Origin of the sequence: Rhodobacter calidifons, from assembly GCF_011174775.1 — a bacterium.
Taxonomy (GTDB): domain Bacteria; phylum Pseudomonadota; class Alphaproteobacteria; order Rhodobacterales; family Rhodobacteraceae; genus Tabrizicola; species Tabrizicola calidifons.
This window is the reverse complement of record NZ_JAANHS010000002.1, coordinates 166041-386341: the sequence shown is the minus strand read 5'-3', so window position 1 is coordinate 386341 and position 220301 is coordinate 166041. Positions and strand designations below refer to the sequence as shown.

The 220301-nt window shown below is 67.6% G+C and carries 223 protein-coding genes, 1 tRNA gene, 1 pseudogene and 2 riboswitches (2 of these 227 cut by a window edge); of the genes and pseudogenes, 113 read left to right on the top strand and 112 right to left on the bottom strand.

Going from position 1 to position 220301, the window contains the following annotated elements; all coding sequences use genetic code 11:
• Positions 1-166, bottom strand: the start of a protein-coding gene (locus tag G8O29_RS04420) for an argininosuccinate synthase (RefSeq protein ID WP_166402000.1). It extends 1061 nt beyond the left edge of the window; the window shows 166 of its 1227 coding nt (coding positions 1-166); its start codon is at positions 164-166; its stop codon lies off the left edge, out of view.
• Between the two features lie 148 nt (positions 167-314).
• On the opposite strand from G8O29_RS04420, the gene ilvA reads away from it, so the two are divergent.
• A complete protein-coding gene (ilvA, locus tag G8O29_RS04415) occupies positions 315-1562 on the top strand; it encodes a threonine ammonia-lyase IlvA (protein ID WP_166401999.1) in 1248 nt (415 codons plus the stop codon).
• A gap of 62 nt (positions 1563-1624) precedes the next feature.
• On the opposite strand, the gene G8O29_RS04410 is transcribed toward ilvA, so the two are convergent.
• Positions 1625-1963 (bottom strand): Hpt domain-containing protein, encoded by a 339-nt coding sequence (locus G8O29_RS04410; protein ID WP_166401998.1) that lies wholly within the window; start codon positions 1961-1963, stop codon positions 1625-1627.
• Positions 1964-2133: 170 nt separating this feature from the next.
• Between G8O29_RS04410 and G8O29_RS04405 the strand changes: the two genes are divergently transcribed.
• A complete protein-coding gene (locus G8O29_RS04405; protein WP_166401997.1) occupies positions 2134-3378 on the top strand; it encodes a PP2C family protein-serine/threonine phosphatase in 1245 nt (414 codons plus the stop codon).
• On the opposite strand, the gene G8O29_RS04400 is transcribed toward G8O29_RS04405, so the two are convergent.
• Entirely contained in the window at positions 3370-3807 is a 438-nt protein-coding gene (locus G8O29_RS04400; RefSeq protein WP_166401996.1) for an NUDIX hydrolase, read from the bottom strand. The genes G8O29_RS04405 and G8O29_RS04400 overlap by 9 nt on opposite strands.
• Before the next feature lie 90 nt (positions 3808-3897).
• Between G8O29_RS04400 and hslO the strand changes: the two genes are divergently transcribed.
• The 7 genes from hslO to G8O29_RS04365 all read left to right on the top strand — a co-directional run bounded on the left by hslO (position 3898) and on the right by G8O29_RS04365 (position 12466).
• Complete coding sequence (gene hslO, locus G8O29_RS04395; RefSeq protein ID WP_166401995.1) at positions 3898-4884, top strand: Hsp33 family molecular chaperone HslO; 987 nt, start codon at positions 3898-3900, stop codon at positions 4882-4884.
• Positions 4881-5477 carry a CoA pyrophosphatase gene (locus G8O29_RS04390; protein ID WP_166401994.1) on the top strand — a complete coding sequence of 199 codons (597 nt, stop codon included), beginning with the start codon at positions 4881-4883 and terminating at the stop codon, positions 5475-5477. The genes hslO and G8O29_RS04390 overlap by 4 nt, the downstream gene beginning before the upstream one ends.
• A complete protein-coding gene (locus tag G8O29_RS04385) occupies positions 5474-6631 on the top strand; it encodes a CCA tRNA nucleotidyltransferase (RefSeq protein WP_166401993.1) in 1158 nt (385 codons plus the stop codon). Before G8O29_RS04390 ends, G8O29_RS04385 begins: the two co-directional genes overlap by 4 nt.
• Positions 6632-6792: 161 nt before the next feature.
• On the top strand, positions 6793-8640 hold the full coding sequence (locus tag G8O29_RS04380) for an ABC transporter ATP-binding protein (RefSeq protein ID WP_166401992.1): 1848 nt from the start codon (positions 6793-6795) through the stop codon (positions 8638-8640).
• Positions 8641-8796: 156 nt separating this feature from the next.
• Complete coding sequence (locus tag G8O29_RS04375) at positions 8797-10650, top strand: ABC transporter ATP-binding protein (protein WP_166401991.1); 1854 nt, start codon at positions 8797-8799, stop codon at positions 10648-10650.
• Complete coding sequence (locus G8O29_RS04370) at positions 10647-11864, top strand: class I SAM-dependent RNA methyltransferase (protein WP_166401990.1); 1218 nt, start codon at positions 10647-10649, stop codon at positions 11862-11864. The genes G8O29_RS04375 and G8O29_RS04370 overlap by 4 nt, the downstream gene beginning before the upstream one ends.
• 104 nt (positions 11865-11968) lie before the next feature.
• A complete protein-coding gene (locus G8O29_RS04365) occupies positions 11969-12466 on the top strand; it encodes a L,D-transpeptidase family protein (protein ID WP_166401989.1) in 498 nt (165 codons plus the stop codon).
• 44 nt (positions 12467-12510) lie between these two features.
• Here the strand turns inward: G8O29_RS04365 and dalA are convergent, their stop codons facing one another.
• On the bottom strand, positions 12511-13017 hold the full coding sequence (dalA, locus tag G8O29_RS04360; RefSeq protein WP_166401988.1) for a divisome-associated lipoprotein DalA: 507 nt from the start codon (positions 13015-13017) through the stop codon (positions 12511-12513).
• A gap of 232 nt (positions 13018-13249) precedes the next feature.
• Here dalA and G8O29_RS04355 point away from each other — a divergent pair, with 232 nt between their 5' ends.
• Positions 13250-13789 (top strand): L,D-transpeptidase, encoded by a 540-nt coding sequence (locus tag G8O29_RS04355; RefSeq protein WP_242678883.1) that lies wholly within the window; start codon positions 13250-13252, stop codon positions 13787-13789.
• A gap of 94 nt (positions 13790-13883) precedes the next feature.
• Here the strand turns inward: G8O29_RS04355 and G8O29_RS04350 are convergent, their stop codons facing one another.
• From G8O29_RS04350 to G8O29_RS04335, 4 genes are all read right to left on the bottom strand, one after another.
• Complete coding sequence (locus G8O29_RS04350; protein WP_166401986.1) at positions 13884-14234, bottom strand: DUF5368 domain-containing protein; 351 nt, start codon at positions 14232-14234, stop codon at positions 13884-13886.
• A gap of 11 nt (positions 14235-14245) precedes the next feature.
• Entirely contained in the window at positions 14246-15595 is a 1350-nt protein-coding gene (locus G8O29_RS04345; protein ID WP_166401985.1) for an NAD(P)/FAD-dependent oxidoreductase, read from the bottom strand.
• Positions 15596-15854: 259 nt separating this feature from the next.
• Complete coding sequence (gene hemH, locus G8O29_RS04340; protein WP_166401984.1) at positions 15855-16955, bottom strand: ferrochelatase; 1101 nt, start codon at positions 16953-16955, stop codon at positions 15855-15857.
• 52 nt (positions 16956-17007) lie between these two features.
• On the bottom strand, positions 17008-17847 hold the full coding sequence (locus G8O29_RS04335) for a methyltransferase domain-containing protein (RefSeq protein ID WP_166401983.1): 840 nt from the start codon (positions 17845-17847) through the stop codon (positions 17008-17010).
• Between the two features lie 22 nt (positions 17848-17869).
• Between G8O29_RS04335 and G8O29_RS04330 the strand changes: the two genes are divergently transcribed.
• The 6 genes from G8O29_RS04330 (at position 17870) to G8O29_RS04305 (ending at position 23057) form a co-directional block, all read left to right on the top strand.
• Positions 17870-18592, top strand: a complete 723-nt coding sequence (locus tag G8O29_RS04330) for a ComF family protein (RefSeq protein ID WP_166401982.1) — start codon at positions 17870-17872, stop codon at positions 18590-18592.
• Positions 18593-18625: 33 nt separating this feature from the next.
• Positions 18626-18883 carry a glutaredoxin 3 gene (gene grxC, locus G8O29_RS04325; protein ID WP_149076969.1) on the top strand — a complete coding sequence of 86 codons (258 nt, stop codon included), beginning with the start codon at positions 18626-18628 and terminating at the stop codon, positions 18881-18883.
• Positions 18883-19713: a carbon-nitrogen hydrolase family protein gene (locus G8O29_RS04320; RefSeq protein WP_166401981.1), complete on the top strand. Its 831-nt coding sequence runs from the start codon at positions 18883-18885 to the stop codon at positions 19711-19713. Before grxC ends, G8O29_RS04320 begins: the two co-directional genes overlap by 1 nt.
• Complete coding sequence (locus G8O29_RS04315; RefSeq protein ID WP_166401980.1) at positions 19710-20156, top strand: MarR family winged helix-turn-helix transcriptional regulator; 447 nt, start codon at positions 19710-19712, stop codon at positions 20154-20156. Before G8O29_RS04320 ends, G8O29_RS04315 begins: the two co-directional genes overlap by 4 nt.
• Before the next feature lie 127 nt (positions 20157-20283).
• Positions 20284-22386 (top strand): YjbH domain-containing protein, encoded by a 2103-nt coding sequence (locus G8O29_RS04310; protein WP_166401979.1) that lies wholly within the window; start codon positions 20284-20286, stop codon positions 22384-22386.
• Positions 22383-23057 carry a YjbF family lipoprotein gene (locus G8O29_RS04305; protein WP_166401978.1) on the top strand — a complete coding sequence of 225 codons (675 nt, stop codon included), beginning with the start codon at positions 22383-22385 and terminating at the stop codon, positions 23055-23057. Before G8O29_RS04310 ends, G8O29_RS04305 begins: the two co-directional genes overlap by 4 nt.
• Positions 23058-23171: 114 nt before the next feature.
• Here G8O29_RS04305 and G8O29_RS04300 read toward each other — a convergent pair whose 3' ends face one another.
• Both G8O29_RS04300 and G8O29_RS04295 read right to left on the bottom strand, forming a co-directional pair.
• Positions 23172-26693, bottom strand: a complete 3522-nt coding sequence (locus G8O29_RS04300; RefSeq protein ID WP_166401977.1) for a translocation/assembly module TamB domain-containing protein — start codon at positions 26691-26693, stop codon at positions 23172-23174.
• Positions 26693-28513 (bottom strand): autotransporter assembly complex protein TamA, encoded by a 1821-nt coding sequence (locus tag G8O29_RS04295; RefSeq protein WP_166401976.1) that lies wholly within the window; start codon positions 28511-28513, stop codon positions 26693-26695. Before G8O29_RS04295 ends, G8O29_RS04300 begins: the two co-directional genes overlap by 1 nt.
• Positions 28514-28675: 162 nt before the next feature.
• Between G8O29_RS04295 and G8O29_RS04290 the strand changes: the two genes are divergently transcribed.
• From G8O29_RS04290 to infB, 5 genes are all read left to right on the top strand, one after another.
• The gene (locus G8O29_RS04290) at positions 28676-29299 is read left to right on the top strand and encodes a class I SAM-dependent DNA methyltransferase (RefSeq protein ID WP_207623650.1); all 624 of its coding nucleotides are present in this window, start codon (positions 28676-28678) and stop codon (positions 29297-29299) included.
• Positions 29300-29493: 194 nt separating this feature from the next.
• Entirely contained in the window at positions 29494-30099 is a 606-nt protein-coding gene (rimP, locus tag G8O29_RS04285) for a ribosome maturation factor RimP (RefSeq protein WP_166401974.1), read from the top strand.
• Positions 30100-30111: 12 nt separating this feature from the next.
• Positions 30112-31722: a transcription termination factor NusA gene (gene nusA / locus G8O29_RS04280; RefSeq protein ID WP_166401973.1), complete on the top strand. Its 1611-nt coding sequence runs from the start codon at positions 30112-30114 to the stop codon at positions 31720-31722.
• A 22-nt stretch (positions 31723-31744) separates the two neighbouring features.
• On the top strand, positions 31745-32401 hold the full coding sequence (locus G8O29_RS04275) for an RNA-binding protein (protein ID WP_166401972.1): 657 nt from the start codon (positions 31745-31747) through the stop codon (positions 32399-32401).
• Entirely contained in the window at positions 32398-34977 is a 2580-nt protein-coding gene (gene infB / locus G8O29_RS04270) for a translation initiation factor IF-2 (RefSeq protein ID WP_166401971.1), read from the top strand. Before G8O29_RS04275 ends, infB begins: the two co-directional genes overlap by 4 nt.
• A gap of 156 nt (positions 34978-35133) precedes the next feature.
• Here infB and G8O29_RS04265 read toward each other — a convergent pair whose 3' ends face one another.
• From G8O29_RS04265 to G8O29_RS04255, 3 genes are all read right to left on the bottom strand, one after another.
• The gene (locus G8O29_RS04265; RefSeq protein WP_149076982.1) at positions 35134-35532 is read right to left on the bottom strand and encodes a (deoxy)nucleoside triphosphate pyrophosphohydrolase; all 399 of its coding nucleotides are present in this window, start codon (positions 35530-35532) and stop codon (positions 35134-35136) included.
• A gap of 75 nt (positions 35533-35607) precedes the next feature.
• A complete protein-coding gene (argJ, locus tag G8O29_RS04260; RefSeq protein ID WP_437440797.1) occupies positions 35608-36840 on the bottom strand; it encodes a bifunctional glutamate N-acetyltransferase/amino-acid acetyltransferase ArgJ in 1233 nt (410 codons plus the stop codon).
• Between the two features lie 171 nt (positions 36841-37011).
• Positions 37012-37854 carry a peptidylprolyl isomerase gene (locus tag G8O29_RS04255; protein ID WP_166401969.1) on the bottom strand — a complete coding sequence of 281 codons (843 nt, stop codon included), beginning with the start codon at positions 37852-37854 and terminating at the stop codon, positions 37012-37014.
• Between the two features lie 187 nt (positions 37855-38041).
• Between G8O29_RS04255 and secA the strand changes: the two genes are divergently transcribed.
• The 3 genes from secA to G8O29_RS04240 all read left to right on the top strand — a co-directional run bounded on the left by secA (position 38042) and on the right by G8O29_RS04240 (position 43398).
• A complete protein-coding gene (secA, locus tag G8O29_RS04250; RefSeq protein WP_166401968.1) occupies positions 38042-40777 on the top strand; it encodes a preprotein translocase subunit SecA in 2736 nt (911 codons plus the stop codon).
• Between the two features lie 158 nt (positions 40778-40935).
• Positions 40936-41850 carry a hypothetical protein gene (locus tag G8O29_RS04245; RefSeq protein ID WP_166401967.1) on the top strand — a complete coding sequence of 305 codons (915 nt, stop codon included), beginning with the start codon at positions 40936-40938 and terminating at the stop codon, positions 41848-41850.
• A gap of 18 nt (positions 41851-41868) precedes the next feature.
• Complete coding sequence (locus G8O29_RS04240) at positions 41869-43398, top strand: phosphate ABC transporter substrate-binding/OmpA family protein (RefSeq protein WP_166401966.1); 1530 nt, start codon at positions 41869-41871, stop codon at positions 43396-43398.
• Here the strand turns inward: G8O29_RS04240 and G8O29_RS04235 are convergent.
• From G8O29_RS04235 to G8O29_RS18385, 12 genes are all read right to left on the bottom strand, one after another.
• Positions 43395-44819: a mannitol dehydrogenase family protein gene (locus tag G8O29_RS04235; RefSeq protein WP_166401965.1), complete on the bottom strand. Its 1425-nt coding sequence runs from the start codon at positions 44817-44819 to the stop codon at positions 43395-43397. The genes G8O29_RS04240 and G8O29_RS04235 overlap by 4 nt on opposite strands.
• Before the next feature lie 3 nt (positions 44820-44822).
• Positions 44823-45587 carry an L-iditol 2-dehydrogenase gene (locus G8O29_RS04230; RefSeq protein ID WP_166401964.1) on the bottom strand — a complete coding sequence of 255 codons (765 nt, stop codon included), beginning with the start codon at positions 45585-45587 and terminating at the stop codon, positions 44823-44825.
• The gene (locus G8O29_RS04225) at positions 45584-46573 is read right to left on the bottom strand and encodes an ABC transporter ATP-binding protein (RefSeq protein ID WP_166401963.1); all 990 of its coding nucleotides are present in this window, start codon (positions 46571-46573) and stop codon (positions 45584-45586) included. The genes G8O29_RS04230 and G8O29_RS04225 overlap by 4 nt, the downstream gene beginning before the upstream one ends.
• Positions 46574-46579: 6 nt before the next feature.
• Entirely contained in the window at positions 46580-47410 is an 831-nt protein-coding gene (locus G8O29_RS04220) for a carbohydrate ABC transporter permease (RefSeq protein ID WP_166401962.1), read from the bottom strand.
• Between the two features lie 206 nt (positions 47411-47616).
• Positions 47617-48489 (bottom strand): carbohydrate ABC transporter permease, encoded by an 873-nt coding sequence (locus G8O29_RS04215; RefSeq protein ID WP_166401961.1) that lies wholly within the window; start codon positions 48487-48489, stop codon positions 47617-47619.
• Positions 48490-48657: 168 nt separating this feature from the next.
• Entirely contained in the window at positions 48658-49971 is a 1314-nt protein-coding gene (locus G8O29_RS04210; protein WP_166401960.1) for an ABC transporter substrate-binding protein, read from the bottom strand.
• A 116-nt stretch (positions 49972-50087) separates the two neighbouring features.
• Positions 50088-51035, bottom strand: a complete 948-nt coding sequence (locus tag G8O29_RS04205) for a sugar-binding transcriptional regulator (protein ID WP_166401959.1) — start codon at positions 51033-51035, stop codon at positions 50088-50090.
• Positions 51032-51709 (bottom strand): HAD family hydrolase, encoded by a 678-nt coding sequence (locus tag G8O29_RS04200; RefSeq protein ID WP_166401958.1) that lies wholly within the window; start codon positions 51707-51709, stop codon positions 51032-51034. The genes G8O29_RS04205 and G8O29_RS04200 overlap by 4 nt, the downstream gene beginning before the upstream one ends.
• Before the next feature lie 27 nt (positions 51710-51736).
• Entirely contained in the window at positions 51737-52501 is a 765-nt protein-coding gene (gene radC, locus G8O29_RS04195) for a RadC family protein (protein ID WP_166401957.1), read from the bottom strand.
• A gap of 88 nt (positions 52502-52589) precedes the next feature.
• On the bottom strand, positions 52590-53738 hold the full coding sequence (gene dnaJ, locus G8O29_RS04190; RefSeq protein WP_166401956.1) for a molecular chaperone DnaJ: 1149 nt from the start codon (positions 53736-53738) through the stop codon (positions 52590-52592).
• Positions 53739-53810: 72 nt separating this feature from the next.
• A complete protein-coding gene (gene dnaK / locus G8O29_RS04185) occupies positions 53811-55718 on the bottom strand; it encodes a molecular chaperone DnaK (protein ID WP_166401955.1) in 1908 nt (635 codons plus the stop codon).
• Between the two features lie 532 nt (positions 55719-56250).
• On the bottom strand, positions 56251-56400 hold the full coding sequence (locus tag G8O29_RS18385) for a hypothetical protein (protein ID WP_242678901.1): 150 nt from the start codon (positions 56398-56400) through the stop codon (positions 56251-56253).
• On the opposite strand from G8O29_RS18385, the gene G8O29_RS18780 reads away from it, so the two are divergent.
• Complete coding sequence (locus tag G8O29_RS18780; protein ID WP_367890121.1) at positions 56336-56926, top strand: GntR family transcriptional regulator; 591 nt, start codon at positions 56336-56338, stop codon at positions 56924-56926. The genes G8O29_RS18385 and G8O29_RS18780 overlap by 65 nt on opposite strands.
• On the opposite strand, the gene G8O29_RS04175 is transcribed toward G8O29_RS18780, so the two are convergent.
• On the bottom strand, positions 56836-57660 hold the full coding sequence (locus tag G8O29_RS04175; RefSeq protein WP_166401953.1) for an ABC transporter permease: 825 nt from the start codon (positions 57658-57660) through the stop codon (positions 56836-56838). The two genes, G8O29_RS18780 and G8O29_RS04175, sit on opposite strands and share 91 nt — an antisense overlap.
• A 110-nt stretch (positions 57661-57770) precedes the next feature.
• On the opposite strand from G8O29_RS04175, the gene cysQ reads away from it, so the two are divergent.
• The 7 genes from cysQ to G8O29_RS04140 all read left to right on the top strand — a co-directional run bounded on the left by cysQ (position 57771) and on the right by G8O29_RS04140 (position 65650).
• Positions 57771-58559 carry a 3'(2'),5'-bisphosphate nucleotidase CysQ gene (cysQ, locus tag G8O29_RS04170; RefSeq protein WP_166401952.1) on the top strand — a complete coding sequence of 263 codons (789 nt, stop codon included), beginning with the start codon at positions 57771-57773 and terminating at the stop codon, positions 58557-58559.
• Positions 58556-59347, top strand: a complete 792-nt coding sequence (locus G8O29_RS04165) for a 3-deoxy-manno-octulosonate cytidylyltransferase (RefSeq protein WP_166401951.1) — start codon at positions 58556-58558, stop codon at positions 59345-59347. Before cysQ ends, G8O29_RS04165 begins: the two co-directional genes overlap by 4 nt.
• A 176-nt stretch (positions 59348-59523) precedes the next feature.
• Positions 59524-60420, top strand: a complete 897-nt coding sequence (gene galU / locus G8O29_RS04160; RefSeq protein ID WP_166401950.1) for a UTP--glucose-1-phosphate uridylyltransferase GalU — start codon at positions 59524-59526, stop codon at positions 60418-60420.
• Positions 60421-60425: 5 nt separating this feature from the next.
• Positions 60426-61514: a glycosyltransferase family 2 protein gene (locus tag G8O29_RS04155; RefSeq protein ID WP_367890120.1), complete on the top strand. Its 1089-nt coding sequence runs from the start codon at positions 60426-60428 to the stop codon at positions 61512-61514.
• Between the two features lie 31 nt (positions 61515-61545).
• Positions 61546-62556, top strand: coding sequence for a glycosyltransferase family 2 protein (locus G8O29_RS04150; RefSeq protein WP_166401949.1), 1011 nt, complete (start codon positions 61546-61548; stop codon positions 62554-62556).
• Positions 62553-64250 (top strand): DUF5927 domain-containing protein, encoded by a 1698-nt coding sequence (locus G8O29_RS04145; protein WP_166401948.1) that lies wholly within the window; start codon positions 62553-62555, stop codon positions 64248-64250. The genes G8O29_RS04150 and G8O29_RS04145 overlap by 4 nt, the downstream gene beginning before the upstream one ends.
• The gene (locus G8O29_RS04140) at positions 64250-65650 is read left to right on the top strand and encodes a nodulation protein NodH (protein WP_207623649.1); all 1401 of its coding nucleotides are present in this window, start codon (positions 64250-64252) and stop codon (positions 65648-65650) included. Before G8O29_RS04145 ends, G8O29_RS04140 begins: the two co-directional genes overlap by 1 nt.
• Positions 65651-65737: 87 nt before the next feature.
• Here the strand turns inward: G8O29_RS04140 and G8O29_RS04135 are convergent, their stop codons facing one another.
• The 20 genes from G8O29_RS04135 to G8O29_RS04040 form a co-directional block, all read right to left on the bottom strand.
• Complete coding sequence (locus G8O29_RS04135; RefSeq protein ID WP_166401947.1) at positions 65738-66202, bottom strand: PTS sugar transporter subunit IIA; 465 nt, start codon at positions 66200-66202, stop codon at positions 65738-65740.
• Positions 66203-66235: 33 nt separating this feature from the next.
• The gene (hpf, locus tag G8O29_RS04130) at positions 66236-66811 is read right to left on the bottom strand and encodes a ribosome hibernation-promoting factor, HPF/YfiA family (RefSeq protein ID WP_166401946.1); all 576 of its coding nucleotides are present in this window, start codon (positions 66809-66811) and stop codon (positions 66236-66238) included.
• Positions 66812-67040: 229 nt separating this feature from the next.
• The gene (gene lptB, locus G8O29_RS04125) at positions 67041-67814 is read right to left on the bottom strand and encodes an LPS export ABC transporter ATP-binding protein (RefSeq protein ID WP_166401945.1); all 774 of its coding nucleotides are present in this window, start codon (positions 67812-67814) and stop codon (positions 67041-67043) included.
• On the bottom strand, positions 67814-68305 hold the full coding sequence (locus G8O29_RS04120; protein WP_166401944.1) for an LptA/OstA family protein: 492 nt from the start codon (positions 68303-68305) through the stop codon (positions 67814-67816). The genes lptB and G8O29_RS04120 overlap by 1 nt, the downstream gene beginning before the upstream one ends.
• A gap of 20 nt (positions 68306-68325) precedes the next feature.
• Positions 68326-68928, bottom strand: coding sequence for an LPS export ABC transporter periplasmic protein LptC (gene lptC, locus G8O29_RS04115; RefSeq protein WP_166402093.1), 603 nt, complete (start codon positions 68926-68928; stop codon positions 68326-68328).
• Positions 68929-68930: 2 nt separating this feature from the next.
• Positions 68931-69893 carry a KpsF/GutQ family sugar-phosphate isomerase gene (locus G8O29_RS04110; protein WP_166401943.1) on the bottom strand — a complete coding sequence of 321 codons (963 nt, stop codon included), beginning with the start codon at positions 69891-69893 and terminating at the stop codon, positions 68931-68933.
• Positions 69874-70488, bottom strand: a complete 615-nt coding sequence (locus G8O29_RS04105; RefSeq protein WP_166401942.1) for a ribonuclease D — start codon at positions 70486-70488, stop codon at positions 69874-69876. The genes G8O29_RS04110 and G8O29_RS04105 overlap by 20 nt, the downstream gene beginning before the upstream one ends.
• A 200-nt stretch (positions 70489-70688) precedes the next feature.
• On the bottom strand, positions 70689-71780 hold the full coding sequence (locus tag G8O29_RS04100; protein WP_166401941.1) for a flagellar basal body P-ring protein FlgI: 1092 nt from the start codon (positions 71778-71780) through the stop codon (positions 70689-70691).
• Positions 71777-72775, bottom strand: a complete 999-nt coding sequence (locus G8O29_RS04095) for a flagellin (protein ID WP_207623648.1) — start codon at positions 72773-72775, stop codon at positions 71777-71779. The genes G8O29_RS04100 and G8O29_RS04095 overlap by 4 nt, the downstream gene beginning before the upstream one ends.
• Positions 72775-74238, bottom strand: a complete 1464-nt coding sequence (gene flgK / locus G8O29_RS04090) for a flagellar hook-associated protein FlgK (protein ID WP_166401939.1) — start codon at positions 74236-74238, stop codon at positions 72775-72777. The genes G8O29_RS04095 and flgK overlap by 1 nt, the downstream gene beginning before the upstream one ends.
• Before the next feature lie 6 nt (positions 74239-74244).
• Entirely contained in the window at positions 74245-75552 is a 1308-nt protein-coding gene (locus G8O29_RS04085) for a flagellar hook protein FlgE (protein ID WP_166401938.1), read from the bottom strand.
• Between the two features lie 90 nt (positions 75553-75642).
• Positions 75643-76488 (bottom strand): flagellar motor protein MotB, encoded by an 846-nt coding sequence (locus G8O29_RS04080; protein ID WP_166401937.1) that lies wholly within the window; start codon positions 76486-76488, stop codon positions 75643-75645.
• 109 nt (positions 76489-76597) lie between these two features.
• Positions 76598-77452, bottom strand: a complete 855-nt coding sequence (locus G8O29_RS04075; protein ID WP_166401936.1) for a hypothetical protein — start codon at positions 77450-77452, stop codon at positions 76598-76600.
• 30 nt (positions 77453-77482) lie between these two features.
• Positions 77483-77854, bottom strand: coding sequence for a hypothetical protein (locus G8O29_RS04070; RefSeq protein WP_166401935.1), 372 nt, complete (start codon positions 77852-77854; stop codon positions 77483-77485).
• Positions 77855-77872: 18 nt separating this feature from the next.
• Positions 77873-78829, bottom strand: a complete 957-nt coding sequence (locus tag G8O29_RS04065; RefSeq protein ID WP_166401934.1) for a dynamin family protein — start codon at positions 78827-78829, stop codon at positions 77873-77875.
• A 30-nt stretch (positions 78830-78859) separates the two neighbouring features.
• Entirely contained in the window at positions 78860-80929 is a 2070-nt protein-coding gene (locus tag G8O29_RS04060; protein ID WP_166401933.1) for a dynamin family protein, read from the bottom strand.
• A gap of 133 nt (positions 80930-81062) precedes the next feature.
• The gene (locus G8O29_RS04055) at positions 81063-83561 is read right to left on the bottom strand and encodes a P-loop NTPase family protein (RefSeq protein WP_166401932.1); all 2499 of its coding nucleotides are present in this window, start codon (positions 83559-83561) and stop codon (positions 81063-81065) included.
• 3 nt (positions 83562-83564) lie between these two features.
• Positions 83565-84683: a PP2C family protein-serine/threonine phosphatase gene (locus G8O29_RS04050; protein ID WP_207623647.1), complete on the bottom strand. Its 1119-nt coding sequence runs from the start codon at positions 84681-84683 to the stop codon at positions 83565-83567.
• Positions 84664-85497, bottom strand: a complete 834-nt coding sequence (locus tag G8O29_RS04045) for an FHA domain-containing protein (protein WP_166401931.1) — start codon at positions 85495-85497, stop codon at positions 84664-84666. The genes G8O29_RS04050 and G8O29_RS04045 overlap by 20 nt, the downstream gene beginning before the upstream one ends.
• Positions 85498-85726: 229 nt before the next feature.
• A complete protein-coding gene (locus G8O29_RS04040; RefSeq protein ID WP_166401930.1) occupies positions 85727-86743 on the bottom strand; it encodes a polyprenyl synthetase family protein in 1017 nt (338 codons plus the stop codon).
• Between the two features lie 59 nt (positions 86744-86802).
• On the opposite strand from G8O29_RS04040, the gene G8O29_RS04035 reads away from it, so the two are divergent.
• The 3 genes from G8O29_RS04035 to G8O29_RS04025 all read left to right on the top strand — a co-directional run bounded on the left by G8O29_RS04035 (position 86803) and on the right by G8O29_RS04025 (position 88042).
• A complete protein-coding gene (locus G8O29_RS04035; protein ID WP_166401929.1) occupies positions 86803-87018 on the top strand; it encodes a putative signal transducing protein in 216 nt (71 codons plus the stop codon).
• Positions 87018-87776 (top strand): tRNA1(Val) (adenine(37)-N6)-methyltransferase, encoded by a 759-nt coding sequence (locus G8O29_RS04030; RefSeq protein ID WP_166401928.1) that lies wholly within the window; start codon positions 87018-87020, stop codon positions 87774-87776. Before G8O29_RS04035 ends, G8O29_RS04030 begins: the two co-directional genes overlap by 1 nt.
• Positions 87777-87877: 101 nt before the next feature.
• Complete coding sequence (locus G8O29_RS04025) at positions 87878-88042, top strand: YdcH family protein (protein WP_128514664.1); 165 nt, start codon at positions 87878-87880, stop codon at positions 88040-88042.
• On the opposite strand, the gene yddG is transcribed toward G8O29_RS04025, so the two are convergent.
• The 5 genes from yddG to G8O29_RS04000 all read right to left on the bottom strand — a co-directional run bounded on the left by yddG (position 88039) and on the right by G8O29_RS04000 (position 92884).
• Entirely contained in the window at positions 88039-88899 is an 861-nt protein-coding gene (gene yddG / locus G8O29_RS04020) for an aromatic amino acid exporter YddG (protein WP_166401927.1), read from the bottom strand. The genes G8O29_RS04025 and yddG overlap by 4 nt on opposite strands.
• Entirely contained in the window at positions 88896-89441 is a 546-nt protein-coding gene (locus tag G8O29_RS04015; protein WP_166401926.1) for a hypothetical protein, read from the bottom strand. Before G8O29_RS04015 ends, yddG begins: the two co-directional genes overlap by 4 nt.
• A 67-nt stretch (positions 89442-89508) precedes the next feature.
• Positions 89509-90234 carry a beta-ketoacyl-ACP reductase gene (locus G8O29_RS04010; RefSeq protein ID WP_166401925.1) on the bottom strand — a complete coding sequence of 242 codons (726 nt, stop codon included), beginning with the start codon at positions 90232-90234 and terminating at the stop codon, positions 89509-89511.
• 108 nt (positions 90235-90342) lie between these two features.
• Positions 90343-91518: an acetyl-CoA C-acetyltransferase gene (locus G8O29_RS04005; protein ID WP_166401924.1), complete on the bottom strand. Its 1176-nt coding sequence runs from the start codon at positions 91516-91518 to the stop codon at positions 90343-90345.
• 511 nt (positions 91519-92029) lie between these two features.
• The gene (locus G8O29_RS04000; RefSeq protein WP_166401923.1) at positions 92030-92884 is read right to left on the bottom strand and encodes an EAL domain-containing protein; all 855 of its coding nucleotides are present in this window, start codon (positions 92882-92884) and stop codon (positions 92030-92032) included.
• Between the two features lie 116 nt (positions 92885-93000).
• Between G8O29_RS04000 and G8O29_RS03995 the strand changes: the two genes are divergently transcribed.
• From G8O29_RS03995 to G8O29_RS03980, 4 genes are all read left to right on the top strand, one after another.
• Positions 93001-93558 carry a DNA-3-methyladenine glycosylase I gene (locus G8O29_RS03995; RefSeq protein WP_166401922.1) on the top strand — a complete coding sequence of 186 codons (558 nt, stop codon included), beginning with the start codon at positions 93001-93003 and terminating at the stop codon, positions 93556-93558.
• 71 nt (positions 93559-93629) lie between these two features.
• On the top strand, positions 93630-94532 hold the full coding sequence (gene trxA / locus G8O29_RS03990) for a thioredoxin (RefSeq protein ID WP_166401921.1): 903 nt from the start codon (positions 93630-93632) through the stop codon (positions 94530-94532).
• A gap of 27 nt (positions 94533-94559) precedes the next feature.
• Positions 94560-95216, top strand: a complete 657-nt coding sequence (locus G8O29_RS03985) for an LON peptidase substrate-binding domain-containing protein (protein ID WP_166401920.1) — start codon at positions 94560-94562, stop codon at positions 95214-95216.
• Positions 95213-95389, top strand: coding sequence for a Trm112 family protein (locus tag G8O29_RS03980; protein ID WP_166401919.1), 177 nt, complete (start codon positions 95213-95215; stop codon positions 95387-95389). The genes G8O29_RS03985 and G8O29_RS03980 overlap by 4 nt, the downstream gene beginning before the upstream one ends.
• 364 nt (positions 95390-95753) lie before the next feature.
• On the opposite strand, the gene G8O29_RS03975 is transcribed toward G8O29_RS03980, so the two are convergent.
• Positions 95754-97457 carry an acyl-CoA dehydrogenase gene (locus G8O29_RS03975; RefSeq protein WP_166401918.1) on the bottom strand — a complete coding sequence of 568 codons (1704 nt, stop codon included), beginning with the start codon at positions 97455-97457 and terminating at the stop codon, positions 95754-95756.
• Between the two features lie 111 nt (positions 97458-97568).
• On the opposite strand from G8O29_RS03975, the gene G8O29_RS03970 reads away from it, so the two are divergent.
• Both G8O29_RS03970 and mscL read left to right on the top strand, forming a co-directional pair.
• The gene (locus G8O29_RS03970; RefSeq protein WP_242678866.1) at positions 97569-98513 is read left to right on the top strand and encodes an L-threonylcarbamoyladenylate synthase; all 945 of its coding nucleotides are present in this window, start codon (positions 97569-97571) and stop codon (positions 98511-98513) included.
• 157 nt (positions 98514-98670) lie between these two features.
• Positions 98671-99042: a large-conductance mechanosensitive channel protein MscL gene (mscL, locus tag G8O29_RS03965; protein ID WP_166401917.1), complete on the top strand. Its 372-nt coding sequence runs from the start codon at positions 98671-98673 to the stop codon at positions 99040-99042.
• A gap of 115 nt (positions 99043-99157) precedes the next feature.
• Here mscL and ald read toward each other — a convergent pair whose 3' ends face one another.
• Positions 99158-100276, bottom strand: a complete 1119-nt coding sequence (gene ald, locus G8O29_RS03960; protein WP_166401916.1) for an alanine dehydrogenase — start codon at positions 100274-100276, stop codon at positions 99158-99160.
• A 142-nt stretch (positions 100277-100418) separates the two neighbouring features.
• Here ald and G8O29_RS03955 point away from each other — a divergent pair, with 142 nt between their 5' ends.
• Entirely contained in the window at positions 100419-100883 is a 465-nt protein-coding gene (locus G8O29_RS03955; RefSeq protein WP_166401915.1) for an Lrp/AsnC family transcriptional regulator, read from the top strand.
• Here G8O29_RS03955 and G8O29_RS03950 read toward each other — a convergent pair.
• Positions 100880-101470, bottom strand: a complete 591-nt coding sequence (locus tag G8O29_RS03950) for a TetR/AcrR family transcriptional regulator (RefSeq protein ID WP_166401914.1) — start codon at positions 101468-101470, stop codon at positions 100880-100882. The two genes, G8O29_RS03955 and G8O29_RS03950, sit on opposite strands and share 4 nt — an antisense overlap.
• Before the next feature lie 236 nt (positions 101471-101706).
• Positions 101707-101913, bottom strand: coding sequence for a 30S ribosomal protein S21 (gene rpsU, locus G8O29_RS03945; RefSeq protein WP_166401913.1), 207 nt, complete (start codon positions 101911-101913; stop codon positions 101707-101709).
• 105 nt (positions 101914-102018) lie between these two features.
• On the opposite strand from rpsU, the gene G8O29_RS03940 reads away from it, so the two are divergent.
• Together G8O29_RS03940 and G8O29_RS03935 are read left to right on the top strand one after the other, a co-directional pair.
• Positions 102019-102693 carry a COQ9 family protein gene (locus G8O29_RS03940; RefSeq protein ID WP_166401912.1) on the top strand — a complete coding sequence of 225 codons (675 nt, stop codon included), beginning with the start codon at positions 102019-102021 and terminating at the stop codon, positions 102691-102693.
• 8 nt (positions 102694-102701) lie between these two features.
• On the top strand, positions 102702-103694 hold the full coding sequence (locus tag G8O29_RS03935; protein ID WP_166401911.1) for an NAD(P)H-quinone oxidoreductase: 993 nt from the start codon (positions 102702-102704) through the stop codon (positions 103692-103694).
• A 233-nt stretch (positions 103695-103927) separates the two neighbouring features.
• Here G8O29_RS03935 and G8O29_RS03930 read toward each other — a convergent pair whose 3' ends face one another.
• Complete coding sequence (locus G8O29_RS03930; protein ID WP_166401910.1) at positions 103928-104566, bottom strand: ribonuclease T2 family protein; 639 nt, start codon at positions 104564-104566, stop codon at positions 103928-103930.
• A 125-nt stretch (positions 104567-104691) separates the two neighbouring features.
• On the opposite strand from G8O29_RS03930, the gene G8O29_RS03925 reads away from it, so the two are divergent.
• Positions 104692-105450 carry a DUF1013 domain-containing protein gene (locus G8O29_RS03925; RefSeq protein ID WP_166401909.1) on the top strand — a complete coding sequence of 253 codons (759 nt, stop codon included), beginning with the start codon at positions 104692-104694 and terminating at the stop codon, positions 105448-105450.
• A gap of 129 nt (positions 105451-105579) precedes the next feature.
• On the opposite strand, the gene G8O29_RS03920 is transcribed toward G8O29_RS03925, so the two are convergent.
• Positions 105580-105664: transfer RNA gene (locus G8O29_RS03920), tRNA-Leu, on the bottom strand.
• A gap of 153 nt (positions 105665-105817) precedes the next feature.
• On the opposite strand from G8O29_RS03920, the gene G8O29_RS03915 reads away from it, so the two are divergent.
• The 3 genes from G8O29_RS03915 to G8O29_RS03905 are packed head-to-tail and all read left to right on the top strand — an operon-like array spanning position 105818 to position 107910.
• Complete coding sequence (locus G8O29_RS03915; protein ID WP_166401908.1) at positions 105818-106804, top strand: complex I NDUFA9 subunit family protein; 987 nt, start codon at positions 105818-105820, stop codon at positions 106802-106804.
• Complete coding sequence (locus tag G8O29_RS03910; RefSeq protein ID WP_166401907.1) at positions 106804-107061, top strand: c-type cytochrome domain-containing protein; 258 nt, start codon at positions 106804-106806, stop codon at positions 107059-107061. Before G8O29_RS03915 ends, G8O29_RS03910 begins: the two co-directional genes overlap by 1 nt.
• 45 nt (positions 107062-107106) lie before the next feature.
• The gene (locus G8O29_RS03905; protein WP_166401906.1) at positions 107107-107910 is read left to right on the top strand and encodes an undecaprenyl-diphosphate phosphatase; all 804 of its coding nucleotides are present in this window, start codon (positions 107107-107109) and stop codon (positions 107908-107910) included.
• 44 nt (positions 107911-107954) lie between these two features.
• Here the strand turns inward: G8O29_RS03905 and G8O29_RS03900 are convergent, their stop codons facing one another.
• From G8O29_RS03900 to G8O29_RS03865, 9 genes are all read right to left on the bottom strand, one after another.
• Positions 107955-108602 (bottom strand): hypothetical protein, encoded by a 648-nt coding sequence (locus G8O29_RS03900; RefSeq protein WP_166401905.1) that lies wholly within the window; start codon positions 108600-108602, stop codon positions 107955-107957.
• A 94-nt stretch (positions 108603-108696) separates the two neighbouring features.
• Positions 108697-109215: a flavin reductase family protein gene (locus G8O29_RS03895; RefSeq protein WP_166401904.1), complete on the bottom strand. Its 519-nt coding sequence runs from the start codon at positions 109213-109215 to the stop codon at positions 108697-108699.
• Positions 109216-109219: 4 nt separating this feature from the next.
• Positions 109220-110338: a glutamine synthetase family protein gene (locus G8O29_RS03890; protein ID WP_166401903.1), complete on the bottom strand. Its 1119-nt coding sequence runs from the start codon at positions 110336-110338 to the stop codon at positions 109220-109222.
• On the bottom strand, positions 110328-111008 hold the full coding sequence (locus tag G8O29_RS03885; protein WP_166401902.1) for a TetR/AcrR family transcriptional regulator: 681 nt from the start codon (positions 111006-111008) through the stop codon (positions 110328-110330). Before G8O29_RS03885 ends, G8O29_RS03890 begins: the two co-directional genes overlap by 11 nt.
• On the bottom strand, positions 111005-112438 hold the full coding sequence (locus G8O29_RS03880; protein ID WP_166401901.1) for an alpha/beta fold hydrolase: 1434 nt from the start codon (positions 112436-112438) through the stop codon (positions 111005-111007). The genes G8O29_RS03885 and G8O29_RS03880 overlap by 4 nt, the downstream gene beginning before the upstream one ends.
• On the bottom strand, positions 112438-112620 hold the full coding sequence (locus G8O29_RS18370) for a hypothetical protein (protein ID WP_242678865.1): 183 nt from the start codon (positions 112618-112620) through the stop codon (positions 112438-112440). The genes G8O29_RS03880 and G8O29_RS18370 overlap by 1 nt, the downstream gene beginning before the upstream one ends.
• Positions 112590-113777, bottom strand: a complete 1188-nt coding sequence (locus tag G8O29_RS03875) for an acyl-CoA dehydrogenase family protein (protein WP_242678864.1) — start codon at positions 113775-113777, stop codon at positions 112590-112592. Before G8O29_RS03875 ends, G8O29_RS18370 begins: the two co-directional genes overlap by 31 nt.
• On the bottom strand, positions 113774-114826 hold the full coding sequence (locus G8O29_RS03870; RefSeq protein ID WP_166401900.1) for a 2,5-dihydroxypyridine 5,6-dioxygenase NicX family protein: 1053 nt from the start codon (positions 114824-114826) through the stop codon (positions 113774-113776). The genes G8O29_RS03875 and G8O29_RS03870 overlap by 4 nt, the downstream gene beginning before the upstream one ends.
• Before the next feature lie 660 nt (positions 114827-115486).
• Positions 115487-116476 carry an MDR family oxidoreductase gene (locus G8O29_RS03865; RefSeq protein ID WP_166401899.1) on the bottom strand — a complete coding sequence of 330 codons (990 nt, stop codon included), beginning with the start codon at positions 116474-116476 and terminating at the stop codon, positions 115487-115489.
• Positions 116477-116572: 96 nt separating this feature from the next.
• Here G8O29_RS03865 and G8O29_RS03860 point away from each other — a divergent pair, with 96 nt between their 5' ends.
• On the top strand, positions 116573-117460 hold the full coding sequence (locus G8O29_RS03860; protein ID WP_166401898.1) for an NAD(P)-dependent oxidoreductase: 888 nt from the start codon (positions 116573-116575) through the stop codon (positions 117458-117460).
• Here the strand turns inward: G8O29_RS03860 and G8O29_RS03855 are convergent.
• The 3 genes from G8O29_RS03855 to G8O29_RS03845 all read right to left on the bottom strand — a co-directional run bounded on the left by G8O29_RS03855 (position 117457) and on the right by G8O29_RS03845 (position 120304).
• Complete coding sequence (locus G8O29_RS03855; protein WP_166401897.1) at positions 117457-117648, bottom strand: type II toxin-antitoxin system HicA family toxin; 192 nt, start codon at positions 117646-117648, stop codon at positions 117457-117459. The genes G8O29_RS03860 and G8O29_RS03855 overlap by 4 nt on opposite strands.
• Before the next feature lie 2 nt (positions 117649-117650).
• Positions 117651-117908, bottom strand: a complete 258-nt coding sequence (locus tag G8O29_RS03850) for a DUF1902 domain-containing protein (RefSeq protein ID WP_166401896.1) — start codon at positions 117906-117908, stop codon at positions 117651-117653.
• Between the two features lie 107 nt (positions 117909-118015).
• Positions 118016-120304 carry an adenosylcobalamin-dependent ribonucleoside-diphosphate reductase gene (locus G8O29_RS03845; protein WP_166401895.1) on the bottom strand — a complete coding sequence of 763 codons (2289 nt, stop codon included), beginning with the start codon at positions 120302-120304 and terminating at the stop codon, positions 118016-118018.
• 113 nt (positions 120305-120417) lie between these two features.
• Here G8O29_RS03845 and G8O29_RS03840 point away from each other — a divergent pair, with 113 nt between their 5' ends.
• Complete coding sequence (locus G8O29_RS03840; protein ID WP_242678862.1) at positions 120418-120837, top strand: DUF1489 family protein; 420 nt, start codon at positions 120418-120420, stop codon at positions 120835-120837.
• 24 nt (positions 120838-120861) lie between these two features.
• On the opposite strand, the gene hisG is transcribed toward G8O29_RS03840, so the two are convergent.
• From hisG to hisS, 3 genes are read right to left on the bottom strand one after another with little or no spacing between them, the layout of a single operon-like run.
• The gene (hisG, locus tag G8O29_RS03835) at positions 120862-121557 is read right to left on the bottom strand and encodes an ATP phosphoribosyltransferase (protein WP_166401893.1); all 696 of its coding nucleotides are present in this window, start codon (positions 121555-121557) and stop codon (positions 120862-120864) included.
• Positions 121554-122651: an ATP phosphoribosyltransferase regulatory subunit gene (locus G8O29_RS03830; RefSeq protein WP_166401892.1), complete on the bottom strand. Its 1098-nt coding sequence runs from the start codon at positions 122649-122651 to the stop codon at positions 121554-121556. Before G8O29_RS03830 ends, hisG begins: the two co-directional genes overlap by 4 nt.
• On the bottom strand, positions 122648-124114 hold the full coding sequence (hisS, locus tag G8O29_RS03825) for a histidine--tRNA ligase (RefSeq protein ID WP_166401891.1): 1467 nt from the start codon (positions 124112-124114) through the stop codon (positions 122648-122650). The genes G8O29_RS03830 and hisS overlap by 4 nt, the downstream gene beginning before the upstream one ends.
• Before the next feature lie 70 nt (positions 124115-124184).
• On the opposite strand from hisS, the gene G8O29_RS03820 reads away from it, so the two are divergent.
• Positions 124185-124385 carry a SlyX family protein gene (locus G8O29_RS03820; RefSeq protein WP_207623645.1) on the top strand — a complete coding sequence of 67 codons (201 nt, stop codon included), beginning with the start codon at positions 124185-124187 and terminating at the stop codon, positions 124383-124385.
• Positions 124386-124515: 130 nt separating this feature from the next.
• Here the strand turns inward: G8O29_RS03820 and G8O29_RS03815 are convergent, their stop codons facing one another.
• From G8O29_RS03815 to lysA, 6 genes are all read right to left on the bottom strand, one after another.
• Entirely contained in the window at positions 124516-124995 is a 480-nt protein-coding gene (locus G8O29_RS03815; RefSeq protein WP_166401889.1) for a hypothetical protein, read from the bottom strand.
• Positions 124992-125807 carry a hypothetical protein gene (locus G8O29_RS03810; RefSeq protein WP_166401888.1) on the bottom strand — a complete coding sequence of 272 codons (816 nt, stop codon included), beginning with the start codon at positions 125805-125807 and terminating at the stop codon, positions 124992-124994. The genes G8O29_RS03815 and G8O29_RS03810 overlap by 4 nt, the downstream gene beginning before the upstream one ends.
• Before the next feature lie 591 nt (positions 125808-126398).
• On the bottom strand, positions 126399-127223 hold the full coding sequence (locus G8O29_RS03805; protein ID WP_166401887.1) for a ParB/RepB/Spo0J family partition protein: 825 nt from the start codon (positions 127221-127223) through the stop codon (positions 126399-126401).
• A gap of 66 nt (positions 127224-127289) precedes the next feature.
• Entirely contained in the window at positions 127290-129704 is a 2415-nt protein-coding gene (locus G8O29_RS03800; RefSeq protein WP_166401886.1) for an AMP-binding protein, read from the bottom strand.
• Positions 129705-129909: 205 nt separating this feature from the next.
• Positions 129910-132516, bottom strand: coding sequence for a TIGR02302 family protein (locus tag G8O29_RS03795; protein ID WP_166401885.1), 2607 nt, complete (start codon positions 132514-132516; stop codon positions 129910-129912).
• Between the two features lie 39 nt (positions 132517-132555).
• Entirely contained in the window at positions 132556-133821 is a 1266-nt protein-coding gene (lysA, locus tag G8O29_RS03790) for a diaminopimelate decarboxylase (RefSeq protein ID WP_166401884.1), read from the bottom strand.
• Positions 133822-134039: 218 nt separating this feature from the next.
• Here lysA and G8O29_RS03785 point away from each other — a divergent pair, with 218 nt between their 5' ends.
• Positions 134040-135038, top strand: a complete 999-nt coding sequence (locus G8O29_RS03785) for a LacI family DNA-binding transcriptional regulator (protein WP_166401883.1) — start codon at positions 134040-134042, stop codon at positions 135036-135038.
• 23 nt (positions 135039-135061) lie between these two features.
• Here the strand turns inward: G8O29_RS03785 and G8O29_RS03780 are convergent, their stop codons facing one another.
• The 3 genes from G8O29_RS03780 to G8O29_RS03770 are packed head-to-tail and all read right to left on the bottom strand — an operon-like array spanning position 135062 to position 138220.
• A complete protein-coding gene (locus G8O29_RS03780) occupies positions 135062-136195 on the bottom strand; it encodes a Gfo/Idh/MocA family protein (RefSeq protein ID WP_166401882.1) in 1134 nt (377 codons plus the stop codon).
• A gap of 11 nt (positions 136196-136206) precedes the next feature.
• Positions 136207-137097 carry a TIM barrel protein gene (locus tag G8O29_RS03775; RefSeq protein WP_166401881.1) on the bottom strand — a complete coding sequence of 297 codons (891 nt, stop codon included), beginning with the start codon at positions 137095-137097 and terminating at the stop codon, positions 136207-136209.
• Positions 137098-137104: 7 nt separating this feature from the next.
• Entirely contained in the window at positions 137105-138220 is a 1116-nt protein-coding gene (locus G8O29_RS03770) for a Gfo/Idh/MocA family protein (RefSeq protein ID WP_166401880.1), read from the bottom strand.
• 120 nt (positions 138221-138340) lie between these two features.
• Between G8O29_RS03770 and iolC the strand changes: the two genes are divergently transcribed.
• From iolC to G8O29_RS03755, 3 genes are read left to right on the top strand one after another with little or no spacing between them, the layout of a single operon-like run.
• A complete protein-coding gene (gene iolC, locus G8O29_RS03765) occupies positions 138341-139318 on the top strand; it encodes a 5-dehydro-2-deoxygluconokinase (RefSeq protein ID WP_166401879.1) in 978 nt (325 codons plus the stop codon).
• Between the two features lie 11 nt (positions 139319-139329).
• On the top strand, positions 139330-140169 hold the full coding sequence (locus G8O29_RS03760; RefSeq protein WP_166401878.1) for a 5-deoxy-glucuronate isomerase: 840 nt from the start codon (positions 139330-139332) through the stop codon (positions 140167-140169).
• On the top strand, positions 140166-141002 hold the full coding sequence (locus G8O29_RS03755) for a class II fructose-bisphosphate aldolase (protein ID WP_166401877.1): 837 nt from the start codon (positions 140166-140168) through the stop codon (positions 141000-141002). Before G8O29_RS03760 ends, G8O29_RS03755 begins: the two co-directional genes overlap by 4 nt.
• 431 nt (positions 141003-141433) lie before the next feature.
• Here the strand turns inward: G8O29_RS03755 and G8O29_RS03750 are convergent, their stop codons facing one another.
• Positions 141434-141874 (bottom strand): ABC transporter permease, encoded by a 441-nt coding sequence (locus G8O29_RS03750; protein ID WP_242678861.1) that lies wholly within the window; start codon positions 141872-141874, stop codon positions 141434-141436.
• 89 nt (positions 141875-141963) lie between these two features.
• Here G8O29_RS03750 and G8O29_RS03745 point away from each other — a divergent pair, with 89 nt between their 5' ends.
• Together G8O29_RS03745 and G8O29_RS03740 are read left to right on the top strand one after the other, a co-directional pair.
• On the top strand, positions 141964-142959 hold the full coding sequence (locus tag G8O29_RS03745) for a glycoside hydrolase family protein (protein WP_166401876.1): 996 nt from the start codon (positions 141964-141966) through the stop codon (positions 142957-142959).
• Between the two features lie 3 nt (positions 142960-142962).
• Positions 142963-143595 (top strand): annotated as a pseudogene (locus tag G8O29_RS03740) (ABC transporter ATP-binding protein); the annotation flags it as partial.
• 114 nt (positions 143596-143709) lie between these two features.
• Here G8O29_RS03740 and G8O29_RS03735 read toward each other — a convergent pair.
• Genes G8O29_RS03735 through argH form a run of 4 tightly spaced genes read right to left on the bottom strand, consistent with a single transcriptional unit; the run spans position 143710 to position 145767 of the window.
• On the bottom strand, positions 143710-144030 hold the full coding sequence (locus tag G8O29_RS03735) for a DUF2834 domain-containing protein (RefSeq protein ID WP_166401875.1): 321 nt from the start codon (positions 144028-144030) through the stop codon (positions 143710-143712).
• A complete protein-coding gene (locus tag G8O29_RS18680) occupies positions 144027-144155 on the bottom strand; it encodes a hypothetical protein (RefSeq protein ID WP_302848556.1) in 129 nt (42 codons plus the stop codon). Before G8O29_RS18680 ends, G8O29_RS03735 begins: the two co-directional genes overlap by 4 nt.
• 5 nt (positions 144156-144160) lie before the next feature.
• Positions 144161-144313: a hypothetical protein gene (locus G8O29_RS03730; protein WP_166401874.1), complete on the bottom strand. Its 153-nt coding sequence runs from the start codon at positions 144311-144313 to the stop codon at positions 144161-144163.
• Between the two features lie 50 nt (positions 144314-144363).
• The gene (argH, locus tag G8O29_RS03725; RefSeq protein WP_166401873.1) at positions 144364-145767 is read right to left on the bottom strand and encodes an argininosuccinate lyase; all 1404 of its coding nucleotides are present in this window, start codon (positions 145765-145767) and stop codon (positions 144364-144366) included.
• On the opposite strand from argH, the gene G8O29_RS03720 reads away from it, so the two are divergent.
• Complete coding sequence (locus tag G8O29_RS03720) at positions 145766-146332, top strand: TlpA family protein disulfide reductase (protein WP_242678860.1); 567 nt, start codon at positions 145766-145768, stop codon at positions 146330-146332. The genes argH and G8O29_RS03720 overlap by 2 nt on opposite strands.
• 47 nt (positions 146333-146379) lie before the next feature.
• On the opposite strand, the gene G8O29_RS03715 is transcribed toward G8O29_RS03720, so the two are convergent.
• Both G8O29_RS03715 and G8O29_RS03710 read right to left on the bottom strand, forming a co-directional pair.
• Entirely contained in the window at positions 146380-147168 is a 789-nt protein-coding gene (locus tag G8O29_RS03715) for an exodeoxyribonuclease III (RefSeq protein ID WP_166401871.1), read from the bottom strand.
• A gap of 256 nt (positions 147169-147424) precedes the next feature.
• A complete protein-coding gene (locus G8O29_RS03710) occupies positions 147425-148111 on the bottom strand; it encodes a response regulator transcription factor (RefSeq protein ID WP_149587404.1) in 687 nt (228 codons plus the stop codon).
• Between the two features lie 139 nt (positions 148112-148250).
• On the opposite strand from G8O29_RS03710, the gene ribA reads away from it, so the two are divergent.
• The 3 genes from ribA to G8O29_RS03695 are packed head-to-tail and all read left to right on the top strand — an operon-like array spanning position 148251 to position 151770.
• A complete protein-coding gene (gene ribA, locus G8O29_RS03705; RefSeq protein WP_166401870.1) occupies positions 148251-149339 on the top strand; it encodes a GTP cyclohydrolase II in 1089 nt (362 codons plus the stop codon).
• Complete coding sequence (locus tag G8O29_RS03700) at positions 149336-149839, top strand: L,D-transpeptidase family protein (protein WP_166401869.1); 504 nt, start codon at positions 149336-149338, stop codon at positions 149837-149839. The genes ribA and G8O29_RS03700 overlap by 4 nt, the downstream gene beginning before the upstream one ends.
• A 56-nt stretch (positions 149840-149895) precedes the next feature.
• Complete coding sequence (locus G8O29_RS03695; RefSeq protein ID WP_166401868.1) at positions 149896-151770, top strand: amylosucrase; 1875 nt, start codon at positions 149896-149898, stop codon at positions 151768-151770.
• A gap of 18 nt (positions 151771-151788) precedes the next feature.
• Here the strand turns inward: G8O29_RS03695 and G8O29_RS03690 are convergent, their stop codons facing one another.
• Positions 151789-152448, bottom strand: coding sequence for a YggS family pyridoxal phosphate-dependent enzyme (locus G8O29_RS03690; RefSeq protein ID WP_166401867.1), 660 nt, complete (start codon positions 152446-152448; stop codon positions 151789-151791).
• Between the two features lie 93 nt (positions 152449-152541).
• On the bottom strand, positions 152542-153429 hold the full coding sequence (locus tag G8O29_RS03685) for a porin (protein WP_166401866.1): 888 nt from the start codon (positions 153427-153429) through the stop codon (positions 152542-152544).
• 451 nt (positions 153430-153880) lie between these two features.
• Between G8O29_RS03685 and G8O29_RS03680 the strand changes: the two genes are divergently transcribed.
• The 4 genes from G8O29_RS03680 (at position 153881) to holA (ending at position 158636) form a co-directional block, all read left to right on the top strand.
• On the top strand, positions 153881-154429 hold the full coding sequence (locus G8O29_RS03680; protein WP_166401865.1) for a DUF3576 domain-containing protein: 549 nt from the start codon (positions 153881-153883) through the stop codon (positions 154427-154429).
• Between the two features lie 109 nt (positions 154430-154538).
• On the top strand, positions 154539-157091 hold the full coding sequence (gene leuS, locus G8O29_RS03675) for a leucine--tRNA ligase (protein WP_166402090.1): 2553 nt from the start codon (positions 154539-154541) through the stop codon (positions 157089-157091).
• A 76-nt stretch (positions 157092-157167) separates the two neighbouring features.
• Complete coding sequence (lptE, locus tag G8O29_RS03670; RefSeq protein ID WP_437440793.1) at positions 157168-157626, top strand: LPS assembly lipoprotein LptE; 459 nt, start codon at positions 157168-157170, stop codon at positions 157624-157626.
• Positions 157623-158636 (top strand): DNA polymerase III subunit delta, encoded by a 1014-nt coding sequence (gene holA, locus G8O29_RS03665; protein WP_166401863.1) that lies wholly within the window; start codon positions 157623-157625, stop codon positions 158634-158636. Before lptE ends, holA begins: the two co-directional genes overlap by 4 nt.
• Before the next feature lie 36 nt (positions 158637-158672).
• On the opposite strand, the gene G8O29_RS03660 is transcribed toward holA, so the two are convergent.
• Positions 158673-159089: an OsmC family protein gene (locus G8O29_RS03660; RefSeq protein WP_166401862.1), complete on the bottom strand. Its 417-nt coding sequence runs from the start codon at positions 159087-159089 to the stop codon at positions 158673-158675.
• A gap of 184 nt (positions 159090-159273) precedes the next feature.
• Between G8O29_RS03660 and G8O29_RS03655 the strand changes: the two genes are divergently transcribed.
• Positions 159274-159597 (top strand): cysteine hydrolase family protein, encoded by a 324-nt coding sequence (locus G8O29_RS03655; RefSeq protein WP_166401861.1) that lies wholly within the window; start codon positions 159274-159276, stop codon positions 159595-159597.
• Here the strand turns inward: G8O29_RS03655 and G8O29_RS03650 are convergent.
• Positions 159594-160028: a DMT family transporter gene (locus G8O29_RS03650; RefSeq protein ID WP_166401860.1), complete on the bottom strand. Its 435-nt coding sequence runs from the start codon at positions 160026-160028 to the stop codon at positions 159594-159596. The two genes, G8O29_RS03655 and G8O29_RS03650, sit on opposite strands and share 4 nt — an antisense overlap.
• Before the next feature lie 112 nt (positions 160029-160140).
• Here G8O29_RS03650 and G8O29_RS03645 point away from each other — a divergent pair, with 112 nt between their 5' ends.
• Positions 160141-161049, top strand: coding sequence for a LysR family transcriptional regulator (locus G8O29_RS03645; RefSeq protein WP_166401859.1), 909 nt, complete (start codon positions 160141-160143; stop codon positions 161047-161049).
• 24 nt (positions 161050-161073) lie between these two features.
• Here the strand turns inward: G8O29_RS03645 and G8O29_RS03640 are convergent, their stop codons facing one another.
• Positions 161074-162261 (bottom strand): glycosyltransferase, encoded by a 1188-nt coding sequence (locus tag G8O29_RS03640; protein ID WP_207623644.1) that lies wholly within the window; start codon positions 162259-162261, stop codon positions 161074-161076.
• 246 nt (positions 162262-162507) lie between these two features.
• On the opposite strand from G8O29_RS03640, the gene G8O29_RS03635 reads away from it, so the two are divergent.
• The 5 genes from G8O29_RS03635 to G8O29_RS03615 all read left to right on the top strand — a co-directional run bounded on the left by G8O29_RS03635 (position 162508) and on the right by G8O29_RS03615 (position 168119).
• Positions 162508-163647, top strand: a complete 1140-nt coding sequence (locus G8O29_RS03635) for an ABC transporter substrate-binding protein (RefSeq protein WP_242678859.1) — start codon at positions 162508-162510, stop codon at positions 163645-163647.
• A 90-nt stretch (positions 163648-163737) separates the two neighbouring features.
• The gene (locus G8O29_RS03630) at positions 163738-164724 is read left to right on the top strand and encodes an ABC transporter ATP-binding protein (protein WP_166401856.1); all 987 of its coding nucleotides are present in this window, start codon (positions 163738-163740) and stop codon (positions 164722-164724) included.
• A gap of 217 nt (positions 164725-164941) precedes the next feature.
• The gene (locus G8O29_RS03625) at positions 164942-165880 is read left to right on the top strand and encodes an ABC transporter permease (RefSeq protein ID WP_166401855.1); all 939 of its coding nucleotides are present in this window, start codon (positions 164942-164944) and stop codon (positions 165878-165880) included.
• Complete coding sequence (locus G8O29_RS03620; RefSeq protein WP_166401854.1) at positions 165870-166676, top strand: ABC transporter permease; 807 nt, start codon at positions 165870-165872, stop codon at positions 166674-166676. Before G8O29_RS03625 ends, G8O29_RS03620 begins: the two co-directional genes overlap by 11 nt.
• Before the next feature lie 18 nt (positions 166677-166694).
• Positions 166695-168119, top strand: coding sequence for a gamma-aminobutyraldehyde dehydrogenase (locus tag G8O29_RS03615; protein WP_166402089.1), 1425 nt, complete (start codon positions 166695-166697; stop codon positions 168117-168119).
• Positions 168120-168217: 98 nt separating this feature from the next.
• On the opposite strand, the gene G8O29_RS03610 is transcribed toward G8O29_RS03615, so the two are convergent.
• Together G8O29_RS03610 and G8O29_RS03605 are read right to left on the bottom strand one after the other, a co-directional pair.
• Entirely contained in the window at positions 168218-168526 is a 309-nt protein-coding gene (locus G8O29_RS03610; RefSeq protein ID WP_166401853.1) for a P-II family nitrogen regulator, read from the bottom strand.
• Positions 168527-168530: 4 nt separating this feature from the next.
• A complete protein-coding gene (locus G8O29_RS03605) occupies positions 168531-169508 on the bottom strand; it encodes a sodium-dependent bicarbonate transport family permease (protein ID WP_166401852.1) in 978 nt (325 codons plus the stop codon).
• A gap of 116 nt (positions 169509-169624) precedes the next feature.
• On the opposite strand from G8O29_RS03605, the gene mutL reads away from it, so the two are divergent.
• The 3 genes from mutL (at position 169625) to G8O29_RS03590 (ending at position 173254) form a co-directional block, all read left to right on the top strand.
• The gene (gene mutL / locus G8O29_RS03600; RefSeq protein WP_437440792.1) at positions 169625-171460 is read left to right on the top strand and encodes a DNA mismatch repair endonuclease MutL; all 1836 of its coding nucleotides are present in this window, start codon (positions 169625-169627) and stop codon (positions 171458-171460) included.
• Positions 171457-172617 (top strand): DNA recombination protein RmuC, encoded by a 1161-nt coding sequence (locus G8O29_RS03595; RefSeq protein ID WP_166401851.1) that lies wholly within the window; start codon positions 171457-171459, stop codon positions 172615-172617. Before mutL ends, G8O29_RS03595 begins: the two co-directional genes overlap by 4 nt.
• Before the next feature lie 106 nt (positions 172618-172723).
• Positions 172724-173254 carry a HutD/Ves family protein gene (locus G8O29_RS03590; RefSeq protein ID WP_166401850.1) on the top strand — a complete coding sequence of 177 codons (531 nt, stop codon included), beginning with the start codon at positions 172724-172726 and terminating at the stop codon, positions 173252-173254.
• A 34-nt stretch (positions 173255-173288) separates the two neighbouring features.
• Here the strand turns inward: G8O29_RS03590 and G8O29_RS03585 are convergent, their stop codons facing one another.
• Together G8O29_RS03585 and G8O29_RS03580 are read right to left on the bottom strand one after the other, a co-directional pair.
• The gene (locus tag G8O29_RS03585; RefSeq protein ID WP_166401849.1) at positions 173289-173933 is read right to left on the bottom strand and encodes a ChrR family anti-sigma-E factor; all 645 of its coding nucleotides are present in this window, start codon (positions 173931-173933) and stop codon (positions 173289-173291) included.
• Positions 173934-173947: 14 nt separating this feature from the next.
• A complete protein-coding gene (locus tag G8O29_RS03580) occupies positions 173948-174526 on the bottom strand; it encodes a sigma-70 family RNA polymerase sigma factor (protein ID WP_207623642.1) in 579 nt (192 codons plus the stop codon).
• Between the two features lie 302 nt (positions 174527-174828).
• Here G8O29_RS03580 and G8O29_RS03575 point away from each other — a divergent pair, with 302 nt between their 5' ends.
• The 10 genes from G8O29_RS03575 to G8O29_RS03530 all read left to right on the top strand — a co-directional run bounded on the left by G8O29_RS03575 (position 174829) and on the right by G8O29_RS03530 (position 182985).
• Complete coding sequence (locus G8O29_RS03575) at positions 174829-176124, top strand: NAD(P)/FAD-dependent oxidoreductase (RefSeq protein ID WP_166401847.1); 1296 nt, start codon at positions 174829-174831, stop codon at positions 176122-176124.
• Complete coding sequence (locus G8O29_RS03570; protein WP_166401846.1) at positions 176124-176870, top strand: DUF1365 domain-containing protein; 747 nt, start codon at positions 176124-176126, stop codon at positions 176868-176870. Before G8O29_RS03575 ends, G8O29_RS03570 begins: the two co-directional genes overlap by 1 nt.
• A 133-nt stretch (positions 176871-177003) precedes the next feature.
• Positions 177004-178254 (top strand): MFS transporter, encoded by a 1251-nt coding sequence (locus tag G8O29_RS03565; RefSeq protein ID WP_166401845.1) that lies wholly within the window; start codon positions 177004-177006, stop codon positions 178252-178254.
• A complete protein-coding gene (locus G8O29_RS03560; RefSeq protein WP_166401844.1) occupies positions 178251-178838 on the top strand; it encodes a DUF3833 family protein in 588 nt (195 codons plus the stop codon). The genes G8O29_RS03565 and G8O29_RS03560 overlap by 4 nt, the downstream gene beginning before the upstream one ends.
• The gene (locus tag G8O29_RS03555; protein ID WP_128514764.1) at positions 178835-179575 is read left to right on the top strand and encodes an SDR family NAD(P)-dependent oxidoreductase; all 741 of its coding nucleotides are present in this window, start codon (positions 178835-178837) and stop codon (positions 179573-179575) included. Before G8O29_RS03560 ends, G8O29_RS03555 begins: the two co-directional genes overlap by 4 nt.
• Positions 179576-179638: 63 nt before the next feature.
• Entirely contained in the window at positions 179639-180022 is a 384-nt protein-coding gene (locus tag G8O29_RS03550) for a winged helix-turn-helix domain-containing protein (protein WP_166401843.1), read from the top strand.
• 55 nt (positions 180023-180077) lie between these two features.
• Positions 180078-180860: a molybdate ABC transporter substrate-binding protein gene (gene modA / locus G8O29_RS03545; RefSeq protein ID WP_166401842.1), complete on the top strand. Its 783-nt coding sequence runs from the start codon at positions 180078-180080 to the stop codon at positions 180858-180860.
• 2 nt (positions 180861-180862) lie between these two features.
• Complete coding sequence (gene modB, locus G8O29_RS03540) at positions 180863-181531, top strand: molybdate ABC transporter permease subunit (protein ID WP_166401841.1); 669 nt, start codon at positions 180863-180865, stop codon at positions 181529-181531.
• Positions 181528-182598, top strand: coding sequence for a molybdenum ABC transporter ATP-binding protein (gene modC, locus G8O29_RS03535; protein WP_166401840.1), 1071 nt, complete (start codon positions 181528-181530; stop codon positions 182596-182598). The genes modB and modC overlap by 4 nt, the downstream gene beginning before the upstream one ends.
• Before the next feature lie 60 nt (positions 182599-182658).
• Positions 182659-182985, top strand: coding sequence for a YnfA family protein (locus G8O29_RS03530; RefSeq protein ID WP_166401839.1), 327 nt, complete (start codon positions 182659-182661; stop codon positions 182983-182985).
• Positions 182986-182991: 6 nt separating this feature from the next.
• On the opposite strand, the gene G8O29_RS03525 is transcribed toward G8O29_RS03530, so the two are convergent.
• The 3 genes from G8O29_RS03525 to cobO all read right to left on the bottom strand — a co-directional run bounded on the left by G8O29_RS03525 (position 182992) and on the right by cobO (position 185248).
• Positions 182992-184197, bottom strand: a complete 1206-nt coding sequence (locus G8O29_RS03525; RefSeq protein ID WP_166401838.1) for an MFS transporter — start codon at positions 184195-184197, stop codon at positions 182992-182994.
• Positions 184198-184375: 178 nt separating this feature from the next.
• Complete coding sequence (locus G8O29_RS03520; protein WP_166401837.1) at positions 184376-184519, bottom strand: hypothetical protein; 144 nt, start codon at positions 184517-184519, stop codon at positions 184376-184378.
• 96 nt (positions 184520-184615) lie between these two features.
• Positions 184616-185248: a cob(I)yrinic acid a,c-diamide adenosyltransferase gene (gene cobO, locus G8O29_RS03515; protein WP_166401836.1), complete on the bottom strand. Its 633-nt coding sequence runs from the start codon at positions 185246-185248 to the stop codon at positions 184616-184618.
• A 36-nt stretch (positions 185249-185284) separates the two neighbouring features.
• A riboswitch (cobalamin riboswitch) is annotated at positions 185285-185482 on the top strand.
• An 80-nt stretch (positions 185483-185562) separates the two neighbouring features.
• Here cobO and G8O29_RS03510 point away from each other — a divergent pair.
• The 7 genes from G8O29_RS03510 (at position 185563) to cobJ (ending at position 193899) form a co-directional block, all read left to right on the top strand.
• A complete protein-coding gene (locus G8O29_RS03510; protein WP_166401835.1) occupies positions 185563-185937 on the top strand; it encodes a DUF1636 family protein in 375 nt (124 codons plus the stop codon).
• A complete protein-coding gene (gene cobW / locus G8O29_RS03505) occupies positions 185934-186968 on the top strand; it encodes a cobalamin biosynthesis protein CobW (protein WP_166401834.1) in 1035 nt (344 codons plus the stop codon). The genes G8O29_RS03510 and cobW overlap by 4 nt, the downstream gene beginning before the upstream one ends.
• Positions 186969-187116: 148 nt before the next feature.
• Positions 187117-190431, top strand: coding sequence for a cobaltochelatase subunit CobN (gene cobN / locus G8O29_RS03500; protein WP_166401833.1), 3315 nt, complete (start codon positions 187117-187119; stop codon positions 190429-190431).
• 148 nt (positions 190432-190579) lie between these two features.
• Entirely contained in the window at positions 190580-191821 is a 1242-nt protein-coding gene (locus G8O29_RS03495; protein ID WP_166401832.1) for a ferredoxin-like domain-containing protein, read from the top strand.
• Entirely contained in the window at positions 191805-192434 is a 630-nt protein-coding gene (locus G8O29_RS03490) for a precorrin-8X methylmutase (RefSeq protein ID WP_166401831.1), read from the top strand. The genes G8O29_RS03495 and G8O29_RS03490 overlap by 17 nt, the downstream gene beginning before the upstream one ends.
• Before the next feature lie 2 nt (positions 192435-192436).
• On the top strand, positions 192437-193168 hold the full coding sequence (locus G8O29_RS03485; protein WP_166402087.1) for a precorrin-2 C(20)-methyltransferase: 732 nt from the start codon (positions 192437-192439) through the stop codon (positions 193166-193168).
• Positions 193165-193899, top strand: a complete 735-nt coding sequence (cobJ, locus tag G8O29_RS03480) for a precorrin-3B C(17)-methyltransferase (protein ID WP_166401830.1) — start codon at positions 193165-193167, stop codon at positions 193897-193899. Before G8O29_RS03485 ends, cobJ begins: the two co-directional genes overlap by 4 nt.
• Before the next feature lie 59 nt (positions 193900-193958).
• Here cobJ and G8O29_RS03475 read toward each other — a convergent pair whose 3' ends face one another.
• On the bottom strand, positions 193959-194690 hold the full coding sequence (locus G8O29_RS03475; RefSeq protein WP_166401829.1) for a cobalt-precorrin-6A reductase: 732 nt from the start codon (positions 194688-194690) through the stop codon (positions 193959-193961).
• Here G8O29_RS03475 and cbiE point away from each other — a divergent pair.
• From cbiE to G8O29_RS03435, 8 genes are all read left to right on the top strand, one after another.
• On the top strand, positions 194689-195858 hold the full coding sequence (gene cbiE, locus G8O29_RS03470) for a precorrin-6y C5,15-methyltransferase (decarboxylating) subunit CbiE (protein WP_166401828.1): 1170 nt from the start codon (positions 194689-194691) through the stop codon (positions 195856-195858). The two genes, G8O29_RS03475 and cbiE, sit on opposite strands and share 2 nt — an antisense overlap.
• The gene (locus G8O29_RS03465; RefSeq protein WP_242678858.1) at positions 195840-196214 is read left to right on the top strand and encodes a cobalamin biosynthesis protein; all 375 of its coding nucleotides are present in this window, start codon (positions 195840-195842) and stop codon (positions 196212-196214) included. The genes cbiE and G8O29_RS03465 overlap by 19 nt, the downstream gene beginning before the upstream one ends.
• Positions 196215-196362: 148 nt before the next feature.
• On the top strand, positions 196363-197145 hold the full coding sequence (gene cobM / locus G8O29_RS03460) for a precorrin-4 C(11)-methyltransferase (protein WP_166401827.1): 783 nt from the start codon (positions 196363-196365) through the stop codon (positions 197143-197145).
• The gene (locus tag G8O29_RS03455; protein WP_166402085.1) at positions 197145-198461 is read left to right on the top strand and encodes a cobyrinic acid a,c-diamide synthase CobB; all 1317 of its coding nucleotides are present in this window, start codon (positions 197145-197147) and stop codon (positions 198459-198461) included. Before cobM ends, G8O29_RS03455 begins: the two co-directional genes overlap by 1 nt.
• Before the next feature lie 97 nt (positions 198462-198558).
• Entirely contained in the window at positions 198559-199287 is a 729-nt protein-coding gene (gene cobA / locus G8O29_RS03450) for a uroporphyrinogen-III C-methyltransferase (protein ID WP_166401826.1), read from the top strand.
• A 43-nt stretch (positions 199288-199330) separates the two neighbouring features.
• Positions 199331-199550: riboswitch (cobalamin riboswitch) on the top strand.
• Between the two features lie 31 nt (positions 199551-199581).
• A complete protein-coding gene (locus G8O29_RS03445) occupies positions 199582-200256 on the top strand; it encodes an energy-coupling factor ABC transporter permease (protein ID WP_166401825.1) in 675 nt (224 codons plus the stop codon).
• 55 nt (positions 200257-200311) lie between these two features.
• The gene (gene cobF / locus G8O29_RS03440; protein ID WP_166401824.1) at positions 200312-201055 is read left to right on the top strand and encodes a precorrin-6A synthase (deacetylating); all 744 of its coding nucleotides are present in this window, start codon (positions 200312-200314) and stop codon (positions 201053-201055) included.
• Positions 201048-201992, top strand: coding sequence for a phosphotransferase enzyme family protein (locus G8O29_RS03435; RefSeq protein WP_166401823.1), 945 nt, complete (start codon positions 201048-201050; stop codon positions 201990-201992). The genes cobF and G8O29_RS03435 overlap by 8 nt, the downstream gene beginning before the upstream one ends.
• A gap of 69 nt (positions 201993-202061) precedes the next feature.
• Here the strand turns inward: G8O29_RS03435 and G8O29_RS03430 are convergent, their stop codons facing one another.
• Positions 202062-202949, bottom strand: coding sequence for a DMT family transporter (locus G8O29_RS03430; RefSeq protein WP_166401822.1), 888 nt, complete (start codon positions 202947-202949; stop codon positions 202062-202064).
• Entirely contained in the window at positions 202949-203833 is an 885-nt protein-coding gene (locus tag G8O29_RS03425) for a LysR family transcriptional regulator (protein ID WP_166401821.1), read from the bottom strand. The genes G8O29_RS03430 and G8O29_RS03425 overlap by 1 nt, the downstream gene beginning before the upstream one ends.
• Positions 203834-203962: 129 nt before the next feature.
• On the opposite strand from G8O29_RS03425, the gene G8O29_RS03420 reads away from it, so the two are divergent.
• From G8O29_RS03420 to G8O29_RS03360, 13 genes are all read left to right on the top strand, one after another.
• The gene (locus G8O29_RS03420; RefSeq protein ID WP_166401820.1) at positions 203963-204439 is read left to right on the top strand and encodes a hypothetical protein; all 477 of its coding nucleotides are present in this window, start codon (positions 203963-203965) and stop codon (positions 204437-204439) included.
• A 32-nt stretch (positions 204440-204471) separates the two neighbouring features.
• Positions 204472-204702 carry a hypothetical protein gene (locus G8O29_RS03415; protein ID WP_166401819.1) on the top strand — a complete coding sequence of 77 codons (231 nt, stop codon included), beginning with the start codon at positions 204472-204474 and terminating at the stop codon, positions 204700-204702.
• A gap of 175 nt (positions 204703-204877) precedes the next feature.
• Complete coding sequence (ffh, locus tag G8O29_RS03410; protein WP_166401818.1) at positions 204878-206389, top strand: signal recognition particle protein; 1512 nt, start codon at positions 204878-204880, stop codon at positions 206387-206389.
• Positions 206389-206925: a GNAT family N-acetyltransferase gene (locus G8O29_RS03405; RefSeq protein ID WP_166401817.1), complete on the top strand. Its 537-nt coding sequence runs from the start codon at positions 206389-206391 to the stop codon at positions 206923-206925. Before ffh ends, G8O29_RS03405 begins: the two co-directional genes overlap by 1 nt.
• Positions 206922-207218, top strand: coding sequence for a chorismate mutase (locus G8O29_RS03400; RefSeq protein WP_166401816.1), 297 nt, complete (start codon positions 206922-206924; stop codon positions 207216-207218). Before G8O29_RS03405 ends, G8O29_RS03400 begins: the two co-directional genes overlap by 4 nt.
• A gap of 43 nt (positions 207219-207261) precedes the next feature.
• Positions 207262-207615: a 30S ribosomal protein S16 gene (gene rpsP, locus G8O29_RS03395; RefSeq protein WP_166401815.1), complete on the top strand. Its 354-nt coding sequence runs from the start codon at positions 207262-207264 to the stop codon at positions 207613-207615.
• 3 nt (positions 207616-207618) lie between these two features.
• Entirely contained in the window at positions 207619-208251 is a 633-nt protein-coding gene (bluB, locus tag G8O29_RS03390) for a 5,6-dimethylbenzimidazole synthase (protein ID WP_166401814.1), read from the top strand.
• Complete coding sequence (rimM, locus tag G8O29_RS03385; RefSeq protein WP_166401813.1) at positions 208251-208754, top strand: ribosome maturation factor RimM; 504 nt, start codon at positions 208251-208253, stop codon at positions 208752-208754. The genes bluB and rimM overlap by 1 nt, the downstream gene beginning before the upstream one ends.
• A gap of 49 nt (positions 208755-208803) precedes the next feature.
• Positions 208804-209781, top strand: coding sequence for a hypothetical protein (locus G8O29_RS03380; protein WP_207623641.1), 978 nt, complete (start codon positions 208804-208806; stop codon positions 209779-209781).
• Positions 209782-209824: 43 nt separating this feature from the next.
• Positions 209825-210628, top strand: coding sequence for a tRNA (guanosine(37)-N1)-methyltransferase TrmD (trmD, locus tag G8O29_RS03375; RefSeq protein WP_166401811.1), 804 nt, complete (start codon positions 209825-209827; stop codon positions 210626-210628).
• Between the two features lie 258 nt (positions 210629-210886).
• The gene (gene rplS, locus G8O29_RS03370) at positions 210887-211261 is read left to right on the top strand and encodes a 50S ribosomal protein L19 (protein WP_166401810.1); all 375 of its coding nucleotides are present in this window, start codon (positions 210887-210889) and stop codon (positions 211259-211261) included.
• Positions 211262-211272: 11 nt separating this feature from the next.
• On the top strand, positions 211273-211494 hold the full coding sequence (gene rpmE / locus G8O29_RS03365; RefSeq protein ID WP_166401809.1) for a 50S ribosomal protein L31: 222 nt from the start codon (positions 211273-211275) through the stop codon (positions 211492-211494).
• 211 nt (positions 211495-211705) lie between these two features.
• Positions 211706-212515, top strand: coding sequence for a division plane positioning ATPase MipZ (locus G8O29_RS03360; RefSeq protein WP_166401808.1), 810 nt, complete (start codon positions 211706-211708; stop codon positions 212513-212515).
• Here the strand turns inward: G8O29_RS03360 and G8O29_RS03355 are convergent.
• From G8O29_RS03355 to xdhC, 9 genes are all read right to left on the bottom strand, one after another.
• Positions 212484-212657: a hypothetical protein gene (locus G8O29_RS03355; RefSeq protein ID WP_166401807.1), complete on the bottom strand. Its 174-nt coding sequence runs from the start codon at positions 212655-212657 to the stop codon at positions 212484-212486. The two genes, G8O29_RS03360 and G8O29_RS03355, sit on opposite strands and share 32 nt — an antisense overlap.
• A gap of 150 nt (positions 212658-212807) precedes the next feature.
• Positions 212808-213593 (bottom strand): glycoside hydrolase family 25 protein, encoded by a 786-nt coding sequence (locus G8O29_RS03350; protein ID WP_166401806.1) that lies wholly within the window; start codon positions 213591-213593, stop codon positions 212808-212810.
• A gap of 66 nt (positions 213594-213659) precedes the next feature.
• Positions 213660-214007 carry a carboxymuconolactone decarboxylase family protein gene (locus G8O29_RS03345; protein ID WP_166401805.1) on the bottom strand — a complete coding sequence of 116 codons (348 nt, stop codon included), beginning with the start codon at positions 214005-214007 and terminating at the stop codon, positions 213660-213662.
• 62 nt (positions 214008-214069) lie between these two features.
• Positions 214070-215146: an NAD(P)/FAD-dependent oxidoreductase gene (locus tag G8O29_RS03340; protein WP_166401804.1), complete on the bottom strand. Its 1077-nt coding sequence runs from the start codon at positions 215144-215146 to the stop codon at positions 214070-214072.
• Positions 215147-215251: 105 nt separating this feature from the next.
• Entirely contained in the window at positions 215252-216337 is a 1086-nt protein-coding gene (locus G8O29_RS03335) for a BMP family ABC transporter substrate-binding protein (RefSeq protein ID WP_166401803.1), read from the bottom strand.
• 52 nt (positions 216338-216389) lie between these two features.
• Positions 216390-217316 (bottom strand): ABC transporter permease, encoded by a 927-nt coding sequence (locus tag G8O29_RS03330; RefSeq protein ID WP_166401802.1) that lies wholly within the window; start codon positions 217314-217316, stop codon positions 216390-216392.
• Position 217317: 1 nt separating this feature from the next.
• A complete protein-coding gene (locus G8O29_RS03325) occupies positions 217318-218397 on the bottom strand; it encodes an ABC transporter permease (RefSeq protein ID WP_166401801.1) in 1080 nt (359 codons plus the stop codon).
• 155 nt (positions 218398-218552) lie between these two features.
• The gene (locus G8O29_RS03320; protein ID WP_166401800.1) at positions 218553-220079 is read right to left on the bottom strand and encodes an ABC transporter ATP-binding protein; all 1527 of its coding nucleotides are present in this window, start codon (positions 220077-220079) and stop codon (positions 218553-218555) included.
• Positions 220076-220301, bottom strand: the end of a protein-coding gene (gene xdhC, locus G8O29_RS03315; protein WP_166401799.1) for a xanthine dehydrogenase accessory protein XdhC. The gene runs 731 nt beyond the window's last position; 226 of the gene's 957 nt are visible here — the last part of the coding sequence; its start codon lies beyond the right edge, outside the window; it ends in the stop codon at positions 220076-220078. The genes G8O29_RS03320 and xdhC overlap by 4 nt, the downstream gene beginning before the upstream one ends.

The following is a 220301-nucleotide window of genomic DNA, read 5'->3' as shown; positions in this document are numbered from 1 at the left end:
CGAGAAGAAGCGCTTTCTGCCGCGCGGGCTCCAGCTCCTCACCCTGGCCCAGATCGGCCGTGAAGGTCACGACCTCGCAGCCGTATTCGGTCTGAAGCCACTTCAGGATGATCGAGGTATCAAGCCCGCCCGAATAGGCGAGGACGACTTTCTTCGGCTTCTGCATGGATTGGCTCCGTCCCGGTTTGGCTGGCGCTTAGAACGAAACGCCCCCGAGGGCAAGGACGGTGCCAGGGACAGCGGCCCTGTCCGATGCAAGCCGGCATGCGAAGGCATTCCTTGCCTTGGCCACCGGCTTCCGGCATCTGAAGCGGATGAACGATTTCCCGACCTTTGCCCGCCAAGCCACCGCCGCCCTGCGCGCGCTGTTCCCCGAGACGCCGCTACAGCGCAACGAATTCCTGTCGGATCGCCACGGGGCCGAGATCTGGCTGAAGCGCGAGGATCTGTCTCCGGTCCGCAGCTACAAGCTGCGCGGGGCCTTCAATGCGATGCGCAAGGTCCGGGCGCAGATGCCCGACCAGCAGCGCTTTGTCTGCGCCAGCGCCGGGAACCACGCCCAGGGCATGGCCTTTGCCTGCCGGCATTTCGATGTCTCGGGCAGGATCTTCATGCCGGTGACCACGCCGCAGCAGAAGATCGACAAGACCCGGGTCTTCGGCGGCCAGAACATCGAGATCGTGCTGACCGGCGACTATTTCGACCAGACCCTGGCCGCTGCCCAGGCCTTCTGCGCCGAGGCCAGGGCGCATTTCCTGTCGCCCTTCGACGATCCCGACGTGATCGAGGGCCAGGCCTCGGTGGCGGTCGAACTGATGGACCAGCTTGGCCGCGCGCCCGACCTGGTTGTCCTGCCGGTCGGCGGCGGCGGCCTTGCCTCCGGGGTCACCAGCTACCTGCGCACGGTGGCGCCCGAGACGGAGTTCCGGTTCGTGGAACCTCTGGGCGGGGCCAGCCTGACCGCCGCCCTGATCGCAGGCGCGCCGGCCAAGCTGCCCCAGGTCAACAGCTTCGTCGACGGGGCCGCCGTGGCGCGGGTCGGCGACCACACCTTCCGCCGGCTGGACTGGGTGGCCCGCGAAGACGTGCTGCTTGCCCCCGAGGACCGGATCTGCGTCACCATGCTGGAAATGCTGAACCACGAAGGCATCGTGCTGGAACCCGCCGGGGCCCTGTCGCTGGATGTGCTGCCCGAACTGGCCGAGGAGATTCGGGGCAAGACCGTGGTCTGCGTCACCTCTGGCGGCAATTTCGACTTCGAACGCCTGCCCGAGGTCAAGGAACGTGCGCAGCGGTTCGCCGGGCTGAAGAAATACTTCATCCTGCGCATGCCGCAGCGCCCCGGCGCCCTGCGCGAGTTCCTGAACCTCCTCGGTCCGGACGACGACATCACCCGGTTCGAATATCTGAAGAAATCGGCGCGCAACTTCGGCTCGGTCCTGATCGGGATCGAGACCCGGTCGGCGGACGGGTTCTCGGGCTTCACCGCCCGGATGGATGCCGCCGGGCTGGCCTTCCGCGACATCACCAACGACGAGGCCCTGTCCGAGTTTCTCATCTAGTAGCCGCGTCCGGCCTCGGACCGAACCGGCCCGCGACGCATCGGACGGCCGCCAGCAGAACCTCATGCCGCCCCGACCTCGCCCGTGGACAACCGGCCCAGCAGCCCCGCGCGCGAGGCGTGGTAGACCGAGGCGACCTGCGCCACGTCCACCTTGGCGCCATCTCCGGCGGCTGCCCGACGCTCACCCTCCTGGCAGATCGCCGCCAGATCCGACAGGCCAAGGTTCAGCGCGCTGCCCTTCAGGAAATGCAGTTGCCCCTCCACCTCATCCGCCGGAAGCCCGCGCAAGAGCGCCTGAACCGCGCCGTCCGCTTCATCCAGGAACATGTCGACCACCTCTGCGAAACCTTCGGCGCCGATCTCTGCCCGCAATTCTTCAACCCGTTTCCAGTCGATCATCACACACCACCCGCAAGACTGCCCAGGGGCGCAGTCTGGCGCCCGGACCGTTAACAAATGGTCGCCGTCCCAGCCTCCCTTGCCGCGCATTTTAACATTCACCCGCTGTTAAGACCGACCGCGCAGCCTTGCCCGAAGAGGTTGGAGAATTCGATGTGCTTGCCAATGCTATGAGGGTCGAGACTGTGGCACAGCTGGCCGGCGGGCCGCGCCATGTGCTGATTGTCGATGACAGCCGGGCGCAGCGACTCATGCTGTCGATGCAGCTTGGCCGCTGGGGATACCGGGTCAGCGAATGTGCCTCGGCCAGCGCCGCGCTTGACCTTTGCCGGGAACAGGCCTTCGACATCGTGATCAGCGACTGGATGATGCCCGGCCTGTCCGGCCTGGATTTCTGTCGCGAATTCAGGGCCTTGGGCCACGAATCCTATGGCTACTTCATCCTGCTCACCTCCAAGTCCGAAACCACCGAGATCGCGGATGGACTGGAAGCCGGGGCCGATGACTTCCTGACCAAGCCCGTCGCCCCGAACGAGCTGCGTGCCCGGCTGCGCGCGGGGGAACGGATGCTTGCCATGCAGGCCGAGCTTCTGGCCAAGAACAAGGTGATCGTCTCGACGCTGGTCGAATTGCAGGGACTGTATGATTCGCTGGACCGCGACCTGATCGAGGCGCGCAAGCTGCAACAGACGCTGGTCCGCGACCGGGTGCGGGACTATGGCTGGGCCCGTGTGTCGCTGATGCTGCGCAACTCGGGCCGGGTGGGCGGCGATCTGGTGGGCAGCTTTCGCGTCGATGACAACCGGGTCGCGGTCTATGCGATCGACGTGTCGGGGCATGGCGTCGCCTCGGCGATGATGACGGCGCGGCTGGCGGGCTTTCTGACGGGCTCGTCGCCCGAGCAGAACCTTGCCTTCCAGAAGGGGCCGTTCGGGGGCTATGTGCTGCTCCCGCCCGAAGCCATCGCCGACCGCTTCAACCGCTTCATGCTGGAGGAGATCCAGGCCGAACAGTATTTCACCATGGTCTTTGCCGTGGCCGACCGCGCGGCTGGCCAGATCAGCCTGGTGCAGGCGGGCCATCCCCATCCGATGATCATCCGCGCCACGGGGCAGGTGGAACGGCTGGGCCGCGGCGGGCTGCCGATCGGGCTGATCCCCGAAGCGACCTACGACTGGGAGGATATCCCCTTTGCCCCGGGCGACCGGCTGGTCCTGGTCTCGGACGGCATCACCGAATGTCCGCTGCCCGGCGGGGGCGACTTTGGCGAGGATGGGCTGAAGGCCAGCCTGCGCGCCTCGGGCCACCTCTCGGGATCCGACCTGCTGGAGGCTCTGGTCTGGGACCTTGCCCGGCAGTCGGGCCGCGACAGTTTCGCCGATGATGTCTCGGGCGTGGTGCTGGACCTAACCTAGCGCGCGGGCCAGCATGGCCCGGTCGCCCGGATTGCCCAGCCGGTGCAGCGCCTCTTCGACCGGCAGCCAGATCGCGGTATGGCCGGGCTCGGACGGCGGACCAAGGCGGCGGACCGGACGCGCCAGGTACACGGTGCAGACCTTTTCCGCCCAGAGATCGTATTCCGGCATGTAGGTAAAGCGCCGGAACGCCCCCAGCCTCCGGGTCACGGCGATCTTCCAGCCGGTTTCCTCATGGACCTCGCGGTGCAGCGCGGGGATCGGCTGCTCGCCCCGGTCGATACCGCCGCCGGGCAGCTGGAACTCGGGGATGGGTTCGGCCTGGTGGGTGGCAAGGATGTGGTCGCCCCGCAGCAGGATCGCATAGACCCCGGGTCTGCGGGTGTAGTTCTGCCCCGGTTTCACCGGCTCGCCGTGGCGTCGGATCATGCGCTTCCCCTTGGACCTGCGGTTGCCCTGCCTATATAGGCGCGGTATGCCAGCACTGGCACCATCGGGAAACCCCCCAGGAACTTCCACATGACCACCGGTTCGCAAATCGCCTGGGACGATACCGTCCTGCCGTTTCAACTTGACGCCTCGGGCATCCGCGGCCGCGTCGCGCGCCTTGACGGGGTTCTTGACCGGGTGCTGAAACAGCACGCCTACCCGTCCGTGATCGAGGCGCTGGTGGCCGAGACCGCGCTTCTCACCGCGCTGATCGGCCAGGCGATCAAGCTGCGCTGGAAGCTGTCGCTTCAGGTCCGCGGCAAGGGCCCCGCCCGCCTGATCGCGACCGACTACTACGGTCCGACGGCAGAGGGCGAACCCGCCCGCATCCGCGCCTATGCCAGCTATGACGCCGAACGGCTGGACCTGAACGCCGACCCGTTCAGCCAGATCGGCGAGGGGTATTTCGCCGTGATGATCGACCAGGGCGAAGGCATGCTGCCCTACCAGGGCTTCACCCCCATCGCCGGGAAAAGCCTGTCCGACTGCGCGCAGACCTACTTCGCCCAGTCCGAACAGATCCCCACCCGCTTTCAGCTGGCTTACGGCGAAAGCACCGAACCTGGCCGCCCGCTGCACTGGCGCGCGGGGGGCATCATGCTGCAACACATGCCGACCTCGGGCGGGGTCGCCGCCGAACAGGGCTCGGGCGAGGGCGGGCTTCTGACCCATGCCGACATCCTTGGCGGGGCGGAATCGGAAAACTGGAACCGCGCCAACCTTCTTCTCGACACTGTCGAGACGCTGGAGATGATCGGCCCTTCGGTCCCCCCGACCGACCTCCTCGTCCGCCTCTTCCACGAGGAAGGCCCCCGCGTGTTCGACGCCCAGCCCGTGCGCTTCGGCTGTTCCTGCTCCGAGGAAAAGGTGCGCAACACCATGTCGATCTACAGCCAGAAGGACATCGCGCGGATGACCACCGAAGCCGGGGTCGTCACCGCCGACTGCCAGTTCTGCGGCGCGCATTACGAGCTGGACCCGAAGACCCTCGGCTTCGAAGCGGTCAAGCCGGAATGATGGATGCCGAGACGGCCCTGCGCGCGGCGCTTGCCCGCCCCGCCGGGCCGTCTTCGGATTTCGACCTCAACCCCGGCCTCCGCCCCCCCGCCGACAAGCCCCTGCGCCCGGCCGCCGTGCTGGTCCCGGTCTGGCTGCGCGAGGATGGCCCGCGTCTGATCCTGACCAAACGCTCCTCGCACCTGAAGCACCACCCCGGCCAGATCGCCTTCCCGGGAGGCAAGGTCGATGCCACCGACGCCAGCGCGCAGGCCGCCGCGCTTCGCGAGACGCGCGAGGAAATCGGCCTTCCCGAAACCCGCGTGGAAATCCTGGGCACCCTTCCAGTGCATGAAACCGTCACCGGCTTCGCCATCACCCCCTTCGTCGGCCTGATCCGCGGCGCCTTCGCGCCCGTCCCCGAGGCGGGCGAGGTGGAAGAGATTTTCACCGTCCCGCTCTCCCATGTCCTGTCCCCCGTCCGCTTTGCCATCGAACGGCGGCGCTGGATGGGCGTCTGGCGCCGCTACTACGCCGTCCCCTACGGCCCCTATTACATCTGGGGCGCCACCGCGCGTATCCTGCGGGGGTTGGCGGACCGGGTGGGGCAATGAACGTGGCAGGCGACTGGCTGGACCATCCGGGCACCCAGGCCCTGATGCAGGCGCTGGAGGCCGCCGGCCATCAGGCCCTGCTGGTCGGCGGCTGTGTCCGCAACGCGCTCTTGCGCGAACCCGTCAGCGACATCGACCTTGCCACCGACGCGACGCCGCAAACGGTGTCGGACCTCGCCGAGGCCGCAGGCTTCAAGGTGGTCCCCACCGGCATCGACCACGGCACCGTCACCGTCTTCGCCCACGGCAAACCGCACGAAGTCACAACCTTCCGCCGCGACGTGGAAACCGACGGTCGCCGCGCCGTGGTGGCCTTTTCGACCCGCATCGAGGAAGACGCCCGACGCCGCGACTTCACGATGAACGCCCTTTACGCCGACCGCCACGGAACCGTCATCGACCCGCTGGGCGGCCTCTCAGACCTGCAAGCCCGCCGCGTCCGCTTTGTCGGCGACCCCGAGACCCGCATCCGCGAGGACTACCTCCGCATCCTGCGCTTCTTCCGCTTTCACGCCGCCTATGGCGACCCCGACGGCGGGATCGACCCCGAAGGTCTTTCCGCCTGCGCCGCCCTGGCCGAGGGTCTCGAAGCCATCTCGCGCGAACGGATCCATGCCGAACTCCGCAAGCTCCTTTCCGCCCGCGACCCCGCCCCCGCCGTCGCGGCCATGTCCCAGGCCGGTGTCCTCGCCCGCGTTCTGCCCGGAGCCGACCCACGCGCCCTTGCCCCGCTCGTCCATCTCGAAGGGGCGCACCTCGACGCCGCCGAACCGCCCCGCTGGCTCCGCCGCCTTGCCGTCCTCGGCGGCGACACGTCCGACCTCCGCCTGTCCAGGGCCGAGGCGCGGGACCTCGCCGCCCTCCGCGAGGCCATCGGTTCCAGCGACACCCCCGCCGCGCTTGGCTGGCGGCTGGGCGCAGACCTCGCAACCGACGCGATCCTCGCCCGCGCCGCCAGCTTTGGCACACCCCCCCCGCAGGACTGGCGGGCCGAGGCCCGTCGCGGCGCAACCGCCCGCTTCCCCGTGACCGCCGCCGACCTGATGCCCGGGCTGCAAGGCGAGGTCCTGGGCGCGCGGCTGAAGGCATTGGAAACCCGCTGGCTCGCCTCCGACCTCACGCTCAGCCGCGAGGACCTCTTGAAAGGGGCGTGACAATCCGCCGCGACTCGGCTACGAACGGCGCACCCAAGAAGGAGACCAGCATGGAAAACGGGATCTCGTTTCGACTCGCCTGAGTTGACCGGTCCCGTCGTGGCGGTCGCTTGCAGGCACCGCTTCACCCCATCGCTGCACTTCTTTCGGGCCATCCCATCATGTTCCGTTTCCTCGAAAACCTCGTCGATCCCTATCAGCCCTATGCTGAACAGGACGCCCCGCCCCGCAGGCTCTGGCCCTTCCTGAAGGATTACATCCGCCCGTTCCGCGCCGTCTTTGCAGTCACGGCCGTCTTCTCGGTCGGCAACGCGATCCTCGACGTGGGCATGATCTGGTATCTCAGCCGCCTGGTCGATCTGATGACTGGCCAGACGCCGCAGGCCTTTCTGGAAAACCACTGGACCGAGATCATGATCGCCGCCCTGGTGATCCTGATCGTCCGGCCTCTGGTCGCCGGGGGGGCCGTGGGCCTTCTGCACAACACGATCCTCACGAACTTCGGCACGATGATGCGCTGGCGGGCGCACCGCCATGTCCTGCGTCAGCCCGTCGGCTGGTTCGAAAGCGATTTCGCGGGCCGGATCGCGAACCGGATCATGCAGGCGCCCCCCGCCGCCGGCGACGCGGTGTTCCAGGTCTTCGACATGGCCGCCTTCGCCGCCGCGACCTTCCTGGGCGCGCTTCTCATGCTGGCCAACTCCGACCCCCGGCTGATGGTGCCGCTTCTCCTGTGGCTCGTGGCCTATCTCGCCCTGATGCGCTGGACGATCCGCCGGGCGGGGCCTGCCGCTACCGCCTCATCGGACGCGCGCAGCGCCGTCACCGGCCGGGTGGTGGACAGCTACACCAACATCCATTCCGTCAAGCTCTTCGCCCACCAGTCCAGCGAAGAGAACTACGCCCGCGAAGCCATCGAACACGCCCGCACCATGTTCCAGAAGGAAATGCGGATCGTGACCAAGATGGACATGGCCCTGACCTTCATCAACGGGCTGATGATCCTGGGTGTCTCCAGCCTCGCCATGTGGCTCTGGACCCATGATCTTGCCACCGTCGGCGTCGTCGCCGGGGCCGTGGCGCTGGTCCTCAGGCTGCATTCGATGACCTACTGGATCATGTGGGCCTCGACCCAGCTGGTGCAGAACCTCGGCACGCTGGCGGAAGGGATGGAGACGATCGCCCAGCCCGTCACCCTGGTGGACAAGCCGGGCGCCAAGCCTCTGGACTTCCGGCAAGGCCTGCTTGAACTGAAGAACGTCTCGCACCACTACGGCCGCGGCTTCGGGGGCCTCAGGAACGTCAGCCTGACCATCCGCCCGGGCGAGAAGATCGGCGTCGTGGGCCGTTCCGGCGCGGGGAAATCCACGCTGGTCAAGCTGATCCTGCGCTTCTACGACACCGAATCGGGCGAGATCCTGATCGACGGGCAGAACATCGCCGACGTCACGCAGGAAAGCCTGCGCCGCCAGATCGGCATGGTGCAGCAGGACTCGTCGCTCCTCCACCGCTCGGTGCGCGACAACATCCTGTATGGCCGCCCCGGCGCCAGCGAGGAGGAGATGATCGCCGCCGCGAAGAAGGCCGAGGCGCATGATTTCATCCTCACGCTCGAGGACCCGCAGGCGCGCCGCGGCTATGACGCCCATGTCGGCGAACGCGGGGTGAAGCTGTCGGGAGGCCAGCGCCAGCGCGTCGCCATCGCGCGGGTGATCCTGAAGGACGCGCCGATCCTGATCCTGGACGAAGCCACCAGCGCCCTGGACTCCGAGGCCGAAGCCGCCATCCAGGGCGCGCTTTACGGCGTGATGGAGGGGAAAACCGTGATCGCCATCGCCCACCGCCTGTCCACCATCGCAGCGATGGACCGGATCGTGGTGCTGGAGGACGGCGAAGTGGTCGAGGACGGCCCCCATGCCGAGCTTTTGCGCAAGGGCGGCCTCTACGCCCGCTTCTGGGCGCGGCAGTCGGGCGGCTTCATCGGGCTGGAAGAGGAAGCCGCCGAATAGAGACCCTGCCCCGGACTTGATCCGGGGCCTCCCGAAACCCGGGGAGGTCCCGGATCAAGTCCGGGACGGGAATGCACGGCTCTCACAAAGGGAACTGAGCACCCCCGCACAGCGTAATCCCTTGCTTCCCCCCAAGGACCGGCCTACCTCTGCCGCATGAGCGCGCTTCAAAGCCTCGGCTCCCTCATCGACGCCTTCCGCCCCGCCGACGGCCCCCCGCCGCAAAGGCTCGGCCCGTTCATGCGCTGGTCGCTGGCCGGGTCCTGGCCGATGCTTGTCATCGCCGGGCTCCTCTCCTCGCTCGCGGGCGTCACCGAGGTCGTCTCGGCCCTCATCCTCGGCTGGGTCATCGACGCCGCCGTCAACTCCGGCCCGACCGACTTCTTTGCCGCCCACTGGTCCCTCGTCCTCTGGTTCCTCGGCTTTTACCTCGTCCTTCGCCCGCTCGCCTTCGCCGTCTCCTCGGCATCGAACAGCATCATCATCGGCCCCAACGTGATGCCGCTGGTGCTCTCGCGCCTGCACCGCTGGACCCTCGGCCAGGCCGTCACCTTCTTCGACAACGACTTCGCCGGGCGCATCGCGCAGAAGCAGATGCAGGCCGCCCGTGCCGTCACCGATGTGGCGACCGAAGTCATCAACACCGTCTGCTTCGCGCTCGCCTCCGTCATCGGCTCCGTCGCCTTCCTGATCGCGGTGGACTGGAAGGCCGCCATCGCCCTTGCCGTCTGGCTGGTCGCCTACATCTTCCTGATCCGCTTCTTCCTGCCGCTGATCCGCGTCAACTCCGCCGCTCGCGCCTCCTCCCGCGCCATGGTTTCGGGCCAGGTCGTGGACACCATCACCAACATCAAGACGGTGAAGCTCTTCGCCCATGCCGCCTTCGAGGACCGCGTCGCCATCGACGCGATGGAGGTGTTCCGCGACCGCTCACTCGAATTCGGCGTCATCTCCACCTGGTTCCGCTTTGCCCTGATGCTGCTGGCCGGGGTCCTCCCCGTCATTCTGATCGGCGGCACCGTCCTTCTCTGGCAACAGGGCAGCGCCAGCGCAGGCGACATCGCCGCCGCCGGGGCCATCGCCCTTCGCATCGCGCAGATGTCGGGCTGGGTCAGCTTCACCCTCATGTCGATCTACACCAGCGTCGGTGAAGTCGAGGATGGGATGCGCACCCTCTCCGTGCCCCACACCCTCGCCGACGCGCCCGACGCCAGGCCCCTGCCCCGCGTCAAGGGCGAGATCAGGTTCGACAACGTCACCTTCGCCTATGGCCGCGAACGGGGCGGGGTCCGTGACATCGACCTGACCATCCGCGCCGGGGAAAAGCTGGGCATCGTCGGCGCCTCGGGCGCGGGCAAGTCGTCGCTCGTCTCGCTCCTCCTGCGGCTCTACGATCCGGAACAGGGCCGCATCACCGTGGATGGCCACGACCTGCGCAGCGTCACGCAGGAATCCCTGCGCCGCCAGATCGGCATGGTCACGCAGGAGACGGCCATGTTCAACCGATCCGCCCGCGACAACATCGCCTATGGCCGCCCCGAGGCGACCGAGGCCGAAATCATCGCCGCAGCGAAGGCCGCCGAAGCCGATGAGTTCATCGCCGGAATGCTCGACCACCAGGGCCGCCGCGGCTATGACGCCTTCCTTGGCGAACGCGGGGTGAAACTCTCCGGCGGCCAGCGCCAGCGCATCGCGCTTGCCCGCGCCTTCCTGAAGGACGCGCCGATTCTGGTGCTGGACGAGGCGACCAGCGCCCTCGACTCCGAGGTTGAAGCCAGCATCCAGGAAGCCCTTGGCCGGGTCATGGAAGGCAAGACCGTGCTGGCCATCGCGCATCGGCTGTCCACCATCGCCGCGATGGACCGGATCATCGTCCTCGACCGGGGTCGCATCGTCGAAATGGGCAGCCATGACGAGCTTCTGGCCAGGGACGGGCTTTACGCGCGCTACTGGAAACGGCAATCAGGCGGCTTCATCGGCGTTGAAGACGAACAGGAAGCGGCTGAGTGATCGTCACCATCGAACGGCTGGGCCACCTTGGCCACGGCATAGCCCCCGGGCCAGTCTATGTGCCCGGCGCCCTACCCGGAGAGGTCGTCGAAGGCACCCCCGACGGCGACCGCCTGACCGATCCGAAGATCCTCACCCCCTCGCCCGACCGCGTCAGACCGCCCTGCCGCCACGCCCGCGCCTGCGGCGGCTGCCAGCTGCAACACGCCTCCGACAGCTTCGTGGCCGGGTGGAAGCAGGAGGTCGTCCAGACCGCCCTTGCGGCCCAGGGCCTGAGCGCCGACTTCCTGCCGCTGGTGACATCTCCCCCGAACTCCCGCCGACGCGCCACCCTGTCCGCCCGACGCACGAAGGGTGGAGTCCTCATCGGTTTCCACGCCCGCGCCTCCGACACGATCGTGGAGATCCCCGACTGCCGGCTTCTCCACCCCGGCATCCTGGCCGCCCTCCCCGGCCTTCAGGCGCTGGTGGCCCGTGGCGGGTCGCGCACGACCGAGCTTTCCTTGCAGGTGACCCTGACGCGCGGTGGCCCGGATGTGGTGGTGAGGGGCGGCAAACCGCTGGATAGCACCTTGCGCATGGATCTGGCGCGCCTAGTCGAAACCCACGGCTTCTCGCGTCTGACCTGGGATGACGAGACGGTGGCGCTGCGCGACCGACCGGCGCTGACCATGGGCACCGCCATAGTCATCCCCCCCGCCGGAGCCTTCCTTCAGGCCACCCAAGAGGGCGAGGCCGCCCTTCTGGCCGCGGTCAGGCAGGCGCTCGGCCCGCAAAGGCGCATCGTCGATCTCTTTTCCGGCATCGGCACTTTCACTCTTCCTCTTGCGCAAGACACGGAGGTCCACGCCGTCGAAGGCGACGCGGCGATGACCCTAGCGCTGGACCTTGCCGCGCGCACCACTCCGAACCTCCACCGGATCAGCGTGGAAACCCGCGACCTTTTCCGCCGTCCGCTGGAACCGGACGAACTGGACACCTTCTCCTGCGCCGTCATCGACCCTCCGCGCGCCGGGGCCGAGGCGCAGAGCGAGCGCCTGGCCGCCAGCAAGGTTGCGGTGATCGCCGCCGTCTCCTGCAATCCCGTCACCTTCGCCCGCGACGCCCGGGTGCTGACCGCCGCAGGCTACCGCCTTGACTGGGTCCAGGTCATCGACCAGTTCCGCTGGTCCGCCCATGTCGAGCTGGTCGCGCGTCTTTCCCGACCCGGCTGACGCATTCGCCTGACGTTTCCGTGATCGAGGCGAAAGCCCGGACGGCTAGGCAGGGCGACAGCTTTTCTGTAGACTGGCAGAAAAAAGGGGCAGCGGGCAGCGACATGCGCGGTTTCGGACTTATCCTCCTCCTGGTGGTGGCACTGGGTCTTTCGGCCTGTGCGCCGAAGACCAAGTTCCTGAAATACCGCGGGCCCGAAGTGACGCAGATCCAGGTCCACAAGGCCGACCGCAAGATGTATCTGCTGCACAATCGGAAGGTGCTGAAGGCTTACGACATCGCGCTTGGCTTCGCGCCGGAAGGCCACAAGCAGTTCGAAGGCGACGGCAAGACCCCCGAAGGCGCCTATACGATCAGCCACAAGAACCCCAACTCGCGCTTTCACCTGTCGCTGCGGATCGACTACCCGAACGCCAACGACATCGCCTTTGCCGAGGCGCAGGGCAAGAAGCCGGGCGGCGACATCTTCATCCATGGCGGCCCCAGGCGACCGACCTCTGCGCGCGACTGGACCGAAGGCTGCATCGCGCTGACCGACAAGGAGATGGAGGTCGTCTATTCCATGGTGAACCCCGGAACGCCGATCTACATCCTGCCATGAAGACGGGGGCCCGCAGGCCCCCGATCACAACGATGAAACCGGGCTTAGACGCCGGTCATCATCACCCACCAGATCTTGCCGCCCGGCTCCTGATACCAGGCAAAGCCCAGCCGCGTCGCCAGCGGGTCCATGATGACCACCCGCGTGTCCGGCTGCGCCATCCAGGACGACAGCGTTTCAAGCTCGGTCTCGTAGGTCTCCGAGATGTTCTCGCCCAGAAGCCGTCCGTTGAACCCGCTGCGCTGTGCCCGCACGAGAGGGGACGAGCCGTCCGAGCCGAAATGCCAGGGCCGGTTCTGCACCGACATGTCGCGGGCATGGGTTTCGGCCGCCGCGTTCAGGCTGGCGTCGAAGGCGACCGGCCGCAGCGACCTTGCGCTGCGCAGCGTGTTCATCGCGTCAAGGAAACGGAAGGACACCTCGCTGGGGCTGCCCATCTTGTAGACCCGCGGCAGCGGTTTGCCATCCGCGCCGAGGGGCGGTGCGCTTGCGGTTCCGCAGGCGGCCAGGGTCAGGCCGGCGCCGGCAAGCAGGAAGATGCGTCTGTTCATTCGGTCCACCAGATCAAGGCCGCGCCCAGGGGCGGCCGTTCAGCCTTCCTTAACGGATGCGGGCGCGGGGTTCAAAGGGGCATCTCGCCGATCGGCAGGTTGCTGACGGGTCTTTGATTTGCGGCAGGATCACAAAGTCGCTATATCCTCCCTGAAGTCAGATCTTTCAGGAGTTTCAGCCATGGCAAACGGCAAGATCAGCCGCCGCGCGGTTCTGGGCGGTGTAGCGGGCATGGCCGGTCTGGCGGCCTTCCCGGCGCTGGCGCAGGACGGCACAACCGAATTCATTCAGCCTGCCTCGGCGGTGCGCAACAACATCTCCAGCTTCCGCATCCTGCAATGGCAGGACTATTTCGACAACACCCGCAACGGGGCGATCCTCGCCGACACCACCTCGCGTGCGCTGCATTTCTGGTCCGAGGACCAGTCGATCTATCGGCTCTATCCGACTTCGGTGCCGCTGTCCGAGGAACTCACGCGCCGCGGCTTCACCACGGTGGTCCAGAAGGTGGTGAACCCGACCTGGCGGCCCACCGCCGCCATGAAGCAGCGCAACCCCGAGTGGCCCGACATGGTGGAAGGCGGTGCGCCGGACAATCCGCTGGGCACCCGAGCGCTGTATCTGGGCTGGCCGGCCTACCGGATTCACGGCACCCATGACACCCGCAAGATCGGACGCCGGTCGTCGAACGGCTGCATCGGGCTTTACAACGAACATATCCAGGAACTGTTCGAGCTGGCCAAGGTCGGCACCCAAGTCCGCCTGATCTGACCCTCTCGCAACCCGGAAACGACCGGGCGCAAGTCGGCCGCCCCGCCTTGCGCCCTTTGCGTATCGGCTTTCGGCACTGCGGTCCGGGCCGCGCTCAGTTCCGGTTGCCGCGCACCAGAGATTGCACGGTGTAGACCAGAATGGCCATGCCGATGGCGCCCATCGTCGCAACGGCAAGCAGGACGATGATGTCGATCGGGCCGCCCATGTCGCCCAGGCCCGAGCTTGTGACGGCGAGCACCAGCCAGACGGCAAGCACCGCCCCGACAGGCATCGACAGCTGTGCGACCAGGAACTTGCGCATCGACATCGCCCGGTCGCGGATCAGCACGAACAGGTAGAGCGCGGTGACCAGCACGGCCGCGGCGACCAGCGCCCAGAACAGGCCACGCCCGAAGATCTCCTCCCCCACCGCGATCAGGGTTGCAAGGGTCAGTTCCTTCATGGCGGTTCTCCTTACGCCTTGCCGCGCAGCATCGCATTGTAGGTGGCCTTCAGCGCCACCTCTTTCATCAGCCAGCTGATCCACAGCTCTTCCAAGGGCGCGATCACGCCCGGGAAACTGGGCACCAGATTGTTGTTGTAGTCGAACTCGATCAGCATCGCCCTGCCGACGCGGGTGATCAGCGGACAAGAGGTATAGCCGTCATAGACCTCGGTTCCCTCCTTGCCCTGCAAGGCCGCGACCAGATGATCCTCGACCACCGGAACCTGCCATTTCACCGATGCCGCCGTCTTGCCCTTGGGCACGCCCGCGACATCGCCAAGGGCGAAGATCTCGGGATAGCGCAGGTGGCGCATGGTCTTCTGGTCGCATTCGACCCAGCCCTGATCGGTCCACTTGTCGGCCCAGCTCAGGCCGGACTGGCGGATCACCTCGGGCGCGCGCTGCGGCGGGATGACGTGCAGATAGTCATAGGGCATCTCGACCAGGCTCTTGATCTCTGCCTTGGTCGCGGGGTCGATCTCGGTCTTTTCGAACGTGGCGCGTTTCTGACCCGGCTCGATCGACACAAGCCTGTGCTGGAGGTGGGTCCTGATGCCGCGCTGGCCCATCAGCATCCGCACCTTCTCCGCGACGATCGGCACGCCGAACAGCGCGCCCTGCGGGGCGGTGTAATGCATCTCGAACTTGCCCGCGCCGATGGTGCGGCTGGCGATATCCTCGACCAGGAAGGCATGTTTCAGGGGGGCGCCGGCGCATTTCATCTCGGTCGCGGGGCGGGTCATCACCGCCACGCCGCCCTCTTCGGTGAACTTGCGCGCAGCCTGCCAGGTCCGGGCAGCATGGTCCGGCCCGGCATAGAGCGCACCGATGCCGTTCTGGCCGACCATGTCCAGCGAAAAGCCGGGGATCGCGTCATGGTCCAGCACCAGTCCCGGGGCCACCACCAGGAAATCATAGTCCAGCTTGCTGCCGCCCGTGGTGGCGACCGTCTTCGCGACAGGGTCGATGGCCGCCGCTGCCTCGGGCAGCAGCGTGACGCCCCTGGGCAGCCAGTCCGTGGTTTTCGAGACCGTGTAGGAGGCCGGTTTCAGCCCGGCGGCGACCAGCGACAGACCCGGCTGATACAGATGCTCTGCCCGCGGATCGACGATGGTGATCGTGGCGCCGTCCAACCGTTCGACCAGCCGGTTGGCGATGGCCGTGCCAGCGGCACCGGCGCCGATGATGACGATCCGGGCCTTTGTGGCCAGACGCGCTGCTTGGGCCGCCCCACCCCCGGTCGCCGCGGCCGCCGCCGCTCCGATGGCGGCAAGGCCCAGAAAGCCGCGCCGCGTGGTGAACAGGGATGAACCCTTCATGCAATCCTCCTCCTTCGAAAGCCCGACCCATCTCCGGCGCCCCTACCCCGCAAGCGGGGCAGGCGGTCAGGGTTGGTTGAAATACATATAGCTTTAAATCTTCAAATATACCAGAGTAAAATACGACCCTGACCCTTTCTTGCCAGGCGCATTGAAAGCGACGGGGCACTTGCCCCGGCAAGGCCCTGCAAATCGGCGGTTCAACACTGACAAGTCGTTGCGGACCCACAAGAGTCCGGTTCCGCTCGTGGCAGGGCGGTCAGCCCTTCCGGGTCAGCCAGCCACCCAGGTTCTCTTCGATCACTGCAACCAGCGCCTCGATATGGGCGGGCTCGTCGTTCAGGCAGGGGATGTAGGTGAACTCCTCTCCCCCCGCGTGCTCGAAGGCCTCGCGGATCTCTCCATTGATCTCCTCCAGCGTCTCGATGCAGTCGGCACTGAAGGCCGGGGCCATCACCGCGATCCGCTTTTTCCCCTGCTTCGCCAGCTCTGCCACATGCTCGACCGTATAGGGCCGCAGCCATTCCTCACGCCCGAAGACCGACTGGAAGGTGGTGTCGATCGACCCCTTCTCCCAGCCAAGCCTTTCCCGCAGCAGGCGCGAGGTTTTCTGGCACTGACAGTGATAGGGGTCGCCCTCCATCAGATAGCGTTTGGGCATCCCGTGATAGCTGGCCACCAGCACGTCCGGCCGGTGGTCAAGCCCCGCATAGGCCGTCTCCACCGACTTCGCCAGCGCGTCGATGTAAAGCGGGTGGTCGAAATACTCCGCCACGGTCCGCACCGCCGGCTGCCGCTTTTCCTTCATCAGGGCACGGAAGAACTGGTCGTTCGCGGTGGCCGAGGTCGCCCCGGCGTAGTGGGGATACAGCGGGAAGAACAGCACCTTCTCGCAGCCCGCCGCCACCATCGCCTTGACCTTCGCCTCGGTCGAGGGATTGCCATAGCGCATGCAGAAATCGACCATGATGTCGGCCCCGTGCCGGTCCGCGATCGTCTTCGCAATCGCGGCGGTCTGGGCCTTGGTGATGGTCAGAAGCGGGCTTTCGTTCAGTTCCTCGTTCCAGATCAGCTTGTAGTTGGCCCCCGAGGTGAAGGGCCGCTTCGACAGGATGATGAGTTGCAAAAGCGGCTGCCACTTCCAAGACGGGATATCGACCACCCGCTTGTCGGACAGAAACTCGTTCAGATAGCGGCGCATCGACCAGTAGTCATAGGCGTCGGGCGTGCCGAGGTTGGCCAGAAGCACCCCGATCCGCGCCTTGCGGACGGTGGGGTGGTCGGCAGGGGCGTGGGCAAGGCGCCCTTCGCCGGGTGGCACGTCGGTCCCTGTCGCTGCTCCGGTCCGGGCATCCAGCATGTCGGTTCTTCCCAAAGGTTCACGGTGGGACATAAGGGATGGGTGGGCAGGGTCAACCGTCTTCGGGCAAGGGCGACTCGGGCACGCCCAGCGCATCGGCGAGCCTGACCTTGGCCGACCCGGGGCGCAAGGGCTGCTGCTGGCTGTCATGCGGAGCCCAGCCGGTGAGGAACACAAGCTCTGCTGTCGCGGGCAGACGCCCCTCCGGCGTGCCGAAACTTTCCGCATAGATCGCGCCCGCCGTTGCCAGCACATCCCGCCCGGTCGGGCGGCGCAGACGGGCGGCCAGCGCGTTCGTCTCTCCCGCGGCCCGCAGGTCGGCCAGCAGCGCCGGAAAGCTGCGATACTCGACAGTCTGCTGCCAGCTGTCCGCCACCGGCAGGGCAAAGCCTGCCCGCTGCATCAGCCCGCCCAGGTCGCGGATTTCCGCCATGGGCAGGACGCGGGGCGAAAGTCCGCCCGTGACCCGCGCTTCGGCCTCGGCCAGCGCGGTCCGCAGCTGATGCAGACTGCGCCCGCCCGGCAGGACCGCGAGCATCAGCCCATCGGGCCGCAGCGCCCTTCGGCACTGGACAAGCTGCCCCAGGGGATCGTTCGCCCAGTGCAGGGCCATGGCGTGCACGACCAGATCATGCGCGCCGGGTTCCAGCGCCAGAACGTCCTCATCCGGGACCAGCACCGCATCGGGCCGCAGATCCTGCCACAAATCGGGAAAACCGCTCACGACGGCGGGTGCCGTAAAGGTTCTGTTAACCTCGCTGAGTCTTTCCTGAATGTCGGTCATGGCAAGGCGATGCAGGAACATCGCTGCGTCGTGACCGGGCAGTCTGCGGGCGCGGTCCCGGTGTCGGATCAGCGCGTTTCGGTCGGTCAGGATCGGGGTTTCGGCCATGGCCGGACATTAGGAGGGCGGAATGGGATTGCAACGCGCGCTGCAACTGCTCTACCCGCCGCAGTGCATTTCCTGCTCGGCCCCGGTGCAATCCGACTTCGGCCTCTGCGCCGACTGCTGGCGCGAGACGCCCTTCGTCTCTGGTCTGGTCTGCGATCAGTGTGGCGTGCCCCTGCCGGGATCGGACGCGAAGGAACGGGCCTTGTGCGACGACTGCATGACCATCGCCCGCCCCTGGCACCGGGGACGGGCCGCTCTCCTCTATCAGGGCAATGCCCGCAGACTGGTGCTGGCGTTGAAGCACGGCGACCGGATGGATCTGGCCAGACCGGCCTCGGCCTGGATGGCCAGGGCGGCCGCACCGATCCTGACGCCGGGGATGCTGGTGGTGCCGGTGCCGCTGCACTGGATGCGGCTGTTCCGGCGGCGCTACAATCAGGCCGCACTTCTGTCGCGCGCCATCGCGGCCCTGGCGCGGCTGGAGCATTGTCCGGACGCGATCCTGCGCAAACGATCCACCGGCAATCAGGACGGCAAGACCCGCGACGCGCGGTTCGCCAATCTGGTTGGCGCCTTCACCGTCCCGAAAAGCCGCGAGACGCGGGTGCGCGACCGCGACATCCTGCTGGTCGATGACGTGATGACCTCGGGCGCGACCTTTGCGGCGGCGACCGAGGCGCTTTTTTCGGCAGGGGCGCGATCCGTCTCGGTGCTGGCGCTGGCGCGCGTTGCGAAGGACGGCTGAATCCTTATATTCGGGCGCGAAAGAGGTGCCCCGATGCGTCCCGTCGAAATCTACACCACCCCCATCTGCCCCTACTGCCACGCCGCCAAGCGGCTGTTGCAGAAGAAGGGCGTCGCCTTTGCCGAGATCGACGTCAGCCGCGACCCCGCCTTGCGAGAGGCGATGATCCAGCGCGCCAAGGGCCGGCGCACCGTGCCTCAGATCTTTGTCGGTGACACCCATGTCGGCGGCTGCGACGACCTTTATGCGCTGGAGGATGCGGGCAAGCTTGATCCGCTTCTGGCAGCGTGATGCGGGCCGCGCTGGTTCAGCTGACCGTTTCCGACGATCCGGCGGCGAACCTGCCCGTCACGCTGGGCCATGTCCGCGATGCGGTGGCGCAGGGGGCCGGGTTTGTCCTGACGCCCGAGCTGACGAACGGGTTGTCCTCCAGCCGCGCACATCAGCGCAACGTGTTCCGGCATGAGGAGGACGACCCGACGCTGGCCGCCCTGCGGGCCGAGGCGAAGGCGGCGGGCATCTGGCTGCTGATCGGGTCGCTGGGCCTGCTGACCCATGATGCCGACGGGCGCTTTGCCAACCGCAGCTTCCTGATCGCGCCGGACGGCGGCATCGCGGCGCGCTATGACAAGATCCACATGTTCGACGTGAACGTCTCTGCGACCGAGGTCTACCGGGAAAGCGAAGGCTATCGGCCCGGAGCGCGGGCGGTGGTCGCGGACACGCCCTTTGCCAGGGTGGGGATGACGGTCTGCTATGACGTGCGGTTTCCGGCGCTCTATCGCCGGCTGGCGCAGGCCGGCGCGCAGATCATCACGGTGCCCGCGGCCTTCAACCACATCACCGGCGCGGCGCATTGGGAGACCCTCTTGCGCGCCCGCGCGATCGAAACGGGATGCTTCATCCTGGCCCCGGCGCAAACCGGGTTTCATCCCGAAACCAATGGCAAGGGTCGGAGGACGCACGGCCATTCGCTGGCCATCGCGCCCTGGGGCGAGGTGCTGGCCGACGCAGGCACCGAACCGGGGGTCACGCTGGTCGATCTGGACCTGACCGAGGTGGATCGGGCGCGCAGCCGGGTGCCCTCTCTGTCGCATGACCGGAGCTTCGAGGGGCCATGACCGAGAAGGCCGAGGATCTTGCGGTCGCGCTGTTCGGCGAGCTGTTCATGGCCGACCAGCTGGCGCGGAACCGGATCTCGAAGGTGCTGCCCAAGGGCATGGAACTGTCGCATTTCAGCGTGCTGAACCATCTGGCGCGGGTGAACGACGAACGCACGCCGGCGCAGCTGGCGCGGTCGTTCCATGTGACGCGCGGCGCGATGACCAACACGCTGACCAAGCTGGAATGGGCCGGCCATGTCCATATCCGCCCGGACTGGGAGGATGCGCGGCAGAAATTCGTGGCGATCAGCCCCGCGGGCCGCGCGGCGCGGGACGGGGCGGTGGCCAGCGTCGTGCCGCTGATCGCGGAAGTGGTAAGATCCATCGGACCCGAAAAGATGCGCGCGTTGCTGTCGGTCCTGCGCGAGCTTCGGATCAGCCTGGAAGGCGACGGGGGCTGAGGCAAAGAGCCGCCGTTCGGGCCGAAATGCAAGCCTCCCCGATATTGTGCCGGATCGGCGGCAAAGGCCCTTGCCCTGAACCGCTTATCTTCGCATAGACTGGACCGAACGCTTGGGCCGGATCACCATGTACCTCCTTTCTCGTCGTCTGCTTGCCTTCCTTGCCGCCGGCACCGCGCTGTCCATGGCGCCGGCCCATGCCGAAAGCACCGGCACGCTGAACCTGAACGGGGCGACCGGGCTGATCGACATGCCCTCGGGCGAAGCGCAGAAGGATGCGACCTTTTCCTTCAGCACCTCGGTCGCAGGCCCGATCACCCGCACGACCTTCAGCTTCCAGTTCAGCGAAAGGCTGTCCGCCTCGTTCCGGTTCCAGACCTGGCGCGACTGGGACGCGGTGATACCGGGCGATCCGAAGGAGACCGACCGCAGCATCGACCTGCGCTACCAGATCCTGAAGGAAGGCACCTGGCGTCCGGCCCTGACCATCGGCTTGCAGGATTTCACCGGACAGGGGCTGTTCGCTTCGGAATATGTGGCGGCCACGAAGAACTTCGGCGACCGGCTGAAGGTGACGGCCGGTCTCGGCTGGGGCCGGCTCGGCAGCTATGGTGGCATCGGGACGCTCTTCGGCGACCGCCCGCCGGTCAGCCCGACCGGCACGCCCAACACTGACCAGTGGTTCCAGGGCGAGGCCGCGCCCTTCGCGGGTGTCGAATACAGGATCAGCGACACCTGGACCTTCAAGGGCGAATATTCCTCGGACGCCTATGTCACCGAGGACGAGGTGCGCGGCCTGATCGAGCGTGACAGCCCGTTCAACTTCGGCTTCGAATACCAGCGCAACCCGAACCTGCGCTTCGGGATCTATTCGCTTTACGGCTCGGAGATCGGGCTGAGCTTCCATGTGATCCTTGATCCGAAAAGCCGCCTGACCGGCGGGATCCCGGGCGCCGCCCCGACTCCCGTCAAGGCAAGGCCCGCGCGGGCGGCCGACCCGGATGCCTATGACGGCGGCTGGGTCACGCAGCCGGATGCCGGCCCGATCCTGCGCCAGAACCTGGCCAAGCGGCTGGCGGCCGACGGGATTGCGGTCGAGAACATCGCCTATACCGCGACGACCGTTCAGGTCCGCATCCGCAACAACCGGATCGACGCGGGTTCGCAGGCCGTGGGCCGCACCGCGCGCGCACTCAGCCATGTGATGCCCGCCTCGGTCGAGGTGTTCGAAATCGTGCCCGTGGTCAACGGCATGGGCGCCTCGAAGATCACCATCCGGCGCAGCGATCTGGAAAGGCTGGAATATACGGCCGACAACGCCACGCTCTTGCGCCAGCGGGTCACGGTGACGGATGCGGGGCCCGTGCCGGCCCATGCGATCGGCGACGAGGCGCTTTATCCCAAGTTCAACTGGAACCTCGGGCCCGCGCTGCGCCTGTCGGAACCCGCAAAGGGCGACATCGGCCTGCGCCTGTCGGCCAACTACACCTTCGCGCCGGGCTTCGTGCTGTCGGGGTCGATCTACAAGCAGCTTGCCAGCAACACGAGCCTCGGCGACCCTTCGACCTCGCCCTTGCCGCATGTCCGCACCGACGGCTCGCGCTATACCGAATTCGGCGATCCCGCGCTGGAGCGGCTGACCTTCGCCTGGTACGCCCGCCCCGCGCCGGACCTCTATTCGCGACTGACCATCGGCTATCTGGAGCGGATGCATGCCGGCGTGTCGGGCGAGATTCTGTGGAAGCCGGTGGACAGCCAGCTCGCGCTGGGGGCCGAGTTGAACTATACCCGCCAGCGCGATACGGATGGCGGCCTGGGCTTCGGCGAATACGACTATGACGTCGTGACCGGCTATGTCTCGGCCTACTACGACTTTGGCAATGGCTTCCTGGGCCAGCTGGATGTCGGCAGGTATCTGGCCGGGGATGTCGGCGCGACCATCTCGGTTGATCGTGTTTTCGCGAACGGCTGGAAAGTCGGCGCCTTCGCCACGGTGACCGATGTCAGCGCGGCGGACTTCGGCAAAAGCGGCTTCGACAAGGGCATCCGGTTCTCGATCCCGTTCAACTGGGCGCTTGGCACCGAAAACCGGCGGGGCTTCGGCATGACCCTGCGGCCAGGCCGGGGCGACGGCGGCGCGCGGGTCGATGTGGACGGCCGGCTGTACGACTCGATCCGGGAGTATCACACCGATGGTCTCGATCCCGACTGGGGAAGGGTCTGGCGGTGAGCATCGCGAAAGGATCGATCGCCACCCTTGCGCTGGTGGCCCTGCTTGGCGCCTGCGGCAGCGACGGTGGCGGCGGAAGCCCGATGATCGCTGCCGTCGGGCAGATGGCCAAATCCGCCGTCAGCAAGGAAAGGAAAGCCACCGCCAAACCGGCGAAGGCCACCAGGGTTTCGCCCCGCGAGAAGCTCGAGGCCAACGGAAAACCGATCCTGAGGGTGAAGGCGCCGGCGCTTGGGCAGGATGCCTTCCTGACGATCATCGACACCAAGGCCGATGTCGTCACCTGGACCGCGCAAAGGCAGGCGAACTTCTCGTTGCGCGACGGCGTGCTGATCCAGACCCGTGGCCTCGGTGCCGACCTGATGTCGGCCGAGGCACCGTCGCTTGCCCAGTTGACGGGAGGGGCAAGCTATCAGCGCATCTACTATTTCCTCGGGCCGGATGATGCCGGAACCCGGCGGACCTACGATTGCACCGCCGCGGTTGCGGGACGTGAAACGATCGAGATCCTGGGCAAGTCGCATGCAGTCACACGGGTCACCGAAACCTGCACCCGCTCGAACGGGAAGGTCACCAACGACTACTGGATCGAAGGCAGCACCGTCCGGAAATCCCGGCAATGGGCCAGCAATGCGGTCGGCTACCTGGACTTCGAGAAGGTGATCGACTGACCCCTTGCCCGGCCCGGGCGGCCGGTCCTTCGGGCGCCGGGGTGCGGGCGGTATGGTGCGGGGCCGGACAAGCGCGCTGATCCTGCCTGGCCACGGCGCGGCCTGCCGCACCGATCAGTAGTCGCGCTGAAGATAGATGCCGATCCCGGTTTCCCCGTCGGCACCCAGCCTGCCCTTGACGGTCAGCCCTCGCCGGAGGTCGAGGTTCAGGTTGATCCGGCTCTTGCCCTCCTGATCGACCTCGACCTCGGTATAGACATTGTCCGAAATGTATTTTCCCGCCCGCACCGCGGCCGAGCCGTCCTCGGCCGTGGTCACGTCCAGATCGTCCAGCCCGAAGGTCCGGCGCAGGTTGCCGACCAGACCGACCCCGCTACGTCCTGCAAGGACCGCAACCGCATTGGCCAGTTGGGCCGCCTGCAAGGCCGAGATGTTGTCGAGGCCCCGCCCGAAGAGAAGACGCGCAAGCACCTCTTCCTGCGGCAGGTCGGGGGAAGAGGTGAAGCGCACCTCGGGGTCGTTGGCCGGGCCTTCCACGGTGACCGTGCTGACGATCCCCTCGCTTTGGCTGTCTGCCGCGATGCTGATCTGCGGAACCAGGCTGCCCTCCATCACCAGATCGGCCCGCGTCAGCACAAGGCGACGCCCCAGGATGTCGATCCGGCCGCGGATCAGGCTGAACCCGCCCGCAGGCCGCACCTCCGCCGTTGTGCCCAGCAGCCGCAGGCTGCCGCCCAGTTCGGCGTCGATGCCACGGCCGCGGACAAAGACCCGGGCCGGGGCGTTGATCGTCAGGTCCAGGCCGATGGCCCGGGACGGCACGGTATCGCGGGAGGCTGCGGCGATGGCGGCCAGAAGCCCGGCCTTGCGCCGGGTCTCGCGCACCGGCGCGGTGTCGCGGACATGGCGGATGTTCATCAGCGCCTCGGCCGAGCCGAAGCCCGAGGCCGGCACCCGCACCTCGGTCTCCCCCAGTTGCAGCGTGCCGGACAGCAGCGCACCGCCCGCCAGCGGCCCGCGCAGGGCAAGCGAACCGCTGACGCGCGTCTCGTAAAGCTCCGGGTCGTAAAGGCGCAGGTTGTCCAGGGCGATGGACAGGTCGGCCTCCTGCCGCCCGTCCAGCCGGACCGGCCCATCCACCCGCAGTCGCCCGCCGGTGGACAGGCCCGAGGTCGCCGACAGCTGAACCGTGCCGCCCGCCAGCTGGCCAATGGCCTGCACCTGTTGCAGCGCCAGGCCAAGCTCCGGGTCGGCGATGCGGCCGTCCGACAGCGTGACCCGCCCGGACAATGAGCCGATGGCAAGCGGTCCGGCAAGTCGCAGGTCATAGCCGACCCGGCCCGAGACCGACCGGGGCGAGAGGAACAGGTTCGCCAGCCCCGCCTCGCCCGAACCGTTGATCGCCAGGTCGGCGGTGCGGAAATCGTTGGCCACCCGGCCCTCGACCCGGGCGGCGATCTGCCCCGGACCGTTGCCACGCAGGTCCAGCCGGTAGCCCGCCGCGTCCTGCACCGCCGTCCCGGCCACGGTCAGCGGGCCCGAGACTTCGGGCACGATCAGGCCAAGGTTGGCCAGCCGGGCGTCAAGGGTGATCCGGCGCAGGTCGCCGTTGATCTCTCCGGTCGCGCTGGCCGTCAGCTGCGGATTCTGCAAACGGGCCGAACGCACCTGGACCACGCCGCTGTTCAGCCCGAGGTCAAGGTCCAGCGTGCTTTGCCCGGCCAGTAGCCGGTCGGCCTCGGGCGTGCCGATGCGCAGCGCGCGGCCCTCGCCCTTCAGCGTGATCGCCCCGGCCTCAGGCGTGCCGCTGAAGCGCCCGTCCAGCATGACCGCGCCGCCATAGCCCGCCCCCAGCACCGCCAGATCGGCCAGGCTGACCGTTCCGCTCACATCCGATCCGGCCGAGGCCAGCCGGCCGCTGGCACTGGCCTGCAACCCTCCGGCCACAAGATCGAGGCTGCGCAGGACCGTGCCCGTCTCGTCGCGCCGGACCGAAGCGGTCAGCCGCGAGGCGCCGGAGAGCAGCCGATCCACCTCGGCCTGACCGATGGAAAGCCCGGTTCCGTCAAAGCCGATCTCGCCATCGACCACGCCCGACAGCCTGCTGGCCGAGCCCGCCAGCTCCAGCCGCCCGGCCCCGCCCAGCGGGCGCCCCGCCAGCCGCGAAAAGCGGGCGAGGTCGCCCACTTCAAGCGCCAGCCGGCCCGTCATCATCAGCGCCTGCTCCAGCCCCTCGATGCGCAGCGCCCCAGTCCCGGTCAGGCCCGCGCCTTCCAGCCGGATGTCGGTCAGCCGCAATGCGCCGGACCCCTCCTGGCTGTGAAACCGCAACGATGCCGCCAGCGCCGTCCCCAGGGCCTCGGCCAGGGCAGGATCGGCGGGGGCCAGGCCCGACACCGTGCCGTTCAGCGTGCCGCCGAAACTGCGCCCGGCCGCGCTGCGTCCGATCCGGCCCGAGCCCTTGACGGCAAGGTCGGCGATCTTCAGGTCGGGCCGGTCCAGCCCCTGCACCGACAGGCTGCCGGACCAGCTGTCGTCATCCCGCTGCGTCGCGTTCAGCGCGAAATCGGCGCGGGTCACCCGGGTGTCCTCCGCCAGGGGCAGCACCACCGGCGCACCGTCCGGCGCGGCCAGCCGGCCCGAAAGCGTCAGCCGCTCCGGCACCCCGTCGGCGGCGATCTCGCCCGCGCCGGTCAGGGACAGCGACCGGGCGGACAGATCCAGGCGGTCCAGCACCACCCGCCCGCCGCCGCTGCGCCAGGCGTCCAGCTTCAAGGCGATCTCGTTGCCGAAGAAATCCACCATTTCGGGGGCAAGGATCGGTGCCAGGTCCCCGGCCAGGTCGGCACCAAAGCGCTGCCCGCCGTCCTCGGCCCGCAGCGTCACCGTGCCGGACAGACGGTCGGCGCCATCCGTGGCAAGCGCGATGTCGGCGGCGAAATCGTCGATCGGCCCCTCCCCCGCGATCTGCAACCGGGCCGAAGGATTGCCGGGAAGGCCCAGCAGGCTGGCCGCGATCCCCCCTGCCGCCTCTTCGGCACGAAGCGACAGCTTCAGCGCGCGCGTGGCATTGGAATAGGCCGCGTCCAGACGGATCTCTCCGGCCGGGCCGTCCCCGGTGCGGATCAGGTCCAGCACCGCCTGCCCCTCGCCCCCGGACAGTTCCAGCGACGCGGACAGCGTGCCGGTCACCGGCTGGCCCAGAAGGTCGGGGCCAAGTTCGATCCGGTCGGCGGCGACCTTCTCGATGTCGATCGAGACCGGCAGGTCCGGCAGGCTGAACCCCGCCGCCTCGGGCGCGGGCATCGCCTCGGGCGTGGCCACGGGCGCGCGGGTGACGATGATCTCATCGGCGGACAATTCGTTGACCACCACCTCGCCGGACAGAAGCGCCGAGCGCGACCAGTCCAGCACCACCCCGTTCAGCGTGATCCAGATGCCCTGGTCGTCGGCGATGGTCAGTTGCTCGATCGTGGCCTGCGAGGACAGGGCTCCGGCAAAGCCCGTCACCGTGACCTTGCGCCCGGCGCCCGAGAGCGTGTCCTCGAGAAAGGCCGTCAGATAGTCGCGGTCGTCCTCCTGCGCCTGGACGGGCAGGCCGAAAAGGACAAAAGCAATGACGAGGGCGCGCCGCATCAGAAAGCCTGCCCCAGGCCGACGTAGATCTGCACGCCGTCACCGGTCGTGCCGCTGACCGGCGCGGCCACGTCCAGCCGGATCGGGCCAAGCCCGGTGTCATAGCGCAGCCCGAGCCCGGCCCCGGCATGGGCATTGGAAAAGTCGCCGCCGAACCCGTCGATCCCGATGCTGCCCCAGTCCACGAAGCCCACCACGCCGATCCGGTCGGTCACGCTGGCGCGCAGCTCCACCGACCCGGCCAGGAAATACTTGCCGCCGATCTGGAACTGCGGCCCGAAACCACGCGACACGGCGACACCAAGCGAGCGGTAGGGCTGGCCCCGCACCGTGCCGCCTCCGCCCGAGAAGAACAGGTCGCTGCGCGGCGTCTCCAGCAGGGACGGGCCAAGCACCGCCCCCGCCTGCGCCCGCGCCGCGATGACGAAGCGCCCCGGTTCGCCCAGACTGCGATAGAGGCGCCCGTCCAGCGTCGCCCGCAGGCCCGACCCGGTGGTGCCGAAGCCCAGGAAGGGCTTGGCCGTGGCGTCCAGATAGAAGCCGCGCGTCGGGTCGGTGGGCTCATCGCGCCGGTCCCAGGTCAGGCCGACGGGCAGGGACAGGTTGCGGAAGTCGAAGCGCCCGCCGGGATCGCGCCCGCGCATCGTGTCGTAGGTCAGCCCGACCCGCGCCGTCAGTTCCTCGGAAAAGACGTGGCTGAAGCGCAGGCCCAGACCGAAGGCATCCAGCGCATAGTCGATCTCGTCCTCATGCGCATAGGTCAGGATCAGCCCCGCCGTGGTGTCCGGGGTCAGCGTGGCGGGCCGGTCCAGCGTGACCTCGGCCCGGTAGTCGATGCCGCTGAGACTGGCGCCGATGTTGGTGATCTCGCCCTTGACGCCCAGCCGTTCGCCCCCGCCCAGAAGGTTGCGGTGCAGCCACGAGGCCGACAGGGACAGGCCGTCCAGGCTGGCAACCTCCACCCCAAGCGCATAGCGGCGTGGCTTCTGTTCGACCACGCTCGCCGTGATGCCCAGAAGGTCGGGCGCGGTGATCCGGTCGTCCTCGGTCAGCGCGACAGAGGAGAAGATGCCGGTGCGCCGCAGCCGCGCCTCGGCCCGGCGAAGTTCGGTCTCGCTGAAGGTTTCGCCTTCGGGCAGGCCGGCGATCTTGCGGATGCGCGCTTCGCGCATGCGCTGTTCGCCGACGATGGCAAGCGGCCCGAAGCGCAGACGCGGCCCGGGGGTCAGGCCCACATCGGCGTCGATTCGCCGCGCGGCATGGTCGGCAAGCACCCTGTCCGCGCCCACGAAGGCCTTGGCATGGCCCGCCTCGCGCCAGGCCGAGATGGCGACATCGACCGCCGTCTGCACCTGGCCGCTTTCCGCAATCTCTCCGGGTCGGAAACCCTGGGGCAGTTCGGTGCCCGGCGCCAGGGGGGCGATTCGCGCCTGGCCGAAACGGAAGGGCGGGCCCGGGTCCACCTGGATGCGGATGGTCGAGATCGCCCGCGGGGCTTCCAGCGCCGGGATCGCCGCCGCCTCGCGCCCGTCGATCAGGATGCGGATATCGACCGCGTAATGCCCCCTGGCGTAAAGTGCCGCCAGGATATGGGCATAATCCGACCGCGCCGCCGCCAGCAGGTCCTGCGGATCGGTCTGGCCCTGCACTTGCAGCGAGCGGACCATCGCGGCTTCGGTCACGGCCCGGGTCAGCGTCTCGGACCCGCCCAGGACCGCGATGTCCAGACGGTCCAGCGCCATGGCCTCGGACGCAACCAGCATGCCCGCCAGGAAACCCAGCGCAGCCCGGAGCCGTGACGTCTTCGGACCGGCATGCATCCGGCGCGACCCTTTCCCTTTCCTTAACCCGGACTATCGCAGCTTGTTCCGGCCCCTTCAATCCGGGGAAAGCCGATCGGCAGGCAAGGGTTCCCCGAAACCCGTCATCAACCTGTGACAGGACCATTGCATGACTGCCGCCAGCCTGGAGGATTGCAGATGATGGACGATGGCTACGACCTGGAAGAGGCCTACCAGATCAACGGCCCCGAAGATGCCCGCCGCATGTATGGCGACTGGGCGCCGACCTATGACGAAAGCTTCGGCATGGCCTGGGGCTACATCGCCCCGCGCGAGATCGCGGCCATCCTGAAGGGCGAGATCGCGCCCGGGGCCGAGATCCTGGACATCGGCGCCGGCACTGGCCTCGTGGCCGAACACCTGCGCGGCCTGACGGTGGACGCGCTGGACATCACCCCCGAGATGCTGGAGATCGCCCGGCCGAAGGGCCTGTATCGCAAGCTCATGCTGGGCGATCTGACCAAGGCGCTGGACATCCCGGACGCCAGCTACGACGCCGTCATCAGCTGCGGCACCTTCACCCACGGCCATGTCGGGCCGGAATGTTTCCCGGAACTGCTCCGCATCACCCGCCCGGGTGCCGTGTTCGCCTGCGGCACCATCGGCCCTGTTCTGGACGGCGCGGGCTTCGGGTCGGAACTGGCGCGGATGGTGGCCCACGGCAGGATCAGTCCGGTCGCCTGGCGTGACATTCCCATCTACGAAGGCGCGGATCATCCGCACAAGGACGACCGGGGCCTCGTGATGGTGTTCCGCAAGCTCTGAACGCCGCTCGTCAAGCCCCGCGGGCACTTCTGGCCGGACCCGCGAAAAGGGCCGACGAGGTCGATGAGCATTCTGCTTGCAGACTCGAGCCAAGGCGCCTATATCCCTGTCAACAGCTGCTTCCGGATCCAAACTGGAAGCTACCGAAAGTCACGGGCGGGCCGCTGGGTCCGCCTTTTTGTTTCTGGAATGACATGTCCGATCTGATCGCGAAAACCGCCATCGACCGCCGCCTGGCCGACATCGTTCAGCCGGTGATCGAAGGGCTGGGCTTTGAACTCATCCGCCTGCGGCTTATGGGCGGCAAGACGCGCGTCTTGCAGATCATGGCCGACCGGCCCGAGGGCGGGATCGGCGTGGACGAATGCGGCGACATCTCCACCGCCGTCTCTGCCGTTCTGGATGTCGAGGACCCGCTGGAGGATGCCTATGTGCTGGAAGTCTCTTCCCCCGGCATCGACCGGCCGCTGACCCGGCTGAAGGACTTCGAGACCTGGAAGGGCTGGGAAGCCCGGATCGAGACGACCGAGCTGATCGACGGCCGCCGCCGCTTCAAGGGCGATCTGGCCGGGGTGGAAGGGGACGAGGTTCTCATCACCATCGACGAGGGCGGCGAGGACGTGACCATCGGGCTGAAGTTCGACTGGCTTTCGGACGCCAAGCTTATCCTCTCGGACGCGCTGATCGCGGAAATGCTGCGCCAGAAGAAGGTGGCCGAACCCGCCGATGGCCAGTTCGACGCGATCGAGGAAATTGATGGGGACGAGGACGACGCGCCCGCCCCCGAGACGAAACACTAGGGAGAGAAACCCATGGCAATCACCTCCGCCAACCAGCTGGAGCTTCTGCAAACCGCCGAAGCCGTGGCCCGCGAAAAGATGATCGACCCGGATCTGGTGATCCAGGCGATGGAGGACAGCCTCGCCCGCGCCGCCAAGTCGCGCTACGGCGCGGAAATGGACATCCGCGTGAAGATCGATCGCAAGACCGGCCGCGCGACCTTTACCCGCGTCCGCACCGTGGTCGAGGACGATGCGGTGGAAAACCACCACGCCCAGCTGACGGTGAAGCAGGCGAAAGCCTACCTTGCCGATCCCAAGGTCGGCGACGAAATCGTGGACGAGGTTCCCCCGGTCGATCTGGGCCGCATCGCCGCACAATCGGCCAAACAGGTCATCCTGCAAAAGGTGCGCGAGGCCGAACGGGATCGCCAGTACGAAGAGTTCAAGGACCGCAAGGGCACGATCATCAACGGCGCCGTCAAGCGCGAGGAATACGGCAACATCATCGTCGACATCGGCCGCGGCGAAGGCATCCTGCGCCGGAACGAGAAGATCGGCCGCGAAGCCTACCGCATCGGCGACCGCATCCGCTGCTACATCAAGGACGTGCGCCGCGAACCGCGCGGCCCGCAGGTCTTCCTGTCGCGCACCGATCCGCAGTTCATGGCGGAACTGTTCAAGATGGAAGTGCCGGAAATCTACGACGGCATCATCGAGATCAAGGCGGTGGCCCGTGACCCGGGCAGCCGCGCCAAGATCGCCGTCATCAGCTACGACAACTCCATCGACCCCGTCGGCGCCTGCGTCGGCATGCGCGGCAGCCGCGTGCAGGCCGTGGTGAATGAACTCCAGGGCGAAAAGATCGACATCATCCCGTGGAACCAGGACACCGCGACCTTCCTCGTGAACGCGCTGCAACCTGCCGAAGTCTCCAAGGTCGTGTTCGACGAAGAGGCCGGCAAGATCGAAGTCGTGGTGCCCGATGAGCAACTCAGCCTGGCCATCGGCCGTCGCGGCCAGAACGTTCGCCTCGCCAGCCAGCTGACCGGCCTCGACATCGACATCCTGACCGAGGCCGAAGAATCGCAGCGCCGTCAGGCCGAATTCGCCGAACGCACCAAGCTGTTCATGGATGCGCTGGACGTCGACGAGATGATGGCCCAGCTTCTGGTCGCCGAAGGCTTCACCAACCTGGAAGAGGTCGCCTATGTCGAGCTGGACGAGCTTCTGTCCATCGACGGCTTCGACGAGGATACCGCCGCCGAACTTCAGGCCCGCGCCCGCGACCATCTGGAGGCCGCCAATGCAAAGGCGATGGAAAACGCCCGTGCGCTTGGCGTCGAGGACAGCCTGGTCAACTTCGAAGGCCTGACGCCGCAGATGCTGGAGGCGCTGGCCAAGGACGGGATCAAGACCCTGGAAGACTTCGCCACCTGCGCCGACTGGGAACTGGCGGGCGGCTGGACGACCGAGAATGGCCAGCGCAAGAAGGACGAAGGGGTCCTGGAAAAGTTCGACATGTCGCTGGAAGAGGCGCAGAACCTCATCATGACCGCGCGGGTCATGCTGGGCTGGGTCGATCCGACCGAACTGGAGCAGCCCGCCGACGAGGCTGCCGATGACGAGGAGGCCGAGGCCTGATCCCAGGCCTCGGGGACACGCGTTGACGCGCGGCGGCCGGGAAAAGGAACGGATCGAGCCGGAACGCAAGTGCATTGCGACCGGGGAAAGCCAGCCGAAGGCGGGGCTGATCCGCTTTTGCGTCGGACCCGACGGGCAGATCGTCCCGGACGTGCTGGGGAAACTGCCGGGCCGGGGCATCTATGTCTCGGCCGACCGGGCAGCGCTGGACAAGGCGGCGAAGAAGAACCTGTTCTCCCGCGCTGCCCGTCAGCCGGTGAAGGTGCCCGAGGGGCTTGCCGATCTGGTCGAGTCTCTGGTGCTGCAACGGACCATCGACCTGCTGTCGATGGCGCGCAAGGCGGGTGAGGCGGTCACCGGCTACGAGAAGGTGAAGGACTGGCTGGTCAAGGGCACGGCGGCGACGCTGATCCAGGCCAGCGACGGGTCGGAACGGGGCAAGACCAAGCTGCACGCACCGGATGGCGCGAAAGGCTTCATCGGCTGCCTTTCGGCTGGGGAAATCGGTTTGGCATTCGGACGGGAACGTGCGATACACGCCGCGCTTGCTGCTGGTGGACTCAGAACGCGTGTTGTAGAGGAAGCGGCAAAACTCGCTGGCTTGCGTGGGCATTTGCCCTTGCAGACGGGCGGGGATGACGGCGGCGAGACCGCCATGAAGGATACGAAGAACGCATGAGCGATACTGACGGCAAGAAACCTCTTGGCCTTGGGGGCGCCCCCCGTCCCGGACAGGTGAAGCAAAGCTTCAGCCATGGCCGGACCAAGAGCGTCGTGGTCGAAACCAAACGCAAGCGCGTCGTGGTGCCCACTCCGGCGAAACCGGGGGCGCCAGCCGCCGGCACGACTCCGGCTGCGACCAACCTTGGCGACCCGTCGAAACGTCCCGCCGGCATCTCGGATGCCGAGATGGAGCGTCGTCTTGCCGCCCTGCGTGCCGCCAAGGCGCGCGAGGCCGAAGAGGCCGCGCGCCGTGCCGCAGAGGATCGTGCGCGCGAGGAAGACCGCGCCCGCCGCCGCGAAGAGATCGAGGCGAAGGAACGCGCGGATCGCGAACGCGCCGAGGCGCTGCGCCTGAAGGCCGAGGAAGAGGAACGTGCCGCCAAGGCCGAGGCTGCGGCCAGGATCGCCGCTGCCGAGGCGCGAAAGGCCGAAGTTCTGGGCACCCGCGCCCGCTCGACGACGCCAGCGCCGGCTGCGACCAAGCCCGCAGAGCGCGCTGCGCCTGCCTCGCCCGCCACGGCAGAGGATGCGCGCGGCCCCGCTTCGGGCAAGCCGGGCCTTTCGCCCCGCAAGACCGACCGCGAAAAGGACGATCGCGCCGACCGCGGCGCCAAGCGCGGGGGCGAAGAAGGCCGTCGCTCGGGCAAGCTGACGCTGTCCGATGCGATCTCGGACGAAGGCGGCCGCCAGCGCAGCCTTGCCGCGATCAAGCGCAAGCAGGAAAAGGCCCGGGCCAAGGCTCTGGGTCTGGGTCACAAGGCCGAAAAGCAGGTGCGCGAGGTGCAGCTGCCGGAAACCATCGTCGTCAGCGAACTGGCCAACCGCATGGCCGAACGCGCTGCCGACGTGGTCAAGGCGCTGATGAAGATGGGTATGATGGTCACGATGAACCAGCCCATCGACGCCGATACCGCCGAGCTTGTCATCGAGGAATTCGGCCACAAGGCCGTCCGCGTCTCGGACGCCGATGTCGAACAGGTCATCGACACCGTGAAGGACCGGCCCGAGGACCTGCGCCCGCGCCCGCCGATCGTCACGATCATGGGCCACGTCGATCACGGCAAGACCTCGCTTCTGGACGCGATCCGCAAGACCAATGTCGCCACCGGCGAGGCGGGCGGGATCACCCAGCACATCGGCGCCTATCAGGTGAAGACGCCCAACGGCCAGCTGATCACCTTCCTCGACACGCCGGGCCACGCGGCCTTCACCTCCATGCGCTCGCGCGGGGCTCAGGTGACGGACATCGTGGTCCTGGTGGTCGCGGCCGATGACGCCGTGATGCCGCAGACGGTCGAGGCGATCAACCACGCCAAGGCCGCCAAGGTCCCGATGATCGTGGCGATCAACAAGATCGACAAGCACGAGGCGAATCCGACGAAGGTCCGCACCGACCTGTTGCAGCACGAGGTCGTGGTCGAAGCCATGTCCGGCGACGTGCAGGATGTCGAGGTTTCGGCCAAGACCGGCCAGGGTCTGGACGACCTCCTTGAAGCCATCGCCTTGCAGGCCGAGCTGCTGGAACTGAAGGCCAACCCGAACCGGGCGGCTTCGGGTGCGGTGATCGAGGCCAAGCTCGACGTGGGCCGTGGCCCCGTTGCGACGGTGCTGGTGCAGAACGGCACGCTGAAGAAGGGCGACATCTTCGTCGTCGGCGAACAGTGGGGCAAGGTCCGTGCGCTGATCAACGACAAGGGCGAGACGATCCCCGAGGCAGGGCCGTCGGTTCCGGTCGAGGTGCTGGGTCTGTCCGGCACGCCGTCCGCCGGTGACACGCTGAACGTCGTGGAAACCGAGGCCCAGGCGCGCGAGATCGCCGATTACCGGATCAAGACCGCCAAGGACAAGCGGGCTGCGGCCGGGGCTGCGACGACGCTGGAACAGCTGATGGCCAAGGCCAAGGCCGACCAGTCGGTCGCGGAACTGCCGATCCTGATCAAGGCCGATGTGCAAGGCTCGGCCGAGGCGATCGTCCAGGCGATGGAGAAGATCGGCAACGAGGAAGTCCGCGTCCGCGTGCTGCATTCGGGCGTCGGGGCGATCACCGATACCGACGTGGCGCTGGCCGAGGCGTCGAAGGCGCCGATCATCGGCTTCAACGTCCGCGCCAACGCGACCGCGCGGGCCTCGGCGACGCAGAAGGGGGTCGAGATCCGCTATTACTCGATCATCTATGACCTGGTCGATGACATCAAGGCGGCCGCCTCGGGCCTTCTGAAGGCCGAGGTGCGCGAGAATTTCATCGGCTATGCGAAGATCCTGGAGGTCTTCAAGGTCTCGGGCGTGGGCAAGGTGGCCGGCTGTCTGGTCACCGAGGGCGTGGCGCGCCGGTCGGCCGGGGTTCGTCTGCTGCGGGACAACGTGGTGATCCACGAGGGCACGCTGAAGACGTTGAAGCGGTTCAAGGACGAGGTGAAGGAAGTCATCTCGGGCCAGGAATGCGGGATGGCTTTCGAGAACTACGAGGACATCCGGCAGGGCGATGTCATCGAGATCTTCGAGCGGGAGGAAGTCCAGCGCACGCTGGAGTGACCGGGCCGCCGCGCGCGGCGCGTTTTTCAGAGCCAATCTTTTCAAAGTGTTGGCTGTGGACGTTCAGGAAAACTTAACGAATGCGCCGGGCCTTCGGGTTCGGCGCTTTTCGTTTGGGGCGGCTCGTCCTGAGCCTTCGGCGTCGACGCGCGGCGGTCAGAGCCAGTCGCGCAGGATCGGGATCAGCGGCAGGTCGGCCGGCGGCATCGGATAATCGCGCAGGGCGTTCGGCCTGACCCAGGCCAGTTGCTGGCCTTCGGTCGCGCGCACCGTGCCCTGCCAGCGGCGGCAGGCGAACAAGGGCATCAGAAGGTGGAAGTCGTCGTAGGAATGACTGGCAAAGGTCAGCGGCGCGAGGCAGGAGGCCCAGGTGTCGATGTCGAGCTCTTCCTTCAGTTCGCGGATCAGCGCGGCCTCGGGCGTCTCGCCGGGTTCGACCTTGCCGCCGGGAAATTCCCAGAGCCCCGCAAGCGACTTGCCCTCGGGCCGCCGGGCCAGAAGCACGCGACCGTCAGGGTCGATCAGGGCGACGGCAGAGACGAGGACGATCTTCATGCGAGGGTCCTTCGTGGGAGCCCCCGGGGGTTTCACACCCCCGGACCCCCGTGGGATATTTGCGGACAGATGAAATCAGGAGCGGTAGTCGGCGTTGATCTCGATGTAGCGGGCGGTCAGGTCGCAGGTCCAGACCGTGCGTCGGCCCTTGCCGAGGCCGAGGTCCACGGCGAAGACCAGCTCCTGCCCCTGCATGTAGGCGGCGCCGTCCTCTTCCCGGTAATCGGGGTTCCGCCAGCCGTCGCGGGCGACGAGGATGTCGCCGAAGCGGATCGTCAGACGGTCGCGGTCGGCCTGGGCGCCCGACTTGCCCACGGCGGCGACGATCCGGCCCCAGTTCGGGTCCTGGCCTGCAACGGCGGTCTTGACGAGGGGCGAGTTGGCGATGGCGAAGGCGACTTTAGCGGCGTCCTCGTCGGAGGCGCCACCCGTGACGCGGACCTCGACCAGCTTGGTCGCGCCCTCGCCGTCGCGGACGACTTGCAGCGCCAGATCGCGCATCACGCCATGGAGCGCGGTCTCGAAGGCTTTCAGCGTCGGACCCTTGAGTTCGGCGGCGGCGGACTGGCCGGTTGCGGCAACGAGGAGCGTGTCCGAGGTCGAAGTGTCGCTGTCCACGGTGATCGAGTTGAACGTGGCATCCACGTTGCGCGAGACAATCTTCTGGAGCTGGTTCGCCCCGATCTTCGCATCGGTGAAGATATAGACCAGCATCGTCGCCATGTCGGGCGCGATCATGCCCGAGCCCTTGGCGATGCCGGAAATGTGGATCATGCCGCCGTCGCCCTGCACCGTGGCGGCGGCGCCTTTCGGGAAGGTGTCGGTGGTCATGATCGCCCGGGCGGCCATTTCCACCGCGTCCTCGGTCAGCCCGGCCACCAGGTCGGGCACCCTGGCGGTGATCTTCTGATACGGCAGCGGCTCGCCGATCACCCCGGTCGAGGAGGAGAAGACTCGGCTGGGCGGGATCCCCAGCGCCTCGGCCACGGCGCCGGTGACGGCGGCGACGGCCTCGTCGCCCGCCTTGCCGGTGAAGGCGTTGGAATTGCCCGAGTTCACGATGATCGCAGCCCCCGCATCGGCGGGCACCTTCATCGCCAGTTTCGCCTGACAGTCACGCACGCAGGCCGAGCGGGTGGAGGACCGGGTGAAGACCCCGGCCATCGTGGTGCCGGGCGCGAGGCGGACCAGCATCACGTCCTTGCGGTTCTGGTAGCGCACCCCGGCCTCGACCGCGGCGAACTCGGCCCCCTTGATGGCGGGGAGCGCGGGGAAGCTGGCGGGGGCCAGGGGCGAGACCGGCTTCATCGCCTTTTTCGCCGCCGCCACCACATCGCCCACGGCCTCTTGCACCGCATCGGCAACCGGACCGGCGGCGGCGGTCAGGCTGTCCTTCAGCTTGCGGACCTTCTTCTTCAGCGCCTTCGCTTCGGCCTTCCAGTCGGTCTTTCCCATCTCCGTCCCCCCATCCTGCCCGTGTCAGTCGATCAGATCGGCCTTCTTGAGCAGGGCGGGATCGAGCCCCTCGCCCTCGCGGGTGACGGTCGCAACCTTCGAGAGTTCCTCGATCCGGGCGTTGATTGCGGCGCGCTCGACCTCGGCGGCCAGTTCGTCGCGCATCTGGTCCAGCGTGGGCTTTTCCGCGATGCGGGTTTCCTTGACCAGGATCAGGTGCCAGCCGAAGTCGCTTTGCACCGGGCCGGCGACTTCGCCCACCTTGGCGGCAACGACCGCATCCTCGAAGGGCTTGACCATCATGCCAAGGCCGAACCAGCCCAGATTGCCGCCATTGGCGCCCGAGCCGGTATCGGTGGACCTGGCCTTGGCCAGTTCGGCGAAATCGGCGCCGGCATCGAGTTCGGCCTTGATCGCCTGGGCCTCTTCCTCGGTCTGCACCAGGATATGCGCGGCGTTGTATTGGGTCTGCGGCTTGGCGTCCTTGAAGCGGGCGTCATAGGCCGCTTGCAGGGCAGCGTCGGTCACCGCCTCCTTGACGATGCCGTCGATCGCGAGGCCCGAGACAAGGCCGCGCCGGTCGTTCTCGATCGTGGCCATGGCGCGGGGAGTGAGGTCCTTGACCGACTGGGCCAGGACTTCCTGCTGGATCAGCTGTTCGTAGATACCCCTGAACAGCACGTCGTCGGGCAGTTGCTGGTATTCGGGCGGCAGGGATTCACGCAGCGCGATCATGTGGCCGAGCGTGATCTTGGTGCCGTTCACCGTGGCAACCACGGTGTCGGCGGTTTCGCCTTCGGCAAGGGCGGGGCCTGCAAGCACCGCTGTCAGCGCCAGAACCGACCAGAAGCCTGAACGTTTCGCCATTTTCACCATCTCCTGATCCGGGCGACGGGCCGCCCAAGTTGACTATCCCGGCCTTCCCCCTTACATCGCGACAGTCGCGTGGAGCGGGGCCATCCGGTCATGCTCTGGCCCTTCTAGGGAAGGTGTCGGGGCCGGGCAAGCCCAAGGGACACACGATGCTGTCAGAAGCCGCCCCTCGGGAGATGAAATGCTGGGACTTGGATCGCTCGCGCGGAAGATGTTCGGGACGCCGAACGACCGCAAGGTAAAGTCCGTCCGCCCCGTGGTGGCGCAGATCAACGCGCTGGAGCCGGAGTTCCAGGCGCTGAGCGATGAGGGCATCATCGCCAGGACGCGTGAGTTCCAGAAGCGGGTGCAGGAAGGCGGCGAGAGCCTGGATGCGATCCTGCCGGAAGCCTTTGCCAACTGCCGCGAGGCGGCGCGACGGGCGCTGGGGCTGCGGGCCTTCGATGTGCAGCTGAAGGGCGCGATCTTCCTGCACCAGGGCAACATCAGCGAGATGAAGACCGGCGAGGGCAAGACGCTGGTCGCGGCCTTCGCGGCCTATCTGAATGCCCTGACCGGCCGGGGCGTGCATGTCGTCACGGTGAACGACTACCTGGCCAAGCGCGACGCGGAATGGATGGGCAAGGTCTATGCCCAGCTGGGGATGACGACGGGGGTTGTCTATTCGCACCAGCCCGACGACGAGAAGAAGGCCGCCTACAAGGCCGACATCACCTATGCGACCAACAACGAGCTGGGCTTCGACTACCTGCGCGACAACATGAAATCCTCGCTGGAGGACATGGCGCAGCGGGGGCATTACTATGCCATCGTCGACGAGGTGGACAGCATCCTGATCGACGAGGCGCGGACGCCGCTGATCATCTCGGGGCCGAGCCAGGACCGCAGTCCGCTGTATCAGGCGGTCGACAAGGTTATTCCGCACCTTCAGCCGGAACACTATGCGGTGGACGAAAAGACCCGCAGCGTGACCCTGACGGAAGAGGGTAACGACGTCATCGAGGACCTGTTGCGCCAAGCGGGGATCCTGCCCGAGGGGCAGAGCCTCTATGCGGCCGAAAGCACCAGCATCGTGCACCATGTCAACCAGGCGCTGCGGGCGCACAAGCTGTTCCACAAGGACCAGCAATATGTGGTGATGAACGATGAGGTGTTGCTGATCGACGAATTCACCGGCCGGATGATGAAGGGCCGGCGCCTGTCGGACGGGCTGCACCAGGCCATCGAGGCCAAGGAAGGCGTCAGGATCCAGCCCGAGAACGTCACCTATGCCAGCGTCACCTTCCAGAACTATTTCCGGCTTTATGAAAAGCTGGGCGGCATGACGGGGACGGCCGCGACCGAGGCCGAGGAATTCCGCGAGATCTACGGGCTTGGCGTGGTCGAGGTGCCGACGAACCGCCCCGTGGCCCGGATCGACGAACACGACCAGGTCTTCCGCACCGCGCGCGAGAAATACGACGGCATCCTGAAGGCGATCAAGGAAGCGCATGCGAAGGGCCAGCCGATCCTGGTCGGCACCACCTCGATCGAGAAGTCGGAACAGCTTTCGGCGATGCTGAAGAAGGAGGGCATCCCGCACAACGTGCTGAACGCCCGCCAGCATGAACAGGAAGCGAAGATCGTCGCCGACGCGGGCAAGCTGGGCGCGGTCACCATCGCGACCAACATGGCCGGGCGCGGCACCGACATCAAGCTGGGCGGCAATGTCGAGTTCAAGATCATGGAGGCCATCGCCGCCGATCCGCATGGCGACCACGTCGCCATCCGCGCCCGGATCGAGGCCGAACACAAGGACGAGGAAGAGGCGGTCAAGCAGGCCGGGGGTCTGTTCGTCCTGGGCACCGAACGCCACGAAAGCCGCCGGATCGACAACCAGCTGCGCGGCCGGTCGGGCCGTCAGGGCGACCCGGGCCGGTCGGCCTTCTTCCTGAGCCTCGAAGACGACCTGATGCGCATCTTCGGGTCGGAACGGCTGGACAAGATCCTGTCCACGCTGGGCATGCAGGAAGGCGAATCCATCGTCCACCCCTGGGTGAACAAGTCGCTGGAAAAGGCGCAGGCCAAGGTCGAGGGGCGCAACTTCGACATCCGCAAGCAGCTTCTGAAGTTCGACGACGTGATGAACGACCAGCGCAAGGCGATCTTCAGCCAGCGGATGGAGATCATGCAGGCCGATCATGTCGCCGATGTCGCCGCCGACATGCGCCACCAGGTGATCGAGGATCTGGTCAATCTGAACATGCCGCCCCGGTCCTATCCGGACAGCTGGGATACCGAGGGCCTGGCGGCAGCCTGTCGCGAGATGCTGAACCTTGACCTGCCCATCGCCGACTGGGCCGCCGAGGAAGGCGTCGATCAGGCCGGGATCCTGGAGCGGATCATCGCGGCCTCTGACAAGATGATGGCCGAAAAGACCGAAGCCTTCGGGGCCAGCACGATGCAGACCATCGAGAAGCAGGTCCTGCTGCAAGCCATCGACACGAAATGGCGCGAGCACCTGCTGCGCCTGGAACATCTGCGCTCGGTCGTCAGCTTCCGTGGCTATGCGCAGCGCGATCCGCTGAACGAATACAAGACCGAAGCCTTCCAGCTGTTCGAAGGGCTGCTGAATTCGCTGCGCGAACAGGTCACCCAGCAATTGTCGCGCATTCGCCCGGTGACGAAGGAAGAGCAGGAAGAGATGATGCGGCAGCTGATCGCCGAACAGCGGGCTGCGGCGCAGCCGAAGGTGCTGGAGACAGCCGGCGCCGCCGTGGCCGCCGGTGCCGGTGCAGCCGCTGCCGCCGTGCCGGCGGGCCGCCGACCCGGTTTCGTCGAGGGCGATCCCGCGACCTGGGGCAATCCCGGGCGGAACGACCCCTGCCCCTGCGGCTCGGGCCAGAAGTTCAAGCACTGCCACGGCCGCATCGTCTGAGGTTGTCGAAGCTGCTGAAAAACCGGCGCCGCGGTGATCGACGCGGCGTTTTCATGGCCTTTCGGCAGCAAGACCAGCCGCTACCCAATTAATGCCATTTCTCTGCCCCGATTGGCCCCTAGCCGTAAACGGTGCGATTCTCGTACCGGAGCACTGCCATGCTTTGGGGCAAAAAGGTTCTGCGGATCACCGCTGCGATTGCGGTGGCCGCCTTGGCGGCCCATACGGCCGAAAGTCAGAAAGGTCAGAACGCTGCGCAGCCGCTGGCGGCCACGGGCATTGAACGACTGGCCGCTGCCCGCCCGGCGGCGACCGGCGCTGCCGCCGGCGCGATCCCGCCGTCGGCCTCGCTTGGCGCGTCCGGCGATGTCGCCATGGGCAACCTGGTCGGAATCACCCCGGTTGCGGCCTCGATTCCGGCCACGGCGGGCGACCAGTGCCGCCCGGCCCTGCACCTGGAGGCCGCCCCCGGCGCGATGATCCTGCTGACGCTGACCGCGCCCTGCAATCGCAGCGAACGGATCGTGGTGCGCCATTCCGGCCTGTCCTTCGCCACCCGGACCGAAGCGGGCGGCGAAACCCGGTTGCTGCTTCCCGCGCTGAAATCCGACGCCCTGGTGGCCGTCTATCTGGCCGGATCGCGCCTGGTCATTGGCAAGGTCGCCGTGCCGGATGTGACCTTGTACACGCGGGTTGCCGTGACCTGGGAATGGCCGGCAGAGGTGGAACTGCGCGCGACCGAGGGCAACCGGGTGCTGGTGGCCGCCGCCGCCAATCCGGCGGGAGAGCCGTCGCGCCTGATGTCCTTCGGGGCGCCGGATGTGCAGTCCCCCGTCATGGCGCATGTCTATTCCGTGCCGGGCCGGGATCTGGGCGATGTCGCGCTTTCGGCCGAGCTGCGGATCACCCCCGCCTCTTGCGGCAGGACCCTGCGGCTGGGGACGATCTATGCCGCCAACGGGCGCACCGTGGTGCAGGAGCGCGAAGTCCCCGTGCCGCTCTGCGGCACTGCGGGGGACATTCTGCTGTTGAAGAATCTTTCGCCTGCCCCGAAACTCGCCGCTCCGAAGTAAGCTCCGGAATGGCAGTTGATGGGTGTGAAGGCAGGGCTGGCGGCGCTGTGCGTTGCGGCGATCATCGGTGTTTCCGCTGCCGCCCAGGATGTGACCCTGGTCGCCCGCGAAGGCGGTATCGTGCTGAGCGGCACCTTGCAGGGCTATGACGGCGAATTCTACCGGATCAGCACCAGCTACGGGCTGCTGACCGTCGATGGTCAGGGCGTGATCTGCGAAGGGCCGGCCTGCCCCGAGCTGGTCGCCCCGCGCGCGGCGATCCGTGTGGTCGGGGCCCGGGACGCGGCCGGCCTGCTACCGGCGCTGTTCCAGGCCTTTGCCAATGCCCGCGGGCTGGTCTATGAACCCCAGCCCGGCGATGGCTTTGCCGCCCGCATCCTGGACCCGGCGACGCGCAAGGTGCTGGCCGACCTGTCCTTTCAGCCGATGCCCCCCGAGGCCGCCAGCGCGGCGGTCAGCTCTGGCGCGGCCGATCTGAAACTGTCCTTCGCCGCCGAGCCAGGCCTGGCCGCCCATTCCGTCGCGATGGACGGCATGGTGGCCATCGTCGCCCCCGACAACCCGACGCCCGCGATCTCGACCGCCGACCTCGCCCGCGTCCTGGCGGGAGAGGTGGACAACTGGGCCCAGATCGGCGGGCCGGACATGCCGATCGTCCTGCATGCGCTCGCGCCGGAGACCGACCTGCAACAGGCGCTTGCCGCGCGGCTGCGGCAGACCGGGGAGGCGGCGGATGTGCTGCATCCGGACCTGGCGACCCTGGCCGAGGCCGTGGCGCGGGACCCCTGGGCCATCGCGCTGACCGGGCGGTCGGCCATCGTTCCGGCCCGGCGGATGCCGCTGACCGACAGCTGCGGCTTCCCGCTTCTGCCGACATCGCTGGCCATCAAGGCGGGCGACTATCCGCTGGCGCTGCCGGTGATGCTGTTGTCGGCCAGGCGGCGCATGCCGCTGATGACGCGCGAATTCCTGGCCTTCCTGCGCACGCCGGCCGCGGACGCGGCGGTGACGGCGACGGGATTCATCGACCGGTCGCCAACACGTCAGCCGATGACGGCGGACGGCTTGCGGCTGATCAACGCGATCAAGGGCGCGGGCGCGGATGTGACACTGGAGGATCTGAAACGGCTGGCCGGGATCATGGACGGGGCGGATCGGCTGTCCTTTACCTTCCGCTTCGAGGACGGGTCCTCCACGCTGGATGCCACCTCGCAGGACAGTCTGGAGGATCTGGCACAGCTGATCGCCGCCGGGCAGTTCCGCGACCAGAAGCTGGTGCTGGCGGGGTTTTCGGACGGGTCGGGCGCGGCCAAGGCGAACCTTGCGCTGTCGGTGGACCGCGCGGCACGCGTGGCGCAGGAGCTGGCCGCCATCGCGCCCGACCTGTCCCCGGCGCAGATGCCGGTCGTCGAAGGCTTTGGCGAGGCGCTGCCCATGGCCTGCGACGAAACCGCAATCGGCCGCCAGCTGAACCGCCGGGTCGAGCTGTGGGTGGTGCCGGACTTCACCCCGACCGGCACCCCGCCCGCGCTGGCACCGGCGCCCTAGCCGAGGTATTCGCCCAGCGTCTGGCGGGTGCCGACGGCCCAGAGCCGGTTCAGATGGCGCGCGAAGGCAGTGGCAAAGCGCGCATCCTGCCCCAGATCGCCATAGACCGAAGTCATTTCCAGCCAGGCCGCCGGGCGCGATTTCGCCGCCCTGGACCGCGCCACCAGCGCGTCCCAGTCGGGATCGTTCGGCGGGATCGGCGTGCCGCTGTCGGTTTCGCCATGGCAGTAGCGGCACCACATCGCGCTGACCAGGGCCAGCCCCTCGACCGACCCGCCCGCCGCCAGCGCATCGCGGATCGAGGGGACGATGAACTTCGGTTGCCGGTTCGAGCCGTCCAGGCAGATGCGGCGTTCGGTGTCGGCGACCTCGGGGTTACTGAACCGTTCCACGATCAGACGGTAATAGTCGCCGAGGTTGGTGTCGGGGACGGGCGGGATGTAGGGGATGATCTCGTTCACCTCGACCTTGTCCAGAAGGCCCCGGATCAGCGGGTTCGCCATCGCCTCGTGGACATATTCGATGTCCATCAGGCCCCCCGGATAGGCGATGGTCGCATGGCCGCCGTTCAGGATGCGGATCTTCATCAGCTCGAAATTGTGGACATGCGGGGTGAGGGTTACGCCGACCTTCTCCCACGCCGGGCGTCCTGCGGGGAAGTTGTCCTCCAGCACCCATTGCCGGAAGGGCTCGCAGGTGACGGGCACGGGGTCGTCGGCAAGCCCGAAGGCCGCCGCCATCGCCCTTTCGCGCGGGCCGGTGGCCGGGGTGATCCGGTCCACCATGCCGTTCGGGAAGGCGACGTTTGACGCGATCCAGTCGGCGAAGGCGGGATCGGACAGCCGCGCAAGGCCCGTCACCGCGTCGCGCGTCACATGGCCGTTGCCGGGAAGGTTGTCGCAACTCATCACCGTGAAGGGCATCACTCCCGCCGCCTTGCGCGCCTTCAGGGCCGCGATGATCGCGCCGAAGGCCGTGCGGTGCGGATCGGCGGCATCCGCGACGATCTCGGGGTTGGTCGGGTCGAAGGCGCCGGTTGCCGGGTTGATGAAATAGCCGCCCTCGGTGACGGTCAGGCTGACGATGCGGATCTCGGGGCGGGACATGGCCGCGATCAGGGCCGCGTTGTCCGGTTCCACCGGCAGAAAGTCGATCATCGCCCCGACCCGCCGTGCGGATTTGCCCTTGGGGTCCAGCTCGATCACCGTGGACAGGCAATCCTGCGCCTTCAGCGCCTCGCGCATCCGGGCATCGCCCTCGCGCACCCCGGCGCCCAGGATCGCCCAGTCGTGGTTGAGCCCCATGTTGAAAAGGTCGTCCAGATAGACGGCCATATGCGCCCGGTGAAAGTTTCCGAGGCCGATATGGACGATGCCGGGGGTCAGTTTCCGGCGGTCGTAGGCGGGAAGTTGCACGGTCATCGGTCAGCTCATCCAGTTGCCGCCATCGACGTTCAACGTCTGGGCGACGATGTAATCGGCCTCGGCCGAGGCGAGGAAAACGGCGGCGCCCGTCATGTCCTCGGGGCGGCCCATGCGGCCGTAGGGCACCGCCGCGCCCACCTCGCGCTTCTTCTGGCCGAGGGGCTTGCCTTCGTATTTGGCGAACAGCGCATCGACCTGATCCCACATCGGCGTGTCCACCACGCCCGGCGCGATGCCGTTCACGTTGATCCCGTGCCTGATGAGGTCGAGGCCAGCGGATTGCGTCAGGCTGATGACCGCGGCCTTCGAGGCGCAATAGACCGCCACCAGCGCCTCGCCGCGCCGCCCGGCCTGGCTGGCCATGTTGATGATCTTGCCGCCGCGACCTTGCGCAATCATCAGCCGGGCCACCGCCTGCAAGGGAAACAGGGTCCCCGCGACGTTCACGGCGAAGATGCGGTCATAGCTTTCGCGCGTGATGTCCACGATCGGGGCCAGGTCGAACACGGCGGCGTTGTTCAGCAGGATGTCGATGCCCCCGCCCCAATCCGCCGCCGCCTTTACGCCCGCGTCGATCGAGGCCTGATCGGTCACGTCCATCGTGAGGCCGATGGTCCTGTCCCCCAGCCGCGCCGCCGCCTCCTGCGCGCCGGTCAGGTCGGCAATCGCCACCTTTGCGCCCTCGCGCAGGTAGGCCTCGACAAAGGCCAGTCCGATGCCCCGCGCGCCCCCGGTGATGAGGGCGGTCTTGCCTGCAAGTCTCATAGTGCCAGTCCATTCGTGTCAAAGCGGTGAATCTTTCCGGCCGGGGCCAGCCGGATGCGGTCGCCGTGGTGGGCGTTGACCTCTCCGGGAGCGCGGACGGTCAGGGGGCCGATGCCTTCGACCGCGACCTTCAGGAAGCTGTCCGAGCCGAGGTGTTCCGAGAGGCCGACGACCCCCTCCCACGGGCCCTCGCCCACGGCGATATGCTCGGGCCGGATGCCGATGGTGTGGGCGTTGTGCTTCGCGGCCTCTGGCCCTTCGATGAAATTCATGCGCGGCGAGCCGATGAAGCCCGCGACGAAGAGATTCTTCGGGTGGTTGTAGAGGTCGAGCGGCGCGCCGACCTGCTCGATGCGGCCGGCGTTCAGGACGACGATCTTGTCGGCCATGGTCATGGCTTCCACCTGGTCGTGGGTGACGTAGATCATCGTGGTTTTCAGGCTCTGGTGCAGTTCGCTGATCTCCTGCCGCATGCCCACGCGCAGGGCCGCGTCGAGGTTCGACAGCGGTTCGTCGAACAGGAAGGCCGCGGGTTCCCGGACGATGGCACGGCCGATGGCGACCCGCTGGCGCTGGCCGCCGGACAGCTGGCCGGGGCGGCGGTCGAGGTAGTTGGTCAGGTTCAGCACCTTGGCCGCGCGTTCCACCCGGCGGTCCTGTTCGGCCTTGTCCATCCCGGCCATCTTCAGCGGGAAGGCGATGTTCCTGCGCACCGTCATGTGCGGATAAAGCGCGTAGCTTTGGAACACCATCGCCAGACCGCGCTTTGCAGGCGGCAGGTTGGTGGCATCCCTGCCGTCGATCTCGATGCTGCCCGAGGTGGTATCCTCCAGCCCCGCGATGAGGCGGAGAAGCGTGGACTTGCCGCAGCCGGACGGGCCGACGAAGACGACGAATTCTCCGTCCTCGATGGTCAGGTCGATGCCGGGGATGACGTCCACCTCGCCGAAGGACTTGCGCACCCTGGTCAGTTGGATCTTGCCCATGTTACCTCACTTCACCGCGCCGAAGGTCAGGCCGCGCACGAGTTGCTTCTGGCTGAACCAGCCGAGGATCAGGATCGGCAGGATGGCCATGGCCGAAGCCGCCGAGAGTTTCGCGTAGAACAGGCCCTGCGGCGCCGAGAAGCTGGCGATGAAGGCCGAGAGGGGGGCCGCCCTGGTGGTGGTCAGGACGATGGTCCAGAACGCCTCGTTCCAGGCGAGGATGATGTTCAGGAGCATGGTCGAGGCGATGCCGGGCAGCGCCATGGGCGTCAGGACATGGATGATCTCGCCCCAGAGGGTGGCCCCGTCCATGCGGGAGGCTTCGAGGATCTCGCCGGGGATTTCCTTGAAGTAGGTGTAGAGCATCCAGATGATGATCGGCAGGTTCATCAGCATCAGGACAAGGACAAGGCCGATCTTCGTGTCCATCAGCCCCAGCCGCTGGAAGATCAGGTAAAGCGGGATCATCACCGCGACGGCGGGCATCATCTTGGTGGACAGCATCCACATCAGGAGGTCCTTCGTTTTCCGCCCCGGCACGAAGGCCATGGCCCAGGCCGAGGGGATGGCGATGACCAGACCCAGAAGGGTGGAGCCGACGGCGATCACGACCGAGTTCCAGAAGAAGCGCGGATAGTCGGAGCGCGCCCAGACCTCGGCATAGTTCTCCAGCGTCCAGTCGGCCGACAGGAACTGCGGCGGCATGGCGACCGCGCTGGGCTCGGTCTTGAAGCTGGTCAGGATCATCCAGAGGACGGGGAAGAAGATCAGCAGGGCCACGAACCAGGCGGCGGCGGTGGTCAGCCAGAGGCGGCGGGGGGAAAGCGCGCGGGCCATGTCAGATCCTTTCAACCCCGTCCCGGGCCTGACCCGGGACCTCTTGATATGAGGCGGTGCGGCGGTGCCGAAGGAGTCCCCGGGTCAAGCCCGGGGCGGGCTCCCGGGTCAAGCCCGGGGCGGGCTCCCGGGTCAGGCCCGGGGCAGGCTCCCGGGTCAGGCCCGGGGCGGGCTCCCGGGTCAGGCCCGGGGCGGGTGTCCTGCACTCACGCATCGAGGTTTCTCCCAAGGCCGCGCATCAGGAAATAGGCCACGATATTCGCCAGGATCACCGCGATGATCCCGCCCGCCGCCGCGCGGCCGATGTCCTTGGCGGCGATGGCCTGCTTGAAGATCATGTAGGGCAGCGTCGTGGAGGCCGAGCCGGGGCCGCCTTGCGTGGTGGTGAAGATCTCGCCGAAGATGCCCAGAAGGAAGATCGTCTGGATCAGGATGACCACGGTGATCGCCCGGGTCAGGTGCGGCAGGATGATGTAGCGGAAGCGGGCGAAGGGACCGGCGCCGTCCATCTCGGCGGCTTCCAGCTGTTCCGAGGACAGGGATTGCAGCGCGGTGAGCAGGATCAGCGTGGCGAAGGGCAGCCATTCCCACGAGACGATCCCGATCACCGACCACATCGGGTATTGCTCGAGAAACAGGATCGGCTGCGCGCCGAAACCCCGGGCGATGGCGGAGAACAGACCGTTCTGCGGATGCATGAACAGGTTCTCCCAGATCGAGGCGGCGACGGGGGGCATGACGAAGAAGGGCGCGATGACCAGGATGCGCAAGGCTCCCTGACCCTTGACCGGCTGGTCGATGAGAAGCGCGATCAGGATGCCGAGGACGACGGTGATGACCAGAACCCCGCCCACCAGCGCCAGCGTGTTGAACAGCGCGAGCCAGAAGTCGGGCGAGTTGAAGAACCACAGATAGTTGGTGAACCCGGTCCAGCCCGTCCGGTCCGGCGACAGAAGCCGGTAGAAGCGGAACGAGTAATACAGCGTCATCGCCAGAGGCACGATCATCCAGATCAGAAGCAGAACCACCGAGGGCGCCACCATCATGCGGGCGGCAAGGCGGCTGGACTGCGTGGACATGGGCGGTCTCCCGACACTCGATCGACGGATGGGGAAAGGGTGCGGCCGGACGGCGGGCCGGGCAAGCGGGCTGCGGGGGGGAGCGATCCGAAGGACGGCTTGCAGGCCAGGGGCCCGCAAGCCGAAGGTGATCCCGGGGGGCATGGGAGCTTTCCCCCGGGGTTGTGGCTACTGGATGTAGCCCGCGGCCTTCATCTCTTCGGTGACAAGGGCCTGCGCTTCGGACAGCGCCTGATCGGCGGTCTTCTGACCGGCCAGCGCCGCCGAGAAGATCTCGCCCACGCTGGTGCCGATCCCCTGGAATTCCGGGATGGCGACGAACTGGACGCCGACGTAAGGCACCGGCTTCACGGTCGGGTTGTTCGGGTCAGCCGAGTTGATGCTGTCGATCGTCATCTTGGCGAAGGGCACCTTGGCGTATTCCTCGTTGGAATAAAGCGAGGTCCGCGTACCCGGAGGCACGTTGGCCCAGCCTTCCTTGGAGGCGACAAGCGCCAGGTAGTCCTTGTTGGTCGCCCAGTTGATGAAGGTCTTGGCCGCGTCCTTGGCATCCGACGAGGCCGGAACCGCGAGGGACCAGGCCCAGAGCCAGTTGCCGCGCTTGCCCAGGCCATTGTCCGGGGCCAGCGCGAAACCGACCTTGTCGGCCACGGTCGATTCCTTCGGATTGGTCACGAAGGAGGCCGCCACGGTCGCGTCGATCCACATGCCGCACTTGCCCTGCTGGAACAGGGTCAGATTCTCGTTGAAGCCGTTGTTGGACGCGCCGGGCGGGCCGTAGTTGTTCATGAGGCCAAGGTAGAAGTCGATGGTCGCCTTCCACTCCGGGCTGTCGAACTGCGGCGTCCAGTTTTCATCGAACCAGCGCGCGCCGAAGCTGTTCGACATGGCGGTCAGGAAGGCCATGTTCTCGCCCCAGCCGGCCTTGCCGCGCAGGCAGATGCCATAGATGCCCGCGTCCTTGTCGGTCATCGCGGCAGCGGCCTTTTCGATGTCGGCCCAGGTCGGAGCTTCGGGCATGGTCATCCCGGCGGCTTCCATCAGGTCGGTGCGATACATCACCATCGACGACTCGCCGTAGAAGGGCGAGGCGTAAAGGTTGCCATCGACGGTCAGACCGCCGCGGATCGCGGGCAGAAGGTCATCGACGTCGTATTCCGCCGGCAGGTCGTTCAGGCTTTCGAGCCACCCCTGCCTGCCCCAGATCGGAACCTCGTAGGTGCCGATGGTGATCACGTCATACTGACCGCCGCCGGTGGCGATGTCGGTCGTGACGTTCTGGCGCAGGACGTTTTCCTCCAGCGTCACCCATTCGACCTTGATGTCGGGGTGCTTGGCATAGAAGTCGTCCATCAGGCCCTGCATGCGGACCATGTCACCGTTGTTGACGGTGGCAACGGTGATGGTGGTTTCGGCAAGCGCAGCACCCGCAAGGGTGAACGCAACCGACGCCCCGAGAAGGGCGCGGAGAGTCACTGTCATCTTAATCCTCCCTGGATGGCGAGTTGAGCAAATCATCGCCTGTTGAGCATTTATTCACACCCCAGCCGGAGTCGTCAAGCCCCCTCTTTCGCTGCAACTGCGAAGGTTTTTCGGGCCTAGTCCCGCTGCAAGATCGCGGTGGCGGTGCTTTCGTCGGTCACGAGGCCGTTGATGATCCGCCCCCGCAGCGCGGCATGGATGGCGCTGACCTTGTTCGGACCTGCCGCAACGCCGATGACCGGCTGGCCCTGGCCGGGCTCGACCCGGACGCCGCCGACCAGCGCATTGCGCGGGGTGTCGATGTAGCGTCCCTCGGCGTCGAAGATCCAGCTTCCGATCTCGCCCACGGCACCCAGCGCCTGCAACTCGCGCAGGGCTTCGGGGGTGACGAAGCCGTCGAGCGCCAGCGGGGCGTCCGGTCCCATCTGGCCGACGCCGACAAAGGTCACATCGGCCTGTCGCGCCAGGTTGAACACGGTGCGGACCGGGCGCAGATGCATGAAGAACGCGCGTTCCTCGGGCGTGTCCGAGATCACCGGCACCGGCATCGGATAATAGGTTGCGTTCAGCTTTTCCGCGACCCGGCTGATGACATCGTAAAGCGTTGCCGATCCGTCCGGCGCGATGTTGCCCAGAAGCGAGACGATGCGGTGCTGCACCGGATCCGCGAAGCTGAACTGTTCGGCCATCGCGCGCAGCGCCCGTCCCGTCCCGAAGGCGATCACCAGCGGCCTGGTGCTGCGCAGCACCCGCTCCAGCTCTCCGGCGGCGGCCGGGGCGATCGCGCGGGCCGGGTCCATGCCGGGGCCGAGGGAAGGTGCGACGCGGCAACGGGTCAGGCCGTAACGGTCGCGGAGCGCGGCCTCAAGGTCCAGACAGGCGCCGATCCGGTGGTTCAGGCGGACATGGATCAGCCCCTCGGCCATCGCCCGGCTGACCAGCCGCTGCGCGCGCTGGCGGCTGACGCCCAGTTCGGCGGCGATCTGGTCCTGGGTCATGCCCGCGACGTAATACAGCCACCCGGCGCGGGCGGCTTCGTCCTGAAGGGATGGTTCGCTGCTCATGCTGCCTGCCTGCCGAGACCCGGCGCAATCTGGAAGAACTCGGCAAAGCTGACAAGCCGGCGGTGCGGGCGGGCGTCTTCGGGTTCTTCGGGCGCCTGCGGGCCAAGGTGGCTGCCGCCGACGAAACGCCAGACGGTCATCCCGGCGGCAAGGCCCGCGCGGAGGCCGGTCAGGCTGTCCTCGATCACCAGGGTCCGGGCCGGGGCAGCGCCCATCGTCGCGGCGGCGTGCAGGAAGAGGTCCGGCGCGGGCTTGCCGCGCGCGACCATGGTCGAGGTGAAGACCCGGTCGCCCACCAGATCGGTCAGGCCCGCCAGCTTCAGCGACATCTCGACCCGGCGGGGAGAGGAGGAGGTGGCAACGCAGAAGGGCACGGCGATCCGCGTCAGCACCTCATGGACATGCGGGACGACCTTCAGCTCGCTCTGGAAGGCGGCCAGCAGCGCCTCGCGGTATTGCGTCTCGAAGTCGGGGGGCAGGTCGAGGCCGAATTCCCGGCGGATCGTCTCCATCACCACGGGGTAGCTGCGGCCGAGGAAGTGGCGTTCGACGTAAGGCAGGTCGATGGTCAGGCCAAGCCGTGCCAACTCTGCCACCAGCATCCGCGCGCTGATGATCTCGCTGTCGATCAGCACGCCGTCGCAGTCGAAGATGACAAGGTCGAACTCGCTCATGCGCTTAGGCGTAGCGCAATGTGTGAGCTAAAGGTAGCCCTGCGAGCGGAAGCTCAACTCGCGGCTCTTGCCGATGATGAGATGGTCGTGGAGCGTCAGGCCCAGCGCGTCGCAGGCGTCCTTGACCTGATGGGTCATCGACAGGTCCGCGTCCGAGGGCGTCGGGTCGCCCGAGGGGTGGTTGTGGACGAGGATCAGCGCGCTGGCGTTCAGTTCCAGCGCCCGCTTGACGATCTCGCGCGGGTAGACGGGGACGTGATCGACGGTGCCCTTCGCCTGTTCCTCATCCGCGATCAGCACGTTCTTGCGATCCAGGAAAAGGACGCGGAACTGTTCGGTTTCCCGGTGCGCCATCGCGGTATGGCAGTAGTCGAGCAGCGCGTCCCAGGAGGACAGGACCGGCTTCTGGATCACCCGCGCCCGCATCATCCGCTGGGCGGCGGCCTCGACCAGTTTCAGCTCCAGCACCACGGCGGGACCGCCGCCCTTGACCATCTGGAGGCGGGCGGGAGAGGCGGTGATGACCCGGTTGAAATCCCCGAACGTGTCGAGAAGGAGACGGGCAAGGGGCTTCACGTCCTGTCGCGGAATGGCGCGGAAGAGGATGAGCTCCAGGAGTTCGTAGTCCGGCAGCGCCGCCCCGCCCGCCTGCATGAAGCGATCGCGCAGGCGCTGGCGGTGGTCGGCGATGTAGGAGGGCAGCCGCCCGGTGAGCGCGGACGGCTGCGCCTCATCCTCATCGCCAGCGGGGGCGACGAGAGGCAGGAAGGGTTCGTTGAAGGACCTGACCATGCGGCCCAGACTGCCGCAGCATGGTTGAGAAACGATTAACGGGTGAGGATGATGGCAGGGTGGGCAATACTGCCCACCCTACGGAGGGTCAGCCCTTCATCCCGTCCCAGAAGCCCTTGACCTTGCCGAAAAAGCTGGAGCTTTCGGGGTTGTTCTCCTCGCTCAGCTTCTCGAACTCGCGCAAGAGTTCCCGCTGGCGTGCGGTCAGGTTCACCGGCGTCTCGACGGCCAGTTCGATCACCATGTCGCCGGTGTTCGACGACCGCAGCGCCGGCATCCCCTTCTGGCGCAGCCGCATCTGCTTGCCCGACTGCGCCCCGGCCGGGATCTTCACCCGCACCTTGCCGCCGTCGATCGTCGGCACCTCGATCTCGCCGCCCAGCGCCGCCGTCGGCATGCTGACCGGCACCCGGCAGAAGAGATGCACGCCGTCACGCTGGAAGAGCGGATGCTCCTTCACCTCGATGAAGATGTAGAGGTCGCCGTTCGGCCCGCCGCGCAGACCCGCCTCGCCCTCGCCGGCCAGCCGGATCCGGGTGCCGGTCTCCACCCCCGGCGGGATGTTCACCGACAGCTGCTTTTCCTTCTGGATCCGGCCCTGACCGCCGCAGGTCCGGCAGGGGTTCTTGATGATCTGGCCCATGCCGTTGCAGGTCGGGCAGGTGCGTTCGATGGTGAAGAAGCCCTGCTGCGCCCGGACCTTGCCCATGCCGTTGCAGGTCGGGCAGATGACGGGTTCCGTGCCCCCTTCGGCGCCGGTCCCGTGACAGGTGTCGCAGGTGACCGAGGTGGGCACGCTGATCGTCTTCTGGACGCCGGTATAGGCCTCTTCCAGGCTGACGCGCATGTTGTAGCGCAGGTCCGAGCCCCTTTGCGCCCGGCTTCGACCACCACCGCCGCCGCCACGGCCCATGAAATCGCCGAACAGGTCCTCGAACACGTCCGAGAAGGCAGAGGCGAAATCGCCCTGCTGGCCATAGCCGCCGGGACGCGGGCCACCGCCCATGCCGCCTTCGAAGGCCGCATGGCCAAAGCGGTCATAGGCCGCCTTCTTCTGTTCGTCCTTCAGGACGTCCCAGGCTTCGTTCACTTCCTTGAACTGGGCCTCGGCCTGCGGATTGTCGGCATTCCGGTCGGGATGCAGCTCCTTGGCCTTCGTCCGGTAAGCCTTTTTCAGCTCTTCGGCCGAAGCGCCCCTCTTGACCCCGAGCACTTCGTAATAGTCACGCTTTGCCACGGCAAAATCCCCATCTGGAACCGAGGAGGGGCGGCCCGTTGCCAGACCGCCCCTTTCCCGTGTTCCTGCGGCTTACTTCCGCTTGTTGTTGCCCAGGTCCTCGAAGTCGGCGTCCACGATGTCATCCTCGTCCACCGGCCGCGGCTCATCCTCGCCCGAGTTGCCCTCGGCCTGGCTGGCCTTGTAGATCGCCTCGCCCAGCTTCATCGCCGCTTCGGTCAGGTTCTGGATCGCCGACTTGATCTTGCCGGCATCCTCGCCCTTCAGCGCGTCTTCCAGCGGGCTCATCGCCAGCTCGATCGCCTCGACCGTCGCGGGGTCAACCTTGTCGCCATGTTCGGCCAGCGACTTCCGGGTCGAGTGCAGCAGGCTTTCGCCCTGGTTCCTGGTCTCGACCAGTTCCTTGCGGGCGCGGTCGGCTTCGGCATTGGCCTCGGCGTCCTTGATCATCTTCTCGATGTCGGCATCCGACAGACCGCCCGAGGCCTGGATGGTGATCTGCTGCGCCTTGCCGGTGGCCTTGTCCTTGGCCGAGACCGAGACGATGCCGTTGGCGTCGATGTCGAAGGTGACCTCGATCTGGGGCACGCCGCGCGGCGCGGGCGGGATGCCTTCCAGATTGAACTGGCCCAGCAGCTTGTTGTCCGCGGCCATCTCGCGTTCGCCCTGGAAGACGCGGATCGTCACCGCGTTCTGGTTGTCCTCGGCGGTCGAGAAGACCTGGGACTTCTTGGTCGGGATCGTGGTGTTGCGGTCGATCAGCCGGGTGAACACGCCGCCCAGAGTCTCGATGCCCAGGGACAGCGGAGTCACGTCCAGAAGCACCACGTCCTTGACGTCGCCTTGCAGAACGCCGGCCTGAATGGCCGCGCCCAAGGCCACCACTTCATCGGGGTTCACGCCCTTGTGGGGTTCCTTGCCGAAGAACTTGGTCACTTCCTCCACGACGCGCGGCATGCGGGTCATACCGCCGACCAGCACCACCTCGTCGATGTCGTCCTTGCTGACGCCGGCGTCCTTCAGCGCGGCGGCGCAGGGCTTCAGCGACTTCTTGATCAGGTCCTCGACGAGGCTTTCCAGCTTGGCGCGCGTCAGCTTCATCACCAGGTGCAGGGGCTGCCCGGTGTTCCTGTCCATGCTGATGAACGGCTGGTTGATTTCCGTCTGCTGGCTGGACGACAGTTCGATCTTGGCCTTCTCGGCGGCTTCCTTCAGGCGTTGCAGCGCCATCTTGTCGAGGGTCAGGTCAACGCCGTGCTCTTTCTTGAACTCCTCGGCGAGGTAGTTCACGATCCGCATGTCGAAGTCTTCGCCACCCAGGAAGGTGTCGCCGTTGGTGGACTTCACCTCGAACAACCCGTCGTCGATTTCCAGGATGGTGATGTCGAAGGTGCCGCCGCCAAGGTCATAGACCGCGATGGTCTTCGATTCCTTCTTGTCCAGACCATAGGCCAGCGCGGCCGCGGTCGGCTCGTTGATGATGCGTAGCACTTCAAGACCGGCGATCTTGCCGGCGTCCTTGGTCGCCTGACGCTGGGCGTCGTTGAAATAGGCGGGAACCGTGATGACGGCCTGCGTCACCGGCTCGCCCAGGTAGGATTCGGCGGTTTCCTTCATCTTCTGCAGGATGAAGGCCGAAACCTGGCTGGGAGAATACTTCTCGCCACGCACCTCGACCCAGGCGTCGCCGTTGCCGCCATCGACGATCTTGTAGGGGACGAGCTTCTTGTCCTTCTCGACCTCGGGATCGCCCAGACGGCGGCCGATCAGGCGCTTGACCGCGAAGATGGTGTTGGCGGGGTTGGTCACGGCCTGGCGCTTGGCGGGCTGGCCGACCAGGCGTTCGCTGTCCGTGAAGCCGACGATCGAAGGCGTCGTACGCGCGCCTTCCGAGTTTTCGATGACGCGGGGCTGCGAACCATCCATGATGGCGACGCAGGAGTTCGTGGTCCCGAGGTCAATACCGATGACTTTGGCCATATGTGTATCCCTTTACTTCAGGCGATGTTCCGGCAAGGACCCTTGTTCAGCAGGCATCCCCACCTTGTGAGAAGGCGTCAGGTCTGGCGGCCCGGCGCCCGTGTGAGGCGTATATAGGCGGGGGTTTTCCGGCCTGCAACGGTTGCGTCACCGGCAGTCCTTCGAATATTCCGTATTTCCGCGCCACGGCAACGCCAGGGCATCGACCACCCGGGGTATCCGCCCGCCCGCTGCGGCCCTGGCCGTGCCCGACGGCCATCCCTCTGATCCCGGACGGGGAAATCGCTCCCGCGCGCTGGAGGACGTGGACTTCGCGGCACGGGCGGGCGAGGTGCATGCGCTTCGGTGCGAAAATGGCGCGGGGAAGTCGCCGCTGATCAGGATCGCGACCGGCGGCTACGGTTTTTTCGCGGGCACATTCATCGGGGTGATGCTTGAGGGTCTGGTGCGAAGCTGCATCGTCTTCGACGGCACGCTGTCCAGCTGGTGGACGAAGATCGGGGTCGGTGTGCTTTTGTCTATGTTCATCGTGCTACAGCGCCTGGTGTTCCGGGCCGTGCCGCGCCATCGCGTCCGGCGGCATGCCGGTGGGATCCGGCCTGCCGGGCGACGCCGGGATGATGGACCGCTTCGGCGTCTCGTGCACCGTGCTGCGCGAAGCGTTGAAGACGCTGGAGGCCAAGGGTCCGGTCGAGGCGCGCGCCAAGGTCGGCACCCGGGTGCTGCCGCAGTCGCGCCGGAACCTCTTGGACCGGCAGATCCTGACCTGGAAACCGGAAAGCGGTCCCTCGGCCGAGTTTCTGGCGGCCTTCCGGCTGGTGCGGGAAGGGCTGGAGCTTCAGGCCGCCCCCCCGGGCGGCACAGAACCGCCAGGCGGACCATGTCCGCCTGCTGTACTGCCGGCTGAACCAGCGCAGCGTCATGACCCATCAGCCAGAGCCCTTTGCCCTGGCCGGGTTCGAGCTGCACCGCGTCATTGCGGAAGCCCCGGGCAATCCGTTCCTGCGGGCCGCGTCGGCGCTGCTGGAATTCGGCATCGCGCATGCCGTGCAATCGCGGCTGACGCCGGATCTCTCTGCCCCGCCGGAAGGCCTGGCCGCCGCGACCGCCTGCACCGTCAGTGCCGCTTGTTCCAGCTGGCCGAGGCGTGCTGGCGCGTGAAGAATTCTGCCATGAGGCCGATCAGCACACAGGTGAGCGCGAAGTAGATCGCGTAATCATAGCTGGTATAGCGGGGCGTGTAGTTCAGAAACACGAAGCCGCGTGTCTGGTCGATGGTGTGGAACAGCGGGTTCCAGTCGAACCAGTCCCGCCGCTTTGCCGGCAGGTTGTTGGCCAGCACCATCTTGCCCGAGGCCAGCACATTCAACCGCTGATACAAGGTCTTGATGATCGTGACCGCCTCGGGCTGCCAGGGCATGGCCGACAGGAGGATCATGCCGATCCCGACCCCGGTGAACCAGGACAACAGGAACATGCCCATCATGCCCACCGGGTCGTCGATGACGATCGGGTTGATCAGGGCGTGGTAGAAGAACATGATGACCGATGCCGCCAGCGTCTGCTGGTACAGCGATCCCAGCGCAGCCCCCATGATCGAGATGATCGGGTTCATCGGCGCGTGCATCATCATCGTCGAGGTCGGCCCGTCCGCCGAAGCGACCGCGCCGATCGCCTTCACATGCGTCATGAACATGAAGACGCCCGACATCACATACAGCATGAAGTCGCCGCGCACCGCGATCTTGCGCATGCCGAACAGGCTCATCATGAAATACATGACCAGAAGCATCAGCAGCGACTGGAAGATGGCCATCGCCAGCCCGAGGAGCGCATTGTGATGCGTCCGACGCAGGTTCCGGACGCCGACATGATAGATCAGTTCCAGGGTTTCGAACCCCAGGCTGAACCATGATCGTTCGTATCGCTTGTGTCGGAACATGCCGCCAACCCCATCCGGTCCGGCATCCTGTCACAGGAAATCTTGCCGTTCCGTTGACGACGCAGGATAAGGGCGCGCGTCAGCTTCTACAATCGCCACGGAGTGCGGTCATGGATCTTCAGGAACTTGTGCCGCTTTTCCGCCAGTTGGCCCTTCAGGCCGGCGCGCAGATCATGCAGGTCTACGCCCGGCCCGACTTCGAGGTGCGCGCCAAGGGCGATGCCTCGCCGGTGACCGAGGCGGACATGGCGGCCGATGCCGTGATCTCGGCAGGTCTGCGCGCGGCCTTCCCGCAGATGCCCCTGATCACCGAGGAACAGGCCGCAAGCCACGGCCTGACCGCGCACAGCTTCTTCATCGTCGATCCGCTGGATGGCACCAGGGAATTCGTCCAGCGGCGCGGCGATTTCACCGTGAACATCGCCTATGTGCAGGACGGCGTGCCGGTCTGCGGCGTCGTCTATGCCCCGGCCAGGAGCAGGCTGTTCTATACCCGCCCCGACGGCACCGCGGTCGAGGAAACCGGCCCCTTCGGCCCCGAACCCGGCCCGGTGCGGCCGCTGCGCGTTTCGACCCCCGACAACGCGGCGCTGATGGTGGTGGCCTCGAAGTCGCACCGCGACCAGGCGACCGACGACTACATCGCCCGCTACGGCGTGCGCGACATGACCAGCGCGGGCTCCAGCCTGAAGTTCTGCCTTGTGGCCAGCGGCGAGGCCGACCTCTACCCCCGCCTTGGCCGCACGATGGAATGGGACACGGCCGCCGGCCACGCGGTGCTGCGCGGCGCGGGCGGCCAGGTCGTGCGGTTCGAGGACCACCAGCCCCTGACCTACGGCAAGCCCGGCTGGGCCAATCCGTTCTTCATCGCCTTTGCCCCCGGAGTGGTCCTGAAATGAAGACCCTGATCGCGATCCCCGCCCGCTATGCCTCGACCCGCTATCCCGGCAAGCCGCTGGTCACGCTGCGCGGCCCGGATGGCGAAAAGACCCTCATCCGCCGCAGCTGGGAGGCCGCGATGACGGTTCCGCACATCGACCGGGTGGTGGTGGCCACCGATGACGAGCGCATCGCCGACCATGCGGCCGGTTTCGGGGCCGAGGTGGTGATGACCTCGTCCTCTGCCCGCAACGGCACCGAGCGCTGCGCCGAAGTGGCGGCACGGCTGCCCGGGTTCGACGTGATCGTGAACCTGCAAGGCGATGCGCCGCTGACACCGGCCTGGTTCGTCACGGATCTGGTCGCGGGGCTGGCCGGGGACAGCCGGGCCGACATCGCCACCCCGGTCCTGCGCTGCGATGGCCGGGCCGTCGCGGGTTTCCTGGCGGACCGCCGCGCCGGGCGGGTGGGCGGCACCACGGCCGTTTTCGGGGCGGGCGGTCGCGCGCTTTACTTCTCGAAGGAGGTCATCCCCTACACCGGCTTCGACTATGCCCCGGACGAACCCACGCCCGTCTTTCACCATGTCGGGGTCTATGCCTACCGCCCCGCGGTGCTTGCGGCCTACACAGGCTGGCCCATCGGCCCGCTGGAAACGCTTGAAGGGCTTGAACAGTTGCGGTTCCTGGAACAGGGCCACCATGTGCTGTGCGTCGAGGTCGAGGCCCGGGGGCGCAAGTTCTGGGAGTTGAACAACCCCTCGGACGTGGCGGTGATCGAGTCGATGCTTGCCGAAATTTCCCCCTGACCCCGGCGCCGAAGATATGGATTGTCGTCATGCTGTCGTTTTTTGATGCGAAAGCAAAGGGAGTGGTGCAGTTTACGAATATTGCCGCAGCACTGCCCGTTTAAGGTCAGATTCGGCTGCGAAACGCATGAAGCCAGACATTTTGCGCAGGACCGGACAGGGTTGGGACGAGTACGATGAAGACGAAGAAGATCACCAAGGCGGTATTCCCGGTGGCTGGTCTTGGGACGCGGTTCCTGCCCGCAACCAAGTCGATCCCGAAAGAGATCATGACGCTGGTCGACCGTCCCCTGATCCAGTACGCCATCGACGAGGCGCGCGCCGCCGGCATCAAGGAGTTCATCTTCGTCACCTCGCGCGGGAAATCGGCGCTGGAGGATTACTTCGACCACGCACCCGAGCTTGAGGCCGAACTGCGGCGCAAGAACAAGCACGACCTTCTGGACGTGCTGAAGGACACCAACATGGACAGCGGCGCCATCGCCTATGTCCGGCAGAACCGGCCGATGGGCCTGGGCCATGCCGTCTGGTGCGCCCGTCGCCTGATCGGGAACGAGCCCTTTGCGGTTCTTCTGCCCGACGACGTGATCGCCGCCGAAACGCCCTGCCTGAAGCAGATGGTCGAGGCCCATGCCGAGACCGGCGGCTGCATGGTCGCCGCGATGGAGGTGGCGCCGAAGAAGACCTCCAGCTATGGCGTTCTTGACATCGACAGGGACGACGGCACCATCGTCAGCGTCAAGGGCATGGTGGAAAAGCCCGCGCCCGAGGATGCGCCGTCGAACCTTGCCGTCATCGGCCGCTACATCCTGACGCCCAAGGTCCTGACCAACCTGAACAGGATCAAGCAGGGCGCGGGCGGGGAAATCCAGTTGACCGACGCCATCGCGCAAGAGACGAAGAAGCCGAATTCCGTCTTCGGGCTGCGGTTCCGCGGCCAGCGCTATGACTGCGGCTCGAAGATCGGGTTCCTTCAGGCCACGGTCGCCTTCGGCCTGGCGCGACCCGAGTTCGGGCAGGAGTTCGCGGGCTTCCTGAACGAGCTGACCGCGATGCAGAAGGCTGCGCAATAGGCTTGGTGGCGGCGCTTTCGCTCGAACGGGGGTTGCCTCATGCCTGTGCGATCGGCGCTCTGGAGGATCAACCACGCGGTCTGGCCGGTGCGCTTCTGGCGCTGAAGCTGCGCCGCCGCCGGCAACGCCTGTTGTGGCGCGCCTTCCGCCGCCGGCGCGAGCTGACGCCCATCGCCGACCGGACCGCCCGGATCGGCGCGGGTGACATCCTCGGCTTTGCCTGCGTCCGGAACGAGACCGCGCGCCTGCCGCATTTCCTGGACCATCATCGCGCGCTGGGCGTCCGGCATTTCCTTTTCGTGGACAATGCCAGCACGGACGGCACGGGCGCCTTGCTGGCCGATCAGCCCGACGTGTCGCTGTGGCACACGCCGGCCGGATACAAGGCCAGCCGGTTCGGGATGGACTGGCTGACCTGGCTTCTGCTGCGCCATGGCCACGGGCACTGGTGCCTGACGCTGGATGCGGACGAGATCCTGATCTATCCCTACTGGCAGACCCGCCCCCTGCCCGCCCTGACCGACTGGCTGGAACGCCAGGGCCGGCACAGCTTTGGCGCGCTGATCCTGGACCTCTATCCCGAGGGCCCGGTCTCGCAAGGCAAGGTTGCGCCGGGCGAGGATCCCTTGACCCACCTGTCCTGGTTCGATGCCGGCAACTATCAGGTCCAGGTCCAGCCCAGGATGCGCAACCTGTGGATCCAGGGCGGAGCGCGGGCGCGGGCCTTCTTTGCCTCTGAACCGCGCAAGGCGCCGACGCTGAACAAGATCCCGCTGGTCCGCTGGCACTGGCGGCAGGCCTATGTCAATTCCACCCATGCGCTGTTGCCCGCCCACCTGAACGAGGTCTATGCCACCGATGGCGGAGAGCTGACCTCGGGCGTGCTTCTGCACACCAAGTTCCTGCCGGGCATCACCGAACGTGCGGCCGAGGAAAAGGTCCGCGGACAGCATTTCGGCAACGCCGAGCAGTATGCGGCCTACTATGACCGGCTGACCGCCGACCCGATATTGCACTGCGAGGCGTCCACCCGCTACACCGGCTGGCGGCAGATGGAGGCTCTGGGCCTGATGTCGCGGGGCGGCTGGATATGACGGGGCGGGACACTGACAGGGAGGGCAGGCCATGGGACTGCTGACCCTGATCCGTCTGCGGGCGCGGCGGCGCTATCTTCTGGCCCGCGCCTGGCGCCGTGGCCGCCAGCTGACCCCGGTCGCCGACCGGACCGCCGGTCTGCGCGGGCAGCCGATCCTGCTGTTTTCCACCATGCGCAACGAACGCATCCGCCTGCCCTATTTCCTGACCTATTACCGCCGCCTCGGAATCGACCATTTCCTGATCGTGGACAACGGGTCCGACGACGGCACACGGGAATATCTGGCCGAGCAGCCGGACGTTTCGCTCTGGACCACGCAGCACGGCTACAAGCAGTCGCGTTTCGGCATGGACTGGCTGATGCATCTTCTGCGCCGCCATGGCCACGGTCGCTGGTGCCTGACCGTCGATGTGGACGAGTTCCTGGTCTATCCCTTCTGCGAAACGCGGCCCCTGCGCGCGCTGACCGACTGGCTGGACAGTGCCGAGACCCCCAGCTTTTCGGCGATGATGCTGGACATGTATCCCAAGGGCGCGATGCACGATCAGCCCTACCGCGAAGGGCAGAACCCCTTCGAGATCGCCCAGTATTTCGACAGCGGCAACTACGTGATCAGCCGCAATCCGCTGTATCGCAACCTCTGGATCCAGGGCGGCCCCCGCGCGCGGCTGTTCTTCACCGACTGCCCGAAACGCGCGCCCGCGATGAACAAGACGCCCCTGGTGAAGTGGCACCGTTCCTATGCCTATGTGTCGTCCACCCACATGCTGCTGCCGCGTGCCCTGAACCTGACCTATGACGACCAGGGCGGAGAACGTCCCTCGGGCGTCCTGCTGCACGCCAAGTTCCTTGACACCTTCGCCGCCAAGGCCGCCGAGGAACTGGCCCGCGGCCAGCACTATGCCGAAAGCCACGAATACCGCGCCTATCGCGAGGGGATCGCCCGCGAGCGCGATCTGTGGTGCACCTGGAGCGAGAAATATGTCAACTGGCGCCAGCTGGAGGTTCTGGGCCTGATGTCGAAGGGAAACTGGGCATGACGCTGGGTGTGGTGATGCTTTGCCACGCGGCGCTGGACCGGGCGGCCCAGCTGGCGCGGCACTGGGCCAGCCACGGCTGCCCGGTGGTGATCCACGTTGACGCCCGCGCGCCCATGGACCAGTTCGAGGGGCTGCAATCCGCCCTTGCGGACCTGCCCGACATCCGTTTCTCGCGCCGCTCGCCCTGCGAATGGGGCACCTTCGGCATCGTCCAGGCGACGATCGACGCAAGCACGCAGATGCTGGCCCAATTCCCGCAGGTCAGCCACGTGCTTCTCGCCTCGGGTTCCTGCCTGCCGATCCGGCCCGTACGCGCCTTGCAGGCCCATCTGGCCCAGCACCCCGACACCGATTTCATCGAAAGCGTGACCACGGCCGATGTCGGCTGGACCGTCGGCGGGTTGGACGAGGAACGTTTCACCCTGCGCTTTCCCTTCGCCTGGAAACGCCAGCGGCGGCTTTTCGATGGCTACGTCGCCCTGCAACGCGCGCTGCGCTTTCGCCGCCGCCTGCCGCCGGGGCTGGTGCCGCATCTGGGCAGTCAGTGGTGGTGCCTGACACGCGCCACGCTTCAGGCCATTCTGTCGCATCCGGACCGGCCCGCGCTCGACCGCTATTTCCGAAGGGTATGGATTCCGGATGAAAGCTATTTTCAAAGCCTGGTACGACAGGTCTCCACGCGCATCGAAAGCCGCTCGCTGACCCTTTCGAAGTTCGATTACCAGGGGCGTCCGCATGTGTTCTATGACGACCACCTGCATCTGTTGCGCCAGACCGATGCCTTCCTTGCCCGCAAGATCTGGCCGAAGGCGGACCTGCTGTATCGCACCTTCCTGACCCTCGACGGCGACCGGGCGCTGGCGCCGGAACCGAACCCCGGCAAGATCAACCGGCTTTTCGCCAAGGCGGTGGAGCGGCGGGTCAAGGGGCGCCCGGGCCTCTACATGCAGAGCCGCTTTCCGACCCGAGCCCGGGGCGGCAACCAGGCGGCCGCGCCCTACGGCGTCTTTTCCGGCTTTGTCGAGCTGTTCGACGACTTCCAGCCCTGGCTGGCCCGCGCGCTGGACGCCCGCGTCCATGGCCATCTCTTCGCCTTCGACCGGGCAGAGTTCGCAGGCGGCGAAAGCGTGTTCAAAGGCGGCCTTTCCGACAGCCCCACCTTGCGCGACTACAACCCGCGCAGCTTTCTGACCAACCTGATCTGGAACACAAGGGGCGAGACCCAGTGCTTCCAGTTCGGCCCCGCCGACGAGCAGGCCATTGCCTCGTTCATGGCCGGCGACCCGAACGCCATGATCTTCGTCATCACCGGCGCCTTTGCCGTGCCGCTGTGGCGGAGCGGACGCAGCGCGGCCGAGGTCAGGGCCGAAGCCGCGCGACTGCAAAAGGTGGAAAGCGATTTCATCGCGCTTCTGAACCGCCCCGATGCCAGGGCCGGCATCCGCATCTGGTCGCTGGCCGAGTTCGTCGAGAACCCCGCCGAGCCGCTGGAGCAGCTGGTCGATCTGCTGAATCCCCGCGCCACGCATCGCGTGACGGACCTGCCGTCACTGACCCCCTTGCAGGGCTTCGGCGCCTTCCTCCAGGACCTGCGCAATCAGGGCATGGCCCCGGTGCTGATGGGCGACTTCCCCGCGGATGCGGACCTGGCCCAGCCGCACCAGGCGCCTTCCCGACCCCGGATCGTCCGCTGATGGCCCGCTTTCATTCCTTCGTCGTCTTCGCCGAGATGCGGACGGGATCGAACCTGCTGGAGGCGAACCTGAATGCGCTGCCGGGAGTGGTCAGCCATGGCGAGGTCTTCAACCGCTATATTCTGGGCCGGAAGGACCGGACCGAGCTGTTCGGGATCACGATGGAAGAGCGCGACCGCGACCCGCGCCTTCTGCTGCGCAAGCTGCGCGCGGAAACCGAGGGCCTGCCGGGCTTTCGCTTCTTTCACGACCACGACCTGCGCATCCTGGACGATGTCCTGCCCGACCCCGGCTGCGCCAAGATCATCCTGACCCGCAACCCGCTGGAAAGCTATGTCAGCTGGAAGATCGCCCAGGCGACCGACCAGTGGAAACTGACCCACCCCAAGCGGCTGAAGACTGCCAAAGTGCGCTTCGACGTGCCGGAGTTCCTGACCCATCTGCGCGACATCCAGGCCTTCCAGCTGCTTCTGCTGAACGCGCTTCAGACCACCGGACAGACCGCCTTCTACCTCGATTACGAAGACCTCGGCTCGCTTGACGTGCTGAACGGTCTGGCGGCCTTCCTGGGGGTCGAGGCGCGGCTCAAGGCGCTGGACGACACGCTGAAGAAGCAGAACCCCGGCCCCATCGAGGACAAGCTGGAAAACCCCGAGGCCCTTGCCGAAGCCATCGCCGCCGTCGATGTCTTCAACCTTGGCCGCACCCCCTGCTTCGAACCCCGCCGCGCCGCCGGGGTGCCGACGGCGCTGGCCTCGGACGCAGGCCTTCTGTTCTTCCCGATCCGGTCGGGTCCCGAAGCCCCGATCCGCGCCTGGTTCGAAAGCCTGGGCCCGGTGAGCGAGGGGTTCGAGCAGAAATCGCTGCGCCAGTGGAAGCGCAGGCACCCCGGCCACCGCAGCTTCACCGTGCTGCGGCATCCCCTGCTGCGCGCCCATGCCGCCTTCCGCCGCAAGATCGTGGCAGGGGAGGCGCAGGATCTGCGCCGCATCCTCATCAACGGCTTCCTGGCCGAGTTGCAGCCCCCGGGCGCGCCCTTTGCGACCCCCGAGGCGGAACGCGCGGCCTTCCTGATCTTCCTCAGCTACTGCCGTCTGGCGGTGAGCGGCCAGACCGGCGCCCGCGTGGACCCAAGCCTTGCCAGCCAGACCGCGCTGGTGCAGGGCATCGCAAGCTTTCAGCCGCTGGACCATCTTCTGCGCGAGGATCGTCTGGCTGAGGGCCTTGCCGCCCTTGCCGCCGAGGTGGGAGCGACCCCGCCCGCCCTCACCTCCGCCGTCTCGCCCGACCCGGAGGAAGCGGCGCTGCTGTCGATCTGGGACGAAGCCCTGGAAGCCGCCGCGGCCGAGGCCTACGGGCGCGATTACATGGGCTTCGGCTTTACCCGCTGGCGCAAGTGACGGCTCCTCGTGCGCCTTCGGCTACTCGTCGCAAGGCAGCGAGGAGTGACGCAGTCAGACGACGAGCGGTCCCGCCAGGAGCCGGGGTCAGGCCGCTTGCGGTGCCCGGGCCTCGGTCAGGATCGCATAAAGCTTGGCCGGGTCGGAATTCGCCCGCAGCTTCGACACCACGCCCTGATCCCGCATCGTCCGGCTGACCAGCGCCAGCGCCTTCAGGTGATCGACCCCCGAATCCTTCGGGGCGAACAGCCCGAAGACCAGATCGACCGGCTGGCGGTCGACGCTGTCGTAGTCAAGCGGCTTTTCCAGCCGCACGAAGACGCCGATGATCGACTTCAGATCCTCAAGCCGGGCGTGCGGCAGGGCGATCCCGTGCCCCACGCCGGTCGGCCCCAGCGTCTCGCGTTCCTGCAAGCCCTCGATGGCGGCGGCCCCGTTCAGCCCATAGGCCTGCGCGGCGACTTCACCCAGCTCCTGGAACAGGCGCTTCTTGGAAGTGAACTGTCCGACCACACGGACGGCGCCCGGGATGAGTAGCTTGGAAAGTTCCATGGGTCGGCTTTGTTCCTGCGTCACGCGGACGCTTCACTTGCTGTTGCGGGGGTCGATCCAGCCGATGTTGCCATCGTCCCGACGGTACACGACATTCACGCCCCCATGGCCTTCGTTGCGGAACACCAGCATCTTCTGCCCGGCCAGTTCCATCTGCATCACGGCCTCGCCGACGGTGATCGAAGGGATCTTCGTCTCCATCTCGGCGATGACCACGGGTTGCAGGCTGTCGGGCTCGGCATCCTCGGCGTCCTCGGTTGCGGCGAGGATATACGAGGCCGCCCCGTCGAATTCAACCGGGCCCGAACGGTTGTTGTGGTGGTTGCGGATGCGGCGCTTGTAGCGGCGCAGCTGCTTGTCCATCTTCTCGCGGCAGGATTCGAAGGCGGCATAGATTTCGGACGCATGCCCCCGGGCCTGCGCCGTCAGCCCTGTGGACAGGTGGATCACCGCCTCGCAGACGAACTCGTGCGCCATACGCGAAAAGACCACCACGCATTCGGTCGGGCGTTGGGCATATTTTTCAACGACTTCCCCCATCTCCGCCTTCACATGGGTCTGAAGAGCCTCACCGACGTCGATCTGCTTTCCACTGATCTGATAGCGCATGATCTCTCCTTTTCGCATGCTGAGAGGGACAGGTGCGCAGCTTGTGCCCTGACCTGCCCGCTCTTCCGGTAATGAACAGGGGAAACGTCGCGTCACGCCCGTTCCGCCGGGTGGAAACACCGCTGGTTGCAGGCCGGGACCAAGGGCATGTAACGCGCTCATTACAGGCATTTGGCGTCAGCCGACGCCGGCTTGTCAACCGAATCGATTGTCGTGTCCGGGGTGCGGTTCACACGATGCGGAAGTTCTCGCCCAGATAGACGCGGCGCACGGTTTCGTCGCGCACGACCTCGTCCGTGGTGCCCGACATCAGCACCTTGCCGTCGTGCAGGATATAGGCGCGATCAACGATTTCCAGCGTCTCGCGGACGTTGTGGTCGGTGATGAGAACGCCGATCCCGCGTGCCTTCAGGTCATGGACCAGGTGACGGATTTCCCCCACGGCGATCGGGTCCACCCCGGCGAAGGGCTCGTCCAGCAGAAGGTATTTCGGGTCCGCCGCCAGACAGCGCGCGATCTCGACCCGGCGGCGTTCCCCGCCCGAGAGCGCGAGGGCCGGCGTGCGCCGCAGATGGGTGATCGAGAATTCGGACAGAAGTTCCTCCAGCCGTTCGCGCCGCTTGTGACGGTCGGGCTGGACGATTTCCAGCACGGCCAGGATGTTGTCCTCGGCCGAAAGACCCCGGAAGATCGACACCTCCTGCGGCAGATAGCCGATCCCCAGCCGGGCACGGCGGTACATCGGCAGCACGGTCACGTCCTTGCCGTCGATCAGCACCTGGCCGCCCTCGGGCATCACCAGGCCGGCGATGGAATAGAAGCAGGTCGTCTTGCCCGATCCGTTCGGCCCCAGCAGCGCCACCACTTCCCCGCGCCGCAGGTCCATGCTGACATCCCGGATCACCGGCCGCTTCTTGTAGCTTTTGCGCAACGACCGGATCTGCAACCCGGCCTGGCCGCCGGTCACCGTCAGTTCGGGACGCGCGCTGGGGGTTGCGGCCATCAGTTGCCCCCCGGCACGAAAGTCGTGGTGACGCGCCCCTCCATCACGCCGGTCCCGTCCTTCAGGTTGATGGTCAGCTTCTGGCCCGCCATCGCCGAAGGCCCCTGCGTCAGCACGACATCGCCCGTCAGCACGATGACCCCGCTGTCGATGGTATAGAGCGCCTCGCGCGCCTCGGCCGCATCGCCGAGATTGGTCACGGTGACCCCGCCCGAGGCCAGCAGGCTGTCGATGCTCTTGCGGTCGGCGCCGTAGGTGACCCGCACCTCGCCGGCCGAAAGCTTCATCTCGCCCTGGGTCACGATCACGTTGCCGCTGAACACCGCGGTGCCGTCGGCGTTGTTCACGGTCAGCTGGTCGGCCTGCACCTCGACCGGCAGGGTCGTGTCCTGGTTCAGCTCGCCGAAGGCGATCCTCTGCTGGGCCGGCGCCATCGAGCCCGCGAGGGCAAGGCCCAGCGCCAGAAGGAAAGTCCGAAACGGGATTGCCATGCGTGATCCTCTGTCGCGCCTCAGCCGCCGGGCCGGTATACCAGCCGGACACCCCCGTTGAAAACCAGAACATAGCTGGCCTGGGTCGGGTTCTCCTGACGCAGCTCCATGCGATCGGCGCGGATCTCGCCAACCGGGCCGGTCGCGGTCACCGGGGCGCGGCTTTCCAGCCCCGTGCGGTCCAGCCGGGCGGCGACTTCCTCGGTCTCCAGCCGGTAGCCGGTCGAAGTGGTCACGGTGACGCCCCCCGACAGGACGACCTCCTGCGCCGCCCTGTCCATCCGCGCGGTTGCCGCCGAAAGCTCGGTCCGCGCGCCGTCCGGCGTGTCCAGTTCCAGCCGCAAGGCGGAAGCCGCGGCCTCGACCCCCTCGGCCGCCGGTCGCGCCTCGTCGGCGCGCAGCGTGAGCGCCCCGCCGTCCCGGGTGGTGCCGGCGTAGGTCGGCGCCGTCATCCGCGGCTCGCGCGCAAGGTCATGGACATCGACTTCGGCATAGGGAAGCGCGGCCTCGGGGTCGATCCGGCGCGCGACGAGGAAGAGGGTGGACAGGATCGCCAGCGCCGCCAGCGGCAGCGCGACCTTCAGCCAGCCCACGACGCGCGTATGCCTGTCCGCCCGCGCCATGGTCACGCGACCCCGGCGCGCAGGCAGTCGTGGACATGCAGGATGCCGATTGCCCTGCGGCTGCCGGGCTCGGTCACCAGAAGGCAGGTGATCTTGCGGTCATTCATCAGGCCCAGCGCCTCGCCGGCCAGGGCGTCCGGGATGATCGTGCGCGGGTCGCGGGTCATCACCTCGCCGGCCCTGTGCCCCATCAGCCCGTCGAGGTGCCGCCTGAGATCGCCGTCGGTGATGATGCCGGTCAGGTTGCCCGAGACGTCCGTCACCCCAACCACGCCGAAGCCGCGGCGCGTCATCTCGACCAGCACTTCGCCCATGGCCATGGTCTCGGGCACCAGGGGCGGGTCGGCATGCATGAGGTCGCCGACCTTCAGAAGCCGCGCACCCAGCTTGCCGCCGGGGTGGAACAGGCGGAAATGGTCGGGCGTAAAGGCGCGATGCTCCATCAGCGCGACGGCAAGCGCGTCGCCCAGGGCCAGCGTCATCGTGGTCGAGGTGGTGGGGACGATCCCCTTTTCGCAGGCCTCGGGCACCTCGGGCAGCAGAAGCCCGACGGTCGCCTGCCGCATCAGGGTGGATCCGTCGCGGCTGGTGATCGCGATCAGCGGGATGGCAAAGCGCTTGGCATGGGCGAGGATGTCGGCCAGTTCCGGCGTCTCGCCCGAATTCGACAGGACCAGAAGCACGTCGCCCCGTGCGACCATGCCGAGGTCCCCATGGCTCGCCTCGGCCGGATGGACGAAATGCGCGGGCGTGCCGGTACTGGCGAAGGTGGCCGCGATCTTGCGCGCGACATGGCCCGACTTGCCCATGCCCGAGACGATGACCCGCCCCTCCGCCTGCATCAAGAGCGCGACGGCGCGGCCGAAACTGTCGTCCAGCGTCCCGGCCAGCCGTTCCAGCGCCTCCGCCTCGCGGCGGATCACCCGGCGGCCGGTGGCAAGGGGGTCAGTGGTGGAAGATGTCATTGGCATCTTCCCAGCCCAGAAGGTCCAGCTCGGCCCGGGTCGGCAGGAAGGCGAACAGCCGCTCGGCCAGGTCCAGCCGGCCCTCGCGGATCAGGCGGGCCTCAAGCTCGGCCTTCAGCTGGTGGAGGTAAAGCACATCCGACGCCGCGTATTCCTTCTGCGCCTCGGTCAGGGTCTCGGCGCCCCAGTCGCTGGTCTGCTGCTGCTTGGAGACATCGACGCCGACCAGATCGGCCAGAAGGTATTTCAGCCCATGCCGGTCGGTGAAGGTGCGCACCAGTTTCGAGGCGATCTTGGTGCACCAGACCGGGGCGGTGGTGACGCCGAAGGCGCGTTTCAGCGCCGCGATGTCGAAGCGGCCGTAATGGAACAGCTTCAGCACCGCCGGATCGGTCAAGAGCCGTTCAAGGTTCGGCGCCCGGGTCTGGCCCCTGGCGATCTGCACCAGATGCGCCTCGCCGCTGCCATCCGAGAGCTGCACCACGCACAGCCGGTCGCGGCGCGGGTCAAGGCCCATGGTTTCGGTGTCGATGGCGACGACCGGGCCGAGGATCAGCCCGTCGGGCAGGTCGTTCTGGTGAAGGTGAATGGCCAAGGGAATGCTCGCGTCCGGGTCGGGTGCTGGGTTTCAGTCCCGCTTACGCCCGCTCCCCCGCAGGGTCAACTCTGGCGGTTTGCGGCTGGGCGCTCCCACGCCGGGACGCTCGTCGATGCCTTGCAGGCTCTCCTCGCTGGCGCCCCGGGATCGGCGCAGGCGCTAGGGCAACGGCCGGTTCCGGATGCGACACCGGAGGCTCAGTTCACCACGAACTCGGCGTGCAGCGCGCCGGCGGCATTGATGCTTTTCAGGATGTCGATCATGTCGTGCGGCGCCACGCCCAGCGCGTTCAACCCGGCCACGACCTCGGCCAGATCGGTGCCGCCCCTGATCTCGGCCAGACCCGCCCCCTCCTTGCCGATCGAGGCATTCGACCGCGGCACCACGACCGTCTCGCCTTCCGAGAACGGGTTGGGCTGGACGACCAGCGGGCTTTCCTCGACCCGCAGGGTCAGGTTGCCCTGTGCCACCGCCACCCGGCTGATCCGCACATCGGCCCCCATCACGATCGTGCCCGACCGCTGGTCCACCACCACGCGCGCCCGGGTCTCGGGCTGGACGAGGATGCGTTCGATCCGCGCCAGCACATGCGCGGGCGAGCCCATGCCGGTGGCCCCGATATCCACCGCCACCGTGCCCGAATCCTGCATCTGCGCGACGCGGCGGCCGAACTCGGCATTCACCGCCCGCTCGATCCGTTCCGCCGTGGTGAAGTCGGCGGCCTTCAGGGCCAACCGCAGGACCGAGAGGCCGGTGAAGTCGAAGGCGACCTCGCGCTCCACCCGCGCGCCCGAGGGGATCACCCCGGCGGTCGGCACGCCCTGGGTCACGCTGGCCGCTTGCCCCGTCGCCGAGACACCGCCGGCGATGATCGTGCCCTGGGCGACGGCATAGATCTGCCCGTCCGCGCCGTTCAGGGGCGTCATGACCAGAGTTCCGCCCAGCAGGCTTTTCGCATCGCCGATGGCCGAGACCGTCACGTCGATCCGCGCGCCGGACCGGGCGAAGGGCGGCAGTTGAGCCGTCACGAAGACCGCGGCCACGTTCTTCGGTCGGAACGCCTCGCCCGTGACATTCGCGCCGAGCCGTTCCAGAAGATTGGCCATGATCTCTTCGGTGAAGGGCGCGTTGCGCAAGCCATCGCCGGTGCCGTTCAGACCCACGACCAGGCCATATCCCACCAGGTCGTTGCCGCGCACGCCGTCGAACTCGACCAGATCCTTGATGCGGATCGGTTCGGCCAGGGCAGAGGTCGCAAGCAGGCACAGTGCCAGGACAAGGCGGATCATCGCAGATACTCCGTAAGACTGAGGCGCGAGACGCGGGCGGTGACGAGATAAAGCGATTCGAGCTGCGCGCGGAACGTCTCGAGCCGGGTCGCGGCCTCGTAGGGATCGACCGAGCCGGTCTCGGACCGCAGGATGCCAAGTGCGGTTTCCTCGGCGCCGTTGCGGGTGCGCGCGCTTTCGATCTGCGCCTCGACCGCGCCGATCCGGGCGGCGAGCGCGATCCTGGCGTCCTCGCTGCGCATCAGCTCCTGGCCGGCGGTGACGGCAAGCCGCGCACGTTCGCCGCGGTCTGCGGCCAGGACGCCGCGGTCCAGAAGGGCGGCCATCGCAAGGCCGGCCAGCGTGTCGCGGATCGCCGGATCCATCGCGGTGGTCGAGATCTCCGCCGTCTCGCCGGGCGCTACCGGCACATCCGTCAGCGCCACCTCGCCCCGGTAGAAACTGGCGAACCCGAGCGGGTCGTTGAACCAGGTCGTCACCGCCGCCGCGACCTGGCCAGCGGTCGTGGCCCCGGCCGCCGCCGTCTCCAGCGCGGCCAGCATGTCCTCGACCGGGCCCAGCGGCGGGGTCCCGGTCGCCTGGCCGGAGAACACGGCGCGGCCGGACGCCTGCACGTTCAGCAGCCCGACCGCCGAGGCCAGCCGCCCGCGCGCATCGGCGGCAAGCGTGTCGATCTGGGCCGGGGTTGCCACGTCGCGCGCACCCAGCAGGGCCGTCGAGATGCCGCTGGCCAGTTGCGACAGGCCCTGGATCGACGCCTGCTGTGCCGCGACCTGGAAGGCCGCATCCGCCGCCGTGGACTTGAAGGCCGCAAGCCGCGCAAGGCTGGCGTCGATGGCCAGCAGAGGCGAGAAATCGCCGCGCAGGTGCTTGCCGATGTCGGTGTGACGCCCGGTCGCCACCTCCTGCGCCGCGCGCTGGACCTGGCCGCGCAGATCCGCCCCCTGGCGCGCCAGGATGTTGGTCAGACTGGCATCCCCGACCGAAACCCGCATCATTCCCCCAGCCGGATAAGTGTGTCGATCATGTCGGCCACCGCCTGGATCACCTTTGCATTCGCGGCATAGTTCTTTTCGATCACCAGAAGCTCCTGCATTTCGCGGTCGGTATCGATGCCGTTCTGCGCCTCGAAATCGGTCAGTGCGGTCAGCTTTGCGGCGGCAAAGCTCTGCTCGGACTGCGCCGAAAGCCTGCCGGCCGCGACGTCGGACAGGAGGTCTGCGGTCAGGGCGGCAAAGCTGCGCGATCCGGCAGTGAAACCCGCCGAGGACAGCGGCTGCGCATCCGTCAAGGCGGCATGCAGCGCAGAGAGCAACGCCCCGTTCCCGGGCGGGCCTTCCGCAACGGCGCCGAGGCCGTCGCGCAGCCGGAAAAGCGCGCCGCCCTGGGCCGGATCGGCCAGCGCGTTCAGCCGCAGGCGGCCGGCGAGCCCGACCTCGTTCAGCGGGTCGAAGGCCAGGCCCGCATCGGTGAAAAGCCCCGGATCGCCGGGGGCGAGGGTCGGATCCACCCCGGATGCCGCAAAACGTTCGACCAGATCCCGCGCCACGGCATCAAGCTTGCCCTGCGCCGACACGGCGAGGGTATCGCGCACCGCGAACAGCGCCCCCAAAGTGCCGCCGAGGATCGGGCTGGCCGAGCCCTCGGTATCATAGGGCCGGCCATTGATCGTGATCCCTGACAGCCCGCCCAGCGCCTGCGTCATTTCCGGCGTGACGGTATGAACCGGCGTGAAGCCGATGACAGCGGGCGATCCCTCCAGCAGCGGCGCTCCTCCGACCGTGAACAGCGCGATCTGGTTCAGATCGCGCGGCACCTCGCGCAGGGGCACGATGGCGGCAACCTGATCGATCAGCCGCTGCCGTTCGTCCAGAAGCGCGGTGATGTCCCTTCCCGCCCCGGTGAAGGACCGGAGGTTGACGTTGATCTCGTGCAGTTGGGTCAGCGCGGCGTTCAGTTTCCCCACCTCCTCGCCGATCTGGCGGTCTGCACTCGCCCGGGCCGTCTGGACCTCGCGTGTCGCCGCGGCAAGCCCGTCGATCAGCGCCCTTGCCGTGGTCGCGATCGCGCCGAGGCGCGTCTGGGAGTCCGGCCGCCCCGCCGCCTCGACCAGGGCCTGGTCGAAGGCCGCCAGCCTGGCCGCCAGCGAGCCGGCACTGTCCGGCGTTCCCACCGCCTTTTCCAGCCGCAGCATGAAGGCGGCGCGGATGTCGCGGTCGCCGCCGCCAGCCTGGGCCAGGCGCCGCTCGCCCAGAAGATGGCGATCGACATCCCGGGTGACGCCCAGCACCTGAACGCCCTGCCCGGTTCCCGCCAGAACGGCCGCCGACAGGCTGACCTGTCGCCGCGCATAGCCGGGCGTCGTGGCATTGGCCACGTTCGACGACAGGATCTCGGCCTGGCGCGACGTGGCCGAGAGACCCGAGAGGGCTCCGGCGAGGGCGGAGGTGATGCTCATCGCCTATCACCGCTTGATGTTGGTGGTTTCCTGCAACATCTCGTCCACCGTCTGGATCACCTTGGCGTTCGAGGAATAGGCGCGCTGGGTCTGGATCAGACTGGTCAGTTCGGCCGCGACATCGGTCTTAGACCCCTCGCGCGAGTAGCCCTGGATCGAGCCGGTGGGACCGGAGCCCGCATCCCACAGGAAGAACGACCCCGACTCGGGCGAGACCTGGTAGGTCTGGTTCGACAGTGACAAGAGGCCGTTGGGGTTCGGCACATCGACCAGCGGGATCTGGTAAAGCCGTTTGGTGAAGCCGGTGTTGTAGGTGGCGTTCACATAGCCTTTCTCGTCGATCTCGACCGTGGTCAGGTTCCCTACGGGCGAGCCGTTCTTGGTGATCGAAACCGGAGCAAAGTTGTCCGACAACTGGGTCAGGCCGTTCGGGTCGCCCAGCCGGCCGATCCCGACCGTCATCGGCCCACCCGCCACGGTCAGCGCCAGGGTGCCATCCGCCGCGTTGTAGGCCCCGCCGGAAACGACGGTCACCGAGGCCAGCGTGCCCCCCGCCCCACGCGAATCGTCGAAGGTCAGTTCATACTCTCCGATCAGCGCCCCGCCCGAGGCGCTGTCGCGGATCTGCATCGTCCAGGTGTTGGATGACCCGGTTAACGGGACGATCGGGATGAACGTCACCTCGAGCGCTTCCGAAGTGCCAAGGTTGCCGAAATATTCCACCGACAGGGGCGGTGGTACGGCGGTGGACCCGGCGTAGGTGTAGGTTGCCGGCAGGTTCACCCCCAGGTTCATCGCGGTGGTCGGGTCGCCTGCCGTCTGGTTGGTGTTTATCACCACCGGCACCAACCCGGCGATCGTGTCGCGCGGCCGAGGGGGAATGGAACCATCGGCATTGGCGGGCCAGCCCAGAAGCACAAGGCCCGCGTCGGTCTTCAGCACGCCATCGGCATCGGTGCGGAAACTGCCGGTCCGCGTCATCAGAAGCGGCGTGTCGGACAGCGCGTTGCCCAGCGACACCTCGTTGATCACGGGCAGCATCCCGCGCCCGGCAATCGCCAGGTCCAGCGGGTGCCCGGTACCGATCAGGTCGCCCCGTTCGTCGATCAGCCGGACCGTCGAGGCCCGCACACCCCCCGCCGAATAGGAGCTTGTGCCCCGCGTCGACGAGATCACCATGCTGGTGAAATCGGTCGAGGCACGCTTGTAGCCATAGGTGGCAGAGTTGGCGATATTGTCGGAAATCGCGGCCAGACGGGTGGCGTTCGCGTTCAACCCGGCCACACCCGCGCTGAGCGAGGAGGAAATCGTCATGGAAAGCGCCTTTCTGCTGCTTCGACCACTTCTCGGCCAAAGCTGCATCCGGTCCGCTTAACATGGCCCTAACGGATAAAATTCGATCCACTATCGGTCACGGCGCAGAAGGATGACCTCGATCCGGTTGTTGCGGATGGCGGTCGGGTCGGACACTGCCGGCTTGCGGTCGGCATGGCCCGAGACGCGCTGCATCCGCGCCGGATCGATCCCGGCGGACTCCAGCACCCGCCGCGTCTCTTGCGCGCGCAGCGCCGAAAGACTCCAGACCGGGTTGTCGATCAGCGTCACCGGATGCGCGCGCAGGTGCCCGCTGACGGCAAGCTCGTTCGTGGTCAGGTTCAGGACATCGGCCAGCAGGTCGGCCAGGGCCAGGGTGATCGAGGAAGGCTCGGCCGTCTCGGCCCGGAAGAGCGGCGCATCCGGCAGATCGAACAGCTCGATCACCAGCCCCTCGTCGGTGATCCGCGTCACGACGTGCCGCAAAAGCCGCTCCATCGTGTTGCTTTCGCCGCCACGCGCCAGCAGGGCCTTCTCGACATCCCGGAGCTCGGACAGGCCGCGGCCTTCGCCGGCGGCACCCTTGCCGGCATCCTCAGCCGCCCGGTCGGGCGAGGCCGTCGCGGTCTTGCGATCCATCGCGCCGGTTCCGGTATGGGCCATCGTCTCTTCCGCAAAGACGCTGTTGCCGCCGAAGGCGCCGTCTCCGCCGCCCGAAATGCGGTTCACCGGGATCGTCGGATTGAAATAGTCCGAGATCCCCTTCCGTTGCTTTTCCGTCGTCGCGTTCAACAGCCACATCAAGAGGAAGAACGCCATCATGGCGGTCACGAAGTCGGCATAGGCCACTTTCCAGGCCCCGCCGTGGTGGCCCCCGCCACCAACCACCTTCTTCCGCTTGATGATGACCGGCGCCGCATTGCTTTGCGCTGCCATCCACATCACCCAAGTTTTCACCCGGGATCCTTCATAGCAGGCAGAGCCCTTACACTGTCTTAACCGATTGCCTTTTAGCGGTTTTCCACAATCCCGCCGCAGTCGGGCTTCACGCCAGCAGCCCGCGCCAGGCCGTCAGCACCGCCTGCGCACCATCGCCTTCGATCACGCCCAGGAGCAGCCGGTCCTCCAGCCGGGCACAGAGGATGCTGTGGCCTTCGATCAGTGTCACACCCAGCAGCAGACAGGCCGGGTCGCCGGGGGCGGCCGAGACCAGGTCCAGCTGCCGGATTACCGCATCGGCTTCCTCGTCAAGGAAACCCTGAAGATGAGAGACCATGTCCTCGGGCCCGGCCCGGGCGGCATCGCCCGCACCGCCACGGATCAGCCAGGCGATCAGCGACGGACCGATGGCCTGAGCGAAGACCTCGATGCTGGCGCCGGACAGCCGCACCGTCGGCGGATCCTCGGACGCAGGGACAGCCTCGGCTTCCGCGTCGGGCGCATCCGGTCCGACCGGGTTCAGGTCGATCAGCAGGAGGTCCGCCAGCAGCGCCACCGGCAGGCCGACGCTGACCTCGGCACCGTCGCGGCTGACCGGGCCCGTGACCACCCGGATCTCCGGCCTCGGGCCCGCCAGGGCCTGCATCAGCTTGATCAGGTCATCCTTGTGCTCGTCCTCAAGCACCTCTGCGCCGAGGCAGGCCTCGGCCCCCGGCAGGCCGTGGCTGGCCGTCAACCGCAGCACCCGGCGTCCGTCAACATCCAGCGTCAGCGACGATCCGGCCGAGGACCGGAACTCCAGCGACCGGGCCAGCATGGTCTCGTTCACCGCGCGCAGGATCTGCGCGACCGGGTTCGGGCTGCCCGCTTCGGCGATGACGCGCGCGCCGCCGGACAGGATGCGGACCGGAGCCTGCAGGCTGTGCAGACGTGCGAGGATCGGAACGGCGCCCTTGTTCAACGGTTTCTGCGGCCCCAGTCATCCGCCCTGTCACCCGCCATGGGTGATGCTTTCAAGCGTTTCGCGGATTTTCGTCACAAAAGCGGCAAGGTCAATGGCATGATCGCAGATGCAGCACATCGCATCGGCCGGCTCTTCCTCGGACCGCAGGAAGAGCCGCAGGTTGGCCGGCCCCAGAAGCAGCGCGGCATGCGGCTCGCCGAAAGCTTGGACCGACAGCGAGAACATCGGGTCGTCAAAACTGGTGCGCGCCTGGTCGCAGAGCCGGTCGAGGTGTTCCTGCGTCGTCACCATCGGGCCGGCGCTGCTGAGGATCATGCGCGCGGAGAGGTCGGCAAAGGCCACCAGACGCGCCTGCGGAAAGGCCTTCACCACCGCCGCCAGGCTGTCCGCAACTGCCACGCTGGTATCCTTTCCGGCTTACGAGGTCTTCAGACGGCCAAGCGAGGGCATGTCGCCGGTGCCCACGATGTCGTCGGCAAAGGTGACCAGCACAGGGCGGCTGTCGGCGGTCGGTCGCTCGGTCCGCAACAGACGTTCCGTCTTGGCCTCGACCCGGCGCGGCTGGATGCGGATCACCGGAGTGTTGCGGATTGCCGTCAGCCGCTCGAAGGTCCGGGCGATCAGGCTCTGACCGACCTCGGTCTCGTCGGCAGGGTCCGGGGTGATGGCGGGCTTGCCTTCATCGCCGGGCTCGGGATGGCCCTCGTCCACGATCCGGTGCACCACCTCGAACAGGGCCTTGGTGAAGGCATCCGCGCCACTGTCGATCCAGGTCGCCTCGTCGTCACCGGCCCGCATGGCCTGCAACAGCGATACGGGGAACACATCCGCAAACAGGCCTTCGGTTTCCTGGCGGACCCGCTTGATGACCTTCGCACGGTCCGTTTCACCGACGATCTTGTCGAACCGCGTCACCAGCAGCAGGCTGTTGTCGCGCATTTCCTTCGGGAAGGTGGACCAGACCCCGGATTCCGACTGCCGCCAGGCCTGGGTGGCATGGGTGCACCACAGCACGCCATCCGCCAGATGCGCCATCCGTTCCCATACTTCGGACGACATCGACGGGTCAGAGATGCCGGGCATGTCGATCAGGTCGCAATAGCGCAGGATATCGCTTTTCATGAAGATGCGGACATGCTCCGTCGTCTCGAGGCTGACATCCTCCAGCTCGGCCAGGTCCAGGTCATAGGCATGTCCGTCCAGGCCCATCGTGTAGGCGTCTTCGGGCCCATAGGACAGCCAGACCGGCGGCAGCTGCGTCGCCGTCACCTTTTCCAGAAGCGGCCGCGCGCCCATCAGCACGTTGCAGAGCGTGCTTTTCCCGGAACTGAACTCGCCCATGATGGCGATGCGGGGTTTGCGGGTCAGCGGCATTGCTCAGGTCCTTTCGTACCCTTTACTCAGCTACTCGGCGTAGATCGCCAGCTCGTCCATGATCGAGGCCAGGCATTCCTGCCGGTCCTCCCAGGCGTTCACGCCGAACAGTTCCTTCATCTCTTCAATCGAGATCTCGGAACTGGCCAGCGCGCTCATCAGAAGCTCGCGCTGTTCCTGAAGGAAGTCCCGCAGCGTCGTCTGCGTGCGTTCGCGGAACAGGCCGATCTGGATCGTCTTGAGGTCGTTGATGATCGGGTCGGTCTCGGCCCGGATCAGCTTGTTGAAGTCCTGCGCAAAGGCCTTGTAGCCGCGCCGGCGCTGCCACCAGCCCTTCCACCAGCCGATCTGAAGGTCCAGCGCGATGGTCTGGCCCAGGTTGATCGGCGGCGGAATGTAGGACACCACCGGCGTCTCGATCTTGAAGCCCTCGACCGTGATCGAGAAGGTCTTGCCGTACAGATCCGCGATCTGCACCGCGGTCTCGTTGTTCACCTCGGCCGCGATGGCGTGCATCTTCTTCAGGACGACCTGATAGCTGGAGCTGAGCAGCATCCGCAGCCCCAGCGGGCTGTAGTGCCAGGTCGCATCCTCGCCATTGGTCTGAAGATGCTCGATCAGGCTGTTCGTCGCGCGGTCCAGAAAGCGTTCATAGCTCTGGTCGATGCGGTTGGTGAAATCCTTGCAGACGTTGTTCGTCAGATGCGTCAGCTTCTCGATCGCCGCCTGCTCGATCTTGCGCAGTTCGGCGTCCAGCTGCTGCGGCGTCATCGTCCGGTTCAGCTGGCCGTCGGATTCCAGGATGCGGACCTGATCCACCACGTCCAGCGACTGCGCCAGGTTCAGCGCCTGGCGCGACGACTTCTGCAAGGCCTCGCGGACCGGGCCTTCGTACATCCGCTGGCCCAGCGCATCCAGAAGCGCGGGAACGCCCGAGGCATGCCAGACCAGCTGTTCCGCCGTCCATTCGCTCATCTTGTCGGCAAAGGCGGCGCGGGTCCAGTTGATCGCCGAGTCGGTCGAGTCGTCGGTCATCTCGTCGATCTTGCCTTCCAGCACCGCATTCGCCCAATGGGCCGAACCATAGATGATGTCGATATCCGGCGGCGCGTTGTTCTTTTCCAGCGTTTCCAGGATCGAGCGATGGATCTCGGGCACCTGGTTCGCCGGGTCGGGAAGCTCGTCGATCCGGTTGACGAAGATGATGATCTCGCGGCTCTGGCGGTGGGCGATCAGACGGATCAGCGCCATGTCCATCGTCGTCAGCGCCTGATGCGCCGACAGGACGACGATACAGGACCGGCTGTCGCGGACCGCGTTGATCGTGATCTGCTCGCGCATCATGAACGTGTCGTTCACGCCGGGCGTGTCCCGGATGCACATCTGGATCGGGAAATCCTCGCGGTCGATATACAGGTCCGCCGATTTGGTGATGTCGGTGAATCGGCCCGCCTCGGCCCCTTCGGTGTCTTCGTCGCCGACGCAGACATAGCGACGCAACAGCGCGTCATCGACCGCGCCATAGCGATGTTCGGTGCCCAGAAGCATCTCGAACTTGCGGCCCAGCCGCGCCTGGGCCTTCTCGCGCATGGCGACGACTTGCAGCCGCAGCTTCTCCAGTTCCTCGTCCGCGCCCGCACGGGCCGCCAGCTGGCCGATCCGGCCGCCGTTCGACACCAGCTTCTCCCATTCGGCATTGTCGAAGAACTTGAACTTCGCCCGCACGTTCAGCTCGGGCGAGGGCGTGTTGATGTGCAGGGACGTCACCACCGACGTCCAGGGGTTCACGTCCGTCGGCAACAACCCCGGCGCGCCGATCATCGCATTCAGAAGTGAGGTCTTGCCCGCCTTGATCTGCCCGATCACGGTGACCGAGGGCTCGACCTCACGCACCTGGCTCATGATCCGGGTGACCTTCTTGGCCGTATCCGGGTCGGCCATGGTCACGAAATCGCGCAGCACGTCCTCGAACTGCTTGATGGCGTCGGCAATGCGCGTCAGGCCGGGGAAATTGCGTTTCAGCGCAACTGCGCCTTCAGGCGCCTGAACGGCCATGCCGTCAAGCGCGTCCTCGTTCTCGGCAACCGCACCCAGTCCCATGTTCACCTCACACCCGCGGTCCTGAATCAGCTAGCTCAAGCACCATGCGACACAAGTCCCCGCAATAATGTCATAAGTTTGGAAAGTGGTCCCAATTGGGCACATTCTTGACGATTCTACGCTCACAATACCGTCACACGGCGCGCAATGTTTCCAGTTCGCGTCTAAGTTGCAAGAGCAACGTCAGCGCATCATCTGCCGGCGCGTGACCTTTTTCCAACTGCATCAACATGATGAGATCAAGCACCTCGCCGAGGTCGCCATTGATTCGCCGCATGGCCTCGGTCTTCCCCTGCGAGACCAGCGTCATCACCTGCTCACCCGTCTCGCGCGCGTGCTCCAGGATCAGGTCAACCGGCACTTTCGCTTCGGGATCGATCTCGCGCTCCAGAGCGGCCGCGCGGGACGAGATCACCGCGATGGCCTGTTCGGCAAGGCCGGCATCGACCGCGATTTCAGGTGCCGGGGCAGCAGGCGCCGCGCTGGCCGGCACCGCGCGGGCGGCGATCCTTGGCCGCTCGCGGCGCCGGGCGGGCTGGGCGGTCTCGGCCGGGCGGTCGCGCATCATGATCGCCCGGGGTGACAGGAGCGCCGCATCCGCGGTCTGCGGCGCGGCGGGTTCCGGGACAGGCTCCGCCGGGCGCGCCCGGGCCGCGGCGGGCAGGCGGGTGACGGGCGCCATGCGCGGCGGAGGCACGGCCTCGCGCGGTGGCGCAGGCGGTTCGGCCGGTTGCGGGCGGGCCTCGCGGCCGAACAGCCGGGGGCGCGCCAGGGGCGTGTCCGACATGGGCTCGCGCCTCGGTCCGGGCGTCAGATCGGGCCTGCCCGGCCTTGTGGGCGCTGCGTTCTCTGCATCGAAGGCCCCCAGCGAAAGCCGCACCGCGGAAGCTGCATCCTGATCCTCGTCCCCGACCTGTTCGGTCGCGGTTGCTTCGGCCTCGCTGTCATCCGGGTCCGGCTCCGGGGCCTCGGCCATTTCCTCCGGACGCGCGCGCAAGGAGGACAGATCCGGCAAGGGGGCGCCCCGCACCAGGCCGTCGGTCCTGCGGGCAGCGCCGAAGGCCCGAAGCCGATCTGCCGCGCCGCCCTTGGCGGCAACTTTGTCCGGATCGGCCTCCGGCCGTTCCGCAATTGCGCGCGGAGCCATCGGCCGGTCGGGCCCTGCGGCAAGGTCGCCAGCCGGTGCGGCGGGCGCTTCGACCTCGGGCGCCGCCGGTGCCCCGGTTCCGGTCGGTTGCCGGCTGCGCTGCGTCTCCTCTGCCTCGACCGCAGCACTGGGTCTCGGTCTGCGCGCAGGGTGCTGAAGCTGCGCCGCGGGCTCTGGCGCGGGGGCCGCGGGCGCCTCAAGCTCGGCCTTGGACTTCCAGGTCGATCGCAACGGCACCTTGGCGGCAGGGGCAAGGTCGCCTTCGGTGGCAACGCGCTTGATCCGGTCGGCAAAGCGCTTGCGCGGTGCGGCGGGATCCGGGACCGGATCGACCTCCGGTCGCCATTCAACCGGCGCCGGGACGAGAGCGGCCTCGGGCCCGGGCTCCGGTTCAAGCTCGGACTCCGCGACGGCCTCGGGCTCGGGCTCGGGCACACCCGCGACCTCGGGCGCGGACGCATCGGCCTCTGCTTCGGCCGCATCGGGCGGCGCTGCTTCCGGGCCTTGCCGGGACACCTCGGCCGCGGCCCTCACCCGATCGACGATAGCCGCATCTTCGGAATTCTCGGCTGGCCCGGCCGGTTCGGGCGGGGGGACCCAGGGGCCCTTCTCTGCTGCCGCCCCGGCAGGTTCCGCAAAGCGGCGCGCAACCAGTTCACCGGCCTCGACATGGCGCGCCAGAAGCAGCTCGGCCATGTCCATGTCGGCGCGACGGCCCGACTGCACGCGGGTCTTGATCGCGGCGATCACGGCGGCCGCGCCGCTGTCGCGGAACAGCTCGCGGTTGACCGGTCCGCCTGGAGGAACGGCGGCCCGGGCCTCCTTCGCGGACACAGACAGGATCTGCCGGAACTCCTCGCCCGCGCGCAGCTCGACCCGGTCGTGCATCGCCGCTGCCGACTGCCGGCTGCCCAGAAGATCGACCTTGGTCAGGAACATGAAACTGTTGTCCTTGACCGAATCGGGCAGGCTTTCCCATACCGCCTGTTCCTTGGGCAGATACGAGGTCGTGCACCAGATCACGATATCCGCCCGCTTGGCCGCCCAGCTTGCCGCGCGCTTCTGTTCGGCCTCCATCGGCCCGGCCGAAACCTCCAGCAGACTGATGACCTTCAGCGCCGGCAGGTCCATTTCCAGGGTCACCAGCGCGGGCGCCAGCGGCAGGACATCGGCCAGGTCGCTGCCCGGCACGATCTTCGTACTGCCGTCGGTCAGCGTGCAGATCATCCGTGCGGTGGTGCCATGCTGGACGATGATCGTGGGCAGGCGCAGGGTTTCCGGCACGACATTCGCGCCGACAAGCAGGTTGAGGATCGAGGACTTGCCGGATCCCGGCAGCCCCAAAAGCGCCAGACGGGCCGGACGTTCCAGACGCTCGAGCAGGCGTTCGGCCGCTTCTGCGGGACCGCCCGCAGGCAACAGGCCGCGATCAAGTGCGCGGCCAAGCCGCTGAGCGACTGTCAGTTCCTCATCCGCGTTTGCCATGTGTCACTTTATGACGGTGACTCGCCTTGGCCGCAACCGGACAGGCGACAAATCCTCGACCGACGTGTCGCGGTGGCTTTCCTGCACCGCTGTCACCACCACCCGGGCCGGTTTCGGGTCGGGCTTCGGCTCGGGCAAGGGCTGCGGGGTCGCAGGCTGGAGGTTCGCCGCCGTCCTTGGCAGGGGGCCGGGCGGAGGAGCCGCGGGCGCTTTCGGGACCGGCGCAATCACCGGCGCAATGACCGGCTCGACAGCCACCGTCGTCAGCCGCCTGGGCCGCGCCACGGCCACCGAGGGTCCGCGCGGGCGATCCTGTTTCGGCTTTACCGAGGCGTCGTTCACCTTGATCACGGTGAAGCTGATATTGTCCTGGTCGGGGTCGTCCAGACGTTCCAGCTCTGCCAGGAGATGCTCTGCAATCTCGGTCGAGCGGGCCTTGCGGTACCGGTTCAGAAGCTTCTCGATCTGGGCATTGGTCAGGAACTGCACCCCGTCCGACGCGCACAGCACGATATCGCCGGCCTGAAGTTCGTAGGGCCGGGTCGGGCAGTCGATCTTCGGGATCCGCGTGCCCATCAGCACCGAAATCAGGCAGTTGCGGTCGGGATGGTTGGCGGCGACTTCGGGGTCCATCAGGCCGGACTTCACCATGAAGTCGATCTGCGGCGCCATCGAATGATCTTCGTTCAGCTGGGTCAACCGACCGCCGCGGAACAGGAACAGGGGCGAATCGCCGATCGAGATCCACCACAGCCGGTTCTCCACCAGCGCCGGCACCACCAGCGTTGCCCCCATCCCCTCTGTCTCGGGGTGGGTTCGGGTGTGCTGGCGCAGGGTCTCGTTCGCCAGCTCGGCGACGCCGCGCAGGATTTCCGGAGCGCGCGCCTCGAAGGCGTGGACATCGGCGAAATGGAACTTCAGCTCGCTGAACACCTCGGTCAGAACGATCTTCGACGCCACATCGCCCGCTGCATGTCCGCCCATGCCATCGGCCAGCACGACAAAGCCCGCCTCCGCCCCGACCGGAAAATCGGCCGTGATCGCGTCTTCCTGATAGTCCCGCGCGCCCTGGCTGATGCCAGAGGCGACATCATAACGTGGCTCACGCGATCGCCATATCATCCGCGTCCCCTTCGGAGTCGACCGCCGACCAATTGAAGTCGGGCGTACACAACACTTTCAGCACCAAGGTCGTTTCACCGATCTGGATCTCGTCACCGTCGCCGACGACGGCCGTCGAGAGCAGGGGCTTGCCGTTCAGCCGCACCAGGTTCGACTTGCCGCCGTGGCCAAGGTGGAACTGGTGCGTCATCGGATCATAGGCGATGGCCGCATGATGCTGGCGCGAAATCGCCATGTCGCCGAAGTCGAGCGAAATGGTCTGGTCGGTCCCGCGGCCGATCTGCGACACGCCGCGCATCACCGGAAAGGCCGCGCCGCGCCCGGGGCCAGCCTTGATCACCAGCCAGCCGGTCGGGTACATCACCACGCCCGACTTGTCGCCGGGTTCGATCGGCTCTTCCATCCGGCCTTCGTCGAACAGGGGCACGACCGAGGCCGGCTGCGGCTCGAACCCCAGAACCCGGGTCTTCGTCCGGGTCGCCCGCCGACGGACGCCGGCATCCGCCGCGATCTCGCGCGCGGGGGTGGGCATGGGGGCAGGCGCCGGTGCGGGGGCCTCTTCCTCGATCTCCCAGATGTTGACCGCGGGCGCCGGGCCTTCCTTGGCCACCACGGCGCTGTTCGGCGTCTGGGTGAGGACTTCTGTCACGCCGCCGGCAAGCTTCGGAAAGCGCCCCGCCGCAGGCCCGCTGCCCGCAGCGACCGCATCGATGGCGGCCTTGGTGGCCTCAATCTGTTCCGCCTCGCTGCCGGGGAACCGGACCGCGCGCGATGCCTTTGCCTTGCGGCCGAACAGCCAGTCGAAGAATTTCATGTCCCGCACTCCAGCCCGGGCAGTTGCCCGGGGTCATTCATCATTGGCCGGCACCGGTTACCAATCCTTCAACGCGCATGTTGCCGCCCTGTCCCGACCCGCACCATGCCCCACCTGCACACGAAACCCGCGCAAGGCCAAAGCCCACCTCGGTTCTCGATACGCACAAACTTTGTCCAAAAAATGATCCGATTCCGGTCATTTCGCGGATCGGCAACTACATCGGGTTTCAGAATAGGCGACGAACCACGAAATCTGCAAGCTCGGACAGAGTGTCGCGCAACGGGTGCACGGGCAGGTTGTCAAGCGCCCTTCGTGCCCGAGCGGACCAGGCCAGGGCCTCGTCGCGGCTTGCGGCAATCGAATCGTGCCGACGCAGAATGGCCAGGGCTTCGGCAAGATCGCCCTCGCGCTGGTCGCCCCTTTCGATCACCCGTTCCCAGAAGGCGCGTTCGCCCGCATCCGCCCGCGCGACGGCCCGGATCACCGGCAGGGTCAGCTTGCGCTCGCGGAAATCGTCGCCGGTGTTCTTGCCGATCACCGCATCCGACCCGCCATAGTCCAGGATGTCGTCGGCAATCTGGAAGGCGATGCCCAGCGCGTCACCATAGTCGCGCAGCGCCGCGACCTGCGTGTCGTCGGCCCCGGCGATGATCCCCCCGACCTCGGTTGCCGCCGCAAACAGCGCCGCCGTCTTGCCGCGCACCACCTGAAGATAGATGGCCTCGTCCGTCCGCAGGTCCTGCGCGGCGGTCAGTTGCAGCACCTCGCCCTCGGCGATGGTGGCCGAGGCATCGGCAAGGATGTCCAGAACCCGAAGGTTCCCCGTCTCGACCATCAGCTGGAAACTGCGCGAAAACAGGTAGTCGCCGACCAGCACGCTGGACTTGTTGTCCCACAACAGGTTCGCCGTCGGCCGCCCGCGCCGGCGCTGGCTTTCGTCCACCACGTCGTCGTGCAGCAGCGTCGCGGTATGGATGAATTCGACCGTCGCGGCCAGCTTGACGTGATCGCCGCCCGCATAGCCCAGCATCCGCGCCGCCGCCAGGGTCAGGAGCGGCCGCAGCCGTTTGCCCCCCGCCTCGACCAGATGCGCGGTGACCTCGGGGATGCGCGGCGCGTGCTCGCTGGCCATCCGCTGCCGGATCAGCGCGTTCACCGCCGCCATGTCCTCGGCCAGGAGGGCGCTCAGCCTGTCCTGCGGGGTCACCTTTGCCTGCACCGCGCTGTCGCCCGCCCCGTCCATGCCCCGTCCATGCCCCTGCCGCCCTTGCCCCGCCGGTCCGGCGAGGGTAACCCGATCCCATGAAGGAACTTCTGCGCACGACCGACCCGACGGTGATCGCCTTTGCCACGGTCCTTCTTGAGGGCGAGGGTATAGCGGCCTTTCCGTTGGACGTCCACATGAGCGTCCTGGACGGCAGCCTGGGCATTCTGCCGCGGCGGCTGATGGTGGCGGACCGCGACCATTTCCGCGCCACGGCGATCCTGCGCGACAACGGGATCGCGACGGGGAAGTGATGTTTGCGGACGAGGAGCTTTCCGACGACAAGTTCCTCTGCGGCCGCCTGCGCCTTTTGCAACCATTGAAAGGCTACCGTGCAGCGACCGACCCGGTGCTTCTGGCCGCCGCCTGCCCGGCCGAGCCGGGCGAGGAAGTGCTCGACCTCGGCTGCGGGGCGGGGGCAGCGGCGCTTTGCCTTGGCCTGCGGGTGCCCGGTCTTGCGCTGGCGGGACTGGAGCTGCAACCGGCCTATGCCGATCTGGCCCGGCGCAACGCCGCCCGCAACGGCATCGCGGTCGAGGTGCACGAGGGCGACCTGGCCCGGATGCCCGCCGCGCTGCGCCGCGATTTCGACCATGTGATCGCCAATCCGCCCTATTACCCCGCCGGCGGCAGCCCCTCGCCCGTCGCGGCCCGGGCGCGGGCGATGCAGGTGGAGACGCCGCTTGCCGCCTGGGTTGCCGCCGCCACCCGCCGCCTGCGCCCCGGCGGCTGGCTGACGCTGATCTGCGGGGCCGACGGCCTGCCCGAGGTGCTGGCGGCCCTGGCGCCCAAGCTCGGCTCGGCCTCGGTCCTGCCGCTTGCCCCGCGCGAAGGCCGCGCGGCGCTGCGGGTGATCGTGCAGGCGCGCAAGGGCGGCCGCGCGCCCTTCCGGCTGCTGGCGCCCTTCGTCCTTCACCAGGGGGCCGCGCATGACGGCGACCGCGAAAGCTATACGCCCGCTGCCAACGCCATCCTGCGGGAAGGCGCCGATCTTCTGGCCGCATTCCGCTGAATTCGACGCATCTTTCTGTCACATGTCCGTAACAAGGGATGACACGACTCGGCTTTCGTGATGCACTTCGATTTGTGGGTAGCTTTTACAGGAGGATGACCATGACGATCGCATCGCATCTGGTGGAACTGCGCAGAAAGCACGAAACGCTCTCGGAAATGGTCGAAAAAGCCCAACGCAGCCCCGCAACCGATGCCCTGAAGATCGCGGAACTCAAGAAGCAGAAGCTGCGGCTGAAAGAGGAAATCGAGCGGCTGAGCCACTAATCCCTTGCGGCGCTGGTCCGCGCGGCCAGCGCCGCGCCGGCCGCGATCAGCACCGCCGCGACGGCGATCGTCCAGGTTGGCCTGGCTATGCCCGCGAGCACCAGGGCCAGGGTGGACAACAGCGGCGCCGCATAGCTGGCGACGCCCAGTAGCTGGATGTCGCCCCGCTTCATCCCGATGTCCCAGGTGAAGAAGGCCGCGCCCACCGGGCCGATGCCCAGGGCCACAGCCGCCGCCCAGCCCATCGGGCCGACCGGCCAGACCGTCTCTTCCAGCGCCAGATGCGCTAGCAGCGAAAGGGCCGCCGTCGCCAGGCAGAAGACTGTCACGCTTTCCGTCGGCACCTCGCCCAGCCGCCGCGACAGCACCGAATATCCCGCCCAGGTCAGCGCGCAACCGAAGGCCAGCACCAGACCCAGGGCCGAGCCGTCGCCTTCCCCGCCCCGTCCCAGCACGATCAGCGCGGCACCGGCAAAGGCGATCAGCGCGCCGATCACATGCAGGGGCCGCAACCGCTCGCCCGGCAGAAGGCCCGAGAACAGCACGATGAACAGCGGCCAGAGATAGGCGATCAGGCCGGTCTCGGCCGTGGGCGACAGGCGGAAGGCGGTGAAGTACAGGAGGTGATAGCCGAAAAGACCTGCCGTGCCGAAGGCATAGACCTTCCAACTGACGCCCTTCAGCACGCCGAACCCAGCCCGCGCGGTCCAGACCAGCCCGATCAGCCCGCCGATGGCAAAGCAGACCGCGTTCAGCATCAGCGGTGGCACCGGCGCGCTGCCGATGGTGAACAGCGCCAGCAGCGACCACATCAGCACGGCGGTAAAGCCGATGCCCGTTGCACGCGCCCGCGTCATGCCGTGCCGGTGCCGCTTTTACCCTGGCGCGGCTTGCAACGCGTCCGCATCGGCCGCCGCGCCATGGACCCGTCCACCGGCCTGGGAAAGGCGGGCAAGGCGTCGCCTGCCTCCAGCCAGCGTGCCAGATCTTCGGCGCTGCGCAGGGTGGGGGTCGCTTTGAACAGGACATCGGTGGCAAAGACCGCCTTCAGCTTCGGCACCGGAAAGCCGTTGGCCTGAAAGACCAGCCCGGACAGATACTTGTCCGCCATGAGCTGGGACTGGTCATCCGCGCCTTCGGCGGTCAGCGACCGGTTCAGCCGCTGATTCGGGACCGCGCCGACCAAGGCCGCCCGCGCGTCGGCATCGCCCCGGAAGGCACCCTGGAAGAGGTATTCCTCCCGCTTCAGGCGCTGCTTTCCCGGCATGCGGCGAACAAGGTCGATCCCGATGCGCGGCGCCGACCGGCCGGTCTCGTGCCCGACCCGGGCCAGGGCAGGCGCCGGATCGTCCCCCGACTTCGGCGCCCGGTAGACCGGGAAGGAACTTGGCTGGGGCACGTCGCGGATTCTCTTGGCCTGGACACGGGGGCAGGCCTAGCGCCCGCCCCCGTCCCCTGGCAAGAGGTCAGACGAAGAACTGCCCGCCGTTCGCGCTGATGGTGGACCCGGTGATGAACCCCGCGTCGTCCGAGGCAAGGAATACCACGATCCGCGCGATCTCCTCGGGCTCGCCAAGGCGGCCCACCGGGATCTGCGGGATGATGCGTTCGTTCAGCACCTTCTCGTCGATGGCGCGCACCATTTCCGTGCCGATATAGCCCGGGCAGATCGCGTTGACGGTGATCCCGGCCCGCGCGCCTTCCTGCGCCAGCGCCTTCGTGAACCCCAGGTCCCCGGCCTTGGCCGCCGAATAGTTGGCCTGCCCGGCCTGGCCCTTCTGTCCGTTGATCGAGCTGATGTTGATGACGCGCCCGAACTTGCGGTCGCGCATCCCCGACCACAGGGGATGGGTCATGTTGAACAGACCCGTGAGGTTGGTGTCGATCACCTCTTTCCACTGCTGCGGCGTCATCTTGTGGAACATCGCATCCCGGGTGATGCCGGCGTTGTTCACCAGCACTTCGACCGGGCCGAGATCGGCCTCGACCTTGGCGATCCCCGCCGCGCAGGCGTCATAATCCGCGACCGACCACTTGTAGGTCGGGATGCCGGTCTCCCTGGTGAAGGCAGCGGCCGCCTCGTCGTTGCCGGCATAGTTCGCCGCGACCCTGTAGCCCGCCGCCTTCAGCGCGACCGAGATCGCCGCCCCGATTCCGCGCGACCCGCCCGTGACCAATGCAACCCGTGCCATTTTGCCTCCTCCCGGCATACTGTTGTATTCCTTGAAATCCTGTTACCGAAACGAAAGAGGGCGCGCAAGATTATTGCGCGCCCGATCCGGCTTTTCGCGTAAGAAGGCTCAGGCGCGTTCCAGACACATGGCGACACCCATGCCGCCACCGATGCACAGCGTGGCCAGGCCCTTCTTCGCGCCGCGACGGCCCATCTCGAACAGCAGCGTGTTCAGGATGCGCGCTCCGCTCGCGCCGATCGGGTGGCCGATGGCAATCGCGCCGCCGTTCACGTTCACGATCTCCGGATCCCAGCCCATGTCCTTGTTCACCGCGCAGGCCTGCGCCGCAAAGGCCTCGTTCGCCTCGACCAGATCCAGGTCGCCGACCTTCCAGCCCGCTTTCGCCAGAGCCTTGCGGCTGGCATGGATCGGGCCCACGCCCATGATCGAAGGGTCGAGCCCCGCCGTCGCATAGGACGCGATCCGCGCCAGCGGGGTCAGGCCGCGCCTGGACGCCTCTTCCGCCGTCATCAGGACCACCGCCGCCGCGCCGTCGTTGAGACCGCTGGCATTCGCCGCCGTGACCGAGCCGTCCTTCACGAAGGCGGGTTTCAGCTTCTGCATCGCCTCGATGGTCGCGCCGTGGCGAATGTATTCGTCACTGTCCACCACGATGTCGCCCTTGCGGGTCTTCACGGTGAAGGGCACGATCTCGTCCTTGAACTTGCCCGCCTTCTGCGCCGCCTCGGCCTTCAGCTGGCTGGACAGCGCGAATTCATCCTGCATGTCGCGGCTGATCTGCCACTGGTTGGCAACGTTCTCGGCCGTCTGGCCCATGTGATAGCCGTGGAAGGCGTCCCAGAGCCCGTCCTTGATCATCGAGTCGATGAAGTTCAGGTCGCCCATCTTCTGCCCGGCGCGCAGATGCGCGACATGGGGGGCCAGCGACATCGATTCCTGTCCGCCCGCGACGACGATCTTCGCATCGCCCAGCTGCACATGCTGCGCGCCCAGCGCCACCGCCCGCAGCCCCGAGCCGCAGACCTGGTTCAGCGACCAGGCACTGGATTCCTTCGGCAGACCCGCCTTGATATGCGCCTGCCGTGCCGGGTTCTGGCCCTGGCCGGCGGTCAGCACCTGGCCCAGGATCGTCTCCTCGACCTCGGCCTTGTCGATCCCGGCCCGTGCCACCACCGCCTCGATCACGGCGGCCCCCAGGTCATGCGCCGGGGTATTGGCGAACGAGCCGTTGAAGCTGCCCACGGCGGTGCGGCCCGCCGACACGATTACGACATTGGTCATCTGGTTCCTCTCCCACTAGCGCCCTAGGGGTACGCCACGGCACGAGGGGCTTCGCGCCGCATCCCTTCTTGCCCTAAGGGCATATTGCTGCCGTTGCAAGACAGAGTGGTACCAGGAGCAAGATACCGCAGGCACGGCCCGTCATTTGCCGTCCCAACCGCCGGCGACTGCCGGACGCGACCCATGCCCGGACAACCGACGGCAATGACGACCGCAAGATCGGCCGAGGCCCCGGCAGAACGCGCCGGACATGCCCGTGCCGTGCGGTATGCGCGCAGCCAAGGGGGATGGGCGCAGCCGTGCGGGAGGCGCAGAGCCATGCGGGATGGCTCTGCGGGACGTCTCTGCGGGACGGTTCTGCGGGACGGTTCTGCGGGACGGCTCTGGACGAAGCCCATCACCGGACCGGCCGCCAACCCGACAGGGGCCATGCGCCCGCCCCGCAGTGACCGTACAACCGTGACCACCGTGGGCCACGATGCCGTGCCGGCCTTGACCGCAGGCATCCCGTTCAGGCGCCGAAATCCGGCCGCCCATGCCGGAAGGCGCGGAAATCCGGCGTCACCGTGGGCGGGCCGAACAGATAGCCCTGAAGACAACCGACGCCCGCATCGCGCAGCCAGGTCGCCTCGCCCTCGGTCTCCACCGCCTCGGCGACGACATACATCCCCAGCTGCTGCGCCATGGCGATGGCCGCCCGTACTGCCGACTTGCCCTCGCCGGTCCGGTCCACGTTCTTCACCAGGCTGCCGTCGATCTTGGCAATCTCGAAATCCATCTCCTCAAGCAGGCGCAGCGAGGTCATCCCGGCGCCGAAATCGTCCAGTGCAAAGACGATGCCGCGTTCGCGCATCTCGGCCATGAAGGGCTTCAGCACATCCGGCACCTGCAAGGCCGAGGCCTCGTTGATCTCGAGGATCAGGTTCGATCCCAGGCGCGGCGTTTCCTGCAAGGCGCGGTAGAGGATGTCGAGCCAGGGACGATAGCCGACCGACCGGGCCGACATGTTGATCGACACCCGGACGTTCGGATTGCGCTGCATCGCCATCAGCCCCAGTTGCAGGGCGGCGCAGTCGATCTCGCGCCCCAGCTGGCGCATTTCGGCCACAGGCATGAAGTCCCGCGCCGGGATGACCTGGTCACGCAGGTTCAGAAGCCGGATGAACCCCTCGAAGAAACCGATGATCTTCGGGTCCGCCGCATAGACGACCGGCTGGAAGGCCAGGCGCATCCGCCGCTCGGACAGCGCCGAGGTGACCATCGACAGCGTTTCGCGGTCCTGGGCCGAGATCGCCACATCCAGCGGACTGGCCGTTGCCGGATCACGGTCGAACTTCGACTTCCTCGGTTCCTTCAGATAACTCATCGAACGTCCCCGGCCGGCCTGATTCTTGTCGACAGCCTAGGCGTCCAGAGGTAAACGGACCGTCAACGATCACATTTTGTTCTCGGCCCCACCGCGGTGAACCTTCGGGCAGGACCATGGAAAACGCTGACAATTCTACACGTTGCCCCTGGTGCAGCTCTGATCCGCTGTACCAGGCCTATCACGACCACGAATGGGGCAGGCCAGAGCGCGATCCGAAGCGGCTGTTCGAGCTTCTGATCCTCGAATCCTTCCAGGCGGGGCTTGCCTGGATCACCATCCTGCGCAAGCGCGAGCGCTTCCGCGCCGCCTTCGCCGGTTTCGACCCCCAGATCCTCGCCCATTGGGGCGAGCCGGATGTCGCCCGCCTCCTGGCCGATCCCGGAATCGTCCGCCACCGCGGCAAGATCGAGGGCACGATCCGCGGCGCCCGGGCCTTCCTGCGGATCGAGGCAGCGCAGGGTTTCTCGCCCTTCCTGTGGTCCTTCGCCCCGCCGCCGCGGCCCCGTCCCGCCACGCTTGCAGAGGTGCCCGCCCAGAGCCCGCAGTCCCGGGACCTGTCGAAGGCGCTTAAGGCCGAGGGGTTCAGCTTCGTCGGCCCGACCATCACCTATGCCTTCATGCAGGCCGCAGGCATGGTTAACGACCACATCGCCGCCTGCGACTGGGGCTGATCCCAAGGCTGCCCCTTGGCCTATGCCGCCCAAACCGCCATATAGAGCCAAACATCCTTCCGGAGGTCCGAATGCTGGGTCTGGGCGAAAAACCGAAAGCCGACGCTACTCTCATCAAGGACGGGACCGAGGCCAGCTTCATGGCCGACGTGATCGAGGCCAGCCGCGAGGTGCCGGTCATCGTCGATTTCTGGGCCACCTGGTGCGGCCCGTGCAAGACGCTGGGTCCGATGCTGGAATCGGCCGTCACCGCAGCCAAGGGCAAGGTCCGCATGGTCAAGATCGATGTCGATCAGAACCAGCGCATCGCCGCGCAGCTGCGCATCCAGTCGATTCCCACCGTCTATGCCTTCTGGCAGGGCCAGCCGGTCGACGGCTTCCAGGGTGCCGTGCCCGCCTCGGAACTCAAGGCCTTCATCGACCGTGTCTCGGCGCTGGCCGGCGACGGCGGTCTGGCCGAGGCGCTGAAGGCGGCCGAGGAGATGCTGGCCGAAGGTGCTGCCGTCGATGCCGCCGAAACCTTCGCCGCGATCCTGGGCGAGGAACCCGAGAACGCCGCCGCCTACGGGGGCCTGATCCGCGCCCACCTCGCGTTGTCGAACTTCGACCAGGCCGAAGGGCTGATTGCAGCCGCACCCGACAAGGTGGCGAAATCCAAGGAGCTTGACGCCGCCCGCGCGCAGCTGGAACTGGCGAAACTGGCCGCGAACGCGGGCCCCGAGGCCGAACTGCGCGCCGCCGTCGAGGCCGATCCCGACGACCACCAGGCACGCTACGACCTTGCCGCAGCACTTCTTGCCGCTGGGAACGCGAAAGAGGCCGTCGATCAGCTGCTGGAACTGTTCCGCCGCAACCGCGAATGGAACGACGGCGCGGCCAAGGCCCAGCTCTTCACCATCTTCGACGCGTTGAAGCCGCAGGACCCGATCGTCCTTGCCGGTCGCCGCAAGCTTTCGTCGATGATATTTGCCTGACCCTGTCAGCGGGCTAACTGGATGCCCATGATGACCGCAGCCGACCTGCCGGATACCATTCCGGTCTTTCCCCTGCCGGGGGCGCTGATGCTCCCCCGGGCGCGTCTTCCGCTGCACATCTTCGAGCCGCGCTATCTGGCGATGATCGAGGATTGCCTGAAGACCCGGCACCGGCTGATCGGCATGATCCAGCCGCGCGAGACGCCGCCCAGCGAAAGACGCGACGGGGAAAGGCGATTGCAGGCCATCGGCTGCGCCGGCCGCCTCACCGGCTTCTCGGAAACCGAGGACGGGCGCTACATGATCACCCTCTCGGGCATCTCGCGCTATCGCGTCCGCGAAGAGGTGCAGGGCTTCACCCCCTACCGCCGCTGCCTGGTCGACTGGACACCCTTTGCCCGCGACCTCGGCCCGGTCGAGGACGATCCGGGCTTTCAGCGCGAGGCCTTCCTTGACCTTCTCGCCCGCTATTTCGCCAGGCTGAACCTGTCCACGGACTGGAACAGTCTGAAAGAGGCCGAGACCGAGCTTCTGATCAACTCGCTGTCCATGCTCTGCCCCTTCTCGCCCGAGGACAAGCAGGCGCTTCTGGAAGCCCCCACCCTCGTCACCCGGCGCGAGACCATCGTGACCCTGATCGAATTCGCCCTGCGCGGCAGCGGCGAAGAGGAGACCCTGCAATGAGCGAGTCCGCCGACCGCCACATGCTGGAGGCGCTGGTCTGTCCGGTGACGAATGCCGTCCTCACCTACGACGCCGAACGGCAGGAGCTGATCTCCAAGGCCGCGCACCTGGCCTTCCCGATCCGCGACGGCATCCCGATCATGCTGGTCAGCGAGGCGCGGAAGATCGAATAGGCCGGCCCGATCGGATGCGCCAAAGGTGATCGACACGCTCCGCATGCCGGAGAACGAGCCTCTGGCCTGATAGGCCGAACTTCGGATCGACGATAAGGCGCAGGCGACGTCGCGCGCCACAGTCTGCCGATGCGGCGCGTCGCGGAACTGGCCCGGGCGCAACGGCAGCCACAAGGCTGCCGGATCCCGGCAGACCGATCCTCCGCCTCCTCGTGCGCCTTCGGCGTCCCGTCGGACAGACCCCGGCGAGGAGGGCCGAAGGCACCGACGAGCGGCCCCGGGGGCAGGCGTTCGGCAATCCCGACAAGGCTCGGCCGCGAAACCGGGAACCAGGCCATTCCGGGTCCTGCCCTGTGCGGGCGGCTCACGCTGCCAGATCGTCCGCGCCCACCGCGTACAGACCCGCCGCCCCTTCCCGCGCCTCGGCCAGCAGGGCGCCATGTTCCGGCAGCAGCCGCCGGATCATCACCCGGGCCAGAGCCTCCCGGCCTCCATCCGCCAGCGCCGCCTTCAGATGCGCCTGCCCGCCCAGCACCCGGGCAAAGGCCCGCAGATAGGCCATCGCCCCGGCAAAGCGGTCGTTCAGATCCATCGCCAGCAGCGCCTCGGTTCCCTCCCGCAGCGCCTCGGCCGCCGCCCAGACATCGCCCGCCAGATCGGGCAGACGGCTACGCGCCGCCTCGGCCCCGCGCTGGACCTCGTCGATCAGCCGGAACGCGACCTCTCCCCCGTCGGCCATCTTCCGGCCCACCAGATCCATCGCCTGGATCCCGTTCGTCCCCTCATAGATCGGCAGGATACGCGCATCCCGCAGGAACTGCGCCGCGCCGGTCTCTTCGATGAAGCCCATGCCGCCGTGCACCTGCACCCCCTGATGCGCCACCGCGCAGGCGGTATCGGTGCACCAGGCCTTCGCGATGGGCGTCAGGAAGGCCGCCCGCGCCTGCCAGTCCGCCGCGCCCGTCGCCTGGCCCATGTCGATCGCCACCGCGCAGGACAGCGCGATCGCCCGCGCCGCGAAGACCTCGGCCCGCATCGCGGCCAGCATCCGGCGGACATCCGCGTGCTCGATGATCGCCCCGTCCCTCGACAGCGGAGTCACCCCCTGCCGCCGCCCCGCCGCATAGGCCAGCGCGTGCTGCAACGCCGCCTCGGCGACGCCCACCCCCTGCGCCGCCACCGACAGCCGGGCGTTGTTCATCATCGTGAACATCGCCGCCATGCCCCTGTGCGGCTCTCCCACCAGCCAGCCGGTCGCGTCCTCGAACTGCATCACGCAGGTCGGGCTGCCGTGGATGCCCAGCTTGTGCTCCAGACTGACCACCCGCAGACTGTTGCGCCGCCCCGGATTTCCTGCCGCATCGGGCAGGAACTTCGGCACCATGAACAGGCTGATTCCCTTCGTCCCCGGCACCCCGTCCGGCAGCCGCGCCAGCACCAGATGGCAGACGTTCGACACCAGGTCGCTGTCGCCCCAGGTGATGAAGATCTTCTGCCCGCTGATCGCATAGGTTCCGTCCCCGTTCGGCACTGCCTTCGACCGCAGCGACCCCACGTCGGTCCCCGCATGCGGCTCGGTCAGGTTCATCGTCCCCGACCACTCGCCCGAGGTCAGCTTCGGCAGATACAGCGCCTTCAGCGCGTCCGAGCCGTGATGCTCCAGCGCCTCGATCTGGCCCTTGGTGAGTAGCGGCTTGAGATGCAGCGCCAGACAGGCCCCCGACATCATCTCGTCCACCGACAGCGCCAGCGCGATCGGCAGCCCCATCCCGCCATGCTCGGGGCGGGCCGCCATGCCGACCCAGCCGCCCTCGGCGATCGCCCGGTAGCCCTCGGCAAAGCCGGGGGGCGACACGACCACCCCGTTCTCCAGCCGCGCCGGATGCAGATCGCCCACCCGGTTCAGCGGCGCCAGCACATCGGAACACAGCCGCCCCGCCTCGGTCAGGATCGCCTCGGTCAGGTCGGGCGTGGCGCCCTGAAAGCGCGCGGTTCCGGTCACCTGCGCATAACCCACGACATGATCCAGAATGAACCGGATATCCCGGACCGGAGCACGATAGGTCATCGACCTCTCCCTTGCAGAACCTTGGCAAAACGCGGGGCCTGCCGTAAGGGAGGCCGGAATGAACGCTATCCCTTTCGGATGGCCCTGCAAGACGGACGCTGCGTCATTGCCATGACCCTCCTCCTTCCCCCCGATGACGCCGGCATCGCCCGGGCCGCCGAGCTGCTTGCCGGGGGCGAACTGGTGGCCTTCCCGACCGAGACGGTCTACGGCCTGGGCGGCGACGCACGGTCGGACCTTGCGGTGGCTGGGATCTTCGCGGCCAAGGGTCGGCCCAGCTTCAACCCGCTGATCGTCCACCTGCCGGACCTTGCCGCCGCCGAACGCATCGCGCAGGTCGGCGACCGGGCGCGCCGGCTGGCCATGGCGTTCTGGCCCGGCCCGCTGACCCTGGTCCTGCCGCTGCGCGAGGGCGCAGGGATCTCGCCCCTGGTGACGGCCGGTCTGCCGACCGTCGCCATCCGGGTTCCGGCGCATCCGCTGGCGCAACGGCTCTTGCGCGCCTTCGGCGGCCCGGTCGCCGCGCCCTCGGCCAATCCCTCGGGCCGGGTCTCGCCCAGCCGGGCAGACCATGTGCTGGAGGGCCTGTCCGGCCGGATCGCGGCGGTGCTGGATGGCGGGCCCTGCGCGGTCGGGCTGGAATCGACCATCGTCCAGACCGACCCCGCGGCCGTCCTCCTGCGCCCCGGCGGCGTGCCGGTCGAGGCGCTGGAGACCGCTCTGGGCGCGCCTCTCGCCACGGCGGGCACAGCCGGCAGGCCGACCTCTCCGGGACAGCTGGCCTCGCATTACGCGCCCCGGGCCTGCCTCCGGCTGGACGCCACCGAAGCCCGCCCGGGCGAGGTGCTCGTCGGCTTCGGGCCGGTGAGGGGTCGGCTCTCCCTGTCCGAAAGCGGCGATCTGACCGAGGCGGCGGCGCGCCTGTTCCACCTCATGCGCGAGGCGGACCGCCTGGCCGGGCCCGATGGCCGCATCGCCTTTGCCCCGGTGCCGGACAGCGGCCTGGGCCGCGCGATCAACGACCGCCTGCGCCGTGCCGCCGCGCCCCGCGGCTGAACCGCTGCCCCCTTGCCACAGGGTCAAGGACGGGTGTCCGGGCGGCAAAATTCCCCATAAACTTCCGCCACACTTATGCCATAGTCTTGCCGGGCCTGAGAGCCTGAGCGATCAGAACATCCGTCACTGAAGGCGGGACAGACAAGGGAACCGTGGAATGCTTAACGAATTCAAGACCTTCATCGCGCGCGGCAACGTGCTGGATCTGGCCGTCGGTGTCGTCATCGGTGCCGCCTTCACCGCCATCGTGACCTCGCTGGTCGATGACCTCATCAACCCGCTGATCGGCCTGATCGTGGGCGGGATCGACTTTTCGGGCTGGGGCTTTGCCATCGGCGACGCCAAATTCGCCATCGGCAGCTTCATCAACGCGATCATCAAGTTCCTGATCGTCGCCTGGGTCGTGTTCCTGATCGTGAAGGCGGTGAACCGGCTGATGCCCAAGAAGGAAGAGGCCCCTGCCGCACCCGCCGGGCCCTCGGACAACGACCTCCTGAAGGAAATCCTGGCCACGCTGAAGGCCAAGTAAGCCTCCAGCTTCGGCACGAAGGCCCGCGAGATCGCTCTCGCGGGCCGCTTTCACTGAACCGGGATCCGGCCCGGGCAGGGCGGCGGATCGTCCGCCACCCCCGCCACGCCCCGGATCAGAGCGACAGCGCCTCGGCCGCAGGAATGACCGGCAGGCCCAGCGCCGCGCCCACGGCCTCATAGGTCAGCTTGCCGGCATGGACGTTCAGCCCGTTCAGCAGATGCCGGTCCTCGGCGCAGGCGCGCTTCCAGCCCTTGTCGGCCAGGGCCAGCATGAAGGGCATCGTCGCATTGCCCAGAGCCTGGGTCGAGGTGCGGGCCACCGCGCCCGGCATGTTCGCCACGCAGTAATGCATGATCCCGTCCACCTCGTAGATCGGGTCCTGATGGGTGGTCGGACGCGAGGTCTCGAAACAGCCGCCCTGGTCGATCGCCACATCCACCAGCGCAGCACCCGGCTTCAGTTCCTTCAGCTGCGCTTTCGAGATCAGCTTCGGCGCCGCCGCGCCGGGGATCAGCACCGCACCGATGATGAGGTCTGCCTCGCGCGCCATGGCGATGGTGTTCCCGGCGCTGGCGTAGGCGTTCTTGAACGTGCCGCCGAAGACATCGTCCAGATAGCGCAGCCGCTGGATGGAACGGTCCAGCACCGTGACATCCGCGCCCATGCCGGCCGCGACCTTGGCGGCATGGGTCCCGACGACACCGCCGCCGATGACCAGCACCCGCGCCGGCGCCACGCCCGGCACGCCGCCCAGCAGCACTCCGCGCCCGCCATTGGCCTTCTGCAAGGTCCAGGCCCCGACCTGCGGCGCCAGACGGCCCGCGACCTCGGACATCGGCGCCAGCAGCGGCAGGCCGCCCCGGTCATCCGTCACCGTCTCGTAGGCGATGCAGGTCGCCCCGCTGGCCAGAAGATCCTTCGTCTGCTCCGGGTCCGGGGCGAGGTGCAGATAGGTGAACAGCACCTGCCCCTCGCGCAGCCGCTTGCGTTCCACCGCCTGCGGCTCCTTGACCTTCACGATCATCTCGGCCTGGGCAAAGACCTCTTCCGCCGAGCCGAGGATCTTCGCCCCCGCCGCGACATAATCGGCATCGGCGAAACCCGCGCCCGTCCCGGCGCCGGTCTCGATCAGCACCTCATGGCCATGGTTCACCGCCTCGCGCGCCGCATCCGGCGTCATGCCGACGCGGAATTCCTGCGGCTTGATCTCTTTCGGGCATCCGATTCGCATGTGCTCCCTCCCTCTTGGGACATGGTCCCTGTGCGGACAATCCTGATCCGATTTCCTGACGATGCTTTGAATTCTGGTTGGCGCATCACGACCAGCGTCGTAGATTCTTCGCAGAATCCAGCCATAGGCCGCAGAATCTTTCATGACCCCCGATCTTGACGCCACCGACCGCCGCATCCTGACCGTCCTCCAGAAGAACGGCCGCATCACCAATGCCGAACTGTCCGAGGCGGTGCACCTGTCGCCCTCGGCCTGTCACCGCCGCGTGCAGCGGCTGGAGGAAGAGGGCTACATCGCGGGCTATGTCGCCCTTCTGGACGCCCGCCGCATGGGTCGGATGACCACGGTCTTTGTGGAAATCACCCTGCAAAGCCAGGCCGAGGACCTGCTGGACGCCTTCGAGCGCGAGGTGGCCAAGGTGCCCGACCTGCTGGAGTGCCACCTTATGGCCGGGACGGCGGATTATCTGCTGAAGCTGATGGCCGAGGATACCGAGGACTTCGCCCGCATCCACCGCCAGTTCCTGTCCCGCCTGCCGGGTGTGCGGCAGATGCAGTCCAGCTTCGCGCTGCGCACCGTGGTCAAGACGACGGCGCTGGCGGTCTAGGCTGCGGCGTGCAGATAGCCGAAGACCGCGCGGCGGGTGCGGTCGGTCAGCGCGCCCCGATCGGCCTCCTGCGCCTCGGTCGCGGCGTCGATCATGCCGCGCAGGATGGCCAGGATGTCCTGTGCCGTGGTTTCCGGGCGCGAGATCTTCAGCTCGTCCAGCCGCGCGGCGATCAGCACCGTGATCCGGGCCGAGAATTCGGCGGCCTCCGGGTCGGGCGGCAGCTGCGTCCGCGCCAGGTTCAGCGTCCGCGACAGCGCGGGCCGCGCCAGGTAATGCGCGACGGTCGCCTCGATCAGTTCGTCCACCAGCCTGGTCAGGTCATTGGCCGCGTCCGAGGATACGATCCGTTCCACCGCCTCCAGCAGGTTCGCCCGTTCGGCCCGGATCAGCGCAGCCAGAAGCGCGTGCTTGCCGGGGAAATACTGGTAAAGCGAACCGATCGAGACACCCGCCCTTGCGGCCACGGCGTTCGTCGTCAGCGCCTCCAACCCTCTGCCCGAGCAGAGATCGGCAGCGGCGGCAAGGATCCCGTGCACCTTGGCGCGGGATCGGTCCTGTCGGGGATGTTTGCGAGGCTCGATCATGACGCCAGCCTAGGGTCGCAGATTGCAGCGGAAAACTGCAAAATGTGGCGACAAATGGAAATAGATTGTTGATACCCGCCTCAGTTGCAACATTCCGCTGCCACATTGCCGCCACACAATCAGCAGTCGCCGGACCCCGGGGCCTTGCTGGGGCCGCGCGGCAACGAAAAACCCCCGGCCTCGCGGACGGGGGTTGATCGGGTGGGAATCGCTTCCCCAGAGTCGCTCGAGACGTCTCAGAGACCGCCTTCGCGCTGAAGCTTCTTCCGGGCAAGTTTCCTTGCGCGGCGGATCGCTTCGGCCTGTTCGCGTGCCCTCTTGACCGAGGGCTTCTCGAAATGCTGCTTGAGCTTCATTTCCCGAAACACCCCTTCGCGCTGAAGCTTCTTCTTCAGGGCACGGAGAGCCTGTTCGACGTTGTTGTCGCGGACGCTGACCTGCATGTGGTTGTCACCACCTTCCTAAGCTAGAGTTGCACTGTCTTGTGCAGGCCCGCGGGCTATAACAAAGCGCAACAGCCTTGTCCACCTTGCCGAAAGGGACGCGTGATGACCGAAGATCCGATGAAGGCGCAGCTTCTGGACGCTGCGCTCGTGCATGTGCCCTTTGACGGCTGGTCCGACCGGACCCTTGCCGCCGCCGCGGCCGACACCGGCATCGCGCCGGGCCTGGCGCGGTCGCTGTTCCCGCGGGGTGGGGTGGACCTTGCGCTGGCCTATCATGCCCGCGGCGATGCCGCGATGCGGGCCCGGCTGGCGGAAACCGACCTGTCCGCCTTGCGGTTCCGCGACCGGATCAAGCGGGCGGTGCAGATCCGGCTGGACCTGGCCGACCGCGAACTGGTGCGCCGGGGCACGACGCTGTTCTCGCTGCCGCCCTATGCCGCCGACGGGGCACGGGCGATCTGGGGCACGGCCGATGCGATCTGGACCGCGCTGGGCGACAGCTCGGACGACCTGAACTGGTATACCAAGCGCGCAAGCCTCTCGGCGGTTTACGGGGCGACGGTGCTCTACTGGCTGGGCGACGATTCGATCGGGCACCAGGCAACATGGGATTTCCTCGACCGGCGCATCGAGCAGGTCATGCAGATCGAGAAGCTGAAGGCGACCCTGCGGGAAAATCCGCTGGGCAAGGCGCTGCTGGCCGGTCCCGGAAAGATTCTGGCAAGCATTCGTGCGCCAGTAAGGCGTGACGACCTTCCGGGCCACCATCAGGGCTGAGACCGCAGATGACCCTTTCGCACAGCATGCTTGCCATCGAGATCTCTGCCCCCGGCGGGCCGGATGTCCTGCGGCCCGCCGCGGTGCCGGTTCCGGTGCCGGGCCACGGCCAGATCGTGATCCGCGTCGCCTGGGCCGGGGTGAACCGGCCCGACGCGCTGCAACGCGCCGGGGCCTATGCGCCGCCGCCCTCCGCCTCGCCCTTGCCCGGGCTGGAATGTTCCGGCACGGTGGTAGAGCTCGGGCCGGGCGTCACCCGCTGGAAGATCGGCGATCAGGTCTGCGCGCTTCTGCCCGGGGGCGGATACGCCGAATATGCCGCCACGCACGAGGCGCATGCCCTGCCCATCCCGAAGGGCCTGTCGCTGAAGGAAGCCGCCTGCCTGCCGGAAACCTGCTTCACCGTCTGGTCGAACGTGGTGATGCGCGGCGGGCTCCGGGCGGGAGAGCGGTTTCTGGTCCACGGCGGCACCAGCGGCATCGGCACGACCGCGATCCAGATCGCCCGGGCGCTGGGCGCGCGGGTCGTCGCCACCGCCGGCAGCGACGCGAAATGCGAGGTCTGCCGGTCGCTGGGGGCCGAGGTGGCGATCAACTATCGCAGCGGGGATTTCCTGGCCGAGATGAAGGCCGCGGGCGGCGCGAACCTGATCCTCGACATGGTGGGCGGGCCCTATATCGAGCGGAACCTGAAGGCGCTGGCCGATGGCGGGCGGCTGGTGCAGATCGCCTTCCTGCAAGGCGCCAAGGTCACGCTGAACCTGGCCGAACTGATGACCCGCCGCCTGACGCTGACCGGATCGACCCTGCGCCCGCAGTCGGATCTGGCCAAGGCGCGCATCGCGCGCGAGGTGGAAACCCATGTCTGGCCGATGATCGAACGCGGCGCCGTCCGGGTGGTGATGGACAGCGAATACCCGCTGGCCGAGGCGCCGGCCGCGCATTGGCGGATGGAATCGGGCACCCATGTCGGCAAGATCGCCCTTCGGGTCGAGGCGTAGGGATTTCCCTACCCCGGGGGTCCCGGTCGGCGGATTGACGCTTTCTTCACGCGCGGGCGCGGTTGACGTTTGGTAAACCGGGCTCAGGCGGGATCGGATGTTTCGATTCACGGTTCAGGCCTGACGGCGCTTCCCCAGACGCCCCAGGGCACCGACGATTTGACAAAGCAGTTTTCCCCGGACTTCCCCTCGACAGTTGCTTTTCAAGTTGCCGATCCCGCCACCCGCCGACCCTAACGCACCGGCTCCAGCACAGCATCCTTCAGGCGGCAGTCGCGGATGACATCCGCGCCGCAGCGCCGGAAGGCCAGGTCGCGGGTCAGGCAGATCCGCGCCTCCTGGATCAGGCCGTCCTTGCAGGTGATGGTGATCGCATCACGGGATAGGCCCGGATTGGCCTCGAGGAAGGCCGCCTCGACCACACTGGCCGGCAGGGTCAGCGGCCGTGACACCCTTGCGAAAAGATCGGGGATCGCCACCCGCCCGAATGCCTCGCGCGCGGTCCGGTAGTAGTCGGCAGGCGGCAGTCCCGAACAGCGCCCGTGCTTCTTCCACTGGTAGAAGGCCGCGCCCGCGCCACCCATGACATCGGCCATCGCCGCCGTCTCGGCCCGGGTCGGATCGCGCTCGACCGTGCGGCAATGTGAGGGCCAGCCGGTCTCGTACTGCGGCCAGAGGCCATGCAGCACGAAGGTCAGCCCCCGCCCTGCATCGCATTGCGGATCGCGCCGCGCATCGCCTTCAAGCGCGCACCAGGCGGCTGACCACGACAGCGACAGGACGTAGTAGTCGAACGCCCCCGCCCTTTCGCCCTCGGCCCGCGCAGCGCCGGCCCAGCACATCAGCGCGACAAGCAGGGCAGTCAGGCGCATTTTTGCTTTCCCTTCGTGGAATTCGGGCCTATATGGGCGGCTGAATTCCCCGAAATCGTGGAACTCGCGGGCCTCGCCCGCAGCCGTTTTCCCGGCACGGGACAGGTTTGTAAAGGAGAGATCCGATGTCGAAACCGCTCATGGCCAAGGCAACCGCCGTCTGGCTGGTGGACAACACGACGCTCAGCTTCGCCCAGATCGCGGATTTCTGCGGCCTGCACGAGCTTGAGGTTCAGGGCATCGCCGACGGCGACGTGGCCGCCGGGGTCAAGGGCTTCGATCCCGTCGCCAACAACCAGCTGGACCCGATCGAGATCGAACGGGCCCAGGCCGATCCGCTGTACCGGATGAAGCTGAAATTCAACCCCGCCGCCCAGGGCGAGGAAAAGCGTCGCGGTCCGCGCTACACGCCGCTGTCGAAACGCCAGGACCGCCCGGCCGCGATTCTCTGGCTGGTGAAGTTCCACCCCGAACTGTCCGATGGCGCCATCGGCAAGCTGGTCGGCACCACCAAGCCGACGATCCAGTCGATCCGCGAACGCACGCACTGGAACATCGGCCAGATCCAGCCCATCGACCCGGTGGCGCTGGGCCTTTGCAAGCAGTCCGAACTGGATGCCGCCGTCCAGGCCGCCGCGCGCAAGAAGGCCGCCGAAGGCTCGGTGATGTCGGATGACGAACGGCGCAAGCTGGTGTCCACCGAACAGTCGCTGGGCATGGCGCCGGAGGCGCGGATGCCGTCGTCGCTGTCTGGCCTCGAAGTCTTCGGCGACGAAGAGAAGGACGACAGCCCGGCCACGGATTTCTCTGATGCCGACAGCTTCTTCAACCTGCCGGGCGGCAGCCACGACGACGAGGACGAAGACGACACCCGCCGCCGCTGATCCCGCACCGCCTGCTTTCCGAACCCGGTCGCCCTGCGGCCGGGTTCTTCGTTGCGCAGGGTCGCGATCTCACCGACGCCCGGAAAAGCAAAAGGCCTGCAACCGGTTAGGGTTGCGGGCCTTTTGTCTTGGTGCCCAGAAGAGGACTCGAACCTCCACGCCTTGCGGCGCTGGTACCTGAAACCAGTGCGTCTACCAATTCCGCCATCTGGGCACTGATGGGCGATGTAACGGCGCGATCTGGCAGAGTCAACGGCCCCGCCGGGAAAAATCTCGGGTCCGCTTTGGCCTTGCCCGGACCGGATGCCGCCGCTATTGATCCGGAAGGAGTCCGGCGCCTTCCCGGCGCCAGTGGAGGAACGCGCGGATGAGCAGGCTGGTCACCATCTTCGGCGGGTCGGGCTTTGTCGGACGCTACATCGCCCGGGCCATGGCCAGGGAAGGCTGGCGCGTGCGCGTCGCCGTCCGCCGCCCGAACGAGGCGCTGTTCGTCAAACCCTACGGTACGCCCGGCCAGGTGGAACCTCTGGCCTGCAACATCCGCGACGATGCCTCGGTCCGTGCCATGATCCGGGGCGCCGATGCGGTGGTGAACTGCGTCGGCATCCTGAACGGCGTCGGCCGCAACAGCTTTGGCGCCGTGCAGGCCGAAGGGGCCGGCCGCATCGCGCGCATCGCGGCCGAGGAGGGCGTCGGGCGGCTGGTCCACATCTCGGCCATCGGCGCCGATGCCGCATCCGACAGCGAATACGCCCGCACCAAGGCGGAGGGAGAGGCCGCCGTCCTTGCAGCCTTCCCGACCGCGGTGATCCTGCGCCCCTCGGTCATCTTCGGCCCCGAGGACCAGTTCTTCAACCGCTTCGCCGGCATGACCCGGCTGGGCCCCGTCCTGCCGGTCGTGGGGGCCGAGACGAAGTTCCAGCCCGTCTATGTGGGCGATGTCGCGCAGGCGGCGGTCAAGGGCGTTCTGGGCCAGGCCGCGCCCGGGATCTACGAACTCGGCGGACCCGAGGTCGATACGTTCCGTGGCCTGATGCGCCGGATGCTGGCGATCATCGAGCGCCGCCGCGCCATCGTGAACCTGCCCTTCTTCCTCGCCCGGATCATGGCCTTCGGCTTCGACATGGTGCAGGCGCTGACCCTTGGCCTGGTCGAGAACAGGATGCTGACCCGCGACCAGGTGCGCAACCTTGCCCGCGACAATGTGGTCTCTCCGGGCGCGAAGGGTCTTGCCGACCTCGGCATCACCCCCACCGCGATGGAGGCCGTGCTGCCCGACTACCTCTGGCGCTTCCGCCCTTCGGGCCAGTTCGCGGCGATCAAGCGCTCGGCCAAGAACCTTAAGAAGTTCTGATGCGCGGCGCGGCCCTTGCGCCGGCCGTCTTGGCCACGCCAGGGGCGGCGCAGGATTTCGACCGGGTGGGCGCGCTGTTCGCCGACCGCAGCGTGGTCTGCCATTCGGGCGAGGATGCGCCGCTGGGCCTGCGGCTGGATACCCATGCCGGCGTGCTCGCGGGCAGCGAGAACGGTCCGGTGGCGATGGCGGGCGATCCGGCGAGCCCCCTGTTGCAGCGCCTGCGCGGCGAGGCCGAGATCCGGGGCGTCGTGTAGGCAGACGGGACAGTGCGGGCCAAGCGGGTTCGCGACAGGTAGGACATGCAAGACACAACATTGATCGCCGCCCTTCTGGGCCTGCTGGAGGGGCTGACCGAGTTCCTGCCGGTGTCATCGACCGGGCACCTGCTTCTGGCGGGGCATTTCCTGGGCTTCGAGTCCAAGGGCAAGACCTTCGAGGTTGTGATCCAGCTTGGCGCGATCCTTGCCCTGACGGCCGTCTATGCGGCTCTGGTCACCCGGCTGGTATTGCGGGCGCGGCAGGATGATGCGGCGCGGCGGGCGATCGTCTCGATCCTGCTGGCCTTCCTGCCGGCGGTGGTGGTCGGGCTCATGGCGCATGACTTCATCAAGAACGTGCTCTTTGAAACGCCGATGCTGATCGCCGTCATGCTGATCCTTGGGGGAATCGTGCTTCTGGTGATCGACCGGATTGCGCCAAGGCCGGTGCATCACGATGCGCTGTCGCTTCCCTTCGGCAAGTCGCTGGCGATCGGGGTCTGCCAGTGCCTGGCCATGGTGCCGGGCGTCAGCCGGTCAGGGGCGACCATTGTCGGCGCCCTTCTGATGGGGGTCGAGAAGCGCGCGGCGGCAGAGTTCTCGTTCCTCCTGTCGCTGCCGACGATGGGCGCGGCCGTGGCCTACGACCTGTTCAAGAACCGCGACGTGCTGGATTTCAGCGCGCTCTGGGAGATTGCGGTGGGCTTTGCCGTGGCCTTCGTGACGGCGGTCCTCGTGGTGCGCTGGGTGCTGAGTTACATCAGCCGCAATGGCTATGCCCTGTTCGGCTGGTGGCGCATCCTGGTCGGCAGCGCCGCACTGCTCGCGCTGCTTGCCGGGTTCTGACGACCGGCCCCGGGGCAGGTCTCCCCGCCCCGGCGCAACTGCCGTCAGTCCTGGGTCTGGCCCATCGTCGCAAAGCGCGCGGGGTCTGCGGCCCTCAGCCGCATCGCCAGCAGATAGCCGATCAGACCGCCCAGCGGGATCAGCGCCGGCAGGATCCAGCTCAGCGATCCGCCCCTGGTTCCGGTCAGGTCGCCGTAGTTCAGAAAGATGTAGACGAACAGCGCCGTCATGATCAGCCCGGCGATCGCCGGCAGGATCTTCGTCGACAGGGGCGAACCGCCGCCCTGCTTTGAAAAGAAGGCGATCACCGAAACCAAGGTGATCGCCATCATCCCGATCACCCCCAGGGTGCCGATCTGGCTGATCCAGGTGAACATGTTCAGGATCGGGTCCGGCCCCGGCCCGGCAAAGATCGCCAGCACGATCAGCACCCGCGCCGACAGGTCCACGTGGCGATCGCAGCCTAACCCCGTTCCGGGTGAACAACCTCCCGAGATTTCACATCTAGGCCACCAGCGCCATGACCGACACCGCCCGCCCATGCCCCCACCCGAGCCGCGCGCGGCATGGGCACAGAAGGCGCCGGCGTTGATGACGTGGCGGCTCATCGCCACATAGCTCGCCGCGAAGGCCAGCAGCCCCGGCGAATTGCGTCGAAGCCGGTTCGGCCCGATTTCGGCGAATTCCGTCATGTTCCCTCCATGTTGCGAAACCGCCCCGGCTTGTCGCCGGGCCGGTCCTCGGATCTCTCCTGCGGTCGTTCCTGCGCCGGAGTTGCTTGACGGGTTAACGATCTTCGCCCAGATCTATTGCCCTGCGATAGGCCCTCTGGCCGTAAAGCAGCGCCGAGGCATTGTCCGACAGCCGGACGGCCGCGACCCGCCCGACGATGATGTGATGCGTCTCCCACAACAGCGCCGTCGCCAGCCGGCATTCGAAGCTTGCCGTCGCGCCTGCCAGAAGCGGCTGGCCCAGCGGCCCCGCCTCCCAGGTCACGCGGTCAAAGCGTTCCGTCCGGTCGGTGCCGCTGCGGCCTGCGAACAGGTTGGCCAGGTCCTGCTGGGTCTCGGCCAGAAGATTGGCGCAGAAGGCCCGGTTTTGCAGGATCGCTGTCGCTGCCGGGGATTGCCGGTTGATGCAGACCAGAAGCGACGGCATCTCGCCATCGGCCGAGACCGAGGTCAGCGACGAGACCGTCACCCCGGCCCGTCCGCCCTCGCCATCGGTGGTGGCGACGGCAACGAAGGTGGCCGCGCGGCTCATCCCTTCGACGAAAGCGGCGCGCAGGTCGGCAGCATCTGGCATCGGATCACCCAAGATCGAAGAAGCGTTGCAGTTCCACGTCCGGAACCTTCCGGCGGAACGCGTCATGTTGTGCCTCACGCGTGGCCGTGAAGCCATCGACAAAACGGTCCCCCAGCCAGTCGCGCGCGAAGGCCGAGCCGCGCAGCCGCGCGTTCGCCTCGGGCATCGACCGGGCAAAGTCGCGCGACGGTTCCTGCGCATAGCTGGACCCGATGACCTCGGGGTCGGGCTCGATCCGTCCCAGGATGCCCGCGACGCCCGCGGCCAGCGTCGCGGCGGTGGTGAGATAGGGGTTGGTGTCGGCCCCCGGCAGCCGGTTCTCCACCCGCAGCGCCCCCGCGTCATGCCCGACCAGCCGGAAACAGGTGGTGCGGTTCTCGTAACCCCAGGTCAGGGCGGGCGGCGCGAAAGTGCCGGGGGCGAACCGGCGATAGCTGTTCACGGTGGGCTGGAAGAGCAGCGTCATATCCCCGACATAGGCCTGCAACCCGCCGAGGAAATGCCGGAACGTCTCGCTGACCCCGTTCTTCTGCGCGGCATCCCAGAACACCGGCGCCCCCGCCTTGTCCTTCAGGCTCATGTGCAGGTGGATCGACTGGCTGTCCGCCGTCTCGCTCCGGCGCGGCATGAAGGTGACGGTCTTTCCCTGCCGCAAGGCCAGCGCCCGCTCATACCATTCCGTCTGCACCGCCTGATACAGGATCAGGTCGTGGCCGACATGCGGCGTCGCGGGCTTCAGGTTGGGATAGCCCTTGGCGAGGTCGCTTTCCGGGGTCTCGTCGAACAGGGTGCAGTCCAGTTCCATCCCGTATTTCGGGACGAACCCCGGCTCTGCCGCCCGCGCCAGCACCCGCGACAGGATCGACCGGGGGCACAGCTCCGCCGAGGCCCCGGAGAAATTCGACAGCACCAGCAGGTCATGCCCCGGCTTCGACCACGGCATCCGCCGCACGCTGGCCGGGTCCAGCGCCAGCTGCGCCGGGGCCATGCCCATCCCGGCCCTGACAATCCCCCGCAGGCTGCCCACCGACACCATCTGCCCGCGCAACAGACTGTTGGTATCCGTCATCGCCACCGTGGCAAAGCGGCTGCCGGGATCGGCCAGATAGTCGTCAAGCGTCATGTCTCACCTGTTGCGAAGGGGCGCTTGCCAGCGCCTCGAGTTGGTGCAGGTCCGGCGCGGGGGCCGTCGAATAGGCCTTCAGGAATACCCGCAGGCCGTTCGTGATATAGCGATGCAGCGTTGCCCGATCGGGCAGGGCATCGGGCATGTACAATGCCTGCGTCCGGGGCGCCGACAGGATCAGACCCCACAGGTCCTGCGCCGCCAGTTCCGCATCGTCGAACGCCAGCCGCCCGGCGCGGCGCTGGCTGTCCAGATAGCGCATGATCCCGCGCAACAGGTGGTCCGGGCCGGATGCCTGATAGGCCCGGCCAATTTCCGGGAACCTTTGCACCTCGCCGATGATCAGCCGCGCCAGCGACAGCATCTCGGGCCGCATCACCGTGTCGGCATAGGCCCAGGCAAAGACCAAGAGGTCGGCCACCATGTCGCCCGAGGGATGCTCGAACACGTCCAGCATGACGTCGCGCTTGCCCAGCATCATCGCTTGGAACAGGCTCTCCTTCGACGGGAAGTAGCTGTAAAGCGTGGGCTTCGTCACCCCCGCCTCGGCCGCCACCGCATCCATCGAGGCGCCCGTGTAGCCCTGCGCCGCAAAGACCTTCAGCGCCGCATCCAGGATCGCCCGTTCCCGGTTCAGCCGGTTCTGCTGGCGACGCGAGCCGGTCACGGCAGCCGCTCCAGCAGGTCCAGAAGCGGGCGGTTGTAGGCCGCGGGTGCCTCGACATTGCAGACATGGCCTGCGCCTGCAATCACCTCGAACCGCACATCCGGCCGAGGCGCCAGATCCCAGATGCGCCCCGCAACCCCCCGGATTTCGGATGGGGGTGCCAGCCGGTCATGCTCGCCTGTCAACAGCAGGACCGGCATCGTCAGACGCGAGAAATCGAAGCGCTCCAAGGGGTTGGTGAAGCAGGTCAGCGCATCGCGGTAGGTCGCCGCCGGGATTGCCGCCATGCTGTCGAACAGCCTCTGCCGCACCGCCTCTGACGCGCCGGGGCTGGCCAGCACCTTCACCACGGCGGGCGCAAAATCGGCCGGGGTCTGCCCCGCGGTCAACGGCACCTCGCGGCTGACCCGGAACGCCTCGCGCTCGTCCGGCCCCGCCTCGGACATGCCGGTGCAGCCGCCGGACAGGACCAGAGCGTCCAGCATCTCGGGATGCCGCATGGCGAAGGAGGTGGCGATCCACGACCCGTAGGACAGCCCCACCAGCACCAGCCGCGTTGCCCCCAGCCTTTCCGCCACCCGCAGGATATCGGCGCAATAATCGTCCACCGTGGACTGCCGCGCGCCCAGCGAGCTGTCGCCATACCCCAGCAGATCCAGCGCCGCCGCCCGCATCACGCCGCCCACCGCGCGCAACTGATCCTCCCAGTTCGACCGCCCCCCCCCGATCCCGTGCAGGAACAGGCACAGCCGCCCGCCTGGCGCGCGCCGCCCACCCCCCTCCCCTCCCCACAGGGGGGAGGGGAGGCGCGCAGCGGATGCCGCAGCGCCGGACCCCGAAAGCCGGGAGCCTCCCTCCCCCCGCGTGGGGGAGGGAGGGGGTGGGGCGGCGGCGATGGACAGGGCCAGCCGGGGCAGATCGTCGAAGACGAGCGTCTCCAGCCGGACCCCCGCGTCCGGGCCTGATGCATCCCCCTCTCGCCCGGAGCGCAAGGGCCGGGGAAAGGGTATCGCCGCCGCGTCACCCAGCGCCGCGATGCCCGCTTCGAAAACCCTTTTCGTCCCCTCGCAGATCGCCCCCAGCCGCCCCGTCGGAGCCCGCACAGTCGCGGTCCAGCCAACCACCGACCTGCCCGCCTCGGCCGGGCTCACCGTGACCCGCGCATCATAAGCCTCGCAATCGCGGATGCCCTCCAGATGGGTATAGCCCAGCACACGGTCGCTGTCGGAAGAGTAGGTCAGCTGCTCACGGTAGGTCGTATCCTCGCCCGCGACCGTAAAGGCCCGAATGCGCGCCCCCTTCGCCCCCCGCTCCTCGCGGATCGTCGCCACCCACGGATGCCAGGCCCCGCTGAAATCGCGCACGACCCGCCACACGTCCTCCGGCGCATGGGGCACATGTCCCTGAAGCTGGATTATCTCCCGCCCCATCAGCGCAGCGCCTTCAGGGACCCGCTGTCCCCCCGCCACAGGGAATTGCGCGCGCCGCCCTCGTCGCCGGGGGCGCTGTCCAGCTCGTCCATCTCGTACAGCGCCAGCACCCCGATGTAATCCTCCATGATTTCCGAGGTATAGGGCAGCATCAACGCCCCGCAGCGGCTGTCGCGGTACATCCGTTCAGCGGCAAGGACTTCAGCATCGACTGCCCGCCGCAGGTGCGGATCGCGAGGGCGGTGATCTCCTGCACGCCCTCCATCACGTTGTACTGCGCCGCATACATCCGCATCACCTCGGCCTTGGACGGCATCCCCTTCGCCTCGGAAAACGCCTGCCACCAGAGCGCGCGCATGTTGGCCAGCCGGGCATACATCTTGCTGACAGCCACACGCTTCGTCGCATACATCCGCCGGTCGATCGGCGGTTGCCCCGGCACCTGACCCTTCAGATAAGCGATGGTGAAATCATAGGCCCCCTGCGCCACGCCCATGTAGGTGGGCGAAAGCGTCGCCATCATGTGCGGCCAGTTCGGCAGGGTCTTGCCGAAGATGCCGCGCGGCATGAGAAGGTCATCGGCCGTGACGAAAACGTCTTTCAGAATGAGGTCCCGGCTGTTCGTCCCCCGCATCCCCAGCGGGTCCCAGTCGCCCTTCACCGTCAGGCCCGGCGCATCCTTGTGGACGACGAACAGCATCGTGTCCTCGTGCCGGGGTTCCACGCCTTCGAACACCTCGGTGCAGACGATGGTATAGTAGTCGCAATACCCGGCCAGCGAGGCGAACTTCTTGAACCCGTTGATCTTCCAGCCCCCCTCGACCGCGCGGCACTGGGTCTGGTTCGGCTTCGAGGTCCAGTTCTGCCCGCCCTCGGATATGGGCTGCGAATAGATCGCCCGCTCCTTCATCGCCCGGGTGAACTGCCGCGCGCGCAGCGGCGCAAACTCCGCCCGCTCGGCCTCGGTCAGGTTCGGCATGTCATACATGAACCGCGACCAGGCCATGGACGAGTTGTGCATGTTGAAGGTCAGCGCCGTCGCCCCGCAATACTTGGCGATCTCGGCGCCCACCATGGCATATTCGCCCATGGAAAAGCCCCAGCCGCCGAACTCCTGCGGGATCGACAGACCCAGGAACCCCGCCTCTGCCAGATCGCGGTAATTCGCCACCGGAAACGACGCCTCGTCATCCACCGCCTTCGCCCGCGCGGCAAAGACCGGCCCCATCGCGTTGATCTTCCGCATCGCCTCGGCCACCTCGGGCCGGACACGCGTCATGTCGTAGTAATCGGCGGGCATGCTCATCGGCATCGCAGCGACGGGGGTTTGCACGTTCATGGGGCAAGCTCTCCTTGCAGAACGCCGTCCTTCACGACGACGCGCCCGTCGAGGGCGATGGTGCAGTTGCGCATCGGCAAATCGAAATGGCCCAGGGTGTAGCGCCCGGCATACTGGTTCGCGCCCGTGGACCACAGGAACGAACCGGCGATGGCCCGGAACTCCACCGCCTGCATGTCGCGCTTGTCATACATCGCCGCAGAGACCCACTTTGCGCCGGGGTTCATCCCCCAGCCGACATGGCTCATCCCATAGGCGTTCCGATCGCCCCAGGCCTCCAGGTATTCGCGGAAATGCAGCGCATCGATCCCGTCGCCCCTGATCGCGGTGACGAAGTCGTTCTCGATGGTCACATCGATCCGGCTGGTCAGGACGGTCTTGAACGTCAGGTTCATGTCGCCCACCCCCATCACGATCCGCCCGTTCACCGCGTTCTGCCCCGGAAAGGCCAGGCAGAGCCCCCCCGGCCAATGCGCCACCGACCCCGGAGCCGTCCCGAACCCCGCCGTCCCGCCACAGGGCGCGCCGCGCAGGTCCACCACCAGGTCCGTCCCCAGCGCCGAGGTCACCCGCATCTCCGATGCCTCGCGCAGCATCTGGATGCCCAGTTCCACCTTCGGCCCGTGTTCCGCCTTCGGCTCGGTCCGCTCCAGGATCTCGGGATGTTCGTTGGTGATGACCAGCAGCCGGGTGCGCCCGGCCGCCTCGATCTCGGGCCATTCGGGGGCGTGGATCAGCCCTTCCACCGTGCAATCGACGATGACATCGACCCGCTTCAGCGCCTCGATCACCGCGCGGTTGCCCTGGATCGCCCAAGAGGTCCCGGTGGACTTCACCGGCACCGGGGCCGTCTGCACCGGGGTCGGCATCCGGATCATGCAGAATTCCGCCCCCAGGTCACAGGCCGCCAGCTCACACAGATGGACCAGCACGGGCCGCGACTGGGTTTCCGACAGGATGGCAATCGGAGTGCCCTTGCCGATCCCGTTCAGCGCCAGCACCCGGCGAAAGGCCGCAAGCCATTTGCCCTCGACGCGTTCCTGCAACATCGCGCTTTCCCTGTTGATGATTCGCCGGCCGAGGAATTTCTTTACTTGTCAGTAAAGCTTCACGAAGGTGCGACATTCTGTCAACAGAATCCTCGGATGCGTCGGACCTTTCAGTAATCTCTCGTGAAATCAGGTCTTTGACACAAGGCCCAGCCCGCCCCCGGTCAGGCGCGGCGGCGCAAGACCTTCCTGCTCGGGCGTTCCGACCGGCAATCCGGATCACCGCCGACAGGTCGCAGCCGCGCAAGGCCACCGTTGGCGCCATTCATCGCAGACCCGCCGGGACGGTTCCGCAAGGCCTGTGACAGCTTGAGACGCGGGCTCGATCACGGACCCGGGATCGGGTTCCGGTCCCGCCCTTCGCGCGCCACAGCGGGCGGGCCGAATGCGGCCACCAGCGGCCTTCTCCGTGAGTTCCTGCCGAAGGGAACCGATCCGCGCCGGTTCTGCCGGCGCGATCGCGGCTACATCGCGGGGATCACGAACGACCGACCCTGCAAGACGCTGGGATGGAAAGGCGCCGGCTCAGGCCCTCGCCAGGAAAATCCAGATAGCCGCCAAAGATGTTGCAGCCCGAACTTGAGTTAACCAATCCCTAACGTCCACAGCTAACCCATTGAAATCCTTTGCGGCCTCCACCGCGCCGCGCGCGGCGCGGGCTCAGCGGTTCACATCCACCACCACCCGACCCTGCACCGCCCCCCTCAGGATCGCCGCCCCCAGCTCCGGCAGGTCCCCCAGCCCCACCTCCCGGACCATTGCCTCCAGCTTCCCCATCGGCAGGTCCGCGACCACCCGCCCCCAGGCCCGCACCCGCCGCTCATAGGGGACCGTCACGGAATCGATCCCCAAGAGGTTCACCCCCCGCAGCAGGAACGGGATCACCGAGGCCGGCAGCGCCGCCCCCCCTGCCAGCCCCACGGCCGCGACCGAGGCGCCGTGCTTCATCTGCCCCAGCACCCGCGCCAGCATCGCGCCGCCCACCGCATCCACGCAGCCCGCCCAGGTCTCGCTCTCCAGCGGCCGCTTCACCGTCTCGGCCAGGTCAGCCCGCGGCACGATCCGCGAGGCGCCAAGGTCGCGCAGATACCCCTCCGTCTCTGCCCGCCCCGTCACCGCCGCGACCTGATAGCCCAGACCAGCCAGCACCGCGACCGCCACCGACCCCACGCCGCCCGAGGCGCCCGTCACCAGCACCTCGCCCTTGTCCGGCGTCAGCCCATGCTCCTCCAGCGCCATCACGGCCAGCATCGCCGTGAACCCCGCCGTCCCCACCGCCATCGCCTGCCGCGTCGTGAGGCCCGAGGGCAGCGGCACCAGCCAGTCCGCCTTGACCCGCGCCTTCTGGGCATAGCCGCCCCAATGGGTCTCTCCCACCCGCCAGCCGGTCAGCACCACCTTGTCGCCGGGCCTGTAGCGGGCATCCTCCGACGCCTCGACCGTCCCGGCAAAGTCGATCCCCGCCACATGCGGCCAGGACCGGACGATCCCCCCGCCGGTCGGCGACAAGGCCAGCCCGTCCTTGTAGTTCAGCGTCGAATACTCGACCGCCACCGTCACATCCCCCGCAGGCAAGGCGCTCTCGTCCAGCTCTCGCAGATGCGCCACGGCGGCATCGCCTTCCTTCTCCAGAACCAGTGCGCGGAACATGATCGCCTCCCGTGTTGACCGGCGCCAGTCGGCCCGGCGGAAGTCGGATTGTCAACCCGCGCCGCCTGCCGCACTCTGCCCGGAAAGGAGACCCCCATGACCCAGGAACACATCGGTTTCGCAGGCTTGGGCCTGATGGGCCACGGCATGGCGAAGAACATCGTGACGAAGGGCTACCCACTCACCGTCACCGCCCACCGCAACCGCGCGCCCGTCGATGACCTGATCGGGCGCGGCGCGACAGAGGCCAGCATCGAAGACCTCGCCGCACGCTGCACGATCATCTTCCTCACCCTCCCCGGCTCGCCGCAGGTGGCCGAGGCCGTCGCAAGGATGACCCCCCACCTGAAACCCGGCGCGGTGATCGTGGACTGCTCCACCTCCGACCCCACCGTCACCGAACGCCTCGCCACCGACCTTTCCGCCAAAGGCATCCACTTCGCCGACGCCCCCCTCTCCCGCACGCCGAAAGAGGCATGGGAGGGCACGCTCGACTGCATGGTCGGCGCGGAACCGGAGGTCTTCCGGCGCATCCAGCCCGTCATCGCCACCTGGGCCGGGAAAATCGTTCATATCGGGCGGGTCGGCGACGGCCACCGGATGAAGCTTCTGAACAACTTCCTGTCGCTCGGCTATGCCGCGATCTATGCCGAGGCGCTGGCTTTGGCCGCCAAGGTCGGCATCTCCACCGCCACCTTCGACAGCGTGATCCGCGGCGGCCGGATGGACTGCGGCTTCTACCAGACCTTTATGGGCTATGCGCTGGAAGGCAACCGCGAAGCCCACCGCTTCACCCTGTCGAACGCCTACAAGGACCTGCGCTATCTGGAGAGCATGGCCAACGCCGCCACCGTCACCACCACGATGGCGAGTGCGGCGAAGAACAGCTTCGCCGGGGCCGTGGCCCAGGGCGGCGCGGGGCCGGAGGACTATGTGCCCCACCTGACGGATTTCGTGGCGCGGGCGAATGGGGTGAAACGCTAGAGTTTCTTCTGGATCCCGGCGTCCTTCAGAATGCCGTTGGCCGTGTGGCGGCTCATGATCTTGTGCGGGACGGTCACGGTCGGCTTGCCGTCGTCATGGCAGCACTTCTGATTCTTCGATCCGCCGTCATGGTAATAGCCCGCCTCGGCCAGAAGACGAACGACCTCGTCGTAGAAACCCTTGACCACCCTCAGGCCGCCGCTGCGCCGCCGGTCTGAGGGGCACGGAACTTGATCCATGGGATCAGCTCGGACAGCGACCGCTGCGCCAGGTCGCGCTTGGTGATGTGGTTTTCCACGATGAGCTGCGGGCCGAGCTCTGCCGCCGCGGCCTCGAATTCCTCGAGCGTTTCGGCCTCGACATGCAGGCCGATGATGTCGCTTTCCGAGACCCAGACCCTGGCCTCGGCGTCCCAGACGGCCTTGACGTAGAATTCAAGGGGTTTCATCGGTTGCTCCTGTTCGCTTGCATTGTGCAGCGAGACTGCGACCAAGATATGGCCGCGGTTGCAAGAGATGCAACAGGAAGGTTAGGAATGCGTTCCCTTCGCGACCCTCACCCACACTTCGAATGCCCGCACGACCCGCAGGTCAGGCAGCCCTCCACCATCCGCAGATCATAGGACCCGCAGGCCGGGCAGGCCTTCCCCTTCGGAGCCTCTCCGACCCGCAAAAGCTCCGCCTTGGGGTCGGATTTCAGCCCCAGCCCCTCGCCCTCGATGAAGCCGATGTCGATCAGGTGGCGTTCGATCACGCCTCCGATGGCGGCCAAAATAGACGGGATGTAGCGGCCCTCCATCCAGGCCCCGCCGCGGGGGTCGAAGACCGCCTTCAGTTCCTCCACCACGAAGGAAATATCCCCGCCCCGCCGGAAGACGGCCGAGATCATCCGGGTCAGCGCCACGGTCCAGGCGTAATGTTCCATGTTCTTCGAGTTGATGAAAACCTCGAATGGCCGCCGGTGGCCCGCCGTCACGATGTCGTTGATCGTGATATACAGCGCGTGTTCGGTGCCCGGCCATTTCAGCTTGTAGGTCCGCCCCTCCAGCGCCGCCGGACGGTCGAGCGGTTCGGACAGATAGACGACCTCGCCCGTCGTGACCCCGCCCCGGACCTGATCCGGGGCCTCCCCCGGCACCTTGTCTGAGGTCTCGGAGACCGTCAGCACCGAGCCGGTCACCTCGTTCGGCCGGTAGGTCGTGCAGCCCTTGCAGCCCTGATCCCAGGCGGCCATGTAGACCTCCTTGAAATCGTCAAAGCTGATGTCCGCCGGGCAGTTGATCGTCTTGGAAATGGACGAATCCACCCATTTCTGCGCCGCCGCCTGCATCCGCACATGGTCGAGCGGCGGCAGGGTCTGGGCGTTGACGAAATGGTCCGGCAGGGGCGCATCGCCGAACTTCTCGCGCCAGAGACGGACGGCGTAGTCCACCACCTCCTCCTCGGTGCGCGAGCCGTCCTTTTGCAGCACCTTGCGGGTATAGGCATAGGCGAAGACCGGCTCGATGCCCGACGACACGTTCCCGGCGTAAAGCGAGATCGTCCCGGTCGGCGCGACGGAGGTCAGGAGCGCATTTCGGATCCCATGCGCCCGGATCGCCTCACGCACATCGGCGTCCATCCGGGCCATGTTGCCCGAGGCCAGATAGCGTTCGGCGTCGAACAGCGGGAAGGCCCCCTTTTCCCTGGCGAGGTCCACGCTGGCGAGATAGGCCGACCGAGCGATGGCATGCATCCAGATCTCGGTGACGCGCGCGGCCTCCTCGGACCCGTAGCGCAGACCGACCATCAGCAGCGCATCGGCAAGGCCCGTGACCCCCAGCCCGATCCGCCGCTTGGCTTTCGCCTCGGCCTGCTGTTCGGGCAAGGGAAAGCGGCTGACATCGACCACGTTGTCCATCGCCCGGACGGCCACGCGGACCAGACGGTCCAGCGCCTTCATGTCCATGCCGGAATGCGCGTCGAAGGGATCCTTCACCAGCGTCGGCAGGTTGACCGACCCCAGAAGGCAGGCGCCGTAGGGCGGCAGGGGCTGCTCACCGCAGGGGTTGGTGGCGGCAATGGTCTCGCAATAGTTCAGGTTGTTCATCGCGTTGATGCGGTCGATGAAGATCACCCCCGGCTCGGCATAGTCGAAGGTGGACCGCATGATCTTGTGCCACAGGTCGCGCGCCTGAAGGGTGCGATAGACCTTGCCGCCGAAGACCAGCTCCCACGGGCCGTCGGCCTTGACGGCGGCCATGAAGGCATCGGTGACCAGAACCGAGAGGTTGAACATCCGCAGCCGCGCGGGGTCGCGCTTGGCCTCGATGAAGGCCTCGATGTCCGGGTGATCGCAGCGCATCGTCGCCATCATCGCGCCGCGACGGCTGCCCGCAGACATGATCGTCCGGCACATCGCGTCCCAGACATCCATGAAGGACAGGGGCCCCGAGGCATCCGCCGCCACCCCCTTCACCTCGGCCCCGCGCGGGCGGATGGTGGAGAAATCATAGCCGATCCCGCCGCCCTGCTGCATGGTCAGCGCAGCCTCTTTCAGCGCGGTGAAGATGCCCTCCATCGTGTCGGGGATCGTCCCCATGACAAAGCAGTTGAACAGCGTGACGCTGCGGCCCGTCCCCGCCCCCGCCGTGATCCGGCCCGCAGGCAGGAACCTGAAGTCCTCCAGCGCCGCGTAGAACTCGGCCTCCCACTTAGCGGGGTCCTTCTCCACCTCGGCCAGGGCGCGCGCGATCCGTCGCCAGGTATCCTCCACGCTGCCGTCGATGGGTGTCCCGTCCGCCTCCTTGAAGCGGTACTTCATGTCCCAGATGGCTTCGGCAATGGGGGCATGGAATCGCGACATCGGGGCGAATCTTTCTGTCTGTTGTGGATAAGTGCGGCGAAGGACCCAAGATACGCCCCAAGCCCCCTCGGGTCAATCTTGCCGCCCCCGCCGCAGGCCCTATGCTCTGCCGCATGATCCACCTCCTGAAACTCTGCGTCGGCGCCGACTCGGTCGAGGACCTCATCGACTGGCAACACAGCCAACGCCCGCACTGGCCCGAAGGCCGGGCGATCCACGTCACCCGCATGTGGCCGAAGCGCGAGGCCGAGGTGCTGGAGGGCTCGCTCTACTGGGTCATCAAGGGCGTGATCCTGTGCCGCCAGCGGATCCTGGACCTGCAACAGGTGAACCTCGGCGACGGCATCCCGCGTTGCGCGCTGGTGCTGGATCAGGAGGTCATCCGTACCGAAGCCGCCCCGCGCCGCCCCTTCCAGGGCTGGCGCTATCTTGACCCGAAAGAGGCCCCGCGCGACCTGCCCAAGGGCCGGGCCAAGGATGACCCGCTGCCGCCGAAACTGGCGCAGGCCTTGGCGGAACTCGGGCTGCACTGACCCCGCCGGGGACCCGCGGTCACGCTAGAGCGGCGACCGGACACCCAGCCGCTGCACCAGCTGCTCCATCGCCGCCCGGTCCTCCGCCGACCACTCCGCCATCCGGCTGGCCCAAAGCACCGCCTGGCTGGAATGGATCAACCCGTCCGACAGGATACGCAGGTGATTGGCCCGAAGGGTCTCGCCCGAACTGGTGATATCGGCGACGCACTCCGCCGTCCCGTTCTTCACCGTGCCCTCGGTCGCGCCCTGGCTGTCCACCAGCTGATAATCCGCAACCCCTTGCGCCTGAAGGAAATCCCGCACCAGCCGATGATACTTCGTCGCGATCCGCAGCCGGTGGCCATGCGCCTTGCGGAAGGCGGCGGCGGCGGCGTCCAGATCGTCCACCGTCTCCACGTCGATCCAGACGTTCGGCACCGCGATCACCAGATCGGCCTGGCCGAAACCCAGCTTCGCCACCTCGGCCACCTCGTCCTCGGCCAGTTGCTCGCGCACCAGGTCGCTGCCGGTCACGCCCAGATGAATCCGCCCGGCGGCCAGCTCGCGCGGGATCTCCCCGGCGGACAACAGCACCGGGACCACACCCTCCACGCCTTCCACGACGCCCGAATACTCCCGGTCGGACCCGGAGCGCTTCATCACCACGCCCCGCGCGCCGAACCAGTCGAAGCAGTCCTGCATCAGCCGCCCCTTGGACGGCACGCCCAGCCGGATCATGCCTCCGCCCCTTTCAGCCGCGCGACCAGACCCGGCCGGATCACGCCCCCCACCGCCGGGATGAAGGCCCCTGCGCCCAGCACCGCCGTCAGCGCGTCATAGCGCCCGCCACTGGCCACGGGCGGCATCCCCTCGGCCAGAAAGCTGAAGACGAACCCGTCGTAGTATTCCAGCGCCGTGCGCCCGTGGCTGGCCTCGAAGGCCAGCGTCGCCACATCGATGCCCCGCGCGGCCAGAGCCTCCAGCCGCGCGGCGAAACGGTCCACCGCCGGGGCGATGGCGGGCAGCATCGGGGTGATCCCGCGCAGATGGGCCAGGGCATGGGCAGCCGGGGCCTCCAGCGACAGAAGGTCGTAGAGCAGCGCCGCCTCGGTCGCCTTGATCGGCGGGGTTTCGGCATCAGCGACCAGAGCCTCGGCCCGGGCGGCAATTTCCTCGGCAGAGCGCAGGCCGACAAAGGTCCCGGCTTCCGCGATCAGTTGCGCCGGGCTTCCCGCCTTCAGCCGCTCCAGCAGCTGAAGCCGCCCGGCCGGGACCGGAGCCCGTCCGGCAAAGCGATCCAGCAGCGCCTTGAACCGATGCGGCCGCCAGACATGGCGCAAGAGCGCCGCCTTCCGCCGCTCGCTGGTTTCCAGCCCCCGGACGGCAGCCATCAGGATGCCGATGTCGCCGGTGACGGGGCGCAGGTCCAGGCCGGCCAGAAGGTCGCGGAACAGCGCAAAGACCTCGGCATCCACCACTTCCGGGGCGGCGCGGTCAAACACCTCGTAGCCGACCTGAAGGTATTCGCTGGCCCGGCCCGAGCCGCGCATCTGCTTGCGGAAGACCTCGCCCAGATAGGCATAGCGCGCCGGTTCCGCGCCGTGGGCCATGTGCGCCTGCACCACGGGGACGGTGAAATCGGGGCGCAGCATCATCTCGCCGCGCACCGGATCGTCGGTCACATAGGCCCGTGCCCGGATGTCCTCGCCATACAGGTCCAGCAGCGTGCCCGCCGGTTGCAGGATATCCGCCTCGACCGACACCGCCCCCGCCTGGACGAAGGCCGCCAGCAGCCGTTCGCCCTCGGCCCTGATGGCGGCCTTGGGGGTCATTGGCCCAGCATCTTCCGGACCGCCGCCACCAGATCGGCGCGCGGCACCTCGACCTGCGCCGGGCGATCCTTCCATTCCTCCAGCGTGGCACTTTCGGCGATCTTCGCACCCAGGATCAGGTCCTTGAGGATCACAGTGCCCTTCGCCGCCTCGTCCCCGCCCTGGATCACCGCGACCGGCGACTGCCGCTTGTCGGCGTATTTGAGCTGGTTGCCGAAGTTCTTCGGGTTGCCCAGATAGACCTCGGCCCGGATGCCCGCCTGCCGCAACTCGCCGACCATCGCCATGTAGTCGGCCATCCGGTCGCGGTCCATCACGGTCACGACGACTGGCCCGGCCGTCTCGCCCCCGACGCGCCCCTTGGCGCGGATTGCGGCAAGCAGGCGATCGACCCCGATCGACACCCCCGTCGCGGGCACATCCTGCCCGGTGAAGCGTTTCACCAGCCCATCATACCGTCCGCCCCCGGCGACCGAGCCGAAGTTGCGCGGACGGCCCTTTTCGTCGGTGATCTGAAAGGTCAGTTCCGCCTCATAGACCGGCCCGGTATAGTAGCCGAGGCCCCGGACCACGCCGGGGTCCAGCACGATCCGGTCCGGCCCGTACCCTTGCGCGTCGAGCAGCGCCGCGATGGCTTCCAGTTCGGACACACCCTCGGCCCCGATCACCGAGCCGCCGACCAGCTCGCGCAGCCGAGCCACCGTCGCGGCTCCCGCGTCGCGCCTGGCCGAGGTGAAGCCCATCACGACCTCGGCCTGCTCTGCCGACAGGCCTGCCCCCCTGGTGAAATCGCCGCTCTCGTCCTTGCGGCCCTCCCCCAGCAGAGCGCGCACCCCCTCCGGCCCCAGACGGTCGATCTTGTCGATGGCCCGCAACACGATGCCGCGTTCGGCGTCCTTGTCGTCGCCAGCCAGCCCCGCGACCTCCATCACGCCATTCAGGACCTTGCGGTTGTTCACCTTCACCACATAGTCGCCGCGGGGGATGCCGACTTCTTCCAGCGCATCGGCCAGCATGGCGCAGATTTCGGCGTCCGCCGCCACGGAAGCCGACCCCACCGTATCCGCGTCGCACTGGTAGAACTGGCGAAAGCGGCCCGGTCCCGGCTTCTCGTTCCGCCAGACGGGGCCCATCGCGTAGCGGCGGTAGGGAGAGGGGAGGTCGTTCCGGTACTGGGCCGCGACCCGCGCCAGCGGGGCGGTGAGGTCGTATCTCAGGGCCAGCCAGTCGCCCTCCTCCTCCCAGGCAAAGACGCCTTCGTTCGGGCGGTCCACGTCAGGGAGGAACTTGCCCAGCGCCTCCACGGTTTCCACGGCGGAGGTTTCCAGCGGGTCGAACCCGTAGCGATGATAGACCCCCGCGATGCGGTCGAGCATGGCCTTGCGTTCGGTGACCTCGGCCCCGAAGTAGTCGCGGAATCCCTTCGGGGTCTCGGCGCGGGGGCGGCGGGGTTTGTCGGCCATGGGCGGGACCTTCGCTTTTGATCGGGGTCCGTGTATCCCGTGGGAGAGAGGCGGGCAAGCGGGGGGTGTGATGGACCGGGTCGAGGTGCTGGAGGAACGGGTGGCCCACCTGATGCGGGCGGTGGAGGACCTGTCGGACGTGGTGGCCCGGCAGGCCTCGGAAATCGCGGGGCTGGAGCGGCGGGTGCGGCTCCTGATGGAGCGGGCTGCGGAGGAGGAGGCGCTGGGGGGAGCCCCCCCGGAGGCGAACGTCCGCCCGCCGCACTGGTGACCGCGCCGCGCGCGGCGCGGTGGAGGCCGCAAAGGATTACAAGGGGTTAGCTGTGGGCGTTAGGGGTTTTTTAAGTTAGGTGAATTCCTTGAGAATAGAGCCAGATACGCCCTTGGTCCTTCCGGTTGCCTTATGGCTCCGACTTGGTGCTGCGCTCAGTTGATCTCTTTTCTCGCGTTATTGCGGCCTTCTTTGCTCTCTCGATTGCTAGGCCTCTTGATTTGACCGCCCTACTTGCAGCGAAAGCCATGGATCTTGCTAGCGTACCGCTCACAAAGATGACTGCGAAGTGCAGCAGTAGCCAAGGCCCGGCATAAGTACTCCGGCCTGCCAATACAGTTAGAGAATAAACCACGCAAATCAGTATCAGCACCATCGCGCTCAAGAGTGTCCAGCGCCACATCATTCTTTGGAAGCTCTCATCCAATCTAACTTCAGTACCTGAAAGTCGAGCAATCAGTGACGTTCCAGCATACCAAGAGCCGATAGCAATCAAGAGCGTAACTGAGTACTCTCGAAGTCCGAAAATTGGTCCTTGTAGCACAAAACCAACCAGAAAAGAGACTATCGCCCCATAGACGGCGAGAAACATGAGGTCAATCTTACTCATCTTAGCACTTCTGGAATGGCTGTCTCATTCAAGATCACGATGTCATTATCCACCCTTCCAAAAATTACTACCGTCCCTCCAAGCTGTGTCAAATCTTCAACCTTGAAGTTGGTGGAGAAGCCCCCACTAGCTTGGCCTTCAATTAATACGCTTTGAAGCTCTGCTTTCTGATCGCCAAAGAGGCTCTCCGTGTCGGGGCTTGATAGCTCTGTTAGGTCAGATAGTTGGCGCCCAGAGATTTCTGCGTTTGTATCTCCAAGGTTCAGAACATCATTTGGATTGACCAAGCCTTCCGGAAACACAACAACAAGAGAATCGAAAACACCAGAGCTCGAGATTCTAATTTCGGCGCCACCGGATTCATTGACGATAACCCCTATTGAAATAACTGACTGATCTGCATAGCCATCGGGGCCTGAAATGGTTGCTTCTACATAGCTATATATCTGACTCAGTAAGGAATCTGGCGCATCCCATGTCCAAGTCATTATTGGACCAGTCCCTCGCCCTTGTACTGTAACATCGTATGGCTTTGGACTCCTTGACGCATTGGAGTATGTGTTCTTGAACGCACAAATGTTGGATGGGAGTTCTGCGGAAGCAGCAACACCGAATCCAGCTCCAAGCCATCGGAAAGCTGTGCTGCCCTCAGATCGGTTGCAGGCCTGATAGAAGATGCGTGGATATGCTTCATGGCTAACTGGTGCAGAGAAAAACCAAATTTGGTGAAACGGGTGAAGCTCTGGCCCCTGTTGTGCAGAAATAGGAGAGGCGATAGTGAAGTAGAGCACTAAGAAACGAAATACATGCATCGATTTCTCCGTTAATACATCTACATTGACGGTGGGACGTAGCAGTTACCCTTGACTGTGACCGACGGGCTGTCCTGCACCGCAAAGGGAAACTGTTCCACCAATCCCATGAATGATCGCATGTTCTCAACGTTCGTTCAACGTGACTTTGTCAACGTAGAAACTCTCAAATCCAAGAACCTATCTGTCGTCGTCTGTAGACGACGCTGTCCGTGATTTGAGCTGTCAATAGCATGGCCCTCGCCAGAGCCCAACCACTAGTCGAGCGTTCTTCGTCGAAATCTTCCAATGGAGGATTCTTGTCGTTCATCACCCCCTGGCGAGGGCGCGGCCCTTTGGTTGGGTAGGGTGGTGGGCAGATTGCCCATCCTACGGCAGGGGTTGAGGGACAAGGTGCTTCATTCGACGGTGGCGGCGCCCGCCCGAGGGAGGGTGCGGCCCTGGCGTGGTGTGGGGTGGTTGGTGGGGTCCGCCCCGGACTTGATCCGGGGTCTCTGGTGGTGAGGGAGGCCCCGGCTCAGGGCCGGGGCGGGGAGAGTCGGGGCACGCCCCGACCTACGGGCGGTGCGCTGTAGCGCACCCTACGATTGCTCACCCCCTCCCAAACCACTCCTCCACCTTGTCCAGCACGTCGTCGATCAGGCCGGGGGACCTCGCCTGGGGGCCGGAGAAGCGGAGGAGCCAGCCGGTGGGGGTGGGCTCCCGCGTGATCGTCAGGCCTTGACGGAGCCGCAGCAGCCTGCGGGGGCGGCGGGTGGTGGGGCTCGTGGGCTCGCGTGCGATGTCCAGCAGGATGGGGCGGAGGGCGGACCATTGGGTTTCGGGTCCCGCGCTCGCGTGCGGGTGGAGGGTGGCGGTGAGGAGGTCCTCATGCCCGCCGGTGATGGCAGCGGCGAGGGTGTCGAGTTGGCGGGTGGTGAGGGTTTCCGGGGCGGTGAGGAGGGGGCCGAGCGCCTCGACCACGGTCGCATGGGCGCGGAGGCGGCGGTGGGAGGACTTGGGCAGAGCGGGGAAGAGGGTGGCGATGGCGGCGTCGGGGGTGGGGAAGTGGCCCTCGGTCACGGCGTTCAGGATGAGGGCGGCCTTTTCCCACGGGGAGACGGGGGCGCGGATTTCGTTCTCGCTCACCATGGCGGTGAGGGCCTGGGCGAGGGACTGGGGGGAGCGGAGGAAGGCGGGGATGGTGGCGTGGCCGAGGGCGCGGGCGGCGGTGAGGCGGCGGAGGCCGGAGATGAGGCCGTAGTGGAAGGGCTCGCGAGGGGTGGAGAGGCGCCAGACCTCGATGGGGGTGCGCAGGCCCTCGGTCGCGATGGAGTGCTGGAGTTGGGCGAGGGCGTCGGGGTCGAGGGTGGTGCGGTCGCGGAGGAGGGCGGAGGGGTCGATTGCGGTGAGGGGGAGGTGGTGGAGGGTGTCCATGGCGCGTGCTCCTTTCTGCGGGAGGGAACGCAATGGGGGTTAAGGGGCGGTGAGGCGGGCGGGCGGTTATTCGGCGGGGACGGCCGCGCGGCGGGGCTTGAGGAAGGTGCGTTCGGCCCAGGTGTAGAGATGCGCGCCGATGATGCCGGTGAGGATCGACAGGATCAGGGCGAGCCAGGGGCGGTGTTCGCCGAAGATTTTGTCGACGAGCGAGATCATCTGGTAGTGCGTCAGGTACATGAACATCGAGGCCCCGGCGATTTCGGCGATGAGGACCTTGACCGGGGCGGGGACGATGAGCGTGCGGAGGAAGAGGACGACGGCGACCCCTCCGGCGACGTAGTAGGCGGCGGAGGTGAAGTTCCAGTAGGCGAAGATGGTGACGAGCGAGAGGGCGAAGGCGAAGAGGCGCGAGGGGAGGTCGCGGGCCTGGGCGAGGACCATGCCCAAGGCGAAGCACCAGCCGTAGTGCCAGGGGGTGCGGTCGTAGTTGTAGTCGCCGGTCCACTTGAGCTCGATCACATAGTCCAGCGCGGCGGTGAAGGCGAAGAAGGCGACGGCGCTGAGCATGGGCCGGGCGGCGAAGGCGCGGCGGACCGGGGCGAAGGAGAAGAACAGCGCGGCGAGGATCAGGATCTGGATGTAGAATTCCACGAAGTAGAAGGTGTAGCCGCGGATCGTGTCGGGGTCGAAGTAGTTCGAGACGAGGAGAAGCTCGGGCAGTTCGAACCTGCGGGTCACGAGTTCGAGGAAGACGCCCATCAGGATCGTCGGGATCGCGACAGAGCGGATGGTGCCCCAGAGGGTGCGAGTCGTGCCGGAGCGGAGGATCTCGGGCAGCTGGAAGCGGGCGACGGAATAGCCGGCCAGCATGACCAGGAAATAGGCGGCACCCCAGTTGGGGGAGTAGACGAAGGCCTCGGTATGCAGGGCGACGATGCAGATGATGAAGAAGGCGCGCGTCAGGGTGACCGTTTCCAGGCGACGCCAGGCGGACTTGCTGCCGCCCTCGGCATGGGTCTGAAGCTGGGCGACGGTCAGCTTCTCCCAGTCGTCGGGAAGCGGGCCGAAGCGGGATTCGAAGGCGAGCGTGAACTGGATGTAGTGCAGCGAGTCGCCGCCGAGCGAGTCGAAGCTGTCGTCGCGTGACACGTCCTGGCCCGGAAATTCATGGGCGAAGAGCGAGCGGACATCGGTGATCTCGCCCCTGGCCGGAGCGGTCGGGGGAGAAGTGACCTTGCGCAGGGCGAATTGCTCGGCCAGCACGCGGCGCTGGACCTTGCCGGTGCCGGTGATCGGCAGGGCGTCCAGCGCCATCACATGCAGCGCGGAACCGGCGGCGATCCCCATCTCGGCCAGCGCGGCGGTGGCGGCCTCTTTCACCCGGGCGGACTGGTCGGAGGTGCCGGCAAGGGCGACGAGGATGCCATCGCCCCGCTGGGCGTCGGGGACCTTGGCGACAGCGATCTGGAGCCCTGGCTTCAGCCGTGCGCGGATGCGGTCTTCCAGCTGGTCGGGCACGACTTTCTGACCGCCGCAGTTGATGAGATCATCAGCGCGCCCGTCGAAGAACAGATACCCGTCCTGAAGATGGCCGAGGTCGTTGGTCTGGAGCCAGCCCTCGGCGTCGGTCAGGTCGTGCAGCCCGTCGGCGTCGATGCGCGACCGGGCAACCTGCGGGCCGCGGATGCGGATGCGGCCATCGGCGGAAAGGGCGACTTCGCCCTGCCCCACGGGACGACCGACCGAGTCAAGCTGGGCATCGGTGGCCTCGGAGATGACAAGGAAGGTCGAGCGCGAGGCTTCGGTCAGGCCGTAGTGCTGCACGATCCGGGCCTTGGGGAACATCGCCCGGACCTGGCGCTTTTCGTCGGCCGTCATTGCCTGCGAGCCGATCTCCAGCCAGCGCAGCGCCTTGCCCGCGTTGCCGATGATCGCCGGATCGGCGAGGAGGATGCGCAAAAGCGTCGGCACGGCAGAAAGCGCGTTGACCTCGCCCGCAGCCAGCATCCGCGCCAGTTCCATCGGATCGAAACCGCGCGGCGGCATGTAGGCGCGGCCGCCCACGGCGCTAACGGCACGGTAGCGCGCCATGCCGAAGCTGAAGGTCGCGGGCACACCGACATATTCGCGGATCTCGGAGGTCATCTGCATCACGTCGATGATGCGTTCGGTGGTGTAGCCAAGGTTGCGGTAGGTCAGCAGGATGCCCTTGGGCAGGCCTTCGGTTCCCGAGGTGTAGCTGACCTGGGCCGGAAGGTCGTCGAGGATGACCGGGTGCTGCGCCGTCAGCCAGCCTGCGCCTTCGCCGGGGTCGATACAGCGGTCGATGCGGATGCCGGGCAGATCGCTGGCCCGCGCCGCGTCCGGGACCAGCACCAGAGGGCGCCGGGCCGCGTAGAGGGCAAACATCTGTTCGACGAAGGCGATCGAGTTCCGGCGGATGACGGCAGTTGCTTCAAGCGTCTCGACGGCATCCATTCTCACGACCTGGCAAGAACTACAGAAAGAAAATTCGCTTCTTGGTGGAAGCGGTAAACCGGATTGGTGACAAAACCATGTCCCAACCACGGTGATTTGCGGCGTTGCGTGGGTCTGCGAACTGCGCCGCGGCCGATGCGCGCATGGTTAGGCGCAGGGGTTCGGCGCCGTCAATGAGTCGCCGTGCGACCCACGAAGGCATGATCTAGAACATCTGCAACAACCGCCTGAGATAGTCGAGTTCTTCCAGCGGCCGGGCCAGATCGCCCGAGCGGCGGCGGATTTCGTCCAGCAGTTCCTGCGCGCGCAGGTCCGGGTCGTTCTGCACCATGTTCTCGTCCGAGCCGATGCGGGCCGTTTCGCCGGCGCGGCGGCCCAGAGGATCGGTGCCCTGCGGGTCGGCCGAGCCGAAGTTGCGGTCGCCGCCCTGGGCGTCGCGGTTCTGGCGCTGTTCCTCGGCCAGGGCCCGGCCGAATTGCTGCATCCCGTCGCGCAAGGCCTCCATCGCTTCGGCCTGGCGGTCGAGCGCGCCGCCAAGGTCGCCGTCGCGCAGCGCATCCTCGGCCTCTTCCATCGCGCGGCCGGCCCGGTCGAGGCTGCGCCGGCCCTCTTCGCCCTGTTCGGTGCCGTCACCCGGAAGCTGGCCCTGCTGCAACTGGTTCAGCCGTTCGCGCAGCTCGCGCTGGCGGTCGGTCAGACTGCGGTCATCGGTCCCGCCCCCCTGGCCGCGCTGCTGGTTCTGATCCCCGCCCTGCCCCTGTTGCTGCCCCTGTTCTTGGCCCTGTTCCTGGCCCGGCTGCTGGCCCTGACCCTGCTGATCCTGCCCTTGCTGGTCCTGGTTGCGCGGCACGCCCTGGAGGTCGCGGAAGGCATCGTCGGACAGGTTCTGCTGGTCGCGCAAGGTCTGGCCGAGGTCATTCATCGGGCCGTTCTGGCCCTGCCCCTGGCCCTGCTGGCCCTGCACCACCTGCATGTTCTGCATCAGCTGGCGCAGCTGTTCCATCAGTTCGGCCGCCTCGGCGGTGCGGCCTTCCTCCATCAGCTGTTGCAGCTGGTCGAGCATCTGTTGCAGCTGGTCGCCCGACATCATCTGGCCCTGCATCATCTGCTGCTGCTGCTGGTCGCCGGGGTTGCGCTGCGCCTCTTGCGCTAGTTCCCGCATGTATTCGTTCAGCGCCTGCTGCATCTCGCGCATCAGCTGCTCGATCTCTTCGGGCGAGGCGCCGTTGCGGATGGCCTCGTCCAGCCGGTCCTGCGCGCGTTGCAGACGTTCGAAGGCGGATTGAAGGTTGCCGGTTTCCACCATCAGCGCGATGGTCCACAGCTTTTCGGCGATGGCGTCGCGGGCTTCGGTGGACAGGCTGGCCTGTTGCGCCTCAAGCTCGCGCATCAGGACGCGCAGGTGCAGGAAGGCGCGGTCGTGGCGGATGAAGCCTTCGGGCCGGTTGGTCACCGCCTTGAGGAGTTCGACCGCGCGCGGGGCGTTGACGCGGTTCCACAGGATGTCGCGGCGCATCTCGATGATGGCGGCGGCCAGGGGGTCGAAGAAGCGCTTGCCGTGCAGCGTGACGGCATAGGGGGCCGAGCTGCCCTCGTTGCCGGCGGCGTCGATGGCGGTGAAGACCATGGTGACGGGAAGGTTGGCGAAGACGTGTTTCGACAGGTCGTCGACCAGGGTCGAGGTCAGTTCGGTGCGGCTGCCCTTGCGCGGCATCGGCAGGTCGAGGGTGACGGGAGGGGTGGCTTCGGGATCGACTTTCAGGCCGTGGCGGCGGTCGACGCGGTCGAGGTCCAGCGTGATGGTCACGCGGCCGGCGGTGACGCCGTAGTCGTCGCTGGCCTTGAACGGCTGCTTGAAGCGGCCGTCGGCTTCGCGCGTCATCTCGCCGGTGACTTCGATGGTGGGGGCGCGGTCGGGCGTTGCGGTGATCTGCCATTCGCGCCCGCCGGGGCCTTCGATGGCAAGCTCTCCGGATCGGGTGATGGTCAGGTCGTGGACGCCGGTTCTGCCGTTCGGGACGGCGGCGGCGGGCGTGGCCTCGGTGCCCGGAGCGGGCGCGGGGGGCGGGGGGATGTCGGCGACGGTCTGGGCGACGGTCAGGCCGCCTTCGGGGCCGTAGAGGCGGATCTGGAGGCGGGTGCCGGTGGGCACTTCCAGCGCGGGGTCGGTGATGTCGTTGAGGTAGAGCGAGGGCTTGCCGGTATAGGCGGGGGGCTGGGCCCAGGCTTCCCAGCTTGGGCCGGCGGGGGTGGCCAGCGCGGCGCCGGGGGTGAGGCCCGCGACGGATCCGGCCCGCCAGAAGGATCCGAAGAGCGCGGCCATGACGAAGGCGGTCAGCGCGACGTAGCGGAGCGAAAAGCGGTCGCGTGAGGACAGGCGCAGGTCGGGCTGGACGGGGCGGGCGCCGGCGGCGCGGGCGGCCATCCGCTCCTGGTGCGCGCGCCAGACCGCCAGCGAGGCGGGGTCGGCGGTGCCGATCGCCTGGGTGTCGCGCAGGGCCGCGATGGGGCGGCCGGGCATCGTGCTGTCCAGCCGGTCCAGCGCATCCATGGCGGTGGGTTTGCGGAAGCGGCGGATGCCCCAGACCAGCAGGGCGAGCGCGGCAAGGGCAATGGCAGCCCCCACGGCCTGGGCATAGCGGAGCGGACCAAGATCCTGCAGCCCGAAGGCCAGAGCGGCGAGGGTGATGAGGATCAGCGACCACAGCGGCCAGAAGGCCCGGGCAAGCCGTTCGGCCCACAGCCCCGCCAGCGTCAGGCGCATCGGCCAGACAAGCGATTTCAGCGGGGGTTGGGCCTCTGGTCCGGTCATCTCACCTGCCTGCGACCGGACGGCCCGACGCGTTCGGGGTCACAGCCATGGGGGGATGGTATCGCGGTTGAGGATTTCGTCAAAGGTTGGTCTGGCCCGGATGACAGCGAAGTGATCCCCGTGGACGAGCACTTCGGGGATCAGGGGCCGGGTATTGTATTCCGAGGCCATGACCGCCCCGTAAGCCCCGGCAGAACGGAAGGCCAAAAGGTCGCCTTCGGCCACCAGCGGCAGGTCGCGGCCCCTGGCGAAGGTGTCGCCGGTTTCGCAGACCGGGCCGACCACGTCGAATTCCTGGGTCGGGCTGGCGACAGCGGGTTCCGCAACGGGGACGATGTCGTGGTGCGCGCCATACATCGAGGGGCGGACAAGGTCGTTCATCGCGGCGTCGAGGATCAGGAAATCGCGGCCTTCACCGTTCTTCACATAGATCACGCTGGCCACCAGAAGCCCGGCGTTGCCCGAGATGAGGCGACCGGGTTCGATCTCGATCTCGCAGCCAAGGTCGCCCACCGTGCGCTTGATGAGCGCGCCGTAGTCGGTGGGAAGCGGCGGCGCCTCGTTCGAGCGGGTGTAAGGGATGCCAAGCCCGCCACCGAGGTCGAGGCGGGTTATCGTGTGGCCTTCGGAACGGAGGCGGCGGGTCAGGTCGGCGACCTTGAGGTAGGCCTGTTCGAAGGGTTCAAGTTCGGTCAGTTGGCTGCCGATGTGGACGTCGATACCCACGACCCGAAGGCCCGGAAGGCGGGCGGCCTCGGCATAGACTTCCGAGGCGCGGGCGATCGGGATGCCGAACTTGTTTTCCTTCTTGCCCGTGGCGATCTTTTCGTGCGTGCGAGCGTCCACGTCGGGGTTCACGCGGACGGTGACGGGCGCGGTGACGCCGAGGCTGGTTGCCACTTCGGACAGCGCCCGCATCTCGGGTTCCGATTCGACGTTGAACTGGCGGATGCCGCCGGTCAGGGCGAGCTGCATCTCCGCGCGCGTCTTGCCGACGCCGGAGAAGACGATGCGGTCGCCGGGCACTCCGGCAGCCTTGGCGCGCAGGTATTCGCCGCCCGAAACCACGTCCATCCCCGCGCCGAGGTTGCCGAGGGTCTTCAGGACCGCCACGTTCGACAGCGACTTGATGGCAAAGCAGACGAGGTGCGGCAGGGGCGACAGCGCCTCGGTGAACAGGCGGTAGTGCCGGGTCAGGGTGGCGGTGGAATAGACGTAGAAGGGGGTGCCGACGCTGGCGGCGATGTCGGGGATCGCCACGTCCTCGGCGTGGAGGGTGCCGTTCTTGTACAGGAAATGGTCCATCGCTGTCCCCGGGTGCTTCCGCGCCGTCATAGCCGGGTGGAGCGATGGTGCAAAGCGCCGATTTCGTCGAAGAAATCGGTCCAGAATTTTCGAAAATTCCGGGGTCTTCAGGCGCAACCCTTTCGGCGGGAGGATGCAGTCCGGCGACAGCGGCGGTAGCCGGTTCCCTCAGCGTGGGCGGCATGTATAGTCGGTGGCGTTCGGAAAGGGTGCGGCGGATGGCAGTGACGCTGAAAGAGGTGGCGGAACGGGCCGGTGTGTCGCGGTCGGCGGTGTCGCGCACCTTCACCCCTGGCGCCTCGGTCTCGGCCAGGACGCGGGCCAAGGTGGAAAAGGCGGCGGCCGAACTGGGCTATGCGCCGAATGCACTGGCCTCGAGCCTGACCACAGGGCGGACCAAGCTGATCGGCCTGGTGGTGAACAACTTCCGCAACCCTCTGATGCTGGAGGTGTTCGACCTGTTCACCAGGGGCTTGCAGGACCGGGGCTTGCGGCCCCTGCTGGTGAACCTGAGCGGCGCGACCGATCCGGCGGCCACGGTGCGGATGCTGCGGCAGTATTCGGTGGACGGGGTGATCGTGGCCTCCTCGACCCTGCCCTCCAGCTTTGCCGAGGCCTTCAAGGCGGCCGGGCTGCCCGTCGTGCATGCCTTCGGCCGGGCCTCGACCGCGCCGGATGTGTCGGTGGTGGGCATCGACAACGTCGCCTGCGGACGGATGGCGGCCGAGGTGCTGATCTCGCGCGGCTATGCGCGGGTTGGGTTTCTGGGCGGGCCGCGGGGGGCGACCTCCACCCAGGACCGGGCTGCGGGGTTTCTGGGCAGGCTGGCCGAACGGCCGGAGATCGCAGTCAGTGTCAGCTATGCCGAGGACTACACCTTCGACGCCGGTCGCGCCCGGATGCAGCGGCTGCTGGAGGGCGACCGGGCCGAGGCCTACTTCTGCGGCGACGATCTGCTGGCGGTGGGGGCGCTGAGCGCGATCCGCGCGGCGGGTCTGTCGGTGCCTTGGGACGTAGGGCTGATCGGGCTGAACGACATGGAGATGGCGCGCTGGCAGGTGATCGGGCTGACCACGATCCGCCAGCCGGTGGCGGCGATCATCGACGCGGCCATCGAGATCGTGGTGGCGACCATCGAAGCGCCGGACATGGCCCCCGAGGTCAGGCTGTTTCCCTGCGAGGTGGTCGAGCGCGGGACGCTGCGCCCGGTCGCCTGAACGGGCGCAGGGGGCTTGCGGTCCTAGCGGAACATCGGCGGGCGGGCGTCGACCCAGGTGCCGCCAGCCCTGGCCGAAGCGACGGCGGCATGGACGGCGGCCATCGAGCGGACCCCGGCCGGGGCAAGGGGCAGGCCGTCGCGGGCCTCGCCCCGGATCGCATCGGCGAGGTCGCAGTAGATGTTGGCGACGGCCAGCGGAAAGCCTTCCGGGTGGGCGATGGCGACGCGGGACAGGCGTCTGGCCTCGTCATACAGCCCGGCTTCGCCCTTTTCGATGATCTGGGTGCGGCCGCCGACCGGGGTGTAGATCAGCTGGTTCGGCTGTTCGGAGTGCCAGCGCAGGCCGCCGGTCTCTCCGAAAACCTGGATGTCGAAGCCGTGCTGCCGCCCGATGGCGACGGAAGAGGTCCAGAGCCGGCCCACCGTCCCGCGCGACATGCGGAAGTTGACCATGGCGTCGTCTTCCAGCTGGCGGCTGGGAATCGTCGATGCGAAATCGGCGGAGAGCTTTTCCACCTCGTCGTCGCAGATGAAGCTGGCCATGTGCAGCGCATGGATGCCGCAGTCGGCGAACTGGCCGGAGACGCCCGCCATCGCCGGGTCATAGCGCCAGCGGACGCGGGGGTTGTCGGCGTCGGTCGCGTCGGCATGGTGGCCGTGGCTGAAATTCGTCACCACAAGGCGCACCTTGCCGATGTCGCCCGCCCGCACCATGGCGCGGGCCTGGCGGACCATGGGATAGGCGGAATAGCAGTAGTTCACCGCGCAGATGCGCCCCGTCCGTTCGGCGATGCGGGTGATGTCCTCGCCTTCCTCGACCGTCATCGTCATCGGCTTTTCGCACAGCACATGGAACCCGGCCTCCAGGAAGGCGCGGGTGATCTCGTAATGGGTGGAGTTCGGGGTGGCGACGGTCACCAGGTCGATCCGGTCGGCGCGGCTGCGTTCGCCCTCCAGCATTTCCTTCCAGTCGCCATAGGCGCGGTCGGGTGCGATGCCGAGCCGTTGCGCATAGGCGCGCCCGGCCTCGGGCCGGTGGTCCAGCGCGCCTGCGACGAAGGCGAAATGCCCGTCCGCCTGCGCGCCCAGCCGATGCGCCGGGCCGATCTGGCTGCCTTCGCCACCGCCGATCATGCCCCAGTTCAGTTTTGCCATGGTCGGACCCTTCAGAAGCCGATGGATTTCAGATATTCGCGGTTGCGCCGTGCGTCGTCGATGGGATGCACGTCCAGCGTCGGGTCGCAGTCCTGTTCGACGGTGCACCAGCCCTGGTAACCCGCATCCAGAAGGATCTGGCGGACGGCCGGAAAATCGACATCGCCCTGACCGAGGTTGCAGAAGATGCCCTGGCCGCAGGCCTCGTAGAAGCCGGTGCCTTTCGCGATGGCATCGGCCTTCACCACCGGGTCGATGTCCTTGAAGTGCATGTAGGAGATCCGCCCGATATGGCGGCGCATGAAGGCCACCGGATCGTAGCCGGCGAAGGAGTGGTGGCCGGTGTCGAAGCAGATCTTCAGGATCTTTTCGTCCACCTCGTCCAGAAGCCGTTCGAGTTCCGGTTCAAAGTCGATGAAGCCCGCAGCATGGGCGTGGATGCCGACGGTGAGGCCGAATTCCTCGGTCCCAAGCCGGGCGATGGTGGCGATCCGGTCGCGGAAGGCGGTCCATTCGGCGCAGTCCATCTGCTCGGCGGCATCGGCCCGGCCTGCGGTGGGAGCGCGGCGGGGGGAGATACTGTCGATCAGCACCAGATGCTGCGCGCCGTGGGCGGTCAGCGCGCGGCAGGTGCGCCATGCGGCGTCGCGCACGTCATCCCAGGCGGCGGGGTCGTGGAATGGGCGGAAGACTACGCCGCCGATCAGGTCGAGGCCGTTTTCCTCCAGCGCGTCGAACAGGATCGCCGGGTCCTCGGGCATGAAGCCGATGGGGCCAAGCTCGATACCCGTGTAGCCCGCATCGGCGCAGTCCTTCAGGACCTGCCGCCAGGGCGGGTTGCGCGGGTCGCCTGCGAATTCGACGCCCCAGGAACAGGGCGCATTGCCGATGCGGATGGTCATTTGGTCCTCATGTGGCGGGAACGGCGACCCAGCGGCCGCTGTCGGATGACTGGAAGGCGGTTTCGACGATCTGCGACACGGCAAGCCCGTCGCGGAAGGTGGGCCAGACGGGGTGGCCGGTCTCGATGGCGGTCAGGAAGTCGCGCGCCTCGATGATGATCTGGTCCTGATAGCCGGTGCCGTGGCCGGGGCCCTGGCAGAAGGCGAGGTAATCCGGGTGGCAGGGTCCGGTCAGGATGCGGGTGAAGCCGCGCGCGGCCTCTGGCCCCTCAGCGCGGTAGAGGTGGACGGCGTTCTGGTCCTCCTGATCGAAGCGGATCGCGCCTTTGGTGCCGTGGATTTCATAGGCATAGCCCATCTTCCGGCCCGTCGCGGTGCGGCTGATGTAGAGATGGCCCATCACGCCAGAGGCGAAGCGGAGCATGATCTGGGCGTGGTCGTCGTTCGTCACCGCCTCGGGACCATTCGGGCCGGGACGCAGGCCATGGACCGTCTCGATCCGGGCGTTCAGTTCCGCGACCGGACCCATCAGAGCCAGCATGCAGTTGATCGGATGCGGAGCCAGGTCGCCCATGCAGCCGTTCGCCCGGTCGCGGGTGCGCCAGTTGGCGGGAAGCGTCGGGTCGGCCAGGAAATCCTCGGTATGTTCGCCGCGGAACCAGGTGATGTCGCCGAGGACGCCCTGCGCCAGAAGCTGGCGGACGAACTGCGTGGCCGGGGTGCGGACGTAGTTGAAGCCGATCATGTTCGGCAGGCCGGAGGCTTCGGCAGCTGCGGTCATGGCGCGGGCGTCCTCCAGCGAGGCGCCCAGCGGCTTTTCGCAGAACACGGGTTTTCCGGCGGCAAAGGCGGCCTCGGCAATCGCGCGGTGGGTGGATTGGGGCGAGGCGATGACCACGGCCTGCACCTTGGGGTCGGCGACAAGGTCCTGCCAGTCGCTGGCGGCACGGGCGAAGCCGTAGGCCTTGGCGTAGGTTTCGGCCGAGGCTTGCGAGGTGGCGGCGATCACCTCCAGCCGGGGGCGGAGCCTGGTGTTGAAGACCGGGCCCACGGCGGAATACGCCACGGCATGCGCCTTGCCCATGTAGCCGCCGCCGACCAGTCCGATCCCGATCTGTGTCATGTCATGGTCCTGCCCGGCGGCATGTGCCGTTGGTGTTGCAACCGGTTGCAAAAGTTGTATCGTGGCCTTTGAAGGCGCGCAAGTCCCTCTGTGGGGCTGCGGGCGGGGGTGGAGCGCGGGATGGCAGAGCTGGAACGGCTGAGGGGACGGAACTTTCTGGTCATCGGCCGGGCCGGGATGGACCTGTACGCCGATCCTGCGGGCACGCGGATCGAGGAGGCAAGCCGGTTCGTCGCGCATCTGGGCGGGTCCTCGGCCAATATCGCGGTGGCGCTGGTCAGGCAGGGCTGCAAGGCGGCGCTGCTGACGCGGGTGTCGGACGATGCGGTGGGGCGGTTCTGTCTGGCGCAGCTGGACGGCTATGGCGTGGACCGGACGCTGGTGCGGGTCGAGGGCGGCGAGGCGCGCAACTCTTTGGCGGTGGTGGAGACGCGGGTCGAGGACTGCCAGTCGGTGATCTACCGCAACGGTGCGGCGGATTTCGCGATGGTCGCGGCGGATGTCGAGGCGGTGGATTACGCGAAGTTCTCGGCGCTGGTCACCACGGGGACGGTGCTGGCGGCGGAACCTTCAAGGTCGGCGGCGTTCCGGGCCTTCGATCTGGCGCGGGCTGCCGGGCTGCCCCTGGTCTTCGACGTGGATTACCGGCCCTATTCCTGGCCTTCGGCTGCGGTCGCCGCCGAGACCTATTCCCGCGCGGCGGCCCTGTGCGATGTGATCGTCGGCAATGATGTCGAGTTCGGCTTCATGGCCGGGCATCCCGACCGTGGTCTGGACAAGGCGCGTGAGTTGGTGGCCGAGGGGGCGCAGGTCGTCGTCTACAAGATGGGCGAGAAGGGGGCGGTCACGATCACCCGCGAGGGCGAGTTTGCGACCGGCATCTACCCGACGCGGGCGCTGAAACCGACCGGGGCCGGGGACAGTTTCCTTGGCGCTTTCCTTGCGGGCCTGGCTTCGGGCCTGCCGGTGAAGGCCGCCGTGCTGCGCGGCTCGGCAGCGGCGGCGATGGTGGTGGCGCGGGTCGGCTGCGCCCCGGCGATGCCGGATCTGCCGGAGCTTGACGATTTTCTAACCACCCACCCCGGCCCAAGTGCCTGAAGGGACATCCGATGCACATCCCCCCCCATGACAACCGGAACCGCGCCATCGTCGATCGGGACGATCCCTTGGTCCCGCTGGTCTATTTCAACATCGTCCGGCTGAAACCCGGCGAGCATTTCGACTATCGCACCCCGGGCTACGAGACCTGCGTGGTCCCGGCGACGGGAACGGTGAAGGTAGAGGTCGGGGGCGAGGTCTTTGCCGATATCGGCAACCGGGGCGTCGATGTCTGGGATGGAGAGCCGGAGGGGGTTTATGTGCCCAGTGGCACCGGCACGCGGATCACGGCGCGGACGGCGACGGAGTGCTTTGTCGCGGGGGCGAAGTTCGACGAGGCGCTGAGCCCCTTTGCGGTGCGTTCGGGCGATCTGGATGTGGTGCAATACGGGTCGGACGAGACGAAGACTCACCGGAAGATCAAGCATATCCTGGGGACCAGGTATCACGACCGGGTGGGGCGGCTTCTGGTGAGTGAGCTGTTCACCGTGGGCGCGGGGGGGTGGTCGGGGTTTCCGTCGCACAAGCATGACACCGACCGCCTGCCGGAGGAGACGCGGCATGACGAGTGCTACAATTTCCGCTTCCGGCCCGATTATGGCTCGGGGCTCCAGATGTTGCAGCGGGTGGATAACGAGCCGGGGGATGCGTACCACATCATGAACCGGTCCACCGTGCTGATCGACAAGGGCTATCACCCCTGCTGCGCGCTGCCGGGGTATGAGATGTACTATTTCACCATCCTGGGCGGGCAGTCGCAGCGCAGTCTGAAGCAGTACTTCCAGCCGACCCATGCGGCGCAGGTGCAGACGATCCCGGGGATCATGGACATGGTGGCCAAGTTCAGATGATCGCCACGCTGGCAGAGGTGCTGGGGCCTGCCCTGAGGGACGGTTACGCCGTGCCGGGGCTGGTGTGCCTTGGCTGGGAGGACGCGCGGGCCTATGTCCGGGCGGCCGAGGCAGAGCGGGCTCCGCTGATCCTGCAGGCAGGACCGGGGGCGCGGGCGCATATGCCGGTGGCGGTCTGGGGGGCGATGTTCCGGGCTTTGGGGGAAGCCGCCTCGGTGCCGGTGGTGGCGCATCTGGACCATGGGCTGACGGTGGGGGACGCCCGTGCGGCGATTGCGGCGGGGTTCACCTCGGTGATGATCGACGGGTCGGCTTTGCCGCTGGAGCAGAACATCCACCTGACGGCAGAGGTCGCGGCGCTGGCCCATGCGGCGGGGCTGTCCTGCGAGGGGGAGCTTGGTGTCGTCGGCTATGCCGGGGGCAAGGCCTCGACCGGGACCGACCCGGATGAGGCGGCGCGGTTCGCGCGCGAGACGGGTGTGGATGCGCTGGCGGTGTCGGTGGGCAATGTCCATTTGCAGCAGGACGCGGGTCAGGGGCTGGACCTGGCGCTGATCAGGCGGATCGAGGCGGTGACGGATGTGCCGCTGGTGATCCATGGCGGGTCGGGGGTGCCGGTGGATCAGCGCGCGATGCTGGCGGCGGGGTCGCGGATCGCCAAGTTCAACGTCGGAACGGAGTTGCGCATGGCCTTCGGCGCGGCGCTGCGCGAGGCGGTCGCCCGCGACCCGGCGCGGTTCGACCGGATTGCCATCCTGCGCGACACGGAGGAGCCGGTGACGGAGGCGGCGCGGGCGGTGTTCCGGGGCATGGGGGCGTCAAACCGGGTGTAGCGCCGGCGAAGGGTCCCGCCGGCGCTGGATGTCTGTCCTGCCCCGGATGGCGGCATCAGCCTCGCGGTGGCCGTTGTCCGGGTCGCAGACTTTGCCTTCGGTGCCCGAAGGGCTTCCTCGGTCACCAGCGCGCAGGGGGGGATGTAGCCAGAGCAGGGCTGACCCCGGATGGCCCGGTTCAGCTTGTCGACCAGCTGCCAGCCCGGGGGGGTCAGGGGCTCGGCGACGGTCACGGCCGGATACTGGCCGCTGCGAAGGCTCTGGAAGGCGGCTTCCGAGCCATCACCCGCAAAGCCGTTCCGCCGCGCGCTGGTTGGCGCCGATGGCATGGAGACAGCGGCCGATGGGGGCGTAGTCGGGCACGACCCGGAGGATCAGGGTGATGGCCAGGAGGACGAAAGCGGTGTTCGGCAGGCCGGGGAAGAAGGGGTCTATGATCGTGCAGAAGGCATCGGGAAGCTGGCAGACCCTCTGGCGCCCCCGCTGTGCCGGAGGGCAAGGGCGCAGAGGATCGTGTCGGTTCCCGGCGTGGCGATGAAGCTGTCGATGCGGGCGACCTCGACGAGAAGGCCGTTGAGCGCCCCGAAGATGGTGCCAATGATCCGGACGATGCAGACAGCGATTGGCGAGGGGAGTCCGTCGAGGTTCAGCAGGCTGATCGTGAGGCTGTGCCAGAGGACGATGCCGTAGCCCCCGGTCAGGTCGATGCGTCCCGCGACCATCGGAAGAACCGCAGCGAGGGAGGGAAGCGCGAAGATCGCCTTGTCCGAAAGGATGGAGCGGAGGTTGAGGAGCGTCGGGAAGGTGTTCGGCAGGAGGAACGGAAGGAACAGGATCGCACCATTAAACCGTGGGATCGAACACCTAATCACCGTCCCCGTCCTTGCCTTCTACCTTTACCCGCAGAAAGCCTGCATCGCGTCGATCGCCTCGACCGGCGTGAAGGGCTGAGGAGTCCGCTATGGCGTTCAAACACAAGGATCTCTGGTTCTGGGACAGCTGGTATGTCCGGGACGGCGACATCTGGCACGGCTATTTCCTGCAAGCGCCGAAGTCGTTGGGCGACCCCGATGCGCGGCATCTGAACGCGACCCAGCGCCATGCGGTGTCGAAGGATCTGGTCAACTGGACCGACATGGGCACGACGTTCGAGCCGCAAAGGAACGGCGCCGCCTGGGACGACAGCACGACCTGGACCGCATCGGTGGTCAGGGGCGACGACGGGCTGTGGCATCTGTTCTACACCGGCACCTGCCTGGCCGAGCAGTCGCTGTATCAGCGGATCGGCCATGCGACCTCCACCGACCTGCACAACTGGACCCGTGTGGGCGACGGGCTGGCCCTGGACCTGACCGGGCCGAACGCCGACTGCTACGAGAAGGACCACGCCATCGGCCACTGGCACGACCGCGCGATGCGTGACCCCTGGGTGATGAAGGACCCCGAGGGCAAGGGCTGGCTGATGTATTTCACCGCCCGCGTGCCGGGCGTTCCCGAACCCAACGCCGGCGGAGCGATCGGCTTTGCCACCTCTCCCGACCTGATGAGCTGGACCCTGCTGCCCCCGGTGTTTCACGGCGGCTTCGGTCAGCTGGAGGTGCCGCAGGTGTTTCAGGCGGGCAGGCACTGGTACTGCCTGTTCTGCACCTTCTCTATCCACTGGTCCGAACAATACCGCCGCGACAACCCGCAGGCCCCGGTCACCGGCAGCCACTACCTGATCGCCGATCATCCGCGCGGCCCCTGGCGCATCGCGCCGGGTGCCTTCCTTGACGGGGCCGAGCCCTGCCGCCGCTATGCCGCCCGCATCGTGGATGGCCCGCAGGGTCTGGTGATCCTGGGGTTTTCCGACAGCGGCAAGGCGAGTTTCGGCGGTTACATCATGGACCCCGAGCCGGTGCGCATCGGCCCGGGCGGCCTTTTGCAGATCGAACCCCTTGCCCGGGCGGCGGAGTAGCAGATGGCACGCGTATCGCTGAGGAACGTCAGGAAAAGCTATGGCACCGCCCATGTCATCAAGGGCGTCGATATCGAGATCGAGGACGGCGAGTTCTGCGTCTTCGTCGGCCCTTCGGGCTGCGGCAAGTCAACCCTCCTGCGGATGATCGCGGGACTGGAGGACATCACCTCGGGCGAATTGCGCATCGGCGAGCGGCTGGTGAACGACCTGCCGCCCAAGGATCGCGGCGTGGCGATGGTGTTCCAGTCCTACGCCATCTTCCCGCACATGACGGTGCGCGAGAACGTGGCCTTCGGGCTGACCATCGCCGGGGCCTCGAAGGCGGAAAAGGACGCCAAGGTGGCCGAAGCCGCGCGCATCCTTCAGATGGAGCATCTGCTGGACCGCCGGCCCAGCCAGCTTTCGGGCGGCCAGCGCCAGCGCGTCGCCATCGGGCGGGCCATCGTGCGGAAGCCAGAGGTGTTCCTGTTCGACGAGCCCCTGTCGAACCTGGATGCCGCGCTGCGGATGGACATGCGGATGGAGATCGGCCGTCTGCTTCAGCAGCTTGGCACCAGCATGATCTATGTCACCCACGAGCAGGTCGAGGCGATGACGCTGGCGGACACGATCGTGGTGCTGAAGGACGGCAACCCACTGATCGCCGCCCTGTCGCATGACGCGGTCTTCGACATCAGGGCGCAGATGAACCTGGATTTCGACCCCGGCAAGGCGCACCTTTTCGCCGAGGACGGCTCGGCCGCCGGCTCACGCCACTGAGGGGCGCGAGCGCAGGAACAGATACAGGGGCAGCCCGCAGCTGACCCCGATGCCGAAGGTTGCGGGGATGGCCAGCAGGCCCAGCCAGTCGCGCCGGCTGGCGCTTTCGGCCAGGACCCAGACCGTCAGGGCGATGGCGGCGATGGTCAGATCCCAGGTCAGGCCGGTGGTCGAGGCATTGACGTACCAGGCGTCGATCAGCCCGCCAAGGCCGGTCCCCGTCTCGCGCATGTAGGTCAGGAACCAGTACATCGGATGCACCGCGCCCCAGAGGGCAAGGGCCAGATAGGCAAACCGAAGCGGGGTCATCTGAACACCGCGCCGACCTTGACCTCGCCCGAAAGCGCAGCCCCGCGCGAGGGCGGCTCGGGCGGGCCATCCGCGCCGCAGGCGGCCAGGATCAGGCAGGCGATGCACAGCACACGGGGCATCATCACGCTCAATCCTCGATCGTGACGGTCGCACCGCCGACCTTGCCGGACAGGGCGGGGCTTACCGACACTCCGTTGGCGCCGAAGGTCATGTTGGTGGTCAGCATCGGGTCCTGGCAGGCCGCAAGAACCAGAAGCGCGGGAAGCAGCAGGGCTTTCATCGTCATCTCCCTGATCGGTGGCGGCAGGTTAGCACCGCCGGTTGCGGCCGTCACCCCAGCGCCTTTTGCCAGCGCGCGATCTGGGCGCGGACCTGATCCGGCGCGGTGCCGCCGTAAGAGGTGCGGCTGCGGACCGAGTTTTCAACGCCAAGGACGCCGAACACGTCGGCGGTGATTCCCGCATGGACCGACTGCATCTGCTCCAGCGTCAGGTCAGGCAGGTCGCAGCCCTTGCGTTCGGCCATCGCCACCAGCGCGCCGGTGACATGATGCGCCTCGCGGAACGGCAGGCCCAATGCCTTGACCAGCCAGTCGGCCAGGTCGGTCGCGGTGGAAAAGCCCGACGCGGCGGCGGCCTTCAGCACCTCGCGGTTGGCGGTCATGTCGCTGACCATCCCGGTCATCGCGGCCAGGCCCAGCATCAGGCTGTCGGCGGCGTCGAAGACCTGTTCCTTGTCCTCCTGCATGTCCTTGGAATAGGTCAGCGCCAGGCCCTTCATCACGGTGAACAGCGCCACCGTGGCCCCGAGGATGCGCCCCAGCTTGGCGCGGAGGAGTTCCGCCGCGTCCGGGTTCTTCTTCTGCGGCATGATCGAGGAGCCCGTGGTCCAGCGATCCGACAGCCGCACGAAGCGGAACTGGGCCGAGGACCAGATCACCAGTTCCTCGGCGAACCGGGACAGGTGCATGGCGCAGATCGAGGCGGCCGCAAGGAATTCCAGCGCGAAGTCGCGGTCGGAGACGGAATCGAGGCTGTTCGCCGTGGGCCGGTCGAAACCCAGCGCCCTGGCGGTCATGTGCCGGTCGATGGGGAACGAGGTTCCGGCCAGCGCCGCAGCCCCAAGCGGGCATTCGTTCATCCGGTTGCGGGCATCCTGAAACCGGCTGCGGTCGCGGGCGAACATCTCGACATAGGCCATCATGTGGTGGCCCCAGGTGACGGGCTGGGCGGTCTGGAGATGGGTGAAGCCGGGCATCACCCAATCCGCCCCGGCCTCGGCCTGCGCCAGGAAGGCGCGCATCAGCCCGGTCAGCCCGGCGATGGCCTGATCGCACTGGTCGCGGACCCAGAGCCGGAAGTCCACCGCGACCTGGTCGTTGCGGCTGCGCGCGGTGTGCAGGCGCTTGCCCGCCTCGCCGATCCGTTCGGTCAGGCGGGCCTCGATGTTCAGGTGGATGTCTTCCAGATCGGGGGTGAAGGGGAAGTTTCCGGCCTCGATCTCTGACAAGATCGCGAGCAGCCCTTCCCCGATCGCCTCGGCGTCCTTAGAAGAGATGATGCCTTGCGCGGCCAGCATGGCTGCATGGGCCCGGCTGCCCGCGATGTCCTGGGCGTAGAGCCGCTGGTCGAAGCCGATCGAGGCGTTGATCGCCGTCATGATCGCGCTGGGACCTTCGGCGAAGCGCCCGCCCCACATCGTGTTGGCGGATTTCGGGTCGCGGGGGTCGGACATGGGCGTAGCCTTTGGAGTGAGAAGCGTGCGGAAATTGCTGGTCGTCCTCTACACGGCCTTCCTGATCGGTGCAAATCCGGGCTTGTCCGACGTGGCTGCCCTGCGCGACGGCGACATGAAGAAGCTGATGCTGCACGAAGCCCCGGTGCCGGTGCCCGAGGCCGTGCTTCTGGACGCAGAGGATGCGGCACATTCCCTTGCCGACTATCGCGGCAAATGGGTGGTGCTGAACTTCTGGGCCACCTGGTGCGCGCCCTGCCGGCAAGAGATGCCCTCGCTGGACCGGCTTCAGGCGGCGATGCCCGAGATTGCGGTGGTGCCCGTGGCGACCGGGCGCAATGCGGTGGAGGGGATCCGGCGATTCTTTGAGCAGGCAGAGGTGAAGGGCCTGCCGATCCTGCGCGATCCGAAATCCGATCTGGCGCGGGCGATGCATGTGATGGGCCTGCCGGTCACCGTGATCCTGAACCCCGAAGGCCAGGAAGTCGGCCGGCTGATCGGGGATGCCGAATGGGACAGTGACAGCGCCAGGGCGATCATGGCGGCGCTGGTGGCGGGGTTCTGACAAATTCCTTCGAAGGAATTTGCAAATCTTTTCGAAAAGATTTGGTCCTACAGATCAAACGTCGCGAAGACCGGGACGTGGTCCGACGGCTGCTCCCACCCCCGCACCGGGCGCAGGATGCGGCTGCCATGGGCCGCGCCGGAGATATCGGGGGTGGCCCAGATATGGTCGAGCCTGCGGCCCTTGTCGGCCCCGTCCCAGTCGGGGCTGCGATAGCTCCACCAGCTGTAAAGCCTCCCCTGCGGAATGTCCTGCCGGGTCACGTCAACCCAACGGCCTGAGTCCATCGCCTGGCCCAGATGCTCGACTTCGATCGGCGTGTGGCTGACGATCTTCAAGAGCGCCTTGTGGTCCCAGACGTCATCCTCGCGGGGCGCGATGTTCAGATCGCCCACCAGGATCGCCTTTTCCGGCCGGTCGGCGTGGAAGTGGTCGCGCATCTGGATCAGGAAATCGAGCTTCTGGCCGAACTTGAGGTTCTGCTCACGATCCGGGATGTCACCGCCCGCGGGGACATAGAAGTTGTGGATCGTGACCCCGTTGTCCAGCCGCGCCGCGACATGCCGCGCGTGACCCAGGGTCGCGAAGTCATGGCCGCCTGCATCGGTGATCGGCAGCTTGGACAGGATCGCCACGCCGTTATAGCCCTTCTGCCCGCGCGCCACGATGTGGCAGTAGCCCAGCGCGCGAAAGCCCTCCATCGGGATCAGCTCCACCGGGCACTTGCATTCCTGAAGGCAGAGGATGTCCGGCGCCTCTTCGGCCATCAGCCGCGTGACCAGCGCCTCGCGCAGGCGGATGGAGTTGATGTTCCAGGTGGCAAGGGTGAAGGGCATGGCGGGTCTCCTGTCGCGGCGACCCTAGGGGGAAGGCCGGGCGACCTCAACCACAGAAAAAAGGCCGGGCACGAAGCCCGGCCAGGTCCAACAGGGAGGATGCCGCGCCATAACCCCGACGCGACCAGGGGAACTTGCTGCACAACCCGTGCATGAGGAAAAGGTAGCAAGCGAATCCGGCAACAATAAGCCCTAAGCGGCAAGATTTCGTGTTTGTTGCAAGGCAGCCGCATTGTGGCCGCCCTGCAACGAGCCGTCAGGCCACCAGCCGATAGCCACCGCTTTCCGTCACCAGAAGCCGCGCGTTCGAGGGATCGGGCTCGATCTTCTGGCGCAGGCGGTAGATGTGGGTTTCCAGCGTATGGGTGGTGACGCCGGCGTTGTAGCCCCAGACCTCGTGCAAGAGGACATCCCGCGCCACCACACCGCTGGTCGAGCGGTAGAGGTATTTCAGGATGTTGGTTTCCTTCTCGGTCAGGCGGATCTTCCTGTCCTTCTCGTCCACCAGCAACTTCTGCGCGGGCTTGAAGGTGTAAGGCCCAAGCTGGAACACCGCATCTTCCGATTGTTCATGGGTCCGAAGTTGCGCGCGGATGCGGGCCAGCAGGACCGGGAACTTGAAGGGCTTGGTCACATAGTCGTTGGCGCCCGCGTCCAGACCCAGGATCGTGTCGCTGTCGGTGTCATGCCCGGTTAGCATCAGGATCGGGCACTTCACGCCCTGCTTGCGCATCCGGCGGCACAGCTCGCGCCCGTCGGTGTCGGGCAGGCCCACATCGAGGATGACCAGATCGAACAGCCCGGCCTTGACCTTCTCCATCCCCTCGGCGCCGGTTCCGGCCTCGAACACGTCGAAATCCTCGGTCATCACCAGCTGTTCGCTCAGCGCCTCGCGCAGGTCTTCGTCGTCATCGACCAGCAGGATCTTCCGCAGTCCGGCCATCGGGTCCTCCATTGCTGCTTTCGGTTCAGATGCGCCCCGATCACAAAGCCTGCAAGATTTGCAACGAAATGCTCACGCGGACGTGTCGGTTCCGCGCCTCATGTTTCAATTTCGCCGGGCCGGGGCTATGGATGGGGGCATGAGCCTGCGCCTGTCCATTGCCGAACGCCTGACCCGAGCCCGGGGCGACCTGCGCATGGGGGTGCCCGTGGTCCTGGCCGGAGCGGGCGAGGCAGCCCTGGTCGCCGCGGTGGAGACGCTGGATGCTGCGCGGCTTGCCGATCTGCGCCTGTTCGGCGCGCCGGTCCTGGCGATCACCGCGCGGCGGGCCGAGACGCTGAAGGCGCGGGCCTATGACGGCGATCTGGCGCGGGTGGTGCCCCCGGCGGATGCGGGGCTGCACTGGCTGCGGTCGGTCGCGGACCCGGCCGACGACCTGCGCACCCCGATGAAGGGGCCGCTGCAATCCCTGCGTGAAGGTCCGGCCGATCTGGCCCGCGCCGCGCTGGGTCTAGCCAAGTCCGCGCAGCTTCTGCCCGCCGCCCTGCTGGTTCCCTTGAACAACGCGCTGCCGCTGGCAGGGTCGCATGGGCTGACGCTGTTGACGCTGGACGAGATTTCCCCCGCCTTGGCCGCCTTGCCGCCGCTGGAAGAGGTCGTCTCCGCCCGGGTGCCGCTGGTGGCCTCCAGTGCGGGACGGGTGCATGTGTTCCGCCCCGACGACGGCGGCGAGGAGCATTACGCCATCGAGATCGGCCGCCCGGACCGCGACAAGCCCGTCCTCGCCCGGCTGCATTCGGCCTGTTTCACCGGCGATGTGCTGGGGTCGCTGAAATGCGACTGCGGGCCGCAACTGCGCGCGGCGCTGGCGCAGATGGGCGAGGAAGGGGCGGGGGTTCTGCTCTATCTCAACCAGGAGGGCCGCGGCATCGGGCTGGCCAACAAGATGCGGGCCTATTCCTTGCAGGATCAGGGCTTCGACACGGTCGAGGCCAATCACCGGCTGGGATTCGAGGATGACGAGCGCGACTTCCGCATCGGGGCGGAAATCCTGCGCAAGCTGGGCTTTTCCAGCGTGCGGCTTCTGACCAACAATCCGAAGAAGCTGGCGATGATGGAGGGCTGCGGCCTGCACGTCACCGAGCGCGTGCCGCTGCGCGTCGGCGAGACGGCCGAGAACCGCGCCTATCTGGCGACCAAGGCGGCGAAGTCGGGGCATCTTCTGTGAAACCCGCCGACCTTGTGGTCACCCCGATGGGCCTGCGCTTTCTGGGCCGCCGCTTTCCCTGCACCATCGGGCGCGGCGGCATCGTTCCCCCGGGACAGAAGCGCGAAGGCGACGGGGCGACGCCGGCGGGGGTGCATCGGCTGGTCGGCATGCTCTATCGCCCCGACCGGCTGCTCCGCCCAGCGGATTGGGCGCTGCCGATCGGCCCTTCGGACCTGTGGTCGGACGACCCGGAGGACCCGGACTACAACCTGATGGTCCGCGCGCCGCACGGTTACCGCCACGAACGCCTGCGCCGGGCCGATCCGATGTATGATCTGGTCATCCTCACCGACTGGAACTGGCCCCATGCCGAACCGGGCAAGGGCTCGGCCATCTTCCTGCACCAGTGGCGCCGGCCCGGCGCGCCCACCGCCGGCTGCATCGCCCTGCCGCGCCGCGCCCTGCTTTGGATCGCGCCGCGCATCACCCATCAGACACGGTTGATCGTGCCCGGCTGACCTCTTTCCAAAACGCTTTGGCCCCGCTAACCTGTGCCCGTCGCGGGGAGGATTGCATGGCAAGGACGACGACGGCCAGCGACGAGCTGTTCGACCTGCGGCTGGCCCGCTCTGCCCCCGACCTGTTCCCGATGCTGGAGGCGCTGTACGGCGCGCGCACGGACTATCCGGCCTTTCGCGACCGGCTGATCCGGGTCCTGCGCAAGGGCTGGGCCGACCGGCCCGAGGACCTGAAACGGCTTGACCTGCAACGCGACCTGGAGCCGGACTGGTTCCAGCGTCCGGAGATGGCGGGCTATGTCTTCTACATCGACCGCTTCAACGGCGATCTGAAGGGCGTGCTGGAGAAGCTGGACTATCTGGAAGACCTCGGCATCACCTATGTCCACCTGATGCCCTGCCTGAAGCCGCGGCCGGGCGACAGCGACGGCGGCTATTCGGTGATGGATTACCGCCGGATCAACCCGGCCTTCGGCACGATGGCGGATTTCGAGGCGGTCAGCCGCGCTTTGCGCGCGCGGGGCATGTCGCTCTGCGTGGACCTGGTGCTGAACCACACCGCGAAAGAGCACGCCTGGGCCAGGAAGGCGGCGAAGGGCGACCCGAAGTATCGGGACTACTATCTGATGTTCGACAGCCCCGACCTGCCGCAGCTTTACGAACAGACCCTGGTCGAGGTCTTCCCCGACAACGCGCCGGGCAACTTCACCCATTACCCCGACATCGGGACATGGGTCTGGACCACCTTCAACGAACACCAGTGGGACCTGAACTGGGCCAATCCGGCGGTGTTCCTGGAGATCGTCGAGGTGATGCTGTTCCTGGCCAACAAGGGCGTCGATGTGCTGCGTCTGGACGCGGTGGCCTTCATGTGGAAACGCCTTGGCACCCGCTGCCAGTCGGAACCCGAGGTGCACATGATTCTTCAGGCGCTGCGGGCCTGTTCGCGCATCGCCTCGGCCGCCGTGATCCACCTGGAGGAAGCCATCGTCGCGCCGGCCGAGATGCTGCCGTATCTGGGACGCGGGCGGCATGACGGCAAGGAAGGCAATCTTGCCTACCACAACAGCCTGATGGTGCAGTTCTGGTCCGCGCTGGCGACCCGCGACGTGCGGCTGATGACGCATGTCCTGGCCACGCATTTCCCCGACCGGCTGACCAACGCGACCTATGCCACCTATATCCGCTGCCACGACGACATCGGCTGGGCGGTGACCGACGCGGACGCGGCGGCGGTCGGGCTTTCGGGTCATGCGCATCGCAACTTCCTGTCCGATTTCTACGAGGGCAGCTTTCCCGGCACCTTCGCCCGGGGCGCCCTGTTCCAGGTGAACGAGGCGACGGGGGACAAGCGGATCTCGGGCAGCTTCGCTTCGCTGGCCGGGCTGGAGACGGCGCGGGACGATGGCGCGCGCGACCTGGCAGTGCAGCGCATTTTGCTGGGCCATGCGCTGATCGCGGCCTGGGGCGGCATCCCGCTGATCTACATGGGCGACGAGCTGGCGCTTGTGAACGATGACAGCTACCGCGACGATCCCGACCATGCCCATGACAGCCGTTGGGTGCACCGCCCCAGGATGGACTGGGCGCTGGCCGAGGCGCGCCACCGGGACGAGACGCCCTCGGCCCGGGTGTTCCGGGGCGTCCGGCACATCCTGGCGCGGCGGCGGGCCACGGCCGGGCTGCACGCGGCCCATCCGGTGCGGGTGGTGTCCTCGGGCAACAATGCTGTGCTGGCGGTCCAGCGCCTGGCGCCGACCGGCACGCTGCTCTGCCTGTTCAACTTCACCGAGACCTGGCAGCACCTGCCCGAGCCCCGGGTCCGTGCGCTGGGGGTCGTCCGCCTGTGGGACGCCCTGTCCGAGGCCGAGGTGACGCCGCATGACGGGCAGATCGTGCTGCCCCCCTATGCGCGGGTCTGGCTGACCTGAGGTTCCGCTTCGCCCGGCCTATCGGGCGGGATAGGCCCGTGCCCCGAAGATCGCGCTGCCGACGCGCACATGGGTCGCGCCATGGGCAATGGCGGTCTCGAAATCGCCGCTCATCCCCATCGACAGGCCGGACAGCCCGTGATCCGCCGCCATCCGCGCCAGAGCCGCGAAATGCGGGGCGGGGTCCTGATCCTCGGGCGGGATGCACATCAGGCCCACGGGGGCGAGGTCCATCGCCCGGCAGTCCTTCAGGAAACCGGGAAGGTCGGCCGGCAGGACCCCGGCCTTCTGCGGCTCGGCGCCGGTGTTCACCTGGACGAAAAGCTGGGGCAGCGCGCCCCGGGCCTGCTGCAACCCCGCCAGCCTCGCGGCCAGCGAGGGGCGGTCCAGCGTGTGGATCGCGTCGAACAGGTCCACGGCGACCTTGGCCTTGTTGGTCTGCAAGGGGCCGATCATGTGCAGCTCCAGCGGCCCGAACCTGTCACGCCAGGCAGGCCATTTCGCCGCCGCCTCTTGCACATAGTTCTCGCCAAAGACGCGGTGGCCTTCGGTCAGCACCGCCTCGACCCGCTCTGCCGGCTGGACCTTGGACACGGCGATCAGCCGGACCGACCCCTCGGCCCGCCCCACCGCCCGTTCCGCCGCCCGCATCCGCGCCAGGATATCCGCAAGTGCCATCACGCCCCCCGTTTCCATGGCAAGGTAACGGCCCGGCCGCAAAAGAAAAGAGCGGGCAGGGCCCGCTCTTTCCGGTTGTCCGGTCCGTCCGGATCAGAACTTGAACGACAGACCGAGGTCGGCGATGGTGTCGTCCACCGACGAGTCGTCCACTTTCACGATGCCGCCGACAACCTTGGCACCGCCGCCCAGGTCGTAGGCCGCACCGATACCGTAGTTGTTGGTGGTGCCTTCGTCCGTCGCGAAGATGGTGAAGGTGGCCGCGTCAACCTTGTAGTCCAGCGACAGGGCATACTGGGTCGGGTCACCCGAGATGTCGGTGTCCGAAGCGACGAACTTGACGGTCGCGCCGCCGAAGGTCGCCGAGGCGCCCAGAGCGATGTGGTCCACGCCACCGGCGGTTTCGTAGCCGAGCGCGACGCTGTAGTCGCCCGGAGCATACTTCACCGCGACCGAATAGGCGTCGTCGTTGGCGGCAACACCGTCCAGGTCTTCGATCTGGCCAGCGGACAGCGCGAAGGTCAGATCGCCGGCCGAGTATTCGTACAGGGCGGCGGTCTTTTCGTGGCCGAGATAGCGCAGTTCGTTCCAGTCGCCGAGGCCGGTGAGGCCGACGCCCGAAACGTGCCCGACGAGGCCTTCGGCAGCCGTGTCAACGTCACCCAAAGTCAGCTTGCCGAAGGGGCCCGAGACATAGACGGTCGAGTCGTTGTTCCCGGTCTGCGAGGAACCGAGCAGGTCGCCGGCCGAATCTTTTTTCTGGTTGCCGCCGAACTGGTCAGAGCGCATCGAAGCGCCGAAGGACAGACCGGTATCGGTTTCGCCCGACATGGTGAACACGACGCGAACGCGCGAGGTCAGCAGGGTATCTTCGCCGTCGAAGATCAGACCCATGCGGGCCGAACCCGACAGCTTGACTTCAGCGGCGGCAGCGCCGGCAACCATTACCAGGGCGCTGGTCGCGAGAAGAATCTTTTTCATGTTTCCCTCTTTCTTCAAGGTAAGCCCGCCGCAGGGGAATCCGCAGGGGAATGCTGCGGTTTTCGCCGCTGGCGCCCGGGATTGCAACGCCCGCTAGCGGCCTGCGGGAAATCGGCGGAAAATTGGTGCAGCAAAGTCACAGGTCCGGGCGCGCCGCCCGGGGCGGACCAGAGGGGCGGCCCAGAGAAGAGGCGCGCCAGCCAGCGCAGGCGCGCGCCGATACCTCGCGCCGATACCCCTGATTCCCGCGCGCGCGAGCGTCCGCAGGCCAGCCTGCGGGATCGTGAAAATGCCCTCCTCTGGTTCCAGCGCGCGCGAGAGTCCGGAGAGCGACGGCAGAGGCGGGCGCCTGCGCCGGTCCTGACCGCGGCGCGGGCGCTTGCGCCAAAAGCCCTTGGCAGGCCCCCGCCCCTCGGCTAGACAACTGGCAAGAGGTTCCAGGGGTGACCGGATGAACTTGCAACACTTCGCGCGGGCAGCACTGGCAGCCGGGCTTGTACTGTCGCTCACTGCCTGCGGGGGCGGCATCGGCAGCGGCAACCTGTTCGGCGGCAAGCGCGCCTCGATCCCCAGCGAGGAACAGCTGACCCGCAAGGAAAGGGCCGACGCCCAGCGCGCCGCCATCGCGAAGGCCCGGGGCGAGGATGAGCGGGGCTCGACGATCTGGGACCTGTTCTCGAACGCCGACAACCCCAATACCACCGTCGAGGTGAACAAGTATATCTGGCAGGCCAGCCTTGAGGTTCTGAACTTCCTGCCCATCGAATCGGTGGACCCGTTCACCGGCGTGATCGTGACCGGCTATGGCCGCCCCCCGGGCGGCGGCCGCGCCTATCGTGCGACGGTCTATGTGCAGGACCCCGCCCTTGATGCGCGCAGCCTGAAGGTCGCGTTGCAGGGCCAGGGCGGCGCCTCGGTGGCGCCCGAAACCGTGCGCGCGGTCGAGGATGCGATCCTGACCCGGGCGCGCCAGCTGCGCGTGCGCGACAGCAAGCTCTGAGGCCGGTCGGGGCCGACCCCCGCAGGCCCGCCGCAGTTTCGGCTGGAAGGGGTGGACCTTTCCCCCCGCGCATGTGTAATTCCGCGCGGAATCCCGCATGAGGCCCCTGATGTCGCGCTATGACCCTTCGGTGATCGAACCCCGCTGGCAAGAGGCCTGGGACAGGGCCGAGGCCTTCACCGCTCGGCGCGATCCGGCGAAGCCCAAGTATTACGTGCTGGAGATGTTCCCCTACCCCTCGGGGCGCATCCACATGGGGCATGTGCGCAACTACACGATGGGCGACGTGGTGGCGCGCTACAAGGCCGCGCAGGGGTTCAGCGTGCTGCATCCGATGGGCTGGGACGCCTTCGGGATGCCCGCCGAGAACGCCGCGATGGAACGGGGCGGCCACCCGAAGGACTGGACCTACGGCAACATCGCCGACATGAAGGCGCAGATGAAGCCCCTGGGCCTGTCGATCGACTGGTCGCGCGAACTGGCGACCTGCGACCCGGAATATTACGGCCAGCAGCAGGCCATGTTCATCGACATGATGGAAGCCGGGCTGGTCTATCGCAAGGCCGCCGTGGTGAACTGGGACCCGGTGGACATGACCGTGCTGGCCAACGAGCAGGTGATCGACGGCAAGGGCTGGCGGTCCGGCGCTCCGGTCGAACGGCGCGAACTGACGCAGTGGTTCTTCAGGATTTCCGATTATTCGGAGGAACTGCTCGGCGCGCTGGACGGGCTGACCGCCTGGCCGGAGAAGGTGCGCCTGATGCAGGCCAACTGGATCGGGAAATCTCGCGGGCTGCAATTCGCCTTCGAGACGGTCGGGGCGCCGGCCGAGTTCGAAAGGCTGGAGGTCTATACCACCCGCCCCGACACGCTGATGGGTGCATCCTTCGCGGCGATCAGCCCGGATCACCCCCTGGCCAAGGCGCTGGAGGCCGACCCGAAGGTGGCCGCGTTCGTGGCGCTGTGCCGGAAGGGCGGGACATCGGCGGAAGAGATCGAGACGGCCGAGAAGATCGGCTACGACACCGGCATCCGCGTCCGGCATCCGCTTGATCCGACGTGGGAATTGCCGGTCTGGATCGCCAACTTCATCCTGATGGACTATGGCACGGGCGCCATCTTCGGCTGCCCGGCGCATGACCAGCGCGACTTCGACTTTGCCACGAAATACGGGTTGCCGATCAGGCCGGTGTTCAGCGCGGACGGAAGCGATGCGGCCCTGACCGAAGCCTTCGTGCCGATGAAGTCCGAACGCGTCCACTACATCCGCGGCTTTGCCGGGGAAACGGTGCAGACCGGCGACGAGGGCGTCGCCGCCGCCATCGCCCATGCCGAGGCGAACGGCTATGGCAAGGGCGTGACGAAATACCGCCTGCGCGACTGGGGCGTCAGCCGCCAGCGCTATTGGGGCTGCCCGATCCCGGTGATCCACTGCCCCTCCTGCGGCGTGGTGCCCGAGGACAAGAAGAACCTGCCCATCGAACTGCCCTACGACGTCACCTTCGACGTCCCCGGCAACCCGCTCGACCGGCATCCGACCTGGCGCGACTGCACCTGCCCGAAATGCGGGCAGCCGGCCCGGCGCGAGACGGACACGATGGACACTTTCGTCGATTCGTCCTGGTACTATGCCCGCTTCACCAACCCCCGCGCCACGACCCCGACCGTGGCCGAGGACGCGGAATACTGGATGAATGTCGACCAGTACATCGGCGGGATCGAACACGCGATCCTGCACCTGCTCTATTCCCGCTTCTTCGCCCGGGCGATGCACAGGACCGGCCATCTGCCCGCAAAGGCCATCGAACCGTTCAACGCGCTGTTCACCCAGGGCATGGTGACGCACGAGATCTACATGACCCGCGACCGCCAGGGTCGCCCGGTCTATCACCTGCCCGAGGACGTGCTGCGGGGTGAGGGTGGCGCCACGCTGAAGGATGGCACTCCGGTGGAAATCGTGCCTTCGGCCAAGATGTCGAAGTCGAAGAAGAACGTCGTCGATCCGATGGACATCATCGCCCGGTTCGGCGCCGACACCGCGCGCTGGTTCGTGATGTCCGACAGCCCGCCCGAGCGCGACGTGGAATGGACCTCCTCGGGAGCCGAGGCCGCGTTCAAGCATCTGTCCCGGGTCTGGAGCCTCTCCGACCGCATCGGCCAGATGCCGGCGGATCACAAGGGCGAGGGCGACGCGGAGTTGGCGCGGGCGACCGCCCGGGCCATCGACGAGGTGACCCGGGGGATCGAGGGCTTTGCCTTCAACAAGGCGATCGCCAGCCTCTACGCCTTCACCAACACCCTGAGCCGGGCCAATGCCTCGACGGCGGCGATGAAACAGGCGCTTCGCACGCTGGCGCAGCTCATGTCGCCGATGACCCCGCATCTGGCCGAGGAGATCTGGGCCATGCAGGGCGGCGCGGGCCTTTGCGCCCAGGCGCCCTGGCCCAAGGCCGACCCGGCGCTGCTGGTCGATGACACGGTCACCCTGCCGATCCAGATCAACGGCAAGCGCCGGGCGGAAATCAGCGTGCCGAAGGACCTGGCCACGGCCGAGGTTGAAAAGCTGGCGCTGGCGGATGAGGATGTGATCAGGTTCCTTGCCGGCCAGCCGGTGAAGAAGATCATCGTCGTCCCGGGCCGCATCATCAATGTCGTCGTCTGACCTCAGCCACCCGCCTCTGTCTTGCACCGGACCCGGGGGCGGGCAGGCCGTTCTCCGACCGACGCGGCGCTTCCTGTTGCTTGCCCCGCTTGCCATGGCGGCCTGCGGCTTTGCCCCCGCGCTCGCCCCCGATGGGCCGGCGACGGCGCTCATGGGCAGGGTCCAGGTCCAGGACCCGACCGACAAGAACGGCTTCGACCTGGTCGAGCGGCTGGAGGAACGGCTCGGCCGGCCCGAGGCGCCGCGCTATGATCTGGCTTATGCCATCGTCACCGAGACGGTGGGCGTGGGCATCACCACCGACAACAAGACCACGCGCTACAACCTGAAGGGCGTGATCGACTACACGCTGACCGACCGCGCGACCGGGGCGCGGGTGACCGGCGGTCGGGTGCAAAGCTTCACCGCCTATGCCGCGACCGGATCGACCGTCGCGGGGCTGGCGGCCGAAGAGGACGCAAGCCTGCGGCTGATGCGCATCCTGGCCGACCAGATCACCGCCCGGCTGATCGCGGCCATGGCGCGGCAGCCATGATCCTGAAGGGGGCCGAGGCCGCCCGCTACTGCGCGAAACCCGATCCCGGACGGGCAGGGCTGCTGATCTTCGGCGCCGATGCGATGCGGGTGGCGCTCAAGCGCCAGGACGCCATCGCCGCGCTGGTCGGACCGCAGGGCGAGGCCGAGATGCGCCTGACCCGGATTTCGGGCGCCGACCTGCGCAAGGACGGCAGTCTGCTGCTGGACGCGATCAAGGCGGTGGGCTTCTTCCCCGGTCCGCGCGTCGCTTTCGTCGAGGACGCGACCGACGGTCTGTCCGACCCCATCGCCACCGCGCTGAAGGAATGGAAACCGGGTGACGCGGTGATCGTGGTCACGGCGGGGGGCCTGACGGGGAAATCCGCCCTGAAGACCCTGTTCGAAAAGCACCCGAACGCGGTCAGCATCGGGCTTTACGACGATCCCCCCAGCCGCGAGGAAATCGAGGACGCGCTGAAGAAGGCGGGGCTGACCGACATCGACCGCGAAGCGATGACCGACCTGACCACCCTTGCGCGCGCCCTGGACCCGGGCGACTTCCGCCAGACGCTGGAGAAGATCGCGCTCTACAAGTTCAATGATCCGACGCCCCTGACCCCCGCCGATGTCGCCGCCATGGCCCCCGCGACCATCGAGGCCGAAATCGACGACCTGATCGACGCCGTGGCCGAGGCGCGCAGCACCGCCATCGGCCCGCTGTTCCGGCGGCTGGAGGGCCAGGGGGTGCAGCCGGTGACGATCTGCATCGGCGCGCTGCGGCATTTCCGCATCCTCCATGCCGCCGCGACCGACCCCGCCGGCCCCGCCGCCGGCATCCAGAAGGCGCGCGTGAGTTTCAGGCAGAAGGACGCGATGGGCCGGCAGGCTGGCCAATGGGGGGCTCGGGCGCTGGAAAGCGCGATGGCGATCCTGCTGGAGACCGACCTCACGCTGCGCTCCACCAGCAAGGCGCCCGGCATGGCGCTGATGGAACGCGCCTTGATCCGCATCGCGATGACCCGTCGCTAGGCACCGATTTCCGTTCGGAAATCGGTCCGGAGTTCGTCACGAACTCCGGTCGTCCCCCGCGCGACGGATGGTCCCGGACAGGGGAACCGCAGCGGCGAGCGTGTTGGAAATCGTGCCGTATTTCAGGATGTTGCGGTGCAAGAGATCAAGCCGCGCCGCGCTTTCCGGGGTGTCGATCGTGATCTCGTACCGGATCGCCGCCAGCCTTGGCGGCGCATCCTGCCGGTCTGCCTGCAACGACACGCGCATCCCGTCCAGCTGGAACTTCAGCACCGGCAGCACCCGTTCCGCCCCCTTGATCATGCAGGCCGCCAGCGCCGCCAGCAACAGCTCCACCGGGTTCGGCGCATCCTTGCGGCCCTCCATGTCGGTCGCCAGCCGCACCTCGGCCCCGTGACTGCTGGCCAGGCTTCCCGTCGCATCCACCCGTTGCGCGCTCAGCTGATACTGCATGGCAACCCCCGCATTGACACGGTCACATCGGTGCCGAGTATGGCACGGCACCCTCACCCCGCCTTGACCTGGCGCAAGTCCGGAGCCAAGCCTTGACCGCATTCCCCGATCCCCACGCCCGCTGTGCCGCGCCGGACCGCGTGACCCTCGTGCCCGCCCCCGCGCTGGCGGCAGGGTCGCGCTGATGGCCAAGGAACTGACCCCGGTCGAGGCCTTCCTGGCCCCGCTTGGGAAGATCACGCGCCAGCACCGCGACATCGAGGGCCTGGTGTTCTGGGGCGGGGCCGAGGGCTGGGATGCCGCGCCCTCGGAAGCGCTGGAAGCCGACGAGATCGTGTTCTACGCCGAGGGCCTTCTGATCGACGGCTTCCACATGGACTGGGCGCTGGTGCTTGACGGCGAGGCGGTGGATCACCTGCGGCTCTGCTTCTGGCAGGACGGCGCGCCGCCGCCCCCCGTCGCCGCCCCCTGGACGGTCGGGGCCGCGGGGCGCTGGCAGGCCCCCTAGGCCCGCGACAGGATCAGCCCGGCCATCACCAGACCGGCGGCGGCAATCCGGGTCGGCGTGATCTCGCGCGCGGTCACGCCCAGCGCGCCGGTGGCGTCGATCACCATCGCCGCCGTCATCTGCCCCAGGATCAGCGCCGCGACCAATGTCAGCACGCCCAGCGTCGATACGCCCCAGACCGCGCTGAGGACATACCAGGCGCCCAGGCAGCCGCCGATCAGCGTCCAGGTCGGGACCTGCGGCAGTCTCAGGAAGGACGCGCCCTGCCCCTGAGCCATCGCGATCACGAAAAGGACGACGAAGCCCACGCCAAAGGAAACGGCGGCGGCTGGGACCGGACCGCCGAGTTCGCGCGCCAGGGCGGCATTGACCGGCGCTTGCAGGGCAATGGCCACGCCACCCAGCACAACTGCCAACAATACCCAGACCATTCCTGCCTCCGTTTCCTTTTGCTCCACAAAGCCACAGCGACGTGGACGCCGCAACCCTTGCCACAGGGTCATCTATCAGGCAGATAATAGACCAATCCTATCGCGGATTCCGATGGCATTCACCCTGCGCCAGCTTCAGTTCTTCGTCGGTGCCGCCGAGGCCGGATCCGTCACCGGCGCGGCGCGGGCGCTTTCGATCAGCCAGTCCTCGGTGACCGAGGCGATCCGCGGGCTGGAGGACGACCTCGGCGTTGCGCTATTCGACCGCCAGGCGCGCGGCATCGTCCTGACGCACAAGGGCTCGGCCTTCCTGCGCCATGCCCGGCAGATCCTGGCCGACGTGGCCACCGCCCGCACCACCTTCCAGACCGAGGCCGAAACCGCCAAGGGCCGCCTGTCGCTGGGCGTCACCAGCCTTGTCGCGGGCTATGTGCTGTCGGACATCCTGCAACGCTATCGCCGCGCCTTTCCGCAGGTCGAGCTGAACGTGATCGAGGATTCGGGCGACTACCTTCAGCACCTCCTGATCGGGGGAGAGCTGGACGTGGCGGTGCTTCTCACCTCTTCGGTCCACGACCGGATGGCGCTGAACCTGGAAACGCTGCTGGTCTCGCCCTATCGCCTCTGGCTGCCGCTGGGCCATCCGCTGGCGCAGCAGGAAAGCATCGCGCTGGAAGAGCTTGCCGGATCGCCGCTGATCCAGCTGATGGTGGACGAGATCGAGGAATCCACCCGGCGCCTGACCGCCGCCCTGCCGGTGAAACCGCAGATCGCCTTCCGCACCCGCAGCGTCGAGGCGGTGCGATCCCTGGTCGCCACCGGCGCGGGGCTGGCGATCCTGCCCAGTCTCGTCTACCGCCCCTGGAGCCTGGAAGGCGACCGGATCGAGATTCGCGATGTCTCGGGCGACTTGCCGACGGTGCAGGTGGGCCTGGCCTGGCGCAAGGGCGCGCCGCTGACCGGGCCTGCGTCGAACTTCATCCGGTCGGCGCAAAGCACCGCGGTCCTGCGCCCGGGCTGAACCGATCCTGCGGGGCCGGGACGGTCAGGCAGCGAACGGCGCGAGAGTGATCCCCGCGATCCGGGCCAGATGTTCCATCCGCCGCCGGAATTCGGGCAGGAAGCCATGGGCGCGCGAGAATTCCCAGGCGTTGCGGCTGGCCCGGGTGATGGCCTGCGGATCACGCGACAGCGCGATCAGGCGTTCGGCCAGCCGCTCGGGCTCGCCCAGGGGCGAACCCCATCCCGCCTTGGCCTCTCCGTTCAGCCGCTGCCACATGCGGTTGTCATAGCTTGCCACCGCAACCCCGCAGCCCATCGCCTCGATATAGGTGCAGGACGGATCGGCTTGCCGGTGGCAGCCCAGGAAGATGTCGGCCCGCGTCCGGGTGAAGGGCACCAGTTCGGTCTCGAAATCCACCGCGCCGTGCAGCCGGACGCGCCCCGGCTCGGCCAGCTGCTGCATGGCCGCAGCGACGTCGCCTTGCAACGCGCCGGTGCCGAACACGTCCAGCGTGAAGTCCACCCCGTTCCGTTCCAGCGCGCGCGCCACCGGAATCAGGTCCTGCGCGCCCTTCATCGGTTCCAGCCGGCCCGAGAAGATCAGCCGCATCGGCCCGCCCGCCGCCCGCCAGGTCTCGCGCGCGGTCATCTCGGTCTCGGTGGCGAAGAGATCGGGCGTCATGCGCCCGTCCAGGTACAGAAGCGTGTCGGCGCAGATCGGCGCATAAAGGTCATGGGCCGGATAGCCGTTCGCCTGAAGCGCCGTCGCCGCCCGGAAGGCCCGCAGGCGCCGCCTTTCCTGCTGCCGCAGCCAGAGCCGGCCGCGCAACCGGCCCAGAAGGCTGCGGCTGCGGTCCAGATCCATGATCTGCAACCGCGTTTCCTGCGTGTATTCGATCACATAGACCAGCTTCTGCCCGGGATGCAGCAGATCGGGCAGCCCCAGGCAGTGAAAGTCGTCGCCACCGGCGTAGATCAAGTCGAACCCGGACAGATGCCGTGCCGTCAGCGCCTCGTCCGGGTCCAGCAGCAGCAGATCGAAGGGCAGCTCGTCCCGGCCGTAATCCCGCCCGAAGGGAATTGCCGGCACACCACGGCGCAAGGCCACGGTCATCCGGCTGGGCCAGAGCCCTTGCTGGACACGCATCCCCTCGACGAATTTCACGTCCAGACGCAGACGGCCCCCCGACTCGATCACCGGCGCCGGTGCGATCATCAACAAACTGCTCATCGTCAGAAACCCACACTTCACCCAAAGGTTCCGCCCCGGCCGGGACCGACCATTCCCGCAATCGGCCCGCGACCCGCGCAGGCCGGACATGATGCATCGGTAAACCCGATATCAGGCTTCAGTTTTTTGTCATTGTGAAACTTTCAAGGCAACATAGGCTTTTTTCGCAAGTCCGGATCAACGGACCCTCTGCGCATGCAAGAGACACACCAACGGGAGCCTGCCATGAATTCCAGCCTCAGACTGATGGGAACGACCACCCTAGCCGTCCTGACCGGCCTTGCCCCGGCCCTTGCCCAGGTCACCGCGATCGGTGCGCCGGAAGGCCAGGTGAACATCGTGGCCTGGCCGGGCTACATCGAGCGCGGCGAGACGATGAAGGAGTTCGACTGGGTGACGAAGTTCGAGGAAAGCTCGGGCTGCAAGGTGAACGTCAAGACCGCGAACACCAGCGACGAGATGGTGGCGCTGATGAACGAAGGCGGTTTCGACCTCGTCACCGCCTCGGGCGACGCCAGCCTGCGGCTGGTGGCGGGCGACCGGGTGCAGCCGATCAACATCGACCTGATCCCGTCCTGGTCCACGGTGGACGACCGGCTGAAGAACGCGCCCTGGCACACGGTGAAGGGCGTCCACTACGGCGTGCCCTACATGTGGGGGCCGAACGTCCTGATGTACAACACCAATGTGTTCCCCGAACCCCCGACCTCGTGGAACGTGGTGTTCGAGGAAATGACCCTGCCCGACGGCAAGTCGAACAAGGGGCGGGTCCAGGCCTATGACGGCCCGATCCACGTGGCCGACGCCGCGCAGTACCTGATGTTCCACCGGCCCGAGCTTGGCATCACCTCGCCCTACGAGCTGAACGAGGACCAGTACAAGGCCGCGCTCGACCTTCTGCGCCAGCAGCGCAACCTGGTCAGCCGCTACTGGCACGACGCCTTCATTCAGATGGACGACTTCAAGAACGAGGGCGTGGTGGCCTCGGGGTCCTGGCCGTTCCAGGTGAACCTGCTGAAGTCCGAAGGCCAGCCCGTCGCCAGCGTGATCCCGCAGGAAGGCGCGACCGGCTGGGCCGACACCACGATGATGCATGTCAACGCCGCCAACCCGAATTGCGCCTATCTCTGGATGGAGCATACGCTGTCCTCGAACCTGCAATCCGACCTGGCGGTCTGGTTCGGCGCCAACCCCTCGGTCCCGGCCGCCTGCACCGACGGCCGCGGCATGGCCACGGCCGAAACCTGCACCGCGAACGGGATGGACGATTTCGAGAAGATCCGGTTCTGGACCACGCCGGTGTCGAACTGCTCCCAGGGGGATGGCGCCTGCGTGCCCTACTACCGCTGGGTGTCGGACTATATCGGGGTGATCGGCGGTCGCTGACATACTGACCAGAGGGTGGGCGGATCGCCCACCCTGATTTTCCCAACATCGCAAGGAACGGTGCGCTGTAGCGCACCCTACGATCGTGCCATGACCCCTGCCGTCGAATTCGCCAATGTTTCCCGCCATTTCGGCCCGGTGAAGGCCGTCGATGGCGTGGACCTGACCATCGTCGAAGGGTCCTTCTTCGCCATGCTCGGCCCCTCGGGGTCGGGCAAGACCACCTGCCTGCGGCTGATCTCGGGGTTCGAAAAGCCCACGACCGGCGCGATCCGCATCTTCGGCGAGGACGTTTCGGCGACGCCCCCGCATCTGCGCAACGTGAACACGGTGTTCCAGGACTATGCGCTGTTCCCGCACATGAACGTGCGCGACAACGTGGCCTACGGGCTGATGGTCAAGGGCATGGGCCGCGCCCGCCGCCATGCCCGGGCCGAAGAGATGCTCGCGCTGGTCAAGCTGGAGGGCTACGGCGACCGCAAGCCCGCCCAGCTTTCCGGCGGCCAGCGCCAGCGCGTGGCCCTGGCCCGCGCCCTGGTCAACGAACCCCGGGTGCTGCTGCTGGACGAACCCCTGGGCGCGCTGGACCTGAAGCTGCGCGAGGCGATGCAGGACGAACTCAAGGCGCTCCAGCACAAGCTGGGGCTGACCTTCGTCTTCGTCACCCATGACCAGCACGAGGCCCTGTCGATGGCCGACCACCTGGCCGTGTTCAACGAAGGCCGGATCGCCCAGATCGGCACCCCGCAGGACATCTACGACCGCCCCGCCACGCGGTTCGTGGCAGATTTCGTCGGCTCCTCCAACGTGCTGCCCCCGGAGCTGACCCGGGCCCTCGGAGGCCCCGCCCAATGGGCCTCCCTGCGCCCCGAGGCCACCCGGCTTGCCCAGACCGGCCCGGTCAGCGGCACCGTCATTGCGCTGCGCTACCTCGGCGCCGGCACGCGCGTCGTGATCCGCGCGGGCGAGACCGAGATCGCCGCCCTTGTCCCTGCCGGCCAGCCGGTTCCGCCCGAAGGCACCACGACCGCCATCGCCTTCGACCGCAACGCCCTGCACCTGATGGGGACTGACTGATGCGCCACGCCTGGCCCGACCGCCACAGGGGGCGCCGCCCCCTCGGGCTTCGCCCTCACCCCCGGGATATTTGGGGACAGATGAAAGCCGCAACAGATTTCATCTGTCCGGAAAATATCCCCGCCGGAGGCTCCGACGCCACTCGACCGGGCGCCGCCGCAGGACCGGGCGCCCGGGACATTTCCTTCGGCAAGCTTGACCTTTCCGAGGCGCGCCGATGACCGTCACCGCGATCCTCCCGGCAAAGGGTCTGGCCGATCGGCTGACCGGCACGTTCTGGCGGCGGCCCGGCCTGCTTCTCCTTCTCCTCATCGCGCCGCCGCTGCTCTGGCTGGGCGTCGTCTATCTCGGCTCGCTCGCCGCGCTGCTCCTCCAGTCCTTCTATTCCATCGACGAATTCTCGGGCGTCGTGAAAGAGGAGTTCACCCTCAAGACCTATGCCGAACTCTTCCGCGCGCAGAACCTCGATATCATCATCCGCACCGTGGTCATGGCCGCCGCCGTGACGCTGGCCTGCGCGATCCTGGCCTTCCCCATCGCCTACTACGCCGCCCGCTACGCCAAAGGCCCGTGGAAGGCGGCCTTCTACCTTGGCGTCATGCTGCCGCTGTGGTCCAGCTATCTGGTCAAGGTCTATGCCTGGAAGCTTATCCTGGCAAAAGAGGGCGTGCTGACCTGGGCCGCCTCGGGCACCGGGACCGGGTTCCTGATCGACGGGATCCTGACCATCCCGGGCCTCGAAGGCTCATCGCTTTCCACCTCGCCCTTCGGCACCTTCCTCGTCTTCGTCTACATCTGGCTGCCCTACATGATCCTGCCGATGCAGGCCGCCCTTGAACGGGTGCCGACGTCGATGCTCGAGGCCTCGGCCGACCTCGGCGCCACGCGGGGCCAGACCTTCCGCACGGTGATCCTGCCGCTGGCCCTGCCGGGGGTGATCGCCGGGTCGATCTTCACCTTCTCGCTGACTTTGGGCGACTACATCATCCCGCAGATCGTGGGGAATTCGTCGCGTTTCATCGGGCTGGCGGTCTACCAGCTGCAAGGCACCGCCGGGAACATCCCGCTGGCCGCTGCCTTCGCGGTCGTGCCCATCGTCATCATGCTGATCTACCTGACGCTGGCCAAACGTGCGGGGGCCTTCGATGCTCTCTGACCGACCCTCGCTCCTGCTGAAGATCACGGCCATCGGTGGGCTTCTCTTCCTGCACCTGCCGATCCTGTTCATCTTCCTTTACGCCTTCACCACCGAGGAACGCACCTACCAGTTCCCGCCCCCCGGCCTGACGCTGAAATGGTTCGCGGTGGCCTGGAACCGCGCCGACATCTGGCCGCCGCTCTACCTGTCCCTGAAGGTCGCGGCCATCGCCACGGTGCTGGCGATGATCCTGGGCACCCTTGCTGCCGCCGCGATGAGCCGGGCGCGGTTCTTCGGGCGCGACCAGCTTTCGCTGCTCATCATCCTGCCGATCGCGCTGCCCGGCGTCATCACCGGGATGTCGCTGCGCTCGGCCTTCGGGATCATGGACATCCCCTTTTCCACCTGGACCATCGTCCTTGGCCACGCCACCTTCTGCATCGTCATCGTCTATAACAACGCGGTGGCCCGGATGCGCCGCCTGTCGGGCGGGATCATGGAGGCATCGGCCGACCTCGGCGCCAACGCCTTCCAGACATTCCGTCACGTCCTTTTGCCGAACCTCGGCTCGGCGCTTCTTGCCGGCGGGATGCTGGCCTTCGCGCTTTCCTTCGACGAGGTCATCGTCACCACCTTCACCGCGGGCCAGCAATCCACCCTGCCGATCTGGATGCTGAATGAACTCGTCCGCCCGCGCCAGCGCCCCGTCACCAATGTCGTCGCGATCGTGGTCTTTGCCGCCACCTTCCTGCCGATTCTCATCGCCTACTACCTCACCCGCGGCGGGTCCGAGACCGCCGGCATGGGCAAATAGGGAGACTTACCCATGACCATCCAGACGAAATTCCTCATCGGCAGCAGCTTCGAAGCCGGACAGGAGACGCCCGAGCCGATCCTGAACCCCCGCACCGGCGGGCTGATCCTGGAACTGCCCGAAGCCTCGACCGCCCAGGTGGACCGCGCCGTCGGCGCCGCACGCGCCGCCTTCGAGGGCTGGTCCCGCACCACGCCCGCCGAACGCTCGGCCGCGCTTCTGGCCATTGCGGACCGGATCGAAGCCGAAGCCGATGTCTTCGCCGCGCTCGAGGCGCTGAACTGCGGCAAGCCGATCAACGCGGCGCGCAACGACGAGATCCCCGCCATCGTGGACTGCTTCCGCTATTTCGCCGGCGCCGTGCGCTGCATGACGGGCACGGTGGCGGGCGAATACCTTTCGGGCCATACCTCGATGATCCGCCGTGACCCGGTGGGCGTGGTGGCCAGTATCGCGCCCTGGAACTATCCCTTGATGATGATGGCCTGGAAGCTTGGCCCTGCCATCGGGGGCGGCAATACCGTGGTCTTCAAGCCCAGCGAGCAGACGCCGCTGACCGCGCTGAAACTGGCGCAGATCCTGGCCGATGTCCTGCCCGCAGGTGTGGTCAACGTCATCGCCGGGCGTGGGCAGACCGTCGGCAGCTACCTCATCAACCATCCCCAGGTGGACATGATCTCCCTGACCGGAGACGTGGCGACGGGCAAGAAGATGCTGGACGCGGCCGCCAAGACCGTGAAGCGGACGCATCTGGAACTGGGTGGCAAGGCCCCGGTGATCGTGTTCGACGATGCCGACATTTCCGAGGTCGTCGAAGGCCTGCGCGCCTTTTCCTTCTACAACGCCGGACAGGACTGCACCGCCGCCTGCCGGGTCTATGCCGGGAAGAAGATCTACGACAATCTCGTCGCGGATCTCACCTCGGCGGCGTCGTCCATCGTTCTGGGGGCGGAGGACGACGCCACCAATGAAATCGGCCCGCTGATCTCGCAGCGCCAGCGCGACCGGGTGGCCAGCTTCGTCAACCGCGCGCGCGAACTGAACCACATCCAGATCACCACGGGCGGCGAGGCGATGGACCAGGGCTTCTACTACAAGCCCACGGTGGTCGCCGGGGCCAGGCAGGAGGACGAGATCGTAAGGCGTGAGGTCTTCGGCCCGGTGGTCAGCGTGACCCCGTTCAGCGAAGTCGATGAGGCCGTCACCTGGGCCAACGACAGCGATTACGGGCTGGCGTCATCGGTCTGGACCCGCGACGTCGGCCGCGCCATGGCGACGGCGGCGCGGCTGCGCTACGGCTGCACCTGGATCAATACCCATTTCATGCTGACCAACGAAATGCCGCATGGGGGATTGAAGCAGTCGGGCTACGGCAAGGACATGTCGGTCTATGCGCTGGAGGACTATACGGTGGTCAGGCATGTGATGGTCAAGCACGGCTGACGCCTCCTCGTTCGCCTTCGGCTCCTCGTCGGTTGGGTCGTCGGTTGACCCCGGCGAGGAGTGGCGAAGTCAGCGACGAGCCTTCGCGGGCGGGGGTCTCAGAACCTTTCCGCCCGCAGCACCTCGGCATCGGTCACCCCGATCACCCCGATATGCCGCTCGACCACCGCATAGGCCGCCTCAAGCAGCCCATCCAGCCGCTCGGGCCGGATCAGGCAGACCACGGCGACCATGCCGCTGCGGCCGACCTGGCCCTCGCGCGTCCAGCGGCCCGACCGGCCCGAGCCGCCGAACACCGGCAGCACGGTGAACCCCGTGACCCCCGCCTTCTCCAGCGCCTGGGTCAGACGGCCCTCCATCGGCGCCTCGATGATGATCTCCACCCGTTTCGCCTTGTGCATCTGCATCGTCTCAGCCCCCCACCGCCGTTGCCACGGCCACCCAGGCCGGAATACCGATCACCAGATTGAACGGGAAGGTCACGCCCAAGGACAGCGTCAGGTAGATCGACGGGTTCGCATCCGGCAGGGCCACCCGCATCGCGGCGGGCACGGCGATGTAACTCGCCGACCCCGCCAGCACCATCAGGAGGGCGACGCCGCCGGTGGACAGACCAAGGATCATCCCCGCCGCCAGCCCGAAGCCCGCGCCCACCACCGGCATCAGCAGCCCGAAGGCCAGCACCCCCAGGGTCAGCACGCCCTTTGCATTCCGCATCCCCCGTCCCGCGACCAGGCCCATGTCCAGAAGAAACAGACACAGCACCCCCTGGAAGGGCGCGACGATGAAGGCCTCGATCCGCGCCATGCCGGGCTCTCCGGTCACCAGCCCGATCAGGAAGGCCCCGACCAGCAGCACGATCGACCCGTTCAGCAGGATCTCGCGCCAGAGCTCGGCATCCATCTTCTCGGCCCGTCCGCCGAAGCGGCTGGCCAGGAACAGCGCCGAGATGATCGCCGGGGCCTCCATCGCGGCAGCCACGGCGACCATGTAGCCCTCGGCCTTCAATCCCGTGCCCTGCACCACCGACGAGGCCGTGACGAAGGTCACGATCGAGATCGAGCCGTAATGCGCCGCCACCGCCGCCGCATCGGTGACCGGAAGCCGGGTCATCAGCTTCAGCAGGGCGAAGGCCGCGAAGGGGATGACGAAGGACAGCACGATGCCCGCCGCCAGCGCCGCGACGATGCGCCCGTCCATCCCGTGGTCGGCCACCGCCACCCCGCCCTTGAAGCCGATGGAGAACAGAAGGTAGATCGACATCCCCTTCGCCACCGCCTCGGGGATCGTCAGCTCGCTGCGGGCGAGGGCGGCAAAGAGACCCAGCGCAAAGCACAGGATCATCGGCGTCAGAAGGTTGGCGCTGGCCAGCGCCAGGATGTCCTGCATGACTGTCCCCCGTTTCTTCCGCCGATACGACGCACGGCCCGGACAGCGCAACCCCGAAGCGCGACAATCCCGTTTCGTTCTTCCCCGACTCGTTGCACCCTGCTACAGATGGGGGCATGATGCTTCACACCCCCAAGATAACGGGCATTACCGGTCGTCCGGTGATCCGGCAACTGGATGAGGCCGCAATCAACCGCATCGCGGCGGGCGAGGTGGTGGAACGGCCCGCCTCGGCCGTGAAGGAACTGGTCGAGAACGCGCTGGACGCCGGCGCGTCGCGTATCCAGGTGGACATCGCCGACGGCGGAAAGACGCTGATCCGGGTCACCGACGACGGCTGCGGGATGACGGCCGAGGACCTGCCGCTGGCGCTCTCGCGCCATGCGACCTCGAAGATCGACGGGTCCGACCTGCTGGACATCCGCAGCTTCGGCTTCCGGGGCGAGGCTTTGCCGTCCCTCGGCGCCGTGGGACGACTGACCATCACCTCGCGCGCGGACGGCGAGGCGGCGCAGATCACCTGCGAGGGCAGCCGGATGTCCCCGGTGAAACCCGCCGCGCTGACCCGGGGCACCGTGGTCGAACTGCGCGATCTGTTCTTCGCCACCCCGGCGCGTTTGAAATTTCTCCGCTCCGACCGGGCCGAGACGCAGGCGGTGACCGAGGTCATCCGCCGTCTGGCCATGGCCGAGCCGCTGGTGGGCTTCACGCTCCGCGACGTGAGCGGGGGTGAGGCGCGCGTGCTGTTCCGCGCCGACCCCGCGAGCGGCGACCTGTTCGACGCACTGGGCGCGCGGCTGGCCTCGGTGTTGGGCCGCGATTTCATCGACAACGCGCTGCGCATCGACGCCGAACGCGAGGGGCTGCGCCTGCAAGGCTATGCGGCCCTGCCGACCTATTCGCGGGGCTCCTCGGCGCAGCAATACCTGTTCGTCAACGGCCGCCCGGTGCTGGACCGGATGCTGTATGGCGCCCTTCGCGCCGCCTATTTCGACGTCCTCTCCCGCGACCGGCACCCGGCGGCGGTGCTGAACCTGATCGCCGATCCGCAGCGCGTGGATGTGAACGTCCACCCCGCCAAGGCCGAGGTCCGCTTCCGCGAACCCGACGCCGCGCGCAGCCTCATCATCACCGCGCTGAAATCGGCGCTGGCGGGCGCTGGCCACCGGGCCTCCTCGACTGTCGGCGCGGCCACGCTGGGCGCCTTCCACCCCGTCTACCAGATGGACCGACCCAGCCAGCAAAGCCTGTCACGCGCCTTTGCGTTTCAGGCGCCGCAGGGATTCGCCGAAGCCTCCCAGGCCCCGGCGTTCACCCCCGGCACCGCCCCCAGCGAGGAGAAGGCGCAGCCGCACGACGAGCATTTCCGGGAGCACCCCCTCGGCGCCGCCCGGGCGCAGCTGCACGAAAACTACATCCTCGCCCAGACCGCCACCGGCATCGTCATCGTCGATCAGCACGCCGCCCATGAACGCCTCGTCTATGAACGGCTTAAGCGCCAACTGGCCGAGACCGGCATCCGCAGCCAGCCGCTGCTGATCCCGGAAATCGTGGACCTGTCGCCCACCGATGCCGCGCGCCTTCTGGACGCCGCGCCCGATCTGGCGGCGGTCGGTCTGGTGATCGAACCCTTCGGCGGCAGCGCGGTGGCAATCCGCGAGACGCCCGCGATCCTCGGCCCGGTCAACGGCGCGGCGCTGATCCGCGACATCCTGGACGAACTGGCCGATCAGGGCGACAGCAACCTTGTCCGCGCAAAGATCGACGCGATCCTCAGCCGCATGGCCTGCCACGGCTCGGTCCGCTCCGGTCGGCAGATGCGGGTGGAAGAGATGGACGCCCTTCTGCGCGAGATGGAGGCGACGCCGCTTTCGGGCCAGTGCAACCACGGGCGGCCCACTTATGTGGAACTCAGCCTTCACGACATCGAACGCCTGTTCGGCCGCCGATGATCACGCTTTTCGGCCAGACCTATCAGTGGAACGACCCCGAGGTGCTGGTCCTCGGGGGCCTCGTCGCGGTGCTCCTCGGCTTCCTCGTCCTGATCCTGCGCAGCGTCAGCCGCTCGGCGAAGGCCGCCGAACCGCTGATGCGCGAGATCGGCTGGCTGTCCTCCCGCATCCAGCAATTGGGCGACGGGCAGGAACGCCTGGCGGGCGGCCTGCACCATGTTTCCGAAGCGCAGGCGGTCAGCCAGACGGCGATGTTGCAGGTCATGGAACAGCGGCTGGCCGAGGTGCAGCGCCAGATGACCGAGGCGCTGCATGGCACCTCGACGCGCACGGCGCGGTCCTTGGGAGAATTGCAGCAGCGGCTGGAAACCATCGACAAGGCGCAGGCCAACATCGAAAAGCTGTCGGGGAACGTCCTGTCCCTTCAGGACATCCTGTCGAACAAGCAGACCCGCGGCGCCTTCGGCGAAATCCAGCTGCATGACATCGTGCAGAAGGCGCTGCCATCGGACGCCTACACGATGCAGGCGACCCTTTCGAACGGCCGCCGCGCCGACTGCCTGATCCATCTGCCCAATCCCCCCGGCCCCATCGTGATCGACGCCAAATTCCCGCTGGAGGCCTACGAGGCGATCCGCCGCGCCGACACCCCGCGCGCCGCACAGGAGGCCGCGCAACAGATGCGCACCGCCGTCCGCGCCCATATCCGGGCGATCTCGGAGAAATACATCCTGGACGGCGAAACCGCCGACGGCGCACTGATGTTCCTGCCGTCCGAAGCGGTCTATGCCGAACTGCACGCCAATTTCCCGGAACTGGTGCGCGAAGGCTTCGGCGTGAAGGTCTGGATCGTCTCGCCCACCACCTGCATGGCGACGCTGAACACGATGCGCGCGGTCCTGAAGGACGCGAGGATGCGCGAACAGGCGGGGGCGATCCGGCGGGAACTGTCGCTGCTCTATGCCGATGTCGAACGCCTTGGCGCGCGGGTGGAGAACCTCGACCGCCATTTCGGCCAGGCGGCGAAGGATATCGAAGAAATCAAGATCTCCTCCGACAAGGCCAGCAAACGCGCGCGGCGGCTGGACAATTTCGATTTCGAGGACCTGGCCCCCGACACGCCGGCGCGGGTGATCGGCCCGACCGCGGCCGAGTGAGACCCCGCCCCGGGCCTGACCCGGGGCCTCTCCGAGAGATGCCGGGAGGTCCCGGGTCAGGCCCGGGACGGGTTGTCTTGCGGCAAGTGTCGCGCGAAAAGACGGGATGTTCCTGCATCACCTGACACCCGCCGACTACCGGACCCAGCCCTGGAAGAACGGACGCGGCACCACGACCGAGCTCTGGCGGCTGGAACGGGACGGCCAGCTTCTGGTCCGCCTGTCGCGCGCATCCGTGGTGGAGGACGGGCCCTTTTCGCTGTTTCCCGGGATCGAGCGGAACCTGACGGTGCTTTCGGGCCCCGGCTTCCGGCTGACCGGACCGGGCATCGACCTGCGCTGCGCGCCTCTGGTGCCGGTGGCCTTTACAGGAGATGTCGAGGTGACCGCCAGCGAGACCAACAGCCAGCAGTCCGACGATTTCAACGTGATGACCGCGCGCGGCCTGCCGAAGCCACAGGTGACGCTCGCCCGGAACGGTCATTTGACCGCCGGTGGCACCCTTGCGCTCTACGCGCTCGGCCCTTGTGAGGTGAACGGGCACATGGTCGGCCGCGACGATCTGATCCTCACCGAGGGTCCCGCGCGCCTGCAAGGCGACTGGCCGGTGATCGCGGTCCGCTTGCAACTGCCGTAGGCCGGGCTTCAGACCGGCCCGACCGGCCCCCCTGTCAGATCCGCAAAAGCGGCTGCGCCAGCCTCGGGATCAGCCCCCGGAACCGCAACGGCGCATCGGTGGCCGCCAGGCAGATGCAATCCTCACCCGCCAGAGCGACCGGGGTATGTTCCACCTCTTCATCGGCGATCTCGATATCGCCCCGACCGAAGCGGTCGTTCTCGTCGGCGAAGGCGCCCTGCAACACCAGCGTCAGCTCCATCCCCCGGTGGCCGTGGTCCGGCACCGCCGTCCCCGCCGGAATATACAAAAGCCGCGCCGAGGCATCCTTGCCGGTGGGCAGGATCGCCTGTTTCACCCCGCCGCCGACCTTGCGCCAGCGCACCGTCGACAGGTCGCCGCCGACGTAATCGGCCAGCGGCGCCGGGAAGATGCCCGCCGGTTTCAAGGGCTCGGACCTTGTCGCCTGCGGCAGGCCCTCGATCCGCTCCAGCGCGCGCGCCAGGGCATCCTCGCCCATCGCGATCTCTTCGGCCTCTTCCAGCAGCACCCCGCCCACCGCATCGAAGGACGCAGCCCGCGCCCGGCACTCGTCGCACAGCGAGACATGCGTCGCCACAACCAGGTTGAACGCCTCGGGCAGCTGACCGGCCGCGTAGGCCATCAGAAGCTGGTCCGAAAGATGGTGGCGTATCGTCATTTCTACTTAGTCCTTCAACCCATCTGGTGGCGCAGCTTCTCCAGCGCCAGCCGTATCCGCGATTTGATCGTCCCCAGGGGAAGCCCCGTTTCTGCCGCGATCTCGCTGTGCGAGAGGTCGCCGTAGAAGGCGCGTTCGATCAACGTCCTCTGCGGTGCAGGCAACGCGGCCAACGCGCGCCCCAGCCGCTCTGTCTCTTGCTGGGCTTCCAGAACCTCGGCCTGATCCGGCTCGGGCTCGGGACCCCAATCCAGTTCCTCCGGCTCGGCCCGGCGCGCCTTGCGCAGCGCGTCGATCCGCCGGTTGCGGGCGATGGTATAGACCCAGGTCGCCACGCTGGCCCGCGCCGGGTCGAAGAGATGCGCCTTCTGCCACAGCACCGCCATGACGTCCTGCGCACATTCCTCGGCCAGTGCGGCCCCTGCACCGGACTTCATCAGGAAGGCCTTCACCCTGGGGGCAAAGTGCCGGAACAAGGCGGCAAAGGCAGCCCTGTCCTGATGGTCGCGCACCTTCACCAGAAGGCCGGCCCAGTCCGTCTCATCTTCCACCTTCGCCAACGACCCGTCCTTTTTCTGGCGCGAACCGACCATCCCACCGATGCCCGAAGGCATGGGCGGCAAGGCCTGCTCCGTCATAGCGGGTCTCGAGGCGTCAAGCATCATGTGACTTCTACGCCCTGACCCCGCAGTCGGATCATTTTCAGCCAATTGGAGCGCCGGCGCCACAAGTCAAGCCTTCCTGTCAACTTCATTTGACAGATTCCCCGGCATCAGTGCGTATAGGGAACCTGACACGAAACTTTCTCCGGTGCGACCGCGTATGCGCAGCGAAGGGTGATCCGATCGGGCACCCGATGCGTAAGCCTGTGAAACCAACGAGGGAAGTCCAGAAAATGCCTTTCGAACAGTTCGGCCCCACGCCCCGCCGCATCGCCGTGATCGGCGGCGGCATTTCCGGGATGGCCGCAGCCCATCTTCTGGCCGACCGGAACTCGGTCGTCCTGTTCGAATCCGAGCCGCGCCTCGGCGGCCATGCCCGCACCGTGATCGCCGGCAAGCGCAAGGACCAGCCGGTCGATACCGGCTTCATCGTCTTCAACCGGGTCAACTACCCCAACCTTGTCCGGCTGTTCGACAAGCTGGGCGTGCCCGTCACCGAAAGCAACATGTCCTTCGGCGCCTCGATCCGGGGCGGCGCGCTGGAATACGGGCTGGCCTCGCTGGACACGATCTTCGCCCAGCGCCGCAACGCCTTCAACCCGCGCTTCCTGCGGATGCTGTCCGACATCCTGCACTTCAACCGCAATGCCGAAGCCATGGCGACCGATCCCGCCATGACCATCGGCGAGCTTCTGGGGCGGCTTGGCACGGGCCGCTACTTCCGCGATCACTACATCACCCCGTTCTCCGGCGCGATCTGGTCCACGCCGACCTCGGGCATCCTGAACTTCCCGGCGCAGGCGCTGGTGCGCTTCTTCCGCAACCACGCGCTGATGGACTATGACGGCCAGCACCAGTGGTACACCGTCAGGGGCGGGTCGGTGGAATATGTCCGCCGCCTGCACTCCGCGATGACGGCGCAAGGCGTGGACATCCGCACCGCCACCCCCGTCGCCAGCGTCCGGCGCGAGGCCGGGTCGGTCTTCGTCCGCGCCGAAGGCTGCGAGCCGGAACTGTTCGATGACGTGGTTTTCGCCACCCATTCCAACATCGCGCTGAAACTCCTCGCCGACGGCACGCCCGAGGAAACCGGCGCGCTGGCCGCGATCCGCTATCAGCCGAACGAGGCTGTGCTGCATTCCGATCCCTCGCTGATGCCCCGGTCGCGCAAGGTCTGGTCCTCCTGGTCCTATGTCGAGCCAAAATCGGGCCCCGGCGACCGGATCGACCTGACCTACTGGATGAACTCGCTCCAGCCGATCCCGCAGGACGACCCGCTGTTCGTGACGCTGAACACCACAAGGCCGATCCGGGACGAATTGATCCACGACGTGACCACCTTCCACCACCCGGTCTTCGACGTCGCAGCCTTCGCGGCGCAGGACCGCCTCCGCGCGATGAACGGGGCCCGCAACACCTGGTTCTGCGGTGCCTGGATGCGCAACGGCTTTCACGAGGACGGTTTCGCCTCGGCGGTGGACGTGGTCGAGGCAATGGCCGAACGCCAGGCCCTGCGGCTGGTCGCCTGATGCAGGTGCAACGCATCCCGGCCGAAACCTTCCACGGCCGCAAGGGCGCGGTGAAGAACGCCTTCCGCTATTCGGTGGACTACCTGCTCCTGGACTCCGCAAAGGCCGAAGGTCCCGCGCTGTTCTCGCGCAACCGGGGCAACCTGATGTCGGTCCACGACGCGGACCACGGCGGCGCGCCCGGCCAGGGCACCGGCGCCGAATGGGCGCGCGAGGTGCTGACGCAGCACGGGCTGGCCGCAGACCGCATTCTCTTGCTGGCACAGCCCCGCCTTCTGGGCCATGTCTTCAACCCCGTCGCCTTCTGGCTCTCCTACGACCACCTCGGCCACCTGCGCGCCGTGATCGCCGAGGTGACGAACACCTACGGCGACCGCCATTCCTACCTCTGCCACCGCGAGGATCGTGCGCCGATCACGCGGGAAGACACGATCACCGCGCAGAAAATCTTCCACGTCTCGCCCTTCCAGCCCGTTGCCGGGACCTACACCTTCCGCTTCGACATCCGCGAGGGCCGCATCGGCATCTGGATCGACTACACCACCCCCGGCGGCGGCCTCTTCACCAACCTGATCGGCCCGCGCCAACCCCTGACCAACGCCGGAATCCTCGCCTCCGCCCTCCGCCGCCCCTTCGGCTCGCGCCGCGTGCTGGCGCTGATCCACTGGCAGGCGCTGAAGCTCTGGCTCAAGAAGGTGCGCTTCAACCCCCGCCCCACGCCCCCGGCCGAAGACATCTCGCGCTGATGCGCCCCCCCTTCGCCTTTCATCTGTCTGCAAATATCCCCGCCGGAGGCCGCCCGAGCCGGTTGCGCGCCCGTGGCGCGCAGAGGCGAGACAAAGGGCTTGCGCCGCAAGGCGCTCAATCTGATCGCGGCCGATGACCCACCGCCTCCCCGCCTGGTCGCTCTTTGCCGCCCTGATCGCGATGGCCGGCCTGCCGATCTACATCCACGCGCCGAAGTTCTACGTCGACAGCTACGGCACCTCCCTCGCCGCCATGGGCCTGACGCTCGCTGCGCTCCGCCTGATCGACGTGGTGCAGGATCCCGCGCTGGGCTGGCTGGCCGAGGCAACGCGGCCAAAGCGTCGGCTCACCGTCACCCTCGCCGCCGCACTGATGGCCGCCGCCCTCTACGCCCTCTTTGCCATGCCCCCCCCCATCACGCCGCTTCTCTGGTTCGCGCTGACGCTGGCCGTCCTCTTTTCCGCCTTCTCCTTCCTCACCATCTGCTTCTATGCCGAAGGCGTGACCAAGGCCGCCACGCTCGGCCCGCAGGGCCACATCCGCCTCGCCGGCTGGCGCGAGGGCGGCTCGCTCCTTGGCGTCTGCCTTGCCGCCACCGCCCCCGTCGCCCTCGCCCGCCTGACGGACACCCCCTTCACAGCCTTCGCGCTGATCTTCGCCGTGGTGGCCATCGCCGCCATCCTTGCGATGCGCCGCGAATGGCAAGGCACCCCGGCCGAGCCCACGCCCAACCCCTTCGACCTCTTCCGCCCCGTGCTGGCCGACCCGCTGTCGCGCCGCCTCCTCCTCATTGCGCTGCTCAACGCCTCGCCCGTCGCGGTCACCTCCACCCTCTTCCTCTACTTCGTCGAAAGCCGCCTTGCCCTGCCCGACTGGGAAGGTCCGCTCCTCCTGCTCTTCTTCCTCGCCGCCGCCGCCTCGACCCCGGTCTGGTCCCTCCTCGCCCGCCGCCATGGCGCCAGGCCGACCCTCCTCGCCGCCATGACCCTTGCCATCGCCAGCTTCCTCTGGACCCTCACCCTCGGGGCCGGAGACCTCATCCCCTTCGCCCTGATCTGCGCCGCCTCCGGCGCGGCCCTCGGGGCCGACCTCACCCTGCTGCCCGCGATCTTCGCAAGCCGCCTGGCCCAGACCGGCACACCCGAGGCCGCCGCCTTCGGCCTGTGGAACTTCGTCTCGAAACTCTCGCTCGCTCTTGCCGCCCTCACCATCCTCCCCGCGCTCCAGGCCGCAGGCTTCCAGTCCGGCCAGTCCAGCCCCGAAAGCGCCCTGCGCGCCCTCACACTGATCTACGCGGGCCTGCCTTGCGTATTGAAGCTGACCGCCATCGCGCTTCTCGCGCGGACCCAGCTGACCCCGCCCCCGAAGGAGGCCCTCCGATGACCCCGATCCTCTCCGCCCTTGCCGGCGCGCTGATCGCCATCGCAGTCATGCTGCTGAAGCAGCGCTATGCCTCCTTTGCCGCGCAGGACCCCGCCGACTATCGCGGCAAGGGGCCCGACTTCGATCTGCGCAAGCACCTGTCCGGCCCCCTGATCTGCGAGGGCGTGATCTTCGGCCCCACCGGTCGCGTCACCTCGCGCTTTGTCGCCGACATGACCGGCACCTGGGACGGCACCACCGGCACCCTGGCCGAGGTGTTCCGCTATGACAGCGGCAGCGTCCAGCACCGCGCCTGGACCCTGGCGCTGGGCCCGGACGGGCAGATCACCGCCACCGCCCCGGATGTCGAGGGCAAGGGCATGGGCCGTGTCGCCGGCTCGGGCGTCCTTCTGCGCTACCGCATCCGCCTCACGCCCGAGGCCGGGGGGCATGTGCTGGACGTGACCGACTGGATGTATCTGCTGGAAAACGGCACGATCATGAACCGGTCGCAGTTCCGCAAGTTCGGGATCAAGGTGGCCGAGCTTGTGGCCACCATCCGCCCCGCCGCCCGCGAAGAGCGCCAGCTGGCCGCCGCGGAATGAGGGACTTCAAAGGCAAACGCTACTGGCTGATCGGCGCATCGGAAGGGTTGGGCCTCGCGCTCGCGCGGCTGATGTCCCGGGCCGGGGCCGAGCTGATCCTGTCGGCGCGCAGCGAAGACAGCCTGAAGGCCGCCGCCGCCAGCCTGCCGGGACCGGCAACCATCCTGCCGCTGGACGTGGGCGACAGCGCCAGCGTGGCCAGGGCCGCCGCGCAGCTGCCACAGCTTGACGGTCTGGTGTTCCTCGCCGGGGTCTACTGGCCGATGCGGGCCCAGGACTGGGACGCCGAAAAGGCCGAGGCGATGGCGAACGTCAATTTCACCGGCTGCATCCGCGTGCTGGGCGCGGCCCTGCCCGGCATGGTGGCGCGCAACCGGGGCCATGTGGTCATCACCGGCTCGCTGTCCGGGTTCCGGGGCCTGCCCGGGGCCATCGGCTATGCCGCCTCCAAGGCCGGGACTATGGTGCTGGCCGAATCGCTTTACGCCGATCTGCGGAAGACCGGGATCACCGTGCAGCTGGCCAATCCCGGCTTCATCCGCACCCGGCTGACCGCGAAGAACGATTTCGCCATGCCCTTCATCATGGACGCCGACGCCGCCGCCCGGATCATGTTCCGGCACATGACGCGCGGCGGCTTCAAGATCAGCTTCCCGACGCTGTTCTCCCTGCTGTTCCGGGGCGGCAACTTCCTGCCCGACGCGCTGTATTACCGGATGTTCCCGCCGCGCGGCTAGGTCGCCGCCCGCCCGGCAGCCGCTTCGCACTTGCGCCGCGCCCCGGCTCGCGTTCAATGAGGCATGCCCAGGCCTCCGCCCCATCCGACCCTTTCTATCCGCGTCCGCTTCGGCGGCGACGACATGATGGGTCCCGGCAAGGCCGCGCTGCTCGACCGGATCGCCGTCACCGGCTCCATCGCCGCCGCCGCGCGCGACATGGGGATGAGCTACAAGCGCGCCTGGATGCTGATCGAAACCCTGAACGCGATGTTCGACGCGCCGCTGGTCGAATCCTCGCGCGGGGGAACGGCAAGGGGCGGCGCGGTGCTGACCGAACGCGGCCGGGCCGTTCTGGAGGAATACCGCGCGGTGGAACAGGCGGCCAGCGCGCATGCCGCGCCGCATCTCCGCCGCCTGCATGGCTGGCTGCGCAGATCCGCAGAGAAGAGCCAGACGATGGATTGACGCGGGGCTGCTTTCCAGGCGATATGTTTTGTGAAACATATCGAAGGAACCCCGCGTGGCTGTCCGTCCGCTTGCCCTGATCTTCGGCCTGCTCGCACCGCTTGTCCTGTCCCTGCCGGCCAGCTCCGAAGAGCCTCCGGTGATCGCTGCCGCCTCGGACCTGCAATTCGCCGTGACCGAGATCGCCGCCGCCTTTACCGCCGAGACCGGGCAGGAGGTCCGCCTCGCCTTCGGCTCGACCGGCAATTTCGCCACCCAGATCCGCGAGGGCGCGCCGTTCCAGCTGTTCATGGCCGCCGACGAGACCTTCATCGCCCAGCTGCACGCCGAGGGCCTGACCCGGGACGCGGGCGTGCCTTACGCCGAGGGGCGGATCGTGGTGATGGCCCCGCATGGCTCGGCGCTGAAGCCTGATGCGACGCTGGACAATCTTGCGCGCCTTCTCGAGACGGGAAAACTGGGAAAATTCGCCATCGCCAACCCCGATCACGCCCCCTACGGCCTGCGTGCGGCCGAGGCGCTGCGGCATCGCGGGCTGTGGGACAGGATCCAGCCTCATCTCGTGCTGGGCGAGAATGTCAGCCAGACCGCGCAGTTCGCGCTTTCGGGCAATGCCGACGGCGGCATCATCGCGCTGTCGCTGGCGCTGGCGCCCGAGGTTGCGGCCAGGGGCGACCATGCGCTGATCCCGCAGGACTGGCACGATCCGCTGTTGCAGCGCATGGTGCTGCTGAAGGACGCGGGGCCGGTGGCCGAGGCGTTCTACGGCTACATGCAATCTCCCCCCGCGCGCGAGATCATGGTCAGATACGGCTTCGTGCTGCCTGAAGAGGGCTGACCTTGGACTGGACCGCGCTCACGCTGTCGCTGGAACTGGGCCTGTGGACGGTCGCCATCCTGCTGCCCGTCTCGGTGCTGGCGGGGCGCTGGCTGGCCTATGCGCGCTTCCCCGGCAAGGGCGCGGTCGAGGCGCTGGTCATGCTGCCGCTCGTGCTGCCGCCCACGGTCTTCGGCTTCTACCTCCTGCTGGCCTTCGGGCGGAACTCTCCGGTCGGCACCTTCTGGCAGGACACCTTCGGCCATCAGCTGGTCTTCACCTTCGAGGGCCTGGTGGTCGCCTCGGTGATCTTCAACCTGCCCTTCGCGATCCAGCCCGCCCAGCGCGGCTTCGAGGCGATCGCACCCGAGCTGCGCGAGGCGGCGGCGACCTGCGGCATGTCGCCCTGGAAATCGCTCCGGAAGGTCGAACTGCCGCTCGCCTGGCCGGGGCTGATGACCGCGATGGTGCTGACCTTCGCCCATACGCTGGGCGAATTCGGCATCGTGCTGATGATCGGCGGCTCGATCCCCGGCGAGACCAGGACCATCGCGATCGCGATCTACGACCGGGTGCAGGCCTTCGACATGCGCGGCGCCGGCATCATGTCGGCGGTCCTCGTCGCGATCTCCTTCACCACCATCACCCTGACCTACTTGCTCTCTGCCCGCATCGGACGCAGGCTGGCATGACGCTGACCGTCACCCTCCGGGCCGAGGCGCCGATCCCGCTGGACCTGGCCTTCGCGGTCGCGCCGGAGGAGCTTCTGGCGCTGGTCGGCCCCTCCGGCTCGGGCAAGACGACGATCCTGCGCACGATTGCCGGGCTCTGGCGTCCCACCACCGGGCGCGTGGCGGTGGACGGCGAATGCTGGCTTGACACCGCCGCCGGACTGGCCCTGCCCGCCCACCGGCGCCATGTCGGGGTGGTGTTCCAGACCTACGCGCTTTTCCCGCACATGACCGCGGCACAGAACGTGGCCGCAGCGATGGACCGCCCCGACCATACCGAGGCCGCGCGGCTTCTGGACCTGGTGAACCTGCACGGCCTGTCCGACCGCAGGCCCGCGCAGCTGTCGGGTGGCCAGCAGCAGCGCGTGGCACTGGCCCGGGCGCTGGCGCGCAAGCCCGCGGCGCTTTTGCTCGATGAACCCTTCTCGGCCGTGGACCGCGCCACGCGGGAACGGCTGCATGCCGAGATCCTGGCGCTCCGCGCGCATCTGAAGATGCCCGTGGTGCTGGTCACGCATGACATGAACGAGGCCCAGCTTCTGGCCGATCGCATGGTGGTGATCGACCGCGGCCGCCTCCTGCGCGAAGGCACCACCGCCGCCGTGATGGCCGACCCCGACGCCCTGCGCGCCCTGGGCATCCGCGAGGTCGCGGCACTGCTGCCGGCCACGGTGATCGGCGCGGAAGAGGACGGCCTGACCCGGCTCGATACCGCCACCGGGCCGCTGTTCCTGCCCGGCATCGACAGCCCGCCCGGCACGCGGCTGCGGGTGCGAATCATGGCGCACGACGTGATCCTGTCGCGCGACCGGCCCATGGGGCTTTCGGCGCAGAACATCCTGCCTTGCACCGTGACGGCGATCCGGCCCGGCGACGGTCCGGGCGTCATGGTGCATCTGGCGGTGGGCGACAGCGTGATCCTCGCCCGGATCACCCGCCGCGCCGCAGCCGAACTGGCCCTGCAACCGGGCGACAAGGCCCATGCGGTGCTGAAAAGCATGTCGGTCGCCCGCGATCATATCGCCTGAAAGGGCATCGGCACCAACAGAACCGTTGCGAACCCGGACAATCTCTGTCCAGATCGCCGCATGCAGAACCTTGTCGTCTTCTTCGCCGCCGCCTTCTTCGAAATCGCCGGATGCTTCGCCGTCTGGGGCTGGTGGCGGCTGGACAAGAGCGCGCTCTGGCTGATCCCCGGCGCGCTTTGCCTCGGGCTTTTCGCCTGGCTGCTGACACTGGTCAATGTGGATCAGGCCGGCCGGGCCTATGCGATCTACGGCGGCATCTACATCGTCGCCTCGCTGGCCTGGCTCTGGGCCGTCGAAAGCACAAGACCCGACCGCTGGGACATGCTGGGCTCGGCGATCTGCCTGATCGGGGCGGCGGTCATCCTTTACGGCCCGCGCAGCGGCTGACCGGGGTCAGCCCAGCCGGCGCCGCAAGGGAACCAGACCCAGCGCCGCAATCAGGGCAAAGGCGGCCCCGGCCAGGAAGGTTGCCTGCGACCCCAGGCCCTGCCACAGCCCGCCGGCGATCATGCTGGCCAGCAACAGCGCGCCCCCGGTGACAAGGTTGAACAGGCCGAAGGCCGTGCCGCGCAGTTCCGCCGGCACCGCTTCTGCCACCAGCGCGGACATGAGGCCCTGCGTCAGCCCCATGTGCAGACCCCACAGCGCGACCCCCAGTCCCAGACCCGCCAGTCCCGGCGCCAGCGCCAGGGCCAGATCCGCCGCGATCAGCACGCCCAGCCCGACCATCAGCAGCCCCGGTCGGCTCATCCGGTCCGACAGCACGCCCGCAGGCCAGGCCGATACCGCATAGACCGCGTTCATTCCCACCAGCACCAGGGGCACCAGCATCAGCGACAACCCCGCCGCCTCGGCCCGCAGGATCAGGAAGGCTTCCGAGAACCGGGCCAGGGTGAAGACCGCGGCCACCGCGACCACGGCCCAGTAGGTTCGGCCCAGCAGCCGTATCTCGGCCCGGGACAGCGGATTGCGCACCCGGCGCAGCCCCTCGGGCCGGGCGGGCTCCTTCACCGCGAACAGGATCAGCCCAAGGGCCGCGAAGGCCGGGATCACCGCCACCCAGAACACCGACCGGAAGTCATCGGCAAAGGCCCACATCAGCGCGATGGCCAGAACCGGGCCAAGAAAGGCGCCGAACGTGTCCAGCGACTGCCGCAGACCGAAGGCCGCGCCGCGTCGCCCCTCGGGTGCCAGGTCCGCCACCAGCGCATCGCGCGGCGCGGCGCGGATCCCCTTGCCCACCCGGTCGATGAAGCGCGCCGCCACCAGCCAGCCCAGCGAGGGCGCCAGCGGAAAGACCGGCTTGGTCACCGCCGCCAGCCCATAGCCCAGCGCCGCCAGTTCCTTCCGCCGCCCGATCCGGTCGGACAGCGCGCCGGAAAAGACCTTGGTGATCGCCGCCGTCGCCTCGGCGATGCCCTCGATCACCCCCACAACCAGCGCCGAGGCGCCAAGGCCCACCGTCAGATAGACCGGCAACAGCGCGTGGATCATCTCGGACGAGATATCCATCAGCATCGACACCAGGCCCAGCACCCAGATGCCGGCAGGCAGGCCCCTCCAGCCTGGGGCGGTCGGCTTGCTCCGGTCGCCGGTCATGTCCGTCTCCTCTCCAGGCGGTCCTCTGGTCCGACCCTTTCCGGCGTCCGTCGGCGCAAGGGCCATAGCGCAGAATCATGCGATCCGGAAAGTAGGTCGGGCTTCAGACCGACTCCCGCGAACCGCAGGTCGCGGCCTGCCCGGCCTCCCCCGGCAAGACCCCCTGGCGAAACGCCGCCTAGAACAGCCCGTCGCCGCCCCTGTCCTGCTCGACCACCTCGTCCGCCACCACGGCCGCAGCACCTCCGACAAGCAGAGGCACGCAGCCCGTGACCGCAAGCCCCGCCATCAGCACCACCAGCGCCAGACCCGTCTTCCGCATCATCCTGCCTCCTGCCATTTCCTTAACCGTTCCTGAACGCTCGCGTCCAAGCCCTTGATTTCGCTGTTCCCGCAAATCGCGCCGCGCGCGGCGCACTCAGAACTCCACCCCCGGCTGCCCCTTGATCCCGGCCCGGAACGGGTGCTTGACCAGCGTCATCTCGGTCACCAGATCGGCGGCCTCGATCAGCGCCTCCTTCGCATTCCGACCCGTCAGGACCACGTGAGTCAAGGGCGGCTTCTCCTCCTTCAGAAAGGCCAGCACCTCGCCCACATCCAGGTAATCATACCGCAGCGCGATGTTGATCTCGTCCAGCAGGACCATGCGGATGGATGGGTCCCGGATCAGCTCCTTCGCCTTCTCCCACCCCGCCCGCGCCGCCGCGATGTCGCGGGCCTTGTCCTGCGTCTCCCAGGTGAAACCCTCGCCCATCGCGTGGAACTGGCAGAGGTCGGCGAAATGCGTGGTGATCAGTCGCCGCTCTCCGGTATCCCAGGCCCCCTTGATGAACTGGACCACCGCGCAGGGCATCCCATGCGCGATGCAGCGCAGGATCATCCCGAACCCGCTGGACGACTTCCCCTTCCCCGCCCCGGTGTGGACGATGATCAGCCCCTTCTCCCCCTCTTTCCCCGCCATGATCCTGTCCCGCGCGGCCTTCTTCTTGGCCATCTTCTGGGCGTGGCGGGCAAGGTCATCCACTTCGGGCGTCGCAACGGGATCGGTCATGGTCGGTCGTGTCCTTGACAAGGGGGGGTGCCATGGCTCAGGTGGACTGGCGCTGGTTCCTGTTTATGACAGGCGAAGAGGGAATGCGACAGGTCGGAAACGACCCGAAGCAGCCGCCCCCGCGACCGTGACCGGAGAGGTCCCATGGCCACTGGCGGATGCCGGGAAGGCGGGGGCTGTTGGGGAGACCCAGTATCCGCAAGCCGGGAGACCTGCCAGCGTGAACGGCAACCGGCGGACGGGGTGTTCCGCGACCGGTGATCGGCGGAAACGCCCCTCGCTGGCCCACCCTTTTCGCCTATTGGAAGGCAACGATGGGCACGACCCTCTACGTCTGCACCACCTGCAAGGCCGGCCAGCCGGTGCCCGAGGGCGCAACGCCCCCCGGCGCGCAGCTTCACGCCGCCCTTCTGGCCGGACCCGTCCCCGAAGGCGTGCGCATCGTCGGGGTGGAATGCCTTTCGGCCTGCAACACCGGCTGCGCGGTCTCGCTGACGAAACCCGGCGCCTGGTCCTATGTCTATGGCCGCCTGACCCTTGACGACGTCCCCGCAATCCTGGAAGGCGCCCGGAAATACGCGGCGACCAGCGACGGCATCGTCCCGTGGCGCGACCGCCCCACCGTCTTCCGCAAGCAGAGCATCGCCCGCATTCCCCCCCATCCGCCGCTAGACGAGGCCGCCGAATGACCGACCTGACCAAAATCCCCGTGACCGTGATCACCGGCTTCCTTGGCGCGGGCAAGACCACGCTGATCCGCCACCTGATGCAGAACCCGCAGGGCAAGCGCCTGGCGATCCTGGTGAACGAATTCGGCACCGTGGGCGTGGACGGCGACATCCTGAAATCCTGCGCCGACGAGAACTGCCCGGTCGAGAACATCGTGGAACTCGCCAACGGCTGCATCTGCTGCACCGTGGCCGACGATTTCATCCCGACGATCGAGGCCCTTATGGCCATGCCCCAGCGCCCCGACCACATCCTGATCGAGACCTCGGGCCTTGCCCTGCCGAAGCCCCTTCTCAAGGCCTTCGACTGGCCTGCGATCCGGTCAAGGATCACCGTGGACGGGGTAATCGCGCTGGCGGATGCCGAGGCCGTGGCCGCGGGCCGCTTTGCCCCCGATCCGGAGGCCGTTGAGGCGCAACGCGCCGCCGATGCCTCGCTTGACCACGAGACGCCGCTGTCCGAGGTGTTCGAGGACCAGATCCTCTGCGCCGACCTGATCCTGCTGTCGAAGGCCGATCTTGCCGGCGAAGCCGGCGTTGCCACCGCGAAAGAAGTCATCGCCGCCGAGATGACCCGGCCCGTCCCGATGCTGCCTATGACAGATGGCGTCATCGACCCCCGCGTCATCCTGGGCCTGAATGCGGCGGCCGAGAACGACCTCGCCGCTCGCCCCAGCCACCACGATGGCGCGGACGATCACGAGCATGACGATTTCGACAGCGTGGTCATCGACCTGCCCGACGTCACCGACCCCGAGGCTCTGGCCGCCGCGATTGTCCGTCTGGCGACCGAACAGAAGGTCCTGCGCGTGAAGGGCTATATCGCCGTGGCGGGCAAGCCGATGCGGATGCTGGTGCAGGCCGTCGGCGCGCGGGTGCGGATGCAGTACGACCGGCCCTGGGGGGCAGACCCGCGCCGGTCGCAACTGGTGGTCATCGCCGAGCACGACGACATCGACGAGGCCGCGATCCGCAGGGTTCTGGGGGTCTGACGGCATGGCGCGGGGTTCCGCACCGGCAGGCGCGCGACGGACGGTCACGGGGTCATCGCGTCCCGGGCTCGACCCGGGACCTCTGCCTTGCCACGAGGCCCCGGGTCAGGCCCGGGGCGGGTTTGCCCGGCGGGAAAGGGCGTAACCCATGCACGTCGTCTTCCGCGAAAGCCACGGGCTGGAGGAAACCGAGACCCCCTTCGACGTCGGGCAGGACCCGGCCGATCTGGTGGTGCTCTCGTTCTCCGACAGCGACCTCGGGGCCTTCACGGCAGGCTATGAGCGCGCCCGCAGGCTGGGTTTCCAACCCACGGTCCGGCTTGCCAACATCATCGCGCTGAAGCACCCGGTTTCCGTCGACAGCTATGCCGACCGCACGCTCTGCGGTGCAAAGGCCGTCCTCGTCCGACTGATCGGGGGCGAGGCCTACTGGCCCTACGGCCTCGCCACGCTCCAGGACCTCGCCCGCCGCAAGGGCATTGCGCTTGCCATCCTTCCCGCCGACGGCCGCCCCGATCCGCGCCTGGATGAGCTGTCCACGCTGCCCGTCTCCACCCTCCGCCGATTGCAGGCGCTGTGCGACGAGGGCGGGGCCGTCGCGGCCCATGCGGCCCTTGCGCAACTGGCGCTGGCGGCCGGCTTCTACGCGGCCCCGGTCATCGGCGAAAAGACCGTGCCGCAGATGGGGTTCTACGACCCCGACCGGGGAGTCATTCCCGCGCCGGTCGCCGCGAATACCCGTCCCGGGCTTGACCCGGGACCTCTGTGCGAACCGGACACCCAGGCCACCGGGGGAGGTCCCGGGTCAAGCCCGGGACGGGTTCTCGTCACCTTCTACCGCAGCTACCTCACCTCGGGCGACACCGCGCCCGTCGATGCCCTGATCAACGCCCTCCGCGCCGAAGGCTTCGCCGCCCACGGCGCCTTCGCCCCGAGCCTCAAGGCCCCCGGCGTCGCCGACTGGCTGTCGGCCCAAATCGCCGCAAACCCGCCCGCCGCCATCGTCAACGCCACCGCCTTCTCGGCCCGCGACGATGCCGGCAGGACCCCCTTCGACGCCGCCCATTGCCCCGTCTTCCAGGTCGCGCTTTCCACCAACCGCCGCCGCGACTGGGCGGCCTCCGACCGGGGCCTCTCTCCCGCCGACCTTGCGATGCATGTCGTCCTGCCCGAGGTGGACGGCCGCCTCTTCGCGGGGATCGTCAGCCACAAGTCCCCCGGCAAGCGCCACCCGGAGCTGCAATTCTCCCGCTTCGCCCACCGCGCCGACGCGGGCCGCATCAAAGCCGTGGTCGATCGCGTGACACACTGGCACCGCCTGGCCACCACCCCCGCACCCGACCGCCGCATTGCCGTGATCCTCTCCACCTATCCCGGGCGCCCGCATCAGATGGCCCATGCCGTCGGCCTCGACGCGCTGGCCTCGACCGAGCGCCTCCTCGAAACCCTCGCCGGCGAGGGCTATCACGCCACCGAAGGCCAACCCCTGCCGCAGGCGCTGGCGGAAACCCTCACCTGGCCCCTCGCCGCCTATGAGGCCGCCCTCGCAACTCTCCCCGAGACCCTCCGCCGGACCCTGCACAAGGCCTGGGGCGACCCCGCCACCGATCCCTCGGTAAAGGACGGCGCGTTCCACTTCCCCGCCGCCCGCCGGGGCCACGTCCTCGTCGCGCTGCAACCCGAACGCGGCGAGGTTGCCAGCCGGGACAGCGACTACCACGACCTCTCCCGCACCCCGCGCCACGCCTATGTCGCCTTCTACCTGTGGCTCCGGTCGCAATCCCTGCACGCCCTGATCCACATGGGGGCGCATGGCACGCTGGAATGGCTGCCGGGCAAATCCGTCGCCCTGTCGGATACCTGCTGGCCCGAGGCGCTGATCGGCCCCACCCCGGTCATCTACCCCTTCATCGTCAACGACCCCGGCGAGGCGGCGCAAGCCAAGCGCCGCATCGGCGCCGTGACCCTCGGCCACCTGCCGCCGCCGCTGACGCAAAGCGTGGTCCCGCCTGAACTCCAGCGCCTCGAACGCCTCCTCGACGAATATTCCACCGCCGACGGGTTGGACCCCGCCCGCCGCCGCCGCCTGATCGACACGATCCGCGACGAGGCTGCGGCATCGGGCGTGGCCGCCGACCTCGGCCTGTCCGCCAATGCCACCCCGGCCGAGGCGATCACCCGCATCGACCGCTTCGTCTGCGACCTGAAGGAAAGCCAATACGGCCACGGCCTGCACATCTTCGGCGACGGCGAGGGCGAGACCCGGGGCCTTCTTGCCGCGCTGAACGGCCAGCGCGTCCCCCCCGGGCCCGCAGGCTCGCCGCACCGCGGCCGCAGCGACGTGCTGCCCACCGGCCGCAACCTGTTCAGCGTCGATCCCCGCGCCGTCCCCTCACGCAACGCCCATGCCCAGGGCGTGAAACTGGCCGAGGAACTGATCCGCCGCCACCTCCAGGACCACGGCGACTATCCGCGCGGGCTGGTGGTGGACCTCTGGGGGTCAGCGACCATGCGCACGGCGGGTGAGGAATTCTCCATGGCCCTCCACCTCGCGGGCCTCGCGCCGAAATGGGACGAAGGCTCGGCCCGCGTCTCCGGCTTCGAAATCCTCCCCCTCGCCCTTCTCGGCCGCCCGAGGATCGACGTCACCCTCCGCGTCTCCGGCCTGTTCCGCGACGTGTTCCCGACGCTCGCCCAGCTTTTCGAGGCCGGGGCGGAAGCCCTGTCCCGAAGGGAAGAACCGCCCGAGGACAACCCCTATACCACGCGGGCCTCCCGCGTCTTCGGCCCCAGACCCGGCCTCTACGGCCTTGGCATGGGCACCGCCGCCGAGACCTTCACCGACGAGGCCCGCGCCGCAGCCGGTGAAGCCTGGCTCAACGCGTCCTCCTGGGCCATCGGCCAGGACGGCCAGTCCACCGAGGCCCGCGCCGCCCTCGAAGCCCGAGTCCTGTCAGCCGACAGCTTCGTCCACGCCCAGGACCTGCCCGAGACCGATGTCCTCATCGCCGCCGACTACGCCGCGCACGAGGCAGGCTTCGCCGCCGCCGTCGCCAAACTGGGCGGAGCGAGACCCGCCCTCTACCACCTCGATTCCACCCGCCCCGACACGCCCCACGCCCGCACCCTGACCGAGGAAATCGCCCGCGTCACCCGCGCCCGGGCCGCCAACCCGGCCTGGGCGGAAGGCATGATGCACCACGGCTTCCGCGGCGCCGCCGAAATCGCCGCCACGCTGGACCACATGGCCGCCTTCGCCCATCTGGCCCAAGTGGTCCCACCGCACCTCTTCGACCTCTACCACGAGGCCACCCTGGGCCGCGACGAGGTGCGCGACTTCCTCGCCCGCGAAAACCCCGCCGCCCTGGCCGCCATGGAAGACCTCTTCCGCCGCCTGCGTGACGCCGGCCTCTGGCAGACCCGCCGCAACTCCATCGCCGCAAGCCTCGACGGTGCCGCATGACCGGGCAGCCCTTTCATCTGTCCCCAAATATCCCCGCCGGAGGCACGCCCCGAGCCGGTTGCGCGCCCTTCGCGCGCAGAGGCGAGACAAAAGACTTGCGCCGCAAGGCGCTCGATCCGAAAACCGCCCCAACCCGAAGGCACGCCGCATGACCGCCTGGGAGATCAAGGGCTGGTGCCCCGGCGCACTCCGCCCGATGCAATCCGGCGATGGCCTCGTGGTCCGCATCCGCCCGCCCCAGGGCCGCCTGACCCCCGAACAGGCGCAAGCCATCGCTGACGCCGCCGAAACCCACGGCAACGGCATCCTCGACCTCTCCGCCCGCGCCAACCTGCAACTGCGGGGCGTGACCGAGGCCAGCCATCCGCGACTGATCGACGACCTGCGCCACCACGGATTGATCGACCCCGACATCCAGACGGAATCCCTCCGCAACCTGATCGTCACCCCTTTTCGCGCCCCCCGTCCCGGGCTTGACCCGGGACCTCTCGTGGGACCGGGCACGCTGGACGAAGGACGAGGTCCCGGGTCAAGCCCGGGACGGGGATCCCTTGACGCCACCGCCACCGACACTCTCGCCGCCACCCTCACCGCCGCCCTTGCCCGGATGCCGCGCCTGCCCGGCAAGTTCGGCTTCGCCCTCGACACCGGCCCGCGCCCTGTCCTGACCGAGGCCTCCGCCGATATCCGCGTCGAACGCAGCCGCGACGGCCGCCTGATCCTGCGCCCCGACGGACACCCGCTCGGCCAGCCTGTCACCGACCTTGCCCGCGACACCATCGCCATCGCCGAATGGTTCGTCGCCAATGGCGGCATCAGCAACGGCCGGGGCCGCATGGCCGCCCTCATCGCCCGTGGCATCGTCCCGCCCGACTGCACCCTCGCCCCCGCCGAGCCGCTCCCTGCACCAGCCCCCGGTCTCCACCCGGACGGGGCGCTCGTCGCCCTTGCCTTCGGCCAGATGCAGGCCGCGACGCTGCGCGCCCTCGCCGCCCTCGGCCACAAGATCCGCCCGACGCCGTGGCGGATGCTGCTGATCGTGGGCGCAACGACGCTGCCGAAGATCGCCGGCCTCATCATCGACCCGGCCGACCCGATGCTGCGCATTACCGCCTGCACCGGCGCGCCCGCCTGCCCGCAGGCAAGGGGCGACACGCGCCAGCTTGCAAGACAGATCGCCCCGCATCTCGCGCCCGGGCAGAGCCTGCACCTCTCCGGCTGCGCCAAGGGCTGCGCCCATCCCGGCCCCGCGCCGCTGACCCTTACCGCCACCGACAAGGGCTACGTCCTGATCCGGCACGGCACCGCCCATGACACGCCCAGCCTGACGGGCCTTTCCCCGCAGGCGATCCTGAACCACCTGAAGGCCCTCCATGCCCCACCTCTATGAAACCGACGGCGCCGCGATCTACGCCCAGAGCTTCGCCATGATCCGGGCCGAGGCCGACCTTTCCCGCTTCACCCCCGAGGAAGAGGTGGTCGCCGTCCGCATGATCCACGCCGCCGGGATGGTGGAACTGGCGCCCCACATCCAGTTCAGCCCCGGCATGGCCATCGCCGCCCGGGCGGCGCTGGAGGACGGCGCGCCGATCCTCTGCGATGCGCGGATGGTCAGCGAGGGCATCACCCGCGCCCGGCTGCCGAAGGACAATCAGGTCATCTGCACCCTGCACGACCCGCAGGTGCCGGACCTGGCCCGGCAGATGCGGAACACCCGCTCCGCCGCCGCCCTCGAGCTCTGGCGGCCCCACCTTGCCGGGGCCGTCGTCGCCATCGGCAATGCGCCCACCGCGCTGTTCCACCTGCTGAACATGCTGGAAGACCCGGCCTGCCCCCGGCCCGCCGCGATCATCGGCTGCCCGGTGGGCTTCGTCGGTGCCGCCGAGTCGAAGGACGCGCTGATGGCGGCCCCGCCCGCGCCCGCCCTGATCGTCAAGGGCCGCCTCGGCGGGTCGGCGATCACCGTGGCCGCAGTCAACGCCCTTGCCAGCCGGAAGGAATGACGATGGGACGCGTGATCTGCGCCGGCCTCGGCCCCGGCGACCCCGAGCTGATGAGCCTGAAGGCCGCCCGCACCATCGGGGCCGCCCGCCATGTCGCCTATTTCCGCAAGGAAGGCCGCCCCGGACAGGCCCGCCAGATCGTCGAGGGGATGCTGCACCCCGCCGCCATCGAATACCCGATGGAGTATCCGGTCACCACGGAACTGCCTTTCGACAGCCCTGACTACACCGACGCGCTGGCCCGGTTCTACGACGACTGGGCGAGCCGCCTTGCCGCCCTCGCCGCGTCCGAGGATGTGGTGGTGCTCTGCGAAGGCGACCCGTTTTTCTACGGCAGCTTCATGCACCTCCACTCGCGCCTGCAAGGCCGGGTGGCGGTGGAGGTGATCCCCGGCATCACCGGCATGACCGGCTGCTGGACCGCGACCGGCACGCCGATCACCTGGGGCGATGACGTGCTGACCGTGCTGATGGGCACGCTGCCCGAGGATGATCTGGTGCGGCATATGCAGCAGGCCGACGCGCTGGTGGTGATGAAGACGGGCCGCAACCTGCCCCGCGTCCGCCGCGCGCTGGAGCGTGCGGGGCGGCTGGATCAGGCCTGGCTGGTCGAACGCGGCACCATGCCGAACCAGCGCGTGGCCCGTCTGGCCGAGGTCGATCCGACCGACTGTCCCTATTTCGCCATCGTCCTTGTCCACGGCCACGGCCGCCGCCCGGAGATCCATGAATGACCGGCTGGCTGGCCATTGCGGGTCTCGGCCCGGGGGATGACCGGCTGGTCACGCCCGAGGTCTCGGCGGCGCTGGCCGAGGCGACGGATGTGGTGGGCTACATTCCCTACGTCGCCCGCGTCGCCCCGCGCCCCGGCCTGACGCTGCACCCTTCGGACAACCGGGTTGAACTCGACCGTGCCCGTGCCGCGCTGGAGATGGCCGCCGCGGGGCACCGGGTCGTCGTCGTCTCCTCTGGCGATCCGGGGGTCTTTGCCATGGCCTCGGCAGTGTTCGAGGCGCTGGAGGGCCGCCCGGACTGGCAGGCGCTCGACATCCGGGTCCTGCCCGGCATCACCGCCATGCTGGCCGCCGCCGCCGCTGCGGGCGCGCCTTTGGGCCACGACTTCTGCTGCATCAACCTGTCCGACAACCTGAAGCCCTGGGCGGTGATCGAGACCCGCCTCCGCCACGCCGCCCGCGCCGGTTTCGCGATGGCCTTCTACAATCCCCGCTCGGCCAGCCGCCCGGAAGGCTTCGCGAAAGCCCTCGCCACCCTGCGCGAGGAATGCGGGCCGGACCGCCTGGTCACCTTCGCCCGCGCGGTCAGCACCCCTGACCAGCGCATCGAGACCGTCACCCTTGCCGAAGCCACCCCCGAGATGGCCGACATGCGCACCGTGGTGATCCTCGGCAACTCGGCCACCCGCCGCGTCGGGCGCTTCGTCTATTCCCCAAGGAGCGTCAGATGAACCGGGCCAAAATCCTTCGAAGGATTTTGCAAGACTTTTCGAAAAGTCTTGGCCCCGGTTCAATCGTTCAGCCAGGCCATGACATCAGCCACGGTCCGCGCCACCCGTCGGTCAGGCACCATCGGCCGGTCGATCAGGATTACCGGCACTCCCAGCTCGCGCGCGGCGATCAGCTTGGCCTCGGCCCCCGCGCCGCCGGAGTTCTTGGCAACGATCACCTCGATCCGGTTGTCACGCAGCAACGCCCGGTCGCCGTCCACCGTGAACGGCCCCCGCGCGATCACCGCCTCGGCCCGGGGCAGGGGCAGCGGCTCGGTCGGCGGATCGACGAGGCGCAGAAGATAGTGGTGCTGCGGCGCGGCGGCGAAGGGGTCGAGGGTCTGCCGCCCGATGGCCAGGAACACCCGGCGCGGAGCCTCTCCCAGCGCCGCGACGGCCCCGGAGATGTCCGGCACATGGGTCCAGCGGTCGCCGGGCCTTGCCTGCCAGGGTTCCCGTTCCAGCGCGATCAGGGGAACGCCGGTAATCCTGCTGGCTTCGACGGCATTGCGGCTCATCTGCGCCGCGAAGGGGTGGGTCGCGTCGATGATATTGGTGAAATACCGGGTGAGGAGCAGATCGACCAGCCCCGGCACGCCGCCGAACCCGCCCACCCGCACCGGCAGGGGCTGGGTCACCGGCGCATCCGTGCGGCCCGCGTAGGAATAGACCGCATCGACCCCCGCCTCGGCGAGCGCACGGGCCATCGCGGCGGCCTCGGTGGTTCCGCCCAGAAGCAGGACGCGGGTCATGGCTGATCCCTGGCTCACGATCATCGGTCTGGGCGAAGATGGACCACAGGGCCTGTCGCCCGCAAGCCGTGCCGCGCTGGCCGGGGCCCGCGTGATCTTCGGCGGTCCGCGCCATCTGGCGCTGGTCGAGGCCGGGGACAGGGGCCAACCCTGGCCCGTGCCCTTCGATCCGACCCCCGTCCTTGCGCATCGGGGGCAAGCCACCGTCGTTCTCGCCTCGGGCGATCCGTTCTGGTTCGGTGCGGGCGGCAGTCTGATGGCGCTTCTGTCACCCGGCGAATGGACGTCCCACCCCGCACCTTCGACCTTCCAGCTGGCGGCGAACCGGCTGGGCTGGCGGCTGGAGGAGGTGATCTGCCTTGGCCTGCACGCCGCGCCCTTCGCGCGCCTGCGCCCGGTGCTGGGGCGCGGGATACGGGTGATCTGCACCCTGCGCGATGGAGCCGCTGTCGCCGACCTTGCCACCTGGCTGCGCGACAACGGTCACCCCGGTGTCCGCCTGACGGTCCTCGAACGTCTTGGTGGCCCGCAGGAGCGGATCACGCGCGGCCTGCCAGATGGCCCCATCGCGGCCCCGGTCTCGGCGGCCATCGAGGCCACCGATCCCGGACTGCCGGGTGCCTCGGGCCTGCCGGACGATCTGTTCCGGCACGACGGCCAGATCACCAAACGGCCCGTGCGGGCGCTGACACTGTCCGCCCTGGCCCCCCGGCCGGGCGAGGTGCTGTGGGACATCGGCGCGGGGTCCGGGTCCATCGGGATCGAATGGCTGCTGGCCGGAGGCGCGCGGGTCGAGGCGCTGGAGACCGACCCCACCCGCGCCGCTCGCGCGCGCGGGAATGTCGAAGCCTTCGGCCTGTCGCACCGCCACCGCCTGACCGAAGCGCGCGCGCCCGAAGGGCTGACGGGCCTGCCCACCCCCGATGCCGTCTTCATCGGCGGCGGGGCCTCCGGGGCGCTGCTGGACGCGCTGTGGGACCTGATCCCGCCGGGCTCGCGCCTTGTGATGAACGCCGTTACGCTGGAAACCGAGGCGCTGGTTCTTGACTGGTCGGCGCGACACGGCGGGGCGCTCTTGCGGATCGCGCTTGCGGAATCGGCTGCCATCGGCCGCAAGCGCGGCTGGCGCGCGGCGCTGCCGATCCTGCAATGGAGCGTCACGCGATGATCGTGGCGGGCTTCGGCTTCAGGACCGGGGTGTCGCTGGCATCGCTTCGGGACGCGCTGGACCGTGCCGGAGGGGCCGATGGCGTGACGCATCTGGCCACGCTGGCGGCGAAGGTCGGGGGGCTGGAGCCCTTGGCCTGTGCCCTGGACCTGCCGATCGTCGCGCTGGCCCCTGACGCCTTGCGCGGCGTGCCGACGCCGACCCGTTCGGACCGGGTCGAGGAGATGTTCGGCACCGGCTCGATCGCCGAGGCGGCGGCGTTGGTGGCGGCGGGGCCGGGGGCGCGACTGCGCGGGCCGCGGGCGGTGTCGGCCGACGGGTGGGCGACGGTGGCCCTGGCGGAGGGTTCGGGGTGAGGGGCGGCTGTGAAATCGCGCGCCTTGCGGCGCAAGCCTTCTGTCTCGCCTCTGCGCGCAAAGGGCGCGCAACCGGCTCGGCCGTTTGCCTCGGGCGGGGATGTTTGCAGAAGGGAAAGGCAGAGGTTCGCCTCTGGAACGGTGCAGGATGACCGTGCATTTCATCGGGGCCGGGCCGGGGGCGGCGGATCTGCTGACGCTGCGGGGGCGCGATCTGATCGCGGCCTCGCCCGTCTGTCTTTATGCCGGCTCGCTGGTGCCGGAAGGGGTGCTGGCGCATTGCCCCACCGGCTGCCGGATCGTGAACACCGCACCGATGAGCCTGGACGAGATCGTGGCCGAGATCCAGGCGGCGCATGCGGCGGGGCAGGACGTGGCGCGGCTGCATTCCGGGGACCTGTCGGTCTGGTCGGCGATGGGCGAGCAGCTGCGGCGGCTGCGCGACCTTGGCATCCCCTATGACGTGACGCCGGGCGTGCCGTCCTTCGCGGCGGCGGCGGCAGCGCTGGGGGCGGAACTGACGCTGCCGGGGCTGGCGCAGTCGGTGGTGCTGACGCGGACCTCGGGCCGCGCCTCGCCGATGCCCGAGGGCGAGAGCCTGGAGGCCTTCGCCCGCACCGGGGCAACCCTGGCGATCCATCTTTCGGTGCATGTGCTGGGCGACGTGGTGGCGCGGCTTCTGCCGCATTACGGCCCGGACTGTCCGGTTGCGGTGGTCTTCCGCGCCTCCTGGCCGGAAGAGCGGGTGCTGCGGGCCACGCTGGCCACGCTGGATGTCTCGGTCGGTGCGGGCGAGCGGACAGCGCTGATCCTGATTGGGCGGGCTCTGGCGCAGGAGGGTTTCGCGGAAAGCCGGCTTTACGCAGGTGACTATGACCGGCGCTATCGCCCGCTGGGCAGCGCGCCGCGCTTTCCGGAGACCGGGCAGTGATACCCGGCCTCGTGATTGCCGCCCCGGCCAGCGGCACGGGCAAGACCACGGTGATGCTGGGGCTTCTGTCGGCGCTGCGGGCGCGGGGGCTGGTGGTGCAGCCGTTCAAGAACGGTCCGGATTACATCGATCCGGCCTTTCACCGGGCGGCTTCGGGGCGGGACAGCTACAACCTGGACAGCTGGGCCATGCCGGGGGACATGCTGGACGGGCTGGCGGGGCTCGCCGAGGGGGCGGACCTGGGGCTGGCCGAAGGCTCGATGGGGCTTTACGACGGGGTGGCGGCGTCGGGTGCAGCGGGCAACGGGGCCTCGGCGGATCTGGCCCTGCGCCTGGGCTGGCCGGTGGTTCTGGTGATCGACGCCTCGGGCCAGGCGCAGACGGCGGCGGCGGTGGCGCTGGGGCTGGCGCGGTTCCGGGCTGGGCTGCGGGTGGCGGGCGTGATCCTGAACCGGGTCGCCTCGCCCCGGCACGAGGCGCTGCTGCGTGCGGGCATGGCAGAGGCGGGGCTGCCGGTGCTGGGTGCTCTGCCGAAGCAGGCGGCCATCGCGATGCCGGAACGGCATCTGGGCCTGGTGCAGGCCGAGGAATTGCCGGCGCTGGCCGAACTGCTGCGCGCAGCGGGCGATCTGATGCGCGAGAACGTGGATCTCGATGCCCTGATCGCCGCCGCGGACGGCGCGCTGCGTCCCGCGCCTGCGGTGCGGATCACACCGCCGGGACAAAGGATCGCCCTGGCGCGCGACGCGGCCTTCAGCTTTGTCTACCCGCACATGCTGGACGGCTGGCGCCGTGCGGGGGCCGAAGTGCTGACCTTCTCGCCCCTGGCCGATCAGGGGCCGGACCCTTCGGCCGATGTCTGCTGGCTGCCGGGCGGCTACCCGGAACTGCACGGGCCGGCCCTGGCCGGGGCAGACCGCTTCCGCAGCGGGTTGCGGGCCTTTGCCGAAACCAGGCCCGTGCATGGCGAGTGCGGTGGCTACATGGCGATGGGCGCGGCAATCATCGACCGGGAAGGTCAGCGCTGGCCGATGGCGGGGCTGCTGGGGCTGGTCACCAGCTTCGAGAAGCGGCGGATGCATCTGGGTTACCGGCGGGCCCGACTGGTGCAGGGCATTCCGGGTCATGCCCCGGGAAGCGTCCTGCGCGGGCACGAGTTCCATTATTCCACCATACTCGAACAACCGGATGCGCCGCTGGCCGAGGTTACGGATGCCACCGGCGCCCGGGTGGCCGAGACCGGCAGCACTCGACTCCGGCCCGGCGGCGGGCTATCGACCGGCACCTTCTTTCACCTGATCGCAGCCGAGCCATGACCGAACGTCTCCCTTCCGCCCCCGGAATTCGTGCGAATTCCGGTCCGGAGCCTGAACAGGCTCCGTTCCGATTTCCGCAGGGAAATCGGGGGCAGGGATGACCGGCTTCGTCCATTTCGTCTCGGCCGGACCCGGCGACCCGGACCTCTTGACCGTGAGGGCGGTGAAGGCGCTGGCCCAGGCCGATGCGGTGCTGTTCGACGATCTGTCCTCGGGCCCGATCCTCGCGCTGGCGCGGCCGGGGGCCGACATGGTGGGCGTGGGCAAGCGGGCGGGGCGCGCCTCGCCGAGGCAGGATCACGTCAGCCGGCTTCTGGTGGACTATGCCCGGACCGGGGCGCGGGTGGTGCGGCTGAAATCGGGCGACAGCGGCATCTTCGGCCGGCTCGAGGAAGAGCTGACCGCCGTTCGCGCCGCCGGCATCCCCTGCGAGATCATCCCTGGCGTCACCTCGGCCTCGGCCGCGGCCGCCGCCGCGGGCATCCCGCTGACCCGGCGCCAGCACGCCCAGCGGATCCAGTTCATCACTGCCGCCGATGTGACCGGCAACCTGCCGCCGGGCCTGAACCTGCCCGCCCTGGCCGACCCGCAGGCGACCACGGTGGTTTACATGGGCAAGCGCACCTTTCCCGCGCTGGCCCAGGCGCTGATCGCCCATGGCCTGCCGCCCGACACTCCGGCGCTTCTGGCCGAAGGCGTCAGCACGCCGGACCAGCGTCTGCATCGTTCCACCGTCGAAGCCCTGGCAGAAACTCTGTCAGGCGACCGCAGCCCGCTTCCGGGCCTCATCCTTTTCGGCAAGCTGGCCGACGGGGTCGCAGACTGACCCTGCGGAGTCGCCTTCCTCCTTGACCGGACGTCGCCAGAGGCGCAGGAAGGGAGGGCAAGGTGTCCCATCAGGCGCAAAGCGCCGGGACTGAAACGGGAATGAGGAGCGGGCCTACCCATCAGGGGGTCCGTGACATCAGCCGCCCCCGCGACTGTCAGCGGTGAGCGGGTCTTCACAAGCCACTGTCCCCGACGGGATGGGAAGGCGAAGACCCTCCACGATCCGCCAGCCAGGAGACCGGCCCTGCAAAGGAAGCAAACCGCCGTCGGGTGTGACGGTCAGGAGGGACTTATGCATATCGAACCGGGCCTCGTCAGCGAGGCAAAGATCGCGCTCAGCTACGCCACCGCTGCCGCCGCAGGGGGCGTTGCCCTTTACCACATCGCCAGAGCCACGAAGGAGCAGGGGCTGACCTCGGTCGCCCTGCGCTCGCTCATTGCAACCGCTGGCGTCTTCTGCTTCTTCGAGGTGCTGCCGCACTTCCCCATCGGCGTCAGCGAGGTGCACCTGATCCTCGGCTCCACCCTGTTCCTGATCCTCGGGGCCGGACCCGCTGCCATCGGCCTTGCGATGGGCCTTCTGATCCAGGGCCTGTTCTTCGCGCCCTCGGATCTGCCGCAATACGGGATGAACGTCACGACGCTTCTGGTGCCGCTCTTTGCGCTGTACGAGGTGTCGAAGCGGGTGATTGCACCCGGTACGGCCTATGTGGACCTGCAATACCGGCAGGTGCTGGCCCTGTCGCTGGTCTACCAGGGCGGGGTCGTCACCTGGGTCGCGTTCTGGGCGCTCTACGGCCAGGGCTTCGCCGCTGCGAACCTTGCCGCCATCGGCACGTTCGGCGTCGCCTACATGGCGGTCGTCCTGATCGAGCCCCTGGTCGATCTCGCCGTGCTGGCGGCGGCCAAGGCGATCCGCGCGTCGGGGTCCGTCCTCGTGACGCCGCGCCTCTACACGGCGGCCTGATCCCATCGGGCGCGGCCTTGGCCTTCGGGCTGCGCCTCTGCTAAAGCCCGGGCCCATGACCACGCTTTTCCTCATCGGCATCGGCACGGGCAACCCGGATCATGTGACCGGCCAGGCGATCGGCGCGCTGAACGCGGCCGACCTGATCCTGATCCCGCGCAAGGGCAGCACGAAATCCGACCTCGCCGAGGTGCGAGAGCTGATCCTGGCGCGCGTCCTCGCCCGACCCGTCCCGGTCGCCGCCTACGACGTCCCCACCCGGGCAGAGCAGGACGACTACCTCGGCGCGGTGAACGACTGGCATGACGCCATCGCGAAGGTCTGGGCCGAGACCATCGCCGCCCATCCCGGCGCTCAGCGTATCGCCGTGATGGTCTGGGGCGACCCCTCGCTTTACGACAGCACGCTGCGCATGGCGGCCCGGCTGCCGGGCGTCACGGTCAGGGTCATCCCCGGCATCACCTCGCTTCAGGCCCTGACCGCAGCCCATGCCATCCCGCTGAACACCCTTGCCGCCCCCGTGACCATCACCACCGGCCGCAACCTGCGCGACCATGGCTGGCCCGAGGGCGCCACCACGCTTGCCGTCATGCTGGACAAGGGCGGCGCCTTCACCGCGATCGACCCTGCGGGCGTGACGATCTGGTGGGGCGCCTATGTCGGCATGCCGGAAGAATGCCTGATCCATGGCCCGCTGGCCGAGGTCAGCGACCAGATCCTCGCCACCCGTACCCGGCTGCGTGTCGAACACGGCTGGATCATGGACATCTACCTTCTGCGCCGGGGCGGCGATGTCTGAGCTGATCGCCCGCGCGCTGCGGCTTTACGACCTGCCGCCCGATACCCCGCTTGCCCTGCTCAACCGCTCCGAGAACGAAACCTGGGCCGCGGGCGATCTGGTGCTGCGGCTGCACCGACCCGGCTATCACTCGCGGGCCGAGATCGCCTCGGAACTGGCCTGGCTGGCCGCGCTTCAGGACCTTCCCGACCTGCATTGCGTTCGCCCCGTGCCCGGCAGGCAAGGCATGGTCAGCGAGATCGACGGCCGCCGCATCGTCGCCTTCGCCCGCATCCCCGGCCAGGAGCTGCGCCCCGGCGACGACCTGTCGCGCTGGTTCGCACCGCTGGGAGAGATCACCGCCCGGCTCCACCTGCATGCGCGCGGCTGGACGCCGCCCCCCGGTTTCACCCGCAAGCGCTGGGACGTCGAGACGATCCTGGGGCCGCAACCGCACTGGGGCCACTGGCGGCAGGCGCAGGGGCTGGATGCGCCGGGCGCGGCGCTGCTGGCCCGCGCCACCGATGCACTGGCGGCGCGGCTGCATGCCTACGGCACCGGGCCGGATGTCTTCGGGCTGATCCATGCCGACCTGCGGCTGGCGAACCTGATGGTGGCCGGCGAACGGCTGACGGCCATCGACTTCGACGATTGCGGGTTCGGCTGGTGGGCCTATGACCTGGCCGCCGCGCTGTCGTTCATCGAGACCGACCCGCGCCTGCCCGAGCTGATCGCCCGCTGGCTGGAGGGATACACCCGCGCAGCGCCCCTTGGCGCAGGGGATCGGGCGATGATCCCCGCGCTGATCTTCCTGCGCCGGGTGCTGCTGACTGCCTGGCTGGCCACCCGCGCCGACAGCGACACCGCGCAGGCCCTGGGCGGGCCGGTCTATACCCTGGGCACGCTTGAGCTTGCCGAAGCCTTCCTGACCGACGGACTGGCGGCCTTGCGCCCCTGACGGCTCCTCCTGCGCCGTCGGCGCGTCGTCGCCAGCGAGGAGGAACGAAGGTTCCGACGAGCGGCCCGGTCATTCCTTCAGAAGCAGGCCGAGGGCAAGCATGGTCAGCGCCACGCCCGCCAGCACCAGGGCGGGCGGCACCGCGCCATGCAAAACGATCTCCCACAGGATCACCCAGGACGGGACGAGATAGGTATAGGCCATCACCTTTGCAGCCGGCAGGCGCAGGCTGGCATATTGCAGCAGAACGAAGGTCAGGGCACTTGCCGCCACCGCGACATAGACCAGCGTCACCCAGACGATCCCCGGCAGCGCCGGCCAGTCGGTCGCCAGCACCGCCCGCCCGGCATAAAGCGCCAGCAGGACCGTCCCCGCCACCATCATCCCGAAGGTGAAGACCAGTGCCGGCTCGCCCCGGTTCAGCCTGCGCACCAGCGGCGCGTAGGCCGCGTGCGCCACGCAGCCCAGAAAGTAGATCGCCTCGCCCCGCCCGACCTCGAAGGCCATCAGCGCAGCCAGGTCGGCGCGGAAGATCACCCACAGCGCGCCCAAGGCCCCGATGGCAAGGGCCAGGGCCATCCTGCCGGTCAGCCGCTGGCGCAGCGTCAGCCAGCCGAAGCCCGCGGCCATCAGCGGGGTCAGGGTAAAGACCGCCGCCGCCGAGACGGGCGGCGCGGTCTTCAGACCCTCGAACATCAGCACGAAATAGCTGCCCAACAGACCGCCAAGCACCAGATAACGCCAGGGTGCCGCCCAGGCCTGCCGCGGCAGACCCGTGGTCAGTGCCGCCGCCCCACCGACGAGGACACCGGCCAGGATGAAGCGCACCACCGACAGGGCGCCGGGGTCGATATGCGGCGCGGCCAGGACGCCCAGCGAGAATGACCCCGCCACCAGCGCCGAAAAGGCCAGCATCGCCAGATGGCCGCGCGACGGTTGCGACAGGCCGGTCCGCATCAGGTGCAGAACTTCCAGGACTTCGCCGCCTCCTTCAGATGGGTCAGGAAGGCCTGCACCTTGCGCGTGCGGTGCAGATCGACATGGGTCACGATACGCAGGGCCGAGTCCCATTCCGGCCGCGGCGGCAGGATCTCGACCAGATCGGGGTCCTCGGCCGCGCGCAGGGTCATGATGAAGCCCAGACCCGCCCCCTGCCGCACCGCCTCTTCCAGCGCGGCAGGTTCGGTCGCGGCATAGACGATCTGTTCGGGCGGCACCGTCGCCCGCAGCCAGCGATGGAAGGGCGCGCGCGTCGCGTCGGCATCGGTGCAGACAAAGCGGTGGCCGACGAAGTCGGCCTCGGAGGCCGGCTTGCCGTGCCGTTCGACATAGGCGCGCGACCCGTAAAGCCCCGCCTGCATCCGGGCCAGGGGCTGCACCACATTGTCCGGCTCTTCCGGCCCGTTGCCGGCGCGGATCGCCACATGCGCTTCGCCATAGTCCAGCCGGAACAGCCGCATGTCGGTCAGGAACCGGACCCGGACCTCGGGCCATTTGTCCTGAAAGCTGACCATCACCGGGGTCAGAAGATCGGCGATCCCTGCGATCGAGGTCACGACCAGTTCGCCCGACACCGTCTCGCCCTGGCCCTTGATCCGGCTGGCCAGATGGGCGAACTGCTCTTCGGTGGTCTGGGCCACGGCCAGAAGGTCGCGGCCGGATTCCGTCGCCGTATAGCCCCTGGCATGGCGCTGGAACAGCTTGACCCCCAGCCGCTTTTCCAGCGCGTCGATGTGGCGGATCACCGTGGCATGATGCACCCCCAGAACCTCGGCCGCGCCGGACACCGTGCCCAGACGTGCCACCTGATAGGCGGTGCGGATCTCGTCCCAGTTCTCCATGTCGCGCCCTTTCCAGCCTGTGCAGGGACGCACAGAAAACGCCGGGACGCGGGCCGGCGCAAGTCTGTTGTGCCCTGTGGCTGCCTTGATAGGGTTCGGACGGCTGGACCATGGATCAGGGGAAAGGACATGCGCATCCGGACCGAAACGCCCGCACTTCTGGTGCTGGAGGACCGTCCGCTGCTGATCGCGCTGCTGCTGTCGGCCTTCGTGCTGATCGACGCGGCGGCGGTCTTCGGTCTGGCCCGTCAGGGCGAATGGGCGGGGGTGGCGATGCTGGGCCTTGGCATCCCGCTTCTGCTGGCGGGCTTCGTGTTCTTCGTGCGGCGCACCATCGTCTTCTTCGACCGCTCCTCCGGGATGGTCTCGATCCGCGTTGCCTCGCTGATCGGGCAGAAAGAGGACAGCCTGCCCCTGTCCGAGGTGATCGGCGCCGAGGTCCAGCGCAATCCGTCCTCGAAGGGCGGTTCGACCGCGCGGCCGGTCCTTCTGCTGAAGGGTGGCGGTCGGCGCCCGCTCCTGTCGGTCTCGACCTCGGGCCGGGGGCCGGGCCGGGCTGCGGCGGCGATCAACCGCTGGCTTGCACCGGACAAGGCCGGCCGGTGAGGGGCCTTCCCGTCGCGACGATTCCGGCGCCGATGGCCCAGGGCCCTTTCCGCGCCTCGGTGGTCAGCGGCCGGATGGTCCTGACCGCCATCGCGCTTCTCTTGATCGTCGGCTGGCTCGGCAGCCCGGTCCGGCCGCTGACCGTCCCCTGCGGCCGTGCCGGACATCGCAGCACGGCCACCCGGCGCGGCCTGTTCGGAACGAAGCACGGGTCGCCCGTCCTGCGGCGCATCCGCGACAAGGCCGCCGCCAGCACAGCTTGACTCCGCCCCCCATCCGGCGTATCCGCCGACCAGTTCCCCGGAGGCATCAGCTTCCGGTCCCTTGGGCATTTCCCGGGATCGCCATCCGTCAGCGCGTCTGCGCCCACGGGTGCGCTTTCGCTTTGCGCCAGGGCTTCGCCGCCCCATATCGGGGCAAACAGCACGAGGTGACGCGATGTTCGAAAGCCTGTCCGAACGCCTTGGCGGCGTCTTCGACCGTCTCACCAAACAGGGGGCGCTGTCCGAAGCCGACGTCGTCACCGCGCTGCGCGAAGTGCGCGTGGCGCTGCTGGAGGCCGACGTCTCCCTCCCCGTCGCCCGGGACTTCATCAAGCGCGTGACCGAAAAGGCCACCGGCGCGGCGGTGACCAAGTCGATCACCCCCGGCCAGATGGTGGTGAAGATCGTCCATGACGAACTGATCCGCGTGCTGGCGGGCGATGGTCCGGCCGAGGCGCTGAAGATCGACAACCCGCCGGCGACGATCCTGATGGTCGGTCTGCAAGGCTCGGGCAAGACCACCACCACCGCGAAACTGGCGAAGCGGCTGAAGGAAAAGAACGGCAAGAAGGTCCTTCTCGCCTCGCTCGACACCAACCGCCCCGCGGCGATGGAGCAGCTGGCGATCCTCGGCACCCAGATCGGCGTCGATTCCCTTCCCATCGTGAAAGGCGAAACCGCCGTCCAGATCGCCAGGCGCGCCAGGACCCAGGCCAGCCTAGGCGGCTATGACGTGCTGTTCCTGGATACCGCCGGGCGGCTGCACATCGACGAAGTGCTGATGGACGAGGTGCAGGCGGTCCGCGACATCGCCCAGCCGCGCGAAACACTGCTGGTCGTCGACGGCCTCACCGGCCAGGACGCGGTGAACGTCGCCACCGAATTCGACGGCAAGGTCGGCATCACCGGCGTCGTCCTCACCCGGATGGACGGCGATGGCCGCGGCGGTGCAGCGCTGTCCATGCGCGCCGTCACCGGCAAGCCGATCCGCTTTGTCGGCCTGGGCGAGAAGATGGACGCGATCGAGCCCTTCGATCCCGAACGCGTCGCCGGCCGCATCCTTGGCATGGGCGACATCGTGGCGCTGGTCGAGAAGGCGCAGGAGACCTTCGAGGCCGAACAGGCCGAACGCATGGCCAAGCGCTTCGCCAAGGGTCTGTTCAACATGAACGACCTGAAGATGCAGCTGGAACAGATGCTGAAGATGGGCGGCATGCAGGGCCTGATGGGCATGATGCCCGGCATGGCCAAGATGTCGGCCCAGGCCGAGGCGGCGGGCCTGAACGACAGGATGCTGCGCCACCAGATCGCGCTGATCAACTCGATGACCAGGAAGGAACGCGCGAACCCCGACCTCTTGCAAGCCAGCCGCAAGAAGCGCATCGCCGCGGGCGCGGGGCTGGAGGTGGCCGATCTGAACCGTCTGCTGAAACAGCACAAGCAGATGGCTGAGATGATGAAGCGGATGGGCAAGGGCGGCATGATGAAGAACCTTGTCAGGCAGTTTCTGGGCAAGGGCGGCATGCCCGACCCGTCCAAGATGTCGCCCGAGGAACTGGCCGAGATGGCCAAGGGGATGCAGGGCGGCCTTGGCGGCATGGGCGGCGGCCTGCCCCCCGGTCTGGGCGGCCTGCCTCGTGGCATCACCCTGCCTGCGGGCCTTTCGGGGCTGATGAAGAAGAAGTGATGCCCAGCCCCGAGCACCAGATCACCGTGACGATCCCGGTCATTCAGACCGAACGTCTGGTGCTGCGCGAACCGCGTGAGGCGGACTTTCCGGCCATGCTCGCATTCAACGACAGCCCCCGCGCCGCCTTCGTCGGCGGCGGTGCGCTTCGTCAGCAGGTCTGGCGCGGCCTTCGGGCCAATATCGGCCTCTGGGCGCTGCGCGGTCACGGGATCTTCTCGGTGGATACCAAGGCAGGCGACTTCATCGGCCGGATCGGCGTGCTGTTTTACGACGGCTGGGACGAACCGGAGTTCGGCTGCCACCTCTTCGACGGCTACAAAGGCCAGGGCCTCGCCATCGAGGCCGCCCGCGCCGCGCGCGCCTGGCTGTTCGCCACGCAGGGGCTGGCAACGCTGGTCTCCTACATCGACCCGGCCAATGCCGGCTCGGTCGCGGTGGCCGAACGGCTCGGCGCCCGGCGCGACCACGTTGCCGAGGCCGCCATCGGCCATGACTGCCTTGTCTATCGTCACCTGCCGGAGACCGCCCGATGACCGATGCCGCCGCCCGCGCCGCCGCGCTTCTGAAGGACCATCGCGCCTCGATCGACCGGCTGGACGCGATCCTCGTCTATACGCTTGCCGAACGGTTCAAGCACACTCAGGCCGTCGGTCGGCTGAAGGCGGAACACGGACTTCCGCCTTCGGACCCCGACCGCGAGGCGCGCCAGATGGCGCGGCTGCACCAGCTGGCCACCGAGGCCGACCTCGAACCCGAGCTGGCCAAGAAATTCCTGACCTTCATCATCAGCGAAGTCATCAGGCATCACGAGAAACTACAGCAATGACATGGGCTTGCCCCAAAACCCGCCATTCAGAGGAGAAAACCAAATGGCTATGAAAATCCGTCTCGCGCGCGGTGGTTCCAAGAAGCGCCCGTTCTATTCCATCGTCGCTGCCGATTCGCGGATGCCCCGCGACGGCCGCTTCATCGAGAAGCTGGGCACCTACAACCCGCTTCTGGCCAAGGACGACGAAAAGCGCGTCGTGATGAACCTTGAGCGTGTGCAGCACTGGCTGTCCCAGGGCGCGCAACCCACCGATCGCGTTGCCCGCTTCCTGGAAGCCGCCGGCGCCCGCCCGAAGACCGTGCGCAACAACCCCAAGGCCGGCACCCCCGGCAAGGCCATGGCAGAGCGCGCCGCCAAGAAGGCCGCCCGCGCTGCGGAACCGGCCGCCGAATAAGCCATGACCGGCCGGTTCAGCCCAGAGTTCCGGGACGAGCTGGTCCGCCTCATGCGCTGGCGCCGCGACGTGCGCCGCTTTCGCACCGACCCGGTGCCCGAGGACCTGCTGGCGCGCTGCCTGCGGGTCCTTTCGCTTGCGCCCTCGGTCGGCCTGTCCGAACCCTGGCGCCTGCTTCGCGTGGACAGCCCGGCCCGCCGCGCGGCCTGCATGGACAATTTCCAGGCCTGCAATGCCCGTGCGCTGGAAGGCTACGACGGCGCGCGGGCGGCAAGCTACAGTCGCCTCAAGCTGTCGGGCATGGCCGAAGCCCCGGTTCACCTGGCCGCCTTCTGCGACGACACGACCACCAAGGGTTCGGGCCTCGGCGCCGCAACGATGCCAGAGACCCGCGCCTATTCCGTGGTCGGCGCCATAACCCATCTGTGGCTGGCGCTGCGGGCCGAGGGGCTTGGCCTCGGCTGGGTGTCGATCCTTGACCGCGACCGGCTTGCACGCGACCTTGACGTGCCGCAGGGCTGGCGTTTCATCGGCTATCTCTGCATCGGCTGGCCGGAAAAGGACGACGTGGTGCCCGAACTCGAACGCGAAGGCTGGGAACAGCGAAGCCCGGCCCTTCATCTGGAGACACGCTGATGTCCGACCTGATCTGCATCGGCGCCATCGCCGGGGCGTTCGGCGTATCCGGCGAGGTCCGGATCAAGTCCTTCTGCTCGGAACCGACGGACATCGCCTCTTACGGCCCGCTGACCACCGAAGACGGCAGCCGAACCTTCCACATCACCCTCACACGCCCCGTTGCCGGCGGCCTCGGCGCGCGGATCTCCGGCGTGACCACCCGGGAACAGGCCGAGGCCCTGCGCGGGACCAGCCTTTACGTCCGACGCGACCGGCTGCCTGCCCTGCCCGATGACGAGTTCTACCATGCCGACCTCATCGGCCTTCCCGCCTTCGACACGGGAGGCGAGCTGATCGGCAAGGTCACCGCCATCTTCAACCACGGGGCGGGCGACATTCTGGAAATATCGACCAACCGTCATAAATCGGCCCTGCTTTTGCCCTTTACCACGGCAATCGTCCCCAATGTCGACTTGGCAGCCGGGCGCATTGTTGTCGATCTGCCTGACGAGTCGGAGTGATCGACCGGCCCGGTGCCTCCGCGGCCCGGAACGCAGGAAAGGGTGGGACATGTTCACGCGCATGCGCCTGGTCAAGGGTGCGACGGCTCTGCTTTACCTTGGGCCCCTGATCGCCGGACTCTGCGGCTTTGGCTGGACCATGCTTGCCCCGTTCATCGCGATCTTCGTCGTCTGGCTCATGGTGCTGCGGCCGGAACAATGGCCGTCCTCGCCGGAAGAATGGCTGACCGGCAGCGCCCTGCTTGCGGCCCTGGCCCAGGTCCTGTCGCAGATCGTCCTGGTCGCCGCGCTGTTCGGCATCGGCAGCGGGCTTGGCGGACTTGCCGGGATCGATGCCGTGGGGGTGAACCCGATTCTGCCGGTGTCCATCTCGTTCATCGCGATTCCGCTGTGCCGGATGCTGTGGGATTCGCGCGAGGCGGCAAGTCTTGGCTATTTCCTCGACGAAGAGGCCGAATCGGCCCATGCCGAGAATGCCGTCGGACTGGCGGCCACGGCGATCATTCCGCTGTTGAACCTGCCCGACACCGCCCCCGACGCCGAGGTGACCGAGGCCGTCGCGGCCGTGCTGGACGTGCCGACCGCCGAACTTCGCCTCGATGCGCTGACTGCGGCGCTGGCCAAGCCCGACCGCAGCCATGCCGCGCTGCGCCGCGGCCTTTTGCTTTGGGCAACCGAGCCCGAGATCGTCGCGCCCGGCCAGGTGCCGGGGTCGATGGCCAAGGCCTTTGCCATCGCCAATGGCGATCTTGACCTCTTGCGGCTTTACGTTCCCCGCGCGATGGCCCTGATCGCGGCCTTCCCGAACCGCGCCACCGATTTCCCGACGCCGGCCGAGCTGCGCGCGGCGGCAGCGGCGGCACCGGACTCCGACCTGCCGGCGCATCTGCAAGCCGACCTGCGTGACGGTCTGCGTGCGCTGGCTCGGGCCGTGGCGGCAGCCACGGGCACCGCAGCAGAGGTCGATGACCTTCCCGCCCCAAGAGAACCTGTCCCCTTCCGCCAGCGCCGCACCCGCCGGGCCTGAACCGGGGCTTTTCCGGCGGCGCCATTCGCGCTAATGCCGTCGCATGTCCGACACCCCTGCAAGCCCTAAAAGCCACGGCCGCCTGCGGATCCGGCCCACGCTGCAACCCCGCGACCTCATGGAGGAACCGCGGCTGGTCAACGGTGCCTTCACGGCCAAGGTCATCACCCTGTTCCCCGAGGCCTTTCCGGGCACGCTGGGCCTGTCGCTGACCGGAAAGGCGCTGGATTTCGGGCTCTGGCAGCTGGAAACCATCGACCTGCGCCAGTTCGGCGAAGGCAGGCACCGCAACGTCGATGATACCCCCGCAGGGGGCGGGGCGGGCATGGTGCTGCGCCCCGACGTGGTGGATGCCGCCCTCTGCCACGCCCGCATCGGCACCCCCGCCGACCGCACGCGCTGGCCGGTCATCTATCTCTCCCCGCGCGGCGCGCCCTTCACCCAGGCCACCGCCCGCCGCCTTGCCCAGGGCGAGGGGCTGACCCTGCTGTGCGGCCGCTTCGAGGGCGTGGACCAGCGCGTGCTCGACCACCATCAGGTCGAGGAGATCAGCCTCGGCGACTTCGTCCTGACCGGCGGCGAGATCGCCGCGCAGGCCGTGCTTGACGCCACCGTCCGCCTGATCCCCGGTGTCCTCGGCAATGCCGCCTCTACCGAAGAGGAAAGCTTCTCCGACGGCCTGCTGGAACATCCGCAATTCACCCGTCCCGCCGTCTGGGAGGGTCACGAGATCCCTGCCGTCCTGCAATCCGGCAACCACGCCGAAATCGCCAGATGGCGCCGCACCCAGGCCGAGGCCCTGACCCGCGCCCGCCGCCCCGATCTGTGGGAAAAGCGCGGGCGCTGAGCCTGCCGCGCCCCTTGACCGGAACCCGCCTTCCCCCTATACGCGCCCGGTCCGGGGCGATCTGCCCATCGGACCCGATTCCCCTTGCCTGCCTGCCTTCTTCCGCAGGGTCACCGCAAGGGGGCGGCACATACAGAAAAGCAGGCGCCACCTGCGGCGGGCTTCTTGCAGCAGCAAGGGGGACCCGGACGAAGACCGGAAGCTCTGGCGCGGCATCACCTCTGCGGAAACCACCGCAGGCAGAACTGGAGACAGCGCATGAACCTCATCGCGCAACTCGAGGCGGAACAGATCGCCGCCCTCGGCAAGACCATCCCGGATTTCAAGGCCGGCGACACGATCCGCGTCGGCTACAAGGTGACCGAAGGCTCGCGCTCGCGCGTGCAGGCCTATGAAGGCGTCTGCATCGGTCGCAAGGGCGGGCTGACGCTCGGCGCCTCGTTCACCGTCCGCAAGATTTCCTTCGGCGAAGGTGTGGAGCGTGTGTTCCCGCTCTATTCGACCAACATCGACTCGATCGAGGTCGTCCGCCGCGGCAAGGTTCGCCGCGCCAAGCTGTACTACCTCCGCGCCCGTCGCGGCAAATCGGCCCGGATTGCCGAAGTCACCAACTACAAAGAAAAAGCCGAGTGAGGAGTGGAGCCATGAAAGCCGATACCCATCCCGACTACCACACCATCACCATCAAGATGACCGACGGCACGACCTATGTGACGCGCTCGACCTGGGGCAAGGAAGGCGACACCATGTCGCTGGACATCGACCCGCTGGCGCATCCGGCCTGGACCGGCCAGCAGGCCAAGCTGATGGACACCGGCGGCCGCGTGTCGAAGTTCAAGAACAAATACGCCGGCCTGGGCTTCTGAATCCCGGACCTGCGCCGAACGGGGGGCGTGCTGCAAGGCGCGCCCTTTCGCATGTGGCGCACCCCGGAGTTTTCGAAAACTCCGGACCGGAGCCTTCAGAGGCTGCGAGCCGATTTCTTTGAAGAAATCGCCTTCTGTCTTGGGCGAAATCCCGCTTCCCCCTTGCCGGCGCAACGCATAGAAAGCCGCCGGGACAAGCGCAGGGGACAGTATGGCGCGGATCATCGTCGTCGGGAACGAGAAGGGCGGTTCGGGGAAATCCACCACCTGCATGCATGTGGCGACCGCCCTGTCGCGCCTGGGCAAGAAGGTCGGTGCGCTCGACCTCGACCTGCGGCAGAGGAGCTTCGGGCGCTATATCGAGAACCGGCGCAACTTCATGCAGGAGGCGGGCCTCAACCTGCCGACGCCCGACTACCGCGAGCTGCCCGAGGTCGATCCGGCCAGCCTGGCCGAGGGCGAGAACGCCCAGGACCTGCGCCTGACCCGCGCGATCGAGGCGATGGATGCCGAAATGGATTACATCGTCATCGACTGCCCCGGCAGCCACACGCGCCTGTCCCAGGTGGCCCATACGCTGGCCGACACGCTGATCACGCCGCTGAACGACAGTTTCGTCGATTTCGACCTTCTGGCGCGGATGGACGGCGTGACCGGCAGGATCAGGGGGCCCTCGATCTACTCTGAAATGGTCTGGGGCGCGCGGCAGATGCGGGCGCAGGCGGGCCTGCAACCGATCGACTGGATCGTGGTGCGCAACCGGTTGGGCGCGCAGGCGATGCACAACAAGAAGAAGGTCGGCGCGGCGCTGGAAGAACTGTCGCGCCGCATCGGCTTTCGCGTGCTGAACGGCTTTTCCGAACGGGTGATCTTCCGCGAACTTTTCCCGCGCGGCCTGACCCTGCTGGACCTGAAGGATACCGGGGTCGATCAGCTGAACCTGTCGAACATCGCTGCCCGCCAGGAGTTGCGCGACCTGATGACGGGGCTCAGGCTTCCGTCTCTGGCTGTCGGCTTTTGAACACCGGCCCGCCAAGCCCCTGCTGATTGACCACGCGAATGCGCGTCACCTTCTTCAGGCGCTTTTCGAACGGCGTATCTTCTTCGGCCTTGCGAGCACGGCCAAGACCCAGTTTCTTCAGAATGCGGAACGTCTTATCCATCTTGGGCGTCCTATGTTCGATGCCCCAAGAATCATCGGCAAGCAGGGCAGGACTAAGGCAGCTTAGGTCAAATGCTGCGTCGGGTCTGTGCTGATTTGGCGACAAATTGTATCCGCTTTCGCCACATATAGGGCAAGGTGCCCGGAAATGTCATAGGGATCGTTGCGCCAGCCAGTTCGACCAGGCCTGGCGCGAGCCTGCGAAGACGTTGATATCGACCTTGCCGCTGATGCCCGGGATCAGCCCGGTCGAGGTATATTGCCAGAAGGTCCAGGCCTTGCCGTCATAGACGCCATGCGGATGATCCGCGACCGAGCGCAGCCAGAATTCCACCCCTTGCAGGCGCCACAACTCGGTATCCCGGAAGAAATCGACGGTGGTGTAGATGATCGGCCGCTGGCCATAGTGCCGCTCCACGATGTCCAGGAAGATCCGCGCCTCCTCGCGGATCGTGGCGCCGTCGCGGCGGATGGTGCAGGTCGGGCTGAAGGGCGTCCATTCCAGGTCCAGCACCGGGGGCAGGGCACCCGGAGTGCGCGGAACATGGCGGATGAACCAGCGCGCCTGTTCGGCCGCCGGGCGGCAATGGTAGAAGAAATGATAGGCCCCGCGCCTGACCCCGGCCGCGCCCGCGCCGCGCCAGTGGCTTTCGAACATCGGGTCCAGCATGTCGCCGCCCTCGGTCGCCTTGATGAAGGCGAAATTCACCCCGTTCGCCCGCGCCGTGGGCCAGTCCACCTGGGGCTGGAACCGCGACAGGTCGATCCCGTGCACCGGATAGCGGTCGGGCGAGCGTCCCGGCCATGCGACCGGCTTCGCATCGTCGAAGTTGGCGCTCATGACGGTGATTTCACCCGTTTCCGGCGCCGCGCCGCGCGGAGCAGCACCACAGGCGGCAAGCGCAAGAAGGGCAAGGCTGACAAGGATCCGCAACATGGCGTCAGGCTGCCAAGTCTTGCGGCCCCTGTCACCCCGCATTGATGCGGGTCGGCGGAAACCGACTCAGGCCCGGGCGGCCAGTTCGTCCCAGCAGGCCAGCGCATGGCCGGCATACATCAGGCCGGGCCCTCCGCCCATCTGCACCGCCATGGCCAGGACGTCGCCAAGCTCTTCCCGGCTTGCCCTTGCCTTCATCAGCGCCTCGACGTGAAAGTTGATGCAGGGCTCGCAGCGCAGGATGACCGACATGCCCAGCGCGATGTATTCCTTTTCCTTCAGGCTCAGCGTGCCGTGGTCCTTCACGCCCTTGGACAGGGCGCCGAACCCCTTCGCCGTCTCGGGGACAAGGGCGTTCAGCGCGCGCAACTCGCGGCGCATTTCGGTGATCCTGTCGGAATAGCTCTGCGTCATCGGGGGCCTCCTTCGCCGACCCCGCCATGGCACGCAGCCCGCAGCGCCCGCCTTGACGTGGGTCAACCAAAGCGGGACGGCGACAGCGCGGCGACCAGATCGGCCTCGATATCGGGCGTACGGCCGCCGATCAGGTCCGCGGCAAGCCGGCTTGCCGCCGGACAGGTCTGAAAGCCGTATCCGCCCTGACCTGCCAGCCAGAAGAAGCCGGGCTCGCGCACATCCGGACCGATCACCAGCACCCGGTCGGGCGAGAAGGTCCGCAACCCCGCCCAGCTGGCCAGCAGCCGCGTCACGGGTTCCGTCACCATCTCCTCATACCGCGCCAGCCCCTCGGCCAGCACCATGTCGTCGGCCCAGGCGTCGTGCGGCTCCATCAGGTCTTCTTCTGCGGGCGAGACGATCAGCGCCCCCGCATCGGGCTTGGCATACCAGTCCTCGCCGGGGCCGAACAGCATCGGCCAGCGGCTCACGTCCAGCCCGCCCGGCGCCGGGATCCGCGCCATCGAGCGGCGATAGGGCGTGAAGCCCAGCGGTCGCACCCCGGCCATCGCCGCCACCTGATCCACCCAGGCCCCCGCCGCGTTGACGATCATCCGCGCGGTGAACTCGCCTGCGTCACAGGTCACCCGCCACCCCGCCCCGTCCTTCGCGATGGCGCTGACCCGCGCTCTGGTCAGAACCCGCGCACTCCGCGCCCTGGCCTCGCGCGCGAAGCCCTGCACCACAAGGTCGGTGTCCAGATCCTCGGCATGGGCGGCATAGCCCGCCATCGCCACGGTCTCGGGGTTCAGGATCGGCACGATCGCCCGCGCCTCCTCCAGGCTGATCCGGTCGAAGGCCATGCCGTTCAGGTCATGCTCGAAAGCCTCCTCCGCATCGGCCTTGGCCACCAGAAGAAGGCCGCGCGGAGACAGCACGCCCGGCAGGCTGCGGAAATGCGCCTCGGACGCCATCGACAGCCCCACCACCGCCGGGGCGCCATAGCGCGGCTCGAACAGCGCCGCCGAGCGGCCGCTTGCGTGATGCGCCAGCGTGTCCTCGGCCTCCAGCAGGATGACCGAGCCCAGCTCCGACATCCGCGCCGCCGCCGAAACCCCGGCGATCCCACCCCCGATGATCAGGAAATCCGCGTCCATTGCACCCCCCGAAAGCCGAGGGGCACCGATGGCCGGTGCCCCTCTCGTCACTTGTCGCATATCGCGTCAGGCGGGACGGACGCAATCCGTCCCGCAACGCCCGGATTACTTCGGAATGTCGCCGACAATCCCTTCGACGTAGAAGTTCATGCCCAGCAGATCGCCATCCGAGGCCGTCTCGCCCTCGGCCAGCCAGGGGCTGCCGTCCTGCTTGTTGATCGGCCCGGTGAACGGGTGGTAGGTTCCCGCCGCGATGGCGTCACGCATCGCCTCGGCCTCGGCCTTCACATCCGCCGGCACCTTGTCGGTGATCTCGCCGATCAGCACCTCGCCGCCGGCGATCCCCTCCCAGGCGTCGATCTGTTCATAGGTCCCGTCCAGCAGGGCGCCGACGCGCTTGACGTAATAGGGCCCCCAGTTGTCGATGATCGAGGTCACGCGCGGCCCGTCCTTGTAGGCCGCCATGTCCGAGGCCTGACCAAATCCGATCACGCCCTCGACCTTCGCGGCCTCGGCAAGCGGAGCGGTGGAATCGGTGTGCGCGGCGATCACGTCGACGCCCTGGTCGATCAGCGCCTTGGCCGAATCGGCTTCTTTCGCCGGGTCGAACCAGGTGAAGGCCCAGACGACCGACAGCTGCACATCCGGGTTCACCTTCTTGGCGTGCAGGTAATAGCTGTTGATCCCCATGATGACCTCGGGGATCGGGAAGGACGCGATGTAGCCGATCTTGTTCGACTTGGTCATCTTGCCCGCGATATGGCCCTGGATCGCGCGGCCCTCGTAGAAGCGCGCGTTGTAGGTGGACACGTTCGGATGCTCGCGCTTGAAGCCGGTGGCATGTTCGAACTTCACGTCCGGGAACTTGGCCGCGACGGCATTGGTCGCATCCATGTAGCCGAAGGAGGTGGTGAAGATGATGTTGCAGCCGCCCAGTGCCATCTGGGTCAGCACGCGTTCGGCATCGGCGCCTTCGGGCACGCTTTCCTGATACTGGATCTCGACCTTGTCGCCATAGGCCGCCTTCACCTGCATCGCGCCATCATGGTGCTGGAAGGTCCAGCCGCCGTCGCCGATCGGACCGACATAGACGAAGCAGGCCTTCACCTTGTCCATGCCCTGCGCCAAGGCGCCGCCGCTTGCCAGCAGGACACCCATCGCCGCCGTCGCCAGCAGATTTCTCCGTTTCATCTCGTCACTCCCCTTGGTGGCAGGGCCATTGGCGGCCCCGCGGTTATCTGCCTCAGCGCGAGGCGTGAAAATTCTGTCCCAGCGCCGCCGGAGCACCACTGGCCTTGCGCCCCGCCGACATGATGACCAGCACAAGGATGGTTATCAGATAGGGGGCCATGGACAAGTACTCGACCGGGATCGCCGACCCGGCGACCTGGAGGTTCAGCTGCAACACGGTGATCCCGCCGAAAAGATAGGCGCCGATCAGCACGCGCCACGGCTTCCAGCTGGCAAAGACCACGATGGCCAGAGCGATCCAGCCTGCGCCCGCGGTGATCCCGTCCACCCATTGCGGCACCCTAGCCAGCGAGACATAAGCCCCGCCCATCCCCGCCATCGCGCCGCCAAAGGCGATGCAAGCCAGCCGGATACGGTTGACCTTGTAGCCCAGCGCATGCGCCGCCTCGTGGCTTTCGCCGACCGCGCGGATGATGAGGCCGACGCGGGTTGACTTGAGCACCCACCACAGCACTGCCGTCATGGCGATGCTGAAATAGACCACCCAGTCGTGCCCGAAGACGATCGGCCCCACCACCGGAAGGTCCGTCAGCGCTTGCGGGAACAGCTTGCCCGTGGGCGGCGGCTTGATCCCGTTGTAACCCTGCCCGCCCAGGCTGGACACGCCCAGCCCGAACAGCGTCAGCGCAAGCCCCGTTGCCACCTGGTTTGCGAGGAACACCTGGGTCAGAGCCGCAAAGATCAGGCTCAACAGCGCCCCGCAGACCGCCCCGCCGATGAAGCCCAGCACCGGGCTTCCGCTGTGCACCGCGACGATGAACCCGCCCAGCGCGCCGAAGATCATCATCCCCTCGACGCCCAGGTTCAGCACGCCCGCGCGTTCCACCACCGTCTCCCCAAGCGCCGCCAGCAGAATCGGCACCGCCGAGGCCATGAGCGTTGCGATCAGGATGACCGGATTGATACCGCCAAGGTCCATCTCAATGCGCCCCCACCGCCAGCCGGAACCGATAGTTCGTCAACACATCCACCGCGAGAAGGAAGAACAGCAGCATCCCCTGGAACACCTGGATCGCCGCCGCGGGTAGCCCCAGCTGGGTCGCCGCCATCTCGCCGCCGACATAGGTCAGCGCCATCAGGAACCCGGCCAGCACGATCCCCAGCGGGTTCAGCCGCCCGAGGAAGGCCACGATGATCGCCGTGAAGCCGTAGCCCGTGTTGAAGTCGATGCTGATCTGCCCCGCGGGTCCCGTCACCTCGAACAGCCCCGCCAGCCCCGCGAGCGCGCCGGAAATCCCCATGCACAACACGACCAGCCGCGCCGGGTTAACCCCGTGGAACCGTGCCGCCCGGGGCGCCTGTCCGGCCAGCCGGATCTGGAACCCCGCCTGATGCCGCGTCAGCAGGATATAGGCCAGCACCGCCGTCACCAGCGCCGCCACCCCGCCCCAGTGCAGCCCCAGCGGCTCATACAGAAAGGCATTCTTCGCCGCAGGATAGCTGGAGAAGTTGCGGCTGCCCGGAAAGCCCATCCCCTCGGGGTTCTTCAGGAACCCAGTCGAGGCCTTGGCCAGAATCGTCTGCGCCACATAGACCAGCATGAGCGAGACCAGAATCTCGTTCGTGTTGAACCGCGTCTTCAGGATCGCCGGGATCATCGCCCAGACCCAGCCGCCGAAGGCGCCAGCCACCACCATGACCGGAAAGATCCACCGGCTTTCCGTCGGGAACACGGCCAACCCCACCGAAGCGCCGAAGATCGCGCCCATGATGTACTGCCCCTCGGCCCCGATGTTCCAGATGCCCGCGCGAAAGCCCAGCGCAAGGCCGATCGCGATCAGGATCAGCGGCCCCGCCTTCACCAGAAGCTGCCCCCGCAGGTAAAAGGCGAACTCGCCGAAGACCGGGTCCCAGAAGATGGTGCGGATCACCTCGAACGGGTTCTTGCCCATCGCGGCGAACAGGATGCCCCCCGCGACCATGGTCAGGATCACCGCGGCGGGCGGCGTCGCGTACAGCCAGAACCGGCTCGGCGTCGGGCGCTTCTCAAGCCTCAGCACGACACGCCCCTTTCATCTGTCCACAAATATCCCGGGGGGTCTGGGGGGCTGGCCCCCCATTCCGACAGCCCGGCACGCGTGCCGCCGACCAGTTGCACGGAACGCCGCAACCCGCGCCTCCCCCTCTGTGGGAGGGGAGCCCCCGGCCAACCAGATCAGGCCACATGATGCGCGACCTCCATCCCGTGGGCCCCGCCCATCATCAGCCCGATCTCGTCCATCGTCAGCCCCTCGGTCGGCCGGGGCCTGGTCAACCGCCCCTCGTTGAGGACTGCAAAGCTGTCCGAAACCTCCAGCAGCTCATCCAGGTCCTGGCTGATGACCACCACCGCGGCCCCTTCCCCCGCCCGGTCCAGAATGCTCTGCCGGATCGAGGCCGCCGCCGCCGCATCCACCCCCCAGGTCGGCTGGTTGATGACGATGACCTGCGCCCCCTGCATCAGCTCGCGCCCCATCAGGAACTTCTGCAAATTCCCCCCCGACAGCGCCCGCGCCGCCACATCCGGCCCCGGGGTCCGCACGTCATAGGCCGCGATGATCTCCTCGGCGAACCTGCGCGTCCCGGCCCAGTCCACGAACCCGTTCTGCGTCAGGCCCTTGCGGACCCCCGCCGTCAGGAACGCATTTTCCACCAGCGACATGTCCGGCGCCGCCGCATGGCCATAGCGGTCCTCCGGTGCAGCCACCAACCCGGCCTTCCGCCGCTCCACCGGCCCGCGATCGCCGACCGGCTGACCTGCGACCCGCACCTTGTCCGGCGCCGCCTTCAACTCTCCCGACAATGCGAGCAAAAGCTCATCCTGGCCGTTCCCGGCCACCCCGGCGATGCCCAGAACCTCGCCCCTGGCCACCGTGAAGGACACCCCCTTCAACGAGGTCCCGAAGGGAATGGGCGACTCGACCGACAGGTCCGACACGCCCAGCGCCACCTCGCCCTTCGCCCCCATCCGCCGCTCCGGGGTCTTCAGCGCCTGACCGACCATCAGCTCCGCCATCTCCCGCGCCGTCCGCTCGCGCGGGGTGCAAGTCGCCACCACCTTGCCCCGCCGCAGGATCGTCGCCTCGTCGCAGAGGCTTCTGATCTCTTCCAGCTTGTGGCTGATATACAGGATCGCCGTCCCTTCGGAGGACAACTGCCGCAACGTCCTGAACAGGATCTCCACCTCCTGCGGCGTCAGAACCGAGGTCGGCTCGTCCATGATCAAGAGCTTCGGGTCCTGCAACAGGCAGCGGATGATCTCCACCCGCTGCCTTTCCCCTGCCGACAGGTCGCCCACCATGCGGCTGGGGTCCAGCGGCAACCCGTATTCCTCGCTGACCGCCCGGATGCGCGCGGCCAGTTCCCGCATCGGCGGAGGGTTCTCCATCCCCAGCGCCACGTTCTCGGCCACGTTCAGCGCCTCGAACAGGCTGAAATGCTGGAACACCATCGCCACGCCCAACCGCCGCGCCTCGGCCGGCTTCGACGGCGTGTAGGCAGCCCCGCGCAAGGTCATTGTCCCGCTGTCGGGCCGCACCAGACCATAGATCATCTTGACCATGGTCGACTTGCCCGCCCCGTTCTCGCCCAGGAGAGCGTGAATCTCACCCTCACCGATGGAGAACGAAACATCCGAGTTTGCCACCACACCCGGATAGGCCTTGGTGATCCCCTCGACGCGCAGAAGCTCCGGTCTGGTCATGCCCGCTTCTCCCCCACCTTCGCCGCCGGAGCCCTCAACATCTCCGCCACCACGCCAATCGCAATCGCCTGCGGGTGCTTGCCCAGACTTGGGTCCCCGATCGGACAGCGGATATGCCCCACCGCCTCACCGGAATGCCCCAGCGCCTTCAACCGAGACCGGAACCGCCCCCATTTCGTCGCCGACCCGATCAGCCCGCAGGACCGGAACCCCCGGTTCAGC

What these genes read in the sequence shown, in the direction of transcription:
- yddG (WP_166401927.1), bottom strand. Translation starts at nt 88,899, where the DNA reads ATGACGCGGGCGCGTGCAACGGGCATCGGCTTTACCGCCGTGCTGATG.
- G8O29_RS03970 (WP_242678866.1), top strand. Translation starts at nt 97,569, where the DNA reads ATGACCCTCCTCCTTCCCCCCGATGACGCCGGCATCGCCCGGGCCGCC.
- G8O29_RS03865 (WP_166401899.1), bottom strand. Translation starts at nt 116,476, where the DNA reads ATGTTCCGCGCACTGGTTCTGGAGAAGGAAGGCGATGCCGCCGTGGCG.
- G8O29_RS04375 (WP_166401991.1), top strand. Translation starts at nt 8,797, where the DNA reads ATGAGCGCGCTTCAAAGCCTCGGCTCCCTCATCGACGCCTTCCGCCCC.
- G8O29_RS04045 (WP_166401931.1), bottom strand. Translation starts at nt 85,497, where the DNA reads ATGAAATTCTTCGACTGGCTGTTCGGCCGCAAGGCAAAGGCATCGCGC.
- G8O29_RS04345 (WP_166401985.1), bottom strand. Translation starts at nt 15,595, where the DNA reads ATGAAGGGTTCATCCCTGTTCACCACGCGGCGCGGCTTTCTGGGCCTT.
- G8O29_RS03710 (WP_149587404.1), bottom strand. Translation starts at nt 148,111, where the DNA reads ATGGCCGGACTGCGGAAGATCCTGCTGGTCGATGACGACGAAGACCTG.
- G8O29_RS04080 (WP_166401937.1), bottom strand. Translation starts at nt 76,488, where the DNA reads ATGGCAGCGCAAAGCAATGCGGCGCCGGTCATCATCAAGCGGAAGAAG.
- G8O29_RS03735 (WP_166401875.1), bottom strand. Translation starts at nt 144,030, where the DNA reads ATGACCCCGCTTCGGTTTGCCTATCTGGCCCTTGCCCTCTGGGGCGCG.
- G8O29_RS03925 (WP_166401909.1), top strand. Translation starts at nt 104,692, where the DNA reads ATGTCGAAACCGCTCATGGCCAAGGCAACCGCCGTCTGGCTGGTGGAC.
- G8O29_RS03405 (WP_166401817.1), top strand. Translation starts at nt 206,389, where the DNA reads ATGCCCAGCCCCGAGCACCAGATCACCGTGACGATCCCGGTCATTCAG.
- G8O29_RS03655 (WP_166401861.1), top strand. Translation starts at nt 159,274, where the DNA reads ATGGCCAAGGAACTGACCCCGGTCGAGGCCTTCCTGGCCCCGCTTGGG.
- trxA (WP_166401921.1), top strand. Translation starts at nt 93,630, where the DNA reads ATGCTGGGTCTGGGCGAAAAACCGAAAGCCGACGCTACTCTCATCAAG.
- cbiE (WP_166401828.1), top strand. Translation starts at nt 194,689, where the DNA reads ATGGCTGATCCCTGGCTCACGATCATCGGTCTGGGCGAAGATGGACCA.
- G8O29_RS03350 (WP_166401806.1), bottom strand. Translation starts at nt 213,593, where the DNA reads ATGTTGCGGATCCTTGTCAGCCTTGCCCTTCTTGCGCTTGCCGCCTGT.
- G8O29_RS03605 (WP_166401852.1), bottom strand. Translation starts at nt 169,508, where the DNA reads ATGCAGGACATCCTGGCGCTGGCCAGCGCCAACCTTCTGACGCCGATG.
- G8O29_RS03380 (WP_207623641.1), top strand. Translation starts at nt 208,804, where the DNA reads ATGTTCACGCGCATGCGCCTGGTCAAGGGTGCGACGGCTCTGCTTTAC.
- leuS (WP_166402090.1), top strand. Translation starts at nt 154,539, where the DNA reads ATGTCGCGCTATGACCCTTCGGTGATCGAACCCCGCTGGCAAGAGGCC.
- rimM (WP_166401813.1), top strand. Translation starts at nt 208,251, where the DNA reads ATGTCCGACCTGATCTGCATCGGCGCCATCGCCGGGGCGTTCGGCGTA.
- G8O29_RS03555 (WP_128514764.1), top strand. Translation starts at nt 178,835, where the DNA reads ATGAGGGACTTCAAAGGCAAACGCTACTGGCTGATCGGCGCATCGGAA.
- lptC (WP_166402093.1), bottom strand. Translation starts at nt 68,928, where the DNA reads ATGGCGCGGGCGGACAGGCATACGCGCGTCGTGGGCTGGCTGAAGGTC.
- G8O29_RS03490 (WP_166401831.1), top strand. Translation starts at nt 191,805, where the DNA reads ATGCCCCACCTCTATGAAACCGACGGCGCCGCGATCTACGCCCAGAGC.
- G8O29_RS03475 (WP_166401829.1), bottom strand. Translation starts at nt 194,690, where the DNA reads ATGACCCGCGTCCTGCTTCTGGGCGGAACCACCGAGGCCGCCGCGATG.
- G8O29_RS04040 (WP_166401930.1), bottom strand. Translation starts at nt 86,743, where the DNA reads ATGGACGGGGCGGGCGACAGCGCGGTGCAGGCAAAGGTGACCCCGCAG.
- G8O29_RS04365 (WP_166401989.1), top strand. Translation starts at nt 11,969, where the DNA reads ATGCGCGGTTTCGGACTTATCCTCCTCCTGGTGGTGGCACTGGGTCTT.
- G8O29_RS04210 (WP_166401960.1), bottom strand. Translation starts at nt 49,971, where the DNA reads ATGACAGTGACTCTCCGCGCCCTTCTCGGGGCGTCGGTTGCGTTCACC.
- G8O29_RS03585 (WP_166401849.1), bottom strand. Translation starts at nt 173,933, where the DNA reads ATGACGATACGCCACCATCTTTCGGACCAGCTTCTGATGGCCTACGCG.
- G8O29_RS04085 (WP_166401938.1), bottom strand. Translation starts at nt 75,552, where the DNA reads ATGACGATTTCCTCCTCGCTCAGCGCGGGTGTGGCCGGGTTGAACGCG.
- G8O29_RS03560 (WP_166401844.1), top strand. Translation starts at nt 178,251, where the DNA reads ATGACCCCGATCCTCTCCGCCCTTGCCGGCGCGCTGATCGCCATCGCA.
- G8O29_RS04135 (WP_166401947.1), bottom strand. Translation starts at nt 66,202, where the DNA reads ATGGAACTTTCCAAGCTACTCATCCCGGGCGCCGTCCGTGTGGTCGGA.
- G8O29_RS03685 (WP_166401866.1), bottom strand. Translation starts at nt 153,429, where the DNA reads ATGAAAAAGATTCTTCTCGCGACCAGCGCCCTGGTAATGGTTGCCGGC.
- G8O29_RS03715 (WP_166401871.1), bottom strand. Translation starts at nt 147,168, where the DNA reads ATGCCCTTCACCCTTGCCACCTGGAACATCAACTCCATCCGCCTGCGC.
- G8O29_RS04230 (WP_166401964.1), bottom strand. Translation starts at nt 45,587, where the DNA reads ATGAGACTTGCAGGCAAGACCGCCCTCATCACCGGGGGCGCGCGGGGC.
- G8O29_RS03340 (WP_166401804.1), bottom strand. Translation starts at nt 215,146, where the DNA reads ATGGACGCGGATTTCCTGATCATCGGGGGTGGGATCGCCGGGGTTTCG.
- lysA (WP_166401884.1), bottom strand. Translation starts at nt 133,821, where the DNA reads ATGGACCATTTCCTGTACAAGAACGGCACCCTCCACGCCGAGGACGTG.
- G8O29_RS03785 (WP_166401883.1), top strand. Translation starts at nt 134,040, where the DNA reads ATGGCAGTGACGCTGAAAGAGGTGGCGGAACGGGCCGGTGTGTCGCGG.
- G8O29_RS03420 (WP_166401820.1), top strand. Translation starts at nt 203,963, where the DNA reads ATGCGCATCCGGACCGAAACGCCCGCACTTCTGGTGCTGGAGGACCGT.
- galU (WP_166401950.1), top strand. Translation starts at nt 59,524, where the DNA reads ATGAAGACGAAGAAGATCACCAAGGCGGTATTCCCGGTGGCTGGTCTT.
- flgK (WP_166401939.1), bottom strand. Translation starts at nt 74,238, where the DNA reads ATGAGCATCACCTCCGCCCTCGCCGGAGCCCTCTCGGGTCTCTCGGCC.
- G8O29_RS03630 (WP_166401856.1), top strand. Translation starts at nt 163,738, where the DNA reads ATGACCCCTGCCGTCGAATTCGCCAATGTTTCCCGCCATTTCGGCCCG.
- G8O29_RS04095 (WP_207623648.1), bottom strand. Translation starts at nt 72,775, where the DNA reads ATGCGGGTTTCGGTCGGGGATGCCAGTCTGACCAACATCCTGGCGCGC.
- G8O29_RS03495 (WP_166401832.1), top strand. Translation starts at nt 190,580, where the DNA reads ATGACCGCCTGGGAGATCAAGGGCTGGTGCCCCGGCGCACTCCGCCCG.
- G8O29_RS04100 (WP_166401941.1), bottom strand. Translation starts at nt 71,780, where the DNA reads ATGATCCGCCTTGTCCTGGCACTGTGCCTGCTTGCGACCTCTGCCCTG.
- G8O29_RS03415 (WP_166401819.1), top strand. Translation starts at nt 204,472, where the DNA reads ATGGCCCAGGGCCCTTTCCGCGCCTCGGTGGTCAGCGGCCGGATGGTC.
- holA (WP_166401863.1), top strand. Translation starts at nt 157,623, where the DNA reads ATGATCCTGAAGGGGGCCGAGGCCGCCCGCTACTGCGCGAAACCCGAT.
- radC (WP_166401957.1), bottom strand. Translation starts at nt 52,501, where the DNA reads ATGGTCAGGTCCTTCAACGAACCCTTCCTGCCTCTCGTCGCCCCCGCT.
- G8O29_RS18780 (WP_367890121.1), top strand. Translation starts at nt 56,336, where the DNA reads ATGATGGACCGCTTCGGCGTCTCGTGCACCGTGCTGCGCGAAGCGTTG.
- G8O29_RS03995 (WP_166401922.1), top strand. Translation starts at nt 93,001, where the DNA reads ATGGAAAACGCTGACAATTCTACACGTTGCCCCTGGTGCAGCTCTGAT.
- G8O29_RS03645 (WP_166401859.1), top strand. Translation starts at nt 160,141, where the DNA reads ATGGCATTCACCCTGCGCCAGCTTCAGTTCTTCGTCGGTGCCGCCGAG.
- G8O29_RS04175 (WP_166401953.1), bottom strand. Translation starts at nt 57,660, where the DNA reads ATGTTCCGACACAAGCGATACGAACGATCATGGTTCAGCCTGGGGTTC.
- G8O29_RS03445 (WP_166401825.1), top strand. Translation starts at nt 199,582, where the DNA reads ATGCATATCGAACCGGGCCTCGTCAGCGAGGCAAAGATCGCGCTCAGC.
- G8O29_RS04400 (WP_166401996.1), bottom strand. Translation starts at nt 3,807, where the DNA reads ATGATCCGACGCCACGGCGAGCCGGTGAAACCGGGGCAGAACTACACC.
- G8O29_RS04290 (WP_207623650.1), top strand. Translation starts at nt 28,676, where the DNA reads ATGGACGATGGCTACGACCTGGAAGAGGCCTACCAGATCAACGGCCCC.
- secA (WP_166401968.1), top strand. Translation starts at nt 38,042, where the DNA reads ATGCTGGGACTTGGATCGCTCGCGCGGAAGATGTTCGGGACGCCGAAC.
- argJ (WP_437440797.1), bottom strand. Translation starts at nt 36,840, where the DNA reads ATGAAGCCGGTCTCGCCCCTGGCCCCCGCCAGCTTCCCCGCGCTCCCC.
- G8O29_RS03905 (WP_166401906.1), top strand. Translation starts at nt 107,107, where the DNA reads ATGCAAGACACAACATTGATCGCCGCCCTTCTGGGCCTGCTGGAGGGG.
- G8O29_RS03875 (WP_242678864.1), bottom strand. Translation starts at nt 113,777, where the DNA reads ATGAACGTGCAAACCCCCGTCGCTGCGATGCCGATGAGCATGCCCGCC.
- G8O29_RS03620 (WP_166401854.1), top strand. Translation starts at nt 165,870, where the DNA reads ATGCTCTCTGACCGACCCTCGCTCCTGCTGAAGATCACGGCCATCGGT.
- G8O29_RS03775 (WP_166401881.1), bottom strand. Translation starts at nt 137,097, where the DNA reads ATGACCATCCGCATCGGCAATGCGCCCTGTTCCTGGGGCGTCGAATTC.
- G8O29_RS03345 (WP_166401805.1), bottom strand. Translation starts at nt 214,007, where the DNA reads ATGACGCAGAGCTATTCCGACAGGATCACCGAAATGCGCCGCGAGTTG.
- G8O29_RS03985 (WP_166401920.1), top strand. Translation starts at nt 94,560, where the DNA reads ATGATGACCGCAGCCGACCTGCCGGATACCATTCCGGTCTTTCCCCTG.
- G8O29_RS04315 (WP_166401980.1), top strand. Translation starts at nt 19,710, where the DNA reads ATGACCGAGAAGGCCGAGGATCTTGCGGTCGCGCTGTTCGGCGAGCTG.
- G8O29_RS04295 (WP_166401976.1), bottom strand. Translation starts at nt 28,513, where the DNA reads ATGCATGCCGGTCCGAAGACGTCACGGCTCCGGGCTGCGCTGGGTTTC.
- cobN (WP_166401833.1), top strand. Translation starts at nt 187,117, where the DNA reads ATGCACGTCGTCTTCCGCGAAAGCCACGGGCTGGAGGAAACCGAGACC.
- G8O29_RS03695 (WP_166401868.1), top strand. Translation starts at nt 149,896, where the DNA reads ATGGCAAGGACGACGACGGCCAGCGACGAGCTGTTCGACCTGCGGCTG.
- G8O29_RS03895 (WP_166401904.1), bottom strand. Translation starts at nt 109,215, where the DNA reads ATGCCAGATGCTGCCGACCTGCGCGCCGCTTTCGTCGAAGGGATGAGC.
- cobO (WP_166401836.1), bottom strand. Translation starts at nt 185,248, where the DNA reads ATGACCGATCCCGTTGCGACGCCCGAAGTGGATGACCTTGCCCGCCAC.
- G8O29_RS03930 (WP_166401910.1), bottom strand. Translation starts at nt 104,566, where the DNA reads ATGCGCCTGACTGCCCTGCTTGTCGCGCTGATGTGCTGGGCCGGCGCT.
- G8O29_RS03650 (WP_166401860.1), bottom strand. Translation starts at nt 160,028, where the DNA reads ATGGTCTGGGTATTGTTGGCAGTTGTGCTGGGTGGCGTGGCCATTGCC.
- G8O29_RS03525 (WP_166401838.1), bottom strand. Translation starts at nt 184,197, where the DNA reads ATGACCGGCGACCGGAGCAAGCCGACCGCCCCAGGCTGGAGGGGCCTG.
- G8O29_RS04055 (WP_166401932.1), bottom strand. Translation starts at nt 83,561, where the DNA reads ATGGCAAACGCGGATGAGGAACTGACAGTCGCTCAGCGGCTTGGCCGC.
- G8O29_RS03640 (WP_207623644.1), bottom strand. Translation starts at nt 162,261, where the DNA reads ATGAGCAGTTTGTTGATGATCGCACCGGCGCCGGTGATCGAGTCGGGG.
- G8O29_RS04320 (WP_166401981.1), top strand. Translation starts at nt 18,883, where the DNA reads ATGCGGGCCGCGCTGGTTCAGCTGACCGTTTCCGACGATCCGGCGGCG.
- G8O29_RS03430 (WP_166401822.1), bottom strand. Translation starts at nt 202,949, where the DNA reads ATGCGGACCGGCCTGTCGCAACCGTCGCGCGGCCATCTGGCGATGCTG.
- G8O29_RS18680 (WP_302848556.1), bottom strand. Translation starts at nt 144,155, where the DNA reads ATGATGCCCCGTGTGCTGTGCATCGCCTGCCTGATCCTGGCCGCCTGC.
- G8O29_RS04030 (WP_166401928.1), top strand. Translation starts at nt 87,018, where the DNA reads ATGTTTGCGGACGAGGAGCTTTCCGACGACAAGTTCCTCTGCGGCCGC.
- G8O29_RS03565 (WP_166401845.1), top strand. Translation starts at nt 177,004, where the DNA reads ATGACCCACCGCCTCCCCGCCTGGTCGCTCTTTGCCGCCCTGATCGCG.
- G8O29_RS03520 (WP_166401837.1), bottom strand. Translation starts at nt 184,519, where the DNA reads ATGCGGAAGACGGGTCTGGCGCTGGTGGTGCTGATGGCGGGGCTTGCG.
- G8O29_RS04010 (WP_166401925.1), bottom strand. Translation starts at nt 90,234, where the DNA reads ATGGCACGGGTTGCATTGGTCACGGGCGGGTCGCGCGGAATCGGGGCG.
- G8O29_RS03830 (WP_166401892.1), bottom strand. Translation starts at nt 122,651, where the DNA reads ATGACCCCCAAGGCCGCCATCAGGGCCGAGGGCGAACGGCTGCTGGCG.
- G8O29_RS04380 (WP_166401992.1), top strand. Translation starts at nt 6,793, where the DNA reads ATGTTCCGTTTCCTCGAAAACCTCGTCGATCCCTATCAGCCCTATGCT.
- G8O29_RS03770 (WP_166401880.1), bottom strand. Translation starts at nt 138,220, where the DNA reads ATGACACAGATCGGGATCGGACTGGTCGGCGGCGGCTACATGGGCAAG.
- G8O29_RS03690 (WP_166401867.1), bottom strand. Translation starts at nt 152,448, where the DNA reads ATGGCACTTGCGGATATCCTGGCGCGGATGCGGGCGGCGGAACGGGCG.
- cobF (WP_166401824.1), top strand. Translation starts at nt 200,312, where the DNA reads ATGACCACGCTTTTCCTCATCGGCATCGGCACGGGCAACCCGGATCAT.
- modC (WP_166401840.1), top strand. Translation starts at nt 181,528, where the DNA reads ATGACGCTGACCGTCACCCTCCGGGCCGAGGCGCCGATCCCGCTGGAC.
- G8O29_RS03510 (WP_166401835.1), top strand. Translation starts at nt 185,563, where the DNA reads ATGGGCACGACCCTCTACGTCTGCACCACCTGCAAGGCCGGCCAGCCG.
- infB (WP_166401971.1), top strand. Translation starts at nt 32,398, where the DNA reads ATGAGCGATACTGACGGCAAGAAACCTCTTGGCCTTGGGGGCGCCCCC.
- G8O29_RS04330 (WP_166401982.1), top strand. Translation starts at nt 17,870, where the DNA reads ATGGGATTGCAACGCGCGCTGCAACTGCTCTACCCGCCGCAGTGCATT.
- rpsU (WP_166401913.1), bottom strand. Translation starts at nt 101,913, where the DNA reads ATGCAGGTCAGCGTCCGCGACAACAACGTCGAACAGGCTCTCCGTGCC.
- G8O29_RS04140 (WP_207623649.1), top strand. Translation starts at nt 64,250, where the DNA reads ATGGCCCGCTTTCATTCCTTCGTCGTCTTCGCCGAGATGCGGACGGGA.
- G8O29_RS03730 (WP_166401874.1), bottom strand. Translation starts at nt 144,313, where the DNA reads ATGAAAGCCCTGCTGCTTCCCGCGCTTCTGGTTCTTGCGGCCTGCCAG.
- ffh (WP_166401818.1), top strand. Translation starts at nt 204,878, where the DNA reads ATGTTCGAAAGCCTGTCCGAACGCCTTGGCGGCGTCTTCGACCGTCTC.
- G8O29_RS03485 (WP_166402087.1), top strand. Translation starts at nt 192,437, where the DNA reads ATGGGACGCGTGATCTGCGCCGGCCTCGGCCCCGGCGACCCCGAGCTG.
- ilvA (WP_166401999.1), top strand. Translation starts at nt 315, where the DNA reads ATGAACGATTTCCCGACCTTTGCCCGCCAAGCCACCGCCGCCCTGCGC.
- hslO (WP_166401995.1), top strand. Translation starts at nt 3,898, where the DNA reads ATGACCACCGGTTCGCAAATCGCCTGGGACGATACCGTCCTGCCGTTT.
- G8O29_RS03915 (WP_166401908.1), top strand. Translation starts at nt 105,818, where the DNA reads ATGAGCAGGCTGGTCACCATCTTCGGCGGGTCGGGCTTTGTCGGACGC.
- G8O29_RS04205 (WP_166401959.1), bottom strand. Translation starts at nt 51,035, where the DNA reads ATGAGCAGCGAACCATCCCTTCAGGACGAAGCCGCCCGCGCCGGGTGG.
- G8O29_RS03330 (WP_166401802.1), bottom strand. Translation starts at nt 217,316, where the DNA reads ATGGACCTTGGCGGTATCAATCCGGTCATCCTGATCGCAACGCTCATG.
- G8O29_RS03625 (WP_166401855.1), top strand. Translation starts at nt 164,942, where the DNA reads ATGACCGTCACCGCGATCCTCCCGGCAAAGGGTCTGGCCGATCGGCTG.
- cobM (WP_166401827.1), top strand. Translation starts at nt 196,363, where the DNA reads ATGACCGTGCATTTCATCGGGGCCGGGCCGGGGGCGGCGGATCTGCTG.
- G8O29_RS03760 (WP_166401878.1), top strand. Translation starts at nt 139,330, where the DNA reads ATGCACATCCCCCCCCATGACAACCGGAACCGCGCCATCGTCGATCGG.
- argH (WP_166401873.1), bottom strand. Translation starts at nt 145,767, where the DNA reads ATGTCCGACCCCCGCGACCCGAAATCCGCCAACACGATGTGGGGCGGG.
- mscL (WP_166401917.1), top strand. Translation starts at nt 98,671, where the DNA reads ATGCTTAACGAATTCAAGACCTTCATCGCGCGCGGCAACGTGCTGGAT.
- G8O29_RS04255 (WP_166401969.1), bottom strand. Translation starts at nt 37,854, where the DNA reads ATGGCGAAACGTTCAGGCTTCTGGTCGGTTCTGGCGCTGACAGCGGTG.
- G8O29_RS03900 (WP_166401905.1), bottom strand. Translation starts at nt 108,602, where the DNA reads ATGACGGAATTCGCCGAAATCGGGCCGAACCGGCTTCGACGCAATTCG.
- rpmE (WP_166401809.1), top strand. Translation starts at nt 211,273, where the DNA reads ATGAAAGCCGATACCCATCCCGACTACCACACCATCACCATCAAGATG.
- G8O29_RS03320 (WP_166401800.1), bottom strand. Translation starts at nt 220,079, where the DNA reads ATGACCAGACCGGAGCTTCTGCGCGTCGAGGGGATCACCAAGGCCTAT.
- G8O29_RS04215 (WP_166401961.1), bottom strand. Translation starts at nt 48,489, where the DNA reads ATGTCCACGCAGTCCAGCCGCCTTGCCGCCCGCATGATGGTGGCGCCC.
- G8O29_RS04265 (WP_149076982.1), bottom strand. Translation starts at nt 35,532, where the DNA reads ATGAAGATCGTCCTCGTCTCTGCCGTCGCCCTGATCGACCCTGACGGT.
- cobA (WP_166401826.1), top strand. Translation starts at nt 198,559, where the DNA reads ATGACCGGCTTCGTCCATTTCGTCTCGGCCGGACCCGGCGACCCGGAC.
- G8O29_RS04145 (WP_166401948.1), top strand. Translation starts at nt 62,553, where the DNA reads ATGACGCTGGGTGTGGTGATGCTTTGCCACGCGGCGCTGGACCGGGCG.
- G8O29_RS04220 (WP_166401962.1), bottom strand. Translation starts at nt 47,410, where the DNA reads ATGGCCCGCGCGCTTTCCCCCCGCCGCCTCTGGCTGACCACCGCCGCC.
- G8O29_RS03550 (WP_166401843.1), top strand. Translation starts at nt 179,639, where the DNA reads ATGCCCAGGCCTCCGCCCCATCCGACCCTTTCTATCCGCGTCCGCTTC.
- G8O29_RS03660 (WP_166401862.1), bottom strand. Translation starts at nt 159,089, where the DNA reads ATGCAGTATCAGCTGAGCGCGCAACGGGTGGATGCGACGGGAAGCCTG.
- G8O29_RS04390 (WP_166401994.1), top strand. Translation starts at nt 4,881, where the DNA reads ATGATGGATGCCGAGACGGCCCTGCGCGCGGCGCTTGCCCGCCCCGCC.
- G8O29_RS04050 (WP_207623647.1), bottom strand. Translation starts at nt 84,683, where the DNA reads ATGATATGGCGATCGCGTGAGCCACGTTATGATGTCGCCTCTGGCATC.
- G8O29_RS04000 (WP_166401923.1), bottom strand. Translation starts at nt 92,884, where the DNA reads ATGAGTTATCTGAAGGAACCGAGGAAGTCGAAGTTCGACCGTGATCCG.
- G8O29_RS04120 (WP_166401944.1), bottom strand. Translation starts at nt 68,305, where the DNA reads ATGGCAATCCCGTTTCGGACTTTCCTTCTGGCGCTGGGCCTTGCCCTC.
- G8O29_RS03975 (WP_166401918.1), bottom strand. Translation starts at nt 97,457, where the DNA reads ATGACCTATCGTGCTCCGGTCCGGGATATCCGGTTCATTCTGGATCAT.
- nusA (WP_166401973.1), top strand. Translation starts at nt 30,112, where the DNA reads ATGGCAATCACCTCCGCCAACCAGCTGGAGCTTCTGCAAACCGCCGAA.
- cobW (WP_166401834.1), top strand. Translation starts at nt 185,934, where the DNA reads ATGACCGACCTGACCAAAATCCCCGTGACCGTGATCACCGGCTTCCTT.
- hemH (WP_166401984.1), bottom strand. Translation starts at nt 16,955, where the DNA reads ATGCTGGATGCCCGGACCGGAGCAGCGACAGGGACCGACGTGCCACCC.
- G8O29_RS03910 (WP_166401907.1), top strand. Translation starts at nt 106,804, where the DNA reads ATGCGCGGCGCGGCCCTTGCGCCGGCCGTCTTGGCCACGCCAGGGGCG.
- G8O29_RS04310 (WP_166401979.1), top strand. Translation starts at nt 20,284, where the DNA reads ATGTACCTCCTTTCTCGTCGTCTGCTTGCCTTCCTTGCCGCCGGCACC.
- G8O29_RS04240 (WP_166401966.1), top strand. Translation starts at nt 41,869, where the DNA reads ATGGGTGTGAAGGCAGGGCTGGCGGCGCTGTGCGTTGCGGCGATCATC.
- G8O29_RS03465 (WP_242678858.1), top strand. Translation starts at nt 195,840, where the DNA reads ATGGAGCGTCACGCGATGATCGTGGCGGGCTTCGGCTTCAGGACCGGG.
- G8O29_RS04150 (WP_166401949.1), top strand. Translation starts at nt 61,546, where the DNA reads ATGGGACTGCTGACCCTGATCCGTCTGCGGGCGCGGCGGCGCTATCTT.
- G8O29_RS03940 (WP_166401912.1), top strand. Translation starts at nt 102,019, where the DNA reads ATGACCGAAGATCCGATGAAGGCGCAGCTTCTGGACGCTGCGCTCGTG.
- G8O29_RS04035 (WP_166401929.1), top strand. Translation starts at nt 86,803, where the DNA reads ATGAAGGAACTTCTGCGCACGACCGACCCGACGGTGATCGCCTTTGCC.
- G8O29_RS03360 (WP_166401808.1), top strand. Translation starts at nt 211,706, where the DNA reads ATGGCGCGGATCATCGTCGTCGGGAACGAGAAGGGCGGTTCGGGGAAA.
- G8O29_RS03575 (WP_166401847.1), top strand. Translation starts at nt 174,829, where the DNA reads ATGCCTTTCGAACAGTTCGGCCCCACGCCCCGCCGCATCGCCGTGATC.
- G8O29_RS03580 (WP_207623642.1), bottom strand. Translation starts at nt 174,526, where the DNA reads ATGGTCGGTTCGCGCCAGAAAAAGGACGGGTCGTTGGCGAAGGTGGAA.
- dalA (WP_166401988.1), bottom strand. Translation starts at nt 13,017, where the DNA reads ATGAACAGACGCATCTTCCTGCTTGCCGGCGCCGGCCTGACCCTGGCC.
- G8O29_RS04350 (WP_166401986.1), bottom strand. Translation starts at nt 14,234, where the DNA reads ATGAAGGAACTGACCCTTGCAACCCTGATCGCGGTGGGGGAGGAGATC.
- G8O29_RS04335 (WP_166401983.1), bottom strand. Translation starts at nt 17,847, where the DNA reads ATGGCCGAAACCCCGATCCTGACCGACCGAAACGCGCTGATCCGACAC.
- G8O29_RS03880 (WP_166401901.1), bottom strand. Translation starts at nt 112,438, where the DNA reads ATGGGGCGGGAGATAATCCAGCTTCAGGGACATGTGCCCCATGCGCCG.
- G8O29_RS03800 (WP_166401886.1), bottom strand. Translation starts at nt 129,704, where the DNA reads ATGGATGCCGTCGAGACGCTTGAAGCAACTGCCGTCATCCGCCGGAAC.
- G8O29_RS03980 (WP_166401919.1), top strand. Translation starts at nt 95,213, where the DNA reads ATGAGCGAGTCCGCCGACCGCCACATGCTGGAGGCGCTGGTCTGTCCG.
- ribA (WP_166401870.1), top strand. Translation starts at nt 148,251, where the DNA reads ATGAGCCTGCGCCTGTCCATTGCCGAACGCCTGACCCGAGCCCGGGGC.
- G8O29_RS03870 (WP_166401900.1), bottom strand. Translation starts at nt 114,826, where the DNA reads ATGTTGCAGGAACGCGTCGAGGGCAAATGGCTTGCGGCCTTTCGCCGG.
- lptB (WP_166401945.1), bottom strand. Translation starts at nt 67,814, where the DNA reads ATGGCCGCAACCCCCAGCGCGCGTCCCGAACTGACGGTGACCGGCGGC.
- G8O29_RS04025 (WP_128514664.1), top strand. Translation starts at nt 87,878, where the DNA reads ATGACGATCGCATCGCATCTGGTGGAACTGCGCAGAAAGCACGAAACG.
- G8O29_RS03935 (WP_166401911.1), top strand. Translation starts at nt 102,702, where the DNA reads ATGACCCTTTCGCACAGCATGCTTGCCATCGAGATCTCTGCCCCCGGC.
- G8O29_RS04410 (WP_166401998.1), bottom strand. Translation starts at nt 1,963, where the DNA reads ATGATCGACTGGAAACGGGTTGAAGAATTGCGGGCAGAGATCGGCGCC.
- G8O29_RS04110 (WP_166401943.1), bottom strand. Translation starts at nt 69,893, where the DNA reads ATGACATCTTCCACCACTGACCCCCTTGCCACCGGCCGCCGGGTGATC.
- G8O29_RS03890 (WP_166401903.1), bottom strand. Translation starts at nt 110,338, where the DNA reads ATGACGCTTGACGACTATCTGGCCGATCCCGGCAGCCGCTTTGCCACG.
- G8O29_RS03815 (WP_166401889.1), bottom strand. Translation starts at nt 124,995, where the DNA reads ATGAGTAAGATTGACCTCATGTTTCTCGCCGTCTATGGGGCGATAGTC.
- G8O29_RS03335 (WP_166401803.1), bottom strand. Translation starts at nt 216,337, where the DNA reads ATGAAACGGAGAAATCTGCTGGCGACGGCGGCGATGGGTGTCCTGCTG.
- G8O29_RS03435 (WP_166401823.1), top strand. Translation starts at nt 201,048, where the DNA reads ATGTCTGAGCTGATCGCCCGCGCGCTGCGGCTTTACGACCTGCCGCCC.
- G8O29_RS03840 (WP_242678862.1), top strand. Translation starts at nt 120,418, where the DNA reads ATGATCCACCTCCTGAAACTCTGCGTCGGCGCCGACTCGGTCGAGGAC.
- G8O29_RS03355 (WP_166401807.1), bottom strand. Translation starts at nt 212,657, where the DNA reads ATGGATAAGACGTTCCGCATTCTGAAGAAACTGGGTCTTGGCCGTGCT.
- trmD (WP_166401811.1), top strand. Translation starts at nt 209,825, where the DNA reads ATGTCCGACACCCCTGCAAGCCCTAAAAGCCACGGCCGCCTGCGGATC.
- G8O29_RS03400 (WP_166401816.1), top strand. Translation starts at nt 206,922, where the DNA reads ATGACCGATGCCGCCGCCCGCGCCGCCGCGCTTCTGAAGGACCATCGC.
- G8O29_RS04235 (WP_166401965.1), bottom strand. Translation starts at nt 44,819, where the DNA reads ATGACCGTGCAACTTCCCGCCTACGACCGCCGGAAACTGACCCCCGGC.
- G8O29_RS03860 (WP_166401898.1), top strand. Translation starts at nt 116,573, where the DNA reads ATGACCCAGGAACACATCGGTTTCGCAGGCTTGGGCCTGATGGGCCAC.
- G8O29_RS03590 (WP_166401850.1), top strand. Translation starts at nt 172,724, where the DNA reads ATGTTCCTGCATCACCTGACACCCGCCGACTACCGGACCCAGCCCTGG.
- G8O29_RS03950 (WP_166401914.1), bottom strand. Translation starts at nt 101,470, where the DNA reads ATGATCGAGCCTCGCAAACATCCCCGACAGGACCGATCCCGCGCCAAG.
- G8O29_RS03820 (WP_207623645.1), top strand. Translation starts at nt 124,185, where the DNA reads ATGGACCGGGTCGAGGTGCTGGAGGAACGGGTGGCCCACCTGATGCGG.
- cobJ (WP_166401830.1), top strand. Translation starts at nt 193,165, where the DNA reads ATGACCGGCTGGCTGGCCATTGCGGGTCTCGGCCCGGGGGATGACCGG.
- hisS (WP_166401891.1), bottom strand. Translation starts at nt 124,114, where the DNA reads ATGGCCGACAAACCCCGCCGCCCCCGCGCCGAGACCCCGAAGGGATTC.
- G8O29_RS03955 (WP_166401915.1), top strand. Translation starts at nt 100,419, where the DNA reads ATGACCCCCGATCTTGACGCCACCGACCGCCGCATCCTGACCGTCCTC.
- G8O29_RS03720 (WP_242678860.1), top strand. Translation starts at nt 145,766, where the DNA reads ATGGGCGTAGCCTTTGGAGTGAGAAGCGTGCGGAAATTGCTGGTCGTC.
- G8O29_RS03635 (WP_242678859.1), top strand. Translation starts at nt 162,508, where the DNA reads ATGGGAACGACCACCCTAGCCGTCCTGACCGGCCTTGCCCCGGCCCTT.
- G8O29_RS04065 (WP_166401934.1), bottom strand. Translation starts at nt 78,829, where the DNA reads ATGCCGCTGACCCGCAAACCCCGCATCGCCATCATGGGCGAGTTCAGT.
- hisG (WP_166401893.1), bottom strand. Translation starts at nt 121,557, where the DNA reads ATGATCCGGCTGGGCGTGCCGTCCAAGGGGCGGCTGATGCAGGACTGC.
- G8O29_RS03570 (WP_166401846.1), top strand. Translation starts at nt 176,124, where the DNA reads ATGCAGGTGCAACGCATCCCGGCCGAAACCTTCCACGGCCGCAAGGGC.
- G8O29_RS04005 (WP_166401924.1), bottom strand. Translation starts at nt 91,518, where the DNA reads ATGACCAATGTCGTAATCGTGTCGGCGGGCCGCACCGCCGTGGGCAGC.
- G8O29_RS04060 (WP_166401933.1), bottom strand. Translation starts at nt 80,929, where the DNA reads ATGGGACTGGGTGCGGTTGCCGAGAACGAGGACGCGCTTGACGGCATG.
- dnaK (WP_166401955.1), bottom strand. Translation starts at nt 55,718, where the DNA reads ATGGCCAAAGTCATCGGTATTGACCTCGGGACCACGAACTCCTGCGTC.
- rpsP (WP_166401815.1), top strand. Translation starts at nt 207,262, where the DNA reads ATGGCTATGAAAATCCGTCTCGCGCGCGGTGGTTCCAAGAAGCGCCCG.
- iolC (WP_166401879.1), top strand. Translation starts at nt 138,341, where the DNA reads ATGGCAGAGCTGGAACGGCTGAGGGGACGGAACTTTCTGGTCATCGGC.
- G8O29_RS04355 (WP_242678883.1), top strand. Translation starts at nt 13,250, where the DNA reads ATGGCCGGTCTGGCGGCCTTCCCGGCGCTGGCGCAGGACGGCACAACC.
- G8O29_RS04300 (WP_166401977.1), bottom strand. Translation starts at nt 26,693, where the DNA reads ATGCGGCGCGCCCTCGTCATTGCTTTTGTCCTTTTCGGCCTGCCCGTC.
- G8O29_RS04245 (WP_166401967.1), top strand. Translation starts at nt 40,936, where the DNA reads ATGCTTTGGGGCAAAAAGGTTCTGCGGATCACCGCTGCGATTGCGGTG.
- G8O29_RS04165 (WP_166401951.1), top strand. Translation starts at nt 58,556, where the DNA reads ATGAAGACCCTGATCGCGATCCCCGCCCGCTATGCCTCGACCCGCTAT.
- G8O29_RS04200 (WP_166401958.1), bottom strand. Translation starts at nt 51,709, where the DNA reads ATGAGCGAGTTCGACCTTGTCATCTTCGACTGCGACGGCGTGCTGATC.
- rimP (WP_166401974.1), top strand. Translation starts at nt 29,494, where the DNA reads ATGTCCGATCTGATCGCGAAAACCGCCATCGACCGCCGCCTGGCCGAC.
- G8O29_RS03845 (WP_166401895.1), bottom strand. Translation starts at nt 120,304, where the DNA reads ATGTCGCGATTCCATGCCCCCATTGCCGAAGCCATCTGGGACATGAAG.
- G8O29_RS18370 (WP_242678865.1), bottom strand. Translation starts at nt 112,620, where the DNA reads ATGTACCGCGACAGCCGCTGCGGGGCGTTGATGCTGCCCTATACCTCG.
- G8O29_RS03745 (WP_166401876.1), top strand. Translation starts at nt 141,964, where the DNA reads ATGGCGTTCAAACACAAGGATCTCTGGTTCTGGGACAGCTGGTATGTC.
- G8O29_RS03610 (WP_166401853.1), bottom strand. Translation starts at nt 168,526, where the DNA reads ATGCAGATGCACAAGGCGAAACGGGTGGAGATCATCATCGAGGCGCCG.
- G8O29_RS03850 (WP_166401896.1), bottom strand. Translation starts at nt 117,908, where the DNA reads ATGAAACCCCTTGAATTCTACGTCAAGGCCGTCTGGGACGCCGAGGCC.
- G8O29_RS04385 (WP_166401993.1), top strand. Translation starts at nt 5,474, where the DNA reads ATGAACGTGGCAGGCGACTGGCTGGACCATCCGGGCACCCAGGCCCTG.
- rplS (WP_166401810.1), top strand. Translation starts at nt 210,887, where the DNA reads ATGAACCTCATCGCGCAACTCGAGGCGGAACAGATCGCCGCCCTCGGC.
- G8O29_RS03805 (WP_166401887.1), bottom strand. Translation starts at nt 127,223, where the DNA reads ATGGACACCCTCCACCACCTCCCCCTCACCGCAATCGACCCCTCCGCC.
- mutL (WP_437440792.1), top strand. Translation starts at nt 169,625, where the DNA reads ATGATGCTTCACACCCCCAAGATAACGGGCATTACCGGTCGTCCGGTG.
- hpf (WP_166401946.1), bottom strand. Translation starts at nt 66,811, where the DNA reads ATGCGCTATCAGATCAGTGGAAAGCAGATCGACGTCGGTGAGGCTCTT.
- G8O29_RS03755 (WP_166401877.1), top strand. Translation starts at nt 140,166, where the DNA reads ATGATCGCCACGCTGGCAGAGGTGCTGGGGCCTGCCCTGAGGGACGGT.
- cysQ (WP_166401952.1), top strand. Translation starts at nt 57,771, where the DNA reads ATGGATCTTCAGGAACTTGTGCCGCTTTTCCGCCAGTTGGCCCTTCAG.
- G8O29_RS03595 (WP_166401851.1), top strand. Translation starts at nt 171,457, where the DNA reads ATGATCACGCTTTTCGGCCAGACCTATCAGTGGAACGACCCCGAGGTG.
- bluB (WP_166401814.1), top strand. Translation starts at nt 207,619, where the DNA reads ATGACCGGCCGGTTCAGCCCAGAGTTCCGGGACGAGCTGGTCCGCCTC.
- G8O29_RS04405 (WP_166401997.1), top strand. Translation starts at nt 2,134, where the DNA reads ATGAGGGTCGAGACTGTGGCACAGCTGGCCGGCGGGCCGCGCCATGTG.
- G8O29_RS03530 (WP_166401839.1), top strand. Translation starts at nt 182,659, where the DNA reads ATGCAGAACCTTGTCGTCTTCTTCGCCGCCGCCTTCTTCGAAATCGCC.
- ald (WP_166401916.1), bottom strand. Translation starts at nt 100,276, where the DNA reads ATGCGAATCGGATGCCCGAAAGAGATCAAGCCGCAGGAATTCCGCGTC.
- G8O29_RS03810 (WP_166401888.1), bottom strand. Translation starts at nt 125,807, where the DNA reads ATGCATGTATTTCGTTTCTTAGTGCTCTACTTCACTATCGCCTCTCCT.
- G8O29_RS04225 (WP_166401963.1), bottom strand. Translation starts at nt 46,573, where the DNA reads ATGGGCAAGATCCAACTGACCAGGGTGCGCAAGTCCTTCGGCGAGGTG.
- grxC (WP_149076969.1), top strand. Translation starts at nt 18,626, where the DNA reads ATGCGTCCCGTCGAAATCTACACCACCCCCATCTGCCCCTACTGCCAC.
- G8O29_RS03795 (WP_166401885.1), bottom strand. Translation starts at nt 132,516, where the DNA reads ATGACCGGACCAGAGGCCCAACCCCCGCTGAAATCGCTTGTCTGGCCG.
- G8O29_RS03425 (WP_166401821.1), bottom strand. Translation starts at nt 203,833, where the DNA reads ATGGAGAACTGGGACGAGATCCGCACCGCCTATCAGGTGGCACGTCTG.
- G8O29_RS03780 (WP_166401882.1), bottom strand. Translation starts at nt 136,195, where the DNA reads ATGGCAAAACTGAACTGGGGCATGATCGGCGGTGGCGAAGGCAGCCAG.
- G8O29_RS03680 (WP_166401865.1), top strand. Translation starts at nt 153,881, where the DNA reads ATGAACTTGCAACACTTCGCGCGGGCAGCACTGGCAGCCGGGCTTGTA.